This is a genomic window from Catenuloplanes niger (assembly GCF_031458255.1).
GTDB lineage: Bacteria > Actinomycetota > Actinomycetes > Mycobacteriales > Micromonosporaceae > Catenuloplanes > Catenuloplanes niger.
The window spans coordinates 3,558,831-3,789,516 of record NZ_JAVDYC010000001.1 but is presented as its reverse complement, the minus strand read 5'-3'; the positions used below and the strand labels follow the sequence as shown (position 1 = coordinate 3,789,516).

Sequence of the window (230,686 nt, the reverse complement as noted above, 5' to 3'; positions counted from 1 at the left end):
TGTACGGCGTGGCGTTCTTCTTCGTCCTCTACTTCCTGCGCGGGCCGATCGAGGCCGCGCTTCTGTAGAACTCGCGGCGCCGGGGGGTACGGTGTGCCGAACCTCCCGGCGCACGCTGGTGAGAGCGGTCATATCGGTGGTAGTTAGCCAGGCTTATTAGCTAGGCTAAGGAACGTGACGGAGCGGGACGGTGATGGCGGAGCGCACGACCGCGCTGCAGCTCGCCCTGGGGCTGCGCGAAGCGATCACCCGGCTCAACCGGCGGCTGCGACAGGCGCGGCCGGTCGGTGACCTGACCATGGCGCAGCTGTCCGCGCTGACCAGCCTGGAGCTGGCCGGTTCGCTCAGCCCGCGTGAACTCGCGGACGTCGAGCGGGTGCAGCCACCCACGATGACCAAGATCATCGCGAAGCTGGAGGAGCGGGGCATGGTGCTCCGCGAGCCGCATCCGACCGACGGCCGGCAGGTCATCCTGCGCACCACCGCGCAGGGGCGCCAGGCGTACGAGCAGGTGCAGCGCGCGCACAACGAGTGGCTCGCCGACCATCTCGCCGAGCTGTCCGCGGAGGATCTGGAGATCCTCCGGCGGGCCGCCGAGATCATGCGGAGGGTCGCCCGGGCCGCCTGAGTCGTCACACGGCAGCACGACACGCCGAGACGAGGAGGCGCACGATCCCGTGCGAGGCACGCTGAGCACCACGTTCCGATCCCTGACCGTACGTAACTACCGGCTGTTCGCCACCGGTCAGCTGGTGAAGCTGGTCGGCGTCTGGATGATGTTCACGGCCCAGGACTGGCTGGTACTGGACCTGTCCGGCAACTCCGGCTCCGCGCTCGGCATCGTCACCGCGCTGCAGTTCCTCCCGGTGCTGCTGCTCACGCTCTATGCCGGGACGCTCGCCGACCGGTACGACAAGCGGCACATCCTGATCGCCGCGAACGTCGCCTACGCGGTGCTCGCCGTCGCGTTCGCGATCCTGGTCGCGGCCGGCGTGGTCGAGCTCTGGCACGTCTTCGTCTTCGCCGGCCTGCTCGGCGTCGCGAACGCGGTCGAGACACCGGTGCGCCAGTCGTTCGTCTCCGAGCTGGTCGGCATGACGCTGCTGCCGAACGCGCTCTCGCTCTCCGCCGCCACGTTCAACGTGGCCCGGGTCAGCGGTCCCGCGCTGGCCGGTGTGGCGATCGCGACGCTCGGCATCGGGCCGGTCTTCCTGATCAGCACCGTGCTGGCGATCGCGCCGGTCTTCGCGTACCTGCGCATGCACGTGCCCGACCTGATCCGCGCCGCGGTGTCGAAGGCCTCCCGGAAGAGCTCCGGCGTGCTGGACGGCCTGCGCTACGTCCGGGCCCGCGGCGACCTGCTGCTGGTGATCGTGGTGATGTCCGTGGTCGCCATGATCGGCTTCAACTTCCCGGTGACGCTGGCCGTGCTGGCCAAGGTCTCGTTCGACGCCGGACCGGCCTCGTTCGGCCTGCTCACCACCGCGCTCGCGCTGGGCGCGCTGGGTGGGGCGCTGGCCGGCAGCGGGCGCACCGAGCGGCCGTCGATCTACACCGTGCTGCTGCCCGGCGTGGCGTTCGCGGCGCTGGAGGTGCTGGTCGGCTTCGCACCGGCGTTCTGGGCCGCCGCGCTGCTGCTCGTACCCACCGGGTTCTTCATGATCTTCTTCGCGCAGGCGGCGAACCAGCGCGTGCAGCTCGGCACGGACGCCGCCTACCGCGGCCGGGTGATGGCGCTCTACGTGCTGGTCTTCCTCGGCACCACGCCGATCGGCGCGCCGATCGCGGGCTGGTGGTCGGAGCTGTTCGGCCCGGCCGTGAGCATCGCGCTCAGTGGCGTCATCTCGCTGGTCGCGGCGCTGGCCGCGCTGGTCTGGCAACTGCGCCGGTCCGGTGAGCGCCTGCGGATCACGCTGCGGCCGCTGCCCCGGTTCTCGGTGGTCGCACCGGCCGAGGCGAAGGTGCCAGTTGCATAGCTGCCGGTTCCACGAATGCACCCTCGCGGTCATCCATCACCCGATCGGCAGAATCGCAGTCAGCCAGGTGGCTAATTCTTGTCGGGGATCCGTATATCCGTAGTGATCATTGACACTCTGCGCATACCGTCGGTGCGTGGGCGAGAAGCACATGGTGGTGCTGGCACTCCTGCTCCTGGCGATGTTGTGCCTGCCCGTCATCACGGTCAGATGCGCGCGCGGCTCCGGAGAGGCAGGTCTCCGGAGTGATGGGCGCATGACAATGCGTAACCGTTTGTTGTTGCGGCGCCTCGACCGGCGCTGGGACGGCACCCCGGCCGACCCGGCCCCGCCGACGCCCGCGATCGAGTTCCTCGCGGCCGACCTCCGCCGGCTGTACCGTCATCGGCTGGGCATCGCCACCCAGTCGCTGGTCTGGCACATCGCGGTCCTCCGGGCGTACGACGCACGTCTGCGCCTGGCAAGCCGCTGCCTCGGGGTCCCCGAACACCTGGACACGGTCTCCGGCATGGACCTGGAGATCGAGCGCGTGCGCATCGAGTCGGAGCTGGAGGCCGCCGGCCTGGTGCTGCGCGCACCGAGTTAACGTCGGCGGGTGCGCCTGTTCGCCGGCATCCACCCGCCCGAGGAGGCGTGCGCCCACCTGGCGGCGCACGTCCGGACGCTGCACGTGAGCACCGCGGCGGTGAACACGCGCCTCGCGCCGTGCGCACAGTGGCACGTCACGCTCGTCTTCCTCGGCGAGGTCCCGGACGAGCGCCTGCCCGACGTCGACGCCGCGCTCCGGGAGGCGACCCCGCCCAGCGGCACGCCGACCGCCCACCTCCGCGTCGCCGGCGGCGGGCGGTTCGGCCGCGGCCGGTTCACCATCCTCTGGGCCGGCCTGTCCGGGGACGTGGACCGCCTGACGACGCTGGCCCGGGACGTGCGGCACGCGCTGAAGCACGCCCGGCTGCCGTACGACGACAAGCCGTTCCGGCCGCACCTGACGCTGGCCCGCCCCGGCGACCGGATCGACCGCTCGCTGATCGAGGCCGACCACGCGGCACTGGACGCCTACCGGGGCCCGGACTGGCCCGCCACCACACTGCGCCTGATGCGCAGCCGGCTCGGTCCGTCGCCGGCCCACACCGAGATGGGCCGCTACGAGATCTAGGCCCGGTATCCAAGTGGATGGCTGGTCACGGGTGGTTCGATCGGGACGGACGCCGGTGAAAACGGGGTCGCCGTCGTCGCCGCGGATTGGTTAGCGTCGCCGGGTGAGCGGAACGCTGCTGTTCATCCTGGGCCCGCCCGCGGTCGGCAAGATGACCGTCGGGGCGGAGATCGCCGCCCGCACCGGTCTGCGGTTGTTCCACAACCACCTCGCGATCGAGCCGGTGCTGCGCTTCTTCCCGTTCGGCAGCGCACCGTTCGGGCGGCTGGTCGGCCGTTTCCGGCGCGACCTGATCGAGGAGGTCGCCGCGAGCGACCTCCCGGGCCTCATCTTCACCTTCGTCTGGGCATACGACCTGCCCGAGGACGAGCAGTCCGTGCGCGACTTCGCGGAGCCGTTCCACCGGCGCGGCGGGCGCGTCCACTACGTCGAGCTGCAGGCGAGCCAGGAGGAGCGGCTGCGGCGCAGTGCCGGCGAGTCCCGCCTGGCCGAGAAGCCGTCCCGCCGCGACCTGGACACCGCACGGCGCCAGCTGGTGGAGCTGGACGAGCGCTACCGGCTGAACTCCGACGGCCGCTTCGACGGCCGGGCCGACTACCTGCGCATCGACAACACCCACCTGGAACCGTCCGACGTCGCCGACCGGGTGATCGCCCACTTCAACCTGCCCACCCCGGATCCGTCGCGCTGACCCGCGTCGTCCCGACGCCGGCCGGCTCGCCGTCACGAACCTCGACGGCGACCGGTCGGGGCCGCTGACCGTCCTCATCGTGCTCCTGCACGCCGCGCTCGGTCCCGATCCGTCCTCGGCCGGCGCGCGTCATGAGGGCGGGTGGGACGGAAACGGCGACGCGGAAGGGTTCCGCGTCGCCGTTGCGATGAGACGTTCGGTCGTCAGCTGGTCTCGCGGGCCGCGGGGCCGCCGCCGAAGAGGACGTCGTCCCAGCTGGGCAGGCGCTTGCGCGGCTTGCCGGAGGCGTCCGTCGACTCACCGGTGCCCTGGCCCGTCGTGGTCCGCCGGGGGCGGAGCACGGCCAGCGACGGGACGGCCGGAACCTCCTTGGGGAGGTCGGCGTCGTCGTCGAACGCGGAACCGGCGCCGCCGCCGAGCAGCGCGGCAGCGCCGCCCACCGTGGGTGCGGAGCGAGGCCGGACCGACTCGGTCAGCGCGGCCGGGTCGAGCGACCGGCCGGAGCTCTGGCCGAGCGGACGGTCGAGCGAGGCGAGCAGCGCGTCCCGGCCCGCGCGGATCGGGTCACGACCGAGGTCGCGGCCGGACCGTGGCTTCTCCGGCGCGGCGCCGGGCAGGCCGTGACCGCCGCGACCGGGCTCGGTGCGGGACGGCGTCGGCAGTCCGTGGCCGCTGCGCTCCGGCGCGGGCTCCTGGCCGAGGATCGGGGTGGGCCGCTCGGCGCACAGGTACTGCGCCATGTCGTCGTGCGGTGAGACCACCTGACGGGACTTGTCGAGGTCCCAGGAGGCCTGCGCGGTGGCTTTGCCGGACGGCCAGGTGGCGATGATCCGCCAGGTGCCGTCGTCCCGCCGGTACGCATCCCAGGAGATCTTCTCGGTGTCGATGCCGTGCTGGGCCAGCCGGCCGTCGACCACCTCGGCGAGCGGCGCACCGCGCTCGGACGTCTTCAGTCGCGTGCGCCGGGCGTGCTGGGCGAGCATGGCCCGCTCCTGCAGCACCGGGCCCGCGTAGCGGAGCACGCGGTCGACCGGGACGCCGGCGACGCGCGCCACGTCGTCGGCGGACTCGCCGGCCCGGATGCGGGCCTGGATGTCCCGCGGGGCCAGCGTGGCCTTGATCTCGGTGGCGGTGCCGGCCACGGCGAGGGCGACGCCGCCGCCACCGGGCTCGTTGTGCAGCGCACCGGCGATGCGCTCGTCGATGGGGAGTGCCAGGAGTCGCCCGACCTCGTCGGCGAGCACCAGGGCCTGGCCGTCTTCGGAAAGGGCGACGAAGCGAACCGGCCGCATACGTTGCCTCCGTCCCGTCGGTGTCGCTGGGCTGGCCTGACCCCACCTACCACATGATTCACTCGGGGCCTTCCCGGACACGGTACGCGCAATCTTCCCACGATGGGAGTAAGCCACACCGCGTGTCGCTGACCAGCCCGAATTGATCTCGCTAAGCGCCCGATTAAGCTTAAAGCGGACAAAAACGCACTAAAGCCGCTCGATCACGTAATCGATCGACTGCGTCAGCCGCTCCACGTCCGACGGCTCCACCGCCGGGAACAGGGCCACCCGCAGCTGGTTGCGGCCCAGCTTGCGGTACGAGTCGGTGTCCACGATCCCGTTCGCCCGGAGCACCGCCGAGACCGTGTCCGCGGACACCGAGCCGTCCAGGTCGATCGTGGCCACCACGTTCGACCGGATCGCCGGGTCGGTCACGAACGGGGTCGCGAACGACGACCGCGCGGCCCAGCCGTAGATGATCGACGCGCTCTCCGCCGTACGCTTGGCGGCCCAGCCCAGTCCGCCCTGCGACAGCATCCAGTCGGTCTGCTCCGCGGCCAGGAAGATCGTGGAGAGCGCCGGCGTGTTGTACGTCTGCTCCAGTCGGGACTGCTCGATCGCGGTGACCACGTCCAGGAACGCCGGGATGTACCGCCCGGACGCCTTGATCTCCTGCGCGCGGGCGATCGCGGCCGGGGAGAACAGCCCGATCCAGATGCCGCCGTCCGAGCCGAAGCACTTCTGCGGCGCGAAGTAGTAGACGTCCGTCTCGGTCACGTCCACGTCCAGGCCGCCCGCGCCGGAGGTCGCGTCGACCAGCAGCAGCGCGTCCGGGTCGGCGCCGGCCACCCGGCGGACCGGCACCGAGACGCCGGTCGACGTCTCGTTCTGCGGGATGCCGTAGACGTCGACGCCCGCCTCCGCGGTCAGCGCGGCCGCGCCGCCGGGCGACGCGGAGATCACCGACGGGTCGCTCAGGAACGGCGCGGCCGTCACCGCGGTGGCGAACTTCGCGCCGAACTCGCCGTGCGTGGCGAGCTGCGCGCGGTTGCGGATCAGGCCGAACACCGCGCTCTCCCAGAACGCGGTGGTGCCGCCGTTGGACAGGATCACCTCGTAGCCATCCGGCAGCGAGAAGAACTCGGCCAGGCTCCGGCGCAGCCGCGCGACCTCGTCCTTGACCGTCTTCTGCCGGTGGGACGTGCCGAGGTAGCTGCGGGACACGCGGGACAGCGCCTCCACCGCCTCCGGCCGGACCTTGGACGGGCCGCAGCCGAAGCGGCCGTCCTCGGGCAGCAGCGCGTCGGGGATGCGGATCGTCGACGGGTCAGCCACGGTGATCGAGTTTCCTTCCGGGGGTCTTACCGAGACCATGACGATCCCACATCGCCGTCGGCGACCAAAAGTCGAAATCCGCCGACTACCGTGCACGACATGTCCGAGCTCGCCGGCATGCGCCGCGAATATCAACCCGATCGTGGCCTGCGCCGCGCCGACCTGGCCGCGGACTGGCACACGCAGTTCGCCCGCTGGTTCGCGGAGGCCCAGGCGTTCCCGCTGCCGGAGCCGAACGCGATGGTTTTCTCCACGGCGGACGCGGACGGCCGGCCGAGCAGCCGCACCGTGCTGCTCAAGGACGTGGACGCGCGCGGCTTCACGCTGTTCACCAACTACGAGAGCCGCAAGGGTACGGAGGCGGCCGCGAACCCGTACGCCGCGCTGCTCTTCCCGTGGCACCCGATGCACCGTCAGGTGCTGGTCCGCGGCGAGATCGAGCGGGTCGACCGCGCGGAGACCGAGGCCTACTTCGCCACCCGGCCGCGCGGCTCCCAGCTCGGCGCGTGGGCCAGCCCGCAGTCGCGCGTGCTGACCGGCCGTGACGAGCTGGAGGCCGCGTTCGAGGAGACCGCCGCGCGGTTCGGCCCGGACGTCGCGGTGCCACCTCCGCCGCACTGGGGCGGGCTGCGCGTGGTGCCGGAGAGCGTGGAGTTCTGGCAGGGCCGGCCGAGCCGGCTGCACGACCGGTTGCGTTACCGGCGCGTAGAGCGCGAGTGGGTGCTCGAACGGCTGGCTCCCTGAGCCCCCGTTAACCCCTCACCTGGCTAAAGTTCGTCCATGACATCTGTCGCGCACCAGCCGGGGGCCGCTGCCGAGCCGCTCTCCGGGACACAGTGGACCATCGCCGCGGACGGCCACGAGGCCGTCGTCGTCGAGGTGGGCGGCGGCCTGCGGTCCTACCGGGTGAACGGCGTGGACTACGTGGCGGGCTACGCCGACGACGAGCTCGCGGCCGGCTGCGCGGGCCAGATCCTCGCGCCCTGGCCGAACCGGATCCGCGACGGGCAGTACACCTTCCAGGGCACCCAGCACCAGCTCTTCCTCACCGAGCCGGCCAGTCACAACGCGCTGCACGGCCTGGTCAACTACTCCCGCTGGCACGCGGTGGAGCAGTCCGCCGACGCGGTGACGCTGGAGTACCTGATGCCGGCGCAGCCCGGTTACCCGTGGCCGCTGCGGCTGCGCACCGTCTGGCAGGTGAGCGCGGCCGGGCTGACCGCGACGCACGAGGTGACGAACCTGGCCGCGCAGCCGGTCCCGTTCGGCTTCAGCGTGCACCCGTACCTGCGGATTCCCGGTGTGCCGGTGGACGAGCTGACGCTGACCCTGCCCGCGCGGAACCGGCTGCTGGTCGACGCGCGGCTGCTGCCGATCGGCGCGGCCAAGGTGGCCGGCACCGAGTTCGACTACACGGAGGGTCGCCGGATCGGCTCCGCGGTGCTGGACACCGCGTTCGGTGACGTGGAGCACGCGGCGGACGGCACGTCCACGGTCGTGCTGGCCGGCGGCGGCGCCGAGGTGCGGATCTGGGGCGACGACTCGTTCGGGTGGTGGCAGGTGTTCACCTCGGACACGCTGAGCGGTGACCGGTACCGGAGCGCGGTCGCGGTCGAGCCGATGACCTGCCCGCCGGACGCGTTCCGGTCCGGCCGCGGCCTGATCGTGATCGACCCGGGTGACGCGTGGCGTGGCACCTGGGGCATCACGCCGGTCCCGGCCTGAGGCGGCCGGACATGGAGTTCGCCGAGGTGGTGCGCAGGCGCCGGATGGTCCGCAACTACGACCCGGACCGGCCGGTGCCGCCCGAGGTGGTGGACCGGCTGCTGGAGCACGCGGTGCGTGCCCCCTCGGCGGGGTTCTCCCAGGGCTGGGGCTTCCTGGTGCTGGAGGACGCGGCCGATCGCGCGCGGTTCTGGTCGGCCACCAGCCCGAAGGACCCGGAGCAGGGCATGAGCACCTGGCTGACCGGGATGAGCCGGGCACCGCTGATCGTGGTGCCGCACTCGAACCGGTCCGCCTACCTGGACCGGTACGCGGAACCGGACAAGGGCTGGACCGACCGGGACGCCGCGCGCTGGCCGGTGCCGTACTGGGACGTCGACGCCGGCATGGCCGCGCTGATGATGCTGCTGACCGCGGTGGACGAGGGGCTCGGCGCGTGCTTCTTCGGCATCCCGCCGGAGCGCACCGCGACGTACCGGGAAGAGTTCGGCGTGCCTGGGGAGTTCGTCCCCGTGGGCGCGCTGACGATCGGATACCGTGCACCAGATCGTCGCTCGCCGTCGCTGAAACGGGGCCGCCGACCGCAGACCGAAGTCATTCATCGTGGTCGCTGGTCCGGGTGAGCACGCGACGAACGGGGACGAATCAACCGCCGGCCGGGGTCGCTAGGCTGACTACGGCCGCGCACGGAACGGCGACATGGGAGGGGAGCGTGCCGTCGTGATCTTCAAGGGGGTTCGGGACGGTCGGCCCTACCCGGAGCACGGGCTCACGCTGAAGCAGTGGGCGGAGATCCCGCCGAGACCCATTCAGCTGAATCAGCTGATCACTACCAAGCGTGAGCTGGCGCTGGACAAGCTGCTGGCGGAGGACTCGACGTTCTACGGCGACCTGTTCCCGCACGTCGTGCAGTGGAACGGCGGCATGTACCTGGAGGACGGCCTGCACCGGGCGCTGCGTGCGGCGCTCCAGCAGCGCAACCAGATCCACGCCCGGGTGTTCCTGTTCAGCGAACTGCCGGAGGGCTGAGCCGGAGTCCGTCACCCCACGGTGACGGACTCCCGCAGCGTCGCCATCTGCCGTTCGAACGACCGGGTGGACAGCCACAGCTTGTAGATCAGGCCGGCCTCGAAGATCAGCAGCAGCGCGCCGGTGACCAGCGTGACGATCGCGACCTGGTTCGTCAGCGGGCCCACGATGAAGACGAACATCTGGAACTCGATGCCGCTGACCAGGTGCGGCCGGATCCGGTAACGGCGCAGCGCGTTCCGCAGCCCGATGAACCGGCCGTGCCGGGCCCGGAAGTCACCGTTGATGTCCGCGACCTCGCCGGGCACCGCGCCGGCCGGGACCGCGTCCATCGTCTCCTCGACCCAGCGCAGCTCGCCGTCCTGCGCCAGGCCGGCCGCGCGCCGCGCCGCCGCCATCTTCTCCCGCATGTCCGCGCGCACCTTGGTCATCTGTGCGCCGTTGAGGTAGCGGAACATGTTGACGAACAGCACCAGCCCGCCGAGGGCCAGCCAGCGGTCGTCGCCGGTCGCCGCCCACTGCCCGCCGAACAGGCCCGCCGTGCAGGTCAGATCCTTGATCCGGTCGCCGATGAAGTCGAGCCAGGCGCCGAACGCGGAGCCGTTGCCGCGCAGCCGGGCGACCTTGCCGTCCATGCAGTCGAGCACGAAGCTCAGGTGGAACAGCAGCGCGCCGATCGCCAGCGCACCCCAGGTGGCCTGCCAGAACGCGGCCGCGGCGGCGAGGCCGAGGAGGAACGCGGCGAACGTGATCCGGTTCGGCGTGACCCAGCGGTAGCGCGCCACCCGTCGCACGACCGGCGTCGCGACCGGGTCGACCAGGAGCACCGTCCACCAGGCGTCGCGGTCCTTGAGCGTGGCGCGGACCTGCCCGGTCGTGAAGCTGTACAAGATCGTGATCCTTCGGGACGGTTAACACCAGAAGACACAAAACCGACCATAAGGGTACGCTTCGCGCTCGATTCGCGACTGTCGTACCCCACCCGTACCGTTTGGGGTAGGTGGCAACAGCACCCAGAGAGCAAAGGGCGGGTGAGCCGCGATGGGCGGCAACAAGGGAATTGACCAGCCGACCACGGAGATGCCGGCGCCGGGTGTCGCCGAGACCCCCGAGCCGGAGCCCGCGCGCAGCCGGCGCGGCCTGTTCTGGCTGGTGGCGATCCTGCTCGTGGCGCTGCTGGCCGGCCTGGTCGTGGTGCGCACCACGACCGGCCTGCTGGACCGCCTGACCAACCCGTTCGCGGAGCAGCAGACCGATCGCAGCCAGCCCCCGCTGCTGGAGTCGATCAAGGACCTGAGTCGGTACGTCGCGGCCGAGGGCAACTTCCAGGTGGTGGTGGACACCCAGCGCAACCGGGAGAACGTGCCCGACTTCCTGCTCAACGAGCGCACGCTGTTCGTCGCGGCCGGCTCGGTGGAGTCCTACGTCGACTTCAGCACGATCTCCGAGGACGCGATCGTGGTCTCGGAGGACGGTAGGAGCGCCACCATCACGCTGCCCGCGCCGCAGCTCGGCGAGGCCAACCTGGACCAGGAGAAGAGCTACGTCTTCTCCGAGGAGAAGGGGCTGCTCAACCGGATCGGTGACATGTTCGGCCAGGATCCGAACAAGCAGCAGGCGATCTACGTGCTGTCCGAGGAGCGCATCGAGGCGGCCGCGCGGGAGAGCGAGCTGCCGCAGCGCGCCCAGGAGAACACCACGAAGATGCTGCAGGGCCTGCTCAAGTCGCTGGGCTACGAGCAGGTGACGGTCACCTACACCGCGCCCTGAGCCGGCAGCCGCAACACCTGAGCACGGCGAAGGCCGCCGGGAATCCCGGCGGCCTTCCGGTGCGGGTGGAACGTCAGTAGGCGGTGGAGTACCGCTCCTCGTTCGGCAGCAGGATCCACAGGACGATGTAGAGCAGCACCTGCGGACCGGGCAGCAGGCAGGACAACACGAAGAGAAGCCGGACCATGCCGGCACCGAGCCCGAAACGACGGCCCAGGCCGGAGCAGACGCCGGCGATCCAACGGTTGTCGCGCGGCCGGGAGAGGCGGCGAGGCGACGAGGCCATGGTGCTTCAACTCCTCAGTTCGTGGCACTGTGTGGGGTGCCGATGACTCAACGGTAGGAAGTGAGTGCCAACTCCGCCCTCCGTCTTGAAGGGGATCTTCTCTGTGATTCCCGTAGGGAGTCGCCACTAAGCGGCCGATTCCGGGTTTATCGGAGCGTGACGCTCGCAGTGCTGCTGGCCGGTTCCCCGGTCGGAACCGACCGGCGCGACCGGTGGAGAGATCAACTACGCCGGGCCGGTGCCACCGCGGTCGCGGAGCCGGACACGCCGCACGACCTGGCCCGGCTGCTGCGCGACGGCACCGGCCCGGTGCTGCTGGTCGCGGCCGACCTGGTCACCCACGACGCGGTGCTCCGGCACCTGATCACCGAACCGGGGGCCCGCAGCGTGGCGCTGACCGGCCCGCGGCGTCCGGGGCAGGACGGGCTCCGGCTCCGGACCACGCGCGGCCTGATCACCGGCGTGACCGAGGCGGACGACGGCATCACCTTCCTCGGCGCGCTCCGAGTGGCCGGCCCCGACCGGCCCCACGCGGCCTCGGCCGCGGAGCGCGCGGCGTCGGGCCGGGAGCCTGCGACACCGGCCGCGCAACACGCGATGTCGGTCGCGGGGCACGCGCCCCCGGTCGCTGGGCACGCCGCCCCGGTCGCGGCGCGCCCGATGCCGGACGGCGGGCCTGCGGTGCCGGGAACGGATCCGGACGCGGTACTGGCCGGGCTGCTGGCGAGCGGGGTGCGGCCCGTCGCGTACCCGCTGCGGCTCCTGGTGGCTCGGCGCTGCCGGAACGGCGCCGCGGCGGCCGCGGCGGAGGCGGAGATCGCCGGGATCGACGAGGAACGGGCGCGGCTGCGTCTCGCGGTCAAGGAGCGCGACGACTTCTTCACCACGGTCTTCGTGAGCTCGTGGTCGCCGGTGGTCACCCGGGCGTGTGCCCGGCTCGGCATGACGCCGTCGTTCGTGACCGGGCTCTCCGTGGTCTGCGCGGTCGCGGCCGCGCTCGGCTTCGCGCAGGCCGGCCGGCCCGCCATGATCGCCGGTGCGGTGCTGCTCCACCTGGGCTTCGTGCTGGACTGCGTGGACGGCCAGCTGGCCCGGTTCACCCGGCGGTTCACGCCACTCGGCGGCTGGCTGGACACGATGGCGGACCGCGCCAAGGAGTACGCCGTCTACGCCGGGCTCGCGGCCGGCGCGGCGCGGCTCGGGCACGGCGAGGCCTGGTGGCTCGCGGTCGCGGCGATGGCGCTGCAGACCGTGCGGCACGCCACCGACTCCTGGTACGGCACGCTGCACGACGTCGCCGCGGCCCGTCCGGGCCCGGGCGGACCCGGCGGCGCGCTCGGGCGGCTCTCCGACCGGGTGATCGCGGACGGCCGTTCCCCGGTCTACTGGCTGAAACGCATCGTGGTGCTGCCGATCGGTGAGCGGTGGGCGCTGATCGGCCTGCTGGCCGCGTGCGCGGACGGCCGCACCGCGTTGCTGGCGCTGCTGGCCTGGGGCGGCGCCGCGATGGGCTACACGGTGGCGCTGCGCGGGCTGCGCTCACACGCGATGCGGGTGAGCGTGCTCGACACCGTGGACGCGGTGACGCTGCGCGACGACGGGTGGTGTGCGCGCCGGCTGCCGGCGGTCACCGGCTCGCTGGACTGGCTCGTCCCGGCCGGGCTGCGGCTGATCGAGTTCGCGGTCGTGACCGGTGTCGCCGTGTTCCGCGGTGTGCCGCCGTGGCTGACGTTCGTGCTGCTCTTCGCGCTGTCGATGCATCACTACGACCTGATCGCGCGGAGCGGTGCGGGGTACCGGCGACGCTGGGAGCCGGGCTGGGACGGCCGGTCGATCGCGGTCGTGGCCGGTGGCGCCGTGGCGTTCCCGGTGATCGCGGTCTACACGCTGTGCATGCTGGCGGCCCGGGTGGTGACCGCCCGTCCGCGCGCGGCCGGTCCGGGCGCGCCGGAGAGGACGGCCCGCTGATGCTCAGCGTCGTCGTGCCGGTCTACAACGTGGCGCCCTACCTCGCGGAGTGCCTGGCGTCGATCGCGGCGCAGACCTACCACGATCTCGACGTCGTGCTGGTCGACGACGGTTCCACGGACGACAGCGCCCGGATCGCGGCCGAGTTCGTTCGGCGCGACGCGCGGTTCCGGCTGGTCGGTCAGGCGAACGCGGGCCTCGGCGCGGCCCGCAACACCGGGGTCCGGGCGGCGCGCGGCGACCTGCTGCAGTTCGTGGACAGCGACGACGTGCTCCCGCCGGACGCGGCCGAGGTGCTGGCCGCCGCGGTCGCGCGCACCGGGTCCGACTTCGCCACCGGCAACACGCTGCGGCTGGACTCGCGTGGGCTGCGGCCGTCGCGGATGCACGCGCGGATCTTCACGCACACCCGGCTGCGCACGCACGTCACCCGCGACCCGGAGCTGCTCGGCGACCGTACCGCCTGGAACAAGGTCTTCCGCCGGGAGTTCTGGGACCGGCACCGGTTCGCGTTCCCCGAGGGGGTGCTCTACGAGGACACGCCGGTGATGGTGCCGGCGCACGTGCTGGCGCGGTCGGTGGACGTGGTGCACGTGCCGGTCTATCACTGGCGGCGGCGGGAGGGCGGCGACCGGTCGATCACCCAGCGCCGGGAGGAGACGCGGAACTTCGTGGACCGGTTCACCGGCGTCGACGGCGTCAGCCGCTTCCTCGGCGAGGGCGGCTGGACGGACCTGCGCCACTGGTACGACGCCTCCGTGGTCCGCTCCGACCTGGCCTTCTACCTGCGGGTGCTGCCCGAGGCCCCGGACGACTACGTCCAGCTGTTCCTGGACCGGTGCAACGAGTTCCTGGACCGGGTGCCGCAGCGGGTGCTGGACGGGCTGCCGGTCGCGACCCGGCTGCAGTGGCACCTGGTGCGACAGCGGCGCGTGCCGGAGCTGCTGGAGGTGATCCGGGCCAGCCGGGACGGCGGGGTGCCGGTGGTCCGGCGCGGGTTGTGGCGCTATCGGGAGCTGCCCTATCTGGACGCCGGGCTGCCCTATCTGCCGCGCCGGCTGTACCGGGTCGGGCCATCCCGTCTGCACCGCGCGTTCATCGCGATCAATCGCAAGATCAAGTTTCGAGATTCGTACCGATAAATTGCCCATTAAAGGGTCAAAGCGCCTGGAGGGCGATTTCTGTAACGGGATGGTTACTGCCCGAACATGGCACGTTTACCCGATAGGGTAATTGCGATGACGGCCGTCACAGTGGACAGAGATTTTGGGGGCCGGTCGACGAAGGTGCGGGGAGGTGGCGGTGACTACCGTCGCGCTCAAGGACGTCACAAAGGTGTTCCCCGATGGAACCGTGGCGGTGGACAGGGTCAACCTCGACGTGGAGGACGGTGAATTCCTGGTCTTGCTGGGCCCGTCCGGCTGCGGCAAGTCCACGGTGCTGCGAATGGTCGCGGGCCTGGAGGATCCGAGCAGCGGAGTCGTGCTGCTCGACGGCGAGGTGGCCAACGAGATTCCGCCACGCGATCGGCGCATAGCAATGGTCTTCCAGGATTTCGCGCTCTACCCGCACATGACGGTGAACGAGAACATCTCGTTCCCGCTCCGGCTCTCCGGCGTCGAGCCGGCACCGCGCGCGGAGCGGGTGGCGGACGTGGCCGGCGCGCTCGGCATCGGCGAGCTGCTCGGCCGGCGACCGGGCCAGCTCTCCGGCGGGCAGCGGCAGCGGGTGGCGATGGGCCGCGCGATCGTGCGCCGCCCCGGCCTGTTCCTGATGGACGAGCCGCTGTCGAACCTCGACAGCGGGCTCCGGGCCGAGCTGCGCGCGGAGATCTCCGGCCTGGTCCGCGAGCTCGGCGTCAGCTGCATGTACGTCACGCACGACCAGGCCGAGGCGCTGACCATGGCGGACCGCGTGGCGATCATGCGCAAGGGCGTGCTGCAGGACGTCGGCACGCCCACCGAGGTCTACGGCCGCCCGGCCACGCTCTACGTGGCCGCGTTCCTGGGCAGCCCGCGGATGAACCTGATCGAGGCCTCGGTCTACGTGCACCTGGATCGGTACGTCGCGCTCAACCTCGGCGAGCAGGCGCTCTACCTGCCGTGGGACGACATCCGGGCGCGGGTGATCTCGCACTACCACGGCGAGCGCATCGTGATCGGCATGCGCGCGGAGGCGCTCACCCCGGTGGCACCGGACGCGCCCGGCGACGTGCTGCAGGGCCGGATCCGATACCTGGAGCACCACGGGCACGAGTCGCTGGCCTTCGTCGACGTGGGCGCCACCGCGGTGCTCGTCGACGAGCTGGGCGGCGCCGCGGTCGAGGCGGAGGAGGAGCCGGTCTCGCCGTTCCACCGGCTGGGGCAGGCGGTGCAGCGGTTCGCCGGGCGGTTCAACGACCGGTCCGAGGGCGAGCCGGCGGCCGGGGCCGGCCGGACCAGCGTGCTCAGCGACCCGGGGCGGCACCACCGGCGCCCGGCCGAGCTGGCGGTCCGCCTGGCGCCCTACCCGGCGATCCGGGCCGGCAGCGCGCTGGCGATCGGCGTGCGGATGGACGCGCTGCACTTCTTCGACGAGCGCGGCGACCGGATCGACGTCGGGTGGCGATAAAGATCAACATACTGGGTCGAATGGCCGGGGCCGACGGACCCTTTGTGCGATCTCTTGTGCCGTCCGGGCGACCCGAAAGGTTCAACGTTTTCCCACGGAAGCGGGCTGACCGGCGATAACCTCAGAATCGGCGCACCATACGAGGCGCCGCGCCCGGGGTTTGACACCGCCGAAATCCGGTTAACTTTCCGTTTCACGGTTAAATTGAGCGGGTGCTTGGTCTTCCACCTCACGTGACTACCTGCCTGTTCGATCTGGACGGTGTCCTCACCCAGACCGCGCTTGTTCACAACGCGGCCTGGAAGGAGACCTTCGACGCGTACCTGAGCAGGCGCGCCGCAGCGGAGGGCACGCCCTTCGTCCCGTTCGACTCCGGCTCCGACTATCTGAAGTACGTGGACGGCCGTCAGCGGGCCGACGGCGTACGTACCTTCCTGGCATCCCGGGGCATCCTGCTCCCCGAGGGCACACCGGACGACGATGTTGACGCCGAGACCGTCAACGGCATCGGCAACCGGAAGAACGTGCTGGTGCTGCAGTACATCGCCGAGGGCAAGGTGCAGGTGTACCCGGGCTCGGTCACCTACCTGCACGCGGTGCGCGACGCGGGCATGCGGACCGCCGTCGTCTCCGCGAGCGCCAACTGCCAGGACGTGCTGCGCGCGGCCGGCATCGAGGATCTACTGGAGGAACGGGTCGACGGTGTGGTCGCCCGGGCCGAGGGACTGCCCGGCAAGCCCGCGCCGGACACGTTCCTGGCCGCCGCGAAGAGGCTCGGTGTCGACCCGGCCAACGCGGCGGTGTTCGAGGACGCGCTGGCGGGCGTCGAGGCCGGCAGGGCCGGCGGCTTCGGGTTTGTGGTCGGAGTGGACCGGGTGGGGCACGCGGACGCGCTGCGCGCACACGGCGCCGACATCGTCGTATCGGATCTCGCCGAACTCCTGGACGGCGGCGAGCCCCGATAAGGGACGGCAACCCGCCGGTGGTTCACCGACGGGCTCAGATCAACACTGAAAGGGATCGCTGTGATCCGAGAGCGGGCTTATCCGGTCGAGCCCTGGCATGTCCGCGAGACGCGGCTCGACCTGGACGTCCTGGCACAGTCGGAGTCGGTGTTCGCGCTCTCCAACGGGCACATCGGCCTCCGGGCCAACCTGGACGAGGGCGAGCCGCACGGTTTGCCGGGCACGTATCTGAACTCCTTCTACGAGCTGCGGCCGCTGCCCTACGCGGAGGCCGGTTACGGCTTCCCGGAGTCGGGGCAGACCATCGTGAACGTGACGAACGGCAAGCCGATCCGGCTGCTGGTCGACGACGAGCCGTTCGACGTGCGCTACGGCGACCTGGTCTCGCACGAGCGGGTGCTGGACATGCAGTCCGGCACGCTGGAGCGCGAGGTGGAGTGGTGCTCGCCGGCCGGCCGGTCGGTGCGGGTGCGCTCGACCCGTCTGGTGTCGTTCACCCAGCGGGCCATCGCCGCCATCTCCTACGAGGTCGAGCCGGTCAACGGCCCGGCCCGGGTGATCCTGCAGTCCGAGCTGGTGGCGAACGAGCAGTTGCCGCCGACCAAGCGTGACCCCCGCGTCGCGGCACTGCTGGAGTCCCCGCTGGTGAGCGAGGAACACCTCACCCAGGACCTGGGCGGGCTGCTGATCCACAGCACCAAGACCAGCAAGCTCCGGATGGCCGCCGCGATGGAACACGTGGTGGAGACCGAGGGCCGGCACATGGTCAAGACCGAGGGCAACCCGGACTGGCTGCGGACCACGGTCGCGTGCATGCTCGAGCCCGGCCAGAAGCTGCGGATCATCAAGTTCGTCGCGTACGGCTGGTCCTCCCGTCGTTCCGTGCCCGCGCTGCGCGACCAGGTCGGCGCCGCGCTCGCCAGCGCCCGGCTGACCGGCTGGGACGGGCTGGTCAAGGCGCAGCGGGAGTACATGGACGCGTTCTGGGACCACTCGGACGTGCGGGTCGAGGGCGACCCGGAGGTGCAGCAGGCGGTTCGCTTCGCGCTCTTCCACGTCCTCCAGGCCGGCGCCCGTGCGGAGATGCGGCCGATCGCGTCGAAGGGGCTCACCGGTCCCGGGTACGACGGTCACACGTTCTGGGACTCCGAGACGTTCGTGCTGCCGGTGCTGACCTACACCCAGCCGGACGCGGCCAAGGACGTGCTGCGCTGGCGGCACGCCACGCTCGACCTGGCCAAGGAACGGGCCGAGACGCTCGGCCTGCACGGTGCGGCGTTCCCGTGGCGGACCATCCGCGGGCACGAGTGCTCCGCGTACTGGCCGGCCGGCACCGCGGCGTTCCACATCGCGGCGGACATCGCGGACGCGGCCCGCCGCTACGTGGTGGCCACCGGCGACGAGGACTTCGAGCGTGACTACGGCTTCGACCTGCTGATCGAGACGGCCCGGCTGTGGCGCTCGCTCGGCCACCACGACCGGCACGGCCGCTTCCACATCGACGGCGTGACCGGCCCGGACGAGTACACCGCCGTGGTCGACGACAACATCTACACGAACCTGATGGCGCAGCTGAACCTCTACGCCGCGGCGGACGTGGCGCTGAAGTACCCGGACAAGGCGCGCGCGGCCGGGGTCGACGACGAGGAGATCGCCGGCTGGCGGGACGCGGGCGCGGCCGTGCACCTGCCGTACGACCACGAGCTCGGCGTGCACCAGCAGTCCGAGGGCTTCACCCGCCTGCAGGAATGGGACTTCGAGGGCACGCCGCAGGAGAACTACCCGCTGCTGCTCAACTACCCGTACTTCGACCTGTACCGCAAGCAGGTCGTGAAGCAGGCCGACCTGGTGCTCGCGATGCTGTGGCGCGGCGACGCGTTCAGCGACGAGGAGAAGCAGCGCAACTTCGCCTACTACGAGGCCCGTACGGTCCGTGACTCGTCGCTGTCCGCCTGCACCCAGGCGGTGCTGGCGGCGGAGACCGGCCACCTGGAGCTCGCCCACGACTACCTGGGCGAGGCCGCGCTGATGGACCTGCACGACCTGCACAACAACGCGCGCGAGGGCCTGCACGTGGCGTCGCTGGGCGGCTCGTGGATCTCGCTGGTGATGGGTCTCGGCGGCATGCGGGACCACGGCGGGCAGCTCACGTTCAACCCGCGCCTGCCCGAGCGGATCACCCGGATGGAGTTCGCGCTGCTCTGGCGCGGGCTGCGGCTGCGGGTGGACGTGCGCAGCGACGAGGTGACCTACTCGCTGCGGAACGGCACCGGTGAGAAGAGCATCACACTCATGCACCACGGTGAGCTGGTGACGGTGTCGGCGGACAAGCCGGTGACGATGGGAATCCCGGAGCGCACGGACGTGGGACCGGAGCCGCACCAGCCCGCGGGCCGCGCACCGGCCCGTCGTGCGAGCTCTCTGTAATTGACCGTTAGACAATTCGTATAACAAAGGCCGCTCCGATTGCCGGGGCGGCCTTTGTGCGTACCGTGTCGATGTTTCTCTATGTTTTCCGGTCATTGAGCGGGTACTTTACGTGACTATAGGGAATTCTTAAGTTTTAGGATCTTGAGCGGTCGTCCTTGGCACGACTGGGTAGTCTTGCCGCCGGTCGTCATTGGCGGGCGCGCACGGTGCCCGTGGCGACCACCGCCAAATCGCTCAGCGAGTCGGGGAACCACGTTTGTGGGGTGAATCCGCGTCAGCGGTAGGGGTGTCGTTCCCATCCCGAACCCGTCAGCTAACCCGGCCGGCGGTCCGAGAGAGGAACATGATGCGCCTACGGCGAATAGCGGCGCTTTCGGTGCTGCTGGCGACTGTGGCCACGGCCGCGCTCGCAACGCCCGCCTACGCGATCGACGAGGGCGGTACGGAACAGCTCAGGGAACAGCTCGACGCGGCCAGCAAGGGTTTCGTCGAGGCGAAGAACAAGCTCGCTGCCTCGGAGAAGCGCCAGAAGGAGCTGACCGAGGAGCTCAAGAAGATCGAGGCCGACCTCAAGACGCGCGAGGCGACGGTGGGCGAGCTCGCCGGCCGGACCTACCGCAACGGCCGCCTCGCCCCCATGGTGGCGATCCTGAACGCCTCCGAGGGCCAGGGCTTCATGGACCGGGCCACGCTGCTCGAGACCATGGCGATCAACCAGGAGAAGCAGGTCCGCGACCTGGTCGTGGCCAAGGACGAGGCCTCGCGTGCGAAGACTGCCATCGACAACGAGATCGGTGAGCAGAAGAAGCAGGTCGAGACCATGGACAAGCGGAAGAAGCAGGCGGAGAACGCGCTGAAGGCCGCGGGCGGTGGCGCCGCGGCGAACGTCGAGTCCGGCAGCGGCTCCGCGGCGGTCGCGGTCGCGGTCGAGCGGGCCGTCGACGGGTCCTTCCCGTCGGAGAGCTGCACCGCGGACGACCCGACGACCGGCGGCTGCATCACGCCCCGCACGCTGCACGCCTACAAGCAGACCAAGTCGGCGGGCTTCAACCACTTCGTGTCCTGTTACCGCAGCGCCGAGGACGGTGGCGAGCATCCGCGCGGCCGGGCCTGCGACTGGTCCGCCCAGGCGAGCGGCTTCGGCGGCGTCGCGTTCGGCGCGGACAAGGTCTACGGCGACAACCTGGCCAACTTCTACATCAAGAACGCGGACCGGCTCGGCGTGCTCTACGTGATCTGGTACAGCCGGATCTGGCTGCCGTCGAGCGGCTGGCAATCGTACGCGGGCGGTGGCACACCCTCCGGTGACCATACGAACCACGTGCATTTGTCGATCATCTGACGTCAAGGAGCCCGCGGCCGTCGCCGCGGGCTCCTTCGTCTCACCCGCTTCCGGGGCGATGCCGCCGGGGCGCCGCTTCCCGGCCGGTGCTTCCGGCGCGAGAAGCGGAACCACAGAAGCTGTTTCCCGCTTCCGGCGTGGCTGGGATCCCAGTGCTCCCGCGGGCACCGGTCGTCGCCCAGGGGCTCCTCCCTGCCGGACGGTGGGTGGTCACCTGAACACCACGCGGCCGCGCCGCGCACGCCGAGCCCGTCGGCGCGACGGCCGTGGGTGCGCGCCCGCTGAGGGCGATCAGAAGTGCTTGCGCAGCGCCGTGAAGGACGGCAGTTCGAGCACGCCGGTGTCGGCCGGGTCGAGGGCGGCGTGCTCGAGCTCCCAGGTGTGCGGGTGTGGGATGAAGACCGCGTTCCAGCCGGCCCGGCGCGCCGGGATGATGTCCGACTTCGGGGAGTTGCCGATCATCCAGGTGGTGGCCGGGTCGAGTGACATCGACTCGGTCAGCGCCAGGTACGTCGGGAGGTCCTTCTCGCGCACCACGTGCACGCTGGCGAAGTGCTCGGCCAGCCCGGACGCGGCCAGCTTGCGGCGCTGCTCGGCGTCGTCGCCCTTGGTGAGCAGTGCCAGCTCGTGCCGGGTGCCGAGGTCGGCGAGCGTGTCCGCCACCTCCGGCATCAGTTCGACCCGGTCGAAGACGAGCGCGGCGGCCAGTTCCTCGATCTCGCGGCGCTCCGCCTCGGTGGCCGGGCGCTCGCTCAGCTTCTCGAAGACCTCGTGCAGGTTGCGCAGGAAGACGCGGCTGCCGTAGCCGTAGGTGGCGGCGTTGGCGCGCTCGACGTCGTTGAGCACGGCGCGGATCGCGGTGTGGTCCAGCGTCGGGTGGGCGAGCCAGGCGAGGAAGTCGTCGACCACGCGGATGAACAGGACGTTGTTCTCCCAGAGCGTGTCGTCCGCGTCAAAGACCAGCATGCCCACCATGCGATCACGCACCCGGCCGCCGTGTCGCGCGAGTTTCCAGAGGTATTGACCACAGCCCGGTCCGTTCCTATCGTCGATGTCGACCGACAATTATGAAACGTTTCACGGAACCCGGTGGGCACCCCGGGGAAAGGTCGGACATGAGTGGACTGAGACGCCGTACCGTGCTGGCTCTGGGAGCGGGCACGCTGGCGGCCGGCTGGGGTGCGGTTCCGGCCGCGGCCGGCCCGGCGACGACGGACTTCCGCAATCCCGGCACCGCCCTGCGGCCGTACTTCCGCTGGTGGTGGCCGGACGGACTGATCGACCCGGCGGAGGTCCGCCGCGAGGTGGACCAGATCGCGGCGGCCGGGTTCGGTGGCGCGGAGATCGCGGCCGTGCACCACAGCGTGCGCGACAAGGCCGCGCTGGACCCGGCCGGCCACGGCTGGGGCACCGCGGCCTGGACCCGCGGCGTCGAGGCCGCGCTCGACCAGGCCGCGAGGCGCGGCATCACCATCGACCTGACGATCGGCCCGTCCTGGCCGGCCGCGGTCCCGACGATCACGCCGGACCACCCGGCCGCGGTGCACGAGCTGGCGCACGGCGTGGCCACGGTGGCGGCCGGCGCGGTGTTCGACGGCCCGGTCCCGGCCCCGGTCGCCGCGCCGGCCGCGGGCGTCACCCGGCAGACGCTGATCGCGGTGCATGCCGTGCGGGTCGACCCGGCGAACACCACGCGCAAGGAGACCGGGCTGGCCGCGGACTCCGTCGCCGACCTGACCAGCGGCGTCACGGACGGCCGGCTGACCTGGACCGCCCCGCCCGACGGCGAGTACCGGCTGTTCGCGTACTGGCAGCGCGGTTCCGGCCAGGAGCCGGAGTCCGGTCCGCACACCAGCCCGGACTCGTTCGTGGTGGACCACTTCAGCGCGGCCGGCACCCAGGCCGTGATCGACTTCTGGGAGGCGCGGCTGCTCACCCCGCGCGTCCGGGCGCTGCTGCGCCGCGCCGGCGGCTCGCTCTTCGAGGACTCGATCGAGCTGGAGACGGCCGCGCTCAACTGGACGCCCGCGGTGCTGACCGAGTTCCGGAACCGCCGCGGGTACGACCTGCGCCCGTACCTCGCCGCGGTGGTGCGGGTGAAGGAGTCGACGGTCTACGCGTTCGACGCGGCACTGAGCCGGCGGGTGCGCGCCGACTACTGGCAGACGCTCTCCGACCTGTTCACCGCGCATCACTTCGTGCCGCTGACCCGCTGGGCGCACTCGCTCGGGCTGACGTTCCGGGCCCAGCCGTACGGGCTGGAGACGGACGCGATCTCGGTCGCCGCCGTGATCGACGTGCCGGAGGGCGAGTCGCTCGGGTTCAAGAACCTGGACGACTACCGCTGCCTGGCCGGCGGGCGCGACATGGGCGGGCGCGAGCTGCTCTCCTGCGAGGCGGGCGCGTACCAGGGCGGCGCCTACAACACCACGTGGAAGCGGCTGCTGCGGACGATGGGCGGGGCGTACGCGGCCGGGCTGAACCAGACCGTGTTCCACGGCTTCTCCTACGCGACCGCGCCCGGCGCGGGCTGGCCCGGGTTCGCCGCGTTCACGCCGTACTCCGGTGGCATCGGGTACGCGGAGTCGTGGGGCCCGCGGCAGCCGAGCTGGCGGCACGCGCCGGACGTCGCCGCCTACCTGGGCCGCGTGCACCTGGCCGGGCGGATCGGCGTGAACCGGATCGACGCGGCCGTGTTCCGGCAGAAGGGCTACACCAAGACCGGCATCGGCGCGTCCTGGTTCACCTCGGACGGCGTGCCGTCCGGCTGGACGCACCAGATGATCAGCGCGCCGCTGCTGGCGCTGCCGAGCGCGACGGTCCGCGACGGGCGGCTCGCCCCGGACGGCCCGGCCTACCGGGTGCTGCTGGTGGAGACGGACGTCTTCGCGGGCGGCGTCGCCACGCTGGACCTGCCGTCCGCCCGCCGCATCCTGACGCTGGCCCGGAACGGGCTGCCGGTGGTGCTGCTCGGCGACTGGTCCGCCGCGACCGTGCCGGGCCGGGCGGCCGGCGACGAGGACGCGACGCTGCGCGCGCTGCTGGCCGAGCTGACCGCGCTGCCGCGGGTGCGGACCGTGGCGGTGCGGACCGAGGTGGGCGCCGCGCTGGCGAGCCTGGGCCTGCGGCCGGCCGTCTCCTACGCGCGGACCTCGACGCTGCTGCACGGGCACCGGGTGGATCGCGGCACGGACTACTACTACCTGGTCAACGGCAAGCACGCGGAGACGGTCAAGCCGCCGGTGGCCGCGATCGACCACGAGGTGACGCTGCACCGGGCGAACCGGCGGGCGGTGCCGTACCGGATCGATCCGTGGACCGGCGAGCGGGAGCCGATCGCGGTCTACACCGCGGACGGCGACCGGGTGACGATCCGGGTCGCGCTGCAGCCGGGTGAGTCGTCGATCGTGGTGCTGGACGCCGGCGCCGGCCCGGGGCACCGGCACGTGACCGCGACGACCGCGGACCGGGTGCTGGTGCGGGACCGGGAGCTGGTGCTGCGGGCCGGCGCCGCGGGTTCGTACACCGCGACGCTGGACGGTGGGCGGACCGTGTCCCGGCGGATCGCGGACGTGCCGGCGCCGATCCCGCTCACCCGGTGGTCGCTGCGGGTCGCGGACTGGCAGCCCGGGTCGAGCGCGACCGAGACGCTGACCGTGACGCACGCGCTGGAGCTGGACGGACTGCGGCCGTGGACGGAGATCCCGGAGCTGGCGGACGTGTCCGGGGTCGGGCGCTACACGGCCACGGTCGACGTGCCGGCGTGCGCCGGGGCGTACCTGAGCCTGGGCGAGGTCTTCGACACCGCGCGGGTGACCGTGAACGGCCGCGCGGTCGCGGTCAGCCCGCTGCACCCGGTGGTGGACGTGGGGCGCTGCCTGCGCCGGGGCCGCAACACGATCGAGGTGGAGGTGACGACCACGCTGAACAACCGGCTGCGGGTGGCCGACCCGGCGGTCTACGGCGTGGCGGCGCGCCAGGCCTACGGGCTGACCGGGCCGGTGACGCTGATCCCGTACGGCGAGGCCCGGGTCTAGCGGCACCGGCGGGAACGGCCGAGGCGTCCCCGTGGAGAACCGGGGGCGCCTCGGCCGGTGGGATTGAGCGGTGCCGGAAACGGGGATCAGCCCTGGCGGCCGTTCCAGCGCGGGTTGGCGCGGTTGACGACCGTGACGCGGCCACGGCGGCGGACCACCTGCGAGCCGGGCTTGCGGACCAGGGACCGGAGTGAGCTGCGAACCTTCATGGTCGTACCCCTTTCTTTCCGAACCTGACAACGGTTTTCGGCTGATCGGTATTCCTCGGGAGGCGCAATGGCACGGGTCGTGGTGGTCAGCGGTGGCGGGACCGGCGTGGGGCAGGCGACGGCCGCCCGGTTCGCGCGGGACGGTGCCGACGTGGTGATCGTCGGCCGGCGGGCGGACGTGCTGGCCCGCGCCGCGGAGGGGATCGAGGCGCAGGGCGCGGGCTCGGTGCACGCGGTCGCGGCCGACCTCACGGACGCGGACCAGGCGCTGCGGGTACGCGACGAGGTGGTCGAACGGCACGGCCGGGTCGACGTGGTGGTCGCGAACGCGGGTGGGAACGTCACCCGGCAGGGCCCGCCGAGCGAGACCGGCGCGGACCGGCCCGAGCTGGACCGGCTGCTCACCGTGCGCGAGCACTGGCAGGGCAACTTCGAGTCCAACGTGCTCACCGCGGTCCTGCTGGTCGAGGCGCTGGCGGACGTGCTCACGGACAACGGCCGCGTCGTGCTGGTCAGCTCGATCGCGGCGTACCGGGGCTCGGGCAACGGATCGTACGGCGCGGCCAAGGCGGCGTTGCACCCGTACGCGTTCGACCTGTCCGCCGCCCTCGGTGCGCGCGGCATCACGGTGAACGTGGTCGCGCCCGGATACGTCGAGGAGACGGAGTTCTTCGGTGACACGATGACGGAGGAGCGGCGCGAGCGGCTGCTCGCGCAGGCGCACAACGGCCGCGCCGGCACGGTGATCGACGTCGCGGAGACCGTGCACTGGCTGGCCTCGCCCGGTGCGGGCCACGTGACCGCGCAGATCGTGCAGGTCAACGGCGGCGCCCTGCTCGGTCGCTGACGTCGACACCCGGTGACACGGACGGGCCCGGCGGGGGAGCGCCGGGCCCGTTCGTCATGGCGTCACGAGGTGGGTGGCGTCACCTTCAGCGTCATCAGCGGGATCAGACCGCCGATCTGCGTCTTGACCTCGATCTTGACGCCCGCGCCGGCCACCTTGACCGAGCTCTGCGGGTTCGCCGCACTCCAGTAGCGCAGCGGGTCGGAGTCGTCGAAGACCGGGATCGCCGGCTGCCGCGGCACCGAGACCGGCGCGCCGTTGCGGTGGAACGTCACCGGGTCCGTCGCCTGCAGGCCGAACGTGGCGTCGAACGGCTGGCGCCGGTTGCCGAGCAGCACGCCGTCCGCGAACGTGACCGGAGCGGGGCGCGCGTCGACCGGGAGCGTCAGGCCGGTGCCCGGGTGGACGCTGGTGTTGTTGTTGGCCACGGCCGGGTTGACGTACCAGACCAGCAGGCCGTCCTGGTAGGGGAAGCGCTCGGCCCAGTCCGGCTTGGAGTTGGCCCAGCCCCAGTTGTACGGGCCGAGCTTCAGCGTCTCGTCGTATCCGGTGTAGGTCCGGTACTCGGCCGCGTAGTAGGAGCCGTCGCCGAGGGGGATCACCACCGCCTCCGGCAGGATGCCGTCACCGTAGGCCGCGCTGCCCAGCGTCACGTACTTCGACCGCCCCGGGTTGATCGTCACGAAGTCCGACCAGCCGAGCCAGATCTTCTCCCAGGCGCCCATGTAGCCGGGCGTCGAGCCGATCGTCGGGTTGCCCCGGCCCAGCCACGAACCCGAGGACATCACGGACCAGAAGCCGGTGCCGTTCTCGCCGCCGGCCGTGTCGTAGAGGTCGGGCAGGCCCAGGTCGTGGCCGTACTCGTGGACGAAGACGCCCAGCCCGCCGTTCTCCGGCTCGGTGGTGTAGTCGCCGATCCAGATGCCGGTGTCGCCGATCTGCACGCCGCCGGCCAGGTTGCCGGCCGGGCCCGCGGTGCCGCGCAGGTTGGAGAACGCGAACCAGCGGTGCGCCCAGATCGCGTCCGTGCCCTCGGCGCCGCCGCCGGCCTCCTCGCCCGCACCGGCGTGCACCGCCTGGAAGTGGTCGACGTAGCCGTCCGGCTCGTTGAAGTCGCCGTCGTTGTCGAAGTCGTCCCGGTCCCAGATGTCGAACGTCTTCAGACCGGCCTTGATCTGCTCCGGCGTCTGCCCGGCGGCGAGCTGCGCCTCGTACCAGGCGGTCGCACTGTCCTTGATGAAGTTCCAGTAGCCGTCGCTCTGCGGGACGGAGTTGCTGCCGTAGCGCGCCTCGTTGTACGGCACCTGCACCCAGTCGGAGACCTCGCCGCCGACCGTGTAGCGCCCACCGGACTGCTTGGCGTAGAAGTTCGCCATCGACTCCTTGTTCTTGGCGAACAGCAGCTCCTCGTAGTGCTCCGGGCTGAAGTCCGGCTCCCAGATCGTGGTGTTGTCGTCGGTGGCGCCGCCGTCCCACACCCGGTCCGGCTCCGGGATCGCGTTGTGCAGCGGCCCCGGCGTACCCCCGGCCCGCGGGTAGATCTGGTCACCGAACTCGACCAGGAAGGTCAGGACCGGGTCGGTCTTGGTCTCCCGCTTCTTGTACTCGACGAACCGGTTGCCGCCCAGCCGGATGACCTCCGAGCCGTTCCGCTTCTCCGTGGTCGTCGTGCCGGCGATCAGCCGGTCCAGCGCTTCGGTGCGCTCGGCCTCGCGCTCGTCCGCGAGCGGGTGCGGCAGGTTGTCCTCGCCCAGCACGGCCGTGGGTTCCACGTCCGACCCGAGTGCGCTCGGCGCGGCGTGCGCCGGAGCGGCCATCAGGGCCGCGACCAGGGTGCCGGCCGCGACCACGCTGACTTGCCTTCTCATTGATGTCCTCCAGATGAGCTGGATGGACAGCTTAAAATCTCATGTATCTGGATCTAGCGATTCATTGTTGCGGTTCCGTGTCGAAATCCTCACCACTTCTCAAGATCAAGATCCGTTCGGGCCGTACGCGGTGAGGAAACGGTCCCGGAACGACTCCATCGGCCAGACCGGCGCGTCCGGCGCGGGCTTCAGGCCGGCGGTCCACTCCCACGAGTCGATCCGGTCGAGGACCGCGGGATCCTTGGCGACGATCGTGACCGGCACGTCGTGGCTGGCGTTCGGGCCGGTGACGGTGGTGGCCGGCTGGTGGTCGCCCAGGTAGATCACGACGGTGTCGTCGGTGCCGTGCCGCTCCAGATAGGTGAACAGCGCGGTCAGCGAGTACTCGATGGACATCCGGTAGGCGTCCCGCGGCTCCGCGGGCACGCTGACCCGCTCGGGCATGCCCGCGAAGGCCGAGCCGTCCCCGACCGCGTCCCAGTCGATCATCTCGGGGATCGAGTCCCACGGGAAGTGGCTGGACAGCAGGTCCAGCTCGGCCATGATCGGCCCGCGGTCCGCGCGCCCGCGCTCCAGCCGCTCGAACGCGGTCAGCGTGTACTGGTCCGGCATGGTGGTCCAGCCGAACTTGGGCCCGGCGTACCCCAGGTTGCGGGAGTCGTAGACGGTGTCGAAGCCGTACCAGTCGCCCTCCGGCCAGGCGTACGTGTTCGCGGGCGCGACGCAGACCGTGGACCAGCCGGCCCGGCGGAACGACTCGGAGAGCGTGAGCCGGTCGCTGGCCACGATCGTGCGGTACCGCTGCTGGTTGTCGACACGCAGCCCGGACTGGAACGTGGAATGGGCGAGCCAGCTGTAGCCGCCGAACGTCGACGACGTCAGCCAGCCGCTGCGCGCCGCGAACCCGGACGCGGTCAGCCGCCGCGCGCCGTCCGCCAGCACCGCGTCGACCGGTGCGGCCATCGACTCGTCCTCGACCGCGCTCCGGCCGTAGCTCTCCACGAACGTGAGCAGCACGTCCTTGCCGCGCAGGCCGGTCAGCAACCGGTCCGGCGGCACGTCCCGGAACGCGTCCACCGCGGCCGCGGCAGCGAACGTCTCCTGATCGTGCAGCGCGGCGTTCACCAGCCCGGCGCGCTGGGTGAGGAACGCGGTCGCGCCGCGGTCCGCGACCGGGCTGCCGGCCAACGCCAGCACCAGCCACGCGGTGGTCAGCAGCGCGACCGCGCGGGTCGTCGCGGTGCGGTGCCGCGCGAAGACCCGGCCCAGCCGGATCAGCACCAGGGACATCAGCGCCGGTACGGCCAGCAGCAGCGCCACCGCGAGGACCACCGCGGCGATCGCGCCGGCCCGGCCGATCGAGCCGGTGAGGAACGTGATGCCGTCGTCCGCGAGGCTCCAGTCCAGCACCAGGTCGAACTGGCGGGCGTAGACCGTGAAGAAGCCCATGTCGGCCAGCTTGACCAGCGTCAGCAGGCCGAGGACCAGGCCCGCGGCGATCGCGCCGGCGATCCGTGCGCGGCCGGGCAGGAGCAGCAGGAGCACCGTGCCGGCCAGCGCCTCGACCGGGACGCGCAGGAACGTGGCGACGGTGAGGCCGGTCAGCTGGTTCGGCAGCAGCAATGCCACCAGGACCAGCAGGCCGGCCAGCACGGTGACGGCGGACCGCCCCGCCGTTCGTTCCGTTACCGGCGGTTCCGCTCCTTCCGCCGGCTGTTCTGCCCGCTCCGCTCGCTCTTCCGGCCGTTCTCCCGGCCGTTCTCCCGGCTGTTCCTCTGGCACACCGAACCCCATCGCTCGCGCATCAGGTCTGGTCCCGGCCGCCGCCCCGACCACCCACCCCGCACCGGAGTGACGCAGTCAGCTACGAGCGGATCAGCCGACCAGTTCGATGACCGCGCGCCGGATCAGGAATTTGCCGGGCTCGCGGACCTGCTCGAAGGCGGCGTCGTTCAGCAGGATGCAGCTGCCCGAGACACCGGTCACCTCGACCGTGATGCTCTTGTCGTTGTCCAGGTTCGTCACCCGCAGCCGGGTGCCGACCGGGAACTCGTTGCTCGACGCGCCCGGCGCGCCGGCCTCTCCGGAGAGGGTAACCGTCGAGCCGTCGCAGACCACGTCTCCGGCCTCGCCGCCCTGGTCACCGCCGGTGTCCCCGGCGGGCGGCGCGTCCTCCGCGTCCTCCTCAGCCGGGGGCGCGTCGTCCTCCTCGGCCGGGGGCGCGTCCGCGACCGGCGGCTCCGCGATCACGTCGGCACCGCCGCCGCCCTGGGCCGGGGCACAGCCGGCCGCCGCGAGCTGCTGGTCGATCACGGCGATCACGTCCTGCCGGTTCTTGATCCGGGCGTCGGAGAGCGCGTCCGGGTTGGCCCGCTGCTCCGCGATGAAGTCGAGGTTCCGCTGACGGGCCGCCTCGATGCCCGCGCACGGCCCCTCGGCCGCGCCGCTGATGCCGGTGCCGACCGCGAAGGCCCCACCGGCGAGCGCGACCGCGGTCACTCCGATGACGATCTTCCGGTTGCGGCCGATGAGGAGCTGGCGCCAGTTCATGATCTTCTCCGTCCGTTCGCCCTGCGTCGTTGCGGCACCGGTTCCTACGGCCGTGGGCGGTCCGGGAGATCAAGCCTCGAACCCTAAAGTTTTACTAACGGTCACAAATGGCGGCCGAGAACGCGCTCTCGCCCGCGATTTCGCCACGGTCCGTGAAATCAATTCGGCAAGGCATCCAAATAGGGAAGTGGATTACCTGTAAGTAGCTTCGGAAGAAAACAAACCCGTTGCAGGTCAACGGATGTTTGTCATCGCCAGGTACCTGCGGCGTCATCCATTGTGACTTTGCCGACTGTGGCCGATTGCCGACCGCGCCGATATGATCCCGCAATATTCAAACCGGTACGGTTCGGTGGTGCCCGAAATCTCGGAACGGTCGCTCGCCGGTCGTTACACCCTCGTTCGCGCGCTCGGGCAGGGCGCCATGGGGCGGGTCTGGCTCGCCCGTGACGAGATGCTCCGGCGTGACGTCGCCGTCAAGGAGCTCGTGCCGCCGCCCGGCCTCAGCGAGGAGGAGACGGCCCAGCTCCGCGAGCGCTCACTCCGCGAGGCCCGCGCGATCGCACAGCTCAGCCACTCCAACGCGGTCCGGATCTTCGACGTCCTGATCGACGGTGGCGACCCGTGGATCGTCATGGAGTTCATCCCGTCCCAGCCGCTGCACAGCGTGCTGCGCGCCGAGGGGCCGATGGCGCCGGCACGTGCCGCCCGCATCGGCCTCGCCGTGCTCGCCGCGCTCCGTGCCGCCCACCGCGTCGGCGTGCTGCACCGCGACGTCAAACCGGCGAACGTGCTGCTCGGCACGGACGGCCGGATCATGCTCACCGACTTCGGGCTGGCCACGGTCGAGGACGACCCGGGCATGACCCGCACCGGCATCGTGCTCGGCTCCCCGGCCTATCTCGCACCGGAGCGGGCGATCGGCGAGCCGGCCGCGCCCGCGTCCGACCTGTGGTCGCTCGGCGCCACGCTCTACGCGGCCGTCGAGGGACGCTCGCCGTTCGCGCGGTCGTCCTCCATCGCCACGCTCGCCGCGCTCGCCACCGAGCTGCCCGCGCCACCGCAACGCGCCGGTGCGCTGTTCCCGGTGCTGGAAGGCTTGCTGCGCAAGGACCCGGCCCGGCGGATCAACGCGGCCGAGACGGAGGCGCTGCTCACCGCCGCCGCGGCGGCGGGGGAGGAGCTGACCGTTCCGACGGGCGTGCCGGCCCTCCCGACGGCTGGTCCGGCCGTCCCGGTCCGGCCCCGTGACGAGCGCAGCGAGGCCACCGACGCGGTCCCGGCCGCCGCCGCGGGCACGGTGGACACCCGGTTCGGTTACCGCGGCGCGGAGGCGAGCGCGTCCGCACCCGCGACGGCGGCACCGGCCTCGGCCATCCCCGGCGTCGAGGGCAGTTTCGGCTTCCGCGGCCTGGACTCCGGCTCCGTCAACGGCGGCCCGTCCACCGGCGGCACCGGCTCATCCGCCGGCGGCATCGGTCCTTCCGCCGGCGGCATCGGTCCTTCCGTCGGCGGTGTCGGCTCGTCCGCCGGTGGCGCCGGTTCTCCCGTCGGCGGGGTCGGCTCGTCCACCGGCGGCGGCACCGGCTCGACGGTCATGGGTCACGCCGGATCGTCCGGGGGTGCCGGATCGTCCGGGGGTGGCGGGCGCACCGCCCGGTCCCGCTTCGAGCAGCCGCCGGCGGCACCGGCCGGCGGTCGTGGCCTCGTCGACCGGCTGCTGGGCCCGGACCCGGACCGCGGCCGGCTGGCCGTCCTGATCCTGATCCCGCTGCTGGTGGTGCTGATCGGCTGCCTGCTGGTCTGGCCGTCGCTGGCCGAGGGCGACACCGGCGACGACGGCCGCGCCGAGGACCCGGCGATCGGCGCCCCGGCCGGGGCACGTCCCGGTGAGTTCACGCCGACGCCGACCGCCACCCGAACCGGCACCGCGATCTCGTCCCCGTCACCGACCCCGGCGGACAAGGGCACCGGCGCGGGCGTTCCCCGGCCGGAGACGCCGGACGTCGCGGCGCCCGCGGCCAGCGCCCCGGCTACCGATGAGAGCGAGGCGGCCGGGCCACCGCCGGTCTTCACCGGCCGCGCGATCGTCAACGCCGGCAGCGGCAAGTGCGTCGACGTGCCGGGTGGCGACGCGGCCGGCGACCGGGCCATCCAGATATGGGACTGCAACGGCACGGCCGGCCAGACGTTCGAGCTGGGGGCGGACGGCCGGCTGCATACGCTCGGCCGCTGCCTGGAGGTGACCGGCGAGAACGACGGCAGCCGGCTGCGCACGGCCGGCTGCGACGGCGGCTGGGAGCAGGTCTTCACGCTCAACGCGGCCGGTGACCTGGTAAACATCCGGGTCGACCGGTGCGTGGACGTGGTGGACGGCAACACCGGCAACGGCGCGCTGCTCCAGATCTGGCAGTGCAACGGCGGCCAGCACCAGAAGTGGTACGCCGGCTGAGATCACCGCAGCTCGGAGCGGCTGAGGGGGTTGCCGTCGACCGCTAGACTCCGCAGGTCGTTCGTAGCGGGGAGGCAGTCGATGGCGCCGGAGATTCCGTACCGGGTGGTCGGTGAGCTCGGATCGTGCGACGTCGGCACGGTGTGGTCGGCCGTCGACGAGCAGCGAGGACTCCCGGTGACCGTGGCCGTGCTGAGCGCACAGGCCGCGGTCGACCAGCGCTGGCGGGACGCGTTCGCGGCCCACGCCGGCACCGGGCACGCCGGGGCCGATTTCACCGCCGCGGTGCCCTGGGTCGCGTTCGACGGCACCGAGGAACCCGGCGCCGAGCGCGTCTTCGCCTCGCTCGGCCGGACGTACACGCCGGTCCCCGCGTTCGGCACGCCGGTCTCCGGCTCGGTCTCCGAGACCGGCATGGAGATGGGCGACGATCCGTTCGGGCTCGGCGGCGGCGCCGCACCCCGGCGTCCCTACTTCGGCGCGGGCGCCGAGGACCCGTTCGGTGGCACACCCACCGCCCGCAAGCCCGGCAACCGGCTCTGGATCGGCATCGCCGCCGGCGTCACGGCCCTGCTGGTCGGCGTCGGCGTGGCCGTCGGCGTCGCCCGCTCCGGCGGCGGCGCGGACCCCACCACGGAGACGGCCGAAGCGGCCGCCCCGGCCCCGGCGAGCGTGCCGGCCGGACCCGCGTCCCCGTCGCCCGGCTCGATGAACGCGACCGCGTCGTCCGGCTCGGTCACCCCGTCCGCCGGCGCCACCTCCGCCGCGCCCGCCGCACCCGCCGCGGAGGACGCCGCCCCCGCACCGGCCGGGAACGCACCGGCACCGCCCGCGGGCGGCAACGCCGACTTCCGCGTGCCGGCCCGTTCGGTCCGCCCCGGCATCGAGCCGCCGTACACCGGCACCTGGCCGGCCGGCTGGCCGGAGTACGGCAGCGGCGACCCCACGAAGGTCTACACCCTGCCCGGTCTCGGCTTCGGCGTACGGATGCCGTCGAACTGGAAGTGCAAGCAGAGCGGTGCCGGGCACGTCTGCGGCTACATCGAGAACGGTGTGCTGATCGCCGGCGGCGAGATCATCGCCCGGGACTGCGGCTCACCCTGCGACGAGGCCCGCCGCACCGCGCTGCGCGCCACCGAGGACGCGTTCGGCGCACACTGGCGGTTCGCCGGCGACGACATCACGATCGCCGAGACCGAGAAGCTCGACGGCAGCTCCGGGTACGGCATCGTGATGATCGGCTACTACCGCAGCGGTTCGGTCGACCGCCAGGTCGTGATGCGGATGACCGCCGACATCAACTGGAACAACGAGTTCCGGCGGATCGCCGCCGGCATCCGAGACACCACCGGCATCTGACGGGCGGATACTGTGGCCGTTGCCGGCGTCTTCGATGAACGGAAGAACGGAACAACGACACAGACATGGCCACGGTACGTCTGGGCGCGCTGACCGGCCGCGTGGTCGACCGCCCCTCCACGGTCGTGCTCGGCGCGGTCGTCCTCGCGCTCGGCCTCGTCCCGCCGTCGATGCCGGGCGCGGTCTACCCGCACGCCGCCGCGCTGCTCGCCGCGGCCGCGGTGATGGCCGTACGCATGCCGCGCCGCCTGGTCGGCGGCCTGCTGCCCTGGCTCCCGCTCGTCGCCTGGCTCGCCGTCGGTCTGCTCGTGCACGGCCGCTTCGCGGTCACCGGCGTGCTGTACGCCGGTCTGGCCGGCCTCGGCTTCGCGGTCGGCTGGGCCGCCGCGCAGGTCCGCCTGCTGCACAGCGACGGCGAGCACCGGCCACCGGTGCTCGCCCGGGGCGTCGCGCTGCTCGCCTGGGTGCAGCTGCCGGTCGTCGCGCTCACCGGCGCGCCCGGCGGACTGTTCCTGCTGTCCGGGCTCTGCGCGCTCACGCTACCGCGCCGCCGGTGGTGGAGCTGGGCCACGCTCGCCGCCGCGTTCCTCGGTGTCTGGCTGGTCCGCAGCTGGGCGCTGCTGGCCGCCACGCTCGCCATGGTCACGCTGTTCCTGCTGCTGGAGCGGTTGTCCGGCCGGCGACGGCGCGGAAACGCGGCGATCCTGACGCTGGCCGGCGTGCTGACCGCGGCCGCGCTGCCGTGGCTGATCACCCGTCCGGCCACGGACCCGGCCGCCGCCGTGACCGGCACCCACCCGATCGTCGGCGTCGGCGCCGGCGAGCTCGCCGGCACCGGCGACGTGCACAACGTCGTGCTGCGCGGCGCGACGGAACTGGGCCTGCTCGGCGCGCTGCTGCTCTGGGCGCCGGTCCTGCTGGTACTGGCCGCCGCCGCGCGCCGCACCTGGGTGACCCGCGGCGCCGACGTGCCGTCCCGGCTCCTGATCAGCGTCGCGCCGGGCCTGCCGCTCGCCGGAGTGACCGGCTGGGACCCGTATCCGCTGGCCCTCACGCTGCTCGTCGGCTACTTCGGTGCCCAGATCGACATCGCCGCCCCCAACCCCTTCACCGCCATCCCGCGCGCCGCCACCCCACTCCCGGCGGTCCCCTCCGCCGCCGATCCCACACCGGTCGGTCCCACCGGAGACACCGTCGCAGCGGCCGATCCCGCGCCACGCGACCCGGCCGGGCAGCATCCTGCGGCGAGCGGTTCCGCCGGAGACGCTGTCGCAGCGGCCGATCCTGTGCCACGCGATCCGGCCGGGGAGGGGCCCGGGGTGAGCGGTTCTGCCGGAGGTGCCGTCGCGGTTGCCGATCCTGCGCCCGCCGGTTCTGCTGGGGATGATGTCGCCCATCACGTGCCCAGCGGTATTGCCGGAGACGCTGCCGCGGCAGTCGATCCTGCACCAGGCGGTTCCGTACAGGACGATGCCGCCGATCCCGTTCCCGGCCGCTCCGCCGGCACCGGCGTGGCCTTCGCTGATCCTGCGGTGAGCGCTTCCGGCGGGGCCGACCTGGCTGTCGCCGACCTTGCGCCCGTCGCTTCCGGCGGGGGTGACGTGGCTGTCGCCGATCCTGCCGCCGGCGGACTCCGTGCGGATGACATCGCCGTTCCTGACGAGGCGGCCGGTGGCTCGGTAGGGGAAGCCGCCGGAGTTCCTGATGCTGCGGTGGAAGGGCCCGCCGGCGACGACTTCGCTGGTTCCAGTTCTGCTTCCGCGGGCCAGGACCGTGCTGCTCCCGATCCTTGGAGTGATGTCACCGCGTCCAACGGTGGGGACGACGTCGCCACCGGCCCCGACGCGCGCACGGATGCCGAGTCCGCCTCCGCGTCGGACACCGGAGCCGCGGCGGACGGCGCGGAACCCGCGGATTCGAACCCGGTGGCCGATCCCGGTGAGCAGCCCGCGGCCGATCCCGACGTGACAGCACTCGTGGAGCCGATCGGCACAGCCGGTCAGGAGACGAGGAGCGACGCTTCCGCCGCGGTCGAGATCCCCGATGAGCCGCACGGGCCGCGCCGGCCGACAGTCCCGGACGCCGCCGCTGACGAACCGAAGCCCGAAATCGAGGCGGCTGCGGAGACCGAGGGGGCCACGGAAACCGATCCGAGTACGGAAATCGAGGCGGCCGCGGAGACCGATCCGGCTGCGGAGACCGATCCGGCTGCGGAGACCGATCCGGCTGCGGAGACCGATCCGGTTACGGAAACCGATCCGGCTGCGGAGACCGACCTGGTGGCGGAGACCGACCTGGAGGCGGAGGCAGCGGCGGAGGGCGCGGCGACGGAGAACGATCCGGCGGCACAAGCTGCGCAGACCGCGGCTGCGGAGGCCGCAGAGGTCGAGACGACGGCGGAGATTGAGGCGGTGGAGGCCGGTCCGGCGGCGAGGGCTGAGGTGGCGGCGCCCGCCGGGACCGCGACGGACATCGAGACCGGGGCGGAGACCGCATCCGCGGCGGAGACCGCATCCGCGGCGGGGGCCGAGCCGGTGGCCGGCGTGGACGGCGGTCAGGCGGGGGCCGGGAGCGGCCGCCCACCGCGCGCGAAGCCGCGAACCGGACGGCGTCCGGGAAACCGCCGCCGCCGCTGAACCGCGGACTGGCTGACCCGCTACAGGCTCGCCGCTGAACCGCGGCGGGCTGAACCGCGGCAGGCTGAACCGCGGGTGGGCCGTCGCTGAAGCGTGGCACAGCGCCGGTGCCGTCGCGTGCTTACTTCTGGGCCGCGGCCAGGATGTCGGGGACCGAGTCGGTGCGGACGGCGTCGTAGAGCGCGGTCGCGGCCTCCGGGTCGGCGAAGACGACGCTCTCGTCGCCGACCCGGCCGGTGCCGGTGGTCGGGGTGGTCAGGAACGTCAGGTTGCCGCCGCGGACGTTGCGCATCTGGGTGGCCAGGTCGAGGATCGACATGGTCCGGTCGACCGAGACCGCGTCCGCCGTGGCCTTGACGAAGTCGTTGACGGCGGCGGGGCTGGAGAGCATGCCGCCGGACGCGGCCCGGTCCAGGATCGCCTTGATCACCTGCTGCTGGTGCCGGATGCGGGCGAAGTCGCCGTCCGGGAACTGGTAGCGCTGCCGGGCGTAGTCCAGCGCGGTGGCGCCGTCCATGTGCATGGTGCCCTCGGTGAACTCGCGGAACGGGTCGTGGATCGACGTGAAGTCCTGTTCGACCTCGATGTCGATGCCGCCGAGCGCGTCCACGATCTGCTGGAAGCCGCCGAAGTCGACCAGCACCACGTGATCCATCCGAACCTTGGTGAAGTCCTCCACGGTCTGCACCATCAGCGGGACGCCGCCCCACGCGTACGCCGAATTGATCTTCGCGTCCGTGTCGCCGTTGCGGCCGTCCGGTGAGCGGGGCACGTGCACCCAGGTGTCGCGCGGGATCGAGATCAGCTGTGCGCCGGACCGGTCGGCCGGCAGGTGCACCACGATGATGGTGTCGCTGCGCGAACCGCTGGTGTTCTCCGGGTCGCGCGAGTCGCTGCCGAGCAGCAGCAGGTTGAGCGCGTCCGCCGCGACCTCCTCCTTGACCGGCCGCGACTCCTCCGGGACCTCGGTGAACGCGTCCACCTTCTCGATGCCGCGCTCGACCGAGCTGATGTAGAGCGCGGTCGCCGCGGTCGCACCGCCCGCGATCACCAGCCCGGTCACCACCGCGAAGATCAACACCCGGGCCCACCGCCCGCGCTTGCGAGCCGGCCGGACCGCGTCGATGACCTGGGTCGCGTCCTCGCCCACGAAGCCCCCCGAACGTTCCATTCCGCGGAGCGTACCGACGCGTTAATGGGCTTTGAGCAGGCATTTCAGCCCGTCTTGCACCGGCCGACCCGGCAATTCTGGACGACGGTCCCGGACACCGGGCGCGGCACCGGACAAAGGCCCTCAGTTCCACGCCCGCCAGAGCCGGGCGTAGGCCCCACCGGCCGCGACCAGCTCGTCGTGGCTGCCGTGCTCGACGACGCGGCCGTCGTCCAGGACGGCGATCCGGTCGCACACGCGGGCCTGGCTCAGCCGGTGCGCGACCACGATCGCGGTCCGTCCCCGGACGACGGCCTCGGCGGCGCGGTCGAGGTCGCGCGCGCCCGCGCTGCCGGCCTCGGCGGTCGCCTCGTCCAGGATGACCACCGGCGGGTCGCGCAGCAGCAGGCGGGCCAGCGCGAGCCGCTGGTACTCGCCGGGCGGGAGCGCGCCGGCCGTGTCCAGGTCCCGGGCGCAGCCGACCGCGTCCAGCGCGGCGCGCATGCGTGCGGCATCGGCGTCCGGGGCGGCGAGCGCGAGGTCGTCGCGGATCGTGCCGGCGAACGCGTGGGTCTCCTGGGACACCAGGCACACCCAGTCGCGCAGCACGGCGGCGTCCAGTGCGGTGACGGCCACGGGGCCGTCCGCGTCGGTCAGCGTCACCCGGCCGGCCGTGGGCGTGATGACCGCGGCCACGATGCCGGCGAGCGTGGACTTGCCGGCCCCGCTGGCACCGACCAGCGCGAGCGACGTCCCCGCCTCGATGATGAGATCAACAGCTTTCAGAACCTCGCGGTCGTACGTGTGGCGAACCCCGGCCACGACCACCCGTACCGGCCCGTGGGGCGTCCTGTTGGTGCCGGCCGGCGCGGGCGGCACCAACAGGACGCCGACGGTGCGGGCGAGCGCGGCGCCGGCGCGCTGCACCTCGTCGAAGGACAGCAGCAGCGTGCCGAGCGGTGTGAACAGGCGATGGAACAGCAGCGCGGCTGCGGTCGCGGCACCGACCGTGACCAGGTCGGCCCGCACCAGCCACCACCCGGTGAACAGGATCGCGGACAGGCCGATCGCCTCGGCCGCGTTCATCGACTTGCTGAACCACACGTAGAGGCGCAGCGCCCGCAGCCCGACGCCGAGCGCGGCACCGGACGCGGCATCGACCCGGCCGGTCTGCAGGTCCGGCATGTCGTACGCGGACACGGTGTCCCGGCCGCGCAGCGACTCGAGCAGCACCCGGCCGCGCTCCGCGGCGAGCACCCGTTCCCGGCCGTAGAGGCGGGCCGCGCGCGGCAGGTAGCGGCGCAGGCTCACGGCGTACACCGGGAAGACCGTGGTGAACGCGAGCGCCAGCCGCCAGTCGAGGGTGACGAAGCCGGGCGCCGCGACCAGCACCGTGACGATCGCGATGAAGACCTGGGTGACCAGCGGTACGGCGGTGGCGACGTTCTCCACGTCCTCGGTGACCCGGGACGACACGTCACCGCTGCCGGCGCGCTCCAGCACCGGCGCGGGAAGCCCGAGCGCCGCGCCGAGCACGGACTCGCGCAGGCGGGCGGCGACCCGCGCGCCGAGCCGCTCGGTGGCGCGCCGGGCCAGCGCGGTGCCCACGGCCGCGACCAGCGCCGCCGCCACCACCAGCCCGAACAGTGCCGGCCGGAACAGGTCGATCAGGCGGCCGAGCAGCAGCGGCGTGGCCACGGTCCCGGCCGCGCCGACCAGCGTGGCGCCGAGCGCGGCCCACGCGGCCACCGGTTCGGCGCGGACCACCCGGGCGAGCCCGGCGAGGGTCTGCCGCGCGGTCGCGATCGGCAGGGCCCCGGTGACCGGCGCGGTCATCGCAGCACCGCCGCGGCGTAGTCCGCGTTCGTGCCGAGCCGCGCGGCCGTGGACAGCACGGCCGGGCCGGTGCGCGGCAGGAACAGCACCCGGTCGCAGCGCGCCAGCAGCACCGGCGACGTGGTCACGACCACGGTGGCACCGCCGCTCTCCCGCCGGTACGCGGCCAGCCCGGCCGCGGCGTCGTGCTCGGTGACCGAGTCGACCGCGGTCAGCGGATCACGAAGAACCAGCACCGGGGGTACGGCCGCGAGCGCGCGGGCGAGGGCCACGCGCTGCCGTTGCCCGCCGGAGAGGTTCGCGCTCGCGTCGAGCAGCTCCTCCGCGAGGCCGGTGGCCCGCGCCGCGACCAGCGCCGCGCCCGGGTCGCCGCCCCGGCCGGTGTCCAGCGCCTCGGTGAGCGTGCGACCGAGCAGCGTGACCGCGTGCGGCTCGGCCAGCACGTACCGGCGCAGTCCGGGATGCCCGGGCGGTAACTCCCCGAACATGATCTCGCCACGGTCCGGGCCGCGGCGCCCGCCGAAGACGTCGGCGGCGGCGTCCGCGACCGCCCGGTCGGCGGCGACGACACCCAGCATCTCACCGCGCCCCAGCGCCAGCTCGATGCCGGTGACCGCGCCGATCGCGGCCGCCCGGAGGCGCGGCGGCCCGGCGACCTCCCGCGCGGACGGACCGGCGTGGGCCTGCGGTCCGGCCTGCGCCGTGCGGTGGCCCGTCGCCGTGGACCCGGCTTGCGCCGTGCGGTGGCCCGTCGCCGTGGACCCGGGTGGTGCCGCGGCCGCGCCGAGCCGGGCGAGCCGGGCCGCACCGGCGCGGGCCGCGTAGACGCGCTGGATGCCGGTGGTCACCCGCTGCACCGGGTCGCCGGCGAAGGACACCATGGTGACCGCGGTGACGAAACCGCCGACGGTGATCCGCCCGGCCGAGACCATCGCCGCGGCCGCCGCGACCGTGCCCAGCAGAGCGACCGCGGACGCGAGCAGGCCCACGCCGTCGACCAGCGACACCGCGGTGGCACTGCGCAGCGCCGCGTCCCGGGACTCGCCGACCGTGTGCCGGTACCGGCGAAGCGCCTCCGGCACGCCGCCGAAACCCCGCAGCGGGCGCAGCGCGGTCACGAACTCGGCCGCGAGCGCGGCGGCCCGCCCGACGGATCGCTGCCGCGCCGTGACCCGGCGTTCCAGCCACGGGCCGAGCAGCCGTACGCCCCAGGTCATCGCCGGCACGAGCAGCAGGATGCCGAGGCACAGCAGCGGATCGACGAACAGCAGGACCGCGACCGTGACGGCGAGGCCGGCGACGCCGGAGACGATGCCGACCAGACCACGCAGGAACTCGGCGGTCGCGGTCGCGTCCACGGTGAGCACGCTGACCAGGTCGCCGGGCCGCCGGTCCGCGCCGAGCACCGGGTCGGCCAGCAGCGCCGCGGTCGTGCGGACCCGCAGGCGGTGCGCCTCGGTCAGCACCGCGCCGTTGAGCCACCAGACCGCCAGACCGGCGGCCGTGCCGAGCACCACGAAGAGGACCAGCACCGCGGCCACAGCCAGCAGGATCGCCTCCGGCGGGCCACCGTCGACCGCGTGGTCGACGGTCAGCCCGATCACCAGCGGCACCAGCGCCTCACAGATCTGGTGAACGCCGGATCCGGTGCAGCAGACCGCCACGGTACGGGTGTGGCGGCGGACCATGTCACGCAACATGGAAGCGGACGCTAGACCGGGCGGGGCCGTGTCTCCATCGCTTCGGCCGGAACCGAATCGTGGTCGAAGAGCGCAAGCAGCGCCACACCCCGGGGCGTCAGCGCGTAGAGCACCTGACGGTTCGCGCGGGACCGGGACACCAGCCCCGCCTCCTGCAGCCCGGTGAGGTGCTCGGAGATCGTGCTGGGCGCGCGGCCGAGCACCGCGGCCAGCCCGCTGGTGGTGGCCGGCACGGCCAGCGCCCGCAGCACCGTGGCCCGGCCCGCACCGATCAGCACGTCCAGCGGCTCGCCGGCCGGCGGTCGCTCCGGTGTGGACAGTACGGCCGCGCCGCGCGCCTGGAAGGTGACCAGGAGGGTGCCCGGGTCGTCCGTGCTGACCGTGGGCCGCCCCTGGGCCAGCAGCACCGGGATCAGCAGCAGCCGGCCGTCGTCGCCGTGCAGCGCGGACTCCCGGCGCTTCGGCAGCGACAGCACCGGCGCGGTCCAGCCGACCGCGCCGCTCAGCCCGCCGAGCACCGCCGCCGGACCCCGCTCGGCCAGCACCCGGGCGTGGGACAGGATCTCGTCCTCCAGCACCGCCCGCATCGCCGGCCAGCGCGGCGCGATCGCCAGCTCCCAGAACGCGGTCATCGCGTCCGCGAGCCGCCCGAACGCCGCGTCGCCGTCCCTCAGGTACGGCGTCAGAAACTCCGGCACACCCTCCGGATAGTGCTTCGCGCACTGCGCCGCGAGCACCTCGGACCGCGTCCGGCGAAGACCCGCCAGCTCCTCCGCGAGGCTCGGCCGCGCGCTCGGCGGCGCCGGCTCGAACGCGTCGGGCGTGGGCCGGCCGTGGTCGGTGCCGTAGAGCAGGGCGTAGAGCCGCAGCGGCGCGGTCTCCGGCGTCGTGCGCAGCACCTCGGCGGCGCGGACGGTCCACTCCGCGTACGGCCAGGCGGCGTCGCGCCCCTGCCGGGTCCGGTGCACCAGCTCGACGCCGCTGACCACCTCACGGAGCGGGCTGATCGCCAGCCGCGTCCGCTCCAGCGTCGGCTCGTCGAGGTGAATCCGGATCACGCGCTCAGTTCTACCGCGCCCGTCCAGACCCCGGGCAAAGTAGCGCCTGTCCAGACCCCGGACGAAGAGCGCCCGTTCCGCGGCCCGGGCGAGGCGCTCCCCTCGGGCCGGCGCCGTTCCTGAGAAGGCAGGTGCCCCCGGCAGGATTCGAACCTGCGACACACGGTTTAGGAAACCGTTGCTCTATCCCCTGAGCTACGAGGGCGCGGATGGTCATGTTACCCGACTCGGCGGCGTGTGGTGCCGGCCGGCGGGGTGCCGCCGTGAAGTGATGTTGCGGGCATATCGCGTCCGAAGCCGGCACCGTGGGCGATCATGCCGCTTCGGTGGGTCTATCGAAGATCACGGACTGATATCAAGAGATTAAGTACATCCTAAAAGATTTCTTTGATGTCCGGGAAATGGATATCGTCAGGCCGCGTTGCGGGAGCCGCTGTCGCGGAGGCAGCCGGATGATTCCCCACCCCCTCGGATTTCCTTTGTAGGAGAACGCGTGACTCTGCGTCGTGAATGTCCTCTTAGTACTTAAGTGCTTTCGGAGAGTGACGTCCGCCGCTGAATCCCTGAAGCACCACTGAAAAACGGCATTACCCGGGACACGCCGATCCGCGAATCGGCGTGTTCCGTTCGTTCCCCTCTTTTGGAGCGTCGCACCCATGAGATCCGTCCCCCGCATTCGCCGTGTCGTCGCTCTCGCGGCCGGCGTCCTCCTCGGACTGACCGGACTGGCCGGGCTCGCCTCCCCGGCGAGCGCCGGCACCGGCAACCACGGTGGCCCGCAGTGCGTCCAGCCGAAGGACGCGAAGTACCAGCACTGGTTCAACGGCCCGGCCGGTACCGCCAGCATCAAGCTGCTGGGCAACAAGCCGCTCTGCGCGGAGCAGCCGTTCGCGCTGGTGTCCTACACCGCGCCGTCGGCCACGTTCGCCACCCCGCAGCACGTGCTGGACAGCTCGGTGCAGAAGTTCGTCCCGGCCAAGCGCGGCGAGCTCACGGTGAACAAGCTGGACTTCAAGGTCGAGGTTCCGGAGTGCTTCACCCAGGTCGACTTCGTCTTCGGTGAGCAGATCATCAACCCGCTGACCGACACCAGCGACCGTTACAACAGCCGCAAGGTCGGCGAGAACGCCGCTCCGGGCAACCGGTCCACGCCGGCCAAGGGCCAGCCGAAGACCGCGTTCTACAACGGCGGTCAGGGCACCTGCAAGGCCGAGCCGGCCGTCGAGGCGCTGCCGGACTGTGACGGCAACGTCGCGGTCAAGCTGATCAACCGCAGCACGCACAGCGAGACGTTCACCATCACGGCGGACGGCGGCTTCTCCAAGACCGAGACGCTCAAGGCCCGCCAGGAGCCGGTCACGGTGAACCTGGTGCCCGCGAACGCCAAGAACATCGTGGTCACGTCCCGCGGCAAGGAGATCTACCGCGGCGGCTGGACCAAGCCGGAGGACTGCCAGGTTCCCGAGGTCGGCACGCCGGACGCGTCCGTCGCGCAGACCTGCGAGGGGCTGACCTTCACGATCAAGAACCCGGCCAACGGCAAGGACCTGACCGCGACCTTCACCCCGAACACGGGTACGGCGCAGACCGTCACCGTCAAGGCGGGCCAGAACACGCCGGTGTCGTTCCCCGGTTCCGAGGGCCTCACGGTCAAGGTCGAGGGTGACCTGGCGGTGCTGAACGGCGAGGTCGTCTGGACCGCGCCGGAGAACTGCGCCGGTGAGCCGACGCCGCCGGCCGGTGGCACGCCGAGCCCGAGCCCGAGCGTGACCACGCCGGCGACGCCCGGCACGCCGGGCACCCCGGAGCCGTCGACCACGCCGGTCGCGTACACCCCGGGTGACGAGCCGGAGCTGCCGCTGACCGGTGCGGCCGTCGGCACCATCGCCGGTGTCGCGGTCCTGCTGGTCGGTCTCGGTGGCGGCCTGTTCCTCATGGCCCGCCGCCGGAAGCTGAACTTCACGGCCTGACAGCACTGACGAGGGGCGCGTCGACCGGTGACGGTCGGCGCGCCCCTTCGGCTACGCGGACGCGGCCGTGCCGGTGAACGCGCCGCCGGGCGTGAACCGCACGGCCGCCTCCGCACCGTCCGGCAACCGCAGCGTGCCCTCGCCGGACGGCAGCAGCAGATCCGCGATCTCACCGTCGCTCAGGTCGACCGTGCCGGTCCAGGTGACCGTGCCGGTGTCCGCGTCCCGCCGGGTCCGGATGCTGGTGTGCTTCACGGTCTGTGCGGTGCCGTCCGCGGCGAACAGCGTGGCGTTGCCGATGTAGGTGCCCATGGCCCGAACCTACTAGCCTGTGCGGCGATGGCGGACGCGAGGACGACCGCGCACCGGCTCGCGCTCGACCACGTGCTGCACCTGATCAGCGAGGCGCCGTGCGCGAACCGGCTGGTGCTGCGCGGCAGCGCGGCGATGTGCGTGTGGGCCGGTGACCGGGCACGCGAGCCGGGTGACCTGGACTGGGTGGTGCGTCCGGTGGACGGCGTGCCGCGGGACGAGCGCGACCCGTACCCCTATCTGGACGACCTCGATCCGGTGCGGCTGTGGCCGGAGGTCGCGCACGGCGCCGGACGGCCGACGATGTGGGAGTTCGAGGACCTGACGACCGGCGGGCTCCGGGCCCACGTCCCGCCGGAAGGGCTGAGCTGGGTCTCCGGCGACGAGGTCCGGATGGGCGACTGGGACGTGCTGCATGACGAGGTTCTGCACCTGATCGAGCGGTCGCCCTCGGCCGGCGGCGACGTCCGGCTCGACCCGGCGGAGGCGGCCTACTCGCACCTCGGGGACGGCGACGAGTACCGGTACGCCGGGATCGCCGGCCTCCGCATCGTGGTGCCGTGGCACGCGCCCGGTCTGCCCGCCGGCACGGTGCAGCTGGATTTCGCCTACGACGAGCCGCTGCCGGAGCCGCCGGTGCCGGTGCTGATCCCGCGCCCCGCCGCCCGCCGCCGGCCGACCGTGATCTGGACCGCGTCCCGCGCGCTGTCGCTGGCCTGGAAGCTCACATGGCTGGTCACCGACCAGGCGACGCTCGGCGTGTCCGCGGGCAAGGATCTCTACGACGCCGCGCTGCTGGCCGAGCCGGCCGACCTCCGGCTGTCCCGGCGGCTGCGGAGCATGCTGCCCGGCCGGCGGGTACCGACACCGGACGAGATCCGGGCCTGGAACGTCACCGGGGACGCGAGCCACCGGGAGTCGCTGGCCGCGGCGGTCGCGCGGCTAGGCCACCACTAGCGTGACGTCGTCACCGACCGTGACCACGTCGCCCTTGAAGAGCTGGCGGCCGCGGCGGTCCTCCGGCTCGCCGTTGACCGTGACGTCCTCGGTGTTGAGCAGATACTTCACGTCCGAGCCGGCCTCGATCACGTCCGCGAGCTTGAGGAACTGCCCGAGCCGGATCATGTCGTCGCTGATGGTTACCTCACGCATGAATTCATCATTCAGCGTCGCCGAGAACCCCGGCCAAGCGGGTATGCTGCCAACCGGACCGTGACTGGCGCTGTCAGATGGATCAACCATCGGGGAGCGGTCCCGCCCGCACCGGGTGTCTGCCGCGCGCCTGGGCCTCTTCCACCTGTGATAGGGAGGTCCAATGCCCGAGTTGAACCCTGACATGCCCGCCGAGCTGAGCACGGAGTCGACCGCTTTCCGCGCCGCGCTCGACGTCATCCGTTCCGTTGAGCCCCGCGTGGCCGACGCGATCGCGTCCGAGCTGACCGACCAGCGTGAGTCGCTGAAGCTGATCGCGAGTGAGAACTACGCTTCGCCGGCCGTGCTGCTGGCCATGGGCAACTGGTTCTCCGACAAGTACGCCGAGGGCACGATCGGCCGCCGCTTCTACGCCGGCTGCCAGAACGTCGACACCGTCGAGTCGGTCGCGGCCGAGCACGCGAAGGCGCTGTTCGGCGCGCCGCACGCCTATGTCCAGCCGCACTCCGGCATCGACGCGAACCTCGTCGCCTACTGGGCGATCCTCGGTGACCGGGTCGAGAAGCCGATGCTGAAGAAGTTCGAGAAGCGGCAGATCAACGACCTGACCGACGCCGAGTGGGCCGAGATGCGCGCCGCGTTCGGCAACCAGCGCCTGATGGGCATGTCGCTGGACGCCGGCGGCCACCTCACCCACGGCTTCCGGCCGAACATCTCCGGCAAGATGTTCGACCAGCGCTCGTACGGCGTCGACCCGGCCACCGGCCAGATCGACTACGACGGCCTGCGGGAGAGCGCCAAGGAGTTCAAGCCGGCCGTCATCGTCGGCGGCTACTCGGCGTACCCCCGGAAGGTGAACTTCCGCATCATGCGGGAGATCGCCGACGAGGTCGGCGCCACGTTCATGGTCGACATGGCGCACTTCGCCGGTCTGGTCGCGGGCAAGGTCTTCACCGGCGACTTCGACCCGATCCCGCACGCGCACATCGTCACCACCACCACGCACAAGTCGCTGCGCGGCCCGCGCGGCGGCATGGTGCTCTGCCAGCCGGAGCTGGCCGAGCAGGTGGACCGCGGCTGCCCGATGGTCCTCGGTGGCCCGCTCGCGCACGTGATGGGCGCCAAGGCGGTCGCGCTCGCCGAGGCCCGCCGGCCCGAGTTCGCCGACTACGCGCAGCGCATCGTGGCCAACAGCCAGGCGCTCGCCGAGGGCCTGATCAAGCGCGGCGCCACCGTCGTCTCCGGCGGCACCGACAACCACCTGGTGCTGATCGACGTCGACAAGTACGGCATCACCGGCCGCCAGGCCGAGCAGGCGCTGCTCGACTCCGGCGTGGTCACGAACCGCAACAGCATCCCGAACGACCCGAACGGCGCCTGGTACACCTCCGGCATCCGCGTCGGCACCCCGGCCCTGACCACGCGCGGCCTCGGCACCGCGGAGATGGACCAGATCGCCGACCTGATGCACACGGTCCTCTCCCAGACCACCTCGGACGCCGGCTCCAAGGCCAAGTTCCACCTCGACCCGGCCGTCTCCGACCGCGTGTCGAAGCAGGCCACCGAGCTGCTCGCCCCGTTCCCGCTCTACGGTTCCGTCACGCTCTGACGTTCTCCGCGAAGCCCGCCTCCGGTCCGCCGGCGGCGGGCTTCGCCACACCCAGGACCGAAAACGCAGATCTGCCCGCTTCCCGGTGCTCACGTCCCGGTGCTCCCGCGGGCACCGGTCGGCCGTTGGCCGGCCTCCCTGCCGGTCCCGTCGCCGGTGACGCAACCCGGCCGCACCGTCGCGCCCGTGGGCGTGAACCCCTCGGACCGCCCCGCATCGTCACTCGGGTCGCACGGGTGCCGGAGAACCGCCGGGAGCGGCGAGGTTCCGGGACCCGTGGCCGCGCGGCCCGCACCGTCAGGCCCGGCAGAGGATCTCGCCGTGCAGGATGGCGAACCAGCCGTCGGGGGCCTGGGACCAGTGGCGCCAGCCGGCCGACAGGCGCTGGAGGTCCGCCGCGGTGGCGGTGCCGGCGGCCAGGATCTGGCTCGCCATGGCGGACTGGGTGATGCGGTCGGCCCAGAGGCCGCCCCACCAGTGCCTGTCGTCGGGGGTGGCGTAGCACCAGACGGCCGCGCCGGGGGTGACGTCGGTGAAGCCGGCGGCCAGCGCCCAGGAGAGCAGGCGGCGGCCGGCGTCCGGCTCGCCGCCGTTGGCCCGTGCCGTGGCCCGGTAGAGTGCGAGCCACTCGTCCAGTTCGGGGACGGCGGGGTGCCAGGCGAAGCGGTCGTAGTCGCTGTCCCGGGCCGCGACCACACCGCCGGGCCGGCAGACGCGGCGCATCTCGGCGAGCGCGCGGACCGGGTCCGTGACGTGCTGGAGGACCTGGTGGGCGTGGACCACGTCGAACGTGTCGTCCGGGAACGGCAGCGCGTGCACGTCGGCCACGGCGAAATCGACGGTGGTGACGCCTCGCTCGGCGGCCTCGGCCCGGGAGAGCGCGAGCGCGTCCTCGTTGATCTCAGTGGCGGTGACGCGGCCCGGCGCGACCAGCGCGGCGAGATCCATGGTGATCGTTCCGGGGCCGGCGCCGACGTCCAGCAGCACCTGGCCGGGTCGCAGGTGCGGCAGCAGATGGGCGGCCGAGTTCGCCGCGGTGCGCCAGCGGTGCGAGCGCAGTACCGACTCGTGATGGCCGTGTGTGTACATGGCCGAACGGTAGACCGCGCATCCCGTACAGCAGGATAGAACTCCCATATAATAAGATCCACGCATGCGTATTCTCTTCTCGTTCATCGGTGGGTTCGGGCACTTCCTGCCGCTCATCCCGATCGCCCGCGCGGCCGAGCGGGCCGGGCACCGCGTCGCGGTGCTGGGCGGTCCGCGGATGGCCGACGTGATCCGGGACGCCGGGTTCGAGGCGCTGTCCGGCGGTGACCGGCCGCCGGCGCAGGCACCGCGACCCGAGCGCGGGCCGCTGGCGCCGCTGGACCTGGAGCGCGAGCGGCGGGAGGTCACCGAGCAGTTCATCCGCGGGTCGGGGCGGGAGCGCGCGGCCGAGGTCCTGGACCTGGCGCCCCGGTGGCGGCCCGATCTGCTCGTCTGCGACGAGGTGAACCTGGGCGCGATGATCGCGGCGGAGAAGCTGGGGCTGCCGTACGCGACCGTGGTGGTGTTGGCGGCCGGCTCGTTCCTGCAGGCCGGTTACGCGGCGGCCGCGATCGACGAGGTGCGCGCGGAGCACGGGCTGCCGCCGGACCGCGGGCTGGCGATGCTCGGGCGGCACCTGATGCTGGAGCCGGTGCCGCCGGGCTTCCGCGACCCGGCGTTCCCGCTGCCGGCCACCGCCCGCGCGATCCGGCCGTCCGAGGCGCTGCCCCCGCCCGCGGAGCGCAACCGCCGCCCGCTGGTCTACTTCACGCTCGGCACCGCGTTCAACGCCGAGTCCGGCGACCTGTTCGAGCGCATGCTCGCGGGCCTGCGCGAGCTCCCCGCCGACCTGGTGATGACCGTGGGCCGGCACATCGACCCGGCCGTGTTCGGCCCGCAGCCGCCGCACGTGCGGATCGAGCGGTTCGTCCCGCAGGACGAGTTGCTGCACCGCTGCGACCTGGTGGTCACGCACGGCGGCTCGGGCAGCGTGCTCGGTGCGATCGCGCACGGCCTGCCGATGTTGCTGACGCCGCTCGGCGCGGACCAGCCGGACAACGGCGTCCGGGTGGCGGCGCTCGGCCTCGGCCGGGTGCTGCACGCCGAGACGGTGACGCCGGAGCTGGCCGCGGCCGAGGCCGCCGCGGTGCTGGCCGACGACGGCTACCGGCAGCGGGTGCGCGACCTGCGCGCGGGATGGGAGTCGCTGCCCGGCCCGGACGAAGCGGTCGCGATGCTGGCGGGCATCATCTGACATGAATCCGGCAGCGGGCGCACTCAACCGGCGATCCGGGGCATACTGACCGGCGGGGCGAGCTGATCGTTTCCGGTCGCGGACTCTCCGCGTACGGTGGCCGAGGTTTTATGGGCTTTGGTCTGTTTTCTGACGTGAGAATCGGTTGCCGTCAAGACGTCTTGACGGGCACGCTGGAGACATGCCTGCGCCGGATGATCTCGAGTACGAGTACACCCTGTTGACTGCCGTGGCCCGCTACGACATTCTGCGCACCCGCGACGCCCTGGCCTCGGCGTCGTCCCCGGACGAGACCCCGCTCGACCCCGGTCTGGCGCCGCTGTCCAAGGAGGAGGCGCTGGAGTTGCTGGCGCTCGGCGAGCTGATCGCCCGCAAGGCGACGTACGGCCGGCAGCTCGACGTGCGCACCGCCCGCAAGGCCGGTGCCTCCTGGGCCCAGATCGGACAATCCCTCGGCTGCACCAAACAGTCCGCGTGGGAGACGCACGCGAAGTGGCTGGACGAGCAGGTCTGGACGCAGCAGCAGTAGCGTAGCGCCACGCCCCGGCCGGGGACGGCGGAATCCAATCGGGTGGATATTAGTCAGACCCGCCGGTTTGCTACCGAAATGCACCTCGGGAGCAAACACCGGAACGGAGGGCTGATGTCCACCCGAGTCGCGCGGGCCTGTTTCGGCGTGTGGATGGTCGCGCTGACCGGCGCCTACTACGCGATCCCGGCGTACGGCACCGCGGTGTGGGCCGCGCTCGGCTTCTCCGCCTCGATCGCGGTGCTGGCCGGGGTGCTCCTCAACCGGCCCGGCCGCGCACTGCCGTGGTTCCTGCTGTGCGGCGTGCTGGTCACGTTCACGCTCGGCGACGCGGTCTACAACCTGCTCGCGGCCGACCCGTTCCCGTCCGCCGCGGACGGGTTCTACCTGCTGTCGTACCCGCTGCTGGCCGGTGCGCTGCTGATCTTCATCCGGTACCGGTCCGGCGCGGAGGACCGGGCCGCGCTGCTCGACGCGCTGGTCCCGACGGCCGCGATCGGGCTGCTGGTGTGGGTGTTCTGGATCGGCCCGTTCGTGCGCGACACGGACCTGAGCACGGCCGAGAAGCTCACCTCGATCGGCTACCCGGTCGGCGACGTGCTCGCGCTCGCCATGCTGGTGCGGCTGCTCGGCGCGCCCGGCACCCGGCACCTGTCGATCACCGCGCTCACGGTCGGCGTCACCGCGCTGCTCGGCACCGACCTGATCTACGGGCTGCACCGGCTCAGCCAGGACTGGCGCGCCGGCAGCCCGGTCGACCTGGGCTGGGTCGCCTTCTACGCGCTGATCGGGTACGCGGCGCTGGACCCGTCGATGACCCGGCTCACCGAACACACGCAGGCCGGGTTCCTGCCGCGGGTGGCCGGGTGGCGCCGGCTCGCCACGCTGGTCACGGCCGCGCTGGTCGCGCCGGCCGTGCTGGTCTACGAGAACCTGGACGGCACGGTCTCCGACGCGCCGGTCATCGCGGCGTTCTCCGCGCTGATGTTCCTGCTGGTCATCGGCCGGCTCGCCGGACTGCTCGCGGACCACCGGCAGATCAGTCACCGCGAGCGGGTGCTGCGCGAGGCCGGTGCGCGGCTGGTCTCCGCGGCCACGCCGGCCGAGGTCGCGGCCGCGGTCCGGGGCGCGGTGGCCCAGCTGATGCCGCCGGGCGAGCCGTACGTGCTGGAGAGCGCCGGCATCTTCGACGGCATGACCCGGGAGGAGTTCTTCGCGGACGGCGTCACGCTGCAACCGGTCGAGGCACTGCCGCCGACGCACGGTGAACCGCTGGACGGCTTCACGGTCGCGTTGCGCGCACCCGGGCCGCTGCTGCCCGACGAGGGCTCGTCCGCGGTGCGCTTCACCTGGATCTGCCTGGCCGCGCGCGAGCCGGTGCTGTGGCGGCTGCGACCGGTGTTCGAGGCGCTGGTGTCGCAGGGCACGATGGCGATCGACCGGATCGCGCTGGGCGCGGAGATCAACCGGCGCAAGCACGAGTCCTACTTCCGGACGCTGATCCAGAACACGTCCGACGTGATCCTGATCGTCGGCGACGACGACCGGATCGGGTACGCCAGCCCGTCCGCCGCCGACGTCTTCGGCACGCCCGCGCCCACCCTGGCCGGCACGCCGGTCACCGACCTGATCGTGGGTGAGCAGCACGAACGCCTCCGCGAGGCGCTCCAGCGGCTGCGCGCCGGCCGCGGCCAGTCGGCCGCGTTCGACCTGGTCGGGCTGGGTGCCGACGGTCGCACCGTGCAGGTCGAGTGCACGATCCAGGACATGCGCGACGAGCCGACCGTGCGCGGCGCCGTGCTGACCATGCGCGACGTCACCGAACGCCGCCGGCTGGAGAGCGACCTCGCCCACCAGGCCTTCCACGACACGCTGACCGGCCTGGCGAACCGGTTGCTGTTGCAGAACCGGCTGGAGCACGCGCTCACGCTGGCCCGGCGCGACCGGTCCGTGGTCGGTCTGCTCTTCATCGACCTCGACGACTTCAAGGTGGTCAACGACACGCTCGGCCTGATCGTCGGCGACCGGCTGCTGGCCGCGGCCGGCGTGCGGATCGCCGGCGTGGTCGGCCCGCAGGAGACCGTGGCCCGGATCGGCGGTGACGAGTTCGCGGTGCTGATCGAGCAGTTGCACACCCCGGCCGAGGCGGACGACGTGGCCGCCCGGATCGTCGAGGCGTGCACCGAACCGTTCGAGCTGCGCTACGACGGCGGCGGTTCCGCGATGGTCAGCGGCGCGGTCAGCATCGGCGTCACCACCAGCGTGGAGGCGCACGACGCGGCCGAGATGCAGCGCCAGGCCGACCTCGCGCTCTACGTCTCCAAGGGCGACGGGAAGGGCCGCTTCCAGCGCTACCGGACGGACCTGCACACCGCGATGGTGGAGCGACTGGAGATGCGCGCCGCGCTCAGCACCGCGGTCGAGGACCAGCAGCTGGTGCTGCAGTACCAGCCGATCGTGGACCTGGCCACCGAGGACATCGTCGGGCTGGAGGCGCTGGTCCGCTGGCAGCACCCGACCCGCGGCCTGATCGGGCCGGGCGAGTTCATCGAGGTCGCGGAGGAGAACGGCGCGATCGTGCCGATCGGCGCCTGGGTGCTGCGCGAGGCGCTGCTGGCCATCGCGGGCTGGCGGCAACTCGTCCCGGCCGCGCCGCTGCGGTATGTCTCGGTGAACGTCTCCGCGCGGCAGTTCCGCAGCCCCGGGTTCGTCGACGAGGTCGCCAAGGTGATCACGGAGAGCGGCGTGGCACCGTGGCGCCTGCTGCTGGAGATCACCGAGAGCCTGCTGCTGCGCGACGACGAGTCGGTGTGGCAGGACCTGGCCCGGCTCCGCGAGATGGGCGTGCGGATCGCGATCGACGACTTCGGCACCGGCTACTCCTCGCTCAGCTACCTCCGCCAGATGCCGGTCGACATCCTCAAGATCGACAAGTCGTTCATCGACGACATCTCCAGCAGCAGGCAGCAGCGCGCGCTGGTCGCCGCGATCGTCAGCATCGCCGACAATCTCAACCTCGGCGTGGTCGCGGAGGGCGTCGAGGACCCGGCCCACAAACAGATGCTGCTGGACATGGGCTGCCCCTTCGGCCAGGGCTACCTGTTCTCGCCCCCGGCCTGGCCGGACGCGGTGGTCGCCTGGCTCAACACCGGAATCCGCCAGCAGATCGCGGCCTGACCCGCGCGGTCCTAGCACAGCGTGCCGGTCCGTGGCCGGTAAGACCGATTCACGCGATATAAGGCTTACCTCCGACTTACGCTGCCGGTGTGGCGGTGTCGGCGCAACGGTGGCCGGAGCGCGCCCTCCTCTGCGAACGGACCGCCGCCGGCTGGCACGAACTCGCCCCCGCCGAGCTGCAGACCCGGATCAGCAAGCGGGCGGGCGGGTTGCTCGCGGCCGGACTCGGTGCGGGGGACCGGATCGCGATCCTGGGCGCACCCGGGTACGAGTGGGCGATCACGGACCTGGCGGCCTGGTGGATCGGCGCGATCCCGGTCGCCCTGCAGGAGGAGGTCCCCGGCGAGCAGCTCGACTGGATGCTGCGCTGCTGCGGCGCCGCGGCCTGCGTGGTCACCGGCGACGACCCGGCACTCACCGCGCGGGTCGCCGCGGCCGGTCTCCCGCACGCCTGGCAGACCGGTGCGGGCGGGCCGCTGACGCCGATGTCCGCGCTGGAGGTGCCGACGCTCGGCGCGATCCCACCGGCCGCCATGCCGTCCGGCGCGGTCGCCACCATCGTCTACACGTCCGGGGTCGGCGGCCGGCCCGCGGCCTGCCGGCTCACCCACGCGAACCTGGACGCGGCCGCGCGCGCGATCCGGGAGGCGCTGCCGCAGCTGTTCGGCGGCGAGCCGCGCACCGTGCTGTCCGCGCTGCCGCTGTCGCACGTCTTCGGCCGGATCGTGCACCTCGCGGCCCTGATCGGCGGGGCCCGGATCGCGCACACCGGCCCGGAGCGGATCCTGGCCGACCTCGCGGACCTGCGGCCGTCGGTGCTCGCGGCACCGCCGCGCTTCTTCGAGCATCTCTGGGGCCGCCACCTCGGCGGCGACGACGCGGCGGAGCGGGCCGCGCTGGCCGGTCCGGGCGGGCTGCGCGGCCGGCTGCGGCGGTCCCGGCACGAACGCGCGTTCGCGGCGCTGCGGGACGCGCTCGGCGGCCGGGCCGAATACCTGATCACCGGTGGCGCGCCGGTCAGCGACCGGCTCGCCCGGCTCTACCGCGGCGCGGGCGTGCCGCTGCTCACCGGGTACGGGCTGACCGAGGCCACCGCCGCGGTCACGCTGAACACGCCGGCGCTGCACCGGCCCGGCACGGTCGGCACGCCGCTGCCCGGCGTCGAGGTGCGGGTCAGCCCGGACGGCGAGGTCTTCGTGCGCGGCCCGGGCATCTTCCCCGGCTACGACGGCCCGTCCGAGATCGACCGGGACCCGGTGGTGGACGCGTCCGGCTGGCTGCACACCGGCGACCTCGGCGCGCTGGACGACGACGGCTACCTGCGGATCGCCGGCAACGTCGAGGACATGCTCACGCTGCAGTCCGGGCGGCGGGTCGCGGCCGTCGCACTGGAGGAGGTGGTCCGCGCGCACCCGCTCGTCGCGCACTGCCTGGCGGTCGGCGAGCGGCGGCCGTACGTCGCGGCGCTGATCGCGCTGGAGGAGAGCGCGGTCCAGCGCGCCTTCCCGGACGCGGCGACCCCGGCCGCCACCGACCCGCGGGTGATCGAGGCGATCCGGGTGGCGATCGACGCGGCCAACGCACGGACGTCCGCGGCCGAACAGATCCGCCGGTTCGAGATCCTCCCCGGCGGCCTGTCCCGGCGGGCCGGACACCTCACGCCCACGCTCCGGCCACGCCGCCGGCTGCTCACCGCGCTGTTCGCCACGGAGATCGAGCGCCTCTACGCGGTCGAGACCGAGCCGCAGGTGCTGCTGGAGGAGCCGGTCGAGGCGGTGGCGATCGAGGCGCGCGCGGTCACCGCCCGGGGGCCGCACGGGCTGCTGCTGCGGCCGACCAGCGTCGGCGTGGTCGCGGGCCGCCGGGTCGCGGTCGCGGGGCCGCCCGGTCACGGTCACACCGCGCTCGCGCTCGCGCTCGGCGGCCGGCTGGAACCGGACGGCGGCGACGTCACGCTGGACGGCGAGCACTCCGGGAAGCGGCTGCGCGAGGCGGTCGCGCTGGTCGACGTGCCCGGCATCAGCGAACCCGACGAGATGCTACCGCTCGCGGCCGTGGTCGGCGAGGAACTGTCGATGGCGCGCGCGAGGGCCGGGCGGCGGGCGGTCCGGGAGTGGCTCGACCGGCACGGCGCGCTCGTCTACGCGGAGACCCGCACCGAGCACGTGCCCGGCCCGGTACGCACGCGCGTGCTCGCCGAGCTGGCCGCGCTCCGGCCCGGCGTCAGCGTGCTCGTGCTGACCCTGCCGGACCGGCACGGCGGCGGACCCGGCGCCTGGTGGGACCTGGCCGGCGTGCTCGCGGCACGCGGCTACGGCGTGATCGTCCAGTGCACGGACACGTCGGCGGAACTGCTCGGGCTGCGCGCGGTCCGGCTGGGCAACGCCGATCCGGACGCGCCGGCCGCGGCCGGGTTCACCATCGCCACGGTCCGCCGCCGGCAGCTGGGCGCGTCCGCGACGACGGAAGCGATCACCCGGAACACCGAAGCGACAGGCCGACACACCGAGGAGATTTCGTGAGTGCTGTCCGGTTGGCCGTCTCGGAGCTGCGCAGGCTCACCGCGGGCCGTACCCCGAAGCTCGTGGTGCTGGCGCTGGCCGCGGTCCCGCTGCTCTACGGCGGGCTGTATCTCTACGCGAACTCCGACCCGTACGCGCGGCTCGACCGGGTGCCGGCCGCGCTGGTCATCGACGACGTCGGCGCCACCCAGCGGGACGGCTCGCTGATGCAGGCCGGTGCGCGGGTCGGCGCGGAACTCGTCGAGGACGGCGCGTTCGACTGGCGGCGCACCACCGCGGAGGCCGCGGAGGCCGGCGTCCGGGACGGCGAGTTCGACTTCGCGCTGCGCATCCCGGCCGACTTCTCGGCCGCGCTGATCTCCACCACCGAGGCGGTCGAGGGCGGTGGTACGCCACGCGCCGGCACGATCGTGCTGACCACCAACGACGCCAACAACTACGTGGTGCACACGATCGCGGCACAGGTCGCCACGGAGATCCAGGACTCGCTGTCCCGCGAGGTCGGCACGCGCGCGGCCGAGCGGTTCCTGCTCGGCTTCCAGCACATCTACGAACGGACGTCCGAGGCCGCGGCCGGTGCGGACAAGCTCGCCGCGGGCGCCGGCACGGCACACGACGGCGCGGAGAAGCTCGCGGACAGCAGCGCCAAGCTGGCCGGCGGCGACCACGACCTGCTCAGCAGCGCACGTGACCTGGCCGCGGCGGCCCAGGCCGGTGGCGCCGGCGCGCGCACGCTCGCCACCGGCGCGGACGATCTCGCCGGCGGGCTGAGCACGCTGCGCACGTCGTCGGCCGCGCTGCCCGGATCGGCACGGACGCTCGCGGACGGCGCCGCGTCGGTCGCGGCCGGCGCGCGCGAGGCCGCCGCGGCGGCCGGTGGGTTCGCCGCCACCACGACCGACGGTTTTACTACGACCGGCGGGTCCACCACGACCGCCGGGTCCACCACGACCGCGGGGTCCACCACGACTGGCGGGTCTGGCGCGTCCACCGGCTCCGGCGCGGCCGTGGCCGGCGCGGACGCCGCGCTGACCGGCCGGCTGGCCGCGCTCGGCGTGCCCGAGGCCGACGTCGCCGCGGTCGGCGCCCGGCTCGGCGAGACCCGTGCCGCGCTGGCCACCTCGCGGGCGAACATGGCCGCGCTCGCCACCCGGCTCGACTCGCTCGCGCTCGGCGCGGAGCAGGTCGACGCGGGCGTGACCGAGCTGGCCGCCGCCGTGCCCGGGTTCACCGCCGGGATCAACGACGCGGCGCTCGGCGCGGCCGCGCTGCACACCGGCGCGACCCGGCTCGCGGGCGGCAGCGACACGATCAGCGAGGGTGCGATCGCGCTCCGGGACGGCCTGGCCGCGTCCGCCAGCGGTGCCGCGAAGCTCGCGGACGGCTCGGCCGATCTGGAGCAGGGCCTCGGCACGCTCGCCGGGAACGCCCGGGACCTCGCCGCCGGCCTGCGTGGCGGCCTGGCCGAGATCCCGAAGCTGGACGACAACACGCGCGCCGCCACGGCCGGCACGATCGCCGACCCGGTCGACGTGCAGACGGTGCGCCAGAACGAGGCGGCGAACTACGGCGCCGGCCTCGCCCCGTTCTTCCTCTCGCTGGCCGCCTGGATCGGCGGGTACGTGCTGTTCCTGCTGGTCCGCCCGCTCTCCACCCGGGCGATGGCGGCCAACCAGTCCGGCCTGCGCGTCGCGCTCGGCGGCTGGCTCGCGCCCGCGCTGCTCGGCGCCGCGCAGATGGGCCTGCTCTTCGCGGTCGTGCTGTTCGCGCTGCGGTTCCACCCGGTGCACCCGGCGGGCATGGCCGCGTTCATGATGCTGGCGTCCGCCACGTTCATCGCGATCATCCACATGCTCAACGCCTGGCTCGGCGCGGTCGGCCAGTTCCTCGGGCTGGTGCTGATGGTCCTGCAACTGGTCAGCGCGGGCGGCACGTTCCCGTGGCAGACCATCCCGGCACCGTTGCACGGCCTGCACCACGTGCTGCCGATGAGTTACTCGGTCGAGGGCCTGCGCCACCTGATGTACGGCGGCGACCTGATGGCGGTCGGCCGCGCGGTCTCCATCCTGGTGGCCTACCTGCTGGTCGCGCTGCTGCTCACGGCGCTCGGCGCGCGGCGGCACCGGGTCTGGACGGTCACCCGGATCAAACCCGAGGTGGTGCTCTGACCCCACGGTCCGCACGAAGCGGCCGCCGGGCCGGACGCGACGATGCGGCTGCCGGGCCGGACGCGACGAACGCGGCCGCCGGGCCGGACGCGACGATGCGGCTGCCGGGTCCGCACCGGACCCGGCAGCCGCCGCACCCCCCGGGAGCGTCAGTTCACCTCGCGGCGCATGATGCGGATCGTGCCGAGGATCAGCGGGACCGCCACCCAGAACAGCGCCGACACGCCGAACCGGGCCCATTCGCCGGAGGTCACGTCCGCCTCGCCGATCGGCAACGAGGTCGTGTTCATGTCCAGCCACGCGGCCGCGTCGCGCAGCCAGGAGACCATCGCGCCGAGCGTGGTCCACAGCGTCGGGACCACGAAGTAGAGCACGATCGCCAGCGGCGAGTTGAGCAGCAGCGCGCCGAACGCGGAGCCCATCAGCACGTACGCGATCTCCAGCGCTACGAAGCCGAGCAGCGCCTCCGGCTGCATCGTCCAGGAGCCGTCGCCGTCCACCGCGATCGCCACCAGGTTGGCGAGCGCGGACGTGCCCGCGGTCACCGCCGTGGTGAGCAGCGCGATCACGACCGCGGCCAGCAGCTTCGCGGCGATCACCCGGCCGCGCGCCGGGACCAGCGCGAACGTGGTCAGCGCGGTCCGCTGGGACCATTCGCCGGTCATCGCCAGGATGCCCAGCACCGGCAGCAGGATGCTGACCGGGATCTGCGCGAAGCCCATCAGCGCGGCGAAGTTCGCGGTGCTTCGCGGTTCCTCGGTGGCCAACATGACCACGTGCGTCAGGATCACGCCGAGCGCGATCACGATCAGCAGCCAGAGGCCGGCCCGGGTGTCCGCGAGCTTGCGCAGCTCCACGCCGGTCAGCGTGAGCAGCGAGACCCGCCGGTGGCCGCGGTCCCCGTGTGTGGCCGGCATCGTGGTCGGCCTCTCCAGCTCCACGGTCCCGGTCATCGCGCGCCCTCCTTGACAGCGTCGCCCGTGGCGGCCGGTGCGGCCGTCAGGCTCAGGAACATCTGCTCCAGGCCGCCACCGTCGGCGGGCCGGAGTTCGAGCAGCACCACGTTGTTCTCGGCCGCGGCCCACCCGATCGCGCCCGGCTCCGCGCTGACCAGCAGCGCGCCGTCCTGCGTGCGGGTGTGGGACAGCCCGGCCCGGTCCAGCGCCGTGGCCAGCGCGGCCGGGTCGACCGCGCGGACGAGCGTCCCGCCGCCGGCCAGCAGTTCGGCCTTGTCGCCCTGCGCCACGATCCGGCCGCCGCCGATCATCACGAGCCGGTCCGCGACCGCGTCGACCTCGCGCAGCAGGTGCGAGGAGAGCAGCACGGTGCCGCCCCGGTCGGCGAAGTCGCGCAGCAGGCCGCGCATCCAGAAGATGCCCTCCGGGTCGAGCCCGTTCGCCGGCTCGTCGAGGATCAGGATGCCGGGCTCGCCGAGCAGCGCGTGGGCCAGGCCGAGCCGCTGCCGCATGCCGAGCGAGTACTGGCGTACCCGCTTGCGCGCGGCCTTGCCGTCCAGCCCGACCAGGTCGAGCACGGCGGAGACGCGGGACCGGGGCACGCCCATGGTCATCGCGGACAGCGACAACACCTCCCGGCCGGTACGGCCACCGTGCTGCGCGGACGCGTCCAGCAGCACGCCGATCCGGCGGCCCGGGTTGTCGAGGCGCCGGAACGGCACGCCCGCCACGGTCGCGCTGCCCGCCGAGGGCGCGGTGAGCCCGCAGATCATGCGCATGGTGGTGGACTTGCCCGCGCCGTTCGGGCCGAGGAAGCCGGTGACCGTGCCGGGCTCGCAGGTGAACGAGACATCGTCGACGGCGGTGTGCGCGCCGTACCGTTTCGTCAGGTGGTCAGCCGTAATCATGTCCATCAGCCTGGCCGAGCCACCCGGTCGCCCGCGTCGGTCCGCGGTTGACGTCGCTGTCACCAAAGTCGCGTTCCCGCGTCGACTTTGGTCGGTACCGATGATCCGTGACGGTCCGTAACCTGGGCGTCATGACCTCGATCCTGGGTGCCCTGGGCGGCGCGCTGGACTCGCTGGACGAGGACGAACCGGTCCGCCCGCGGACCACCCGCGACTGGGTGGTCGACTCGCTCACCTTCGTCCTCGCGATCGCGTTCGCGGTCCTGGTGACCGCGCAGGAGTTCTACGGCTGGGGTGCGGACGGCATCCGCCGCGGCCCGGCCTGGCTGCTCTGGGTGGATCTCGCGCTCAGCCTGGTTCTCTGCGTCGGGCTCTGGTGGCGTCGTCGCCGCCCGGTCTCGCTGGCCCTGATCGGCGTGCTGTTCGGCGTCTTCTCGGCGGCCAGCGGCGGCGCCACGCTGATCATCCTGTTCAACCTGGCCGTACACCGTCGTTTCCCGGTCGCGGCCGCGCTGACCGCGCTCAACGTGGCGCCCACGCTCATCTACGCGGCGGTGCGGCCCGACCCGGCGGTCGGCTACTGGGCGACCATCGCCTGGACCGCGGTCCTGGCGTCGATCAACCTGCTCTGGGGTTCGCTGATCCGGTCCCGCCGGCAGCTGCTCCGCTCGCTGCGCGACCGGGCCGAGCGCGCCGAGGCCGAGCAGCAGCTGCGCGTGGCCCAGGCCCGGCAGCTGGAACGGACCCGGATCGCGCGCGAGATGCACGACGTCCTGGCGCACCGGATCTCGCTGCTCAGCCTGCATGCGGGCGCGCTGGAGATCCGGCCGGACGCGCCGGCCGCCGAGGTGGCCAAGGCCGCGGGCGTGATCCGGGCCAGCGCGCACCAGGCGCTGCAGGACCTGCGCGAGGTGATCGGCGTGCTGCGCGAGCCCACGGCCGCCGGCGACCCGGAGCGGCCACAGCCGACGCTGGCGGACCTGACCGCGCTGGTCGAGGAGTCGCGTGCGGCCGGCACCCGGGTGACGCTGGAGTTGCCGGACGGCGCGGAGAACCCGCCGGACGTGGTGGGGCGCACGGCGTACCGGATGGTCCAGGAGGGTTTGACGAACGCCCGCAAGCACGCGCCGGGCGCGCTGGTCACGGTGTCGGTCGCGGGCGCGCCCGGAGCCGGCCTGACGATCCGGGTCCGCAACCCCGGGCCGCTCGCGGTCGGTGCGCCGGTGCTGCCCGGTGCCGGTACCGGGCTGGTCGGGCTGACCGAGCGTGCCACACTGGCCGGTGGACGACTCGATCATCGCCGCGAGCCCGGCGGTGGCTTCACGCTGGAGGCATGGCTGCCGTGGCCGAAGACCTGACCCCGCCGGTACGCGTGCTGATCGTCGACGACGACGCGCTGGTCCGGACCGGGCTCTCGATGATCCTCGGCGCCGCACCGGAGATCACCGTGGTCGGTGAGGCCGCGGACGGCGCCGAGGTGGCCGCCGCGATCGACGCGTACCGCCCGGACGTGGTGCTGATGGACATCCGGATGCCGAAGGTGGACGGCCTGGCCGCGACGGAGGCGGTCCGCACCCGCCCGGACGCGCCCGAGGTGATCGTGCTGACCACGTTCGACCTGGACGAGTACGTGCTGCGCGCGCTGCGGGCCGGCGCCAGCGGCTTCCTGCTGAAGGACACGCCGCCCACGGAGATCATCCACGCGGTCCGGCGCGTCGCGTCCGGCGAGGCCACGCTGTCCCCGACGGTCACCCGTCAGCTGATCGCGCACGTCGCCGCGCCCGCGCCCGGCCCGGCCCGCAACCGGCCGCTGGAGTTGCTCGGCACGCTCAGCGAACGGGAGCGCGAGGTCGCGATCGCGGTCGGCCAGGGCAAGTCCAACGCGGAGATCGCCGGCGAGCTGTTCATGAGCGTCGCCACCGTCAAGGCGCACGTCTCCCGCCTGCTGACCAAGCTGGACCTGAACAACCGCGTCCAGATCGCCATCCTGGTCCACGACGCGGGTCTGGTGTAACTGGCCTCCCGGTGCCCGCTTTGCGGTAATTTCAACCGCGATGGGACGGCCGGAGAAGACGATCACCACGGGGGTACGGGAGCTGGCCGCGCTGGCCGAGCACCTGCGCCGGCTGCGGAGCGCGTCCGGCAAGACCTACCCCGAGCTCGAGCGCGCCGGCGGCTACTCCGCCTCGGTCTTCAGCCGCGCCGCATCCGGCGACGCGCTGCCCACCTGGCAGGTGACCCGCGCCTACGGCACCGCCTGCGGCGCGGACGAGCCGGCCCTCCGCCGCGCGTGGGAACAGGCCCGTGACGCGCTGACCCGGCAGCGGGCGTCGACCACGGTGGACGATCCCGAGGCCGCGCCCGTCACCCCCACCGACTTCAACCTGCGGCTGCGCGAGCTGATCCGGCGCCGCGGCACCCAGCGGGCGATCGCCGCCCGCGCCAACTACTCACCCAGCACGGTCAGCGCCGCCCTCAACGCCGCGCGCGTCCCGTCCGCCGACTTCGTCGACCGCGTCCTCGGCTCGCTCGACCTCCCGGCCGACGAGCACGAACGCTGGCACGCCTGGCGATCCACCCTCGCCACGGCCGACCCGCAACCCACGCCGGCCGCTGTCGCGATCCCGGCCGCTGTCCCGGTCGCGGCCGCTGTCCCGGTCGCGGCCGCGCCGCAGATCCCGGCGGCCCGCACGCCGCCGGCGCAACCCGCGCCGATCGTCGCCACCGGGCCGCCGATCGCGGCGTTGCTGCCGATCATCCTGGCCGGGCTGCTGCTGGCCGCGCTCTTCACGCTGCTCCCGGCCGTCATCGACTGGTGGACCTCGGCCTGCTGACCGGCCGCCGGGGACGCACCCCGCCCGCCGACGTGCGGCCCGCCGGCCCGCAGACCTGCCTGTCTGCCGGCCCGCCGGCCCGCAGACCTGCCTGTCTGCCGGACCGGCGACCCGGTGACCTGCCTGTCTGCCGGACCGGCGGCCCGGTGACCTGCCGACCCGGTGACCTGTCGAGCCGGTGACCTGCCGGCCCGGTGACCTGCCGAGCCGGTGACTCGGCGGACCGGGGACCTGCTGGGGGAACCACCGCGGGACCGGCAGGGAGGCCGCCCGCGGCCGACCGGTGCCCGCGGGAGCATGCGGGAACCGGCCACGCCGGAAGCGGGAAAAGCCGAAACTATCCGACGGCCGCAGGCCCGAGCACGCTCTTCAGGTCGCCCATCAGCGCGGTCGTCGGCGCGACGCGGGTGCCGAGGCGGAGGACGGTGGTGCGGCCGCCGTTGACCAGTTTGACGTGGATCTCGTTGTCGCCCGGGTGCAGCATCAGCACCTCCTTCAGGCGCTCGACCAGCGGCGGCGTGCAGCGGGTGATCGGCATGGTGAGCACGACCGGTTTGGCGTCCGGGTTGGCGGTGACGTCGGGCATCATCATGTCCATCGCCATGATGCGCGGGGTGTCGTCGCGGCGGTCGATCCGGCCCTTGACGACGACGATCGCGTCCTCGGCGATGTACTGGCCGACCAGCTCGTAGGTGTTCGGGAAGAACAGTGCCTCGACGCCGCCGGCCAGGCCCTCCAGCGTGGCGGAGGCCCAGGCCTTGCCCTGCTTGGTGACGCGGCGCTGGACGCCGGAGAGGATGCCGGCCAGTGTGACGACGGCGCCGTCCGGGACGGTGCCCTCCTCGGCGAGCGCGGCGATGCTGGTGTCGGCGTGCTGCTGGAGGACGTGCTCGAGGCCGAAGAGCGGGTGGTCGGAGACGTAGAGGCCGAGCATCTCGCGCTCGAACGCCAGCTTGTCGCGCTTGTCCCACTCGGTGTCGGGGATCGTCGGCATCGCGACGGTGGCGGACGGTGCGGCATCACCGAAGCCGGCGCCGAACAGGTCGAACTGGCCGACCGCCTCGTTCTTCTTGACGCCGGAGTACGCGTCGATCGCCTCCGCGTGCACGGCGAGCAGGCCCTTGCGGGTGTGCCCCATCGAGTCGAACGCGCCGGCCTTGATCAGCGACTCGATCGTCTTCTTGTTGCAGGCGACCGCGTCCACCTTGGACAGGAAGTCGTAGAAGTCGGTGTACTTGCCCTTCTCGTCGCGGCAGCGGCGGATCGCCTCCACCACGTTCGTGCCGACGTTGCGGACCGCGGCGAGGCCGAACCGGATGTCCTTGCCGACCGGTGTGAACGGCCCGGCCGACTCGTTGACGTCCGGCGGGAGCACGCTGATCCCCATCCGGCGGCACTCCGCGAGGTAGAGCGCCATCTTGTCCTTGTCGTCGCCGACGGACGTGAGCAGGCCGGCCATGTACTCCGCGGGGTAGTTCGCCTTCAGGTAGCCGGTCCAGTAGGAGACCAGGCCGTACCCGGCGGTGTGCGCCTTGTTGAACGCGTAGTCCGCGAACGGGACGAGCACGTCCCAGAGCTTCTGGATGGCCTCGTCGGAGTAGCCGTTGCCGCGCATGCCGTCGCGGAACGGGACGAACTCCTTCTCCAGCACCTCCTTCTTCTTCTTGCCCATCGCGCGGCGCAGCAGGTCGGCTTGGCCGAGCGAGTAACCGGCCAGCTTCTGCGCGGCGCGCTGCACCTGCTCCTGGTAGACGATCAGGCCGTGCGTCGGGCCGAGGATCTCCTTGAGCGGCTCCTCCAGCTCAGGGTGGATCGGGGTGATGTCCTGCAGGCCGTTCTTGCGGAGCGCGTAGTTGGTGTGCGAGTCCGCACCCATCGGGCCGGGCCGGTAGAGCGCCAGCACCGCGGAGATGTCCTCGAAGTTGTCCGGCTTCATCAGGCGCAGCAGCGAGCGCATCGGGCCGCCGTCGAGCTGGAACACGCCGAGCGTGTCGCCGCGGGCCAGCAGCTCGTAGGTGGCCTTGTCGTCCAGCTCCAGCGCGAGCAGGTCGAGCTTCTTGCCGTGGTTGATCTCGATGTTCTTGACCGCGTCGTCGATGATCGTCAGGTTCCGCAGGCCGAGGAAGTCCATCTTCAGCAGGCCGAGCGTCTCGCAGGTCGGATAGTCGAACTGCGTGATGATCGCGCCGTCCGCGTCCCGGCGCGTCAGCGGGATGTGCTCGATGATCGGCTCGGCGGACATGATGACGCCGGCGGCGTGCACGCCGGTCTGCCGGATCAGGCCCTCGATGCCGCGCGCGGTGTCGATCACCTTCTTGACGTCGTGCTCCGCCTCGTAGAGCGCGCGGATCTCGGTCGCCTCGGAGTAGCGCGGGTGGTTCGGGTCGAAGATGCCGGAGAGCGGGATGTCCTTGCCCATCACGGCCGGCGGCATGGCCTTGGTGATCCGGTCACCGACCGCGTACGGGTACCCGAGCACGCGGGCGGAGTCCTTGATCGCGGCCTTCGCCTTGATCGTGCCGAACGTGGCGATCTGGGCGACCCGGTCCTCGCCCCACTTGTCCGTCACGTAGCGGATCACCTCGGCGCGCCGGCGCTCGTCGAAGTCGATGTCGACGTCGGGCATCGAGACGCGGTCCGGGTTCAGGAACCGCTCGAAGATCAGTCCGTGCGGCAGCGGGTCGAGGTCGGTGATGCCCAGTGCGTACGCCACCAGCGAGCCGGCCGCCGAACCACGACCCGGGCCGACCGCGATGCCGTTCCGCTTCGACCACTGGATGAAGTCGGCGACCACCAGGAAGTAGGACGGGAAGCCCATCTGGATGATGATCCCGAGCTCGTACTCCGCCTGCGCGACGTGCGTCTCCGGGATGCCGTTCGGGAAGCGCCGCTTGAGGCCCTCGAACGCCTCCTGCCGGAAGTAGGACTCCTCGGTGTGCCCCTCCGGCACCGGGAAACGCGGCATCAGGTTCTTGAACGTGAACATGCCGGTGGTGTCGACCTTCTCGGCCACCAGCAGCGTGTTCCGGCAGCCTTCCTGCCAGGCGTCCGAGGAGTCGATCGCGCGCATCTGGTCCGCGGACTTCACGAAGTAGCCGTTGCCGTCGAACCGGAACCGGTTCGGGTCGTCCACGTTCGCGCCGGTCTGCACGCAGAGCAGCACGTCGTGCGCGGCGGACTGCTCCTCGTAGGTGTAGTGCGAGTCGTTGGTGACCACCGGCTTGATGTTCAGCTTCCGGCTGATCTCCAGCAGGCCGTCCCGGACCCGGCGCTCGATCTCCAGCCCGTGGTCCATGATCTCCAGGAAGTAGTTGTCCTTCCCGAAGATGTCCTGGTACTGCCCGGCGACCTTGAGCGCCTCCTCGGGCTGGCCCAGCCGAAGGCGGGTCTGCACCGCGCCGGACGGGCACCCGGTGGTCGCCATGATGCCCTTGGCGTGCTCGGAGATCAGCTCCATGTCCATCCGCGGCCACTTCACGTAGTGGCCCTCGAACGACGCGCGCGAGTTCAGCTTGAAGAGGTTCTTCAGGCCCTCGGCGGACTGCGCCCACATGGTCATGTGCGTGATCGCGCCGTTACCGGAGACGTCGTCCGACTTCTGCTCCGGCCGGCCCCACTTCACGCGCTGTTTGTGGAAGCGGGACTCCGGCGCGACGTACGCCTCGACGCCGATGATCGGCGTGATCTCCGCCGCCTTGGCCTGCTTGTAGAAGTCGTACGCCCCGTGCATGTTGCCGTGGTCACTGATCGCCACGGCCGGCATGCCGAGCCGCTTCGCCTCCTTGAAGAGATCCTTCAGCCGGGCCGCTCCGTCGAGCATCGAATACTCCGTGTGCACGTGGAGGTGCACGAACGAATCGCCCACGGCAGGACTCACCCCGTCTTCGAATCTGCTTCCAGCGCTCCCCGAGGCGGACCACTCTAGTCGTTCCCGGGGAGCCGGACGGCGTCGGAACGGGGGTGTTTCGTCACGCCTTCGTGAAGACCCAGGCCCGCATCAGGAGGAACCGCAGCACGGTGGCCGTGAGGTTGGCGACGACGAGTATCAGCAGCTCAATGACCCTGTGTGGGGTCTCTGTGACTGCGTGCAACGCCGCCAGTGATCCGCTGGTCAGGGCCAGGCCGAGAACGAAAATCATCAATCCCTGCGCGTGGTGTCGGGCGGCCCCGCGGGCGCCCTGCACGCCGAACGTGAAGCGCCGGTTCGCGGCCGTGTTGCCGACCGCGGTGATCAGCAGCGCCAGCAGGTTCGCGGCCTGCGCGCCGAGTCCGACCCGGAGGAGCGCGTAGATCAGCAGGTACGCCAGCGTGCTCGCCACGCCGACCGCGGCGAACCGCAGCAGCTGGTCGGTCATCCCCGCCGGTACGCCGGGGACCGGGGTCAGCGGGGCGCGGCCGAGCTGGGTGCGCAGCTCGGCCACGGGCAGGCGGCCGGTGGCGAGCGCGCGGCCGAGGCGGGCTATGCCCCGCAGGTCGGCGATCGCGGTCGACACGATGTCGACCCGGCTGTCCGGGTCGTCGACCCAGTCCACCGGCACCTCGTGGATGCGCAGGCCGGTGCGCTGGGCCAGGACCAGCAGCTCGGTGTCGAAGAACCAGCCGGTGTCCTCGACGAGCGGCAGCAACCGGTCGGCCACGTCCTTGCGGATCGCCTTGAAGCCGCACTGCGCGTCCGAGAAGCGGGTCTGCAGCGTGCCGCGCAGGATCAGGTTGTAGCCGCGCGAGATGATCTCCCGCTTGGCGCCGCGGACCACCCGCGCGTTCCGGGACAGCCGGGACCCGATCGCCACGTCGCTGTGCCCGGAGATCAGCGGCGCCACCAGCGGCAGCAGCGCGGCCAGGTCGGTGGAGAGGTCCACGTCCATGTACGCCAGCACCGGCGCGCCGGACGCGGACCACACCTCCTTCAGCGCGTGGCCGCGGCCCTTGCGCGGCAGGTGCGTGACCGACACGCCGGGCAGCGTCGCCGCGAGCCGCCGCCCGACCTCGAGCGTGCCGTCCGTGCTGGCGTTGTCCGCGACGGTGATCCGGAACGGGTACGGGAACGACGCGCTGAGGTGCGCGTGCAGCCGGCGCACGCACGGCTCCAGGTCCCGCTCCTCGTTGTAGACCGGGATGACCACGTCGAGGGCGGCGGTGCCGGGTGTGATCGCGGGCGGTGCGGTCTCTCCTGCGGTGATCGGCACGGCGGCTCAGCTCCCCTGCGGCGCGGAGGCGGGCACGGTCAGGTCGTAGATCGTCGTGTCGTCCACGGTCCGCGACGCGAAGTTGGCCTGCACCCAGGTCGCGATCTCCGCGCTGACCTGGCTGCTGCCGTCGCGCCCGCCGCCGCCGAAGCCGCCGTCCCCGATGAAGTAGTGGATCTGTCCCAGCTCCACGTACTCCTGGAACCGCGCGAGCGAGGGCGCCGGGTCGGTGCCGTTGAAGCCGCCGATCGCCATCACCGGGTCGCCGGTGGCCAGCTGGTACCCGGAGGCGCGGTTCGAGCCGACCGCGGCCGCGATCCAGGTGTACCGCTCCGCGTCCTTCTCCAGCAGCGCGACCATCTCGTCGCTCGGCGCGGAGCCGTTGAGCAGGCCACCCATGCCGCCGGCGCTGCCCCGCCCACCGGGAAGGCCCTGCCCGCCGCCGGGCATTCCCTGGCCGCCGGGGAAGGTCTGGCCGCCGGGGAAGGTCTGGCCGTCGTTCCGCGGGACGGTGCCGCCGGGAGGTGCCTGGCCGCCGCCCGGGAAGCCGCCCCGGCCGCCGCGTCCGCCGCCGCCCGGGCCGCCGCCGAAACCGCCGGCCGTCATCGGCCCCGCGGACGGGATCGAGCCGGTGTGCGGCGTACCCGCGGTGTTGACGGCGTAGGCCGCCGGTGCCGCCAGCGAGATCGCGGCCGCGACCACGCCGACCGGCACCGCGATCCGCGCGGCCAGCCGGCTGGTCGCCGCCAGCGCCACCGCGGCCGTGATCCCGCCGGCCAGCACGGTCCAGCGCAGCCACGGGTACCAGTCCGCGCTGCGCCCGAGCAGCACCCAGGCCCACACCGCGGTGCCCGCGACCGTCACGGCCAGCAGCGCGATCGCCCACGGGCTGCGCCGCCGGGACCACAGCAGCGACCCGCCCATGCCGGCCAGCGCGCCGATCGCCGGTGCCAGCGCCACCGTGTAGTACGCGTGGAAGATGCCCTGCATGAAGCTGAACGTGAGCGCCGTGACGACGAGCCAGCCACCCCAGAGCACGAACGCCGCACGGGTACGGTCGGTGCGCGGCCGGCGCGCGGTGACCACCAGCCCGGCGATCATCAGCACCAGCGCGGCCGGCAGCAGCCAGGCGATCTGACCGCCCTGCGCGGAGTCGAACATCCGCAGGATGCCGGCCTCGCCCCACATGCCGCCGCCGTTGCCGCCGCCACCCGGCCCGGCCGCGCCGCCGCCGGGAGCGCCCGTGCCGCCACCGCCGACGCTGCCGGTCTCGTTGCCGTTGAGCCGGCCGAGACCGTTGTAGCCGAGCGTGAGCTCCAGGATGCTGTTGTTCTGCGAGCCGCCGATGTACGGCCGGGACTCCTCCGGCCACAGCTCGACCGCGAGGATCCACCAGCCGGCGGCGACGATCATCGCGCCGGCCGCGCCGAGCAGCTGGAGGAACCGCCTGCCGAGCCGCGGCGGGCCGGCGATCAGGTAGACCAGGCCGAGCGCGGGCAGGATCAGCAGCACCTGGAGCATCTTGGCCAGGTAGCCGAGGCCCATGAAGGCACCGCAGAGCAGCAGCCAGGTGGTCGCGCCCCGCTCCAGTGCGCGGACCATCGCCCAGCACGCCGCGATCATCAGCAGTACGAGCAGCGCGTCCGGGTTGTTGAAACGGAACATCAGCGCGGCGACCGGGGTGCCGGCCAGCACCGTGCCGGCCAGCAGCGCGGCCGCGGGCGGGAACCAGCGCCGGACCGTGGCGTAGAGCAGCGCGACCGAGGCGACGCCGATCAGCGCCTGCGGGACCAGCATGCTCCACGAGTTCATGCCGAAGACCCGGGCGGTCAGCGCCATCGGCCACAGCGACAGCGGCGTCTTGTCGACCGTGATGAAGTTGGCCGCGTCCGAGGAGCCGAAGAAGAACGCCTTCCAGCTCTCCGAGCCGGCCTGGACCGCGGCCGCGTAGAACGAGTTCGCCCAGCCGGAGGCGCGCAGATCCCAGATGTACAGGACGGCGGTGGCGACCAGCAGCACGTAGAGCGCGGGACGGGCCCACGCCGGGTCGTCGTCGGGCCCGCGGAGCATCCGCCGCGCCCACGACCGCGTCCCGGCCGGCGTCTCGGTGCCCGCGGCGACGGTGTCCGGCGTCTCGGTGCCCGCGGCGACGGTGTCCGGCGTCTCGGTGCCCGCGGCAACGGTGTCCGGCGTCTCGGTGGTGGTGGCCGGTGTCTCGGTGGTGGCCGGTGTCTCGGCGGGGTCCGGCGTCTTCGGGGGAGGCGGACCCTCAGCGGGCAACGTCGAGGTCATCGGCTTCGTCCTTCGGCAGTCAGCATTCACGACAAGACGGGCTTTCCGGTCAAAGTTCAGCCCCGGTGACCAGGATCGACCGGGCATCTCACCGTGCCCTCTGGCGAGGCTGTGAGGACGCTGGGAATACGCGCATGCCGATGTGACGGGCGCACGGCCGTGAGATTATGCCCCCGCCGGGACCGCGCTCATGGCCAGCGGCATCGACACCAGGAACTCCGTCCGGCCCGGCCGGCTGCGTACGTCGATGCGCCCGCCGTGCGCGGTCACCACCGCGTGCACGATCGCCAGCCCGAGCCCGGTGCTGCCCGCGGCGCGCGACCGGGAACTGTCGCCGCGCGCGAACCGCTCGAAGACGTGCGGCAGCAGCTCCGCCGGGATTCCCGGCCCGGTGTCGGCGACCAGCACCGCGGCGCGGTCGCCCCGGTGCTGCACGGAGACCGTCACCTCGGTGCCGGGCGGCGTGTGCGTGCGCGCGTTGGCCAGCAGGTTCGCCAGCACCTGGTGCAGGCGCGCACGGTCGCCGAGCACCTCCACGTCCGTACCCTCCGGTGGCAGGTCGAGCCGCCAGACGTGGTGCGGTCCGGCCGCGTGCGCGTCGCTGACCGTGTCGACCGCGAGCATCGCCAGATCGACCGGCTCGTGCTCCAGCGGCCGTCCCGCGTCCAGCCGGGCCAGCAGCAGCATGTCCTCGACCAGCAGCGTCATCCGCTTCGCCTCGGACTCGACCCGGTTCAGCACGTGCGCCACCTCGGGCGCGACCTCCGCGCGGCTGCGGCGGGTCAGCTCGGCGTACCCGCGGATCGCGGCCAGCGGCGTGCGCAGTTCGTGGCTCGCGTCCGCGACGAACTGCCGCACCTGCGTCTCGCTGGCGTGCCGGGCCGCCAGCGCGGCCTCGACGTTGCCGAGCATGCGGTTGAGCGCGGCGCCGACCTGGCCGACCTCGGTGCGCGGGTCGGTGAGCTCGTCCGGCAGCCGCTCGGCCAGCGCCACCTCGCCGCGGTCGAGTTCCAGCTCCGCGACCCGGCCGGCGGTGGCGGCGACGCGGCGCAACGGGCGCAGCGTACGCCGGATGATCACGATTCCCGCGACGCCGGCGACGACCAGCGCGCCCGCCGTGACGACGGCCAGTATCACCGCGACCTGCACCTGCGTGTTCGCCATCTGCGCGGTGGGCAGCCCGGTGACGACCAGGTCCCCGCCGCGGGTCCACTCCGCCTTCACCCGGTAGTCGCCGTACCCGGCGAGGTGGACCGTGCGTGGCCGGCCGTCCACCGGCACGGCGCCGAGGACGTCGGACAGCGCGGCGGTGGCGTCGATCTCCGCCAGGTCGTCACTGAGGATGCGTACGCCGGTCCGGTGGTCGCTGCGCAGATAGGCCACCAGCGTGCCGGCCGGCTGCCCGCGCCCGATCCACTGGTCCGGCCGGTCGCCGTCGTCCGGCATCGGAGCGTCGTCCGGTGGCGGCCCGAAGTTCTCCGCGCGCTCCGCGGTCGTGTTCAGCTGCCGGTCCAGCTGGTCCTGGAGGTTGCGGTGCAGCGCCAGCTCGGTCACCACCGAGATGAGCAGGCAGGCCGCGGCCAGCAGCGCCAGCATGGTGGCGACCAGCCGGGTGCGCAGCGGCCAGCCCCGGGGCCCGCGCGGCCGGTCAGTCCGCGGGCTTGAGGACATACCCGGCCCCGCGCATGGTGTGGATCATCGGCTTCCGGCCGGCGTCGATCTTCTTGCGCAGGTACGAGATGTACAGCTCGACCACGTTCGCCTGGCCGCCGAAGTCGTAGTTCCACACCCGGTCCAGGATCTGTGCCTTGGACAGCACCCGGCGCGGGTTGCGCATCAGGTAGCGCAGCAGCTCGAACTCGGTCGCGGTGAGCGTGATCTGGTCGCCGCCGCGGCGCACCTCGTGGCTGTCCTCGTCCAGCGTCAGGTCGCCGACGACCAGCTCCGCGTCCGAGCGCAGCGCGGCCCGGCCGGCCCGGCGCATCAGCCCACGCAGCCGCGCCACCACCTCCTCCAGGCTGAACGGCTTCGTCACGTAGTCGTCGCCGCCCGCGGTCAGCCCCGCGATCCGGTCCTCCACCGAGTCCTTCGCGGTGAGGAACAGCACCGGCACCTCGGGCGCCTCCCCGCGCAGCCGGCGCAGCACCTCCAGCCCGTCCATGTCCGGCAGCATCACGTCCAGGATCACCGCGTCCGGCCGGAACTCGCGGGCGGCCCGCACCGCGCCGCCGCCGTCCCCGGCCGAGCGCACGTCCCAGCCCTCGTAGCGCAGCGCCATGGACAACAGCTCCGCCAGCGTGGACTCGTCGTCGACCACCAGCACCCGGACCGGGCTGCCGTCCGCGCGGCGCAGGTCCTGGCGTGAGTCGGAGTGCATCGTCATCGTCATGGTCCCGATCGTGTGCCCGCCATCTGAGCAGCACCTTTATCGACCCTGTGTAACACCTGTGGACGTCCGGCGGACCGAAAACCTCCGAGGGTACGTCTCCGAGCCCGCGTCGAGTGCCGTCCGACCCGGCTCGGAGGTCCGCCCGGTTGCATGGGCTCTTCCGAACGAGGAGGAAGCTGTGAGTTCTCAGGTCCACCGGCGGCTGACGGCCGTCGCGCTGGCCGGATCCGCGGCGCTGTTGCTGACCGCGGGCTGTGGGGGTGCCGGTGCGTCCGGCGACTCGGGCGGCCAGAACGCGCTCGCCGCCTACGCGGCCTGCCTCGCGGAGCAGGGCATCGAGGTGACGGTCCCGACCGCGAACCCGGACCGGGGCACCCGCCAGCCGGTTCCGCAGGGCTCCGGCCGGCCCGGTGTGCGGGGCTCGGGCCAGCCGGATCCGCAGGGCTCGGGGCGGCCGACGGCGTTCCCGTCCGGCGGGCCGGGCGGCGGTGGCCAGCGAGGTGGTGGCGGCTTCGCGGCCGCGCTCAAGCCGGACGGCGTCGACGCGGCGGCCTGGGCGGCCGCGACCGAGGCGTGCCAGGACTCGCTGCCGCGGATGGGCGACGGCGGCCCGGGTGGCCAGGGCGGGCCGGGCGGCACGCAGGCTCCCGGCACCGCGCAGGCCTCCGGTGGTACACCGGCCTCCGTCGGTACGCAGGGCGACGGTGGTGCCGCCGCCGCGTACGACAACTGCCTCACCGAGAACGGCGTGACCGACCCGGCCGCGCCGAACACCGCGGACGCCACCACCGCGGCCGCGATCCAGGCCTGCGCCGCGCTCCGGCCCGCGTCCTGAGCGCCGGGGCCACGGGCGGCCGGTGAAGCGGCCGCCCGTCCGGGGGAACGACGCACTGCCGGTCTGTTGCGCGAGGTGACGGGCCCGGAGACTCGGTCCGATGACGAACACGGCAACGTTCCCGACCGGACGGGGTGGGTGCGCAGTGAGCGGCACCGGACAGCTGTCCGCGATAGTGGCGCGCGACGACAGCCGCGGCGCCGTCCTCATCGCGTTCGAGGGTGAGCTGACGCTGCGCAGCGCCGCCCGTGCCCGATCCGTGATCACCAAGGCGCTGGCCGAGTGCCCGGTCGTGGTGATCGTCTCGCTGGACCGGGTGCGGATCGCGCACGACGGCGCGCTCGCGGTCTTCGTGGCCCCGCGCTGGCGGGCCGGTCATTCCCCCGAGGCGCCGCTGCTGCTCGTCGCCCGGCCCGCGGTGGCCGCCCGGCTGCGAGTGCTGAACCGTGGCGTACGCGTGCACGCCACGCTGGACAAGGCGCTCGTCGCCGCCGGTGACCTGCGCGCGTCCAGCCGGTGGGAGCACCTGCGGCTGGACGCGGGCCCGCTGGCGGCCTCGTTCGCGCGCTCGATCGTCGGCGACGCGTGCACCAGTTGGGACGTGCACGACCTGCTCTACTCCGCCCGGGCGGTGATCTCCGAGCTGGTCAACAACGCGGTCGAGCACGGCGGCACGCCGATCGACGTGACCGTGACGCTGCGCCGGCCGTACCTCTATCTGGTGGTCGCGGACGGCAACCCGGCGGCACCCCGGATCCGCCCGGTCCGCGCCGGTGACCCGCGTGCGCCGCTCGCCGAACGCGGCCGTGGCCTGCGCGTCGTCGAGGCCGAGGCGCACCGCTGGGGCTGCGCCGCACTGCCGCAGGGAAAGGCCGTCTGGGCCGCGCTTCGCCTCGCCGGATAGGCCACGGCGTGGGAAGGTGGTCCGATGGGTGAGACGCGGGACGGGGTCGAGCTGACCAACCTCGACGCACCGCTGTTCGACGGTGCCGGGGCGACCAAGCGCGACCTGATCGACTACTTCGACGCGGTCTCGGAGCGTTTCCTGCCGCAGCTCGCCGGCCGCCCGCTCTCCGTCATCCGGGTCCTGCGCGGCCAGGACGCGTTCATGCAGAAGAACGTCCCGAAGTACACGCCGGCCTGGGTGCGCACCACCGAGGTCTGGGCTGAGGCGTCGCACCGCGCCATCCGCTACGCGCTCTGCGACGACCGCCGCACGCTGCTCTGGTTCGGCAACCAGCGCGCCGTCGAATACCACCCCGCGCTGGCCCGCGCGGACGCGCCGGACCGCCAGACCCACCTGATCATCGACCTGGACCCGCCCGAGGACGACGGCTCGTTCGGCCTCGCCGTCCGCGCCGCCGCGCTGGTCCGCGAGGCGCTGACCGCGTCCGGCCTGACCGGTGCCGTGAAGACCAGCGGCGCCAAGGGCCTGCACGTCTTCGTGCCGATCCGGGACGCGGACACCGAGCAGGTCGCCGCCGCCACCCGCGCGCTCGCCGCCCGCGCCGAACGCGTCGACCCGGCGCTCGCCACCACCGCGTTCATCCGCGAGGACCGTCACGGCAAGGTTTTCCTGGACGCCACCCGCGCCGGCGGCGCCACCGTGGCCGCGGCCTACAGCCCCCGCCTGCGCCCCGGCGTCCCGGTCTCGTTCCCGGTCGCCTGGGACGACCTCACCGACATCACCCCCGCCGACTTCACCATCCACACCGCGCCCGCGCTGCTCACCGCCGCGGACCCGTGGGCCGACGCGCTGCCGGAGCCGCAGCCGCTCCCACCGGACCTGATCGACGAGGGCCGCACCATCCCGGTCGCCCGCGTCGCCGCCATGCACGAGGGAAAACGCCGCGCGGCGGCCCGCCGCAAAGCGGAGTCGTAGGGACGCTCCCGCTGCCGGCGTGACGCGGCCCGCGCCCCGCCGGACCGACGCCCACTCACCGGACCGGGGCCGATCCCGGCAGACGCAGACGTCCGGTGCGGCGCCGGGATTCGGGCTGCTCGGGCCGGCTAGCCGGCCGTGTCGGGTGCGGGACCGCCGGTGGGCAGGCCGCGGAGGCCGGCGATGACCAGGTCCAGGCCCAGCTCGCGGAAGTTCTCCTTGACGACGCAGCCGGTGAGCGGGTCGGCGGCGGCGGTGATCCGGGGGTAGCGGCGCGGGGAGAGCGTGGCGAGGGCGGCGCGCTTGGCGCGGATGCGGTCCTCGCGCTGTTCCTCGTCCCGGATCGAGGGGACGGCCGGGTCGTACGGGATCAGGTTGATCACCGTGCAGAGTGCCTGGGTGCCGGCCGCGGCGGCCCGGTGGGTGGTGAAGCCGGCCACGGCCAGCAGGTCCAGCGCGCGCTCGGCCATCGCGAGTCCGCCGGGGGAGACCAGCACCCTCGGCACGATCAGCGGTGCGACCACCGGATGCGCGGAGAGCGAGTCGAGCAGCGCGGCGAAGAGCGCGCGCAACTGCACGTGCCAGGGCTCGTCGGACGGTTCCGGGACGGCCACGTTGAGCAGCACGTGGTCGGCGAGCGCGTGGATCAGCTCGTCCTTGTCGCGGAAGTGCCGGTAGAGCGCCATCGGGGTGACCCCGTGCTCCTGCGCCAGCCGCCGGACGGTGATGGCGGCCAGGCCTTCGGCGTCGGCGATGGCGAGCGCGCTGACCACGATCTTCTCCGGGTCGAGGCGTTCGCGGGCGGGGGCGGCAGCGGATGGCGTCACGTTGACAAGTCTACGGCGTAGACCTAACGTCTGCGCCGTACGTGTACGACGTATATGTACGGCGTAGACAAAGAGAGGCTTCCCGGAATGAGACGCAGTCCCTGGGCCACGCTCGTCGTGCTGGCGCTGGCGCAGTTCATCGTCGTCCTCGACGTGACGATCGTGAATGTGGCGCTTCCGAACATCCAGTCCGACCTGGACTTCACGCCGGACGGCCTGCAGTGGGTGATCAGCGCGTACACGCTGCTCTTCGGCGGTTTCCTCCTGCTCGGCGGGCGGGCGGCCGACCTGCTCGGCCCGCGCCGGCTGTTCATCGGCGGCCTGCTGCTCTTCGGCGTGACCTCGCTGGTCGCGGGCCTGGCGCCGAACGCGGAGAGCCTGATCGCGGCCCGCGCGGTGCAGGGGCTCGGCGGCGCGCTGCTCTCCCCGGCCGCGCTCGCGCTGCTGACCGTCACGTTCCCGCCCGGCCGGGACCGCAACATCGCGATGGGCGTCTGGGGCGGGCTGGCCGGCCTCGGTGGCACGCTCGGCGTGGTGGCGGGCGGCCTGCTGGTCGACGCGCTCGACTGGCGCTGGGTCTTCCTGGTGAACGTGCCGCTGGTGGTGGCGCTGGTCGCGATCACGCCGTTCTTCGTGCGGGACGTGCGGCACGCCGCGCCGGGACGGCGCTCGTTCGACCTGGCCGGTGCGGTGCTGAGCACGGCCGGCCTGCTCGCGGTGGTCTACGGCGTGGTGCGCGCGGAGCACAGCGGGTGGGGCTCGGCCGAGGTGCTCGGCTTCCTGATCGGCGGCATGGCGCTGCTCGTCGCGTTCGTGCTGGTCGAACGGCGGTCGGCGGACCCGCTCGTACCCATGCGGCTGTTCCGGTCCCGCTCGTTGACCACGTCCGGCGTCGCGCTCGGCCTGAACGGGGCCGCGTTCCTGTCCATGTTCTTCCTGACCGCGATCTACCTGCAGCAGGTGCGAGGCGACTCCGCGCTCGAGGCCGGGCTGCACTTCCTGCCGATGGGCGGCGCGGCGATCCTCGCGGCCGTGGTGGCCGGCCAGCTCGTCACGCGCGTCGGCACCCGCCCGGTCCAGCTCGGCGGCGCCGTGCTGAGCGTGGCCGGCCTGCTGCTGCTGACGATGGTCGGCGCGGACGACGCGTACGCCACCGGCCTGCTCCCCGGCCTGCTGCTGTTCGGCGCCGGGATCATCGCGGTCAGCGTGCCGGCCCAGATCGCCGCGGTCTCCGAGGTGGCGAACCACGAGGCCGGTGCCGCGTCCGGCCTGGTCTCCGCGGTCTACCAGATCGGCGGCGCACTCGGCCTCGCGGTCGTCACGACGCTGTCGCTGACCCACGTGACGGACCAGCTCACCGCGGGGGTCGGGCAGCAGGCGGCGCTGGTGGACGGGTTCCACCGGGGCATCCTGGTCGCGGCCGCGTTCGCGGTGGTCAACATCGCGGTGGCGCTCTCCACGCCGCAGCTCACGCCGGACGCGGAACAGCTCGCCGAGGCCGCCGCCACCGCCTGACCCGGCCCGCCGCGCAACCCGGTGATCCGGTGCCGCTCCCGGGCCCGGGGAGCGGGCGTGGGCCGGCGTCAGGTCGGCCCACGCGTCGATCCCGCGTCTGGGCCCTGTCTCGAAGCGGGCCTCGCCGCAGCCCGGCCGTCCACTTCGATACAGGGTCTAGGCGGCGGAGCCGAACGAGATGTGCGCCGGGTCGGCGCGGGCGGCCGGCAGGGCGTCGGCCGCCTGACCGATCAGCTCCTCCGGCGTGAGCTGCACCGGCTGGCGGTCGTCCAGCATGGAGACGCCGACCGCCGGGTGCAGCAGCATGGTCTGGCCGCCCGCGGCGAGCGGCTGCCGGGCCGCGGTGACCAGGCGCTTCGCCAGCCGTTCCACGTTCGCCACGTCGCCGACGCTCTCCGCGACCACCACGAACTCGTCCTGCCCGGTCCGGGCGATCACGTCACCGCGGCGCAGGGACGCGGCGAGCCGGCCGGCCAGCACCTTGACCAGCTGCCCGGCCACGTCCGTCGGCAGGCCCTTGAGCAGCGTGTTCAGGTCGCCGAGCTGGATCACGAGCGCGGCCGCGAGCCCGGCGCCGCCGGCCCAGGAGATCAGTACGCGCTCCACGTGGTCGCGGAGGAACCGGGCGTTCGGCAACCCGGTGACCGCGTCGTGCAGCGCGGTCCGCTCGCGCGGGCCGCGGTCGCCGAGGTCGTGGTCGATCGCGATCACGCCGATGATCCGGCCCTGCCGGTCGGCGAGCCCGGTGAGCGTGCGGGTGACCGCGACCGTCTCGCCGTCCGCGCGCCGCTGGGTCAGGTCGAGCGTCACGGACCCGGCGCCGGTCAGCCCGTCCAGCAGCTCGGTGTACGCGCGGTCGGCCGGGCTGCGCTGCCCGGTCTCCGGGTCGATGACGTGCGTGTCGAGCAGCGTGTACGCGTCGCAGCCGAGCGCCTCGATCGCGCTGTAGCCGTAGATGCGCTCCGCCGCCGCGTTCCAGCCGATCACCTTGCCCTCGTTGTCCCAGGCCACCACCACGTCGGAGAGCTGGTCGAGCGCGGTGGCCTGGCGGCGCAGTTCCTCGACCGCGGCGGCGGAGCCGGTCAGCAGCGACGCGGTGTTCACGGTCGACGCCGCCGTCTCCGCGATGGCCTGCAGGAACGCGAACTCGTCGTCGGTGTACGACGGCCGGCCCGCGTCCCGGGTCGCGATCAGCACGCCGCACGGCCAGGCCCCGTCGCCGAGCGGCAGCACGGCCACGCTGCTCACGCCGCAGACCGCGAGCCACGGCGCGAGCTGCGGGTCGAACTCCGCGATGTGCCGGCCCATCTCGTCCTGGTTCAGCACGGCCGCGGCACCGGAGTCCAGCACCGCGTCCACCACCGCGTCGCCGCGTCCGCGCAGCACACTGGCCGCGCCCTCGCGCAGCAGCATCGCGGAGATCGCGTCCCGGTGACCGGCGCCCACCCGGACCAGCGAGGAGTTGTCCAGGGAGTAGAGCCAGAGCGTGGCGCCGTCGCCCACGAGGGTGGCGACCGTGCGCGCGACCAGGTCGCCGAAACGGCGCTCGTCGATCACGGCGTCGTTGACCGCGCGGGCGATCGCGACGATCGCGCGCAGGCGTCTCGTCTCGGCCGAGGGCGTCGTGGGCAGACCCAAGGGGGCCCTCCTCCGGGTGGTAGAGAGTCGCTCCTCGTCCATCGGCCGGCGGCGCCGACACCTGAGCGTTACGTGGAACAGTCGCCGTTCGACCGTTGTTGTGGAAGCGTTGACGTGACACCCGGTTAGAGGAGGCGGCTGTGGATCTTCTGGCTGAGTACCGGCGGGCGACGATGTACTTCGAGACGGGCGACCCCCTGGGCGCCGCCCGGCTGCTGGAGCCGATCGTGGAGGCCGAACCGCACAACGCATCGGTGCGGCAGCTCCTGGCCCGGGCCTATTTCATGTCCGCCCAGCTCAAGGGTGCCGAAAAGCAGCTGCGGGCGCTGATCGAGCTGGACCCGACCGACCACTACGCCCACCACGTCCTGGGCCGCACGCTGGAGCGCGGCGGCCGCCTGACCGAGGCGCTGCCGTACCTGCGGCTGGCGCTGGTCATGCACCAGCAGCCGGAGTACGAGGACGCGCTGCGCCGGGTCGAGGGTCTGGTCAACATTCACGAGCGGGCCGACCGGCGCGCGGCCGGCTGACCCGTTTCCGGGAGCGGGGCGTCCCCTACGTCGGGGACACCCCGCTCCGGGGCTGCGAAGCGGGCGCGCTGGGTCAGCAGCACACAGAGCAGCACCAGCGCGGCCGCGGTCACCGTCAGGCCGCCGACCTGCTCGCCGAGCAGCAGCGCGGACCAGCCGAGGGTGAGCACCGGCTGGATCAGCTGCACCTGGCCGACCCGGGCGACGCCGCCCGCGGCCAGCCCGGCGTACCAGGCGAAGAAGCCGAGGAACATCGAGACCGCGGTGACGTAGCCGAGACCGAACCAGGCGATGCCGGACGGCGCGGCCACCGGGTGCAGCGCCAGTGAGACGCCGGCGACCGGGATCGTGACCGGCAGCGACAGCACCAGCGCCCAACAGATCGTGCGGGCGCCGCCGAGCTCGCGGGCCAGCGCGCCGCCCTCGGCGTATCCGAGCGCGGCCAGCAGCACCGCGCCGATCAGCAGCAGGTCGGCCGCGTGCAGCCCGCCGCCGATGCCGCCGCCGGACAGCAGGAATCCGAGCACCGCGGCCAGGCCGGCCAGGCTCGCGCCCCAGAACGCGGGCGGCGGCCGCTCACCGCCGCGCAGCACCGCGAAGACCGCGGTCATCGCCGGGAGCAGCGCGATCACCACGGCGCCGTGCGCGGACGTGGACGTGAGCAGCGCGAGCGTGGTGCAGACCGGGAAGCCGAAGACCACGCCGAGCGAGACCAGCGCGAGTCGCGGCCAGTGTGCCCGGTGCGGCCGTGGGGCGCGCACCGCCAGCAGCCAGGCGACCGCGAGCAGGCCCGCACCGGCGGCCCGGCCCACGCCGACCAGCCACGGGTCGAAGCCGTCGAGCGCGAGCGCGGTGGCCGGCAGCGAGAAGCTGAAGCAGGCCACGCCGAGCAGGCCGAGCCCGACACCCGTTATCGGGCCACGCACCGTACCGTTACTCTTTTCCCTCATGAAGGACGATAACGCAGCGGCAGCCGTTATCCAAGATCTTCGAGCTCGGGTAGTCGCCGCGCCGCCCGGCACCCGGCTGCCCTCGGTGCGTGAGCTGATCGCCCGGCACCGGGTCTCCCCCCTCACCGTGCAGGCCGCGATCCGTCGTCTCGCCTCGGAAGGGCTGGTGGAATCGCGTCCCGGCTCCGGCACGTTCGTGCTCACCGCGCCGCCGGGTGCGGCCGCCGACGATCTCGGCTGGCAGGCGGTCGCGCTCGGCGAGCGGCCCGGCGGTGAGGAGTCGATGCAGGCACTGTTATCGCTTCCGCGGCCGGGCGCGATACCGCTCTCCGGTGGTTACCTGGACGGCGAGCTGGCGCCGACCGCCGCGCTCGGCGCCGCGCTGGCCCGCGCGGCCCGGCGACCGGCCTCCTGGGAGCGCGGCCCGGTCGAGGGGCGGGCCGACCTGCGCGCCTGGTTCGCCCGGCAGACCGGGTCCGCGCTGCGCGCCGACGACATGAGCATCTGCCCCGGCGGCCAGTCCGCGCTGGCCACCGCGTTCCGGGCGCTCGCCGTGCCGGGCGACACCGTGCTGGTCGACGCGCCCACCTACCTCGGCGCGATCGCGGCGGCCCGCGCGGCCGGGCTGCGGGTGGTGCCGGTCCCGTCGGACGCGCAGGGCGTGCGCCCGGAGCTGCTGGCGGCCGCGTTCGCCCGGACCGGTGCGCGGCTCTACTACTGTCAGCCGCTCTTCGCGAACCCGCACGGTGTCACGCTCGGGCCGGGCCGGCGCGCGGACGTGCTGACCGCGGTGCGCCGGGCCGGCGCCTTCCTGATCGAGGACGACTACGCCCGCGACCTGGCCATCGACGGTGACCCGCCACCCCCGCTGGTGACCGCGGACCCGGGCGGGCACGTGGTCTACCTGCGCTCGCTCACCAAGGCTGCCGCGGCCGGGCTGCGGGTGGCCGCGATCGGCGCGCGCGGTGCGGCCGGTGCCCGGCTGCGCGCGGTGCGCGTGCTGGACGACTTCTTCGTGGCCGGCCCGCTGCAGGAGGCCGCGCTGGACTTCGTCACGTCGCCCGCCTGGACCCGGCACCGGCGCACGCTGCGGCTGCACCTGCGGCAGCGGCGGGACGCGCTGGTCGCGGCGCTGCACCGGGAGTTGCCGGCACAGGCGCGCACGCTGTCCGTACCGGCGGGGGGTCTGCATCTGTGGTGGCGGCTGCCGGACGGCGTGGACGACACCGCGCTGGCGGCCGAGGCGCTCGCCCGTGACGTGGTCGTCTCGCCCGGCCGGCCGTGGTTCGCGGCCGAGCCGGACGGGCCGCATCTGCGGCTCACCTTCGCGCTGGCACCCCCGGCTCAGCTCGCCGAAGGGGTGACGAGACTCGCGGCCGCACTGGACGCCGTAACATCGATCCATTGACATGCGCGAAACAAGTTGTCACGATGCCTGACATGTGGGAGCGCTCCCAACATCAGAAGGAGTGACGTCGCGTGAATAGACCGTTACGACTCATCGCCGGGGCCCTCGTCGCCGCCGTCGCCGTCACGACCGGGCCGGCGCCCGCGCTCGCGGAGCCCGTGCCGGAACAGGCGCGTGCGCAGGCCGAACCGGGGCCGGAGCAGATCGCCAACGGCACCTTCGACAACGGGCTCACCGCACCCTGGTGGACCACCCCGAACCTGACCCCGGCGGTCGTGGACGGGCGGCTGTGTGTGGACGTGCCCGGCGGCACCATCAACCCGTGGGACGCGATCATCGGGCAGGACGACATCCCGCTGGTCGCGGGCGAGACGTACGCGTTCTCGTTCTTCGGCATCGCCACCCCCGCCACGCCGGTCCGCGCGCTGATCCAGTTGCCGGTCGACCCGTGGACGCAGTACCTCGCGCAGGTGCCGGTGGTGAATGTGTCCGGCGACGTCTACACCTACACGTTCACCGCCCCGGTGGACCTGCCGAACGCGCAGGTCGCCTTCCAGATCGGCGGCAGCGCGAACCCCTGGCGGCTCTGCCTGGACGACATCTCGCTGACCGGTGGCGCCGAGGAGGAGCCGTACGAGCCGGAGACCGGGCCGCGCGTCAAGGTGAACCAGGTCGGCTACCTGCCCTCCGGGCCGAAGAACGCCACGCTGGTCACGGCCGCGACCGACCCGGTGGAGTGGACGCTGCGCTCCGCCGGCCAGGAGACGGTGGCGAGCGGGCGGACCGTGCCGCGCGGTGCGGACGGCAGCTCCGGGCTGACCGTGCACAGCATCGACTTCGGTGCCGCGACGGTCACCGGCCGAGGATTCACGCTGGTCGCGGACGGGGAGACGAGTCACCCGTTCGACATCGTCGCCGACCTCTACGGCACGCTCGCCACGGACGCGCTGAAGTTCTACTACACCCAGCGCAGCGGCATCGAGATCTCCGACGAGCTGCGCCCCGGCTACGGCCGGCCGGCCGGTCACGTGCAGGTCGCACCGAACCAGGGTGACGTCGAGGTGCCGTGCCAGCCCGGCGTGTGCGACTACACGCTGAACGTCGCCGGCGGCTGGTACGACGCCGGCGACCACGGCAAGTACGTGGTGAACGGCGGCATCTCCGTGCACCAGCTGATGAGCGAGTTCGAGCGCGCCCCGGCACTGCACCGCGACGGCGCCCTCGCCGTACCGGAGAGCGGCAACGGCGTGCCGGACCTGCTTGACGAGGCCCGCTGGGAGCAGGAGTTCCTGCTCAGCATGCAGGTCCCGGCCGGCGAGGACCGGGCCGGCATGGCACACCACAAGATCCACGATGCGGCCTGGACCGGGCTGCCGCTGCTGCCGCACCTCGACCCGCAGCCACGCGAACTGCACGCGCCGTCCACCGCGGCCACGCTCAACCTCGCGGCCACGGCGGCACAGGCGGCCCGGGTGTTCGCCGGGTACGACGCGGCCTTCGCGGCCCGGAACCTGGCCGCGGCCCGCACCGCCTGGACCGCCGCGGTGGCGAACCCGGCGATCTACGCACCCGCGTCGGACGGCATCGGCGGCGGGGCGTACAGCGACGACAACGTCACGGACGAGTTCTACTGGGCCGCGGCCGAGCTCTACCTGACCACCGGTGAGCAGACGTTCCAGGACTATCTGCTGGCGTCACCGCTGCACACCGCGGACATCTGGGACGAGCGCGGCTTCAGCTGGGGCAGCGTCGCGCAACTCGGCCGGCTCGACCTGGCCACGGTGCCGAACGCGCTGCCGGACCGCGACCGGGTCCGGGCGTCCGTGCTGGCCGGAGCGGAGAAGTACCTGGCGATCCAGGCCGGCTCCGCGTTCGGGCTGACCTACGACCCGGCGAACCACCGCTTCGACTGGGGCTCGAACAGCAGCGTGCTGAACAACGCGATCGTGCTGGCCGTCGCGTACGACCTGAGCGGCGACGCGCGGTTCCGCAACGGCGCGCTGCAGGGCTTCGACTACGTGCTGGGCCGCAACGCGCTCGGCCAGTCCTACGTGACCGGGTACGGCGAGCAGGACTCGAAGAACCAGCACAGCCGCTGGTACGCCCGTCAGCTCAACCCGGACCTGCCGAACCCACCGCCCGGCACGCTCGCCGGCGGCCCGAACTCGGACATCCAGGACCCGGTCGCGCAGCGGCTGCTCACCGGGTGCGCCGCACAGTTCTGCTACGTCGACGACATCGAGAGCTGGTCGACGAACGAGCTGACCATCAACTGGAACGCGCCGCTGGCCTGGATGGCCGCGTTCGCGGGCTCGACCCAGAGCTGCGACGTTACGTACCGCAACCACGGCGCCTGGCCGGGCGGCTTCACCGCCCAGGTCAGCGTGCGGAACACCGGTTCGGCCGCGATCGACGGCTGGCGGCTCGGCTGGGACCTCCCGGCCGGCGCGACCGTCGCCCGGGGGTGGAGCGCGCAGGTCACCCAGAAGGGGACGAGCGTCACCGCGGCGGCGTACCCGTGGAACGCGGTCATCCGGCCCGGCGCCACCGTGACCTTCGGGTTCACCGGTGACGGCGCGGCGCCGTCGCCCGGCCTCTTCCGGCTGAACGGCACCGTCTGCGGGTGAGGAACGCGTCCCGGGAGCGGTATGCCGACCGTTCCCGGGACGCCCCGCTGGGGAGCGCGAGGGCGGGTGCCCTAGCGTGGACACATGTCGCGCATCCCCGACCTCGCGGCCGCGCTCGAGCGATTCCTCGAACGGGTCGAGCCGTACGACACCGCGCCCGGTGACGGCCCGGTCGCCACGGTGCAGGTGGCGGGGCTGCGGGCCGACCTGACGGCGTACACCGCGCGGGCGCTGGCCGCCGCGCTGGACGCCTACACCGACCCGGCTGACCGCGGGCGATGCGCCTCCTGCGGCTCCCGGCGCCTCGACACCTCGCTGACCTGCTACGACTGCGGGGCGGTGGGCGGCATCTTCGGCGCGACGCTCGCGGCCCGCGCCGAACACATCCGGTCCTGGGGAGCGTCGCCACCCTCATGAAACGGACAGACGTGTTGTGCGTCCGCGCCGTTTGGGCCACGATCAGCGATGCTTCTCCCGCCCATCACCCGGAACGAGTAGCGGTGACCCATAACAGTGAGGTCGGGGCATGAGTGTCCCGCCCGCGACGCGGGGACTGCCCCGCGACGGCGCCCCGCCCGCTGTGGCCGGGCGCCTTCACGTGCTTCTCATCGAGGACGACGAGGGCGACGCGTTCCTGGTCGGCGAGCTGCTCGCGGAGGCGAACGCGTCGGTCGACCTGCAGGTGGCACGCAGCCTCACCGAGGCGCAGAGCCGGATCGCCGGCGTCGACTGCATCCTGCTCGACCTGGGTCTGCCGGACGCGCAGGGGCTGGACGGGCTCCGCCGCGTGCTGACCATGGCCGGCCGGTCCGCGGTCTGCGTGCTCACCGGGCGGCAGGACGAGCACCTCGGCGTGGACGCGGTCGCCGAGGGCGCACAGGACTACCTGGTCAAGGGCCAGGTCGACGGCGTGCTGCTGACCCGGGCGCTGCGCTACGCGGTCGAGCGCAAGCGCGCCGACGAGAACGCGTTGCGCCTGCGCGAGGCGGAGCTGCGCCAGGCCGAGTCCGCCCGGCTGGAGCGCGGCCTGCTGCCCCAGCCGCTGCTGCGCGACACCAAGCAGGCGGCCGTGCACATGTTCTACCGGCCGGGCCGCAGCCGGGGCCTGATCGGCGGCGACTTCTACGACGTGGTGCAGACCGCGGAGGGACACCTGCAACTGATCGTCGGCGACGTCTGCGGGCACGGCGTGGACGAGGCCGCGCTCGGCGTCGAACTCCGGGTGGCCTGGCGCGCGCTGGTCGTGGCCGGCGTACCGGACGACGAGATCCTGCCCGCGCTGGAGCAGGTGCTGATCAGCGAACGCCGGCTGCCCGAGATCTTCACCACGGTCGCCGCGATCAAGCTGGACCTGGACGGGAACCGGGCCACGGTCCGCCTCGCCGGGCACCCGCAGCCGCTGCTGCTCGCGGGCGGCGAGGTGAAACCGATCCCGGCGCCGAACGGGCTGCTGCTCGGCGTCAGCCCGCGCCCGGTCCGGTCGTTCGACATCGAGTTCCCGTCCGATGACTGGTCGATCCTGATGTACACGGACGGCCTGATCGAGGGCCACGTCGGTCAGGGCACCGAGCGGCTGGACGTCTCCGGCCTCTGCCGGCTGCTCGCCGAGCCGCCGGCCACCGACATCCCGCTCGCCGAGCTGCCGCCATGGCTGGTCGGCCGCGCGGAGGAACTGAACGGCGGCGCGCTCGCCGATGACGTCGCCATGCTGTTGATCTCGCGGGGGAGGGGTCGCTGATGGCGGCCGGTAAGAGCTGGACGCTGCGGACGCGCGCGATCGCGCTGACGGTCGTGGTGGCGGTGATCCTCGGCGCGCTCGCCGTGGTCGCGGCGATCACCGCGGCGGAGAACCGCGAAGGGCTGCGGGTCATCCTGGAGAAGACCGGGCCGATGCGGGTCGCCGGGCAGAGCCTGCAGAGCGCGTTGCTCGACCAGGAGACCGCGATCCGCGGGTACGTGCTCACCGCGGACGAGGAGGACCTCGCGCCGTACCGGAGCGGTCTCGCCGCCGAGCAGCAGCTCATCACGGAGATGTCCGACCTGCTCGGCGACAGCGTCCACGACCGGGCCGTGGCCGATCAGCTCGAAGCGGTCACCTCCGGGTCCCGGGAGTGGCGAGCCGTGATCGCGGAGCCGGTGATCAAGGCGGTGCAGGACGGTGACAGCCGTCGCGCTCAGGAGATCATCGACCAGGGCAGCCGGCAACGGTTCGACGTGCTGCGGGCGGACGTCGCCACGCTGCAGGGCGACATCCTCGCGCTGCGCAACCTCTTCGCCGACCAGACCCAGTCCACCGCCAACCTGCTGATCTTCCTGCTGATCCTGGCCGCCGCGGTGATCATCCTGGCCGGCGCCGCGCTGCTGGTCCTGCTGGAGCGGTTCGTCATCAAGCCGGTCACCGACCTGGCCGCGGAGGTGCGACTGGTCGCGGACGGCGACTACCAGCACCGGATCACCGGCTCCGGCGCACCCGAACTCGCGCTGCTCGCCGCGGACGTGGACGGCATGCGCCGCAAGATCGCCGCGGACCTGGCCGAGGTCATCGCCGCGCGCGCCGCGATCGAGGCCACCAACAAGCGGCTGGAGGAGCAGCACGAGGAGCTGACCCGGTCCAACCGCGACCTGGAGCAGTTCGCCTACGTCGCCTCGCACGACCTGCAGGAGCCGCTGCGCAAGGTGGCCAGCTTCTGCCAGCTGCTGCAGCGCCGGTACGGCGGCAAGCTCGACGAGCGCGCCGACCAGTACATCTACTTCGCGGTCGACGGCGCCCAGCGCATGCAGCGCCTGATCAACGACCTGCTGGCGTTCTCCCGGATCGGCCGGATCACGGCCGGCTTCACCGAGGTCGACCTCAACAAGGTGATGGACGAGGTCAGCGGCCAGCTCGACGCGGCCCGTGAGTACGCGGACGGCGAGATCGTCTACCACGAGCTGCCGACCATCCGGGGCGAGGAGCCGCTGCTCACCAACCTGCTGGCCAACCTGGTCAACAACGCGCTCAAGTTCCGCAAGCCCGAGGTGCCGCCGCGCGTCGAGGTCAAGTCCCGCCTGGTCGGCGACCAGTGGGAGATCAGCTGCGAGGACAACGGCATCGGCATCGAGGCCGAGTTCGCGGACAAGGTGTTCGTGATCTTCCAGCGGCTGCACGCGAAGGACGCCTACCCCGGCACCGGGATCGGACTGGCCATCGCCAAGAAGATCGTCGAGTACCATGGTGGCCGGATTTGGATCGATTCGGACTACAGCGGGGGCACGGCCATCAGGTTCACGCTCCCGGTGATCGCCTCCGAGGCGGCCGAACTGCCTTCCGAGGAGGGCACCCCGCAGCTCCAGGAGGAGAAGGCATGACCGCGCCAGCCGACGGCAAGAGCCCGATCGAGGTGCTCCTCGTCGAGGACGATCCCGGCGACGTGCTCATGACCCAGGAGGCGTTCGACGAGCACAAGCTCCGCAACCGGCTCACGGTCGTGTCCGACGGCGCGGAGGCGCTGGCCTACCTCCGGCAGGAGGGCAAGTACGAGGGCGTGGTGCTGCCCGACCTCATCCTGCTCGACCTCAACCTGCCCCGGCGGGACGGCCGCGAGGTGCTGGAGGAGATCAAGCGGGACGAGAAGCTGCGCCGCATCCCGGTCGTCATCCTCACCACGTCCCAGGCCGACGAGGACATCCTCCGCAGCTACCAGCTCCACGCGAACGCGTACGTGACGAAGCCGGTCGACTTCGACCGCTTCATCGCGGTGGTCCGGCAGATCGACGAGTTCTTCGTCAGCGTCGTGAAGCTGCCGCCGCGCCCTTGAGCGAGCTGATCGATCGGGTCGGCGACCTCGTCCGCGAGGCCGCCCAGACCGTCGTGCTCCCGCTGTTCAAGAAGCTCGACGCGTCCGACGTGCGTGAGAAGGGCCCCGGAGACCTGGTCACCGTCGCCGACCAGCGCTCGGAGAAGTTGCTCACCGAGGGCCTGCTGCGGCTGCTGCCGGGCTCCACCGTGGTCGGCGAGGAGAGCGTCGCGGAGGACCCGAACCTGCTGCGCCGCATCTGCGAGACCGGCCCGGTCTGGCTCGTCGACCCGCTCGACGGCACCGGCAACTTCACGTTCGGCCGGACCCCGTTCGCGGTGATGGCCGCGCTGATCGCGGACGGCGAGCTCTGCGCCGGCTGGATCCTGGACGTGACCCGCGACCGGATGGCGGTCGCCGAGCGTGGTTCCGGCGCCTGGGTCGACGGCGTCCGCGTCACCACCCGCAGCGATCCCGCGCCGGCGAGCACGCTGCGCGGTGCGGTGATGATGAAGTACCTGCCCCGGGAGATGGCCGCGGAGATCAGCATGCGCGTGGGTGACATCGCGGCGATCCTGCCCAGCCAGCACTGCGCGGGCGCGGAATATCCCGACGTGGTCAGCGGCGTCCAGGACTTCGTGCTGTTCTGGAAGACGCTGCCCTGGGACCACGCGCCGGGCGTCCTGTTCACCCGCGAGGCCGGCGGCGTCGCCCGCCGCCTCGACGGCACCGAGTTCCAGGTCACCGACCGGCAGAAGGGCCTGCTGGTCGCGGCCAACGACGACATCTGGGCGGACGTCCGCGCGACCCTGCTGGGCACCCGCTAGCTCACTCGCCCGGCCGGGCCACGTCGCGCACCGTGGCCCGCGGCGGGCGCGGGTCAGAGCCGGGCGAGGATGACCAGCGGGTTGCCGTCGGGGTCGGTGGCGCGGGCCATGCGTTCGCCCCACGGCTGGTCGGCGGGCTCCTCGGTGATCGTGACGCCGTGGTCGCGCAGGTGGGCGACGGCCGCGTCGCAGTCGTCGGCGTAGACGCACAGGTCGATGTGGTGCCGCGCGGACGGAGGGGTCTCGGTGGCGGCGAGGCCGAATTCCGAGCCGGCGCCGAGCGTGAGTCCGACGTAGGCGGGCGGGCCGTCGTCCGGGAACCGGTAGGTCTGCCGGGCGCCGAGCAGGTCACCGTAGAAATGGAGCATATCGGTCATGCGAGTGGTGCTCAGGATCGGGTAGAGCTCTCGGAACATGTTGTCCCCCGTACGCGCTGTATGGGCTCTGACCTGGGTAAGTCTAGATAAGCTGGCGCGCGGTCGACGTCTACAGAGGAGGCGAACGCGTGCCATGAGGAGGATTCTTCCGGTCGTCGGGGCGACGCTCGCCCTTCTCGGCGCACTCCCGCCGGCGCAGGCGGCCCCGCCGGCGCAGGCGGCCCCGCCGGCGCAGGCGGCCCCGCGGGCGCAAGCGATCCCGCCGCTCCCGGCCGGCCCCGGCGCGACGGTGGCCCAGACCGGTGAGGTGGCGGCGATGGCCGGTGGGGTGGCGGCGGTGGCCGGGCGCCGGGAGCCGGACCGCGGGGACGACGAGGGCGGCACCCGGACGCTGCGGAAGGCGCTGGAGGAGGCCGCGAAGGCGCACATCGACGCGCAGGCCCGGCTGGACGCGTCGAAGAAGCGGCAGGCCGCGCTGGTGCTGCGGCTGAAGCGGGCCGAGGCGGACATCGCGGCGCTGACCGCGCGGGTCGGCGTGGTCGCGGGCGAAGCGTACCGGCGTGGCCGGATCTCCGGACCGATGCTGCTGCTCGCCGCGCGCGACCGGCTGGAGTTCCTGGAGCGGACCACCGGGCTGGAGACGATCGCGGTGCTGGACGACGCGCGACTGCGCGACCTGCGGACGGCCCGGGCGGAGGCGCGGCGGGCGCGCACCGCGATCGACGACGAGGTACGCGAGCAGGCGCGACAGGTCGACATCCAGGCCAGGCGGCGTACGGACGCGGAACGCGCGCTGGCCGCGGCCGGTGGTGGCGGTCCCGGCGGTTTCGTCGACGCGGACTCGCCGGCCGCGGAGCCGGCCCCGCGCAGCGCGGGCGGCGGATGGCCGGACGAGTCGTGCACGGTGGCGGATCCGACCACCCGCGGCTGCGTCACGCCGCGCACGCTGCACGCGATGCGGCAGGCGCGGTCGGACGGCTTCCGGCGGTTCGTCTCCTGCTACCGCCCGGGTGGTGGCGGCGAGCATCCGCGCGGTCGGGCCTGCGACTTCGCGGCCGCGTCGGACGGCTTCGAGGACGTGAACGCGCGCGGCGGCGACCGTGAGTACGGCGACCGCCTGGCCGCCTACCTGGTGGACAACGCGGACTCGCTCGGCGTGCTGTACGTGATCTGGTACCGGCAGATCTGGATGCCGGGCAACGGCTGGCGCTCGTACAGCGGGCGTGGATCACCGTCCGCGACGCACACGAACCACGTGCACGTGTCGCTCTACTGAAGCCCGTGTTTACTTGCCGGGTGGACGACGAATCCAAAGCCGTGGACGACCGGCCGAACACCGTGACCGATCAGCCGAAAGCCCTGCCCAACGCGCTCGCCGCCACGCTGGTCTTCGCGTCCAGCGGCGCGGTGCTGGTGCTGGAGATCGTGGCGCAGCGGCTGATCGGGCCGTACGTCGGGGTCACGCTGCAGACCACCAGCTCGGTGATCGGGATGGCGCTGGCCGCGATCGCGTACGGCGCCTGGGCCGGTGGCTGGCTGGCCGACCGCCGGGACCCGCGCACGCTGCTGGCCCCGGCGCTGATCCTGGCCGGGATCGCGACCGCGCTCACGTTCCCGCTGATCCGCTACGCCGGTGAGATCCTGCGCGGCAACGCGGCCGGTGGGGTGCTGCTGCTGACCGCGCTGGCCGTGGTGGTCCCGGCCGCGCTGCTCTCCGCGATCTCGCCGATGGTGGTGAAGCTGCAGCTGTCCGACCTGCGCCGGACCGGGCAGGTGGTGGGCCGGCTCTCCGGCCTCGGCACGCTGGGCGGCATCACGGCCACGCTCGGCACCGGGTTCGTGCTGGTGGCGGCGCTGCCCAGCCGGGTGATCATGTTGAGCCTGGCGGTGCTGCTCGGCGTGGGCGGTCTGGTGCTCGGCTGGTACCTGCGCCGGCTGGACGCGGCCGGTACGCCGAGGGCGCGGGTCACGGCCGCGGTGGTCGGGCTGGTCGGCGCGGGGCTGACCGCGATCGCGCCGACGCCGTGCGACGTGGAGACGGAGTACAGCTGCGCCTCGGTGGTCGCGGACCAGAACCGGCCGGGCGGTCGCACGCTGGTGCTGAACGCCGGTGACCACTCCTACGTGGACCTGAACGACCCGCGGCACCTGGAGTTCGAGTACGTGCAGTGGATCGCGGCCGTCTCCGACGTGACCGCGCCGGCCGGCGCGCCGGTGACCGCGCTGCACGTCGGCGGCGGCGGGTTCACGCTGCCGCAGTACCTGGCCGCGGTCCGGCCGGGCAGCTCGCAGACCGTGCTGGAGCTGGACGGTGAGCTGGTCGAGCTGGACAGGGCGGAACTGGGCCTGGAGACCGGCCCGGACCTGCGGGTGGTGGTCGGTGACGCGCGGGTGTCGCTGGCCGAGCAGCCGGCCGGCGCGGCGGACATCGTGGTCGGCGACGCGTTCGGTGACCTGGTGGTGCCGTGGCACCTGTCGACGCGGGAGATGGCCGTGCAGGTCCGCGACGCGATGAAGGACGGCGCGGTCTACGCGCAGAACGTCATCGACTATCCGCCGCTGCACTTCATCCGCGCGGAGGTCGCGACCGTGCAGGACGTGTTCCCGCACGTGGCGCTGATCGGCCCGCCGTCCGGGCTGTCCGGCGCGGAGGGCGCGAACTTCGTGATCGTGGCGTCGGCCGCGCCGCTGCCGCTGGCCGAGATCCGGGCGCGGATGGCGCAGACCGTGCCGGGCCCGGTGACCATGCTGGACGGTGCGGAGTTGGCCGCGTTCGTCGACGACGCCCGGGTGCTGACCGACGACTACGCGCCGGTGGACCAACTGCTCTCCCGGTAAGCGGCGGCGGCCACGCAGCCCGGCCGCGGTGCCGCTCCTCGGGCGCGCAGCGTCCGTGGCCACCGCGAAACGTGCAGGGAGGAGCGCCGGCGACGACCGGTGCCCGCGGGAGCATGCGGACAGCGACCACGCCGGAAGCGGGAAATGCGATCTTGATGGGTACGCCGGGTCCGGCGCCGGTCGCGGTCAGGTGGTCGCGGCGAACGCCTGGACCTGCTTCGGGGTGCCGGCCACGATCAGTTTGCTGCCGGCCGGCACCAGCGTCGCCGCCTCGGCGAAGATGAAGCTGCCGTCCGGTGGCCGGACCGCGATCACCGTGATGCCGTGCCGCCGGCGCAGTCCGATGTCGGCGAGCGACCGGCCGGCGGTCTCCTGCGGCGCGCGGACCTTCGCGATCGCGAAGCCCTGGTCGAACTCGATGAAGTCGATCATCTTGCTGGTGATCAGGTGTGCGACCCGGTCACCCATGACCGCCTCGGGATAGATCACGTGATTCGCGCCGACCGAGGACAGGATCTTGCCGTGTTTCGCGGAGATCGCCTTGGCCCAGATCTCGGTGATGCCGATCTCGGTCAGCGCGAGCACGGTGAGCACGCTGGCCTCGATGTCGGTGCCGATGCCGACCACCGCGCGCTGGAACTCGTGCACGCCGAGCTGGCGCAGCGCGTCGTTGTCGGTCGAGTCGGCCTGCGCCACGTGGGTGAGCCGGTCCGACCACTGCTGGACGATCTTGCCGTCCTCATCGATGCCGAGCACCTCGTGCCCGAGGCGCAGCAGCGAGTCGGCGACCTGCCCGCCGAACCGGCCGAGCCCGATCACCACCACGTTGTCGTCGAGGTTTGTCCTGCCGTTGCTAGCCAACGATGGGTCTCTCTTCGGGATAGCGGTAGAGCCGCTGGCGGCTGTTCAGAGCGATCGCGGAGCCGACGGCGATGGTGCCGACCCGCCCCACGTACATCAGGATGACGAGTACGACCTGCCCGCTCTCCGGCAGGGTCGGCGTGATGCCGGTGGACAGGCCGACCGTGGCGAACGCGGACGTGGCCTCGAAGATCGCCCGGTCCAGCGTGATGTCGCGGTCGATGGCGAGCAGCGCGAGCGTGCCGGTGCCGACCAGCGCGACGCCGAGCAGCGCCACGGTCATCGCCTGCCGTTGCGTGGTCTCCGCGATCCGGCGGCGGCCGATCACCACGTCCGGCTCACCCCGGATCTCCGCCAGGATCACGAACGCCAGCAGGAAGAACGTGGTCAGCTTGATGCCGCCGGAGGTGGAGCCGCTGCCGCCGCCGATGAACATCAGCGCGGTGCTGATGGTCAGCGTCTCCTGGTTCATCGCGCCGAAGTCGACGCTGTTGAAGCCGCCGGACCGGGTCATCACGTCCTGGGTGAACGCGGCCAGCACCTTGTCGCCCCAGCCGAGCGGGCCGAACGTGGTCGGGTTGTTCCACTCGAACGCGAGCACGAAGACGAAGCCGAAGACGCCCAGCACTATCGAGCCCCACACGGTGAGCCGGGTGTGGGTCGACCACTTCGCTGGCATGCGCCATTCGCGGGCCAGCTCGAAGATCACCGGGAAGCCGATGCTGCCGAGCATCACGCCGAGCGCCAGCGGCATGCAGATCCAGTCGTCGCCGACGAACCGCATCAGACTGTCCGGGTAGAGCGCGAAGCCGCCGTTGTTGAACGCCTGGATCGAGTGGAAGACGCCCTCCCACACCGCCCGGCCGAACGAGTAGTCGTAGCCGAGCCAGAACCGCAGCCCGACCACGACCGCGATCACCGCCTCGCAGACGAACGAGACGGCCACGATCCGCAGCACCATCCGGCGGATGTCCGCGGTCTCCAGCGTGCGGCTCTCGGTCTGCGCCATCAGGCGGCCGCGCAGACCGAGGCGCTGCGAGATGAGCACGCCGAGCAGCGTGGCCATCACCATGATGCCGAGGCCGCCGATCTGGGTCAGCACGGTGATCATGCCGAGGCCGAACGGGGACCAGTAGGTGCCGGTGTCCACCACCGCCAGACCGGTCACGCAGACCGCGGAGGTGGCCGTGAACAGGGCCGTGACGAACGGCGCGAAGCCCGCCTCGGCGCGCGAGACGGGCAGCATCATGAGCACCGTCCCGATCACCACCAGGGCGAGGAACGCCGCGGGCACGATGCGGGCGGGGTGCTGCAGTTGACGACGCATGGCGTGGGACTGTCTATCACCCGGGTGCGATCCGGGCCACTTGACACTCTCGCGCGGTTCACCTCAGGGTCGTGAATATTTCGTTTCCTGTCGATTGGATGCGGTGATGAGACGTCGTGCCGTGACCACTTCCCTCGGGCTGGCCGGAATCGGGCTGGCCGCTGCCCCCTCCGCGCCCGCCTCCGCCGCCCCCTCCACCCGCGGGAAGCCGCTGGTGATCGCGCACCGCGGGGCGAGCGGCTATCGCCCGGAACACACGCTGGAGGCCTACCGGCTGGCGATCCGGATGGGCGCCGACTTCATCGAACCGGACCTGGTGTCGACGCGCGACGGTGTGCTGGTCGCGCGGCACGAGAACGAGATCTCCGGGACGACCGACGTGGCCGCCCACCCCGAGTTCGCCGCCCGCCGGACCACCAAGACCATCGACGGTACGGCCGTGAGCGGCTGGTTCACCGAGGACTTCACGCTGGCGGAGCTGCGGACGCTGCGCGCCAAGGAGCGGCTGCCCCTGGTCCGGGTGACGAACACGGCGTTCGACGGCCGGTTCCCGATCCCGACGTTCCAGGAGGTCGTCGACCTGGCGAAGGCGGAGTCGCGGCGGCGTGGGCGGACGATCGGGGTGTACCCGGAGACGAAGCACCCGACGTACTTCCAGTCGATCGGCCTGCCGCTGGAGGAGCCGCTGGTCCGGGTGCTGCGCGCGTCGGGGTGGCGCTCCGCGGCGGACCCGGTGATCATCCAGTCCTTCGAGACGGCGAACCTGCGCCGGCTCCGGCGCATGACGGACGTGCGGCTGGCCCAGCTGATGGACGCGGCGGGCCGCCCGTACGACTTCACCGTGGCGGGCGACGCCCGGACCTACGCGGATCTGGCGACCGCCGAGGGCCTCGGATGGGTCAGCCGGTACGCCTCCGGTGTCGGCGCGAACAAGAACCTGCTCGTGCCGCGGGACGCGGCCGGGAAGCTGCTGGCGCCGACGTCCGTGGTACGGGACGCGCACCGGCTCGGGATGGTCGTGCACGCCTGGACGTTCCGGGCGGAGAACCAGTTCCTGCCGGCCGACTTCCGGATCGGCGCGGACCCGAACGCGCGCGGCGACATCACCGCGGAGTACGAGCTGTTCTTCTCGCTCGGGGTGGACGGCGTCTTCGCCGACCACCCGGACACCGCGGTAGCGGCGCGTTCGGGTCGCTGAGCGCCGGTACACAGGCGGAAGAGTTATCCACAGCCTGCGCGGTCTCGGTCGGTCCCCGGTGGTAGACAGGTCGGGTGACTGAGGTGCGGGAGCGGGCGGAAGCTGTGCTGCGGCGGCTGGCGGGCGAGCACGCCCGCCTCCGCGACGACCAGTGGCGAGCGATCGAGGCGCTGGTCGTGGGGCATCAACGGGTGCTCTGCGTCCAGCGCACCGGCTGGGGCAAGTCCGCGGTCTACTTCGTGGCCACCGCGCTGCTCCGCGAGGCCGGTGCCGGTCCCACCGTGATCGTCTCGCCGCTGCTCGCGCTGATGCGCAACCAGGTGGACGCCGCGGCCCGGGCCGGCATCCACGCCCGCACGATCAACTCCGCCAACCTGGAGGAGTGGGCCCAGATCACCACCGAGGTCGCGTCCGGCGCGGTCGACGTGCTGCTGATCAGCCCGGAGCGGCTCAACAACCCCGACTTCCGCGACAACGTGCTGCCCGAGCTCGCCGCCACCACCGGCCTGCTCGTGGTCGACGAGGCGCACTGCGTCTCCGACTGGGGGCACGACTTCCGGCCGGACTACCGGCGGCTGCGCACGTTCCTGGCCGGGCTGCCCACCCGGACGCCGGTGCTGGCCACCACGGCCACCGCCAACGCGCGCGTCACGGCCGACGTGGCCGAGCAGCTCGGCGCCGGCGCGCTGGTGCTGCGCGGCTCGCTCGACCGCGAGTCGCTGCGGCTGGCCGTGCACCGGCTGCCGTCCGCCGCGCACCGGCTGGCCTGGCTCGCCGACCACCTGGACGCGCTGCCCGGCTCCGGCATCGTCTACACGCTGACCGTGGCCGCCGCGACCGAGGCCACCGAGTTCCTGCGCTCCCGTGGGTTCGCGGTCGCGTCCTACTCCGGCCAGACGGAGGACGCGGAGCGCCGCGCCGCCGAGCAGGACCTGCTGGACAACAAGATCAAGGCACTGATCGCCACGTCCGCGCTGGGCATGGGCTTCGACAAGCCCGACCTCGGCTTCGTCGTGCACCTCGGCGCGCCACCGTCCCCCATCGCGTACTACCAGCAGGTCGGCCGGGCCGGCCGCGGCGTCGACCACGCCGAGGTGCTGCTGCTCCCCGGCCCGGAGGACGCGGCCATCTGGCGCTACTTCGCCTCCATGGCGTTCCCGCCGGAGGAGCAGGTGCACACCGTGCTGGCCGCGCTCTCCGACCGCCCGATCTCGGTCCCCGCGCTGGAGCCCCGCGTCGACCTGCGCCGCAGCCGGCTCGAACTGATGCTGAAGGTGCTGGACGTCGACGGTGCGGTCCGCCGGGTCAAGGGCGGCTGGATCAGCACCGGCCAGCCGTGGACCTACGACGCACCCCGTCTGCGCCGCGTCGCCGACGCCCGGGAGTCCGAGCAGCGCGCGATGCGGGAGTACGGCGCGATGACCACCGGCTGCCGCATGCTCTTCCTCCGCGAGCGCCTCGACGACGCCGAGGCCACCGCCTGCGGCCGCTGCGACCTGTGCGCCGGCCCGGTCCTGCCGGCCGACGTCTCCGCCCAGGCACTCGCGGCCGCCAAGGCCTTCCTCGGCCGCCCGGGCCTCGACCTCCCGCCGAAGGCGATGTGGCCCACCGGCATGGAGTCGGTCGGCGTCGCGCTCAAGGGCCGCATCCCCGCAGCCGAGCAGGCCGCGCCCGGTCGCGCGGTCGGCCGCCTCTCCGACCTCGGCTGGGGCGACCGGCTCCGCGCGCTGCTCGCCGACGGCTCCCCCGACACGCCGCTTCCCGACGACCTGCTCGGCGCCGTGGTCGAGGTGCTCAAGGACTGGTCGCACGGTCCCGAGCAGTGGGCGGAGCGCCCGATCGGCATCGTCCCGGTCCTGTCCCGCCGCCGGCCGGTGCTCACCCGCAGCCTCGCGGACCGGATCGCCACGGTCGGCCGCCTGCCGGTGCTCGGCACGATCACCCGCCGCGACGACGACGGCGCCGAGCCGCCCCGGACGAACAGCGCGCAGCGGGTCCGGTTGCTGCACGACGCGTTCGTGCTGGACGGGTCGGTGTCCGGTCCGGTGCTCCTCGTCGACGACCTGGTCGACTCCGGGTGGACGATGACGCTCGCGGCCCGGCTGCTGCGCCGTTCCGGTGCGTCCGCGGTGCTGCCGCTCGCTCTGGCCGTGGCGGGCTGAGCGACGTCAGCTCCCGTCCACGACCCGCCCGTACCCGTGCACCGGCTGATATCCCACCGCGTCGATCCGGACGTTCTCCCCGAAGCTCGGCGCGTGGATCATCTTGCCGTCCCCGACGTAGAGGGCGACGTGGCTGATCCGGCCGTAGTAGAAGACCAGGTCGCCCGGTCGCAGATCGTCACGGCTGATCCGCTGGACGGTCCGCCACTGCCGGGCCGCGTTGTGCGGCAGGCGGGTGCCCGCGCGATGCCAGGCGGCCATGGTGAGCCCGGAGCAGTCGTAGGAGCCGGGGCCGTCGGCGCCCCAGCGATACGGCTTGCCGAGCTGCTCGTAGGCGAAGCGGATCGCGTCACCGGCCAGCCCGGACGGCGGCGGCGGGGGAGCGAGGTCCAGCGGGCGGATCCGGTCGCCGGAGGCCAGGCGCATGCGGTGCAGGCGCTCGATCTCCCGCTCGATCTCCTTCTTGCGCAGCGCCAACTCCACCTGCTGGTCGCGCTGCTTCTGCGCCAGCGCGTCGGCCTCGCGTTCCATCTCGGCGTAGCGGGCCTGGGCCGCGGCCAGCTCGTCCAGCTTCCGGTGCTGGTCGCGGGCCAGGACGTCCAGCGTGAGCAGGCGCTCGACCATGTCGGCGCCACCACCGGCCGCGATCATCAGCGCGCGGGCGTTGCCGGACGAGCGGTACGCGGCGGCGGCCAGCTCACCGATCCGCTCCTGCCGCTGCACCATGGCGAACTCGACCGGGGCCTTCTCGGCGCCGATCTCGCGCCGTCGCCGTTCCGTGCCGGCCAGGTCCTCGCGGAGCGCGTTGTGCTCCTCGACGACCACCTCCAGTTCGTGTGCCGCGGCGGCGAGGCGTTGCCGCAGCTCCTGGACCGAGGGCGGCGCGTCCGGGTCGGCCTGTGCGGGTGCCGGCGCGATCCCGATCAGGGCGGCGACGAGGAGCGCTCGCGCGACGATGGAAGAGAGCACACCGGATCAACGAGGCTCGCGTGGCCGGAGGCGCGCATACCACCGGGGGGTATAGTCGGTGGCGTCGAGTCGAAGGGGAGCGTGAACCATGTCCGTCACCAACACCTACGCCGTCAGCGGGATGACCTGCGCGCACTGCGTGCAGGCGGTCAGCGGTGAGCTCGGGCAGCTGCCCGGCGTGCACGAGGTGAGCGTCGACCTGCCGACCGGCACCGTGACCGTCACCAGCGACGGGCCGCTGCCGATCGACGAGGTCCGCACGGCCGTCGACGAGGCCGGCTACGAGCTCGCCTCGGCCGATGCCTGACTCCGATGCCTGACACGATGCCGGACGCCGACCTGGAGCCGGCGGGCACCGACCGGGCGGGCACCGCACCGGTGGGCACCGCGGATGCCGGGGCGGTCGAGGGCCGGCCGGCCACGCCGGACGAGCGCGCCTCCATGCGCCTGCTCGGTGTGGTCGGCGGCCTGGTGCTGGCGGTGCTCGCCGGCTTCGGGCTGGGCCGGATCACCTCGGGCGGCGTCGCCGAGCCCGCGCCGCTCCCGGCCGCGACCGGGGCGAACGCGGTGCACACGGACGCGCCCGGCGTGGCACCGCACACACACGGCGGCACGAGCGGCGGCACCAGCGGCACCGCCACCGGTGTCACGGTCGGCGGCAACCCGGCCGCCGGCGACGTCGGCGGCCTGATGGTCGGGTCGGCCGACTTCCGGCTGGTCCCGGCCGAGACCGGGTTTCCCGCGCCGGCCGAGCGGGCGCCGTTCCGGTTCGTCATCCAGGCGGCGGACGGCACGCCGGTCACCGACTTCGCGGTGGTGCACGACAAGCGACTGCACCTGATCGTGGTGCGCCGCGACCTGTCCGGCTACCAGCACCTGCACCCGGAGCTGGCGCCGGACGGCACCTGGAGCACCGAGCTGGCGCTGCCCACCGCGGGTGCGTGGCGTGCGTTCGCCGACTTCACCGCCACCACCGCGACCGGCGCCCAGGTCGCCACCACGCTCGGCGTCGACCTGTCGGTCGGCGGTGACTACGCGGCGAGCCCGCTGCCCGCGCCCGCACCGAAGGTCACCGCCGGTGGGTTCGAGGCGGAGATGGCCGGCACGCCCGCGCTCGGCTCGGTCCAGCCGATGATCTTCACGCTCCGGCGCGACGGGGCCACGGTCCGGCCGGAGCGGTACCTCGGGGCGTACGGGCACCTGGTGGTGCTGCGCGAGGGCGACCTCGGCTACGTCCACGTGCACCCGGAGGAGCAGCTCACCGTGGACGGTGCGGTGAAGTTCTGGCTGGCGGCGCCGAGCAAGGGCCGCTACCGGGCGTTCTTCGACTTCCAGGTGGACGGCGTGGTGCACACCGCCGCGTTCACGATCACGATCGGCTGAGCAGCCGTTCCAGCGCGGGTTCGATGTGGAACCCATCGGTCAGCGCCGCGTACTCCGCCCGCGCGGCGTCGGTGGGCGCCGCGCCGGTGCGGCGTGCGCGGATCAGCAGGTTGCGCGGCGTGTGCGCGGAGTCGATGAACTCCACCACCTCGACGCGGTAACCGTGCAGCCGCAGCAGCGACGCCCGGACCGTGTCGGTGAGCACGTCCGCGAACCGTTCGCGCAGGATGCCGTGCCGGCCGAGCCCTTCGAACGGGGTCGGCGCCGGTGCCTTGCGCAGCTGCGCGGCCAGGTCGTGGTGGCAGCAGGGCGCGGCCAGCACCCAGCGCGCCTCCCACTCGACGGCGCGGGCCAGCGCCTCGTCGGTGGCGGTGTCGCACGCGTGCAGCGCCAGCACCACGTCCGCGGCCTTGACGTCCGCGTCCAGGATGGTGCCGGCCACGAAGCGGACCTCGCCGGCGCAGCCGAGCCGCTCGGCGAGCTCGGTGTTGCGGACCCGCTGGTCCTCGCGCACGTCCACGCCGACCACGTCGAGCGCCACGCCGCGCGCGGACAGGTATCGGTAGGCCGCGAACGTCAGGTAGGCGTTGCCGCAGCCCAGGTCCACCACGCGCAGTCGCGTAGGCAACTCGTCCGGGAGCGTGGCGGCGAGCGCGCGAAGGAACGCGTCGACCTGCCGCCGCTTCGCCGCGCCGCCGCCGATCTCGGCGAACAGCGGGTCGCCCGGGTCCAGCAGGTGCTCCTTGACCCGGTCGTGCGCGACCGGCGCCGCACCCTGGGCGCCGGAGCCGGCGCGGTGCACCTGCGCCTCGCCCTTCTTGGTCACCCGCAGCTGCACGGTCCCGGCCGGCGACTCCACGTGCCAGTTGCCGAACGGCTCGGCCAGCAGCTCGTCCACGGCCGCGGAGGCCTCGTCGCCGAACGCGACGTTGCGGGTGAACGGCCGGGCGCCGTCGTTCGTCACGATCTGGAGCTTGGCGCCGCCCTTCAGCGAGACCGGGCGCAGCTCGGCCCGGACCACCGACGGCGTCTGCCCCTTGCGGCGCCCGGCGGCCACCGCCCGGGTCAGATCGGGGCGGAGCAGCAGGTCGCGCACCTCGGCGAGGGCGTCGGGAAGCGATTCGGGCATCCCACCAGTCTAGGCCCTGTATCGACGTGGATGGCCGGGCTGCGGCGAGGCCCAGACGCCGCCCGGCCGCACGTCGCACGAGCCCACGTACAACACCGGTATGCGGCCTTCCACGCGGCGCACCCGAATGACACCTGGACCGCGCCTCTGACACCTGGACCGCGCCTCGCTCCGACCCCCACGTCGATGCAGGGCCCAGGTGTGCTCTGCGCCGCCGTGCCCGGCCGTGATCATCGCTTACGCTGCCTGCCATGGCAGACACCGTCTTCACCCCGGACGTGGTGGCGCAGATCATGCGGCACATGAACGACGACCACGCGGCCGACAACGTGCTCATCGTCCGCGGCCTCGGCGGGCAGCCGGAGACCACCACCGAGGCGCGCATGTCCGGGATGGACGCGGACGGCATGGACTTCGTCGCGATCGTGGACGGCGCGGAGGTCCCGGTGCGCATCCCGTTCGCCGGGCGGCTCACCGAGCGGCGTCAGGTCCGCGGCGAGGCGGCCCGGATGTACCACGAGGCCTGCGCTGTGCTGGGCGTCACACCGCGTCCCTGACCCGTTCCGGCCGTCGAAATGACTGTCGAAACGGCGAATCTAATCGATGCCCCAGACTCCCTTAAAACTTCCCTAAAGGTAGACCGAAACTCCTCGGCGATTACCTGAAAAACGTTGAACCCCAGCGCCGCCCAACCCCGTAGGACCGGGCGAGGCGGTAAGCCTCGACAACTTCCGGGGCCCCGCCGGCCCGTCTCGCTCGGACGGACCGGCGGAGCCAGAGCGAACAAGGCTCACCGGTACGCCCGCGACGAGCGACGCAGGCTATCGGCCACAGAATCTGCGAAGGGTTGGGTTCAGGCGGATGGCACCGAGCTGGGATGACGAGAAGACTGGCTGGCGCGACTGGCGTCGTTACAAGGTCCCCGGCATGATCGCCGTGGGTGCGCTCACGCTGCTCGGCGGCGGTCTCGGTGTGGCGATGGCCGGCACCGGATCGTCCGGCGCGGCGGGGCAGACCATCACCTGCCCCACGGTGGAGGACAAGCTCCCCGCCATCCCGGCCAGCGCGCAGGCCGAGGTGGACCGCAACCTCGCGCTGCTGGAGACGCAGATCCAGGAGGCGAACAACCGCCTGGCCACGTCCGCAGGTGAGGGCGGCCCGAACTTCGTGCAGAACGCGATCCTCGGCCCGCTGGCGAGCAAGCGGACCGCCACCATCGACCGGATCGCGATCTCCATCGGACGGACCGCGGAGAAGCCGACCAACCTGGGCGGCCTCGCGGAGTGCTCGCTCAGCGCGGGCGGCGGTGGCGGCGCCGAGGCCGGCGGCGGCGAGCAGGCCGGTGGCGAGGAGGGGAACGCCGGCGGCGGCAACGAGGGCGGTGGCAACGCCGGGACCGGCGCGATCTCCTGCCCGGACGTGGCCGGTGAGCTGCCCGCGATCCCGGCACAGGCTCAGGCCGAGGTGGATCGCAACCTGGAGTTGCTCGACACGCAGATCGCCGAGGCCAACCAGCGCCTGGTGGACACGGTCGGCCAGGGTGGCGCCAACTTCGTGCAGAACGCGATCCTCGGCCCGCTGGAGGACAAGCGCGTCGCCACGATCAACCGCATCGCGACCGCGATCGGCCGTAACGCCGAGCGCCCGAACCTGGACGTCGCGACGCTGGCGCCGTGCGAGCTGAACGAGGACGAGGTCCCGGTCGTCGACCCGGTCGAGGGCGGCAACGGCAACAACAACGGCGGCGACGCCGGCGCCGGCTTCACCCAGCTGGTGATCAACGAGGGCAACGACGGCGGCTCGGACGGCGCGTTCGCCTGCCCGACCGTCGCGGACCAGCTGCCGGCCGTCCCGAACCAGGCGCTGGCCGAGGTGGAGAGCAACCTCGCGCAGCTGGAGAAGCAGATCCAGGAGGCGGAGACCCGGCTGGCGAACTCGGCCGGCCAGGGCGGCCCGAACTTCGTGCAGAACGCGATCAACGGCCCGCTGGAGGACAAGCGCGTCGCCGCGATCAACCGGATCGCGACCGCGATCGGCCGGCACACCGACAAGCCGCAGCTGGACGTCGCGAACCTCGCCCCCTGCACGGTGGCCTGATCACCCCGTAGGACCGGAGCCGCCCTTCCGCGAATGCAGCGCGCGGAGGGGCGGCTCTTTCATACCCGGGCGGGCGCGGTCACCAGGAGACGGCGCGGGCGTAGGAGTGGTTCCGCTCCTGGTAGTCGCCGGTGATCTCGATCCGGCCGGGCTCCAGACCGCGGGCGCGCAGGCCGGTGATCAGCTCCGGCAACATCCGCTGCGTCTCCCGCTGCGCGCAGTGCAGCAGCACGATGTCGCCGTCCCGGACCGTGCCGAGGATCGCCGCGCCGATCGCGGCCGCGGCCTGACCGGCGCCGTCGTCCGGGTTGAACGCCCACAGCACCGGCTCCACGCCGTACTCGCGGAACAGCATGACCACGTCCTCGTTCGCGCTGCCGAACGGCGGCCGGCCGATGACCGGGACCGCCCCGGTGTAGCGGGTGATCGCGGCTTGGGTGCGCCCGAGCTCGACCGCCGCGTCCTTGAGTGGGATCGCGGCCAGGTCGGGGTGGCTGTAGCTGTGGTTGCCGATCGCGTGTCCGGCCAGCGCGGCCCGGCTCGCGTACCGCCAGTCCGCCTCCACACCGCCGCCCACGAAGAAGAACGTGGCCCTCGCCTGCGCCTCGGCCAGGATGTTGAGAACCACCCCGGTCCCCGCGCTCGGCCCGTCGTCGAAGGTGAGCGCGACGTGCCCGCGCACCACCGGACGCGTGGCCGCCGCAGCGAGCACGCCCGGCCGCACCGCGGGCACGAAGCCGTTGGCGGTGAGGGTGAGCCCCATCGCCTGCCGATCCATCGGTACACCCGCCCTTCACCGTCCATGGCGCACGCGAGAGGTCCGTCTCTCGCGGGTGCGAGGCCATCCGTGGCTCGCAGGTCACAGGATCGGCGGGCCGGTTCCCGGCCTGAGATCAAAACCGAAGATGTGGGGGTACGGCGCGCCGCGCGCCACGTAGCCGTCCGGGAGGAGCGCGGGCGCCGACCGGTGCGGGCGCACCCGGAACGCGGCCATGCCGGGAGTGGGAACAGCACACGGCCGGACCGGCCTCGGCGCCGCAGCGAAAGGGCGGGCCTCCGTCGCCGGAGACCCGCCCTTGATCGTTGCTTTCGGGACCTCAGTCCTCGCTACCGCCGTCGGTGCCCTCGGCGCTCTCGGCGCCCTCGACACCGGCACCGCGACCGCCCCGGCCACCCCGGCGGCGACGACGGCGCTTGGGGCCGTCGCCGGACGCGTCGGCGTGCTCGCCGTCGCTGTCCCGAGCCTCCGGCACCTCGGCCGTCGTGACCTCGGCGGCCACCGTGGCGCCCTCGCCGGACACGGCCTCGCCGGCCCGACGGCGGCGACGGCGCGGCTTCGCCGATGCCTCGTCCTCCGCGGTCTCGGTCATGGTCGCGGCCGGCGCCTCGGTGCCGGCGCCGTCGCCCGGCTCGACGCGCCGGGTGCGCTTCCGGGTGCGCGGCGTGCGCTGGGCCGGAGCGGCCGCCCGGTCACTGCCGCGACGCCCGGAGCGGCGTGGGCGGGTGCTGCCCAGGTCCTCCTCCACCTCGGCGGAGAGGCCGGCCCGGGTCCGGTCGGCGGACGGCAGCGCCGCCGCGACGTCGGTCGGGATGTCCAGGTCCGTGTAGAGGTAGGGGGAGGTGTGGTAGGTCTCCGGGGGTTCCCGCATGTCCAGCCCGATCGACTTGTCGATCAGGTGCCAGCGCGGCATGTCCTCCCAGTCCACGAACGTGACCGCGACGCCGGTGGCGCCGGCCCGGCCGGTGCGGCCGATGCGGTGCGTGTACGTGTCCGGGTCCTCCGGGCAGTCGTAGTTGATCACGTGGGTGACGCCGGAGACGTCCAGGCCACGGGCCGCGACGTCGGTGGCGACCAGCACGTCGATCTTGCCGGCCCGGAACGCCCGCAGCGCCCGCTCGCGCGCGCCCTGGCCCAGGTCGCCGTGGACCGCCGCGACCGCGAAGCCGCGGAAGTCGAGGTCCTCGGAGAGCCGGTCGGCCGCGCGCTTGGTCCGCGTGAAGATCATCGTGAGACCGCGGCCGCGCGCCTGCAGGATGCGGGCCACCATCTCGATCTTGTTCATCGGGTGCGTGCGGTACGCCACCTGCAGCGTCTGCGGCGACGGGCCGGTCTCCACGGTGTGGCCCGCGTGCACGGTCACCGGGTGCCGCAGGAAGCGGCGGGCGAGCGTCACGATCGGGTCCGGCATGGTCGCGGAGAACAGCATGGTCTGCCGGTCCTCCGGCAGCATGGCGAGGATCTTCTCCACGTCGTCCAGGAAGCCGAGGTCGAGCATGCGGTCGGCCTCGTCCAGCACCAGCGCGCGGATCCGGTCGAGGCGCAGCTTCTTCTGCTTCGCCAGGTCCATCAGGCGGCCGGGCGTGCCGACCAGGATCTCGACGCCGGCCTTCAGCGGGTCCGTCTGCTGCTCGTAGGCGACGCCGCCGTAGATCGGCAGCACCCGCACGCCGCGGCCCTTGCCGGCCAGCGCCAGGTCCTTCGCGACCTGGAGGCCCAGCTCGCGGGTCGGGACCACGACGAGCGCCTGCGGCAGGCCGTCGCCGCCCTCGGCGGGCGCGAACACCCGGTCGATGAGCGGCAGGCCGAACGCGAAGGTCTTGCCGGTGCCGGTCGGCGCCTGGCCGATCATGTCGGAGCCGCGCAGCGCGATGGGCAGCGCGTACTCCTGGATGGCGAACGCGCGCTCGATGCCGGCGGCGGCCAGTGCGGCGACGGTCTCGTCCCGCACGCCGAGCTCGGCGAAGGTGGGCTTGTCGCTGACGGCAGCGGCTCGGGTGGGAGCGTTCTCCTGCTCTTCGATGTCGTTCATAAAGTTTTGGGGGTGCCCTCTCGTGGTGCGCCCCGCTTCGTTCGAGGGCGCGTGTGGGTCGAGGCGCGGGCCGCGCGCGGTCGTCCGAGGACGTCCGCGGGCCCGCACGCCGTCGCAGGGCTTGGGTTCACCGGCCGACGTGTCTGGTGCGACACGGCTGCGACGCGAGCCTCGCGCCACGAAAGCGGCGGCGAGAGCCCGGCGAGCCACACGTGTCGTGCAGCCTCACGTGCGGAGCGATGAAATCGATACCTGCGCCTGATCTGCTGCCAGCATACCCGACCAGCATGAACGGCACCTCAGCTGGAATATCTCGATTCGGTCGGGGTGCTCGTCAGTGGCGTGGGTCACAACCGATGCCGGTGTCGCTGGTCACCGCGGTGCACTGCCGCGTTCAGCGTTGAGCGGTAGCCTGCGCTCGTGTCCGGTGACGATTCACGATCGCAAGATCTTCGTGCCCCCGTGGTGGAGCTGCTCGGCCTGGTCGCGTTCGGCGAGCTGCTCGCGTTCGAGCGGATGGCGCGGGACGCCGCGCTCGCCCCCGACCTGCGCCGGCGCGCCATGCTCGGCGAGATGGCCGCGGTGGAGGTGGACGGCTATCAGCGGGTCGCGGCCCGGCTTGCGGAGCACGGCGTGGACCCGCAGGCGGCGATGGTGCCCTACGTGCGCCCGGTCGAGGAGTACCACGACGCCACCGAGCCGAAGGACTGGCTGGAGGCGCTGACCAAGGTCTACGTCGGCGACGGCATCGCGGACGACTTCCTGGCCGAGGTGGCCGCGCTGCTCGACCCGGCGGACGGCGACCTGGTGCGGCAGGTGCTGCACGACGGCCGGTACGCCGCGTTCGCGGAGGCGGAGCTGCGGGCCGCGATCGAGGCGGATCCCAAGGTTGCGAACCGGCTCTCGATGTGGGCGCGGCGGCTGGTCGGCGAGACGCTGTCGCACGCCCAGCGGGTCGCGGCCGAGCGGGCGTCGCTGACCGAGCTGATCGTCGCCGGCGCCGGGCGCGACGACGGCGTGCAGAAGCTCTTCCAGCGGCTCACCACGGCGCACTCGGCACGGATGAACGCGCTCGACCTGAACAACTGAGGCCCTCGGGAAACCGAGGCGCCGAAAAATTGAGCCGCCGGGGTCTCGCGGCCCCGGCGGCTCGATCACATCGTCGTGGCTCAGCGGGCGGTGAAGCCGACCGAGCGCTGGCTCGCCTCCGCGATCTCCACGTAGGCGACCTTCGTCACCGGGACAATGACCTTACGGCCCTTCTCGTCGGTGAGGGTGAGGACGCCGTCGCCGTTGATCGCCTCGGTCACGACCTTTTCGACCTCGTCCGGCGTCTGTCCGCTCTCCAGCACGAGCTCGCGCGGCGCGTACTGGACGCCGATCTTGACCTCCACGGGTCCTCCTCATGGGACGAAGATGTTCCGTTCGAAGGCTAGCCGATCAGGGGCGCCGATCGGCAGCTCAACCGCCGTGCTCGCGCAGAGCTGAATTAGTCACCTTGCAGTGGGAAGCTCGCGATCCCGCGCCAGAGCAGGGCGGTCAGCAGTGACTCCGCCTCCTGCTTGGGGATCTGGCGACCGTTGGCCAGCCAGAACTGCGCGGCGGTCTCCGCGGCGCCGACCAGGCCGGAGGCGAGCAGCTCGGCGTGCGCCCGGTTGACCCCGGTGTCCGAGATGATGGTGTCGGTCAGCGCCGCGATGCAGCCCTTCTCGACCCGCTCCACGCGCTCCCGTACGGCCGGCTCGTTGCGCAGGTCCGACGCGAAGACCAGGCGGAACGCCTCGCTCTCGTGGTCGACGAAGTCGAAGTACGCGGTCACGGCACCGCGGACGCGCTCCTTGTTGTCCGGCGTCGCCTGCATCGCGGCCTGGACCTTCGCGACGATCGCCTCGCAGTGCGTGTCCAGCAGCGCCAGGTAGAGCTCGAGCTTGCCCGGGAAGTGCTGGTAGAGAACCGGCTTGGAGACGCCGGCACGCTCCGCGATGTCGTCCATCGCGGCCGCGTGGTAACCCTGCGCGACGAAGACCTGTTGCGCGGCGGCGAGCAACTGCTTGCGGCGCGCGGAGCGCGGCAGACGCGTCGGCCGTCCCGCCGTTTGAGCGCCCCCCGACGCTGCGGTCATGGATCTACCTCCTTGCTGCGGGCGGACTGTGCACCGCTCGCGCCATGGGCTCAAGTATCCGGCGACACGTGGTTTCCACCACCGTCCCCCGCCCGGTCGCCGAATTAGCCCGACGTAGCAACTTATCGCTGCTGTCAGCACACGGTAGCCTCAGCGGGGGCGACGGAGGAGCGCACGGTGGACGAATCGAGGGAAGCGGACGACGCCACGCCGGGTGAAAACCATAACGGTGCGGCTCCGCGTGACGACCGCGCCCGGCCGAACGGCTGGGCGCCGGTCGATTCCGCATGGTCGAACGCGGGTCCCTCGCACGAGCCGGAGCCGATGCCCCCGGCATGGCGCCGGACGAACGATCGCGACGCGTCCTCATGGATCGACCCGCAGGCCCGATATGCAGACCTGATGGCACAACTGTCGCCGTCCCCGCCGGCCGCCACCGGCCGGACCCAGCGTCGGCCGGTCAACGGCCATGATCACGAGGAGCACCCGGTAGAGCCGCAACCCCCGCTGCCAGCCGCTCAGGTGCCGGCCAGCGCGCCCCCGTACCCGTACGAAGGTGACCTGGAGGACGCAGGTCTCCTCCCGCGCCCGACATACCCGGGCGAGCCGACCGAGTCCGAGATCACACCGCGTGACTCGTGGCACTCGTCGGGTGAGCCCGCGTGGGGCCGAGGCGAGCCGGACCCGCCGAGCCGGTACTCCGGCCCTCGCCCGGTCACCGGGCCGCGGCCGGTCGAGCCGCTGCGCCCGGTGGGTGCGCCGCGCGCCGACGAGCCGCGCCTCGGCCGTCGTGGCGACAACCCGACCGGCGGCCTGCGCGCGATCGACGGCGGCCTCTCCCGGGACGGCCGGGAGCAGTCCCGGGCCGACCTGACGGACACCGAGGTGAACGGTCCGCGCCTGATCGACTCGCCGGAGGGCCTGCCCACCCGCCAGGCGCGCGATCGGCTCAGCGAGGCCGGTGGCCGGCTGCTGGAGGGTCTGCGCCGCCGCTCGCCGGAGTTCGGCCGCGCGTTCGGCCGGGATCGCACCGAAGCGCCGGCCGACGTGCCCGCCGCGCCGGAGGAGCCGCCGGCCGCGCCGGTGGAGTCGCCGCACCCGGACCGGCTCGCCTACGAGCCGCGCCGGTCGAGCGAGAGCCGGTCGCCGGAGACGGACGGCGATCTGCCGCCGCGCCGTTCCGCGCGCGCGGGCGAGGAGAGCACGGAGCCGCGGGAGGCCGCGCCGCGCGCGGCCGGCCGCCGTGAGTTCCGTCCGCTGGACCTGGACAGCCGGCGTGCCGACCAGCCCGAGGAGGGCCGCCGGCGCGCGATACCGGACCCGGCGGACGAGCCGACGTTCCGCCAGTCCGGATACTCCGGGGGCTTCCCGGCGTATCCGCCGCCGCCCCCCGGCCTGCTGCCGCCGGGCCGCGACGAGTTCGACGACTTCGGCCGGGCGGCGGAGGCGCTGCCCAAGCGCGTGCCGTCCGACGACGTGCCGCTGATACCCGCGGCCCCGATCGCCGGCCCGCCCGCCGCCGACACGCCCGACCTGGCCCGGATCCGCGACAGCCTGCGCCGGGAGGACCCGGCGCCGGAGCGCGACCGCCCGGACGGGTTCGACGTGGACGCGATCCAGGCCGCGGTGCGCGAGGTCGCCGGCGTGCGGCACGCGACCGTGCACATCACCGAGAGCGGCGCGCACAAGCTGCGCCTCGACCTGACCGACGGCGCCGACCCGGCCGAGGTCTCCCGGATGGTGGCCCGGCTGCTGCAGGAGCGCATGGGCCTGGCCGCCTCCTCCCAGGAGGGCCTGCCGATCGGCGGGGAGGCGTCGGTCCCGGCGTCGGTCACGCCGATCCGCCCGACCGCCGCCGAGCCGCCGGCCGACGCGCCGTCCCGGCCGCAGAGCCGCAGCGGCGTCAGTTACCTGCCGCGCCCGGCCACCACGCCGAAATCCGAGTCGTCGTCCGCCGCGTCCGCGCACGTGCCGATCCAGCCGGGCGTCCGGCCGGTCCCCAGCCAGCCGGTCCCCGCGCTCCCCGCGCAGCCGGCCCCGGCGGACGAGCCGGCCCGGCGCCGCCGCGTGTCACCGCCGACCGAGAGCCTGCCGGTCGAGCCGGCCGCCGCCACCGACGAGACCGGCGAGCAGCTCGCGGCCGGCTACCTGCCCGGCCAGCCGACCGCGGCCGTGGTCGGCCCGCCGGCGCTGGACCCGGGTGGCCGTCCCGGCCCGCGCGTGCTGATCGAGCACGTACAGACCCGCACGTTCGGCCTGGACGTGACCGTGGAGGTGGAGCTGGCGGTCGGCGAGCAGGTCGCCACCGGCGTCGCCACCGGACCGGCCGTCGACGGCTACGTGCTGCGCCTCTGCGCGGTCGCGGCCGCCTCCGCCGTGGACGAGCTGCTGCGTTCCGACGACAACGGCGAGGAGCCCGGCCGCTGTTACGTCGAGCACGCCGCCGTGGTGCCGTTCGGCACCACCGAGGTCGCGCTGGTCGTGCTGCTGCTGGCCTGTGACGGCTGGGTCGAGCAGCTCAGCGGCTCGGCCGTGGTCGGCGGTGACCGGCGGCAGGCCGTGGTGCGCGCCACGCTCGCGGCCGTCAACCGGCGACTGGAAGGCCTGCTGCCCTCCTGACCGGCTGCCCGCATGCCGCTCCGGCGTGCGGGCAGACCGCGCACCGTGCGGCCCGCGCCCACGGTCCGCCGCACGAGGGATGGCCGGGCCACGGCGAGGCGAAAACACCTTCTCGGGCGGGTTACGCCGTTTCCGGCCGCTTTTGGTGGCAACCTTGAAGGGCGATGGCTACTCCGGGTAACCGAACCTATCCCCTGGGTGCCGCTGGTGGCCGTACCTCCGAGGAACGCGCGGCCGCCGCGGCGGCGATCAGGCGTGTCCGTCTCGACCCGGACGAGCGCCGGCGCCAGCGGCGGGAGAACTTCGGTCTGCCCACCGCGCCGATGTCCCGGTCGCTGGCCGTCACGCGCGCGGAGGGCCGGTCCGGCCGGCTGCGCCGCGACGCCGGCTCGGTCCGCATCCCCGGCCCGGCCCGGTCGCCGGCGCCGGCCGAACCGATCCGCCGGTTGCGGCGCAAGCGGCGGCGTACCGGCGTGATCGCGCTGTTGCTGGCCGCGGCCGCGCTGGTCGGGGTGGATCTCGCCCGGGGCCCGGACTACCGCCCGGTCAGCGCGCCCGGCGACCCCGCCGGGCCGGTCACGCCGGCGGAGCCGCCGACCCGTTCGGCCGACGCGCCCCACCCCGCGTCGCCCGCCCCGACGCCGTCCGTCCGGACACCGGTGGTCCCGAAGACGCCGGTGGTCCCGAAGACGCCGGTCGCCTCGCGGTCCGCCGCCGCGCCGCCACCCGGCGGTGAGACGGTGATGCCGGAGAAGGCCGCCACGTTCGCGCAGCAGGGCACCGGGACGTTCACCCACGCCGCCGGCCCCGGTCCGGTGCTGGGCCGGGCCGGGATGCTGCGGCGCTTCCGCGTGGTGGCGGAGGGCGGCACCGGTGTGCCGGTGGACGCGTTCGCGGCCGAGGTGGACCGGATCCTCGGGGACCGGCGCAGCTGGATCGCGTCCGGGCAGTTCCGCCTGCAGCGGGTGGCGCAGGGACAGAACGCGGAGTTCGTCGTCTACCTCGCGACGCCGCGGACCAGCGAGAAGATGTGCGCGGCGGACGGCCTGACCACGTCCGGCTACACGTCCTGCCGGCTGGTCGGCAAGGTGGTCATCAACGCCGCGCGCTGGCACACCGCGATCCCGGACTACGGCGCGCCGCTCGCCGATTATCGGGCGTACGCGATCAACCACGAGACCGGTCACCAGTTCGGGCACGGGCACGAGGCCTGTCCCGGGCCGGGTTCGCCGGCGCCGGTCATGCAGCAGCAGACGTACGGCCTGCGCGGCTGCCTCGCGAACGCGTGGCCGTACCTGGCCGGGCGCCGTTACCAGGGCAAGGCGGTGCGGTGAACCGCGCTCCCGTACCGACGTGAACTATTCCCCTGTCCCGCAGTGCGGGCGCGTGTCGCTTCTCATGGCGTGCTTCGTCACGGCCGAGCAACAATGGCGTCCGTATACCCAATCGATCCGGGGAGTCATATCGTGGCCCTACCCCCGCTCGTCGAGCCCGCCGCCGAGCTGACCGTCGACGAGATCCGTCGCTATTCCCGCCACCTGATCATCCCGGACGTCGGGGTCGAGGGGCAGAAGCGGCTCAAGAACGCCAAGGTGCTCTGTGTGGGCGCCGGTGGCCTGGGCTCCCCGGCGCTGATGTACCTTGCCGCCGCCGGCGTCGGCACGCTGGGCATCGTGGACTTCGACACGGTGGACGAGTCCAATCTGCAGCGTCAGATCATCCACGGCCAGTCCGACATCGGTAAGCCGAAGGCCGAGTCCGCGGCCGCGTCCGTGCGCGAGATCAACCCGTACGTGAACGTCCAGGTCCACAACACGTCGCTCGACAACGACAACGTGTTCGAGATCTTCGGGCAGTACGACCTGATCGTCGACGGCACCGACAACTTCGCCACCCGCTACCTGGTGAACGACGCGTGCGTGCTGCTCGGCAAGCCGTACGTGTGGGGTTCGATCTACCGTTTCGACGGCCAGGTCAGCGTGTTCTGGAACGAGTACGGACCGAACTACCGCGACCTCTACCCGGAGCCCCCGCCGCCCGGCATGGTCCCGTCGTGCGCCGAGGGCGGCGTGCTCGGCGTGCTCTGCGCGTCGATCGGCTCGATCCAGGTCACCGAGGCGATCAAGCTGATCACCGGCATCGGTGAGCCGCTGGTCGGCCGCCTGATGGTCTACGACGCGCTGGACATGTCGTACCGCACCATCAAGATCCGCAAGGACCCGAACGCGGAGCCGATCACCGGTCTCATCGACTACGACGACTTCTGCGGCGCGGTCTCCGAGGAGGCGCAGGAGGCGACGCTGGGCTCGACCATCACGGTCAAGGAGCTCAAGGAGTGGCAGGACGCCGGCAAGGACTTCTTCCTGGTCGACGTGCGTGAGCCCGCGGAGTACGAGATCGTCCGCATCCCCGGCTCCACGCTCATCCCCAAGGGCGACATCCTGAACGGCGAGGCGCTGTCCAAGCTGCCGCAGGACAAGCAGATCGTGCTGCACTGCAAGTCCGGTGTGCGTTCGGCCGAGGCGCTGGCCGCGGTCAAGGCGGCCGGCTTCGCCGACGCGGTCCACGTGCAGGGCGGCGTGGTCTCCTGGGTCAAGAACATCGACCCGTCGCTGCCGGAGTACTAGGCCTTCACGCAAATTGCCCGCTTCCTCCCGGAGGCGGGCATTTTGCTTGCCCTTAAGACGAGATCCCCCTCACGGATAGTTGATCTAGCCTGACTCGGCGAGAGCGGAACCCGATTTCCGGGGGTAGCCTGGCGCGGTGGTCGACATGGATGCCGCGATAGGCTTCGTGGTTGCCCGAGGCGATCAGGTAGATCGAGCCCGGCTCTCCTACCTGCGCAACGGCACCCCCGCACCCGATGACGCGATCGCTCGCACCGAGATGGGGCAGGCCCCCGACGGTGGCTGGCCGGCCCAGTGGGGCGGCGAGATCGCGTCCATCGACGCCACCTGCTTCCGGCTCGCCGAGCTCGACGACCTCGGCGCGCTCGGCCGTCCCGCCGGCCGCAAGGCGCTCGACTGGCTGGCCGGCCGTCAGCGCCCGGACGGCACCTGGGAGGAGGACGCCTCCTACGCGCACACCGCGCCACCCTGGGCCCGCCCCGGCGACCCCGAGGCGCGGCTGCACCTCACCGCGCTGGCCGCGTACTGGCTGATCATCGGCGGCGGTCAGGCCTCCGCCGAGAGCGGCCACTTCGATCCACGCCTCGGCGGCGCCTACGCCGGCGTCGCACGCTCCGCGGCCCAGGCGATCGCCGGCTCACTGCGCCCCGACGGCAGCTGGCCGTCCTACCTGATCACCGGCGCGCTCGGCGCCGCCGTCCTCCACCGCCAGGACATGTTCTACGAGTCCGCCCGCATGCAGCTGATCCTCGCCGACCGCCTGCCCAAGCTCAGCCCCGGCGACACCGCGTTCCTCGCCGCCACGCTCAGCCGCGCCGGCGTCCCCGGCAACGACCACCTGCCCCAGGCCGCCCGCCAGCGCCTCGGCGAGACCCAGCGCACCGACGGCGGCTGGCCCAGCGACGACGGCGACGCCTTCGACGTCCACACCACACTGCTCGCCATCCGCGCCACCCGCTCCTGAACCGGCGCCACACCGTCCCACGAACGACCCGGACCCCCATCTTCCCGCTCCCGGCGTGGCCCGGCCCGCATGCTCCCGCGGGCAAACCCGCGGCGACCTCCGACTCCGCTGGCGCTCCGCTCCGGCCACCGCGCCGGAGCCGGCGCCGCCGTTGGTCACGGCAGGCCCCCGGTCAGCTGTCGTTCGGCTGCCGCGCCGGGGCCGGTGCCGTCGTTGGTTGCGCCGGCTTCGCGGCGGTCGTGGCTGTCCCCGTTTCCGGCGTGACGGTGGCCGGGTGCTCCGCACCCGAAATTTCGCCATTCAGCCGCACCGGCCGCGGATGCCGGCTCGCGAAACGCCACGGGCCGGTGCGTCCCCGCCGCGATCTCGGGCACGCCGCCCAGCCGCGCGAGATTCGTGAAGGCCGGGCGACGCGGAGGACCGATTTGTTCAGGTAAGCAGAGCAAAGCCGCGCGCGACGCGCAGGGAGCCGGTGGCCGTTTTGTCCGGTCAAGCCAGGCGGGGACGTGCCGGAGAGCGCGTGCCGGCCTGGAGGGCGACAAGCGGTTCCCCGGCTGGTAAGCAGAGCAAAGTGGCTGGTCAGAGAAGTGCGGCGGTGCCGCCGCGACGAGGGTCGGCGGCGGCGCCGGAGCGGCCGACGGCGGACGTGCCGCCGAAGTAGTGGCTGAGGCGATCCCAGCGGTGGACCGGGAAGCCGGCGGCCTCCATCGCGGCCAGTTCGTCGTCGGGGACGCCGGCCTCGGCGTGCACGTCGTCGCCGACCACGTGGAAGCGCGGGCGGGCGATCGCGGCCGGCATGTCGAGGCCGTCGATCAGCGTGGCGATCAGCGTGTGGATCAGTGCGCTCCGGATCCGGGAGGCGCCGGCGGAGCCGCCGGCCAGCACCAGGTCGCCGTCGTCGTCCAGCACCACCAGCGGGCACATCATCGAGGACATCCGGTCGCCGGGCGCCAGGTCGGCGGTGATCAGCTCGGCCTCCCCGAGCATGGAGTTGAGGTGGATGCCGAGGCCGGGGAGCCACACGCCGGCGCCCAGGCCGAGCGTGGTGGTGATGACGCACGCGTTGCCGTGCGCGTCGACCGCGGCGACGTTCGTGGTGTCGCCGAGGCGCTGCGGGCCGCGGTCGGCGAGCGCGCGGGCGACGGCCACGGACCGGTCGGGGCGGGGCAGGCCGGCCAGCCCGGCCGGGAGCGTGCCGATCGTGGCGATCAGCGCGTTCAGGTCGTGCCGGGCCAGCACGCGCCGCCCGGCCAACGGCGCCTCGCGTACCGGCAGTTCCCGTACGCGGTAGGCGGCGAGGTCCGCGGGGCCGAGCGCGCCGCCGGTGGCGCGGACCGCGTCGACCATCAGTTTGGCGAAGCGCCCGGTGTAGAAGACGGCCGGGCCCTCGTCGGCGAGCTCGGTCATCGCCGCCTCCAGTCCGGGGTGGAACAGGCGTTCACCGGCGGCCAGGTAGCGGCCCTCGGGACGGTAGACGGCCGCGCCGTCGCCGTAGGCCAGCGCGGGGCCGCATCCGACCAGCGTGTGCGCGTGTTCCGGGGGCAGCAGCACGCCGGTCCGGGCGATCAGCGTCGCCGGCTCGACCACGCGTGACCAGGGCAGCGTGCCCCAGCGGCGGTGCACCTCCCCGGCACCGGCCGGGACGCCGGGCACGGCGACGCTGGCACCGCCGATGGAGTAGGTGACCGGGACCGCGCCGAACGCGACCTCGGTCGGCATCATCTCGCCGGGCGTGACGTCGCCGTCCAGCCCGGGCACGGCGCAGAAGAAGTCGAGGCAGGTCACGGCGTGGGTGGCGGCGTCGTACCAGATCGCGAACCCGCCGCCGCCCAGGCCGGTGAAGATGCTCTCGGCGGCGGCGCTGGCCAGCACGGCCGCGACCGCTGCGTCGGCCGCGGTGCCACCGGCGGCGAGCGCGCGCAGGCCGGCCTCGGCGGTAGCCGGGTGCCCGCCGGCGACCGCGGGCGGTACGGACTTTCGGGCGGTTTGCGTAGTCGTCACCGACGGCAGCGTAAACGGGTCTATGCGTGATCGGGTGTCGGTGGCTAACATCCGCGCGCATGAGCCCGCGATCGGATGATTTTCTGCCCCGCCGGGTGCACGTGGGCTACGCGCTGGGATCGCTGACCACCGGCGCGTTCGGCACCGTACCCGGGCTGCTGCTCCTGCCGTATCTGACCGACACGCTGGGCGTGGCCGCGGGACTGGCCGGTCTGCTCGTGCTGCTGCCCAAGGCCTGGGATGTGCTGATCAACCCGCTGGCCGGCCGGCTGTCCGACCGCACCCGCACGCGGTGGGGCGCCCGCCGGCCGTACCTGCTGGTGGCCGGGTTGGGTGTGGCCCTGCTCTTCGCCGCCATCTTCGCCGCACCGTTCGACACCGGAAGCGCCGGCGGCACCGAGAACGCCGAGAACGCCGGAGGCGGCGCCGGCAGCACCGCCTACGTGGCCGTCGCGTTCCTGGCGACCGCCACCGCGTACGCGTTCTTCCAGGTGCCCTACGTCGCGATGCCGGCCGAGCTGACCGCGGACCGCGCCGAACGGACCCGCCTGCTGACCTGGCGGGTGGCGGTGCTGGCGCTGGCCATCCTGGTCTCCGGCGCGCTGGCCCCGCTGGTGGTGACCGCGGGCGGCGGCGGGATCCCCGGTCACCGCTGGATGGGCGGGTTCGTCGGCGTGCTGATCGCGGCAGGTGCGGTCGGTGCGTTCCTCGGCACCGCGGGTGCGCCGGCCGGCCGGGTGCGGGAGAGCGAGGCCAGCCTCCGGGCGCAGGTGCGGACCGCGATCGCCAACCGCGCGTTCACCCGGCTGCTGATCGTCTTCGTGGTGCAGGCCGTCGGCATCGCCACCGTGCTGGCCGGTGTCAACTACTTCGCGGCCCAGGTGCTGCGCCGCCCGGACGACGGCCCGACGCTGCTGTTCGCCGCGTTCGTCGGCCCGGCGCTGCTGGTCATGCCGCTGTGGCGGCGGGTGGGCGCGCGGGCGGGGAAGGCGCGCGCGTTCACGATCGCGTCGCTGCTGTTCGCGGCCGGGGCGCTGGCCCTGGTGGCGGCGCCGGTGCTGCCGCCGGTCGCGGTCTACCTGATCGTGGCCGTGATGGGCGCCGGGTACGCGGGCGAGCAGGTCTTCGCGATGGCGCTGCTGCCGGACCGGATCGCGGACGACGAGGCGCGCACCGGCAAGCGGCAGGCGGGCGTTTTCACCGGACTGTGGACGGCCGGCGAGACGTTCGGCCTGGCGCTCGGACCGGGCGTGTTCGCGCTGGTCCTGGCGCTGTTCGGCTACGTCTCCTCGGACACCGGGCAGGCCGCGGCGCAGAGCGGCACCGCGAGGCTGGGCGTGCTGCTCGGCTTCACCGTGCTGCCGGCGCTGCTGGTGGCGCTGCCGCTGCCGCTCATCCGGGCGGGTTCCACCCGAACTCCCGCATCGGCACCCGCTCGCCCGTGAAGACCAGTCCCTCCGCGGCCAGCAGCGCACGCGCGCGCTGTTCGTGGCCGGGCGGGAGGCGGCCGGCGCTGTTCACCACCCGGTACCAGGGCACCGCGCCGCCGTGCCGCGCCATGATCGTGCCGACCAGGCGGGCGGAGGCGCGGCCGGACCGGTCGTGGAGCGCGTCCGCGATCGCGCCGTACGACGTGACCCGGCCCGGCGGGATGCTCTCCACCAGCGTGAGCACGGCCTCGACGTACTCCTCCGGTGTCATGCCGCACCACGATATGGGATCTGCGAAAGGGCGAGCGGGCGAGGGCGCGCAGAATGGGCGGGTGCGCGAAGCGGTGACCGAGGCGAAGCGGATCGTGGTCAAGGTGGGGTCGTCCTCGCTGACCACGGCCGCCGGCGGGATCGACGGGGAGCGGGTGTCGTCGCTGGTCGACGCGCTGGCGAAGCTCATCGACGACGGGCGGGAGGTGGTGCTCGTCTCGTCCGGTGCGATCGCGGCCGGGCTCGCCCCGCTCGGTCTGCGGCGCCGGCCGCGTGACCTGGCCACCCAGCAGGCCGCGGCGAGCGTGGGCCAGGGCCTGCTGATCGGGCACTACGCGACGAGCTTCGCCCGGTTCGGCCGTACGGTCGGGCAGGTGCTGCTGACCGCGGACGACGTGACCCGCCGCGCGCACTACCGCAACGCGTACCGCACGCTCCGGAAGCTTCTGGATCTGCGTGCCGTGCCGATCGTGAACGAGAACGACACGGTCGCCACCGACGAGATCCGTTTCGGCGACAACGACCGGCTGGCCGCGCTGGTCGCCGCGCTGGTCGAGGCGGATCTGCTGGTGCTGCTGTCGGACGTGGACGCGCTCTACACCGGTGACCCGGCCAAGCCGGAGTCGCGGCGGATCGACGAGGTGCGCGGCGACGGCGACCTGGCCGGCGTCACGATCGGAAAGACCGGAAAGGCCGGCGTGGGTACGGGTGGGATGGTCACCAAGGTGGAGGCCGCCCGGATCGCGACCGGCGCCGGCATCCCGGTGGTGCTCACCGCCGCACCGCTGGCGGCCGGCGCGCTGGCCGGCGAGCCGATCGGCACGTTCTTCCACCGGGAGCCGAGCCGGCCCGCGGCCCGGCTGTTCTGGCTGGCGCACGCGACCACGCCGCGCGGCCGGCTGCACCTGGACCCGGGCGCGGTGCAGGCGATCGTGGTGCGCCGCAAGTCGCTGCTCCCGGCCGGGATCACGGCCGTGGACGGTTCGTTCACGGCCGGCGAGCCGGTCGACCTGGTCGACGCCGGCTCCGGGGTACCGGTGGCCCGCGGGCTGGTCAACTACGACGCGGTGGAGCTGCCGGTGCTGCTCGGCCGGTCCACGAAGGATCTCGACCCCGATTACCGACGCGAGGTCGTCCACCGCGACGATCTCGTCCTGCTCTAGAAGGGTGCACCTGATGTCGAGCGTGATCGAGCAGGCGGGCCGGGCGCGTACGGCCGCCGCCGCGCTGGCCACCGCCTCCCGGACGGTCAAGGACGCGGCGCTGGCCGCGATGGCGGACGCGCTGGTGGCGCGCACCGCCGAGATCGTCGACGCGAACGGCAAGGACGTCGAGGCGGGCCGCGCCGCCGGCCTGTCCGACGCGATCATCGACCGGTTGTCGCTGTCGCCGGACCGGGTGGCGGCCATGGCGGACGGGCTGCGGCACATGGCCGGCCTGCCCGACCCGGTCGGCGAGGTGGTCCGCGGCTCCACGCTGCCGAACGGGCTGGAGCTGCGCCAGATCCGGGTGCCGTTCGGCGTGGTCGGCATCATCTACGAGGGCCGGCCGAACGTGACCGCGGACGCGGCCGGCATCTGCCTGAAGTCCGGCAACGCGGCGCTGCTGCGCGGCTCCGGCTCGGCCGCGCACTCGAACGCCGCGATCGTCGCCGTGCTCCGCGACGCGGTCGAGGCCCAGGGCCTGCCGGCCGACGCGGTGCAGCTGCTCGACTCGGCCACCCGCGACTCGGTGAAGGAGCTGATGCGGGCGCGTGGCCTGGTCGACGTGCTGATCCCGCGCGGTGGTGCCTCCCTGATCAAGACGGTGGTGGAGGAGTCCACGGTCCCGGTGATCGAGACCGGCGTCGGCAACTGCCACGTGTACGTGGACCGGCACGCGGACCTGGCGAAGGCGCTCGCCGTCGTGCTCAACTCGAAGACGCAGCGGCTCTCCACCTGCAACACGGCCGAGTCGCTGCTCGTCCACGCGGACGTGGCGGACCTGTTCCTGCCGGCGGTGCTGGACGCGTTCGCGGACGCGGGCGTGACCGTGCACGGCGACGCGCACACCGCGTCGTACGACCCGCGGGTGGTGCCGGCGACCGACGAGGACTACGCCACGGAGTACCTGTCCGCGGACATCTCGGTGGCCGTGGTGGAGTCGCTGGACGCGGCGATCGCGCACATCGGGCGCTACTCCACCGGGCACACCGAGGCGATCGTGACCGACTCGGTGGTCGCGTCGCGGGAGTTCGTGGCCCGGGTCGACGCGGCCGCGATCATGGTCAACGCGTCCACCCGGTTCACCGACGGCGGCGAGTTCGGCTTCGGCGCGGAGATCGGCATCTCCACCCAGAAGCTGCACGCGCGCGGTCCGATGGGCCTGCCGGAGCTCACGTCGACCAAGTACGTCGTCACCGGGGACGCGCACCTGCGGTCCTGACTGCGCGCCGCACTCGTGCCGGGCACCGTGCACCTGCGAAGCTGATCTCGTGTTGGGTGATGCGCTGCCGGAGGACGGAGTCCCGGCCGAGACGATCCTGGCCGAGCTGGGTGCGCTGCGCGCGGGCGACCTGCCGACCCACGGCGGGCGGCTGTTCGCGTACGTCTACGACCCCGCGGTCGACGGCCTGGACGCGCTGACCGCGAGCGCGCACGCGCTCGCGGCGCACGTCAACGGGCTCGACCCGACCGCGTTCCCGTCGCTGCTGGCCATGGAGAACGCGCTGGTCGGCGCCGCCGCCCGGCTGCTCGGCGGCGGCCCGGCCACGGTCGGCACGGTCACCGGCGGCGGCACCGAGTCGCTGATCCTGGCCGTGCAGGCGGCCCGGGATGCCCGGCCGGACATCGCGCACCCCCGGCTGGTGATCCCGGAGACCGCGCACGCCGCGTTCCTGAAGGCCGCGCACCTGCTGCGGGTGGCGGTGGACCGGGTTCCGGTCGACCCGGTCACGCTGCGCGCCGACCCGGCCGCCATGACGAGGGCGATGAGCCCGGACACGGTCCTGGTGGCGTGCTCGGCGCCGTCCTACGCGCACGGCGTGATCGACCCGGTCGGGCAGGTGGCCGCGCTCGCCGCGGCGGCCGGCGTCCGGTGCCACGTGGACGCCTGCTTCGGCGGCTGGACGCTGCCCTACCTGCGCCGGCTCGGGCTGCCGGTCCCGCCGTTCGACCTCTCCGTGGCCGGTGTCACATCGATCTCGGTGGACCTGCACAAGTACGCGTACGCGCCGAAGGGCGTGTCCGTGCTTCTGCACGCGGACGCGGCGCTGCGCCGCCCGCAGTACTTCGCGTCCGCGGACTGGCCCGGCTACACGATGCTGAACGCCGGCCTCGCCTCCACCCGGTCCGGTGGCCCGATCGCGGCCGCGTACGCCACGCTGCGCTACCTCGGCGAGTCCGGTTACCGCCGGCTGGCCGCCCGCACGCTCGGCGCCGTCCGCACGCTGGCCGAGGCGGTCCGGGCCGTCGACGGCCTGCGTCCGCTGGTCCAGCCGGAGACCACCGTGGTCTGCCTGACGTCGGACGATCCCGGTCTGGACGTGTTCGTGCTGGCGGACGAGCTGACCGCGCGCGGCTGGCATACCCAGCCCCAGCTGGCGTACGGGGACGTCCCGCCGACGCTGCACCTGACGGTCACCGCGGCGGTCGCGCCGGTCGCCGCCGAGTTCGGGCCCGCGCTCGCCGAGGCGGCCGCGGCGGCCCGCGCGCACGGCCCGGTGGTGCTGCCGGCCGGCCTGGCCGCGACGGTGGCCGCGCTGACGCCGGAGACGCTCACGCCGGAGTTGGTGGCCGGCCTGGCCGAGTCGCTCGGCGTGACCGGTGGGGGAGCGCCCGGGGCGACGGTGAACGCGCTGCTGAACCTGGCGCCACCGCGACTCCGGGAACAGTTTCTGATCGAATTCCTGAGTTTGCTGCAGCGCCCGGCCGTACCGCCGGAGAATTGATCTTGTTGTTGTGAGGTGTATTGCGGTTCCGCCCGGGAACCCTGCTCCGGCCAGGGTCTTCTCGCATTGCCAGGATGGGAACGCACGTCACAGAAAATTGCGGCATCGGAGGGCTGGCGCACAAAGGGCGGGTTGTGGTTAGGCTAGCCTTAGTTCAATTCTTCGATTCGGGAGGCCTGGCATGCCTGAGCCCCGGCGCACGCCGCAGGCGCGGACCGCGATCGTGACCCGCACCGAGCGGATCACACCGCACATGATCCGCGTCTGGCTCACCGGCGACGAGCTGGCCGGATTCGGTGCGGGTGAGTTCTCCGACCACTACGTGAAGCTGTGCTTCCCGCAGGACGGCGTCGACTACCCGGACCCGCTCGACATGGCCGCGGTCCGCCGCGACATGCCCCGTGAGGTCTGGCCCCGCATCCGGACCTACACGGTGCGCTCCTGGAACCCGGCCACGCTGGAGTTGGCGATCGACTTCGTGCACCACGGCGACGAGGGCATCGCCGGCCCGTGGGCCGACCGTGCGCGTCCCGGCGACACCCTCACCATGATGGGCCCCGGCGGCGCCTACCTGCCCGACCCGGCCGCCGGCTGGCACCTGCTGATCGGTGACGAGAGCGCGCTGCCGGCCATCGGCGCGTCGCTGGAGCGTCTGCCGCTCGGCGCCCAGGCCCGCGTGTTCATCGAGGTCAGCGGGCCCGAGGAGGAGCAGAAGCTGGACACCGACGGGCTCGCCGAGATCATCTGGGTGCACCGCGGTGACGCCGCCGTCGGCGCGCGGCTGGTCGAGACCGTGCGCGCGGCCGTCCCGGCGTTCCCCGCCGGCGACCTGCAGGCGTTCGTGCACGGCGAGGCGACCTTCGTGAAGGAGTTCCGCCGGCTTCTCAAGCTTGAGCTCGGTGTGCCCATGGACCGGCTCTCCATCTCGGGTTACTGGCGCCGCGGCGCGGACGAGGACGGCTGGCAGTCGTCCAAGGCGGAGTGGAACCGGCGGGTCGAGGAGGAAGAAGCCGCGCTCGTCGCCCGATAACGGGGTTAGAGTGCCTGGGTGACCGGTTTCCCGCAGGTCCTCGGCGAGCCCATCAAGTTCGTGCTGAACTGGGGGCGGCGCTACTCACTCTGGGTGTTCAACTTCGGCCTGGCCTGCTGCGCGATCGAGTTCATCGCGGCCAGCATGGGCCGGCACGACTTCATGCGGCTCGGCGTCATCCCGTTCGCGCACAGCCCGCGGCAGGCCGACCTGATGGTCGTCTCCGGCACCGTGACGGACAAGATGGCGCCGGCCATCAAGCGCCTCTACGACCAGATGCCCGAGCCGAAGTACGTCATCTCGTTCGGCTCCTGCGCCAACTGCGGCGGCCCGTACTGGGACTCCTACTCCGTCACCAAGGGCGTCGACCAGCTCATCCCGGTCGACGTCTACGTCCCCGGCTGCCCGCCCCGCCCCGAGGCGCTCCTGCACGGCATCCTCCGCCTCCAGGAGAAGATCGCCGCGGAGGAGTCCGGCCTCGGCGGCGTCTCCCGCCCCGACCCCCGCGCCCTCACCGCCCCGATCGTCCCGCCGCCGTCCTGAGCTTGTGCCGTCCACTTAGGATTCGCGGCATGGGATTGCCTCGTGTCACTTTGGCGTCACTTACTGCGATGGCGTTGCTTGTCCTGTCACCCGTGCCCGCGTCGGCGGAGGCCCCCACCGGCACCGTCGAGGGCCGCATCACCGATCGGCACGGCGCGCCCGCCGACGCCCATGTCACCGCCGAAGCCGTGAGCGGCGGCTGGTCGGCGACCGCCTACACCTGGGATCTCGGCGACGGCCGCTACCGCATCGAGGGCGTGCCGGCCGGTGACTATCGGATCTCCATCTACGACAACTCGCGCGGCTTCCAGTGGGTGCCGGGCGCGGAGGACAGGGCGGCCGCGACCGTGTTCACCGTGGCCGGCGGTCAGACGCTCACGGTGGACGAGGAGTGGCTCCCGGGCGGCGCGGTCCGCGTGACCGTCGTCGACGCCGAGACCGGGGCGCCGGTTCCGCGCCCGTGCGTCCAGGTGCACACCTACCAGGCCGGGTGGCGCTGCGGCACGAACGGGGTCGTGACGCTGGACGACATGCAACCCGGCACCTGGCTGTACGCGGTCACCGCCGCGCCCGACTACTTCCCGCTGGAGCCCGACTCCGACCGGCGGGTGACGATCACCCGGGGCATGGAGACGGCCCTGACCGCGGAGTTGCGCCGCGGTTCCGGGATACAGACCACCGCGGTCGACGCGGAGACCGGCGCCCCGCTGGCGAACATCTGTGTCTCGGTCGCCGATCCGGCCGCGGGCGGGATGCACTACACCCGGACCTACAGCCCACTCGGCAGCGCCTGCTCGGACGAGTCGGGCGTGCTGCGCATCGGCCCGCTCGCCGAGCCGATCCCCGTGCAGCTGTACGCCTGGGAGCTCCCGCGGCCCACGGCACAGCCGAACTACGGCGACCAGTGGATGACCGCGGACGGCGGCACCGGCGACCAGCGCGAGGCGCTGATCGTGACCCCGGCGGAGAAGCAGACGGTGGTGCTGCCGGAGATCCGGATGGACCGGCCCGGCACCGTTACCGGCGTCGTGACCAGCGCCGCCACCGGTCAGCCGGCGCAGGGCACGTGCGTCTACCCCTACGCGGTCGGGCGGAACGCCGGCCTGGGGTCCGGCGGCCGGCACTGCACCGACGCCACCGGCCGCTACACGCTGTCCACCCTCGGGCCCTACGAGTGGCCGCTGGAGTTCGTCTCGGTCACCCGGGCCTGGCAGCGGTCCGGTGGCACCGCCGACCGGTTCGCCGCCACCCCGGTCGCGGTCACCGCGGGCGGCACCGCGACGGCCGACGCGTCCGTGCCGGAGGGCGGCGTGCTGACCATCGAGGTGACCGGCGGCGACGGTGCACCGGTGGCCTGGGGGCACGCCGAGGTCCGCAACGCGGTCACCGGTGACCACGCGGCCCACGGATACATCTATGACGGCGCGGCGACGCTCGGCGCACTGCACACCGAGGACGTCCTCGTGCACGTCTCGGGCGACGGCTTCGACTGCTGGCACGGCCCGGTCGCGGTCACCGCGGGCGGTACCACGGCGATCGCGCTGGACATCGCGACGCACTGCGGCACCCGTCCCTGACCGACGGCCCCGGGCCGGGCGGTGGCGGCGCCGCCCGGCCCGATTCGCCGCATAACCGCCTGTCGTTGGCGTCGCGGGGCTAGCCTCGCGACCATGGGAAGCGATCAGCGTGCCGTGCACATCGTCGACGTGCTCATGCGGGAGTTCGGGGAGCTGATCGCGGTGGACCCGGCCGCGTTCCGCCGGAAGTTCCGGAAAATGGCGGCGTCACCGTTCGCGTTCTACCGGGGCAGCGCGGCCCTGTTCTACGCGGACATGACCGGTGACTTCGCGGACGACCGGTTCCTGAACGCGCGGACCAGCCGGGTGTGGATCCACGGCGACCTGCACGCGGAGAACTTCGGGACGTACATGAACGGCTCCGGCGAGCTGGTCTTCAACGTCAACGACTTCGACGAGGCGTACGTGGGCCCGTTCTCCTGGGACCTCAAGCGCTTCGCGGCCAGCGTCGCGCTGATCGGGTACGCCAAGGCGCTGTCCGACGACGTGATCGGCGAGCTGGTCACCGCGTTCGCCCGGGCGTACCTGACGGAGCTCCGGGCGATCGCGCGCGGCGGCGACGACGCGATCGGCTCGATCACGCTGGCGAACGCGGACGGCGTGCTGCTCAAGGTGCTGCAGCAGGCCCGGCTCAACACGCGGGTGGACCTGCTGGCCGCGCAGACCACGATCGACAACTACGAGCGGCGGTTCACGCTCGCGGACGGCGTCTACGAGATCGACGACGCGGCGCGGGAGACCGTGACCGCGGCGTTCCAGCGTTACCTGGGCACGCTGCCGAGCCGGCGCCCGGTGGAGGCGCACATCAAGGACATCGTGCTGCGCAAGGGCGTGGGCATCGGGTCGGCCGGGCTTCCGTCGTACAACATCCTGCTGGAGGGGCACACCCAGGCGCTGGAGAACGACGTGGTCATCTACATGAAGCAGGCGCAGGTCCCGGCGGTCGCGCGGCACATCGGCGACCAGGCCGTGCACGGCTACTTCAAGCACCAGGGCCACCGTACGTCCGAGTCGCAGCGGGCCCTGCAGGCGCACGCGGACCCGTGGCTCGGCTACACCGAGATCGACGGCGTCGGCCAGCTGGTCGCCGAGGTCTCCCCGTACGCGGCGGACCTGGACTGGTCCGACGTCAACGAGCGCGAGGAGCTGACCGGCGTGGTCGCGGACCTCGGGCGCGCGGTGGCCCGCATGCACTCGGTCGCGGACGACGAGTCCGCCCACGACCTGGTCGACTTCTCCACCGAGGAGGAGATCGTGGCCGAGGTCGACCGGGACGAGACCGGCTTCGTCCGGCACCTGGTCGAGTTCGCCCACGTCTACGGCGACCGGGCCCGCGCGGACCACCAGCAGTTCGTCGACCTCTTCCGCAACGGCCGGCTGCCGGGCCTCTAGCCGCGCCCAGGCCTAGAACTCCACCGCGATCTTGACCTCGCCCTTGTTGTCGCCGTAGGCGTCCTCGAACGACGCGACCGGCACCCGCTTGGTGATCAGCCCGGTCAGCCAGGAGCGGTCCGCGCGGGCCAGCGCGTCCGCCGCGGCCTCCCAGTGCCGCCGGTTCGCGTTCACGGTGCCGAACACCACGTTGTTCTCCAGGACCAGCTGGCGGTTGAGCGCGCCCGCGTCCACCTGGTTGCGCCGGCCCGGATCGGAGACGCCGGTCAGGCACGCCATGCCGTTCGGGCCGACCTTCGCCATCACGTCCAGCACGATCGACGGCACCGCGGTGCACTCGATGATCACGTCCGGCTCGAAGTCGATCTCACCGACCGGCTCCGGGTGGTACGTGACACCCAGCTCGCGGGCCAGCGCCGGCTTGTGCCCCTCGGTGTTGTGGTCGAGCACGTGCACGTCCAGTCCACGCTGGGTGCCGAGCAGCGCGGCCAGCAACCCGATCGGCCCGGCGCCGGTGACCAGCACGGTCTCCGGCCGCCAGACCGACCGCGCGCCGATCCGCTCGATGTGCTCCCACGCCTTCGCCAGCACGCTCGCCGGCTCCAGCAGCACACCGGCCAGCCCGAGCCCGGGCTCCAACCTGACCGCGAAGTCCGGCTCCAGCCGGTAACGCTCGCGCGCGAACCCGTGCCGGCCCTTGATGCCGTGCTCCGTGTAGCGGCCGTTGCGGCACATGTCCCACTCGCCGGCCGCGCAGTTCGGGCACGGGACCGGGTCGGGGTGGCGGACGATGCCGGCGACCAGGTCACCGGCCTCGAACGTGCCGGTCGGATCCGCCAGCACCCGGCCCAGCGACTCGTGCCCGATCACCAGCTCCCCGTCGCCGGGCGCCTCGCCGTAGTCGCCGTCGATGATCTCCCGGTCGGTGCCGCAGACACCGACCGCGACCGCCTCGACCAGCACCTGGCCCTCGTCGTCCGGCGGCTCCGGCAGATCCTCGGCGAGCCGCAGTGATCCGGCCGTCCCCGGCGTGATGGTCAGTCCCCGCATGTCCACCGATGTTCCCCCGCGGCCGCACTCTATTCTTCGGTCTCATGGCCACCGTCACGCTCCGGGCGCCGCGCCCCGGCGAGTTCGGCTGGATCGTGCAGCGGCACGGCGCGGTCTACGCGGCCGAGCACGGCTTCGACGTGACGTTCGAGGCGTGGGTGGCGCGGATCGTCGCCGGGTTCGCCACCGCGCACGACCCCGCGCGCGAGGCCGTCTGGATCGCGGACGCGGACGGCGAGCCGGTCGGGTCGATCATGTGCGTTCGGCACGACGACACCACCGCCAAGCTGCGCGTGCTGCTGGTGGAGGCGTCCGCGCGCGGGCTCGGCGTGGGCGGCCGGCTGGTCGCCGAGTGCGTCCGGTTCGCGCGGGCGGCCGGATACACCCGGATGGTGCTCGGCACGTACGACGCGATGACGGCGGCCCGCCGGATCTACACCCGAGCGGGATTCACGATGGACGATGCGGTGCCGGTCCGGGCGCACGGGCACGACCTCGTGGAAGAAACCTGGTCGCTGAGGCTCTGACACGTACCCTCGATGTCCCTAGGATCTGTTCCTATGACGCCCGAAGAGGTCGGCACCCGTCTGGTCAGCCAGCTCAGCGACGCCGAGGCCTCGGTCTCGGCCGGCGGGGACGCGTTCGCGCGGGCCACCGTGGACGTGCCGCCCGCGCGCTGGTGGGCCGCGTGCCGGGCGGCCCGCTCCCCGGCCGGACTGGGCTGTGACTTCTTCGACTGGTTGTCCGCGGTGGACGAACTCGACGGTGGGTTCGCGGTCGTGGCGCACCTGTGGTCGACCCGCCGCCGCGACGGCGTGCTGATCCGCACCCGGGTGCCGCGGGACGCGCCGGAGCTCGAGTCGATCGTCGGGCTCTACCCCGGCGCGGCGTGGCACGAGCGGGAGACGTTCGAGATGTTCGGGATCGGGTTCACCGGGCACCACGACCTGAAACCGCTGCTGCTGCCGCCGGAGTTCGAGGGGCATCCGCTCCGCAAGGACTTCGTGCTGGCCTCCCGGGTGGCCAAGCCGTGGCCGGGCGCGAAGGAACCGGGCGAGGCCGCGGCCGGCGGCGGCAAACGCGCGCCGATGCGGCCGCCGGGCGTCCCCGACCCGAACGAGTGGGGACCACAGGCCGGCCAGCTTCCGTCCCGACCGCCCCGTCCCGACCGTCCCGCCCGTCCCGACCGTCCCGCCCGCCCCGACCGCGCCGATCGCCCTGCGCGCCCGGCCGCCGAGGTGCCCGGGACCATGCCGGTGCCGGAACCGCCGCCCGTCTCGGAGCAGGCCCCGCGCCCGGACACCGACGGGACCGGTGCCTGATGCCGCTCTGGGTGGAACTGCTGATCCGGATCGCCGCCGTGGTGGTCGCGTTCCTCACCCTGCCGCTCATCGTCGGCCAGGTCGAACACAAGGTGATGGCGCACATGCAGGGTCGCCTCGGCCCGATGTACGCCGGCGCGTTCCACGGCTGGGCCCAGCTCGTCGCGGACGGCGTCAAGTTCGTGCAGAAGGAGGACATCACCCCGCGCGCCGCCGACGCCCCCGTCTTCAAGCTCGCCCCGCTGGTCGCGCTCGTCCCGTACCTGCTGGTCCTGCTGGTCATCCCGCTCGGCCCCGGCGACCTGGTCGCCCAGCCGCTCGACATCGGCCTCTTCTTCGTCCTCGCCGTGGTCGGCGTCGGCGTGGTCGCCGTCCTGATGTCCGCCTGGGCCTCCGCGAACAAGTACTCCCTGCTCGGCGGCCTCCGCGGCGCCGCACAACTGCTCGGCTACGAACTGCCGCTGGTCCTGGCCGCGGCCAGCGTCGCGATGGCCGCCGGCACGCTGTCCCTCCCCGGCATCGTCGAGGCCTGGCACCCGTGGTGGCTGCTCTGGCAGGCCCCCGCGCTCGCCGTCTTCTTCATCGCCGCGCTCGCCGAGATCCGCCGCCCACCGTTCGACATGCCGATCGCCGACTCCGAACTGGTCTTCGGCTACATGACCGAATACACCGGCCTCCGCTTCGCCTTCTTCCTGCTCGCCGAATACGTCGGCATCGTCGTCATCTCCGCGCTCACCACCGTCCTCTTCCTCGGCGGCTGGCGCGGCCCGTTCGCCGACGACACCCTCGGCTGGCTCTGGACCCTCATCAAGATCTTCGCGGTCGCCTTCCTCATCATCTGGCTCCGCGTCTCCTACCCCCGCCTCCGCGAGGACCAGCTCCAACGCCTCTGCTGGCTCATCCTCGTCCCGGTCGCCCTGGCCCAGCTGGTCCTGACCGCCGCAGTCCGCCTGGCACTCTGACGACGAACCACATTCCCTTTCCCACTTCCGGCGTGCCCAGCTCCCAGTGCTCCCGCGGGCACCGGTCGGCCGCAGGCGGCCTCCCTGCCGGCCCCGCGTCACCAGACCCCCGACCGCCCGGCGCGAGAACCCGTGGCGACCGGACCGGAGTCGTCTGCGCGAGAATGGCGGGATGACCGACCACGCCCGGAGCGCTGATGCGCTGGTTGCGGAGCGGTCGAATGCCGGCGACGTGGACACGATCACTCTGTGGCGGTCTGTCGGCCAGGCCGAACTGGACTTCGTCGCTTCGTCAGGATGGCGCGCCTGGCCGGTGCGGCTCCCGGATCAGCCGGTCTTCTCCGCCGGACCTGATCGTCAGCGTGCCGTGCGGATGTGTCGCGAGCGGACCGTGCCCGCCGAGGGCATGGGATACGTGATCCAGTTCGACGTCCTCCGGGCATTCCTGGATCGCTACGAGGCATTCCACGACACTCGCCACGACGAGCTCGAGTATCGGATCCCGGCAAGCGACTGCGCCGAACTCAACGCCCACATCATCGGCGCGATCAGGGAGGAGGCCGACTATCGGGGCCCGCTCACCGACGCCGAGTTCACCGAAGCCGAGCAGGCCCTCGGCCGGCCCCTACCGCAGGCATGGCGACGCTATCTGCAAGGCGAGTCCTGGTTCCGGCGGGGATGGCTGACGAGCGGAGCATACGTATGGCTCAACACGCCGCGCGAGATGCTCGGCCTGCACGAGGCATGGGACGAGGCCACCGGCGCACACACCGGCATCGCGATCATCGGCGGCGACGGTTCCCGCGAGCAACTGGCGCTGGACCTGCGGAAAGACCCCGCACCGGTGCTGCTGATCGACATCACCAGCGCCGGCTGGGAGACCGGAATCCCACAGGCTGACGACGTCCACCAACTCATCGACCGCATCGAGAGCGGCGAGTTCGAGTTCAGCTTCGACGAGTGACGCCATCCCGTTCGGGCCGCACCATTGGCACGCATCCGATCGAAATCCCGCGCCACCACGAGAACGGCCTCTCACCCGCGTTGCCGCTGGTAAGAGGCCGTTATGCCTTGTGGTGGCGGGTAGCGGATGCGAATCTCGGTAGCTTTGCGACGGATTTACAGGGCGTCACGGATGCGCGCCCAGCAGCCCGTCTACCTGGCATTTCATCCGAGCTACGAGGCCTGCCAACCGAACTGCCCACGATCTGCCCACGGCGGGGCAGAGCCCGTACGGCGCTATCGCCGGGTACGCGACAGAAGCGCGCTCGTATCGATCGACATGGCGAACGGCTCGCTCGCCGTGAGGGTCTCGCCATACTCCGCCACGGCGTGCTCGACGTAATGTGCGCCCTCCAGCCGGAGCAGACGCAACGCCACGTCATCCTGAGCCTGCTCGACCAGGAGATACCAAGGGATGCCGGCCGCGGCGTAGAGCTGCATCTTGACCAGGCGATCGGCGGCGGCGTTACCCGGTGAGACCACTTCGCCGACCAAGACCGTCTCGCCGGCCTCGACCACGACTCCCTCGTCATCGGTGTCCGCGACCACCAGGTCCGGGATGACGATCCGGTCGCCACGCAGACGGAGGTTGACGGCCTCGAAGACCCAGAGGTCCGCAGGAGTGGCGGCATCCTCCAGCGCGGCAGCCAGACGGCGAGAGACGTGCTGGTGGCGCTTGCTCGGGGCCGGGCTCACCAACAGGCTCCCATCGATCAATTCGATTCGATCCAGCGTCTCGCCGAGGGCCAGGTACTCGGTCTCACTCCAGGGACCGACGTGCCCGATGACAGCCACGCTCATGCGGCCACACCTCCACCCCACTCAACTGGTCGTCTCGCCGTCCACGATACGCAGGCCGGAGGGAGAATCGCACCTGCTGAACACAGCATCGTTCGGCTTCCCACAACTGATGGCGTTGGCACCGAGTCAGCCATCGACGTCCCGCCTGCCCTTGCCCGCGATCTGCCCGCGGTCGGCCGCTGGTCGAAGTGGCGTCCCGCGGTGGCCGCTCCACCAGAACGTGGCCCGACGGACCCAGCTCATCGGGTTCACCGTGACAGCCGGGGCATCAGGATCTTGGTCGGGTGCCACGCGACACCTCCGGGAAGCTGCCCTGAGACGGGTGCGAGCGCCTTAACCGCCTGAAGGGAGGTACCGACGTCCCAGACCTGGCGGCTGAACTCTTGGTAGGCGTCAAGGCGCCGTCGCGTCTCGACGGGCTTCTTTCGAGCCATTCGAGCCGGCGGATGAAGAGCGTTCCCCACAGCTCCCTGTCGGGTGGGTCGACGGCAGACGGGACGCTCAGACGGATGGGTGCGTCGGTGGCCACAAGCGGGGCCGCGACCGGCGGGAACAGCATGATCGACCTGCCCACCACTACCCGTGGACGGCCGTACGCGGCTGGTATCAGCCGGAAAGAACGGGGAAAGCCCCGATCGGCGTTTCCGCTGATCGGGGCTTTCACTCTGCCTGGTGGCGGGTAGAGGATTCGAACCTCTGTAGCTTTCGCGACGGATTTACAGTCCCCCTCCTACCCCCGTATTTACCTGCAAGAACACCTCTGTACGTGCTCGCTGGGGGAGGTATGGGGGCGGCAGGTGGCCTGCCTAGCTACGCGGCGCCTTCCTTCGGCAGGTATCGCAACAGCGCCACGTCCCCCACGGCGCGCACCTCGGCGAGCTGCATGCGCCGCGTTGATCCGCCCGGGTATGCCGCTGGCCGCAGGAAAGGCGGTGCCGCCGCATCTCCGACGATCAAAGGCGCGACTGCCAGATGAAGCTCATCGGCCAGGCCCGCGGACAGGAACGCGGTGTGCACGGAGCTGCCGCCCTCCACCATCAGGCGCTCGATCCCTCGCGCGCCCAAGTCATCAAGCAGCCGTCCGAGGTCGATCGTCTCGCCGAGCGACACCACCTCAGCCAGGCCGTCCAGGCGCTCGCGCAGCTTCTCCGCGCCTGCATCGGTCGTGTACGCGATCTTGTCTCCGCCGTGGTGCCAGAACTTCAGGCCAGGATCGATGTCGCCGCTCGCGGTGATGGTGACCTTCAGAGGGAAGGCTGGCTTCCCGGCAGCCACCCGCGCGGCACGCCGAGCCTCACTGTTGACCAGCAGGCGGGGGTTGTCCGCCCGCATCGTGCCCGCGCCGATCAGGATGGCGTCAGACTCGGCGCGCACCTGGTCCACCCGGTCGAAGTCCTCGGCGTTGGACAGTAGGAGTCGATCAGTGCTGGCATCGTCAATCCGGCTGTCGATTGAGGTGGCGACGCTCAACAGCACGTACGGGCGGCTCATCTGGTCTCCAGGGTCAGGCGGCGGATGGAACGGCGCTGGTCAGCGCCTGGTGGAAGGCGGCAACCTCGGGCACCGAGGGCCACCGGCTCATCAGATCGACATCGAGGGTCGCCAGCTCGGTCAGGATGCGCGCGGACTGGGTGGCCGCGCCTACGGCGAGCGCCTGCATGCCGATGCCCGCGGCCTGCTCGGGCTGCCTGGCGCCACGGTGCGCGGCTGCCTGACGCGCCAGGTAGACACCTCGGTCGCGGTGGTAGCCAGCCGGCGTGTTGGTGATCGCGGTGGCGAAGCCAGCCGCCGCGCCCTCATGCTGCCCGAGCGCATGGAGACTGCGCGCCTGGTGCACGCTGATGTACGCCTGATCCAGCCATATGCCCCACGTCGAGGCCGGGTCGAAGTCCCCGCGGGCTACCAGCACACGCGCCCGCTCGTAGGCCCGATCCGCAGCATCCGAGTCGTTGCGCAGGGCGTGTCCGTGCGCGGTGTATACGGCTGCGATCGCCGCCAGCCGAGTCCCTGGCCGTGCCATGTCCTCTGCGGCCTGACCCATGTCGATCGCCTGCATCGGGTCGCCCATGTCGCCGGCGAGCTGCGCCTTTCGCGCGAAGACGTACGCGGCCAGGTCATGATCGGTTCCGGCGTATGCCCATTCCAGCGCCCGATCGAGCCAGAACTGGGCCTGGGTGAAGTCCCCCGCATCCTGGTGCAGCCACGACGCAAACTCGGCGAACTGCGCTCGCAACTGGGTGAGGTTACGCCGGTCCACGCCAGCGAGCTGGTCGCGTAGGTGCCCCATGACTCCGATCTGGTGCTGGACGGCGGGGATGACAGCTCGCGGTCCGAAGAGGTTGTCATTGTCGATGAGCACCCGCCGCACCGCGGTCAAGTGCTCAATCGGGTTCGCGTCTGGAGCAGGTGCAACTGGTGCGCCGAGTGCAGGAGTCGGCGCACCAAGCGCGGGCACGGCGAGGGCGGCTGACGCCCCAGTCAGCTTCAGCAGGGCGCGACGAGTTACGGACACGTAGACGACCTTTCCGTCAAGCAGCACCGGCAGGGAAACGGCCTCGTCCCCCGATGCTGCCGCCGCGCTGGTGCCGATCGCTAGGCCAGAGATCAAACCCGCCTCATCGGCCCCTAGATTGGCCTCATGCCTCGGCGGGTTGGCCGCGTTTCCGGGCGTGGCCTCATGCCGGCTCGCGGCCTGCATGGCGTCCCAAAGCCGCACGAGCACACCGGTCCCGCCGAGGACTTGATCGCACGCCTCAGCGATCCCCCGTGGTGGCTTCCGCTCCGCGCGCTCGAACTTTCCCAGGTGAGATGCGTCGTAGTAGATCCGGGACGCCAGCTCTGCGAGAGACAGCCCATGCCGGTCGCGCAAGGCACGGAGTTCCGCTCCCCACAGGTCACGGGCGGACCTGTCCGGCCTCAACATCTTCCGCGGCTGCCCCATGCTCACTCCCTCGCCGGGCCGACATGGCCAAGTCGGCCCGGCCACATCACGGCCTCGTCTCGCGCGCCACACGCGGCGGATGCTCTCAGTGTGCCTGATCGATGCCGGGTGTGAAGATCCCGCGATTGGCGGCACTCATTGGAGGCCGATGATGTTCCACCACAGCCACGAAGAAGCCGAAGATCGGTTACGCGCTCGTTCGCTTGGGTCCCGGCGGCGCCGCGGGGATGCCGTTCTCACGTGCGAGCTTTCGGATGTAGGCGCCGCTGAAGGGCGACAGACGCTCCACCTCGGCCGGGCCAATGCCAACGCGCAGGGCGTCTAGGACAGCCTGAATCGCCTGCTGCCGGGCGCTCTCATGAGCCACCTCGGTCTGCTCGTACTGCCTAGTTGCAGCGGTTAGCGCGTCCCGCTCATCAGCCATGTTCCCAGGTTATCGCAACCCCCTTGCGCAACCCGGTTGCGTTTCGCTACCGTGTTGCGCAACAGCAAAGCGCAACAAATGCGCGCAACATCAAGGAGAAGCCGTGGAGCTGGAAGAGGTCGGCCCAGAGCCGTCCCCCGAAGACCTCGCGTCGATCGACGCCGAGTGGCCGGAGATCGAGGCGGACCTTGCCGAGCTGGACGCGGAGATCCGCGCGCTCGGCGTGACGCCGGTCGACAACTACTGGCGCCGGGCGCGGCGCGTAGAGGCCCGCGCGTCTCGCGCGGTGGTTGTGGCGCTGCGTCCCCGTACCGCTTCTCTGCGGGCGGTGGCCTAATGGACGAGTTCACGCTGCCCTGCCCGGTCGCCCGTGAGTGCGACGCGTGTGACGGGGACTTTGAGCTGGACGTGTACGAGGCCGAGACGGCGGTCGGCGTGGTCTGCATGACGCTGTGCGGCGACTGCTTCGACACCGGCCGCACCCCGCGGCTGTACGTGCCCAGCGCGGTCAAGCTGGCGCTCCGTCACCGCGGCCACCTGGTCGACGCCGGCATGGCGCTGCCGGAGGTGGCGGCATGAGCAGCCCCGCAGTGGTGGAGGAGTTCGTCGTTCCGGCGAAGGTGCTGCCGTATCTGCCTGCCGCGCTCGACGTGGCGATCGAGCTGGGTGGGCTGCCGTCGCGGGACCGGCTGAAGACCGCGTTGCGGGTCGGTTCCGACCGGGCCGGTGACGTGCGTACGGCGCTGGCGCGGGTCAACTGGGATGTCGTGGGCGGCATGTTCACCAGTGGCGACCTCGCCCCGGAGCACCGTGAGGCGGTCCGAGCTTCACTGCTGAGGCTGGTCCGCGGCGAGGCTTCCGCCCCGGCTGAGCTGCCCGCCGCGCCGTCCCCGCGCCGCCTGTCGGCCGTGCCGGATCTCGCCAACACGGAGACCGGTGACGCTGCCGATGAGGCTTCTGTCCCGACCGCGCAGCCTGCTGCGGTAGCCCCGCCCGCCCGCACCGAGAGCGAGACGGCCAACGCGGGTCCGGCGGGCGAACCGGCTGATGCCGACGTGGCCGCTCCCGAGGTCATGACGCAGCCCGGACCGGGCGAGTTCGCGCCGATCGGCGGGACGGACACGAACGACTTCACCGACGCGCCGATGGTCGATCAGCCCGGCATTTCCGCCGGTGCCGCCCCGGCCGTCGACCAGGCGGCCCCGGTGTCCGACGTCGCGCCCGCCAGTCCGGTGCCGGCGGTTGCGGCGCGGCGGCCGGTGGTGTGGCCGGTGCTGATCCTGTGCCTGCCGGCGTTCGTCGCGATCTGGTCCGGGTGGGTGGAACTCGGGCAGATGTCCGGGTTCGGGGTCGTGCAGCCGCTTCCGGGGATCGTGGACGACTTCCACCTGAACACCGCGATCACGCTCCCGATCGGCGTGGAGACCTACGCCGCGTACGCGCTGTGGGCCTGGCTGTCCGGCGTCGCACGCACCGCGGCCGCGCGCCGGTTCGCGAAGTGGTCGGCGCTGGCGTCGCTCGCGGTCGGCGGGCTCGGCCAGGTCGCCTACCACCTGATGGCCTCGTGGGGCTGGGAGACCGCGCCGTGGCCGATCACCGCCGCGGTGGCCTGTTTGCCCGTGGCCGTGCTCGGCATGGGCGCCGCGCTCGCGCACCTGCTGCACAGCACCGATGAGCACTGACCCGGTGAGCGGCAGCGCCGCCGCTCACGCACCACACGGTCCCGGAGCGTGGCCTTCCCTGGCTCGCAACCTGAACGGCCACGCTCCGGCCCTCCCCATCCGATCCAGCCGAAACGGCCGATCTGAGGAGACCCACATCGTGTCATCCCCACTCGTGGCGCCACGCATCGCCAACGCCCCACGCACCCGCCGGCTCCCGCTGCCCCTGATCCCGCGCCGCCCGCTCCCGCTGACCCGCCGCGGTGGCACCGACACCCTCCCGGACGGCGTGGACAGGTCGCTATGCCTGCACTGCCGCCGGATGTACCCGGCCGGCGCGATCGACGTCCACATCGAGCGGCACCGGGCGATCCCGGTCCGCAACCGGTTCCTGCTGCGCTGGCGCCGCCGGCTGCTGTCCCCGATCGAGATGCAGACCCTCACCCGAGAGGAGTCCCGGACCCATGGCTGAGAGCTTCCTGGCCACGCGACGCGAGTTGTGGCGGGCGCTGAACTGGATGCACGACACGCAGGCCCGTGGCGTGCGGCCCACGATCGCGGCGGCCGTCGACACGCAGTGGCTCGATCTCGATGACCTCCAGGCGCTCGAAGACCGCGGGTGGGTGCACTACTGGCTGCCCACCGGGGCCGATGAGATGCCGTTCGAGCTGGCCAACCTGCGCTACCGGGCCGCAGCCCTCGCCCAGCTGCCGTTCGCGCGGCTCGCCGGGACACCGGCGGCGGAGAAGAAGCTCCGGCACCCGTTCAACCGGGTGCTGCGGGTGCTGCACCCGTTCAAGATCCAGCGCAGCCCGCTGACCCGGGTCAAGGCGGTGATGAGGTCCGCGGACGTGGACAACGCGACGCTGACGGAGATGGCCGGGCTCGACCTGATCGCCGGCATCCACCCGGTGCCGCTGACCGCGTTCCGGCGCCTGCCCGCGGACATGCCGTTGCGGGTCACCAAGAAGTCCGAGATGTACCTGCCCGAGGGCGCGATCGAGGGAGCCGATCGCTATGTCTGAGAGCTTTTTCGCGACGCCGAGCCCGCTGTGGCGGGCGCTGAACTGGATGCGCGACATGGAGATCGCCGGTCAGCGCCGGCGGATCGTCACGATCCTCAACGAGTGCCAGCCGCTGGACTTCGACGACCTCGCGACCCTGGAGGAGCGGGGCTGGGTGCAGTACTGGCTGCCGACCGAGGCCGGTGACATGCCGTTCCTGTGGTCCGAGCTGGTCGACCGGGCGCCGATCCGGATCACGCAGTTCGGGGTCATGTACCTGACCCCGGGCGGTATGGCGAAGGTCGCGCAGCCCTGGAACAAGGTGCTGCGGCTGCTGCGCGAGCACCGCCGGTCGAGTCCGCTCGCGCAGGTCCGGCAGGTCAAGCAGCTCGCGGATGTCGACGACAAGGCGCTGATCGAGATGGCCGAGGTCGACCTGATCACCGCCGGCGCCGAGGGCGTGCCGCTGGCAGCGTTCCGCAAGCTCCCGCCGAAGCTCCCGCTGCGACTCACGCCGAAGGCAGGCCGGTACCTGCGCGAGGGCGTGATCGAGGTCCGCCGCAACGGTCTGTTCTCCCACCACATCCTCTGACCTGCGAAAGGAGACTGATCATGGCTGATCGACTGTTCAACTTCGACCAGATCCGCGACGACGAGGAACTGATCATGATGCTGGAGGGGATCCGGCAGGTCGGGATCGCCGGGCATGACGAGCTGGACGAACTGTCCGGGCTGGTGAAGGCAAAGATTGTCCGGTACGCGAAGCGGCACGGTGTCGGTGCGTTCCGTGCCCGGTTCTGGGGCAAGGTCGTGTCGCTGCCGATCTCGCGGTCCGCGGACGCGATGCTCGCCGTGGCCGGGTACGCGAAGGTGTGCAAGAACCGGTTCGAGGCGTTCGTGGTCGCGCTCGACGATGAGGACGCGGGCCGGTCGGACTTCGAGATCCGCCAGCGTCGCCGTCCGAGCCCCAACGGCCGGCGGGCCGCCTGATGGGCCGCCGCACCTACTCCCTCAACGTCGCCCGCGGGGCCGCGTCGGAGATGCAGAACAACCTGTGGGCGTACGTGATCCCGCCGGTCGCCGCGGTCGCGAACCTGATCTTGTCGGGTGTGCTGTCGCTGGTCTGGGGCGCCTACGCCGACGCGGACACGTGGCAGACCGCGTGGCGGTCCGGTCTGATTCTGGTCTGTGCCGCGGCGATCGTGGCCACGACGTGGGCGGTCGGCCGGGCACGCAAGATCGAGCTGCGGTTCGCGTCGCTGCTGATGTCGTCCGGGTCGTGCGTGGGCCTGTTCGTGCTGACGTTCCGCGGCTGGACGCGTGACTCGGTGATGGTCTACCTGATCGTCATGGCGTGCGCGTCGGTGCTGCTGGCGCTGACGAAGCTGATGCGCGGCAACGGAGACGACGCCCGGACGGGCCTGTTCGGTGAACTCGGCGAGCGGGTCAAGGAACTGCAGGACATCGGCGCGACCACCCGGCCGCGAGTGATGGACGGCCGGATCGTCACCGACACCGCGATGGTCCCCGGCGCCGACTTCGGCGCGCTCGCCAAGCCCGAGGTCCGTACCGCGATCGCGTCCGCGCTGGACGTGCCCGCGGGCGGCGTGCGGATGGTCGCCAACCGCAACAGCCCGCGTACCGGCCGAATCGAGGTCTCCCCGGTGGACATGCTCGACAACCCGCCGGCCTGGCCCGGCCTGTCCGCGGTGGGCGGGTCGATCGCCGACCCGATCCGGCTCGCGGTCTACCAGACCGGCAAGCCGCTGCCGCTGCTGCTGCCCGGCGACCCCGCCGCCGGCCGCAACGCGGTCGGCGTGCTGATCCTGCTCGGCCAGTCCGGGTCCGGCAAGACCGAGTTCCAGCTGTTCCTCGCGGCCGAGGCCCGCTCGCGCCGGGACGCCGAGGTTGTCTACATCGACGCCCGCAAGGGCAAGCAGCTCCCGGCACCGTTCCGCAACTCCATGCACCTCATGATCACCGACACCGGCGAGGCCGAGGACTACCTCGCCAACCTGATCCCCGACGTCAGCCGCCGCGCGGACCAGATGGGCGCGCACGGCCACGAGCAGTGGACCGCCGGATGCCCGCAGTGCCCGAAGTTCAAGGTCGTCATCGTCGATGAGGCGTCGAAGTTCATCATCGAGGCCGAAGAGGACCTGGTGGAACTGGCGGAGTCGATCCGTTCGGTCGGCATCTTCATGCTGCTCGGCGTCCAGCGCGCCACCGGCGACCGTATGCCGACCTCGGTGCGGTCGACGACCGGCGGCGCGATCTGCATGGGCGTCAAGGACGCCGCCGAGGGCGCCCGCGTGCTGTCGGAAGAGACCATCGCCTCCGGCGCGGACCCGGGCTGGAAGAACAGCAAGCCCGGCGCCCTCTACGCGGAGATCCCCGGCACCGACCCCGACGACTGGTCGCTTCCCGCCCGCACGTTCAAACCGGATCGGGACGCGGTGATCGGTGAACTGGTCGCCTACCTGACCGCGATCGGTGAGTACGTCGCGACCGCCGACCAGCCCGACACCTCGCGCGACGCCGGCGAGCCCGCGGCGCCGGTCCCGGCCGGAGAACCGGGCGAGGTCGCCGACGACGATGACGACGACGATCCGGAGTGCCCGCCGCTGCCGATCGACCCGGAGTGCGAGCCGGACCCGGACCCGCGCATACCGTTGACCGTGCCGAACCGGCGCCGCATCGACCTGACGATCGAGCCGGAGACCGACCAGCGATTCACCCCGCTGCAGATCCGGGAGATCATGCGGCAGGCCATCGTCCAGCACCGCGACGCCGGCGTCCGGCAGATCAAGCCGTCGTCGTTCGCTCAGGTCGTCGAGGTCATCGGCGAGGAAGGCCTCCGGCCGCCGACGATCACGAAGATCCTCGGTGAGTTCTGCGAGCCGGACCGCGGGCCGCTGCTGCGCAAGGCCGCCGACCGCGGCGTCTACGTCATCCTCGACGACCCCGCACCACAGCCCGCCCTCGTCGGCGCGGCTACCTAGCGTCACCCGGGTCCGCGCGTGTTCACGCACTTCACGCACTTCACGCGCGGACCCGGAAACGCCCCCTAACGCGCGCGTGCGCGTGCGCGCGACCCCTCGTGAAGTCCGTGAAGCGTGAAGTCCGTGAAGTCCGTGAACATCACCGGAGAGTGAGCACCCCTATGAACTGGATCCGGCAAGCCCGCCGCGGCGCCGCCGACGAGTTCGGGCGCCGCATGTGGCGCTGGTTCCTCGCCGCCGAGATCACCAAACGACTCGTCTTCCCCGTCACGATGATCGCCCTACTCGCCGTCGCGGTCTGGCTCGCGGTGCGGTTCTCCGCCGTCTGGCTGCCCCGCCTCGCCACCCTCGCCCTCGCCACCGCCGCGCTCACCGCGGCCAGCTGGGTGCTCTACATCGGCACCACCATCCACCGGCGGCGGCGCTGGCGCCCCGCACCACACCCGGCCGTCCCGGTCGTGCTCGCGCTGCTGAGCGTCGGCGTGGGCATCCTGTACTGGCTGCGGGTGGCCTGAGATGACGGCCGGAGAGGTGCCGATCGGGCTGGAGGTCTGGCTCATCGGCACCACCACCGAGCTGGACGCAGCGCTCGCTGCGTTGCGCGAGACCGGCCGGCTGCTCTACCGCTCACCACGGCGACGGCTCGCCGGCGCATGCGACGAACGCCGGTACCGGCTGTACGTGCGGTACAGCGTCGCGATCACGGCCAAGACCCGCACACGACGCGGCACCGAAACGCTGGCCGACGGCGGGACGCTGCTCGACCTGACCGCGGCACGGCAGAAGCGGGGTGCCTGATGTCCCGCATCCGCGCCGCCTTCCACCTCTGATCATGGGAGGTCTTCTCATGTCCAACATGCTCGACGCCGCGCTGGCCGCGGCCGACCGCGGCTGGCCCGTGTTCATGCTCGGCCGGTCCAAGCGCCCGGTCGCCAACTGCACGGACTGTCCCAGCGCTGAGGCGGACCCGCGCCACGACCGCGAGTCCTGCCCGTGCCTGACCTGCCACGGCTTCTACGCCGCGACCCGCGACCCTGACCGGGTTGCCGAGATCGTCGCCGCGGTATCGCGAGGTCAGCTCGCGGTCCGCACCGGCGCATCCTCCGGCCTGGTCGTGGTCGACGTCGACCCGGCCCACGACGGCATCCGCAGCATGTCCGCGCTGATCCAGGCCGGGATGCTGCCGCCGACCGCGCGGGTGCTCACCGGCTCCGGTGGCATGCACCTGTACTACGCCCACCCCGGCCGGCCGATCCCGTGCAGCCAGAGCGTGCTCGGGCCGGGCCTCGACGTGCGCGCGGACGGCGGATACGCGGTGCTGCCGCCCTCGATCCACCAGCGCACCGGCCGCGCCTATCGGTGGGCCGACGACGGGCGCCCGGTGGAGGAGATGCCCCCCGCGCTGGCAGCCGCGTGCGTACCGACGTCGGCCGCGCGAGCGTTCCGGGTGCTGCTCACCGGCTCCCGGACGTGGACCGATACCGCGGCTGTGACCGTCGTGCTGGATCGGCTGCTGCGCGATCACGGGCCGGCGTTGACCATCGTGCACGGGGCCTGCCCACGTGGTGCGGACGCGATCGCCGACGCGTGGTGCCGGCACCACCACGTGACGGTCGAGCGACACCCGGCCGACTGGAGCACCGGCCGCCGCGCCGGACCGGCCCGCAACGCCGCAATGGTCGCCACCCGCCCCGTCCTGTGCCTGGCGTTCATCCGCGACGCCTCCCCCGGCGCCACCGGATGCGCGAACCTCGCCGACCACGCCGGCATCCGCACCCTGCGCAACCCACACCCCGACGACCTCCCCACGACCGCGCCGGCGAGTACACCGGTGGCGCTCGCCGGCGCGGGGGGCATCTCCTACCCCGACCGACTCCTGAACACGCTGCTCGACCGAGTGCGCACCGCCGCGGAGGGCCGCCGACGCACCACCCTCTACGGCGTCGCCCGCGGCGTGGCGAAGATGGTCGCCGCCGGATGCCTCACCAGCACCGACGCCGAGACCGCGCTGGTGGGCGTAGGCCGTGAGGCGGGGCAGACCGATCGGGAGATCCGCGCCGCGATCGACGGCGGGTTCCGGGCCGAGGGCGTGACGCGGTGAACGTGCTGGAGCTGTTCGCCGGGATCGGCGGCATGTCACTCGGACTGGAACGCGCCGGGATGCGCGTGGTCGGCCACGTCGAGATCAACCCGTTCTGCCGTGCCGTCCTGCACAAGCACTGGCCGGAGGTTCCCCAGCATGACGACGTACGCACCACCACCGCCTGGTGGACCTCCCACCCCCGACCCGCAGTCGACGTGGTCGCCGGCGGCTACCCCTGCCAAGGCGAGTCCCTCGCCGGACGACGACTCGGCGACGAGGACCCCCGCTGGCTGTGGCCCGCCATGGCCGACGTCATCCACGACCTGCGACCCCGATACGTCATCGGGGAGAACGTCCTCGGACACCGCACCCGCGGACTCGGACGCGTCCTGGCCGACCTGGCGGACCTCGGCTACACCGCCACCGCCGGAGTCATCCGCGCTTGCGAGGTGGGCGCCCCACACCCACGCGCCCGACTGTTCGTCCTGGCCCACACCGAAACGAGCCGACTCGGCCCGCGGGGCGCTGAGCCCGGCCGGGCTGGCACGACGTCGGGAGAGGTCGCGTACCGGCCTGAACCTGCCCGACCTGATCGGTGGCCGACCGAACCCGCAGTGGATCGAGTGGCTTATGGGCTTCCCGACCGGATGGACCGACTTGCAGCACTCGGCAACGCCGTCGTCCCCGCCGTCGCCGAACACATCGGCCGGATTGTCCACGACCACCACCAGCGCGCGGGTCGGTGACCTAATGACCACACCCGCACGCTTGCAGATCGTCCCGAACGTGGCCGACCAGCCCGCACCGCTCACCGGCGGATGGGATCTACCGGTTCCGCTGACCAGCAGCACGGCGCCGCCGCCGTTCCCGGTCGACGTGCTCCCGCCGTGGCTCGGCGACATGGTGACCGCGACCGCCCGCTTCACCCAGACCGACCCCGCGATGGCCGGCGGAGTCGCGCTCGCGGTGCTGTCGGCATGCGCCGGCGGCCGACTCGACGTGGAGGCCCGGCCAGGATGGCGGGAACCGGTGAACCTGTTCCTCGCCGTCGTCGCCGAGCCCGGCGAGCGCAAGAGCCCCGTGCACGGCGCGCTCACCGACCCGCTCGAAGCGGCCGAGGCGACCCTCGCGGACAAGAGCCGCGCCGCGGTCGCGGAAGCCGCGGCCCTGAAGGACATCGCCAGCCGGCAAGCCGAGCACGCAAAGACCGTTGCGGCGAAAGCGACCTCGGACAAGCGCGACGGCGCCACCGCCGAAGCGGTCGCCGCGGCCCTCGCCGCCGAAGCGATCACCGTCCCGGCGCTCCCGCGGCTGTTCGCCGACGACGCCACCCCGGAAAAACTGATCTCCCTCATGGCCGACAACGGCGGACGCATGGCCGTGATCTCCGATGAGGGCGGGGTCTTCGACATGCTCGCCGGCCGGTACAGCTCGGCACCGAACCTCGATCCGTACCTGAAGGGGCACGTCGGCCGGCCGATCCGCGTCGACCGGCACAACCGGGAGGGCGAGTTCATCCCCCGGCCCGCGCTGACCGTCGGCGTCATGATCCAGCCGTCCGTGCTGCGCAAGTTCGGCGGGAACGACGACCTCGCCGGCCGCGGCCTGGTCGCCCGGTTCCTGTTCGTGCTCCCCGCATCGCTGGCCGGCTACCGCGAGATCGACCCCGACCCGATCCCCACGCCCGTCCGCGACCTCTACGCCGAAAAGATCCATGGGCTCGCCGCGACGCTGGCGGAGTGGTCCGATCCGGCCGTAGTCGCGCTCACCGACGACGCGGCACGCATCCGCGCGACCGCCGCGGCCGACATCGAGCGGCACCTGCGTCCCGGTGGCGCGCTGCGCGACGTGCGGGAGTGGGCGAACAAGCTCGCCGGCACCACGATCCGGCTCGCCGGGCTGCTGCACGTCGCCCACCGCCCGGACGACGCGTGGCGGCACCCGATCGACGCCGGCACCATGGCCGACGCCGTGAAGCTGGCCGAGTTCTTCGTCGCCCACTACCAGACCGCCCGCGACATGATCACCGCCGACAAGGCCACCGGCCCGGCCCGCCACGTCCTCACCCGCCTCATCGAGAAGGATGTCACCACCTTCACCGTCCGGGAGCTGCACCGCAGCGTCCGCCGGCAGATCCGCAGTGCGGCCGAGGTGGCCGCCACGCTCGACAACCTCGCGCAACTCGGGTGGGTCCGGCAGCGCGACGGCCGGTGGGAGCTTCACCCTCGCGCCGCGGAGCTGCTCGAAGCCGGTGACACGGTGACAGACGATCTCGAAACCGCCTTCACCGCAGGTCAGAGCATGGATGCAGGTGTCACCGGTGCCCGGTGACACCCCGGTGACAGTGGTGACACCCCACGCCGTTGTCACCACTTGTCACCACCTTGTCACCACCCCCGGTGACACATGTAAACCGTCTCTGACCTGCGTCAACGGCGGCACTGCGGCCGATTGTCACCGTGTCACCGGTGTCACCGCCCTTTCCGGTCCGCGTCACCGGAGCGGCATCGGACGCGGCCCGCTCAGCGCCACGGAGACGGTTTCGTGCATGCAGCCATACCGGGCATGGGCAGATCTTGGCTCCGCGGCGCTCTCAGCGGGCCGTTTTCCGGGTCGCTGTCGCTCCCCACCCGGCACCCTTTCCCGCGCTGCCCCGACGCTCGTTCGCGCTACAGGCGCCCTCTCAGACCCATGCAGTACCGCACCAGGGGAGGCCGAACCCGTGCCACGCAAGGACTTCCTCACGCTCGACGAGTTCCTGGAAGAGCAGGAGGTGCCGCGCTCGACGTTCTTCCGCTGGAAGGCGCAGGGCAAGGCCCCGGTCTGCTACAAGCTCCCGAACCGGGAGATCCGCATTCGCCGCACCCAGTACGAAGCCTGGCTCAACAGCCTTGAGGAGCAGAGCGCCGCATGAACCTCAGCTACGACGTTCGGATCTACAAGATCGAGGTGCGGACCTACAAGGCCGCGCGCGGCGGCAAAGCCCGCACCTCGTATCGGGTCCGGTGGGCGGTCGCGGGCGAGAAGTTCGGCGACACCTTCGCCACGCTGGCGCTCGCGGAGAGCTTCCGCTCGAAGCTGGTCACCAACCAGCGCGAGGGGGTCGCGTTCGACACTGCGACCGGCCTGCCGGAACCGATGGCGCGGGAGCAGCGCAGCATCACGTGGTTGCAGCTCGCGGTGGCATACGCGGAGATGAAGTGGCCGCGGGTGTCCGCTCACCACCGGCGGGGCATCGCGGAGACGCTGACCGGTGCCACGATGGCGCTGCTGGTGGACAGCCGACGCGGTGCCCCCGCGGACGGGGTGCTGCGGCAGGCACTCAACTCCTACGTGTTCGTCAAGCCGCGCCGCACCGGCGGGCCGCCGCCAGCCGAGCTGGCGGACGCGGTGGCGTGGCTGGACAAAGGCACGGTCAAGCTCTCCGAGCTGACCGAGGCGGCCCGAGTGCGGAAGGTGCTGGATAGCCTCGCCCTGAAGCTCGACGGCACCGCCGCCGCGGCGAGCACGGTCGCACGGAAGCGGGCGGTTTTCAGCGGCGCGCTGCTGTACGGCGTGGAGGAGGGGCATCTCGACACCCACCCGATGGAGCGGGTGAAGTGGATCGCGCCCGAGAAGGATGAGGCGGTCGACCGGCGGGTGGTCGTCAACCCTCACCAGGGAGGCCGGCTACTCGACGCGGTACGGAAGCGCACGCCCGAGCTGACCGCGTTCTTCGGTTCGATGTACCTCGCCGCGCTTCGGCCGGAGGAAGCCCTCCACCTGCACAAGCACGAATATGAGCGGCCAAGGGAACCGGGCGGGTGGGGCTGGCTTCACCTCGGCGGCGCCGTGGTGGAGGTCGGCACCGCGTGGACCGACGATGGCAGCGCGAACGAGTACCGCTCGCTGAAGCATCGATCGAGGAAGACCGTGCGCAGCGTGCCGGCCGAGCCCGACCTCTGCAAGTTGTTCGACTGGCACATCGAAACGTACCCGCCCGGTCCGGACGGTCGCCTCTTCGTCACCCGACGCGGCCCTGGGGGGATGTACCTGCCGGCGACGGGGCGACCGGTCACCGCGAACGCTCGGCTCAACGCGTGGCACGGCGCGCGGCAGGCCGCACTCACACCGGACGAACTTGCGGCCGGGCTCGCCCCGGTGCCCTACAGCCTCCGGCACGCGTGCGTGTCGAGCTGGCTGAACGCCGGCGTCTCGCCAACCCTGGTCGCCGAGTGGGCCGGGCACAGCGTGCGGGTGCTGCTTAACATCTACGCGAAGTGCCTCTACGGGGAGGAGGAGGCCGCATTCCGCCGAATCCTCGCGTTCCGCAAGGAGCATGAGGCGAACAAGCCCGGCTGATCCCCGCCGAATTCTCGGGGGACGTATGGGGGACAACGAGCGAGTCCCAGCGCCACCGAGTGAGAACGAGTGAGACCCACGAAGAAGGCCCCTCCCCGCTGTTTCAGCAGGTGAGGGGCCTTTCTTTGCCTGTGGTGGCGGGTAGAGGATTCGAACCTCTGTAGCTTTCGCGACGGATTTACAGTCCGCTCCCATTGGCCGCTCGGGCAACCCGCCAAGGCGTACCACCGTAAGGCACCACCGCGTACGTGACGCGCTGGCGAGAGCCAGAATAGCGGGAGCCCTCGGGGGGTCTGCAACCGGGTACGGTCGGCAGGGTGGGCGGGGCTCCGAGGGGTCCCGGCCGAGACAATCTCATAGGTCCCAGCAGGAACAGCAGGAGCAGAGGCATGGCAGCCAACCCGTCGTTCGACATCGTCAGCAAGGTGGAGCACCAGGAGGTGGACAACGCCCTCCGCCAGACCGAGAAGGAGCTGAGCCAGCGCTTCGACTTCCGGGGGACGGGGGCGGAGATCGCCTGGGCGGGTAAGGAAGGGGTCACGCTGACCGCGGAGACCGAGGACCGGGTGAACGCGGCCCTGGAGGTCTTCAAGGAGAAGCTGATCAAGCGGAACATCTCGCTGAAGTCGCTGGAGGCCGGGGAGCCGAGGGCGTCGGGCAAGACGTACAAGATCGATTGCACGATCGTGCAGGGGATCGCGACGGACAAGGCGAAGCAGATCAGCAAGAAGATCCGTGACGAGGGGCCGAAGGGTGTGCAGGCGCAGATCCAGGGCGACTCGCTGCGGGTGACCGGCAAGAAGAAGGACGACCTGCAGGCGATCATCTCGCTGCTCAAGTCCGAGGACTTCGGCGTGGCGCTGCAGTTCACCAACTACCGCTGAGCGTGGGCGACCGCTGACGCGCGGGGTCCGGCAACTCCGCGCCCCCGCGCGCCGGCTACCGGCCCCGCTGACGCGGTACTGCGTCAGCCGCCGGTCTCGCTGACGCGGTAGTGCGTCAGCCGCCGGTCTCGCTCACGCGGCAGTGCGTCGGTGGTTCAGGTCGGCGAATCCCGCGTGCTGTGGATTCGGTAGCGGCCCGGCCACCCGTGCGACGAAAAGGGCGCGTCGCCGCCGCGGCACGGGGGATCAGTCGGCCGGGTGGCCGGATAACTGCCGCATCAACGATCCGCCGGGTGTGTAGATGGAAGCGACCGGTTCGCTGCCGCATTTGCGGCATACGAGATTCCTCGGCTGGCCCCCGCCTCGCCGGCGCACGTCGGTTCACCGGCTGGGAGTGACCGGCCGCCTGCCGCATCCGCGGCATACGAGTTTCTCGGCCGGTACCTGCCGCGGCTGCCGCACGCCACCCGGCCGACGAGCCCGCGAGCCGCCAGCCGGACCCTGGCAGGTGCGCCAGGGGCCGGCCATCCAGCCGATGAACGCCGCGGGCCCTAGATGCGCCAGCGGGCCTCCGGCGCGTCGGTGAACCGCAGCCACCCGGCCGATAGAACCGGTGTCGTCCGGCGCGTCGGCGGCCCGGCCGCCCAGTCGGTGAGACCCGCGGACGTCCAGCACATCGGCGGACTGGCCGCCCCGATGAAACCTGTGGTCTTCCGACGCGGCGGCGCACTGGACGCCCGTCGATGAAACCGCCAGGCAGCGGCGGGACTGGCTGCAGGCCGACGAGACCAGCGGGCCTCAGACGCGTCGGCGACACAGCTATCCGCCGACGGGGCCGGCTACCCGCCGACGGCACCGGCCTGACCGATTGGCTGCAGATCGACGGGACCAACGGATCTCCGGCGCGGTGGCGGACTGGCTACAGGCCGATGAGGCCAGCGGCCCTCCGACGCGCCGACGGCGCCGGCCACCCGCCGACGGCGCCGGCCACCCGCCGACGGCGCCGGCCACCCGCCGACGGCGCCGGCCACCCGCCGACGGCACCGGCCACCCGCCGACGGCGCCGGCCACCCGCCGATGGCGCCGGCCACCCGCCGATGGCACCGGCCTGGCCGACAGGGACCGGCTACCCGGCCGACAGGACCCGCCCCACGCCGGCCTGGCACCACCGCCTCTGCACGTGGCACCATCGCCCTCGGACGTAAAGCGGCCCCCGCCACGGGGAAGGCGGGGGCCGCGAGAGGAAAGTTCGTGGGAGGGAAGGTCTAGCGGTAGCTGACCGCCATCGCCTGCAGTCGGCGGACGCGTTCTTCCATCGGCGGGTGCGTGGAGAACAGCGCGGCCACGCCTCCGCCGGACAGCGGGTTGGCGATCATGAGATGGGCGGACGACGCCACCTTCGTGTCGGCCGGCAGCGGGATGCGCTGCGTACCGTAGGAGATCTTGCGCAGTGCCTCGGCCAGCGCCAGCGGGTCGCCGGTGAGCCGGGCGCCGGATGCGTCCGCCTCGAACTCGCGGTTGCGGCTGATCGCCAGCTGGATGATGCCGGCCGCGATCGGGCCCAGAATGATCATGAGCAGCAGTGCGGCCGGGTTCGGTGCGTCCTCGTCGTCACCGCCGCCGAGCGGGATGAAGAACGCCAGGTTCGCCAGCATCGTGATGATTCCGGCGAGACCGGCCGCGACGCTGGAGATCAGGATGTCGCGGTTGTAGACGTGTGAGAGTTCGTGGCCGATCACGGCGCGCAACTCGCGGTAGTCGAGCAGCCGCGTGATGCCGGTGGTGACCGCGACGGCCGCGTTCCGCGGGTTGCGGCCGGTCGCGAACGCGTTGGGCTGCATCGCCGGGCTCACGTAGAGCCGAGGCATCGGCTGGCCGGCCTCGGTCGCGAGCTCCCGGACCATTCGGTACAGCGCGGGGAACTCGGCCTCGCTGACCGGTCGCGCGTTCATCGACCGCAGCGCGATCTTGTCGCTCCAGAAGTAACCGGCCGCGTTCATGCCGAGCGAGAGCAGGACGGCGGCGAACAGGCCGGTGCTGCCGCCGAACCAATACCCCACGCCCAGGATCATGGCCGTGAGCAGGCCCAACAGGGCGGCCGTCTTGAGTCCGTTGTGGTGGCTGTGCACGGTGACTCCTCCATCGAGTGAGCTGGTGGCCCACGCAAGGTGAAACCGGTTCGTACTTTCGAATAGTCCGCGCCGGCCTGTGACTTGGCTGCGCACTCACTCAGCACATGCTGAAAGACCCAAGGTCAGGAGCATGTTCTGCCCACTCCCGGCGTGGTGCTGCCCGCATGCTCCCGCGGGCACCGTTCGGCCGCGGGCGGCCTCTCTGCCGGTTCCCCACTGGTCACCAAGAACCGCGACATCCGCCACCGCCGCCTACGGTCAGGGTCCGGCGGCGGCGTCGTGGATCGGGGCCGGTGTCTACAGCGCGGTGAGGTTCAGCAGGGGGTTCGGGGCGAAGCCGAGGAGCACGGCGAGCACCGTGGCGGTGACCAGGACCGCTCCGACCGGCCAGGGCACGTGGGACCATCCGGTGCCGGCCGAGCCGTCGCGGGTCGGGGTGCCGTAGAGCAGTGCCGCGACGCGCACGTAGTAGGCCAGGCCGATCACCGCGTTGACGGCCACGACCAGGGCCAGCCACGCCGCGTCGCCGTCGACCAGCGCGCGGACCACGGTCACCTTGGCGAACAGGCCGGCGAGCGCGGGCGGCAGCCCGGCCAGGCCGATCAGCGCGAACGCCAGCATCCCGCCGGTCCACGGTGCCCGCCGGGCCACGCCGTGGAAGTCGGCCAGGTCACCGCCGTCGGCCGCGACCGGGCGCAGCGCGACCACGGCGGCGAACGCGGCCAGTTCCAGCAGCACGAAGAACGCGGTGTAGGCCAGCGCCGCGGACACGAGCGGGTCGAGGCTCGCCGCGCCGGATGCGGCCGGGCCGGTCAGCGGGCCGCCGGGGAACGGGCCGGGCCCGAACCCGCCCGGTGCGCCGGCGACGAGGGTGAGCGCGCCGAGCGGTGCCAGGATGTATCCGGCCTGGGCGACGGACGACCAGGCCAGCAGGCGGACCGTGCGGGTCTGGCGCAGCGCCACCACGTTGCCGACCGTCATGGTCAGCACCGCCAGCACGGCAAGCACCCGGCCGGTGTCGGCGAGCGGCAGCACGCCGGCGACCGCGAGCAGCGCCACCACGCCGCCGAGCTTGGACGCGGTGGAGAGGTAGGCGGCGACCGGCAGCGGTGCGCCGTCGTAGGTGGCCGGCGCCCACGCGTGGAACGGCACGGCCGCGACCTTGAACGCGAGCCCGGCCACCAGCAGCGCGCTCCCGGCGCCGATCAGCGCCGCGGCGGATCCCGGTGCCCCGCTTCCGAGCACCCCGCCGCCGACCGGATCGGTCCCGAGCGCGCCGCCGCTCAGCACGGCGGACAACTCGGACAGGTGCAGCGCGCCGGTCGCGGCGTAGAGCAGCGCGGCGCCGAGCAGCGTGACCGACGTCGCCACCACGCTCACCACGAAGAACGTCACCGCGGAGTCCGCACCGGCCCGCCGCATGCGCAGCTGCTCGGCCGCGACCTCCTCCTCGGCGTGCAGCCGCACGTCGCCGTCCTCGAGCGACGGCTCCGGGTGGACCGGCGCGCCCGCACCGGTGAAGACCGCGTGCGGCGAGGCGCTGTGGCGCAGCCCGACCAGCAGGTAGAGCGGGAGCGTCAGCGTCTCCAGCGCCACGATCAGCGTGATCAGGTCACCGGCCGCGCCGAGCACCACGCCGCCGGTCATCGAGCAGGCCAGCAGGAAGCAGTACTCCCCGGCCGGCACCGCGCCGGCCCGCAGCATCGGCGTGGAGAGCGCCAGCACGGCCAGTGTGAGCAGCGCGAACAGCACGCCGGCCAGCGCGGCCCGGTTCGTTGCCAGGTACGAGCAGGCGTCGCCGGCGCAGAACGATCCCCGGTCCGGCCCGGTGCCGACGAACGCCGCCGCGGCCGCGGTCAGCAGCGCACCGGCGGCGGTGCCGGCGACGACCGCGCGCGGCGGCCCGAACAGGTCGATCAGCAGCACGAGCACGGCGGTCACGGCGGCGACGTAGGCCGGGAGCAGCGCCATCTGGTCGATGGTCACGGGCGTACCGCCTCCAGGAGGTTGCCGATCGGCACGTCCGTGCCGGAGAGCACCAGCGCGGGGTACACGCCGAGCACCAGCGCCAGGATCACCAGCGGCGACCAGGCCAGCAGTTCGGCCGCCGTCGGCCACCCGGGCGCCAGCCGCTCCGGCAGCCCCGCCACGACCGGCACCTCCTCGTCACCGCTACCCCCGGACGAGCCGCCACCCCCGGAAGCGACGCCGAGTCCGGCACCGGTACCGGCAGCGGGCGCGGCGTCGGTGGGCTCGGCGGACCGGGCGGCGACCGCCGCGGAGAGTGCGCCCGCCACCGACCACGACGGCACCAGCAGCGACACGGCCGGCGCGGCCGGCCCGTGGGTCACCCGGCGCAGCAGGCGCAGCAGGTAGGCCGCGGTCAGCGCGCCGCCGATCGCGGACAGCACCGCGAGGGTGATCCACAGCCCGCCGTCTCGCTGCACGGCCGCGACCACCGCGAACGCCTCTCCCCAGAATCCGGCCAGGCCGGGCAGCCCGAGCGACGCGATCGCGGCGAAGCCGAGGAGCCCGGCCAGCCGGGGCGCGTTCTCCCGCAGTCCGCCGAGCTCGTCGAGGTGGCCCGTGTGCGCCCGGTCCTTCACAGCCCCGGCCAGGAAGAACAGCAGCCCGGTGAGGACGCCGTGGGCGATGTTGCCGAGCAGTGCGGCCTGGATCCCGGTCGCGGTGAGCGTGGCGACGCCGAGCAGCACGAAGCCCATGTGCCCGACCGACGAGTACGCGATCAGCCGCTTCAGTTCGGTCTGGGCCAGGCAGACCAGTGACCCGATGAGGATCGCCGCGACCGCCAGCACGCCGAGCACGCCGGATGCCGCCTGCGCACCCTCCGGCGTGGCGCCGAGCCCGACCCGGACCAGCCCGTACGTGCCCATCTTGAGCAGCACACCGGCCAGGATCACGCTGCCCACGGTCGGCGCCTGGGTGTGTGCGTCCGGCAGCCAGGTGTGCAGTGGCCAGAGCGGGCTCTTCACCGCGAACGCGATCGCCAGCAGCGTGAACGCGAAGACCTGGGTGCTCCGGTCGAGCCGGAACGGCGCGTCGAGCAGCGAGGAGGTGCCGGCCGAGGTGACCACGACCAGCACGCCGACCAGCAGCAGCACCGAGCCGAACAGCGTGTAGAGCGCGAACTTCCGGGCCGCCGCGCGTTGTGGCGCCCGGTCCGCCGAGTCCGGTCCGTAGTGCGCGCCGCCCCAGACCGCGATCACCGCGTACATCGGCAGCAGCACGACCTCGAAGAACACGAAGAACAGGATCAGGTCGAACGCGAGGAACGTGCCGAGGATGCCGACCTCGATCACCAGCAGCAGCGCGGTCAGCAGCCGGCCCGGGCCGCCCGGCGGCACCCGCCAGACCGTGTATCCGCAGCAGAGGAGCGTGAGCAGAGCGGTCAGCACCACCAGCGGGTACGAGATCGCGTCCACCCCGAGCTGGAACCGCAGGCCGAGCGCGGGCACCCAGGGCAGGTCGACCAGCGCCCACGGCAGCAGCGACGGCGCGGTGGGGGGCCGGTAGGCGAACCACCCGGACTCCGCGCTTCCCCACCGCAGCGGCACGGTCAGGATCAGCGGCACCGCGGCGATCACGGTGCCGAGCACGCGGGCCTGCCGGTCGCGCGCGGCCGGCATCAGCGCCACCGCGAGCGCGCCGAGCGCGGGCACGGCCAGCGCCGCGACCAGCAGCGCGGCGGAGACGTCCGGGTTCATGCCGCACCGCCGAGGATCGCGGCCGCGAGGCCGATCAGGACCACGCCGGCCAGCAGCGCGGTGGCCGCGCGCGGCAGTGGCGCCCGGTGCGCGCGGGCGAGCAGCGCGCCGAGCCCGGTGGTGCCGCGCCCGGCGCCTTCGACGGCTCCGTCCACGACCGACTCGTCGACGCGCAGCAGCGCCGCGGCGAGGGCACGGGTCGGCCGTACCACGGCAAGATCTTGAAGGCGGTCCAGGTGGAACGCGTCGGCGAGCAGTGGCCGGAGCCGGCCCAGCGCACCCGCCGGGTCCGCGTCCGGTCGCCGGCGCCAGAGCCACCAGGCGGTCGCCGCGCCCGTGACCAGCAACGCGAGCGCCAGGACGAGCGACGGTGAGACGTGCGGCGCGGCGAGTCCGAGGTCGGCGCGCGCGTCCGGCAGCAGCACGACCAGGCCCAGCAGCGCGCTCGGTACGGCCAGCGCCATCACCGGCCAGTGCAGCAGCGCGGGCGGGTCCAGCGGTCGCGGCTCGGGTGGCGGCGGCGGTGGCGTGGCCTCCACCGCCTCCTGCACCTCCTTGCGGGCCAGCGCCTTCGCCTTGCGCGCGGCCTCCAATTCCAGGTAGGTGGGCTTGCCGACGAACGCGGGCTGGACCGACGGCTCGGGCGTGGCCGGCCGTTCCGGCTCCGTCACCCGGGCCGCCGGGACCGGGCCGAAGAAGACGCGCAGCAGCAGACGTGTCGAGTACCACGCGGTCAGCGCGACGCCGAGCAGCGCGGCGACCCAGACGACCAGCGCGATCCAGGCCGGGACCTGCCCGTGCCCGTCGCTCGCCTCGGCCGCGGCGCCGATCACGCTCTCCTTGCTCCAGAACCCGGCCAGCGGCGGCAACCCGGCCAGCGCGCCCAGCCCGATCACGGTGCACCAGAAGACGTCCGGCATGTTCCGCCGCAGGCCGCCCATCCGGGACATCAGGTTGCTGCCGACCGCGTGGATCACGCAGCCGGCGGCCAGGAAGAGCAGTGCCTTGAACGCGGCGTGGGTGAGCAGGTGGAAGATCGCGGCGCCGGGCGCGCCGACCGCGAGTGCGGCCGTCATGTAGCCGATCTGCGACACGGTCGACCAGGCCAGCACGCGTTTGATGTCCTCCTGCGCGGTCGCGGCGAGCGCGCCGAGCAGCAGCGTCACGGCCGCGACCAGGCCCAGCACGCTCATCGCGAGCGACGTCTGGGTGAAGATCGGGTAGAGCCGGGCCACCAGGTAGACGCCGGACGCCACCATGGTCGCGGCGTGGATCAGCGCGGAGACCGGCGTCGGGCCGGCCATCGCGTCCGGCAGCCAGGTGTGCAGCGGGAACTGCGCGCTCTTGCCGGCCACGCCGGCGAGCAGGAGCAGGGCGATCCAGCCGGGGTACGTACCCGCGAGGATCTCCGGGATCCGGAAGGTCCCGGCGTGCGCGGCCAGGAACGCGATGCCGAGCAGGAAGCCGACGTCGCCGACCCGGGTGACCAGGAACGCCTTCACGGCCGCGGCCGGCGCCTCCGGCAGCGAGCGGTCGTGCGCGATCAGCAGGTACGAGCAGGCGCCCATCACCTCCCAGCCGATCAGCAGCAGGATCAGGTCGTCCGCGGTCACCACCAGCAGCATCGCGGCCGTGAACAGGCTGACCTGGGCGGCGTACGGCGCGTACCGCTCGTCGCGGTGCAGGTAGCCGAGCGAGTAGACCTGCACGGCCAGCGCCACCGCGGTCACCGCCACCGACACCTGGATCGCGGTGAGGTCCGCGCGCAGCCCGAGCGTGACGGTGAGGTCGCCGATCCGCACCCACTCGACCGCGCCGCTGACCGGCTCGCCGGCCGTGGCCAGCAGGGTGAGCGCGGCCGCCAGCGAGAGCGCGGCCGCGGTGATGCCGAACGCGGCGGCCGGGAAGCGTCCGCGCGCGGTCGACGGCAGCAGCAGGCCGCCCAGCCCGACCAGCAGCGGGGCGGCGATCATTAAGGTGACCAGCGCCATCAGTGCTTCTCCGCCAGGTCGATCTCGTCCACGGCCACGGTGGCCCGGAGCCGGTAGAGGCGCAGGATCAGCGCCAGGCCCACGCCCACCTCGGCCGCGGCCAGCACGATCACGAAGAGCGCGAAGACCTGGCCGGCGATCGTGCCGGTGGTGATCACGACGAGGTTGACCGCGTTCAGCATCAGCTCGACGGCCATCAGCAGCAGGATCGCGTTCCGCCGGCGGAGCACGCCGAACACGCCCAGGCCGAACAGCAGCGCGGCGATCACGTACGGAATGGTGGGATGCATCAGCGCCGGCTCGCCACGATCGCACCGACCAGCGCGGAGAGCAGCAGGATCGACAGCACCTCGAACGGCAGCACCCAGGTCCGGAAGACCGCCTCGCCGATCCGCTCGGCCGTGCCCGGCTCCGTCACCTCCACCCGGGTCCAGCGGAACGCGTCGGCCAGCAGCACCGCCAGCCCCGGTCCGGCACCGGCCCCGATGATCGCGGCCGGCCAGGCGGGGCGGTTCAGGTCGGTGGAGCGGCCGATCGGCGCCCGGGTCAGCATCACCGCGAAGAGCAGCAGCACCACGACCGCGCCCACGTAGATCAGCACCTGCACCCAGGCGACCAGCTCGGCCGCGAGCACCAGGTAGAGGCCGGCCACCGCGCCGAGACACACGACCAGGTAGAGACCGGCCCGGACCAGGTGGTCGGTCAGCACCACCAGCGCACCCGCGCCGACCGCGACCGCGCCCAGCGCGACCAGCAGCACGTCCGCGCCGGTCACGCGCCCGCCGCCTTGGTGGCCGCCGCCTCCTCCTTGGACGGCTCGCCGTTCGGGTCGTGCGCGGGCGGTGGCGGCACCGTCGCCATCCACGCGCCGAGCCGGTCCTTGTCGTGCAGCAGGTCCCGGAGGTCGTGCTCGGCGTACTCGAACTCCGGCGTCCAGTACAGCGCGTCGAACGGGCACGCCTCGATGCAGATCCCGCAGTACATGCAGAGCGAGAAGTCGATGTCGAACCGGTCCAGCACGTTCCGCTGCCGCGCCCGCGCCGCGCCGGGCACCACCACCTCCTCCTTGTGCGAGTCGATGTAGATGCACCAGTCCGGGCACTCCCGGGCACACAGCATGCAGACCGTGCAGTTCTCCTCCAGGAGCGCGATCACCCCCCGCGACCGCGGCGGCAGCTCCGGCTGCACGTCCGGGTACTGCTGCGTGGTCGACCGGCGGGTCATCGTCTTGAGGGTGACGGCAAGCCCTTTCGCCAACCCCTCGCCAGGCACAGCCATGGGCCTCATCCTGCCCTCTCGACCGTCCTCATGCGAGCACACTCGACATAGATCTTCAGGTGGAGTCGCCGGGAAGGTTTCCCTGGTAGGCCCGCACACGCCTGATGATCTATAACCTCTTCCCGAACGCTCCCACCGCCGACTGGCAATCGACGGTGTTCGACACCCGGCCGCCGGGCGGCCGCGCGCGACGGGGCGGCGCGAGCGTGCGGTGCGCCGGACGTCCCCGGGCGGCCGGCCGACCCGGGTCAGCCGGCCAGGTCGCGGGCGAGGTGCGAGCGGCGGAGGCCGTGGCGGGTGAGGCGGCGTAGGTCGGCGCGGGTGTCGTGCATCAGCTGGACGTGGAAGTAGTTGACGTGTTCGAGGACGGCGAACACGGCGAAGAACAGGCCCGGCCAGGCCCGCGTGCCGGCGGTGACCAGCAGCCCGGCGACCAGCAGCGCCGGGTTGACCAGGCGGGCGGCGCGGAAGAACCGCAGGCCGGGCACGGTACGGCCGGTCTGGCGCAGCTTGGCCAGCCAGTAGGCGGCGCCCTGCACCAGCAGGAGGGCGAACAGCGCGAAGCCGACCAGGTTCGGCACGGTGCCGGCGACGTCCAGGACGCCGAAGGTGACCCAGGCCCAGAGCGGGATGTTGACCAGCTCGAGCAGTGCGAGGGAGCGGAGCCGGCGGCGGACGGGGTCGCGGCCGGTCACGGGCGCCGGCCGGTGCGGATGACGGCGCGGGCGTCGGCGGCGGGCGGCTTCTCGGTCAACGTGCGGCTCCAGGGCGGGGTGGAGTCCTCACCCTATGTTTGCTGCCCTGCCAATGATTTGCCGGGCCCAATGCATTGCTGCGCACGTGCAAATGCACAATCATTTCGTGGGGGTACGAATTTCTCGCCGGCCCCTGACCGAAAGGCACTCGGTCAGGGGCCGAGGTGAAATCCGTTGCTCCTCGGCGTGAACGATCCGGCTCACTGGCTGTTGCGGCCGCGCGGCGTACCGACGAGTGGCCGGACCGTGGGGAGAGAAGGGGCCCGGGGTCAGCCGACCTTGGCGGCCAGCACCTCCGCGAGCACGTCCACCGGCACTTCGACCACCGTCTCGTGTGACGGGATCTGCAGCTGGGCGAGGGTGTCCGGGTCGGTCACGCGCCAGCCCTGGACGACGAACGTGTCGCGGTCGGTGCGGTACAGCGACGGGCAGTTCGTGTTGCCCGACAGCACCGTTTTGCGGATGAAGGTGAGCTTCATTCGCTTTTCCTCCTACTTCTGACCTTTGTCGCTTTGGCCCGATGCCGTGCGATCTGGAGGCATTATGGTCATGCGGCAGGACTTGGCAACGGACAATGTGGGTAGTGCGCACGCATGGTGGACGAGGCGGGCGTCGTTGCGGATTTGTAGCGCCATTCGGTCGCGCATCCTCGTACTTACGGACAGAATTACCGGTACTAACGTCCGACCAATGGTTGCGGGTTTTGTGGCCCTCTGACCGTGTGGGACGATCTAAAAACCCCGGCTCCGACGGGGTCTGCTCAAACGGTGCGAAATGGAGTCCCCCGATGTCCGCAGGTGTTGTCGGAACCAAGGCTCAGCAGCTCATCCTTGTTGCCCTCCTCCTGGTCGCCGCGGTCGCTACCGGCCTCTTCATGGCGCAGTCGACGGGTTCCGCGGCCGGTGTCCACGCCTCCGCCGAGTCCGACGTCGTCGTCGTGGCCGGCGATGGCTGGGAGTGGTGACGCCCGATCATGCAGCCGGCCGTCCGGTCGGCAACGCTTGAGATCTTGGCGCGTGAGGAGGGTTCGTGCCTGAAGCCGTCAGACGGCCCTCCCCGCAGCGTGCCTGGTACGTGTCCGGGCCGCTCGCCGTCCTCACGGTGGTCTTCACCGTCGTCGCCCAGATCGATCGGGACATCCCGCAGTCCGACCTGCTGCTGATCCCGATCTTCTTCGCGCTGTTCCTGGTCACGGACGCGACCACGCTCTGGACGACGTCGCGCCGGCAGGGCCTGAACGTCACGCTCAACGAGGTCGCGGTCGTCCTCGCGTTCTTCTTCATCTCGCCGCTCGTCATGGTGGTGCTCCGCTGCGTCGAGCGGATCGCGATCGGGCTGTACCGCCGGGAGATACCGGCGCGGCTCTGGTTCAACGTGACGCTCGCGACGTCCTCCGCCGCGTTCGGATACGTGGTGATCCGCGCGCTCGGCTCGGTCGGCGCCGACGTCACGCCGCGCACCTGGCTGGTGCTGATCGCGGGCGTCCTGGCCGCCACCCACTTCGGCCTGGTCGCCGTGATGCTGGTGCTCGGGCTGGTCGAGGGCAACCTCTCCGGCTCCACGGTGCTGCGCATCGCGGTGCCCGGTTTCTTCGTCACCTGCGGCAACATCATGCTCGGCCTGGCCGTGCTGATGCTCATCGACCAGACGCCGTGGGCCCTGACGATCATCGGTGCGCTGGTCGTCTTCGGCGTCTTCGCCTACCGGTCGTACTCGCAGTTCACCGAGCAGCACCGCAAGCTCTCCGAGCTGTACGACCTGGTCCGTGACCTGAAGGGCACGGTGCACGACCGCGCGCTGCCGGACGTGCTGCTGCGCCGCGTGCTGGCGCTGACCCACGCGGACTGGTCCACGCTCTGGCTGCCCGCCTCCTCCCGGCACCTGGAGGTGCTGCTCAGCGCGCGGCACAACGCCAACGGCCTGCTCGACACCGTGGTCACCCCGGCCGCGCTGCGCCGCCGCGCGCTGGAGACCGGCGAGAGCATCCTGATCACCGGCCGGACCGGCGATCCGGCGCTGCGCGAGCTGCTGCCCGGGCCCGGCCCGCGGGAAATCATGATCGTTCCGCTGTTCTCCGGTGAGGTGCCGATCGGCACGCTGGAGGTGGCGGGGGAGCGCAACCGGCACGCGCACTTCGACTCCGCCACGGTCGCGCTGATGGAGACGGTGGCGGCGCACGCGGCGGTCGCGGTGGAGAACTCCCGGCTGGTCGACCGGCTGCGGTACGACGCGTACCACGACGGGCTCACGAAGCTGCCGAACCGCCGGCGGATCACCGAGGCGCTCGCCGAGTCGGTCACGGTGAACGCGCCCGACGAGGTGGTCGCGGTGCTGCTGCTGCGCCTGGACCGGCTGCACGAGGTGAACGAGTCGCTCGGCCAGGTCGCCGGTGACCGTCTGGTGGCCGAGATCGCGGAGCGGCTGCGCGCGGCCGCGCCACCGGCCGCGCTGGTCGGCCGGGCCGGCGGCGACGAGTTCGTGGTCACGCTGCGGAAGCCGTCCGTCGAGGCCGCGACGCAGCTGGCGACGCGGCTGCGCGACGAGATCCGCGGCTCGGTCCGGATCGACGACCTGACGCTGATGGTGGACGTCGCGGTCGGCGTGGCCGTGCACCCGGACGACAGCCGCGGCGAGTTCGGCCACGCGGACAAGGCGGACCGCCTGCTGCAGCGGGCGAAACTGGCGTGCGCCGCGGCCCGGACGTCGCCGTCCGGCGTGCAGCGCTTCCACGCCGGCCTGGAGTCGCGGGTCACCCGGCGGCTGGGGCTCGCGGACGATCTGCGGCAGGCGCTGGAGCGGGACGAGATCGAGGTCTACTTCCAGCCCAAGGTGACGCTCGCGGACCGGCGCCTGGTCGGCGTGGAGTGCCTGGCCCGGTGGGAGCACCCGGTGCTCGGCACGGTCTCGCCGGAGGACTTCGTGGCGGTGGCGGAGAACACCGGGCAGATCGGCGCGCTCACCGAGGCGGTGCTCCGCGCCGGGCTGCAGCGCTGCCGGGACTGGCCGGACTCCGGTGACCCGCTCGCCATCGCGGTCAACATCTCCGCCCGGCTGCTCGACGAGCCGGACTTCCCGGCACAGGTCAAGGCGCTGCTGGAGCACTACGGCGTGACGGCCGGCCGGGTCACCTTCGAGATCGGGCAGCCGGCGCTGACCGTGGAGAACGAGCGGCCGCTGCCGGTGCTGCGCCGGTTGCGGGACCTCGGCGTCCGGATCTCCGTGGACGACTTCGGCGTCGGTGCCTCCTCGTTCGGCTACCTGCGGCAGCTGCCGATCGTGGAGCTGAAGGTGGACCGCCGGTTCGTCCAGGGCATGGCGACGGACCCGGGCGACCTGGCGGTGGTGCGGGCGGCCGTGATGCTGGCCCGCCAGTTCGGGCTCAGCGCGGTGGCCGAGGGCGTGGAGAGCGAGCTGGCGCTGGATCTGCTCACCGACATGGGGTGCGAGATCGGGCAGGGCTTCCTGTTCAGCCGGCCGCTGCCGTACGAGCGGCTGGAGGCCTGGTACTGGGCGCAGACCGAGGTGGAGGCGACCCCGTCCGGCGAGTTCCGCCGACTCCGCGCGGTGCCCTGAAACCGTCCCTGACCTGCGTATTCGCGAGGTGCGACGCGCCGAGGGGTATCCGATTTCGCCTGGCGAAAGTGGCCGTGTACGCTTATGCCTGCACGTCACGGGAGCGACAAGTTCCCAGGCGGGTAGGCCCCCTTAGCTCAGTCGGCAGAGCGTCTCCATGGTAAGGAGAAGGTCTACGGTTCGATTCCGTAAGGGGGCTCTTCGGTCGGAGTGACAACCGACCCTCAGGCTTTGCCTGCCCACGCGGGCACGCGGCCTGGATCGCGGCGGTGTAGCTCAGATGGCAGAGCAAGCGGCTCATAATCGCTGTGTCGCCGGTTCAAGTCCGGCCACCGCTACTTACGTCCGGGGTCCTGATCCCCGGTCCGGGGGTGCACCACGTCGGCCCCCACTTTGCGTACCGCGTGGTCAATCTCCTACGCTGGTACGTCGTAGTATTCAGGTCGTAGGGATTTTCACCCCGCGTTTCGAGGAAGGCACCCCGCCGTGGCTAAGGCGACCGACGTCCGTCCCAAGATCACCTTGGCGTGTGTGGAGTGCAAGGAGCGCAACTACATCACGCGTAAGAACCGCCGTAACGACCCGGACCGCGTCGAGCTGAAGAAGTTCTGCCCCCGGGACGGCAAGCACACGCTCCACCGCGAGACCCGCTGACCCGGTCGCGGCAGACACACGCATCCTCAGGGCGTCCCCGGTGATCCGGGGGCGCCCTGAGTGCGTCCGGCGGGCCGGTAGGGTGTCCGCCCATGGGGTTGGACCAGTCGTTTACCGGGCGCAGCTACCCGCCCAGCGCGCCCTACCAGGTGGGGCGCGAGAAGATCCGTGAGTTCGCGACCGCGATCGGCGCCGAGGACGCGGCCTATCACGACCCGGAGGCCGCGCGTGCGCTCGGCCACCCGGACGTGATCGCGCCGCCGACGTTCCCGATGGTGCTGAGCATGGCCACGAGCCGCCAGATCGTCGAGGACCCGGCGCTCGGCGTCGACTACAGCCGGGTGGTCCACGGCGACCAGCGCTTCGCCTACCGCCGTCCGGTGACCGCCGGGGACGAGCTGGTGTGCGTGAACTCGATCGAGAGCATCAACGCGCGCGGCGGACACGACTTCCTGACCACCCGCAGCGAGATCAGCACCAGCGCGGGCGAGGCGGTCGTCACGGTCTGGACCATGTTCGTGGTCCGCGGCGAGGAGGGTTGAGCACGATGGAGCTTCCCACGCAGCGCTACCGGGTGACCCGGGCCGACCTCGTGCGGTACGCGGGCGCCTCCGGCGACTTCAACCCGATCCACTGGAGCGAGAGCTTCGCGGCCAAGGTCGGCCTGCCGGGCGTGATCGCGCACGGCATGCTCACCATGGCGCTGGTCGGCCGCGCGGTCACCACGTGGGCCGGCCGCCCGGACGCGATCGTCGAGTACGGCGTCCGCTTCACCCGCCCGGTCGAGGTGCCGGACACCGAGGAGGGAACCGAGGTCGAGGTCTCCGCGGTGGCGAAGGACACGGACGACCCGGGCCTGGTGCGGCTCGACCTGACCGCGACCTGCGCCGGCGTGAAGGTGTTGGCCCAGGCCAAGGCCGTTATCAAGCGCCCCTGAGGGGGTGGCGCGCCAGTTATGGGGGTGGCCGGTTGGGAAAGTCCGCCGGCTACCCGTACACTGGTGCGCCGTGGGGTAGTCACGGCTCGTGACTTCCTCAAAGGGGTGTAGCTCAATTGGCAGAGCAGCGGTCTCCAAAACCGCAGGCTGCAGGTTCAAGTCCTGTCACCCCTGCGCCTAAGGCCTAACCGGCCCGGGGATTGCGCTGGTTAACAGCGTTGATCCCGTGGTGGTGGTGTGCGGCAACTTCGCCGAGGATCGGCCGCGGTGTCAGCCCGGGCGGTGTCAGCCGGATCCGCCGCCGCAACCCGGACCGTCGGGCGGCGGGCGTGTAAGGGCGTCAACGTTCATGCGTTTGCGTCTGACCAACGACCCCGCGATGGAAGAGGGCGAAGTGGCCGAGAGGAAGCGACGCGGCGAGGACCCCGCCGACGACAACCTGAACGACGAGACGTTCGAGGACGCCGTCGAGGACGAGGATGACGTCGCGGACGAGCCCGTCTCGCGTGGCGGCACCGCCACGCTGTCCAAGGCCAAGACCGAGGCGGCCGACAGCCCCTCCAAGGAGAAGAAGCCCGGCCGCGGCCCGTTCGCGCGACTCGGCCGGTTCTTCCGCGAGGTCGTGGCCGAGCTTCGTAAGGTCATCTGGCCGACGCGGAACGAGCTGCTGACCTACACCGCCGTTGTGATCGTGTTCGTCGCGGTCATGATGACGATCGTGGCCCTGCTGGACTTCGGCTTCGCCAAGGGCATCCTGGCCATCTTCGGCTGAGCCGCGACCGGTCCGGCCGAGTTCGATTTGTTTATGGAAGTGAGCAAGCGTGCCTGAGTACGACGAGACCGACGGCGTCGACGAGCAGTCGTCGATCGCCACGGCCAATGGCGAGCTCGCCGCGGCCGACGACGAGTCGGCCGAGGCCGCCAGCGAGCCGGAGGTCGAGACCGCGCCGGTCGCGGCCGCCCCGGCGGAGGACGACGAGGACTACGACCCGGTCGCGGAGCTGCGGCAGAAGCTGCGTTACGCGCCCGGCGACTGGTACGTGGTGCACTCGTACGCCGGCTACGAGAACAAGGTCAAGACCAACCTCGAGACCCGCATCACCTCGCTGGACATGGAGGACTACATCTACCAGGTGGAGGTCCCGGTCCGCGAGGAGGTCGAGGTCAAGAACGGCAAGCGCCAGCAGGTCAGCGCGAAGGTCTTCCCCGGCTACATCCTGGTCCGGCTGGAGCTCACGCCGGAGTCGTACTCCTGTGTCCGGAACACCCCGGGCGTCACCGGCTTCGTCGGTGCGACCGACCGGGCCGACCGCCCCGCTCCGCTCTCCCTCGACGAGGTGCTGAAGTGGCTGGCGCCCGCGGTGGAGAAGGAGGAGAAGAAGGCCAAGGTGGAGGTCAAGGTCCTCGACTTCGAGGAGGGCGACTCCGTCACCGTCACCGATGGTGCCTTCGCCTCGCTGCCCGCGACGATCAGCGAGATCAACGCCGACCAGCAGAAGCTCAAGGTGCTGGTCTCGATCTTCGGTCGCGAGACGCCGGTCGAGCTGAACTTCAACCAGGTCTCGAAGATCTGACCCGTCCCACACTGGCGCGTCCCGGACTGCGCTAGTCTTGAACGTCGGCCCGCGGGCACGCTTCGGCGTGTCCGCTTGTCCGATGATCAGGTTGTTTGACTGTGCCGCCTTAGGCGAGGCGGCAGCGGCGCATTCCCGGCGGCAGATGCGCCGAAGTCAAAGACAAAGCCGCACCTTTCGAAGCCCAGGAAGAGACATGCCTCCCAAGAAGAAGCTGGTCAAGACGTTCACGCTGCAGCTGCCGGCGGGCCAGGCCACCCCGGCGCCGCCGGTCGGCCCCGCGCTGGGTCAGCACGGTGTGAACATCATGGAGTTCGTCAAGGCCTACAACGCGCAGACCGAGTCGAGCCGTGGCGACATCGTCCCGGCCGAGATCAGCGTGTACGAGGACCGGTCGTTCACGTTCATCCTGAAGACCCCGCCGGCCGCGCGTCTGCTGCTCAAGGCCGCCGGTGTGCAGAAGGGCTCGGGCGTTCCCCAGGCCACCAAGGTCGGTTCGGTCAGCCGCGCCCAGCTGCGCGAGATCGCCGAGAAGAAGATGTCCGACCTGAACGCGAACGACGTCGAGCAGGCCGAGAAGATCATCGCCGGCACCGCCCGGTCGATGGGCATCACGGTCAAGGACTGACCTTCCCCCTCGTCTCACCCACCGTGGGAGGGCACGCCAGACGGGCGTGACCCGCCAATGACCACAGGAGCACGCCGAACATGGCACTGAGCAAGGCATACAAGAAGGCCTCGGAGCAGATCGACAAGTCGAAGCTCTACACCCCGGCCGAGGCGGTCAAGCTGGCCAAGGACACGACCGCCACCAAGTTCGACCCCACCGTCGAGGTCGCGATGCGCCTCGGCGTCGACCCGCGCAAGGCGGACCAGATGGTCCGCGGCACGGTCAACCTCCCGCACGGCACGGGCAAGACGGTCCGCGTGATCGTGTTCGCCGCCGGCGCCAAGGCCGAGGAGGCGGAGGCCGCCGGTGCCGACGCCGTCGGCAGCGACGAGCTCGTCGCCCGCATCCAGGGTGGTTGGCTGGACTTCGACGCCGCTATCGCGACGCCCGACCAGATGGCCAAGATCGGCCGGATCGCGCGGATCCTGGGCCCGCGCGGCCTGATGCCGAACCCGAAGACCGGCACCGTGACCATGGACGTCACCAAGGCCGTCTCGGAGATCAAGGGCGGCAAGATCACCTTCCGGGTGGACAAGCACTCCAACCTCCACCTGATCATCGGCAAGGCCTCCTTCACCGAGGCCCAGCTGGTGGAGAACTACGCCGCTGCGCTGGACGAGATCCTCCGGGCCAAGCCGTCCGCCGCCAAGGGCAAGTTCCTGAAGAAGATCACCTTCACCACCACGATGGGCCCGGGCATCCCGGTCGACCCGAACATCGTGAAGAACGTGGACAACGCCGAGTAGTACCGCTCGACGAGAAACGCCCCCGGCCGTCGCGGCCGGGGGCGTTTTCGTGCGTACGGGTGGCCGGCGGTCAGCCGACCCAGCCGCCCGCGGTGAAGTGGGCCAGCAGGACGCCCTGGAGCATCAGCGCGACCGTCGCGTAGACCTGCGTCGGCAGCTTCAGGTGGCCCAGGATGATGAACGCCGGGAACACCTCCAGCGCGAAGCGCGGCGCGGACATCAGCGACTGGTTGCGGTTCTCGCCGGCCGGGAACGAGATCGCGAAGAGCAGCAACGCGATGCCGAGCAGCGGCAACATCCACTGGTCGCGGCGCATCCGCCAGGGCCCGGCGAAGCAGAGCGTCAGCAGCCCGATCAGGGCCAGCACCGCGGCCAGGTCGAGCAGGTTGTGCAGCGTGCCGTTCTGCGCCAGCGGCGCGGTGGCGACCACCTCGGCCGCGTCGACGATGCCGGCCCACGGCCAGTCCAGCTCGCGGCCCCACGGCTTCTGCGCCTCCAGGAACAGCAGCGGGTCGCCGAACCGCCACCACAACCAGCCGGCGTACGCGACCAGGCCGCCCGGCATCAGGCCGACCGCGAGCACGTTCCAGCGCCAGCGGAAGCCGTTCTGCCGCAGGTACTCGTAGGCGAACGCGATCGCGAGCAGCACTCCGACCGAGCGGGTCGCGGACGCGAAGCCGCCGAGGACGCCGGCCACCCACCAGTGCCCGCGGCGCATCGCGTAGACCGCGCCCAGCATCAGCGCGATGAACAGCGAGGCGTTGTATCCGATGCCGAGGAAGAACGCGACCGGCCAGGCCGCCATCGCCCAGCAGGTCCGCACCGCCACGGCCGGGCTGAACTCGACCTCCGTGAGGCGGTAGAGCAGCGTGTACATGGCGAACATCGCGACCGCGGCGACACCGATCGCGGTGAACTTCGCGCCGCCGGGCAGCAGCATGTCGGCGCCGCGGACCAGCATCGGGTAGAGCGGGAAGAACGCCGGGTCGACCGGATGGGTGCCGTAGCCGTTCTCCGCGAGGCGGGTGAAGACCATCGCGTCGTAGCGCCACCAGCCACCGCGCAACAGGTCCACGAACCCGATCGGGTTGCCGTGCGGCCGGCCGTACTGCGTGAAGAGCGTGACGGTGATCCAGGCCAGGTAGGAGGAGGCCCAGACCGCGCCGCCGATCCGGATGGCGGGCCACCAGGACTGCCCGGGGCCCTCGGGCGCCGTCGGGGCGGCGGGCCGGGCGGCCGGCGGCGTCGCCGTGTCGGATGTGGGAGTGCCGGCCTTCGGAGTGCCGGCCTTCTCGCCGTTCTCGGCCGTGCGCTGGGTGGGTGTCTCTGCGGGCACGGCGGCTGATCATGGAGCCAGTCGGGGCGTACGGCAAGCGGATGTCCGACTCAGGGGCGAAAAGTTCTCAAGAATTAACCTAAGCGGCTCTCGCGTCCCCGGATTTGGCGATGGCGGGACGGCCCGCTACTCTTGGTCGAAGTTTCACCCATAGACCGCTGGTCGCCGCGCCTCCCGGTGCGGCCGAAGGTCCCGTCCGACGGGCGACCCGCGCAGGGCGAGCGCTGGAATTTTGGATCCGCCGCGGTTTCGTGCCGCGCCCGGCCCCGTGCGCTGTCCTGCGCCGGGGCTTTCTCGTTGTTCGGGGCAGACCAGCCGCAAGCAACGAGAAGGGAGGGACATGGCGGACAAGCCGGTTCGGGCCGACAAGGCCACTGCCGTCGCCGAGCTGACGGAGCACTTCCGTAACTCGGGCGCCACCGTGCTCACCGAGTACCGGGGCCTGACGGTCGCGCAGCTGACCAAGCTGCGGCGCTCGCTGGGTCGCGAGACCACCTACGCGGTCGCGAAGAACACGCTCGCGAAGCGGGCTGCGACGGACGCGGGCATCTCGGGCCTCGACACGCTGTTCACCGGTCCTACCGCGCTCGCCTTCGTTTCCGGCGACCCCGTCGAGGCGGCGAAGAGCCTTCGTGAGTTCTCGAAGGCCAACCCCGCGCTCGTCATCAAGGGCGGCGTTTTCGAGGGCAAGGCCATCTCGGCCGCCGAGGTCAACAAGCTCGCCGACCTCGAGTCCCGTGAGGTGCTGCTGGCCAAGCTGGCCGGCGCCATGAAGGCCAACCTCAGCAAGGCTGCTGCGCTCTTCCAGGCGCCGCTGTCCAAGACCGCCCGTACGGTGGCCGCGCTGCAGGACAAGCGTGAGAAGGAGGGCGCGGAGGCCGCCTGAGGCCCTCGCGCTCGGTAAGACCCCAACCAAAGACCTGACCCGCGAGCACGCTCGCGTGTTGCAGAAGCAAGAGGAAGGACCGCCGACATGGCGAAGCTCAGCACCGACGAGCTGCTCGACGCGTTCAAGGAGATGACGCTGATCGAGCTCTCCGAGTTCGTGAAGCAGTTCGAGGAGACCTTCGACGTGACCGCCGCCGCGCCGGTCGCGATCGCCGGCCCGGCCGGCCCGGCCGCCGTTGCCGACGCGCCGGAGGAGAAGGACGAGTTCGACGTCGTCCTCGAGGCCGACGGTGGCAAGAAGATCCAGGTCATCAAGGTCGTGCGCGAGCTGACCGGCCTGGGCCTGAAGGAGGCCAAGGACGTCGTCGAGTCGGCGCCGAAGGCCATCCTCGAGAAGGTCAACAAGGAGACGGCCGACAAGGCCAAGGAGAAGCTCGAGGGCGAAGGCGCCAAGGTCACCCTCAAGTAAGTCCTGCGTTTCCGCGAAGGCGGGTGTCCCGGTCGGGGCACCCGCCTTCGGCGTTCGCGAGTGGCGTGTGTCACTCCCGAACCCCGGTGCCGGCCGTCGGCGCGGCGGTGTCCGGGTGGCCGGCGAGGAAGGCCGCAGGTCGTTCGTACCGCCGCGGGGGGATGCTGTTCGGCATCGTCCGATTGCGGACCGTATTAGGTGATCATTAAACCGTGTGATCCCCCAGGGTTATTGCCGGATTTACGGCTTATGTGGCCCGTTTTGAGCGCTTGTCGTCGATCACCGGGCTCCGACCCGCCTCGCAAGTCTTGACGTGGGCTGTGGGGGCAGGCACGCTAAACGGCAGCAAGACCTTCCGCGCTTGCGACGGCCCCGCCCCGGGTAACACCGGGGACGAACCGACAGAGTCACGCCGCGTTCCGAGCGGCCCGGCGAGCACCGATCAGGTGCGCCCGGCCTGTTCCGCGGCGACCTGTGGTGGGGGGCTGGACAGCGGTTAGCCGTGCGGCTACACTGCTAGTTTGCGCTGCCTTCTCACTACAGCCCTGCCCTGGAATGCTCAGACCGGTCATTCCGCCCATGCGGGGTCAGTTGGGGTGCGCGCATAACGGCCGTTTTGCAGCACCGGTCCTCGGAAGGACGCATCTTGGCAGCTTCCCGCCCTGCGAAGACCAGTCGTACGTCGAGCGCATTCGCTCCCCGCCGAATTTCCTTCGGCAGGATCACTGAGCATCTTGAGGTTCCGAACCTCCTGGCAATCCAGAACGAGTCCTTTGACTGGCTTGTCGGCAACGAAGCTTGGCAGAACCGATCGGCTGACGACCCGAACGCACGTTCGGGCCTTGCGGAGATTCTCGACGAGATCAGTCCCATCGAGGACTTCTCCGGCACCATGTCCCTCTCCTTCTCCGCACCGCGCTTCGACGAGGTCAAGGCCTCGATCGAGGAGTGCAAGGAGAAGGACCTGACCTACTGTGCCCCGCTGTTCGTGACCGCGGAGTTCACCAACAACACCACTGGCGAGATCAAGAGCCAGACGGTGTTCATGGGTGACTTCCCGATGATGACCCCCAAGGGCACGTTCATCATCAACGGCACCGAGCGCGTCGTGGTCAGCCAGCTGGTCCGCTCGCCCGGCGTCTACTTCGACAAGCAGCCGGACAAGACGTCCGACCGCGATCTCTCCAGCGTCAAGGTCATCCCGAGCCGGGGTGCCTGGCTGGAGTTCGACATCGACAAGCGCGACACCGTCGGTGTCCGCATCGACCGCAAGCGCCGGCAGGCCGTCACGGTCCTGCTCAAGGCGATCGGGTGGTCCGCCGACCAGATCCGTGAGAAGTTCGGCTGGTCCGAGCTGCTCATGACGACGCTGGAGAAGGACCACATCGCCGGGCAGGACGAGGCCCTGCTCGACATCTACCGCAAGCTCCGTCCCGGCGAGCCGCCGACCCGGGAGAACGCGCAGACCCTGCTCGACAACCTCTTCTTCAACCCGAAGAGGTACGACGTGGCAAAGGTCGGCCGTTACAAGTTCAACAAGAAGCTCGAGATCGACGTCCCGATCACCACGGGCGTGCTGACCGAGGACGACATCGTCGCCACCGTGGAGTACCTGGCTCGCCTGCACGCGGGTGAGGACGGCTACGAGGCCGACGACATCGACCACTTCGGCAACCGTCGTCTGCGCACGGTGGGCGAGCTCATCCAGAACCAGGTCCGCGTGGGCCTGTCCCGGATGGAGCGCGTCGTCCGCGAGCGGATGACCACGCAGGACGTCGAGGCGATCACGCCGCAGACCCTGATCAACATCCGTCCCGTCGTGGCGGCGATCAAGGAGTTCTTCGGTACGTCGCAGCTGTCCCAGTTCATGGACCAGACCAACCCTCTGGCGGGTCTGACCCACCGCCGGCGCCTTTCCGCGCTGGGCCCGGGTGGTCTGTCCCGTGAGCGGGCCGGCTTCGAGGTCCGTGACGTGCACCCGTCCCACTACGGCCGGATGTGCCCGATCGAGACGCCGGAAGGCCCGAACATCGGCCTGATCGGTGCGCTCTCGACGTTCGCGCGGGTCAACCCGTTCGGCTTCATCGAGACGCCGTACCGGAAGGTCGTCGAGGGCCGGGTCACCGACGAGATCGACTACCTGACCGCCGACGAGGAGGACCGGTTCGTCAAGGCGCAGGCAAACGCGCCGCTGTCGAGCGACGGCACCTTCGCGGAGGAGCGGGTTCTCGTCCGCCGTAAGGGCGGTGAGGTCGACTACGTCGTCGGCACCGCCGTCGACTACATGGACGTCTCGCCGCGGCAGATGACCTCGGTCGCCACCGCGATGATCCCGTTCCTCGAGCACGACGACGCCAACCGCGCGCTCATGGGCGCGAACATGCAGCGTCAGGCCGTGCCGCTGGTCAAGGCGGAGGCCCCGCTGGTCGGCACCGGCATGGAGTACCGTGCCGCGGTCGACGCCGGTGACGTGGTCGTGGCCGAGGTCGGCGGTCTGGTCGAGGACCTCTGCGCCGACTACATCACGGTCCACCAGGACGACGGCCACCGTCGTACCTACCTGCTGCACAAGTTCCGCCGCTCGAACGCCGGCTCCTGCGTCAACCAGAAGCCGACCGTGTTCGAGGGTGACCGGGTCGAGGCCGGCCAGGTCATCGCGGACGGTCCGTGCACCGACGAGGGCGAGATGGCCCTCGGCCGGAACCTCCTGGTCGCGTTCATGACCTGGGAGGGTCACAACTACGAGGACGCGATCATCCTGTCGCAGCGCCTCGTGCAGCAGGACGTGCTCACCTCGATCCACATCGAGGAGCACGAGGTCGACGCGCGGGACACCAAGCTCGGCCCGGAGGAGATCACCCGCGACATCCCGAACGTCAGCGAAGAGATGCTGGCGGACCTGGACGAGCGGGGCATCATCCGGATCGGTGCCGAGGTCGTCCCCGGCGACATCCTGGTCGGCAAGGTCACGCCGAAGGGCGAGACCGAGCTGACCCCGGAGGAGCGCCTGCTCCGCGCGATCTTCGGCGAGAAGGCCCGGGAGGTCCGGGACACCTCGCTGAAGGTGCCGCACGGCGAGACCGGCACGGTCATCGGCGTCCGCACGTTCTCGCGTGAGGACGGCGACGAGCTGCCTCCGGGCGTGAACGAGCTGGTCCGGGTGTACGTGGCCCAGAAGCGCAAGATCCAGGACGGTGACAAGCTCGCGGGCCGGCACGGCAACAAGGGCGTCATCTCCAAGATCCTGCCGGTCGAGGACATGCCGTTCCTGGAGGACGGCACGCCGGTCGACATCGTGCTCAACCCGCTGGGTGTGCCCTCGCGAATGAACATCGGCCAGGTCCTGGAGACCCACCTCGGGTGGGTGGCCAAGACCGGCTGGAACGTCGAGGGCGAGGACACCGAGTGGAAGCGCCAGCTCCGCTCGATCAACGCGCACCAGAGCGAGCCGAACACGAACGTGGCGACGCCGGTCTTCGACGGCGCGCGGGAGGACGAGATCCACGGTCTCCTCGCGAGCACGCTGCCGAACCGGGACGGCACGCAGCTGATCGGCAGCTCCGGCAAGGCGAAGCTGTTCGACGGCCGGTCGGGTGAGCCGATCCCGGACGCGATCGCGGTCGGCTACGTCTACATCCTGAAGCTGAACCACCTGGTCGACGACAAGATCCACGCTCGGTCGACCGGTCCGTACTCGATGATCACGCAGCAGCCGCTGGGTGGTAAGGCGCAGTTCGGTGGCCAGCGTTTCGGCGAGATGGAGTGCTGGGCCATGCAGGCCTACGGCGCCGCCTACGCCCTGCAGGAGCTGCTCACGATCAAGTCCGACGACGTGCTGGGCCGCGTGAAGGTGTACGAGGCCATCGTCAAGGGCGAGAACATCCCGGAGCCGGGTATCCCGGAGTCCTTCAAGGTGCTCCTCAAGGAGCTGCAGTCGCTGTGCCTGAACGTCGAGGTGCTCTCCAGCGACGGCGTGGCCCTCGAGATGCGCGAGACGGACGACGAGGTCTTCCGGGCTGCGGAGGAGCTGGGTATCGACCTGTCCCGGCGCGAGCCGAGCAGCGTCGAAGAAGTCTGAGGTTCCAGGTGAGGGGCGGGTCCGCCCGCCCCTCACCTGCCCCGGAGCCCACCTAGCCTTACAGACACGACACGAGGGATATATAACGTGCTCGACGTCAACTTCTTCGACGAGCTCCGCATCGGGCTGGCCACCGCCGACGACATCCGGCAGTGGTCGCACGGTGAGGTCAAGAAGCCTGAGACGATCAACTACCGCACCCTGAAGCCCGAGAAGGACGGACTCTTCTGCGAGAAGATCTTCGGTCCGCAGCGGGACTGGGAGTGCTACTGCGGCAAGTACAAGCGGGTCCGGTTCAAGGGCATCATCTGTGAGCGCTGCGGCGTCGAGGTGACCCGCTCCAAGGTCCGCCGTGAGCGGATGGGCCACATCGAGCTCGCCGCCTCGGTGACCCACATCTGGTACTTCAAGGGCGTCCCGAGCCGGCTCGGCTACCTGCTGGACCTGGCGCCGAAGGACCTCGAGAAGATCATCTACTTCGCGTCGTACGTCGTGACGAGCGTCGACGCCGAGGCGCGTCACCGTGACCTCTCGACGATCGAGAACGAGATCTTCGCGGAGAAGCGCCAGTCGGAGAACAGCCGCGACTCGGAGATCGAGAAGCGCGCCGCCAAGCTGGAGCAGGACCTGGCGGAGCTGGAGGCCGAGGGCGCCAAGGCCGACGTGCGCCGCAAGGTCAAGGAGTCCGGCGAGCGCGAGATGCGCCAGATCCGCGACCGCGCGCAGCGTGAGATCGACCGGCTGGACGAGGTGCTCGACACCTTCCGCAAGCTGGACAAGAAGCAGCTGGTCACGGACGAGCTGCTGTACCGCGAGCTGCGTGACCGCTTCGGTGACTACTTCACCGGCGGCATGGGCGCCGAGGCGATCAAGGCGCTGCTGGAGGGTCTCGACCTCGACGCCGAGGCGGAGAACCTGCGCGAGATCATCCGGTCCGGCAAGGGCCAGCGGAAGATCCGCGCGCTCAAGCGGCTCAAGGTCGTGGCGGCGTTCCTGAACACCCGGAACTCGCCGCTCGGCATGGTCCTGGACTGCGTCCCGGTCATCCCGCCGGACCTGCGCCCGATGGTGCAGCTGGACGGTGGCCGCTTCGCGACCTCCGACCTGAACGACCTGTACCGCCGCGTGATCAACCGGAACAACCGGCTCAAGCGCCTGATCGACCTGGGCGCCCCGGAGATCATCGTCAACAACGAGAAGCGGATGCTGCAGGAGGCCGTCGACGCGCTGTTCGACAACGGCCGCCGCGGCCGGCCGGTCACCGGCCCGGGTAACCGCCCGCTGAAGTCGCTGTCCGACATGCTCAAGGGCAAGCAGGGCCGGTTCCGTCAGAACCTGCTCGGCAAGCGCGTGGACTACTCCGGCCGTTCCGTCATCGTGGTGGGCCCGCAGCTCAAGCTGCACCAGTGCGGCCTGCCCCGCATGATGGCGCTGGAGCTGTTCAAGCCGTTCGTGATGAAGCGCCTGGTCGACCTGAACCACGCGCAGAACATCAAGTCGGCCAAGCGCATGGTCGAGCGTCAGCGCCCGGTCGTGTGGGACGTGCTGGACGAGGTCATCACGGAGCACCCGGTTCTGCTGAACCGTGCGCCGACGCTGCACCGTCTCGGCATCCAGGCCTTCGAGCCGCGGCTGGTCGAGGGCAAGGCCATCCAGATCCACCCGCTCGTCTGCACCGCGTTCAACGCGGACTTCGACGGTGACCAGATGGCGGTGCACGTGCCGCTGTCCGCCGAGGCCCAGGCCGAGGCGCGGATCCTGATGCTGTCCTCGAACAACATCCTCAAGCCGTCCGACGGCAAGCCGGTCACCATGCCGACCCAGGACATGGTCATCGGTCTGTACCACCTGACCCACCTCAAGCCCGAGGGCAAGGGTGCGGGCCGGGTGTTCAGCTCGGACGCCGAGGCGCGGATGGCGTTCGACAACGGCGAGCTGGCCCTCGGTGCCCCGGTCAAGATCCGGCTCCGGGACGTGGTCAGCGTCGACAACGGCGCCAAGGGCGAGAAGTGGGACGCGCCGGAGGGCTGGGAGCCCGGTCAGGCGCTGCTGGTCGACACCACGCTGGGCCGCGTGCTCTTCAACGAGACGCTCCCGGTGGGGTACCGCTACGTCAACTACGAGATCCGCAAGGGTCAGCTCTCCGCGATCGTCAACGACCTCGCGGAGCGCTTCCCGAAGGTGACGCTGGCGGCGACGCTGGACGCGCTGAAGGAGTCCGGTTTCCACTGGGCGACCTGGTCCGGCGTGACCATCGGTATGGGCGACGTCGTGGCGCCGCCCGGCAAGCCGGCGATCCTCGAGCGGTACGAGAAGGAGGCCGCGCAGATCGACAAGCAGTACCAGCGCGGTCTGATGACGGCCGAGGAGCGCCGCGGCGAGCTGATCGAGATCTGGACCAAGGCGACCAACGAGGTCGCCAAGGAGATGGACACCGCGCTCCCGCAGAACAACCCGCTCTGGGTCATGATCAACTCGGGTGCTCGCGGTAACCTGCTGCAGCTCCGTCAGATCGCGGCGATCCGTGGTCTGGTGGCCAACCCGAAGGGCGAGATCATCCCGCGGCCGATCAAGGCCTCGTACCGGGAGGGTCTGTCCGTGCTGGAGTACTTCATCTCCACGCACGGTGCGCGCAAGGGTCTCGCGGACACCGCGCTGCGTACCGCCGACTCGGGTTACCTGACCCGTCGTCTGGTGGACGTCTCGCAGGACGTGATCATCCGCGAGGAGGACTGCGGCACCGAGCGCGCGATCCCGATGCAGGTGCTGGAGCGCGACCAGGCCGGTGTGCTCCAGATCCACGAGCACGCCGAGACCGGTGTGCACGCGCGGACGCTCGCCGACACGATCACCGGGCCGGACGGTCAGGTGGTCGCGGAGCGCGGCACCGACATCAACTCGATCCTGGTCGACAAGCTGCACGCGGCCGGCGTCGAGAACGTCCGGGTCCGGTCCGTGCTGACCTGCGAGTCGAAGCTGGGCGTCTGCGCGGCCTGTTACGGCCGTTCGCTGCCGACCGGCAAGACCGTGGACGTCGGCGAGGCGGTCGGCATCATCGCGGCCCAGTCCATCGGTGAGCCGGGTACGCAGCTGACGATGCGTACCTTCCACACCGGTGGTGTCGCGGGTGAGGACATCACCCAGGGTCTGCCGCGTGTCCAGGAGATCTTCGAGGCGCGCGTGCCCAAGGGCAAGGCGCCGATCGCGGACACTCCCGGACGCGTCCGGATCGAGGACGGCGAGCGGGTTCGCAAGATCATCGTGGTGCCGGACGACGGCAGCGACGAGATCGTCTACGACAAGATCTCGAAGCGCGCCAAGCTCCGTCGCCAGGACGGCGAGCACGTGCAGGTCGGCGAGAAGCTCACCGAGGGCACGATCGACCCGCACGAGCTGCTCCGCATCCTCGGCCCGCGCGCGGTCCAGGTCCACCTGACCCAGGAGGTCCAGGAGGTCTACCGCTCGCAGGGTGTGCTGATCCACGACAAGCACATCGAGATCATCATTCGCCAGATGCTCAAGCGGGTCACCGTCATCGACTCGGGCTCCACCGAGTTCCTGCCGGGCCTGCTGGTCGACCGCGCGCTCTTCGAGTCGGAGAACCGCCGCCTGGTCGCCGAGGGCGGGGAGCCGGCCGCCGGCCGTCCCCAGCTCATGGGCATCACGAAGGCGTCGCTGGCCACGGACTCGTGGCTGTCGGCGGCCTCCTTCCAGGAGACGACCCGCGTCCTCACCGACGCGGCGATCAACTCGCGCAGCGACTCGCTCGTGGGCCTGAAGGAGAACGTGATCATCGGTAAGCTCATCCCGGCCGGTACCGGTATCTCCAAGTACCGCAACGTCCGGGTCGAGCCGACCGAGGAGGCGAAGGCCAAGGTCTACTCGATGACCGGGTACCCGGAGACCGACTACGGCTTCGGACCGGCCAGCGGGCAGGCCGTGCCGCTCGACGACTTCGACTTCGGGTCGTACCGCTGAGCTGCGTGATCTGATCGGATGAACCACCGCCGAGGGCGGGGACGCGAGATGCGTCCCCGCCCTCGGTGTTCGACGAGGGATGATGGACGGCATGAGCGAGCTTGCGAGTGAACCATCGGCTCGGCGCCGGCCACCGTGGAGCCGCGGCGGCCCGCGGAGCCGGGCATGAGCGTCTCCCAGGCGATGGTGGGGCCGGGGCGGCACCCGCTCGATCCGGAGCCGGTGCGGTCGACCAAGGCGCCGGCCGTGTTCGCGCTCGGACTGATCGCGTTCCTCACCGGGCCGCTGGTGGGCGGGCTGGTGCCGGCCACGATCGCGTTGCAGCTGGCCCGGCAGGCGGAGCGCGAGGCGTACGCGTCCGGTGGCTACCTGACCGGCGCCGCGTGGATCCGCCGCGGCACCGTGCTCGCCTGGTCCGGGATCACACTGGCCGCCTGCGCGCTGGTGCTGGCGCTGGTCGTCGCGGTCTTCAACTACGCCAACGCGCCGCTGCAGGACTTCGCGCCCGGCATCGACTGACACGGGCGCGCTCCGCTGTGCCATGCTCGGCGGGCGCCCTCGACGCACGCGAGGCCTCGCGGTGCCGCGGGGACAGTGGGAGGAGAACACAGGCGTGACCGAACAGCCCCAGGGCGGGCACCCCGACTCCGTCTGGCAGCGACCGGTGGCCGGGTCCGAGCCGCCCCGCGCGGCCGAGCCGACGCCGGCGGCACCGGAGGTCCCGCCGGCTCCCGCTCCGGGAACGCCGGCCGGGGCGCCGGGACCGTCCGCTGTGGGATCGGGGCCGTTCACCGCGGCGCCCGGTGGGCAGGCTCCGCCGCTCACGTCGCCGGCACCGGGTCCGGTGCGGCCGGCGGCCTACCCCGGCTATCCGGCTCAGCCGCCGTATCCGGGCCAGCCGTATCCCGGTCAGCCGTCGTACCAGGGTCAGCCGTATCCCGGCCGGTACTCGGGGCAGCAGGTTCCTGGCCGGCCCTACCCCGGGCCGTACCAGGGGCAGCCGTATCCCGGGGCGTATCCGGGACAGCCGTATCCGGGGCAGCAGACTCCCGGTCAGCCGTACCCGGGGCAGCAGGGTTTCGGGCAGCAGTATCCGGCGCAGCCGTATCCCGGTTACGGGTATCCGGCACCGTCGCAGCCGGCTCATCCCGGCCTGGCCGGGTATCCCGCGGCCTACCCGGGACATGCCCCGGGCCCGCAGCCGGGGGCGTACCCCGGATATCCGGCGGTGCCGGCTCACCCGGCCGCCGTGCTGCCGCACCCGGGATACGCGATGGCCGGTGCACCCGCGATGACTGCCGTGCGACCCGCGGCGTACCCCCCGATGGGTCCGCCCGGTGTTCCGCCGCCACCGCGGGAGGGCTGGGGGAACGCGGAGCGGGTGGAGCCGGTGCCGGAGACGCCGTTCGCGGTGGTGCACCTGGAGGTGCCCGCGGTGGTGTCCGGTCTCGCGATCGGGTCGCTGATCACCGGAAGCGCGGCGCTGCTCGTGTCGTTCGCCGTGGCGTGCTTCGGGCTGCTAGGCGCGCAGGACGGCTGGGGCGGTCTGGTCGCCGGCGCGTTCGCGTTGCTGGCCGTGATCGCGGGCGTCGGCGCGGTGGTGCAGGGCACCGGGGCACTGCGTCAGGTGCGCCGGCCGGCCGAGGCGTCATCGATCCGGTTCAGCGGCCGAGGGCTGGCGATCACCGGTCTGTCGCTCGGCGGGGGAGGGGCCACGGTGGCCCTGCTGTCCCTGCTGATCGTCGTGGTCCTGAGCCTGTCGTAGGTACTTGCCCGGCGGCCCGTGGGCATGTAGGGAGTCAGTGAATGGCGTCCCTGGGGACCGGGTACACTTGGCTTTGCAGAGTGGTTCGTCGCTGAAGGTGTCAGCATCAGGAGTTCTGGATCCCGGGTTTCCGGTTGCCAGAGCGCCGGGTGTGAGGTCCGAAGCCGGAGATCCGTTGGGAGTCGTGTAGTGGGGAGATAGCTCTCCTTACCGTCCGGTTTTGACCAGCGCCCTCACGGTGGGTACTCTTTCCCTTCGTGCCCGGGCTAGCCCGGGCAACTTGTGCGTGCGCCGTTCGGTCCGGAACTCAGAGCCCGGATGAGCGATGCGCACCACGACAATGGCAGACCAGCGCGAGTCCTTACCGCGCGACCGTAGCGCCGGGCGACACGCCCGACCGCGGGGGTCGAGAGGCCTACTCCCAGCAGGCCCCCCGATCGGCAGCAAGAGGCAAGACCGGCGCAGCCGGGTAGGTAAGACAGACGGTCCGGTCGCCACAAGGGCGGCCGCCACGGAAGTTAACGGGCCCGACGGGCCCGGACAGGACAGGGAGCGGAGTACCCGGTGCCCACGATCCAGCAGCTGGTCCGCAAGGGCCGCCAGGCGAAGACGAGTAAGACCAAGACGCCGGCGCTGAAGGGGAGTCCCCAGCGTCGCGGAGTCTGCACGCGCGTCTACACCACCACCCCGAAGAAGCCCAACTCGGCGCTGCGCAAGGTCGCTCGTGTGAAGCTCAGCAGCCAGATCGAGGTGACCGCGTACATCCCCGGTGTGGGTCACAACCTGCAGGAGCACTCGATCGTGCTCGTGCGTGGCGGTCGTGTGAAGGACCTTCCGGGCGTTCGCTACAAGATCATCCGCGGTTCGCTCGACACCCAGGGTGTGCGTAACCGCAAGCAGGCGCGCAGCCGCTACGGCGCGAAGAAGGAGAAGAGCTGACATGCCGCGTAAGGGCCCCGCTCCCCGTCGGCCGCTGACGCCGGACCCGGTTTACAACTCGCCGCTGGTCACCCAGCTGGTGAACAAGATCCTGATGGACGGCAAGCGCGCGCTCGCCGAGCGCATCGTCTACGGCGCCCTCGAGGGCTGCCGGGAGAAGACCGGCACTGACCCGGTCGTGACGCTCAAGCGCGCCATGGACAACGTCAAGCCGACCCTCGAGGTCCGCAGCCGCCGTGTCGGTGGCGCGACCTACCAGGTGCCGGTCGAGGTCCGCCCGTCCCGCGCGCTGACGCTGGGCCTGCGCTGGCTGACGACCTACTCGAAGGCTCGTCGTGAGAAGACCATGATCGAGCGGCTGCAGAACGAGCTGCTCGACGCGAGCAACGGCCTCGGTGCCGCCGTCAAGCGGCGCGAGGACACGCACAAGATGGCCGAGTCCAACAAGGCCTTCGCGCACTACCGCTGGTAATCCAGCCGCCCGGCGCCGGTCTCGGCCGGCCGCCGGGCACACCGCTGGATTACCCGGCGCAACCGTCATCCGGTGCGAGCCGGGTGATTCAGCAACCCGACGAGACGACGAAGTAGGGATTACAGTGGCCGCCGCAGACGCGCTCGCCAACGTACGCAACATCGGCATCATGGCGCACATCGATGCCGGTAAGACCACGACTACTGAGCGAATCCTGTTCTACACCGGTATCACGTACAAGATCGGTGAAGTCCACGATGGCGCGGCCACCATGGACTGGATGGAGCAGGAGCAGGAGCGTGGCATCACCATCACCTCCGCTGCCACGAAGTGCGAGTGGAAGGGCCACACGATCCAGATCATCGACACGCCCGGCCACGTCGACTTCACGGTCGAGGTCGAGCGGTCGCTGCGCGTCCTGGACGGTGCTGTGGCGGTCTACGACGGTGTCGCCGGCGTAGAGCCCCAGACCGAGAACGTCTGGCGGCAGGCCGACAAGTACAACGTCCCGCGGATGTGCTTCGTCAACAAGCTCGACCGGACCGGCGCGGACTTCTACCGCTGCGTGCAGATGATGAAGGACCGGCTCAACGCCACCACCCTCGTCCTGCAGATCCCGATCGGCAACGAGTCGGACTTCATCGGCGTCGTGGACCTGATCACCATGAAGGCTCTCACCTGGCGTGGTGAGACCCAGAAGGGTGAGGACTACGCGATCGAGGAGATCCCGGCCGACCTGCAGGAGGACGCCGAGACCTGGCGTTCGCTGCTCCTTGAGACGCTCGCCGAGAACGACGACGCGATCATGGAGAAGTACCTGGAGGGCGAGGAGCTCTCGGTCGAGGAGATCAAGGCCGGCATCCGCCGCGCCACCATCTCCGGCAAGGCGAACCCGGTGCTCACCGGTTCGGCGTTCAAGAACAAGGGCGTTCAGCCCATGCTCGACGCCGTGGTGGACTACCTGCCGTCGCCGCTGGACATCCCGGCCATCGAGGGCACCAAGACCGACGGCGAGACCCCGCTGTCGCGCAAGCCCGACAAGAACGAGCCGTTCTCCGGTCTGGCCTTCAAGATCCAGACCGACAAGCACCTGGGCAAGCTCACGTACGTGCGGGTCTACTCCGGCACGCTCGATTCCGGTTCGCAGGTGGTCAACTCCACCAAGGACCGCAAGGAGCGGATCGGCAAGATCTACCAGATGCACGCGAACAAGCGTGAGGAGCGCCCCCAGGCGCAGGCCGGCGACATCATCGCCGTCCAGGGTCTGAAGCAGACCACCACCGGTGACACCCTGTCCGACCCGGCGAACCCGGTCATCCTCGAGTCGATGACGTTCCCGGAGCCGGTCATCTCGGTGGCGATCGAGCCGAAGACCAAGTCGGACCAGGAGAAGCTGGGCACCGCGATCCAGCGCCTGGCCGAGGAGGACCCGACCTTCCGCGTCCGCAACGACGAGGAGACGGGCCAGACGGTCATCTCCGGCATGGGCGAGCTCCACCTGGACATCCTGGTGGACCGCATGCGCCGCGAGTTCAACGTCGAGGCGAACGTCGGCAAGCCGCAGGTGGCGTACCGCGAGACCATCCGCCGCAAGGTGGAGAAGGTCGAGTTCACGCACAAGAAGCAGACCGGTGGTTCGGGCCAGTACGCCCGCGTCATCGTCAGCCTCGAGCCGCTGCCGCTGGACAACGACGCCGCGACGTACGAGTTCGTGAACGCGGTCACCGGTGGTCGCATCCCGAAGGAGTTCATCCCTTCGGTCGACGCCGGTGCACAGGACGCCATGCAGTACGGCATCCTCGCGGGCTACCCGCTGGTCGGCGTCAAGCTGACGCTGGTCGACGGCCAGTACCACGAGGTCGACTCGTCCGAGATGGCGTTCAAGATCGCCGGCTCGATGGCGCTGAAGGAGGCGGCCCGCAAGGCCGACCCGGCGCTGCTCGAGCCGATGATGGCCGTTGAGGTCACCACTCCTGAGGAGAACATGGGTGACGTCATCGGTGACCTCAACTCCCGCCGCGGCATGATCCAGGCCATGGAGGAGCGGAGCGGCGCTCGCGTCGTCCGCGCCCAGGTGCCGCTGTCGGAGATGTTCGGCTACGTCGGCGACCTGCGGTCGAAGACCCAGGGCCGGGCGAGCTACAGCATGCAGTTCGACTCCTACGCCGAGGTCCCCGCGTCCGTGGCCAGGGAGATCATCGCCAAGGCGACCGGGGAGTAGTTTCGCCCCGAGCCCGTCTCGGCGGGCTGCGTGAGACCTGGCCTGACGGCCGAAGCGGCCTCAAAGACCGCAGCGCCACGGGCCGGATGCAAATCCGGTCCGTGGCGCACAGTCGACAATGTTCGCGGAGTCCCAGCCGGCACCGCGCGCAACGAACCAGACAGTCCACAGGAGGACACCAGTGGCGAAGGCGAAGTTCGAGCGGACTAAGCCGCACGTCAACATCGGCACCATTGGTCACATCGACCACGGTAAGACGACGCTGACCGCGGCCATCACCAAGGTCCTGCACGACAAGTACCCGGACCTCAACCCCTACACGCCGTTCGACGAGATCGACAAGGCGCCGGAGGAGAAGGCCCGCGGTATCACGATCTCCATCGCGCACGTCGAGTACCAGACCGACAAGCGGCACTACGCCCACGTCGACTGCCCCGGCCACGCGGACTACATCAAGAACATGATCACCGGTGCCGCGCAGATGGACGGCGCGATCCTGGTGGTCGCGGCGACCGACGGCCCGATGCCGCAGACCAAGGAGCACGTGCTCCTGGCCCGCCAGGTCGGCGTTCCGTACATCGTCGTGGCGCTCAACAAGAGCGACATGGTCGACGACGAGGAGCTCCTGGAGCTCGTCGAGCTCGAGGTTCGCGAGCTGCTCAGCACCTACGAGTTCCCGGGCGACGACCTTCCGGTCGTGCGTGTCTCGGCGCTCAAGGCGCTGGAGGGCGACCCGGAGTGGACCGGCAAGCTGCTCGAGCTGATGGACGCGGTCGACACCGCGATCCCGCAGCCCGACCGTGAGACCGAGAAGCCGTTCCTCATGCCGATCGAGGACGTCTTCACGATCACCGGCCGCGGCACCGTGGTCACCGGTCGCGCGGAGCGCGGCATCCTCAAGCCGAACGAGGAGGTGGAGATCGTCGGTATTCGCGAGAAGTCGACCAAGACGATCTGCACCGGTATCGAGATGTTCCGCAAGGTGCTGGACGAGGCGCGTGCCGGCGAGAACGTCGGTCTGCTCCTCCGCGGCATCAAGCGCGAGGACGTCGAGCGCGGCATGGTCGTCATCAAGCCGGGCACCACGACTCCGCACACGGAGTTCGAGGGCCAGGTTTACATCCTCTCCAAGGAGGAGGGTGGCCGGCACACGCCGTTCTTCCAGAACTACCGTCCGCAGTTCTACTTCCGGACCACCGACGTGACCGGTGTCGTTACCCTCCCCGAGGGCACCGAGATGGTCATGCCGGGCGACTCCACCTCGATGGCGGTCAAGCTGATCCAGCCCATCGCCATGGAGCAGGGCCTGAAGTTCGCGATCCGTGAGGGTGGCCGCACCGTCGGCGCCGGCACGGTCACGAAGATCATCAAGTAAGTAAACAGGTACCCCGATTAGCGTTGCCGTTCGGTAGTACGGCATACTAGTCAGGTTGCGTCCGCGCGGGGCGGTTGGATGCGCTGTGTCCTCGTGACATTGTGTCCAGCCGCCCTCGCCCGGCGTCTGGGGTTTGTTGATCAATGAATAGTTGGTTGATCGCCCAGGGCGCCCCGATCCCGGCGGACGAGGTCCTCACCGAGGGCTGACGGGCAATCGCTCCGGATTTCGGGGCGGAGCGTGAAGTTAAAACGCGACACGCCCGACCGCGGGGGTCGGACAGCACAGGGTCGAGGGCCCTGTGCCCCGGGTCAAATCCGGCCGGTGAAACACCCGGCCGAGTCTGATCCGGGGGCATGCCGAGGAGTTCTACTCGGCAGGTAGCGGCATCGAGAGAAGGAAACAGAAGCCACCATGGCGGGACAGAAGATCCGCATCCGGCTCAAGGCCTACGACCACGAGGTCGTCGATTCCTCGGCGCGGAAGATCGTCGAGACGGTGACGCGCACCGGGGCGCAGGTCGCGGGCCCGGTGCCGCTGCCCACGGAGATCAACCGTTTCTGCGTGATCCGTTCGCCGCACAAGTACAAGGACTCGCGCGAGCACTTCGAGATGCGTACGCACAAGCGTCTGATCGACATCATCGACCCGACTCCGAAGACGGTCGACTCGCTCATGCGTCTCGACCTGCCGGCCGGCGTCGACATCGAGATCAAGCTGTAGGGACTGCGAACTCATGGACAGGCAAGTGAAGGGCATCCTGGGCGCCAAGCTCGGCATGACCCAGGTCTGGGACAACAACAAGGTTGTCCCGGTGACCGTGGTGCAGGCCGGCCCGTGCGTCGTGACCCAGGTCCGCACCGCTGACACGGACGGCTACTCCGCGATCCAGCTGGCGTTCGGTGCGATCGACCCCCGCAAGGCGAACAAGCCGCGGGCCGGGCACTTCGCCAAGGCTGACGTGGCGCCGCGCCGTCACATCGTCGAGCTTCGGACGACCGACGCCAGCGAGTACTCGCTCGGCCAGGAGGTCACCGTCGACTCGTTCCCGGTGGGTTCCCCGGTCGACGTGACCGGCCGGACCAAGGGCAAGGGCTTCGCCGGTGTCATGAAGCGGCACGGCTTCCACGGTCTCCGCGCGAGCCACGGTGTCGAGCGCAAGCACCGCTCCCCGGGCTCGATCGGCGCCTGCGCGACCCCCGGTCGCGTGTTCAAGGGCGTCCGCATGGCGGGCCGGATGGGCAGCGCGCGCTACACCGTGCAGAACCTGACCGTGCAGGCGGTCGACGTGGAGAACAACCTGCTGCTCGTCCGCGGTGCCATTCCTGGCCCCAAGGGCGCGCTGATCCTGGTTCGCTCCGCGACGAAGGCCCCCGTCAAGAAGGGTGCTGCCAAGTGAGCTCCGTTGACGTGCTGAACACCGAGGGCGCGAAGGCCGGCTCCGTCGAGCTGCCCGCGGCGATCTTCGACGTGCAGGCCAACATCCCGCTGATGCACCAGGTCGTGGTGGCTCAGCTGGCGGCCGCCCGGCAGGGCACGCACAAGGCGAAGACCCGTGGTGAGGTCTCCGGCGGCGGCAAGAAGCCGTACAAGCAGAAGGGCACCGGCCGCGCCCGTCAGGGCTCGACCCGTGCGCCGCAGTTCGCCGGCGGTGGCGTCGTGCACGGCCCCGTGCCGCGCGACTACTCGCAGCGGACCCCGAAGAAGATGAAGGCTGCCGCGCTGCGGGGTGCCCTCTCGGACCGGGCTCGCGACAACGCGGTGTTCGTGGTCGAGGCGTTCGTCTCCGGCGAGACGCCGTCGACGAAGGCCGCGCTGGCCACGCTGCGCAAGGTCACCGAGGAGACCAAGGTCCTGGTCGTGCTGACCGGCGTGGACGAGCTGAACTGGCTCTCGCTGCGCAACGAGCCGACCGTGCACCTGCTCGAGGTCGGGCAGCTCAACACGTACGACGTGCTGAACTCCTCTGCGGTGATCTTCACCAAGGACGCCTACGACGAGTTCACGGGCGCCGGCAAGGCCGAGGAGGGCGACAAGTGACCACCATCGCGGACCCGCGCGACATCATCATCGCGCCGGTGGTCTCCGAGAAGAGCTACAGCGTTCTCGACCAGAACTGGTACACGTTCCTGGTCCACCCGGACGCCAACAAGACCGCCATCAAGATCGCTATCCAGCAGATCTTCAACGTGCGCGTACTGACCGTGAACACTGCGAACCGCGAGGGCAAGCGGAAGCGGACGCGGACCGGATTCGGCCAGCGCAAGGCTACGAAGCGCGCTCTGGTCAAGCTGGCCGACGGCGACCGCATCGAGGCCTTCGGCGGCCCGGTCAGCTGAGGGGTGTAGGACATGCCTATTCGTAAGTACAAGCCGACGACGCCGGGCCGCCGTGGTGGCTCCGTCGCGGACTTCGCCGAGATCACGCGCTCCACCCCGGAGAAGTCGCTGCTCGTGCCGCTGCCCAAGAAGGGTGGCCGCAACGCGCACGGCCGGATCACGACCCGTCACCAGGGTGGTGGCCACAAGCGTCAGTACCGCCTGATCGACTTCAAGCGGGCGGACAAGGACGGCATCCCGGCCAAGGTCGCACACATCGAGTACGACCCGAACCGCACCGCCCGGATCGCGCTGCTGCACTACCTGGACGGCGAGAAGCGTTACATCCTCGCCCCCAAGGACCTGAAGCAGGGCGACAAGGTCGAGGCCGGCGTCGGCGCCGACATCAAGCCCGGCAACAACCTGCCGCTGCGCAACATCCCGGTGGGTACCCAGGTGCACGCGGTGGAGCTGCGCCCGGGCGGCGGTGCCAAGCTGGCCCGCTCGGCCGGCGTCGGCATCCAGCTGCTGGGCCGTGAGGACCAGTACGCGACGCTGCGTATGCCGTCCGGTGAGATCCGGCGCGTCGACGTGCGTTGCCGTGCCACCGTCGGCGAGATCGGCAACGCCGACCAGTCGAACATCAACTGGGGCAAGGCCGGCCGTATGCGGTGGAAGGGCAAGCGCCCGACCGTCCGTGGTGTCGCCATGAACCCGGTCGACCACCCGCACGGTGGTGGTGAGGGCAAGACCTCCGGTGGTCGCCACCCGGTCAACCCGGCTGGTAAGCCCGAGGGCCGTACCCGCCGCAAGGGCCAGGCGAGCGACAAGCTGATCGTCCGCCGCCGCTACGCGACCCGCAAGCGCGGCTGATAGAGACAGCTGGACTGGAGAACTGACATGCCTCGCAGCCTGAAGAAGGGCCCGTTCGTCGACGACCACCTCCTCAAGAAGGTGGAAGTTCAGAACGACAAGGGCTCCAAGAACGTCATCAAGACCTGGTCGCGCCGCTCGACGATCATCCCCGAGATGCTCGGGCACACGATCGCCGTGCACGACGGGCGCAAGCACGTCCCGGTGTTCGTCACCGAGGCCATGGTCGGCCACAAGCTCGGTGAGTTCGCTCTGACCCGCACGTTCAAGGGTCACGAGAAGGACGACCGCAAGAGCCGCCGGCGCTGAGCAGAAGTCACGGATTAGAGGATCAAGGGGTTACAGCGATGCCAGGAAAAGGCGACGCTCCGGTGCTGCCGGGCGCGCGGGCGGTGGCGCGGCACGTCCGCGTCTCGCCGATGAAGGCGCGTCGGGTGGTCGACCTCGTTCGTGGTCTGCCCGCGAAGGAGGCGCTCACCGTGCTGCAGTTCGCACCGCAGTCGGCGAGCGAGCCGGTCTACAAGGTGCTGGCCAGCGCGATCGCGAACGCTGAGAACAACGAGCGGCTGGATCCTGACGCGCTGCTGGTCAGCGAGGCGTTTGTGGACGAGGGCCCGACGCTCAAGCGGTTCCGGCCGCGCGCTCAGGGTCGGGCTTACCGCATCCGCAAGCGCACCTGCCACATCACGATCGCCGTCGAGGCTGTGGCGCCGAAGGCGCGGCCGGCCAAGAAGGCCGCTGCCAAGAAGGCCGCTCCCGCGGCCGAGCAGCCCAAGAACGAGACGGAGGCGGCCGAGTAATGGGTCAGAAGGTTCACCCGCACGGGTTCCGACTCGGCATCTCGACCGACTGGAAGTCCCGCTGGTTCGCGGACAAGCTCTACAAGGACTACATCGGCGAGGATGTCAAGATCCGCCGGATGATGTCCCGGGGCCTCGAGCGTGCCGGCATCTCCAAGGTTGACATCGAGCGCACCCGGGACCGGGTCCGCGTCGACATCCACACCGCCCGTCCGGGCATCGTCATCGGCCGTAAGGGCGCGGAGGCGGACCGGATCCGGGGCGAGCTGGAGAAGCTCACCGGCAAGCAGGTGCAGCTGAACATCCTCGAGGTCAAGAACCCCGAGTCGGACGCGCAGCTGGTTGCCCAGGGCGTGGCCGAGCAGCTCTCCAGCCGGGTCAGCTTCCGCCGTGCCATGCGCAAGGCGATGCAGTCCGCGATGAAGAACCCGGTCTGCAAGGGCATCCGGGTGCAGGTCTCGGGCCGCCTCGGTGGCGCCGAGATGAGCCGCACGGAGTTCTACCGTGAGGGTCGCGTCCCGCTGCACACGCTGCGGGCCAACATCGAGTACGGCTTCTTCGAGGCCCGTACCACCTTCGGCCGGATCGGCGTGAAGGTGTGGATCTACAAGGGTGACGCCGTGCCGGGCCGCGAGGCTCCGCAGGACACGGCTCCGTCCCGTCCGCGCCGTGAGCGTGGCGACCGGCCCGAGCGGCCGCGTCGTGGCCGGTCCGGTTCGTCCGGCACCACCGCGGGCGGCACCGAGGCCGGGCGCGCGGCGGCTGCCGCGCAGGCTTCCGAGGCTCCGGCGGCTCCGGCCGCCGAGACCGCTCCGGCCGCCGCAGAAACGCAGCAGGAGGGCTGACACATGCTGATCCCGCGCAAGCCCCCGAAGGGCTTCCGCAAGCCGCACCACCCGGACCGTCACGGTGCGAGTAAGGGCGGCAACCGAGTGGTGTTCGGTGAGTTCGGCATCCAGGCTCTGGAGCCGGCCTACGTCACCAACCGGCAGATCGAGTCGGCCCGTATCGCGATGACCCGTCACATCAAGCGTGGCGGCAAGGTCTGGATCACGATCTTCCCGGACCAGGCGCTGACCAAGAAGCCGGCTGAGACCCGTATGGGTTCCGGTAAGGGCTCGCCCGAGTGGTGGGTCGCGAACATCAAGCCGGGCCGCGTCCTGTTCGAGATGTCCTTCCCGAACGAGGCGATCGCGCGTGAGGCGATGCGCCGCGCGATTCACAAGCTGCCGATGAAGTGCCGCATCGTGAAGCGCGAAGTGGGTGAGGCGTGATGGCAGCCGGTACCAAGGCCACCGAGTTCCGTGAGCTCTCCGACGAGGAGCTGACCGCGAAGCTCAAGGAGGCCAAGGCGGAGCTGTTCAACCTCCGAGTGCAGGGCGCCACGGGGCAGCTCGACAACAACCGGCGGCTGCCTGTCGTCCGCCGGGAGATTGCCCGGATCTACACGATTCTGCGTGAGCGGGAGCTCGGTCTCTCGTCCGCGCCGTCTGAGGTGACTGCGTGATGAGTGAAGAGAACGCCACGGCCGCTCGCCGTCAGCGCAAGGTCCGTGAGGGCCTTGTCGTGAGCGACAAGATGGACAAGACCGTCGTCGTCGAGGTCGAGGACCGCGTCAAGCACGCGCTGTACGGCAAGGTCATCCGCCGTACCCGCAAGCTGAAGGTGCACGACGAGCAGAACGCCGCCGGCGTCGGCGACCGCGTCTCCCTGATGGAGACCCGGCCGCTGTCGGCCACCAAGCGGTGGCGGATCGTCGAGATCCTCGAGAAGGCGAAGTAGCCCGACAGGTTCCGGGGCTTCGGCCCCGGCACGTGTCGGTGCGGGAAATCAGCCCGCGCCTAGCGCGGACCAGGTTCCGCCAAGCTCCGCCCCCTCCCGGGCGGAGAACTGGCAGACATAGGAGATAGACGTGATCCAGCAGGAGTCGCGACTGCGCGTCGCCGACAACACGGGTGCCAGGGAGATCCTGTGCATCCGGGTGCTCGGCGGCTCGGGTCGGCGCTACGCGAGCATCGGCGACGTCATCGTGGCCACCGTCAAGGACGCGATCCCGGGCGCCGGTGTCAAGAAGGGCGACGTCGTCAAGGCGGTCGTCGTCCGTACCGCGAAGGAGCGGCGCCGGCCCGACGGGTCGTACATCCGCTTCGACGAGAACGCCGCCGTGATCATCAAGGACGGCGGTGACCCCCGTGGCACCCGTATCTTCGGCCCGGTGGGCCGCGAGCTGCGGGACAAGCGGTTCATGAAGATCATTTCGCTCGCCCCGGAGGTGTTGTGACCGTGAAGGTCAAGAAGGGCGACACGGTCGAGGTCATCGCCGGGAAGGACAAGGGCGTTCGGGGTAAGGTCATCGCGGCCTACCCCCGCCTGGACAAGGTCCTGGTCGAGGGCGTGAACCGAGTCAAGAAGCACCAGCGCATCCAGACCACCCAGCGTGGCGCCAAGACCGGTGGCATCGTGACGCAGGAGGCCCCCATTCACGTGTCGAACGTGATGGTGGTCGACTCCGACGGCAACCGGACCCGGGTGGGCTACCGGATCGACGAGAACGGCACCAAGATCCGTATCTCGCGCCGCAGCGGTAAGGAACTGTGATGACGGCAGCTACCGAAACCAAGATCCAGCCGCGTCTCAAGACGCGGTACCGGAACGAGATCATCGCGCAGCTGCGTGAGCAGTACGAGTACTCGAACGCCATGCAGGTCCCCGGTCTGGTGAAGATCGTGGTCAACATGGGTGTCGGTGAGGCCGCGCGTGACGCGAAGCTCATCGACGGTGCCGTGCGCGACCTCGCCACCATCACCGGCCAGAAGCCGCTGGTCCGCCGGGCCCGCAAGTCCATCGCGCAGTTCAAGCTGCGCGAGGGCATGCCGATCGGCGCGAAGGTCACCCTTCGCGGCGACCGGATGTGGGAGTTCCTGGACCGGCTGCTGTCGATCGCGCTGCCGCGTATCCGCGACTTCCGCGGGCTCGACGGCCGCAAGCTCGACGGCAACGGCAACTACACGTTCGGTCTGACCGAGCAGTCGGTTTTCCACGAGATCGACCAGGACCGGATCGACCGTACCCGGGGCATGGACATCACCGTGGTGACCTCGGCGAAGACCGACGATGAGGGCCGGGCGCTGCTGAAGCTCCTTGGCTTCCCGTTCAAGGAGCAGTGAGCGAGACATGGCCAAGAAGGCGCTGATCCTGAAGGCGGCCGCGAAGCCGAAGTTCGCGGTGCGCGCGTACACCCGTTGCCAGCGGTGCGGCCGGCCGAAGGCCGTCTACCGCAAGTTCGGACTGTGCCGCGTCTGCATCCGGGAGATGGCCCACCGCGGCGAGCTGCCCGGTGTGTCGAAGGCTTCCTGGTAACCATCCGCCACGCTGCGATTTTCACAGACAAGACAGTGGCACCTCTTCGCCGTAGGCCCCGGCACATCGCCTGGGAACCCCGGCGAGAAAGGCTGACAAACCAATGACCATGACTGACCCGATCGCAGACATGCTCACGCGTCTGCGTAACGCCAACCAGGCGTATCACGACCGGGTGGCGATGCCCTACTCGAAGATCAAGGCGAACATCGCCGAGGTCCTCAAGGCCGAGGGTTACATCGCCAGCTGGTCGGTCGAGGACCCGGAAGAGGACGTCGTCGGCAAGAAGCTGGTGGTCGAGCTGAAGTACGGCTCGAGCCGCGAGCGCAGCCTCGCCGGCATCCGTCGGGTGTCCAAGCCCGGCCTGCGGGTGTACGCCAAGTCCCCGGAGCTGCCGCGCGTGCTCGGCGGTCTCGGCGTGGCGATCATCTCGACGTCCCAGGGGCTGCTCACCGACCGGCAGGCCCGCAAGCGAGGGGTGGGCGGGGAAGTCCTCGCCTACGTCTGGTGAGGAAGAGCTCTAATGTCGCGAATCGGACGTAAGTCGATTACCGTGCCGGCCAATGTCGATGTCAAGATCGACGGCGCCGTTGTCACGGTGAAGGGCCCCAAGGGCGAGCTGTCGCACACCCTGGCGGAGCCGATCACCGCTGAGCGCGCTGAGGACGGCACCATTCAGGTCAGCCGCCCCAACGACGAGCGCAAGGCGAAGGAGCTGCACGGCCTCAGCCGGACGCTCGTCGCCAACATGATCGTCGGCGTGACCGAGGGTTACCGGAAGTCGCTGGAGATCAACGGCACCGGTTACCGCGTCACCGCCAAGGGCAACGACCTCGAGTTCGCCCTCGGCTTCTCGCACCCTGTCGTGATCCAGCCCCCGGCCGGCATCACGTTCACCGTCGAGCGCCCGACCCTGTTCCACGTGGCCGGCATCGACAAGCAGCTGGTGGGCGAGGTCTCCGCGAACATCCGCAAGATCCGTCCGCCGGAGCCCTACAAGGGCAAGGGTGTGAAGTACCAGGGCGAGGTCATCCGCCGCAAGGCTGGAAAGGCAGGCAAGAAGTGAGCGCCACGCTGCTCAAGCGCCGCAACGGCGGCGGGATCGCCGCGAAGCGGGCCGTCGGCCGCGCGCGTCGTCACTTCCGGCTGCGCACCGTCGTGCGTGGCACGGAGGAGCGTCCTCGCCTGGTCGTCACCCGGTCCCTGCGGCACATCACGGCCCAGGTCGTGGACGACACCAAGGGTCACACCCTGGCGTCGGCCTCGACGATGGACGCCACCATCCGTGGCGGCGAGGGCGACAAGAGCGCCCTGGCCGGCAAGGTCGGCGCGCTCCTCGCCGAGCGGGCCAAGGCCGCTGGCGTCAGCAAGGTCGTCTTCGACCGCGGCGGTAACCGGTACGCGGGGCGCATCGCCGCCCTGGCGTCGGCCGCCCGCGAAGCCGGACTCGAGTTCTAGGAAGGAAGACCAATGCCAGGTCAACAGCGCCGAGGCGGCGGGTCCGGCGGTTCTGAAGGTGGCGGCGGCCGTCGCGAGGGCCGCGGCCGCGACGGTGGCCGGGGTAACGCTCCGGCCGAGAAGACCCCGCACCTCGAGCGGGTCGTCGCGATCAACCGTGTCGCGAAGGTCGTCAAGGGCGGTCGTCGCTTCAGCTTCACCGCGCTCGTGATCGTGGGCGACGGCGACGGAACCGTCGGTGTCGGCTACGGCAAGGCCAAGGAGGTGCCCGCGGCGATCGCCAAGGGTGTCGAGGAGGCCAAGAAGCACTTCTTCAAGGTGCCGCGCATCGCCGCGTCCATCCCGCACCCGGTGCAGGGTGAGGACGCCGCCGGTGTCGTGCTCCTGAAGCCGGCCTCCGCCGGTACCGGCGTCATCGCCGGTGGCCCGGTGCGTGCCGTGCTGGAGTGCGCGGGCATCCACGACATCCTGTCGAAGTCGCTGGGCTCGTCCAACCCGATCAACATCGTGCACGCCACGGTGGCGGCTCTCAAGAAGCTCGAGTCGCCCGAGGCTGTCGCGGCCCGTCGTGGCCTGCCGGTCGAGGACGTCGCTCCGGCCGCCATGCTCGCGGCGCGTGCAGGGGCGGGGGTCTGAGATGGCTCGCCTGAAGGTGACGCAGCTGCGGTCCACGATCGGCGCCAAGCACAACCAGCGTGAGTCGCTGCGTTCGCTCGGCCTGAAGCGGATCAACGATGTGGTGGTCAAGGAGGATCGGCCGGAGATTCGCGGCATGATCTTCGCGGTGAACCACCTCGTGAGGGTGGAGGAGGTCGACTAATGACCATCCGGATTCATGACCTTCGGCCGGCACCCGGAGCCAAGAAGGCCAAGACCCGCGTGGGTCGCGGTGAGGGCTCCAAGGGCAAGACCGCCGGTCGCGGTACCAAGGGTTCCAAGGCCCGCAAGAACATCTCGGCGGCGTTCGAGGGTGGCCAGATGCCCATCCACATGCGCCTGCCGAAGATGAAGGGCTTCAAGAACAAGAACAAGGTCGTCTTCCAGGTCGTGAACCTGGACCGCCTCGCCGAGCTGTTCCCGAACGGCGGCGAGGTCGGCCCGGACGAGCTGGTCGCGGCGGGCGCGGTTCGCCGCGGTCACGCGGTCAAGGTGCTCGGCACGGGCGACCTGAACGGCGTTGCGATCCAGGTCAAGGCGGATGCGTTCAGCGCGTCGGCCAAGGAGAAGATCGCGGCGGCCGGCGGCTCGGCGACCGAGCTGTAAGCACGACATGCGTACGAGGGTGCTGAATTCGCCTGCCGATGGTGGGCGGATCAGCACCCTCGTCGTAGTGTCTGGTGAGGCATCGCACCGTTAAAAGGGGAGGCGCGGTGTCGAACCGACTACGCCGTGCCGTTAATATCGGGGCCGGTGTATGTGCCCGGCCACGCTGACCGGACACGTCGCCGACTGTTAGAGTCCGTTTCCAGCCCATGGATACGCGGGTGTCGCAACCGGGACCCGCTCCGACCGCCATCGTGGCGGCTACCTCGCGCAGGAGGAAGAAGTTGCTCTCCGCCTTTCTCAGTGCGTTCCGCACGCCTGACCTGCGCAAAAAGCTGCTGTTTACAGTCGCCATCATCGCGGTCTACCGGCTCGGAGCGACACTCCCCAGCCCTGGCGTCTCGTTCAGCAACGTGCAGAAGTGCATCGACGTCATGGAGAGCGGGGCCACCAGCGGGGTCTTCTCGCTGCTGAACCTCTTCTCCGGCGGCGCGCTGTTGTCTCTCTCGGTCTTCGCGCTGGGCATCATGCCCTACATCACCGCGTCGATCATCCTGCAGCTCCTGACGGTGGTGATCCCGCGCCTCGAACAGCTCCGCAAGGAGGGCCAGTCCGGCCAGGCGAAGATCACCCAGTACACGCGGTACCTGACGCTCGGCCTCGCGGTCCTGCAGTCCTCGGCCTTCGTGGCCCTGGCGCGGTCCGGTCAGCTGTTCAGCAACCAGTGCGACCAGTTCCCCATCGTCCCGGAGAACACCGGGCTGCCGATGTGGATCACCCTGGTGGCGCTGGTCATCACGATGACCGCCGGCACCGGTGTGGTGATGTGGCTCGGCGAGCTGATCACCGACCGCGGCGTCGGCAACGGCATGTCGGTTCTGATCTTCACCTCGATCGCGGCGCGCCTCCCCAGCGAGGGCTGGGCGATCAAGGAGTCCCGCGGCTGGGGCTGGTTCATCGCGGTTCTCGTGATGGTCCTGCTGGTCATCACGCTGGTCGTCTTCATCGAGCAGGCACAGCGCCGCATCCCGGTGCAGTACGCGAAGCGCATGATCGGCCGGAAGATGTACGGCGGCACCTCGACGTACATCCCGCTGAAGGTCAACCAGGCCGGTGTCATCCCGGTGATCTTCGCGTCCTCGCTGCTCTACCTGCCGCAGCTGATCCTGCAGTTCTTCGACCAGAACGACCCGGGCCCGGTGCAGTCCTGGGTGCAGAACAACATCGTCGATCCGGCGTCGTGGATCCACATCGTGATCTACTTCCTCCTGATCATCTTCTTCACGTACTTCTACGTCTCCATCACGTTCAACCCGACCGAGGTCGCGGAGAACATGAAGAAGTACGGCGGGTTCGTCCCGGGTATCCGCCCGGGGAAGCCGACGGCGGACTATCTTGACTTCATCCTTAGTCGCATCACGCTGCCCGGTTCGCTGTACCTTGGTGTGATCTCCATCCTGCCCAACTTCTTCTTCATCTGGCTCGACAACAACCAGTTCCAGAACTTCCCGTTCGGTGGCACCGCGGTGCTCATCATGGTTGGTGTGGGCTTGGAGACGGTGAAGCAGATCGAGAGCCAGCTCATGCAGCGGAACTACGAAGGGTTCCTGCGCTAGTGGGCGGGCGGAGCGAGCGAGCCAGGGGGGCGCATAGGTGAGACTCGTACTGGTTGGTCCCCCGGGGGCGGGCAAAGGGACCCAGGCCGAGTTCATCGCCGCCCACCTGGCCGTGCCGAAGATCTCGACCGGTGACATCTTCCGGGCGAACGTGGCCCAGGGGACGCCGCTCGGTGTCGAGGCCAAGCGCTACATGGACGCGGGTCAGCTGGTCCCGGACGAGGTCACGATCAACATGGTCCGGGAGCGGCTGGCCGAGCCGGACTCCGCGGACGGCTTCCTGCTGGACGGCTTCCCGCGCACCACGCCCCAGGCGAACGCGCTGGACAAGCTGCTGGCCGACCTCGGCACCGCGCTGGACATCGTGCTGGAGCTCGTCGTCGACGACGACGAGGTGATCCGGCGCCTGTCCGGCCGGCGCACCTGCCGGGGTTGCGGGAAGATCTGGCACGTCGAGTTCGACGCGCCGTCGCGGGAGGACATCTGCGACCGCTGCGGCGGCGAGCTGTTCCAGCGCGACGACGACAAGGCCGAGACGATCGCGGAGCGGCTCCGGGTCTACGCCCGGGACACCGCTCCGCTGGTCGACTACTACGGGGCCCAGGGCAAGCTGGTCGGCATCGACGCCACCGGCCCGGTCGAGGACGTCACGGTCCGCGCGATCGACGCACTGCGGTCCTACGGCGGCTGAACCGGCCGCCATCGAAGCGGGGAGAGCCGGCCGGCCGCACAGCGGTTGCGCCGGCTCTGGCCGTTCAGGGCGTCGCTGAGCGGCGCCGACACGTGCACGAGAGTCAGAGGGTACGCATGCGCCGCCAGCAGCTGAAGATTCAGCTGAAGACCACGGACCAGATAGTCAAGATGCGGGCCGCCGGGCTCGTCGTGGCGGAGGCCCTGGAGCAGATGCGCAAGGCGGTCGCGCCGGGCGTCTCCACCGCGGACCTGGACCGGGTCGCCGAGTCGGTCATCCGGGACGCCGGCGCGGTGCCGTCGTTCAAGGGCTACCACGGCTACCCGGCCTCGATCTGCTCCTCGGTGAACGAGCAGATCGTGCACGCGATCCCGTCGGAGAAGCAGGTCCTCCAGGAGGGCGACCTGATCTCGATCGACTGCGGCGCGGTGCTGGACGGCTGGCACGGCGACTCGGCGATCACGGTCGGCGTCGGTGAGGTGCGGCCGGAGCTGCTGAAGATGGCCGCGGTCGCGGAGGACGCGATGTGGGCCGGGCTGGCGGCGGCGGCACGCGGTGCGGCGTCCGGGCGGGGCAAGCTGTCCGACATCTCGCACGCGGTGGAGCAGGCCGTGCGCGCGGGCGGCCGCTACGGGATCGTCGAGGGGTACGGCGGGCACGGCATCGGCACGGAGATGCACCAGGACCCGCACGTGCTGAACTACGGCCGGCCGGGGCGGGGCATCTCGCTGACGAACGGGCTGTGCCTGGCGATCGAGCCGATGATCACGCTCGGTTCACCGAAGTCGATCGAGCTGTCCGACGGCTGGACGGTGATCACCAAGGACCGGTCCGTGGCGGCGCACGTCGAGCACTCGATGGCGCTGCTGGAGGACGGCATCTGGGTGCTGACCGCGCTCGACGGCGGCCGCGAGCGCCTCGGGGACCTGGTCACCGCGCGCCAGCCGGTCGAGAGCTGACCGGCCGCCGCGCACGTACGCAACTTCCGTGATCCAGGTGTCCCCGCACGTCGCGCCGGCGGCATGCGGGGACACCTGGATCACGCGCGTTTCGGGGGCGCGGTCGCGGTCGGGCGTCGCTGCCGGGGGTTCTGGCCGGGTGGGTGCCGGGTGCCTCCCGGTGAGGCCGGGGACGGTGCCATCCGTACCCACAGATGATCTTGATTGGGTTGTCGGGCGGTGCCATGCTGGTGCGCATGGGGCGCGAGGAGATGCGTGCGGCCGACGCTGATCGCGAGGCGGTCGCGGAGCGGCTGCGCGTCGCGCTCGGGGAGGGCCGGCTGGATCTGGCCGAGTTCGACGAGCGGCTCGGCCGGGCATATGCGGCGAAGACCTACGGCGAGCTGGACGGCCTGCTGAACGACCTGCCCGACGTGGCGTCCGCGGAGCGGCAGGGGCTCGCGGTGCCGGGGACGAGTGCGGTGCCCGTGGCCGGGGCGGTGCCGGGTGCGGTCGTGGTGCCGGAGTGGCCGGTCGGGGCGGACGGGCGGTACCTGGACGCGACGCGCCGCTGGCTGATCGAGAACTGGGCGCCCTATCTGGGTGTCGTCGGCATCGTGGTGGCGATCTGGGTCCTGCAGGCGGTGCAGGGCGAGGACGGCGTCGGCACGTTCTGGCCGGGTTGGGTCGCCGGGCCGTGGGGAATCTTTCTGGTGATCGCGACGATCGCCGGGCTGGCGAGCGGTGAGCCGCAGCGGTGGGCGGCGAAACAGGCCCGCAAGCGCCTCCGGAAGATCCAGGACGGCGACTTCGACGAGTGATTTGACCCGTTACGTCCCGTTATCGACGGCTCGCGACACACCCGACCGCGGGTTGCGTGACCTCGGTTTGGTGTCGATGTAACGCGCGGCGTACACTCGTTGATTGGCGCACAGCGTCCCTTCCGTCATGTCCACCAGCGCTTCGGTGGATGCCCGTTCTCGGGTCGGCGGAGCCGCGGCTGGCGCGAAGTGATCTCTGCTTCGCGAGTGGCGTTGTGTGCTCGTCCCATAACCGATTGTCAGGTAGCGGAGGACATGCCGAAGAAAGACGGAGCCATCGAGATCGAAGGCCGAGTGATCGAGCCACTGCCGAACGCAATGTTCAGGGTGGAGCTCGCCAACGGTCACAAGGTGCTGGCTCACATCAGCGGCAAAATGCGGCAGCACTACATCCGCATTCTGCCCGAGGACCGGGTCGTCGTGGAACTGTCTCCATACGATCTCACCCGTGGGCGCATCGTCTATCGGTACAAGTAAGCCCACCGCTATTTGATCGACGGGGCGGGATTTCCTGTGTCCGTCACCCGTGCCTGCCGGGCGGCGATCGTGCCGTGCCGGTGTCACGGATGAACAGCAAAGGCGCACCGTGAAGGTCAAGCCGAGCGTCAAGAAGATCTGCAACAAGTGCCGCGTCATCCGCCGGCACGGCCGGGTCATGATCATTTGTGAGGACCCGCGCCACAAGCAGCGCCAGGGCTGATTCTGGCGAACGGGGTCCGACGCGCCCCCGACAACGACAGTTCGTTCCCGCCGCGATACGTCGCGGTACACCCCCGGTCGGAGGCCGGGGCCCCGCCGGGCAGGCGCACACGCGCCAGTGCGGGGGAGGGGACGGCGCAGACCTCCGTGAGAAGAAGTTGAGGAGTACGCCCGCACATGGCACGTCTAGTCGGCGTCGACCTCCCCCGCGAGAAGCGGATGGAGATCGCGCTCACCTACATCTTCGGGGTCGGACGGACCCGCGCCGTCGAGGCGCTGGCCGCCACCGGCATCGACCCGAACAAGCGCGCCAAGGACCTCACCGATGAGGAAGTCGTGCAGCTGCGCGACTACATCGAGGGGAACTTCAAGGTAGAGGGCGACCTGCGCCGCGAGGTCGCCGCGGATATTCGCCGCAAGGTCGAGATCGGCTGCTACGCCGGCATCCGGCACCGTCGGGGTCTCCCGGTCCGCGGTCAGCGGACCCGGACGAACGCTCGTACCCGCAAGGGTCCGAAGCGCACCGTCGCCGGCAAGAAGAAGCCCGGCAAGAAGTAGTAAGTCCCGATCTCACCCATATAGGAGCGCAGAGAGCTTATGCCACCCAAGGCACGCGCTGGGGCCGCAGTCAAGAAGGTCCGGCGCAAGGAACGCAAGAACGTCGCCCACGGGCAGGCGCACATCAAGAGCACCTTCAACAACACCATCGTGTCCATCACGGACCCGACCGGTGCTGTCATCTCCTGGGCCTCCGCCGGCCAGGTGGGCTTCAAGGGCTCCCGCAAGTCGACTCCGTTCGCCGCGCAGATGGCCGCCGAGGCCGCCGCGCGTCGCGCCATGGAGCACGGCATGCGCAAGGTCGACGTGTTCGTCAAGGGCCCCGGTTCCGGCCGGGAGACCGCCATCCGTTCGCTGCAGGCCGTCGGCCTCGAGGTCGGTCAGATCTCCGACGTCACGCCGCAGCCGCACAACGGGTGCCGTCCGCCTAAGCGTCGCCGGGTCTGAGAGGTAGAGGAAGAAGATGGCTCGTTACACGGGTGCCGACTGCCGCCGTTGCCGGCGCGAGAAGATGAAGCTGTTCCTCAAGGGCAGCAAGTGCGACGGACCGAAGTGCCCCTTCGAGTCCCGTCCGTTCCCGCCCGGCCAGCACGGCCGCGGTCGGACCAAGGAGTCGGAGTACCTGCTCCAGCACCGCGAGAAGCAGAAGGCCCGCCGGGTGTACGGCGTGCTGGAGAAGCAGTTCCGCGGTTACTACGACGAGGCCGTCTCCAAGAAGGGCAAGACCGGTGAGGTCCTGCTCCAGATCCTGGAGACCCGTCTCGACAACGCCGTCTACCGGTCCGGCTGGGCCTCGTCGCGCGACCAGGCGCGGCAGCTGGTCAAGCACGGTCACTTCCTGGTGAACGGCAAGAAGGTCGACATCCCGTCGTACCGGATCAAGGAGCACGACATCATCGAGGTCCGCGAGAAGTCTCGCGAGATGACCCCGTTCGTCGTCGCCGCGGCCCAGGCCGGCTCCAAGACGATCCCGGCGTGGCTGGAGTCGATCCCGAGCCAGTTCAAGGTTCTGGTCCACTCGCTCCCGAGCCGGCAGGTCATTGACACGCAGGTCCAGGAGCAGCTGATCGTCGAGCTTTACTCCAAGTAAGGCTGTTGTCCGGCGGCGCCTCTCGGAGGCGCCGCCGGTCGTCAAGTTTGGGCAGCAAATAGCGGCTGCCCCGAACGAAAGAAGAAGTTCTGTGCTTATCACCCAGCGGCCGGCCCTCTCCGAGGAGCCGATCAGCGAGACCCGCTCGAAGTTCATCATCGAGCCGCTCGAGCCCGGCTTCGGCTACACGCTCGGCAACTCGCTTCGTCGTACCCTGCTCTCCTCGATCCCGGGTGCGGCGGTCACCAGCATCAAGGTCGACGGCGTGCTGCACGAGTTCACCACGATCCCGGGCGTCAAGGAGGACGTGGTCGAGCTCGTCATGAACGTGAAGGAGCTGTGCGTCAGCTCCGAGCACGACGAGCCGGTCAGCATGTACCTGCGCAAGGCGGGCCCGGGCGACGTCACCGCGGGGGACATCCAGCCCCCGGCCGGCGTCTCCGTGCACAACCCCGACCTGAAGCTGGCCACGCTGAACGGCAAGGGCCGGCTCGACATGGAGCTGACCGTCGAGCGGGGCCGGGGCTACGTCACCGCCGCGCAGAACAAGCAGGCCGGTGCGGAGATCGGGCGGATTCCCGTCGACTCGATCTACACGCCGGTGATGAAGGTGACCTACCGCGTCGAGGCCACCCGTGTCGAGCAGCGCACGGACTTCGACCGGCTGATCATCGACGTCGAGACCAAGGCGTCCATCTCCCCGCGTACCGCGCTGGCGTCCGCCGGTTCGACCCTGGTCGAGCTGTTCGGTCTCTGCCGCGAGCTGGACGAGACCGCCGAGGGCATCGACATCGGGCCGTCTCCGCAGGACGCGCAGCTGGCCGCCGACCTGGCGCTGCCGATCGAGGAGCTGGACCTCACGGTCCGGTCCTACAACTGCCTCAAGCGCGAGGGCATCAACACCGTGGGCGAACTCATCGGGCGCACGGAAGCTGATCTCCTCGATATAAGGAATTTCGGGCAGAAGAGCATCGACGAGGTCAAGATGAAGCTGGCCGGCATGGGCCTGGGCCTGAAGGACTCCGCGCCCTCCTTCGACCCGACCAACGTCGTGGACTCGTTCGGCGAGGTCGACTACGACAGCGACGACTACCGCGAGACCGAGCAGCTGTAATTTTCCCCGCCGGGTTGTCTCCGGCTGAAGCGTATTCAGGAGCACCGAAATGCCCACGCCCACCAAGGGAGCCCGCCTCGGCGGCGGACCCGCGCACGAGCGGCTCATCCTGGCCAACCTGGCCACCGAGCTGTTCCGGCACGGGAAGATCAAGACCACGGAAGCCAAGGCCCGGCGGGTCCGTCCGCTGGCCGAGCAGCTGATCACCAAGGCCAAGCGGGGCGACCTGCACTCGCGTCGGCGGGTGCTCACCGTCGTCCGCGACAAGGACGTGGTGTTCGAGCTGTTCGACAAGATCGCCCCGCGGTTCGAGAACCGTCCCGGCGGCTACACCCGGATCGTGAAGACCGGGCCGCGCCGCGGCGACGCCGCTCCGATGGCGATCATCGAGCTGGTCGAGGCGCTCGAGGTCGCGGCCGTCACCGGCCCGACCAAGGCCGCCAAGAAGGCCGCTCGCCAGCAGGACAAGGTGGAGGCGCTGGCCCGCGAGGACGAGGCTCCGGCCACGACCTCGTCGGACTCCGCGGACACCGACGCCGACCAGGACGCCGACGCGCCGGTCTCCGCCTCCGGTGACAAGGACGCGGACGGCCCCGGCACGCAGGCCGAGGGCGACGACAAGTAAGTCCGTCTTTCCGCACGGCCCGGTCTCCTTCCTGGAGACCGGGCCGTGCTTTTGGATCAGGAGCTTCTCATGCCACGGGTACGCCTGGACGTCGCCTACGACGGCACCGACTTCTCCGGCTGGGCGGTGCAGCCCACCCGCCGTACCGTCGCGGGGGTGCTCCTGGAGGCCCTGGGCCGGCTCTTCGGCTCCGACACGGCCTTCGGCATGGTGGTGGCCGGGCGAACCGACGCGGGCGTGCACGCGACCGGCCAGGTGTGCCACATCGACCTGCCCGCGGAGGCCTGGACCGGGACCGCACCCACGCTGCTGCGGCGGCTCGCGGCGCTGCTCCCCGGCGACGTGCGGGTGCACGCGGCCACCGAGGTGCCGGAGACGTTCGACGCGCGGTTCTCGGCCACGTTCCGGCGCTACCGCTACCGGGTCACGGACGCGGTGCACGGCGCCGAGCCGCTGCGCCGCCACGACACGCTGGCCTGGCCGCGCACGCTCGACCCCGCGCTGCTCAACGCGGCCGCGGCCGGGCTGGTCGGCGAGCACGACTTCGCCGCGTTCTGCCGCCGCAAGGAACACGCCACCACGGTACGGGCGATCAACCGCCTGGAGTGGGGCCGCGACCTCGACGGCGTGCTGGTCGCTACCGTGCAGGCGGACGCGTTCTGCCAGGCCATGGTGCGCAGCCTGGTCGGCGCGATGCTGCACGTCGGTGACGGGCGCCGCCCGCCGGAGTGGCCGGCCTCGCTGCTGCGGCTCACCGCGCGGTCCAGCGAGGTCACGGTCGCGCCGGCGCACGGACTGACGCTGGTCGCGGTCGGCTACCCGGACGCGGACGAGTTCGCCGCGCGCGCCGAGGCGACCCGACGGATCCGTACGCTCAGTTCTTGATCGGCTGGGTGGCGCGCTTCTCCAGCACGCCGTTGCGCAGGTGCAGCTCGACCATGTCGTAGAGGATCTGCCGGGCCTTCGGGTCGCCGTCGATGATCTTCTCGCCGTCCGCGCGGGCGATCACGCAGTACGCCAGGTAGTGACCGCGGATGTTCCACCCGACCTGCGCGGACGACTGCTCCACCGCCTCGGTGCCCGCACCCGCGTTCATCCCGGCGAACCGGCCCCTCTGGCCGTCGACCATGCCCTTGATCTGCTCGTGCGCCCACTTCGCGCCGGTCTCGTCCTCCAGGTTGAACACGCCGGCGGTGACCAGGTAGCCGGAGTCGGGCGAGCGCATGGTGCCGCGGACCACCTGGTTGCAGCCCAGATCCTTGAGGAGCTGCGGGATCTCACCGGCCGCGGCCTTGCCGCAGTCGTCGAGCTGCTCGGTCTTCAGCACCGTGTACGGCGGCTCCTGCGGGGTGATCGCGATCGTGCCCGCGGGGAAGACCTCGTTCGTGGTCAGCGGTTCGCCGTCCACGCCGCGCGAACTGATGTCGCGCGCCTCCGCGGTCGCCTGCGCGTTGCCGCCGGCCGCCCGCGCGTCCCGGCCGCTCTGCTCGTCCGCCAGGATGAAGAACGAACTGAGCCCGCACACGGCCACCAGCACCAGTACGGTCAGCGCGCCGACCAGCATCTGCCAGGGCTTGCGCGGCTCGGCCGCGGGCGCCGGGCCGTCCTCCGGCTGCGCCGGTACGGCCGGGTCCGGCGTGATCCGCGCGACCGTGCTCGGCGGGCGGGTGGCGAGCGAGGTCCCGGAGACGTCGGACGCCGTTTCCGGACGGTGGCCGCCGGACTCGGGGGGATCCTCGCCCGGCCGGTCGGTGCCGGCACCGTCCGCGTCCCGGCCCGGACGGTAGATGCCGGAGCTGTCCGAGCTCAGCCGGATCGCCCTGGACGTGTCGTGGCGGTAGTGCGGGCCGGAGGCCTCCGGGTGCGGGACCGGCGGCCCGTCGAAGCGGCCACCCTGGCGCGGGCCGACGGCGGCCGATCCGCCGGGGTGCGGGACCGGTGCGGGGTCCCGGCCACCGGTGGTGGGAGCCCGGCCGGGCAACTGGGCCCGGCCGGACGGCTGGGCCGGGGCGGGTGGCTGGGCCGGGGCGGGTGGCTGGGCGTGGCCGGACACCCGGGCTTGGCCGAGTGGTGGCGCCTGGGCGACCGGCTGGGCTTGGCCGGCGGGGTGGACGTGGCCGGGGGGCTCGGCTTGGCCGGGTTGGGCTCGGCCGGGAAGCTGGGTGCGGCCGGGAAGCTGGGCGCGGCCGGGTACTGACGCGCCGCCGCGCGCGGGCGGGACGGCCGCGCCACCGGAGACGGGGGCGGAGGCGTTGCCGGTGGGCGGGACGGCGCCGGGAACCGGCACCGCGGCCGAGCCGGAGAGCGTGGGATTGCCGCCGGACGGTCCCGTGCCCGGAGGCAGGCGGTCCGCCGGGACGCGCTGCGGGCGGGCCGCGCCCTGAGCCACGTCCTGGCCGGCCGGAAGCACCGGCCGGGCGGCGCCGCCGACGCCGGTGTGCGGCGCCCGTGGCCCGATGGTGTGTGCGTCGGCGTGCGGCGGGGGCACTGCGGCCCGGGCGCTCGCGGGGGCGGTGGGCTCGTGCGGGACCTGCGCCGGGATCCCGGCCCGGCCGCGCCGGGGATCGTCGTGCGGCGGCGCACCGCGCAGCTCCGCTCCCGGCGGCGTCGCACTGCCCCGGGGCCGCACGGTGCCAGGTGCGTTCCGGTCGCCCAGCGATCCGGTGTGGCCGGGCTCGGGCGGGCTGTTCCACGGGCCCCGGCCGCGGCCGGCCGGCACGTCGCCGTCCGGGTCGCCGTCGCGTGGCTCCTTCTCCGCGGAGAACCGGTCCCGCGGCGCCTGCGCCGACCCGGCGCGCGCCGGCGGCGTCGACCACATGGACGGTGGCCCGGCCGGATCCGGCTCGCCGCCCGGCACCGGGTATCCCTCGGCCGCGCGCCGCCGTCGGAGGCTGCCGGTGTCGGTCATGGCGCGGTCGTCGTGCGATGCCGCGTGTTCCTCGGCGGCGCGGCGGCGTCGGAGGCTACCGGTGTCGGTGGTGTCGCGATCATCGTTCGGGGCCGGGCGCTGATAGCCGCTCTCGGGCGCGCTCCCGGGTTCGGGAGCGGTCCGGCGGCCCGGCACCACCTGGCGGCCCGGCGCTGCCTCGGGGAGGGCGTGGGAGCCACTCGCACTCGGTCCACGCGCGTCCCGCGCGGCCGGCTGATGCGGTGCGGCGGCCGCGGCCGACTCAGGCCGTGCACGGCGCCCGGTCGGCTGGTCTGGTGTAGCCGTCGCGGACGGGTCGAGCCGTGTCCGGTGGCCGGTCGGCTGATCGGGTGCGACGGCGGTTGCGGTGGGATCGAGCCGCGTGCGGTCGCCGGTCGGCTGGCCAGGTGCGGCGGTCGCGGCGGTGTCGAGTCGGGCGCGGTGGCCGGTCGGCCGGTCGGGTGCGGCGGGATCGAGCCGGGCGCGGTGGCCCGTCGGCTGGTCGGGCGGGATGACCGCGGGTGTGGCGACCGCGGCGGGGTCGAGTCGATGTCCGCCGGAGCGTTCCGTCCCACTGCCGCTGGGTTCCTCGGCTGCCCGGCGGTGTCCGCCGCTCGCCTCGGGAGCGGTGCCGTCCGGCTCCGGCGCCAGCCGCGGATCCGGCTCGGCGGGAAGACGCCAGGAACCCGTGCTCTCCGCACCCTCGGCCGCGCGCCGGCGCCCACCGGCGGCCTGCGCCTCCGCCGAATCGGCCGGGACCCGGAAGCCGCCGGAACTCTCCCCGTCGGCGCGTCGCCGTGCACCGTGCTCACCGGGTGCGGCGTGGCGCCGGCCGGCCGGCTCGTTCTCGACGGCGTGTCCGGCACCGACGGCCGGAGGCTCAGGTTCCGGCGCCGCGCGGCGGCCCCGCGGTGCCGGGTATCCGGCGGGCTCGGGCACCGCGCGGTGCCCGGCCGGGGGCGCGGACCAGGCTGTGCCCTCCGGCGCGGCGCGGCGTCCGGCGGGGGCGTCGCCCGCCGCGGCGCGGCGCGGCGGGTCGGGAGGCTCATCGGCGCCACGCCGACCCGGCGCTGCGGGATCCTCGGCCCGGGCTCGGGGTTCGGCCGAAACGGGCTCGTCCGGGGCTGCGCGGCGTCCGGCGGGAAGCGCCTCGTCCGGGATTGCGCGGCGCCCGGCGGAAGCGGGCTCGGTCGCGCCTGTGCGGCGCCCGGCGGGAATGGGCTCGTCCGGGGCTGTGCGGCGCCCGGCGGGAATGGGCTCGTCCGGGACTGTGCGGCGTCCAGTGGAAAGCGGCTCATCCGGGGCCGCACGGCGTCCGGCGGAAGCGGGCTCCTCCGGGGCTGCGCGCCGCGCGGCCGGGGTCTCTCCGGTAGTGCGGCGGATCAGGGCGGCCGCGTCCTCCGCGGTGGTGCGGGGGCCGCCGAACGCGGTCCCCGGCCCGCCCGGAACGGCAGGGCCGGGACCTTCCGCCGCGGAACGTCGTGCGGCCTGCAGATCCGGCGCCGCCCGGCGCCCGGTGGCTGCCGGGCCCGTGACGACGGCCGGGCCGGTGACGGCTCCAGGCGTGGTGACGGCTCCAGGAGTGGTGAACGCGTCCGACGCGGCACGGCGCCCACCGGTGGCACCCGTGGGCGCGGTCATGCCCGTTGCGGCCCGTCCGCCACCGGCCGGGTTCGCGGCCGGTGGATCCGCTGCTGCCCGGCGCCCGCCGGCGGAGGCCGCGGAACTGGCCGGCTCGGTCGCCAGTCGGCGTCCGGCGGTGGGAGGCGTGGCGTTGACCGGGTCGGTGGCCGCTCGGCGTCCGGTGGCAGCGGGAGGCGTGGGGCTGACCGAACCGGGCGCCGCTGGGCGTCCGGTGGCGGCAATCGCGGGGTTGCCCGCGCCGGCCGCCGCCGGGCGTCCGGCGGGGGGAATCGCGCGGTTCCCCGAGACGGGCGCCGGCGGGCGTCCGGGGGCGGGAATCGCAAAGTTGCCCGAGGAGGCCGCCGCTGGGCGTCCGATAGCCGGACCTGCCGGATTGAGAGGGGCGGACGCCGCCGGACCTGCCGGAGGTGCCATCCCCGCCGCGGCCCGGCCACCGCCGGCCGGATTCGCGGGAGCCGCCGGGCCCGACCCGGCGCGGCCGGCGGTCGCGGTGCCCGGACCTGGCGTGACCGGCGCGGCGTGTCGACGGCCGGCCGGAGCCTCCGGAGCGCGACGGCGCCCGCCGGAGGCATTGGAGTCCGCGTGACCGCCAAGGGAGTCCACGCGACCGCCACTGCCGGAGGAGTCCGTGCGGCCACCGGGGGAGTTCGCGTGGCCGTCGGAGGAATTCGTGCGGCCGCCGGAGGCGGGGAGGTCGCCGCGGGTGCGGCGGGGTGGGCCGGCGCGGTCGGTGTCCCAGAGTTTGACGTCGGGGCCGGGGACGTCGAGGGCCGGCCAGCCGCCGCTGGGCGGGGTGGCGGCGCGGCGTGAGCGGGGTTCGTGTTCTGCGGCTGGGCGACCGTCGTCCGCTCCGCCGTGCTGCCCGTACGCCATGTCGCACAGGGTAATGGACATCCCGGCCGGTTCGCCTCTATCCACATAGCGCGCGAGTCGACAGATTAGACATTTTGCTTTTTCCGGGCGTCGGAACCCCGGTTCCGAGCGCCGGCAACGGGGAGGAAGAATGCGGGGCGTGACCGCCGAGCACTACTTCAGCGCCGAACCGGCTGCCCCCGCGGGACGGCATGACGTCTCGTTCACCGTCCAGGGGCGGGACTACGTGCTCGTCGCGGCGCGTGGCGTCTTCTCGGCGGCGCGCCTCGACCCCGGAACGGCGGTTCTGCTCAAAAAGGCAAACCTCCCGGAACCGGGAGCTAAGGGATCCTTCCTCGATCTCGGGTGCGGCTTCGGCCCGATCACGGCCGTGCTGGCGACCGAGGCGCCGGGCGCGACCGTCCACGCGGTGGACGTCAACGCGCGCGCCCGCGAGCTGACGGCGGAGAACGCGGAGCGGCTCGGCGCCGCGCACCGCGTCACCGTGAGCGCTCCGGACGACGTACCCGCTGACCTGGTCTTCGATCAGATCTGGAGCAACCCGCCGATCCGGATCGGCAAGGCGGAGCTGCACGACCTGCTCGATCGCTGGCTGCCGCGACTCGCGCCGGACGGCGTCGCCTGGCTGGTCATCGCGCGGCACCTCGGCGGCGACTCGCTGCACCAGTGGCTGGTCGACCGCGGCTGGACCGTCGAGCGGCACGCCAGCCAGAAGGGGTACCGGGTGTTGCGCGTCAGCCGGGGCTGACCAGGAGCTCGGTAGCCGGGGCTGACCAGGAGCTCGGTAGCCGGGGCTGACCAGGAGCTCGGTAGCCGGGGCTGACCAGGAGCTCGGTAGCCGGGGCTGACCAGGAGCCCGGCAGCCGGGGCCGATCCGGGAGATCGGCAGCCGGGAGGGCGGCAAGGGGGCGGGCCCGGTAGGGGACCCGACAGCCCCGGATGCGAAAAACGCTGGTCGACAGGGTGTCGGATCGGCCATCATCCGGCCGTGGGATATGTGGACGTGGCCGGAGTCGGACATACGCTGGCGGACGGGCGGGTGCTGTTCGAGGATGTCTCGTTCCGCGTCGGCGAGGGTGCCAAGATCGCGTTGGTCGGGCCGAACGGCGCCGGTAAGACGACCCTGCTGCGCATGATCGCCGGCGATCTGGCCGTGCGGCAGGGCAGCATCGCGCGGGTCGGTGGCCTGGGCGTGATGCGGCAGTTCATCGGCATGATCGCGGACGAGACCACGCTCGGCTCCCTCGCGCTCTCGCTCTCCCCGCCCGCGCTGCGGGACGCCGGCGCGCGCCTGGCCGCGGCCGAGGCCGCGATGCACCGGGCGGAGAGCGAGAAGACCCAGATGGGGTACGCGACGGCGCTCGCCGCGTGGGGTGAGGCCGGTGGGTACGACGCGGAGGTCACGTTCGACACCGCCAGCGTCGCCGCGCTCAAGCTGCCCTGGGACCGTGTCCGGGACCGGCCGGTGGCCACGCTCTCCGGCGGCCAGCAGAAGCGGTTCGCGCTGGAGCTGCTGCTCCGCGGCACCGACGAGGTGCTGCTGCTGGACGAGCCGGACAACTTCCTGGACGTGCCCGGCAAGCGTTGGCTGGAGGCGCGGCTGCGGGAGTCCGGCAAGTCCGTGCTCTACGTGTCGCACGACCGCGAACTGCTCGCCCAGACCGCGGACCGGGTGGTGGCGGTCGAGGGCGGTGGCGCGTGGACGCACCCGGGCGGGTTCGCCAGCTGGCACGCCGCGCGCGGCGCCCGGCACGAGCGGATGGAGGAGGCGCGCCGGCGTTGGGACGAGGAGCACGTCAAGCTGCGCGAACTGGTCCTCACGCTGAAGAACAAGGCTGCGTTCAACGACGGGCTGGCGTCGCGTTACCAGGCGGCGCAGACCCGGTTGCGCAAGTTCGAGGAGGCCGGGGCGCCGCCGCTGCCGCCGAAGGACCAGGAGATCGCGATGCGGCTCGGCGGCGGGCGCACCGGTAAGCGCGCGATCGTGTGCGAGCAGCTGGAGATGGAGGGGCTGACGTACCCGTTCGACCTGGAGGTCTGGTACGGCGACCGGGTCGCCGTGCTCGGTGCGAACGGCACCGGCAAGTCGCACTTCCTGCGGTTGCTCGCGCGCGGCGGCACCGACCCGGAGCCGGACGCCAAGCCGATCTCCGGCGTGGTCCTGGAGCCGGTCGCACACGAGGGTGTGGCCCGGCTCGGCGCGCGCGTGCGCCCCGGTCACTTCTCGCAGACGCACGACCGTCCGGAGCTGCGCGACCGTACGCTGGTCGAGATCCTCTGGCGCGGTGACGAGCACCGCTCCGGAATGGACCGGCACGGCGCGATGCGGGTGCTGAACCGGTACGAGCTGGCCGCGCAGGGCGACCAGGTCTTCGGCACGCTCTCCGGCGGCCAGCAGGCACGCTTCCTGGTGCTGCTGCTGGAGCTGTCCGGGGCCACGCTGCTGCTGCTCGACGAGCCGACCGACAACCTCGACCTGGCCTCAGCCGAGGCGCTGGAGGAGGGCCTGATGGCCTTCGACGGTACGGTCCTGGCCGTCACGCACGACCGCTGGTTCACCCGGTCCTTCGACCGGTTCATCCTGTTCCAGGGGGACGGCGAGGTCGTCGAGACGCCGGAGCCGGTCTGGGACGTGGCCTGATCGGACACTCGCACGGAGACGTCCGCGCGCGTGATCATGAACCAGCGCGCGCGGTGAGGCAAGGGTGATGAGCGCTGTGTCACGGGGCTTTACGTCTGCGTAATCGTCGGCGTATGGTCGGCGACGAACACAACAACCCCACGGGAGTCCGGTGCACCGGGCTGAGAGGGGGGCTGCCGCAGCCCCCGACCGTCGAACCTGATCCGGATCATGCCGGCGCAGGGAGGATGTGGACGATGTGGACGCAACCCTAGGACGACTGCATCTCATCACCGACACCCGGCTCGGGCGCGACCCGATCGGCTGTGTGCGGGCCGCGCTGGCGGCGCACGCGGCGGCCGGTGCCGACGTCCGGGCCGTCACCGGGCCGCTCGTCGTGCAGGTGCGGGTCGAGGACGACGCCACCGATCTGGACGCCTACCACCTGGCCGTCCGGGTCCGTGAGCTGTGCGCGGCGGCCGGCGCGACCTGCCTGATCAACGACCGGCTGCACGTGGCGCTCGCGGTGGCCGCGGACGGCGGGCACGTGGGTGCGCTGGACCTTCCGGTCGCGGCGGCGCGCCGGGTGCTCGGGCCGGGCGCGATCCTCGGTGCCACCGCGCGGACCGCCGGCGTCGCGCGGACCGCGGTCGCGGACGGAGCGTCCTACCTGGGCGTCGGGCCCTGCTACGCGACGACCACGAAGGACGGGCTGCCCGCACCGCTCGGGCCGGCCGGCCTGGCGGCGGTCACCGGCGCGGTGCTGGTGCCGGTGGTCGCGATCGCGGGCGTCACCGCGGCCCGGGTGACGGAGGTCCTCGCGGCCGGCGCACACGGCGTGGCCGTGGTGGGCGCGGTCAGCGGCGCGGCCGACCCCGGGCGTGCGGTGACGGAGCTGCTGCGGGAACTCGCCGGCGCCACGAAGCGGGAGCACCGAATCGGGGACGAGCGGGGGCACCGGGCCGACGGCGAGCCGGCGCGGGACGGTGTGCGATGAGCGGGCAGCGGCGGGCCGGCCGGGCCGAGATCGGCATCGTGGGCGGCGGGCCGATCGGGCTGTCGATCGCCTGGTCCTGCGCCCGGCGCGGCCACGACGTCGCGGTCTACGACGACGCCACGCCGACGACGCCGACCCCGGTCACGCCGGACCGGGCCGGCCACGTCACGCCCGGGACCGCCGGTGACCACGCGACGGCCACGGCCGGTGGCACGGCGGCCGACATCGACGGACGAGCGGCGGTCGGCGGGGTGAACGGGGCCTGGGAGGTGGCGGCCGGGATGCTGGCGCCGATCGGGGAGGCCTACTTCGGTGAGGCCGAGCTGACCGGGCTGCTGGTGGACTCGGCCGCGCGCTGGCCGGCCTTCGCCGCGGAGCTGGAGGCGGCGGCCGGGACCGACGTCGGGTACCGGGCCGAGGGCACGCTGGCGGTGGCGCTGACCGCGGACGATCTGGCGGTCGCGACCAGGCTCATCACGTACCAGCGCGATCTGGGTCTTGCCGTTGATCCGCTGACGCCGTCGGCGATGCGCGCGCACGAGCCGGTGCTGAGCCCCCGGGTACGCGGCGGCGCGCTGATCTCCGGGGATCACCAGGTCGATCCGCGCCGGCTGACCGTGGCGCTGCGGATCGCGGCCGCCCGGGCCGGCGTGCGGTTCGTCCGCCGGCGGGTCGCGGACGTGTCCGAGGTGTACGCGGACCGGGTGGTGGTCGCGGCCGGATGCGGCACGGCGGCGCTGACCGGCCTGCCGGTGCGGCCGGTGCGTGGCGAGGTGCTGCGGCTGCGCGCACCGCACCGGGAGCCCGGCTTCACGCACGTGATCAGGGGGTACGCGGACGGCCGCGAGGTCTACCTGGTGCCGCGGCGTGACGGCGAGGTGGTGGTCGGCGCGACCGCGCACGAGCGGGCGGACGACGACGTGACCGCGGGCGCGGTGCTGCACCTGCTGCGCGCGGCGACCGACCTGATCCCGGAGATCGAGGAGTACGCACTGGTCGAGGCGCAGTCCGGCGCGCGGCCGGGCTCGCCGGACAACCGGCCGATCCTGGGGCATTGGACGGCGGGGAGCCGGGAGGTCGTGGTGGCGGCCGGTCACTACCGGCACGGGATCCTGCTGACCCCGGTCACCGCGGACCTGATCACGGCGCTGCTGCTGGACGGCACGGCGCCGCCCGAGGCGTTCGCGGCGGCGCGATTCACGGAACGGAGGACGGCGTGCGCGTGACGGTGAACGGTGACGAGCGTGACCTGGCGGGCACGGTCGCGGACGCGGTGGCGGAACTGACCGGCGCGCATCGGGGCGTGGCGGTCGCGGTCAACGGTGAGGTGGTGCCGCGCGGGCGGTGGGCGGAGACGCCGCTGTCCGACGGGGACCGCATCGAGGTGCTGAGCGCGGCGCAGGGCGGGTGAGGACGATGGACTTCGTGGTGGGCGGCGAGCGGTTCGGCTCGCGGCTGATCCTGGGTACCGGTGGCGCGGCCAATCTGGACGTGCTGGAACGGGCGATCAAGGCGTCCGGCACCGAGATGGTGACGGTCGCGTTACGCCGGATAAATGCGCAGAAATCATCGGACGGGCTGCTGGACGTGGTGGCCCGGACCGGCGTGCGGCTGCTGCCGAACACGGCCGGCTGCCGGACCGCGGCGGAGGCGGTGAAGCTGGCGCACCTGGCCCGCGAAGCCTTCGACACCGCGTGGATCAAGCTGGAGGTGATCGGTGACGAGCGCACGCTGCTGCCGGACGGCGTCGAGCTGGTGCCGGCCGCGGAACGCCTGGTCGCGGACGGGTTCACGGTCCTGCCGTACACGAACGACGACCCGATCCTGGCCCGTCGCCTCGCGGACGCGGGCTGCGCGGCCGTGATGCCGGCCGGCTCGCCGATCGGCTCCGGCCTGGGCATCGGCAACCCGCACCACCTGCGGCTGCTGCGCCAGGCCGTGGACGTGCCGGTGATCCTGGACGCCGGCGTCGGCACCGCGTCGGACGCGGCGCTCGCGATGGAGCTCGGCTGCGACGCGGTGCTGCTGGCCACGGCCGTGACCCGCGCGGAGGACCCGGAGCGGATGGCGACCGCGATGCGCCTGGCGGTCGAGGCCGGTTTCCTCGCCGCGCACGCGGGCCGCATCCCGCGCCGCTTCCACGCGCTCGCGTCCACCCCGGACGAGGGGCGGCCGGACCTGTGAACGTCATCGTGGTGACGGACCGGGCACAGGCGTCGCACGGTCTCACCGCAACCATCAGGGCGGCGGTCGACGGCGGCGCACGCTGCGTGCTGCTCCGCGAGAAGGACCTGCCCGCCGCTACCCGACGGGGGTTGGCGGACGAGTTGCGGGCGATCCTGGCGCCGGCCGGCGGACGGCTGATCGTGGCCGGGCCGGACCCGCTCGGCGGCGACGCGGTGCACCTCAGCGCGGCCGACCCGGTGGCGCCGTCGCTGCCGCTGGTCGGGCGCTCGTGCCACAACGAGGCCGAGTTGGCGCGGCTGACCACCGAGGACTACGTCACGATCTCACCGGTCTTCCGGACCAGATCCAAGCCGGGGTACGACCGGGAGCTGGGCCTGTCCGGACTGCGCGCGCTGCTCGGCCGTACCGTGGCGACGGTTTTCGCCCTCGGTGGGATCGAGACCGGCGCGGCCGCGCGGGCGTGTGTGTCGGCGGGCGCGGCCGGCGTGGCCGTGATGGGTGCCGTGATGCGCGCACCCGACCCCGCGGCCCTGGTCGCCGAGCTGGTGACGGCATGAGCGCGGGTACGCCGCCGGTGGCGCTGACCGTCGCGGGCTCCGACTCGGGGGCGGGCGCCGGCATCCAGGCGGATCTGAAGGCGTTCGCGGCGCAGCGTGTCTACGGCACGTCGGCGATCACCGCGATCACGGCGCAGAACACGCGCGGGGTCGTGGACGTGCATCCGCTGCCGGCCGCGGTGGTCGGCGCGCAGATCGACGCGGTGCTGGACGACATGCCGGTCGCGGCCGTCAAGATCGGAATGCTGGGCGGCGCGGACGTGGCGGCCGAGGTGGCCGCGCGGGCCCGCGACGGCCTGCTGCCCAACCTGGTGCTGGACCCGGTGCTCTACGCGACGTCCGGTCACCGGCTCGGCGCGCTCGCGGTGGTCGAGCCGGTGCTGCCGTACGCGCTGCTGGTCACGCCGAACCGGGACGAGGCGTCCGCGTTGACCCGGACGCCGGTGGACACGGTCGCGGAGATGGCCGCGGCCGCGCGCGCGATCGCCGGCAGCGGCGCGCGGTGCGTGGTGGTGACCGGCGGTGCGGAGGACGGCGACGCGGTCGACGTGCTCTGGACCGGTGACGAGATCCGCGTGCTGCGCTCGCCGTGGGTGCCGACCGACAACGACCACGGCACCGGCTGCACGTTCTCCGCCGCGGTCGCGGCCCGGCTCGCGCACGGCGACGACCTGTTCACCGCGCTGGACCGGGCGAAGCGGTACGTGGCCGCGGGCCTGGCCGGGGCACGGCTGTGGAAGGTGGGCGGCGGCCGAGGACCGCTGGACCACTTCTCTTTCTAGATCCCGTCTCACGGAGGTGTGTGGTGACTTCTGTCCGTCGTAAGTCCTATGTGGACGGTTCGAGGCCGGACATCCGGGTGCCGGTCGCCGAGGTCGACCTGACCGACGGCAGCGAACCGGTGCGGCTCTACGACACGTCCGGGCCGGGCAGCGACCCCGCCGTCGGGCTGCCGCCGCTGCGCGGTCCGTGGATCGCCGAGCGCGGCGACGTGGCCCCGGTGCGCGGCCCCGGCACGCCGCTCGCGGGTGAGCGGCCGACCCAGCTCGCGTACGCCCGGGCCGGCATCGTCACGCCGGAGATGGAGTTCGTGGCGATCCGCGAAGGCGTCGCGCCGGAACTGGTCCGGGACGAGATCGCGGCCGGTCGCGCCGTGCTGCCGGCCAACGTCAACCACCCGGAGATCGAGCCCATGATCATCGGGAAGGCGTTCCTGGTGAAGGTCAACGCGAACATCGGCACGTCCGCGGTCAGCTCCTCGATCGCCGAGGAGGTGGAGAAGATGAGCTGGGCGACGCGCTGGGGCGCGGACACGGTCATGGACCTGTCCACCGGCAAGCGCATCCACGAGACCCGCGAGGCGATCGTCCGGAACTCGCCGGTGCCGATCGGTACGGTCCCGCTCTACCAGGCGCTGGAGAAGGTCGGCGGCGACCCGGTCAAGCTGACCTGGGAGGTCTTCCGGGACACCGTCATCGAGCAGGCCGAGCAGGGCGTGGACTACATGACCGTGCACGCCGGGGTGCGGCTCGCCTACGTGCCGCTCGCGGTCAACCGGGTCACCGGCATCGTGTCGCGCGGCGGGTCGATCATGGCGGCCTGGTGCCTGGCGCACCACGAGGAGAACTTCCTCTACACGCACTTCGCGGAGCTCTGCGCGATCCTGGCGCGCTATGACGTGACGTTCTCGCTCGGCGACGGCCTGCGGCCCGGGTCGATCGCGGACGCGAACGACGAGGCCCAGTTCGCGGAGCTGCGCACGCTCGGCGAACTCACCCGGATCGCCTGGGAGTACGACGTCCAGGTCATGATCGAGGGACCCGGTCACGTGCCGATGCACAAGATCAAGGAGAACGTGGACCTGCAGCAGGAACTGTGCCACGAGGCGCCGTTCTACACGCTCGGGCCGCTGACCACGGACATCGCGCCGGCGTACGACCACATCACGTCCGCGATCGGCGCCGCGATGATCGGCATGTTCGGCACGGCGATGCTCTGCTACGTCACGCCCAAGGAACACCTCGGGCTGCCGGACCGGGACGACGTGAAGGCGGGCGTGATCGCGTACAAGATCGCGGCGCACGCGGCGGACCTGGCCAAGGGGCACCCCGGCGCGCAGGCCTGGGACGACGCGCTCTCCAAGGCCCGGTTCGAGTTCCGCTGGGAGGACCAGTTCAACCTGTCGCTCGACCCGGAGACGGCCCGGTCGTACCACGACGCGACACTCCCCGCCGCACCCGCGAAGACCGCGCACTTCTGCTCGATGTGCGGCCCCAAGTTCTGCAGCATGAAGATCAGCCAAGAACTCAAGGGGTACGCGGAGCGCGGCATGCACGAGAAGAGCGAGGAGTTCGTGGCCTCGGGTGGCCGGGTCTACCTGCCGCTGACGTCCTGACCGCGCGTGCTGAGGGGGCCCGGCGACGGGACCCCCTCAGCACGTCACTCCTCGTCGTCGGAGCGGTCGCCGAGCCCGCTGACCCAGTCGACGTACTCCTCGTCCCGCAACGGGACCGCCTCCGCCACGGGCGGCTGGGCGGGCTGGTTGCGGCGCCGGAAGAGACCGCGGCGGCGCTTCTCCGGCTTCGCGGCCGGCGTCTCCACGTCCTCCCGCGCGGCGGCCGGTTCGTCCGGGGCCGGCGACTGCCAGGGCTCGGGCGCCGGCCGCGCACCGGTCGGTGCACCGGCCTCATACGCCGAGCCGGTGCTCCAGCCACCGCCCGGCCCGGCGGCCCGCGGAGCCGACCAGGTGCCGGCCGGCTCGTCCGGCGCGGGCCACACGTCATCCCGGGCCGGCGGCACGGTACGGGCACCGGACGTCGACGCGGCCGGCGGGATCGGTGCCCAGTCGTCCGTCACCGACCAGGCGTCGTCCGCTCCCCACGAATTCGGCACCGACCAGGTGTTCCGCGCCGGCCGCGGCTCCTCCGGCGGCAACACGACGCCCTCGTGCACCCGCTCCGGCTCGTCCCGGCCACCGGCACCGGACACCCCGAACGGCCCGGCGGCCGCGTGCGGTCGGCCCCCCGCCCCCTCCCCGGAACGGCGGGACGAGGCGGAACCCGGCTCAGCCGTCGCCGCGCCGGTGTCCCACGGCGCGGGTGAGTGCGGCCGGGTGGTCTCGGTGTTCGGGTCGGTGGGGAAGCGGGCCGGTGGCGTGCGCAGTTCCGTGGTCGCCGGGTCGGTGTCCCATGGCGCTGGCGACACCGGCCGTGTGGTGCCGTCGGCCGGACGCGACGCCGCCGCACTCAGCTGATCGACGGGGCCGGGTGCCGCCGGGCTGACCGGCCGTGGTGCCGGGAAGACCGGCTGGGCGGCACCGGCGGGCGGGAAAGCCGGACCCGGTTCGGTGCGACCGCCCTCCGCGCCCGGCTCGCCGAGCCGGCCGGCAGCGTCGCCGGGAAGCCGCGGACCGGCCTGGTCGGCTTCGGCCGGGCCGGTGCCCCGCGACACCGGGGCGTCCGGCGGGATGACGGTGCCGGCGGACGATCGCTGGCCGGCCTGCGCGGCGGGCTCCGCCGAGGTCGGCGCGTTCCTTGCGAAGTCCGGCTGTGCGCCGGCTCCCGTCGGGTAGTTCGGCTGTGCGTCGGCGTTCGCCGGGTAGTTCGGCTGTGCGCCGGCTCCCGCCGAGAAGTTCGGCTGCGTGTCGGCGTCCGTCGGGAATTGCGGAGCCGGCGCTGCGGTGGGACCGGCCGGGTGTGATGCGGGGGAATCCTGCCAGGTGGCGGTGTCGTCAGAAGCCGACTGAGCGGTGAACCCGGTCGCCGCCGGGCTGGTGGGCCGCGACACCGGTGCGTCCGGCTGCGCGGCCGGGGCCGGGAACCGCGCGCCGGCCTGCGCGGCGATGTCATTCGCCGTCCGGATGTTCGGCGGCCGGATGGCGGCCCCGGCCGGGAACCGCTGAGCCGGTCCGCCGTCCGCCGGCGCCGGATAGCCCGGCCGGTCGGTGCCGGCGGCCGGCCGCGGGTCCTGCGCGTCGTGGCCGGCCTCGGCGGGACCGTTGAACTGCGCCGCCGTGGCTTCCGGTTGCGTACCGGCATCGCCGGGGAACCGCAGCCGCGATGGAGTTGCGGTGTCGCCCGTCGTCGAGCTCGCCGGCCCTGCCACGGGCGGATCGAGCCGCGGGGCGGGTCCGGCAGCCGCCGGCCCGGTGCCGAACCGGGACGGCGGCGGCACATCCGGCAGCACGCTGTTCTCCGGGCGGCTGACCGCGAACCGGGGCAGCCCCGAGCGTTCCGGCAGCCCCGAGCGCTCCGGCAGCTGCGGCGCCGCCGGCGGCGGTGTCGTGCCGTGCGGCACAGCCGGTTCGGCGGCACCGGCCGGACGATCCGCGAAGCCGGGCGGAACGGCGTCGCGTCGCTGCGCGGACTCCTCGCCGGTACCGCCCGGCGCGGGCTGCCGTGCGGCCGTGTCACGCGCCTGCGAGGCGGCGTCCCACGGCACACCGGCGCCAGCCGCCGGGGCGTCGGCGACCCATGACGTGCCGGAGGCCGCCGGCGTCTGCGCGCTCGGCGTGGTTACCGCGGTATCCGCGGTCCATGACGCGTCGGAGCCGGCTGACGACTGCGCGCTGGTGGCGGTCGGCGTGGTGTCCGCGGTCCATGACGCGGAGCCGGCTGGCGAGGGCGTGCCGGGTCCGGCCGGCGGGGTGTTCGCGGGCCGGTGCGGAGCCGTGCCGGTGGGGCGCGTCGCGGCGGGATCGGCCGCGGACTGCTCCGTGGGCGGTTCGCTGAGCGTGTGCCGGACCGGCTCGAAGAGCGACGGCGCGGGAGCGGCGCGACCGGCCGACTCGAAGAGTCCCGGCATCTCCGCGGGCGGCTCTATCGGATCGAAGATCCGCGGGAAAACCCGAGCCGGGTACGCGGGCCCGGCCGCGTCGCCGCCGGCCGGGCGAGCCTCCTCCGGCGGCACGGCCGGGGCGTCCGGGTGCGCGGTCGCGGCCGCCGGGCGGTTCGCCACGTCGTCCTGGACCGGTTCCTGGGCCGGCTCCTGAGGCGGGGCCCATACGTCGTCGTGCGCCGCGGGCTGATCGCCGGGATGGTCGGCGGCCGGTGGCTCAGGCGGCTGACGCGGCGTGAAGTAGTCACTGAACTCGAAGATGCCGGCCTCGACCAGGCGCTCGCCGAGGGTGCGACCCGATCCCAGAGTCGGGGCGGCCTGCACGGGCGAAGCGACCGTGGGGGAGTCGTCGGCGGGCGGGTCCGGCGGAATCACCCGGAACTCCGGCTCGATCACCGGCGGCGCCGGCCGCGCCGCCTCCTGCGCGAACGTCGCCTCCGGCTCGGGCCGCGCCGCCTCCTGCGCGAACGTCGCACCCGGCTCGGGCCACACCGCGTCCTGAGCGAACGTTGCGCCCGGCGCGGGCCGTGCTGCGTCCGGTGTGAACGTGGCCTCCGGCGCGGGCCGCGCCGGGTCCTGCGCGAACGTTGCCTCCGGCGCGGGCTGCACCGCGTCCTGAGCGAACGTCGCGGCCGGCGCGGGCCGTGCTGCGTCCGGTGCGAGCGTGGCCTCCGGCGCGGGCTGCGTCGCGTTCTGCGGGAATGTCGCGGCCGGGGAAGTACCACCGATCGCGGCCGCACCGGTGATCGGTGCCGTCCCGTCCTCCTGAGCGATGGAGTCCGCGCGGGGCGCTCCACCGGGCGACCACGTGGCGTCAACCGGACCGTCTGGCTGGGCCGTGGAGCCGGCGCCGGCTGAAGGGAACGCGGCCGGAGCGTCCGGCGGCGTCGCGGCGCTGGCCGTGCCGTCCGGCTGGTTCGCGGAGCCGGCGCTGACCGTGCCACCCGGCTGGAACGCCGCGGCGGCCGAGGCGTCTGGCCGCGTCACGGCGCTGGCCGTGTCGCCTTGGTGGGTCTCGGAGCCGCCGCCGATCGAGCCACCCGGCTGGAAGACCGCAGCGGCCGGGCCGTCTGACTGGGTCGCGGCATCGGCGCTGACCGCACCGCTCGGCTGGTAGGACCCGGTGGCCGTGTCGCCTGGCCGCGCGTCCGCTGCCGCCGGGCCGCCTGAGTGGATCGCGGAATCGGCGCCGACCGAATCACTCGGCTGGAAGGGCCCGGCGGCCTGGCCACCCGGCTGTGCGGCAGGGTTGGCCGAGGCCCCGGGCTGCGCGGCGGCGACGGCCGGGCCGTCCGGTGGCGTGGCGGAGGCGGTCGAGCTGCCTGGCAGCGCGGCGGCGGCCGGGCCGCCTGGGGGTGCGGCGGACGTGGACGCGGGGCGCTGGGAGTGCATCGGAAGCGGGGGAGGCGGTCCCGGAGCGGGCGGCGGCGGGATGGCCGGGCCGCCGGGCAGCTCGGTGGGATCCTCCGCGCCGGCACGGATGCCGGCCGCGAAGTCGGCGCGCAGGCTCGCGAGACTCGCCCGGGTGGTCAGGCCGCCGCTCTGCGGAGCCTCCGGGTCCGGCTCAGCCGACATCCCGAAGTCCAGCATGACCGAGCGGCCGGTGCCGGCACCGCGGTCGTCGGCGGTTGATTCGTTCGATTCCGGCGATGTTTCCCGAGGGTACGGTCCCGCGTCGGTCACCGGCCACGCGGCTTCGGCGGCGGCGCGGTGCGGATCGACCGCATCGCCACGGGCTGCGTCACCGACGCCCGCGGTCGTCGGCAATCCCGCGTCGCTGCTGCCCCCGACCGGCGCCGGGAATCCTGCGTGGCTGCTTCCGGAGGCTGTCGAGGAGCCCTCATCGTTGCGGCTTCCAGCGGGCGCCGGGAATCCCGTGTGGCTGCTTCCGGCAGTCGTCGAGAAACCCGAGTCGCCGCTGATTACCTCATCGGGCGCCGGGAAGCTCGTGCCGCTGTTTGCCTCGTCGGGCGTTGGGGAGCCCACGTGGCTGCTGACATCGGCGGGCGCCGGGAACCCCGCGTCGTTGTCGGCACCGGTGGGCGCCGAGACGGCCGCGTCGGTGTTCACGGTGGCCGCCGGGAAAGCGACGTCGCTGTTCACGGCCGGAATCGGAGGAGCGCCGGCGAAGTCGGGAGCCGGACCTTCGACGCCGCGGTCGGCGGTGCGTACGGTGCCGTCACTGGCGTGAACGGTGGCGCCGGAAGCGGTGCCGGGGTCGCCGGCGGCGAGGAGACGGTCGGCCTCGGCTCGGCGGGCGCGCTCGGCGAGTTCGAAGGGGGTGGGCTCGCGTTCGGGCTGGCCGAGCTCCCACGGCTGGTTGGCGCCGAACGCGGCGGACCAGTTGGCCTGGCGGAACGCGCCGGTCGGCGCGCGGAGTGCGTCCAGTGCGGGCGGCGGCGGCTCCTCGATCTCACCGAAGCCGCTGCGACTGCCCTGGCGGGGGGATGCGGGATTCGCCTGGGCGGCGTCGTCCGGGAGCGCGTGCTCCTGGGCCGGTTCCGCGTCGTCCCGCGGTCGCGTCCGGTCGCGGTCGCCGCCGTCCGTCTCGGGGGTGAACATGTCGCTCCCGCCCTCTTCCTGCGTCTCGCGTTCCTTGGGAGACAACACGTCATCCAGTGTCGGAGAGATCAAAGCGTTCGGCACGGAATCACGGGAGATGTGAGATTCCGGGCCGGGCGGATCATCGTCCTTCGTTCCTGGGCGGTCTGACTTCCCCGTTGTGGCCGATATGTCTGCACTGACTGCTTCGTCCGTGCTGGTCGAGCCGATGGAGCTTATCGGAGTGCCGGGATCGAGCGGATTCGCCGAGGTCCGGGCCGTGTCGCGGATGCTCGTGCCGAGGTGGGGCGGATCCCGTTCCGCCGGATCGAGGATCACATTCGGTACGGGTACCCCGTTCCCGGCCGACGTACCCCACCGCCGGCACCGTCCGCGTCGGCGGAACCGGCCGAGCCGCCGGATCGGTCCGGACTGCCGGAACTCTCCGAGCCGCCGGTACGGTCCGAGCCGCGGGTACGGTCCGAGCCGCCGGTACGGTCCGAGCCGCCGGTACGGTCCGAGCCGCGGGAGCGGCCCGGGCTGCCGGAACCGGTCGAGCCGCCGAGGTCGGCCGGGCCGGGACCCGCGGTCGTCGAGGGCCCGGCGGCCGGACGCGGACCGGTGGCGGAACGCGGGCCGGTGGCGGAAGGTGGGCCGGTCGCGGGAGGTGGCCCGGCGACGCGGGGCGGGCCGGTGACCGGAGGTGGGCCGGTGGGTTCCCGGGCCGTGCCGGGGCCGTCGGAGTCGGCGGCGGAACCCGGGCCGTCGGGCGGGCCGGGGGTGCCGGGCTCACCGCGTACCGGCGGAGGGGTGTGGTCCTGGTCGGTGCGGTGGGTGACGACCGCGAGCAGCGAGCCCAGCGCTCCCGCGGCCAGCGCGACCAGCGAGCCCCAGAACGGTGCCGCCTGGTAGGCGTCGGCGGGCCCGCCCGGCCCGGCCGTGAGGTACGCGACCGTCAGCGGCGCGGGCCCGAGCAGTCCGGACGTGGCGACGATCGCGGTGTGCCGGTCGCGGCGGCGGGCGATCGCGCCGATCGCGGCGCCGGCGATCAGCGCGAGCGACGGCATCACGACGACCGCGAGGCGCTGGACGGCGCCGGTGCTGAACGTGGCCGGGTCGAGCACGCCGAGCCGGACGACGGGCAGTTCCTGGCCCGGCCCGAACGACGGCACCGCCGAGGCGACGGCGAGCAGCCAGGTCGCGGCCGCGACGGAGATCAGCGCCCACGCGTACGTCCGCTGCCAGAGCGCGAGTGCGGCGAGCGGCAGGCCGGCGGCCGCACCGGCGAGGACCGCGATCCCGACCGCGCCGGCCGGATCGGTGCCGCCGGTGAGCTGCGCGGCGTGGGCGGCCGGCATGGTGATCAGGGCGGTCCCTGCCGCGCCGGCGCTCGCGGCGACGGCCAGGCCGGCCAGCGCGGGAGGACCGCCGTCGTGGCCGAGCCGGCGGGCGGCGCGGTCCGCGGCCAGCGCGCCGGTGACGGCGGCGACGATCGCGAACCAGGCGACCCAGGCGAGCTGTGCGTTCCACTGGTTCGCGGTGCCGCCGGCGAACGCGCGGCCGAAGCGGACCAGCCCGAACCCGTAGGCGATGCCGAGCTGGCCGGCGCCCACCAGGAGGCTTGCCCCCAGTGCGGTCAGCAGCATCCTGCCCCAGGTCCGAATGGCCATGTGAGGCACGTTACGGGGGGAAGATTCGTTACGGAAGGTGCGGAATGACCTCGGCGGCGAGGAGGTCCAGCAGGTCCAGGTCGGACTGGTCACGCAGCCGCACGTAGAGCCGGGTGGCGCCGGCCTCGGCGTACGCCGCGAGTTGCTCGACCACCTGGTCCGGCGTGCCGGCGATGACCGGCTCGGGCGGCAGGATGGACGGCTCCTCCAGCAGGGCGAGGCGCTGGGCGATCTCCGCGTCGGTCCGTCCACACGCGACCGCGACGCTCGCGGACAAGACCAGTGGCGCCTTGGTCCGGCCGTACTTCTCGCTCGCGGCGCGGACCAGGTCGTACTGCTCGGCGCACTTCGCGGCGGACGACGGCGGCACGTTGTACTCGTCCGCGTGGAGCGCGGCGAGCCGCGGGGTGCTCTTCGGGCCGCGGCCACCGACGATCACCGGCGGGCCGGGCGTCTGCACCGGCTTCGGCAGCGCGAGTGCGTCGACGAGCGTGAAATGCTTGCCGGTAAAGGAAAAGCGCTCACCGCGCGGAGTCGCCCAGAGCCCGGTGATGATCTGCAGCTGTTCGTCGAGCCGCTCGAACCTTTCACGCGGTGTGAAGAAAGGAATACCGAGCGCTGTGTGTTCCGCGCCGAGCCATCCCGCACCGAGACCGAAGTCGATGCGTCCGTTGCTCATCTCGTCCACCTGCGCGACGGTTACCGCCGTAATCGCGGGGTGACGGAAAGTCGCCGAGGTCAGCAGTGTGCCGAGCCGAATCGTGCGCGTCTCACGCGCGATCGCGCCGAGCGTCACCCACGCGTCGGACGGGCCCGGGAAGCCGTCCGACCTGTTCACCGGCATGAAGTGGTCCGCGCGGAAGAAGCCGTCGTAGCCGGCCGCCTCGGCGTGCTGCGCCGCGCGCAGCATCTCGTCGAATGTGGCGCCACGGTGTGGCTCGGTGAACACGCAGACTCGCATGGGCGCAGAGGTTAGCCCCCATCTCAGCGTTCTCGCACCTAAGAAGTGGTTAAGCCAACACTGTCCATTTCGTTGCCGTCTCGCAATGCCAGGGCGGGGTGACCGGTAACGCATGGTCTCGTACTCTGTTGCCCGCTACGCCGGGGGATGTCGGCAGGGGGATCGATAGTGATGCCGCCACCGCCCGGCCCGCTCACACCTGACCTAGATGGCCTAGCCAGGGTGGCTGGAGGAAGGGCAAGAATCCCATGAGGACGTTCCGCGGACTCGCGGCGGCTGTTGCTGCCATGGCAGTGGTGGCAGTGGCCGGATGCACCGATTCGGGTGACTCCGGAGGCGACAGCGCCTCCGGTGCGCTCACGAAGGTGACGTATCTAACAGCGTTCAACACGTTCGGCCGTGAGGGCTACGCGTACGTCGCGAAGGAGAAGGGCTTCTTCGAGGAGGTCGGCCTCGACGTCGACATCCAGGTCGGCACCGGCTCCGGCGAGAACATGACCGCGCTGCAGTCCGGCGCCGCGCAGTTCGCGCCGGTGGACTCGACCGGTTACATGCTGCAGAAGGCGAACGGCAGGACCGAGGGCATCACCGCGGTCGCCGCGGTGCAGCAGCGCTCGATGGTCGGCATCATGACCCTCGACGACAAGGGCATCACCACGCCGAAGGACCTCGAGGGCAAGAAGCTCGGCGACCAGAACGGCGCCACCACGTCGATCCTGTTCCCGCTGTACGCGCAGCTGGCCGGCTTCGACCACACCAAGGTGAAGATCATCCCGACCGAGGCCGGCGCGCTCGGCCCGGCGCTGGGCCAGGGCCGGGTCGACGCGATCGGCCAGTTCGTCGTGGGTCAGCCGCTGATCGAGAAGGCGGCCGGCGGTGGCACCCGCAAGGCGGTCTCGCTGGCGTTCTCCGACGTGATCACCGACCTCTACGGTCACTTCCTGCTCACCTCGGACCAGATCGCGAACGAGCAGCCGGAGATGGCGCAGAAGTTCGCGACCGCGCTGCTCAAGGGCATGGACTACTCGATCAACAACCCGCAGGAGGCGGCCGACATCCTGGCCAAGGCCGTGCCGGAGACGGACGTCGAGGTCGCCGCGGCCGAGATGGTCATCATGAAGCCGTACACCATCGGTGACGCGCCGAAGCTGGGCGTCGTCGACGCGGACCGGGTGGCCAAGGTCATCGCGATCCTGGAGGGCGCGGGTGCGATCCCGGCCGGCAAGACCCCGGCGGACTTCGTGAAGGTCGATCTGGCTCCCAAGGCCTGATCGAGCGATGCCGCAACGACATTCGGCCGTGTCCCTCGCGGGGCACGGCCGATTGTCTGTCCACAAAGGTCAGGCCGCGATCGGCTCGTCCTTGTGCATCAGCAGCTCGTGCAGGCGGGCCTGGTGCCCGGCCAGCGTCTCCAGGTACGGGCTCGGGCCGAGCGACCGCGGGCGGGGGACGTCGATCTCGACGATCTCCTTGATCCGGCCGGGTCGCGGACTGAGCACGATCACCCGGTCGGCCAGCAGCACCGCCTCGTCGATCGAGTGGGTGACGAAGACCGTGGTGGTGCGCTCCTCCATGTGGATGCGCTGCAGCTCGACGCTCATCTCCTCGCGGGTGAGCGCGTCGAGCGCGGAGAACGGCTCGTCCATCAGCATCACCTTGGGTGACTGGATCAGCGACCGGCACAGCGAGACGCGCTGCTGCATGCCGCCGGACAGCTCGTGCGGCATGGTGTTCTCGAAGCCTTCGAGGCCCACGGTGGCGAGCAGCTGGCGGGCGCGCTCGACGTGCTGGCGCTTCTTCCAACCGAAGATCTCCACCGGGAACAGCACGTTGCCCAGCACGGTACGCCACGGCAGCAGCGCGGGACGCTGGAACTGCATGGCGGTCTCCCGCCGGGCCTTGGTGACGGCGGTGCCGCCGACGACGATGTTGCCGTCCGTCACCGGGAGCAACCCGGCGATCAGCCGGAGCAATGTGGACTTGCCGCAGCCGGACCGGCCCACGATCGCGACGAACTCACCCTCGCGGATGTGCAGATTGATGCCCCGCAGCGCCTCCACGGTGCCGCGGCGTCCGTGGAACGTCCGGGAGACGTTGTTGAGCTGGATCATTTGCCCTCTCCTGTGCGATCGGCGAGCACTCTGAGCGCACAGGCTAGCCCCTGCCCATCGTGTCCGTACATAGCGTCGAATCTCATGATTTGATGCAATCGCGAATTTCCCAACCCTCGGTTCCACAAGGGAGTTCTTATGACCACGCAGGCCGTGGGGCGTTTCCGGCGCCCACAGGTCGGTGGCGTACTGCTGCCATTGTTCGCTTTCGTGCTGTTGCTGGCCGCCTGGTACGGCGCGGTACGCCTCTGGGACGTGCCGACCTCGGTGGTCCCGTCCCCCGAGCTCGCGCTCGAGGTGATCGTCGGCTCGCGTGCCGAGTACCTGATCGACCAGTCGCTGTTCACGCTGTTCGAGGTCTGGCTGGGCTTCGCCATCGCGATCGTCATCGGCGTCGCGCTGGCCCTGTCGCTGGCCGGTTCCCGCGTGCTCGACCAGGCCATCTCCCCGATCCTGGTGGCCTTCAACGCCATCCCGAAGATCGCCATCGGGCCGATGCTGGTGATGTGGTTCGGCTTCGGCTACGAGCCGAAGGTGCTGGTCGTGGTGCTGCTCTCGTTCTTCCCGATCGTGCTGTCCACGATGGCCGGCCTCAAGTCCGTGCCGGCCGACCTGATCGAGCTGACCCAGTCGCTGGCCGCGTCGCGCGCGAAGACGTTCCTCAAGGTCCGGGTGCCGTGGGCGCTGCCGCAGTTCTTCACCGGCCTCAAGCTCGGCATCTCGCTGGCCTTCGTCGGCGCGGTGGTGGGTGAGTTCATCGGCGGTGGCGGCGACGGCATCGGTTACGTGATCGCGTCGTCCCGGTCCCAGCTGAACACGCCGCTGGCGTTCGCCGGGATCTTCCTGCTCGGCCTGATGAGCGTGCTGTCGTACTACCTGATCGTCTGGCTGGAGCGGCTGCTCCTGCCGTGGGCCCGGGAGACCTCCCGGTAGTGCTTCCGGCAACGCGAAGGGGGCCCGCCGACCGGCGGGCCCCCTTCGTCGTGATGCGGGTGGATCAGGCCTTCAGGTGCCAGCGGCCGCTGTCCGCGACCAGCACCACCAGCGTCTGCGGCATCAGACCCGAGTGGTTCGTCGGGGTCAGACGGATCGGGCCGGTGATCCCGTCCAGCTGGCTGGTCTCGATCGCGCCGCGCAGCGCGTCGCCGTTCGTGCCGCCGGCCCGCTGCACGCCGTTCACGATGACCTGCACCGCGTCCGCGGCGAACGAGGACGGCCCGTAGTACGTGCCGAACCGCGACGTGTAGTCACTGAACCACGCGGCCCGCGAGGCCTTGGCCGGCGTGTTCGCGATGACCTCGTCGATCGTCAGCGTCTGCGAGAAGACCATGGTCGCGCCGTCCGACGCCTTCTGCGCCTCGCCCGACAGGAACAGGTCACCGGCCGCGGCCGCGTCGAAGAAGATCGGGCCGTCGAAGCCGGCCTTGCGGGCGCTGACCGCGACCTCCTGGGCGCGGTCCGGCAACGCGCCGACCACCAGCGCGTCCGGGGCCAGCGCGACCAGCTGCGCGACCGCGGTGTCGACCTCCGCGTCGCCCGGCGCGATCGGCCGGTCGCCGACCTTCGTCATGTCCGCGTTGCGCGCCTCGTTGGTGATCGTCTCCCGCATGTTCTCGCCGTACGGGTCGGTCGTGGTGACCAATGCGAAGCGATCAATATCGGACGCCGCAATTTCGGACACCAGTGCGGACGCGTTGTGATCCGGATTGGACGCCAGCTTGAAGATGAATTGACGTTCCGTGACCGGAAGCACCACATCGGACGACGGCGACAGAGAGATCGTCGGAAGCTTGCGCGCCGTGATCGTCTCCAGTGACTCCGTCACGCACTGCGCGCAAGCTCCTGTGATGAGCGCCGCAACATTCGAGTTGTTGGCGAACTGGGTGATGTTCTGGGCCGACAGTTTGCTGTCCGACCGGTTGTCTTTGATGTCGAGCTCGATCCTCGGGCCACCGGGTACCGCGTTGAGCTGATCTCGCTTCAGCTCCAGCGCGTTCTTGTAGGCGGTGCCCACCGAGGCGCCGGAACCGGTCAGCTCCAGATCGGCGGCGATCAGAATGGTTGCTGCGGTGTCCTCAGTGGTCGCTGAATCGCATCCGGCGGCCGTTCCCAGCAGAGCGGCCGAGGTGACCACCGCGAGCATGGCGCGGGTTGGCCTCAAGGGTCAGTCCTCCTCTTCGCGGCGCAGCGAGGGCTGCGCGGCGCTCACTGCCGTCCCGCGTACGAGACGGCAAACGCGAGAACTGTGCCAACCGTTCGGTCTACTGGTCAAGCTGGAGTGGATGCTCGTTCGTGGACACTTTGTCCCACGATGCGGGCGGGTGCGGTGTACATTTGGCATAACTTTGCGGTGATTAATAGCACGCGCCCAGTCATTCGTGCAGTTCAACGCGGTGAGACCGACTCCACACCCGGTGACTGTTCTTGGCGGATCGGTCCGGCGAGACCGATTCCTACCTCGCTGAGGCTTCCCATTCGCGGCCGCTTCTGGTGAAATCGCGGATCGTGCCGCGTGTGACAACCCCACCCCCCATGCCGTCATGAAGGCGGGTTGCGCGTGGACGAGAACGACGGAGGTCTCGTGAGCACGCACCCCAAAGCGAATTTGGGCAACTTCGCGCGTCCCGCGCGTCGATCCGGTCTGCCGCGCCTTCGCGACGCCCGGATCCGTACAAAGCTCGCCATGATCCTCGTGGTCCCGGTGGCAGCCATCCTCGTGCTCGCAAGCCTGCGGCTCTGGGAGAGCACCAACCGGGCCGTGGACGCAGGGCTGGTGCGGTCGCTGACCGCGCTCAGCCTCGACGTGTCGGCGCTCTCCCATGATCTGCACGGCGAGCGGATGGCAGCCGCTCGCCTGCTCGCGGGTGGGAACAGCGCCGAGAAGTCGAACGCGTTCACGGCCGCGACCGCGGCGACCGATCAGCGCATCGCTTCCTACCAGGCGTCCCGCCGGGCGCTCTCCGATCTGCCGGAGAACGTCGAGTCCCGGTTGCTGACCATCGACAGCAACATCGACGAGCGGCTGGACACCACCCGGCAGGACGTGCTCGCGGGGGCCAGGACGACCCCGCAGGCCGCGGTCCTGCGCTACGGCGTGGTGATGGACGACCTGATGGCCTATCTGGAGGTGATCAGCCAGACCGCCGGTGAGGGTGAGCTCGCCGACTCGCTGCGGACCGCCTTCGCGTTCTCGAACGCGAAGAACGCCACCGCGGAGGAGCAGGCCGTCGCGTACGTCGCGCTGCTGGGCAACCGGAACCTCGGTCAGGAGCAGCTCGCCTCGTTCCTCGCCACGCTCGCCGAGCAGCAGGAGGCACAGGTCGCGGTCGCGGCGTCGAACGACGAGGCGCTGCGCGGCGTGGTCAACAGCACCATCACCGGTGACGCGGTCACGTTCGCCGAGCGCGTGGCGAACACGATCATCACCACGGCCGGCTCGACCGCGCCGCCCGAGATCACCGCGGACGCCGCGTCCGCCGCCATCGGTGCGGTCGCGAACCTGATGCGGCACGCCGAGATCGACATCGAGCAGCAGCTGATCGCGTACGCGGAGGACGAGCAGAACGCGGTCGTCCAGCGAGTGATCATCGAGATCGCGCTGGTCCTCATCGCGCTCGCGCTGGCCGTCGCGCTCGCCTTCCTGCTCGCCCGCTCGCTCAACGCGTCGCTCCGGCGCCTGCGTGAGGGCGCCATGACGGTGGCCAACCACGACCTGCCAGACGCGGTCGCCCGGCTCCGTGACGTGCGCAGCCTCGGTGAGGGCGGCGCGGACGAGATCGTCAAGGAGCTGCGCGACCCGATCCGCCTCAACACCCGTGACGAGGTCGGTGAGGTCGCCCAGGCCTTCAACGTGGTGCACCGCGAGGCGGTCCGGATCGCGGCCGAGCAGGCCGCTCTCCGTACCTCCGTCTCCGCGATGTTCCTCAACCTGGCCCGCCGCTCGCAGGCGCTGGTCGACCGCATGATCGGTGAGCTGGACAAGATCGAGCGAGGTGAGGAGGACCCGAAGCGTCTCGCCCAGCTCTTCCAGCTCGACCACCTCGCCACCCGAATGCGCCGCAACGACGAGAACCTGCTGGTCCTCGCCGGTGCGGACTCCGCGCCGCCACGGCGTGAGGACGCACTCCTGATCGACGTGCTCCGGGCCTCGCAGTCCGAGGTCGAGCTCTACAACCGCATCGAGTTCGGCACGGTGGACACCGACATCTCGGTCTCCGCGCACGCGGTCAACGACGTCGTGCGGCTCGTCGCCGAGCTGCTCGACAACGCGACCCGGTTCTCGCCGCCGAACACGGTGGTGGTCGCGGACGCCCGCCGCGTCCGGGACTACGTGCTGATCCAGGTGGAGGACCGCGGCCTCGGCATGACCGAGGAGCAGATGGAGTCGCTGAACCAGCGGCTCGAGACTCCGCCCACCGTGGACGTCGGCGCGTTCCGCCTGATGGGTCTGGCCGTCGTCGGCCGGCTCGCCTCCCGTTACGGGATCCGAGTCGAGCTTCGGCCCAATG

Annotated in this window: 208 protein-coding genes, 5 tRNA genes, 1 pseudogene and 3 riboswitches (2 of these 217 only partly in view); of the genes and pseudogenes, 154 read left to right on the top strand and 60 right to left on the bottom strand. The window is 71.8% G+C overall.

What is annotated here, in order from left to right:
• The 6 genes from J2S44_RS16510 to J2S44_RS16485 form a co-directional block, all read left to right on the top strand.
• Positions 1–68: the end of an NCS2 family permease gene (locus J2S44_RS16510; protein WP_310414382.1), read on the top strand. It extends 1,378 nt beyond the left edge of the window; the window shows 68 of its 1,446 coding nt (coding positions 1,379–1,446); its start codon lies beyond the left edge, outside the window; it ends in the stop codon at positions 66–68.
• A 125-nt stretch (positions 69–193) separates the two neighbouring features.
• A complete protein-coding gene (locus J2S44_RS16505; RefSeq protein ID WP_310414380.1) occupies positions 194–628 on the top strand; it encodes a MarR family winged helix-turn-helix transcriptional regulator in 435 nt (144 codons plus the stop codon).
• Positions 629–677: 49 nt separating this feature from the next.
• Positions 678–1,976 (top strand): MFS transporter, encoded by a 1,299-nt coding sequence (locus J2S44_RS16500; protein WP_310414377.1) that lies wholly within the window; start codon positions 678–680, stop codon positions 1,974–1,976.
• A gap of 256 nt (positions 1,977–2,232) precedes the next feature.
• Positions 2,233–2,562: a hypothetical protein gene (locus tag J2S44_RS16495; protein ID WP_310414374.1), complete on the top strand. Its 330-nt coding sequence runs from the start codon at positions 2,233–2,235 to the stop codon at positions 2,560–2,562.
• A gap of 9 nt (positions 2,563–2,571) precedes the next feature.
• On the top strand, positions 2,572–3,132 hold the full coding sequence (gene thpR / locus J2S44_RS16490) for an RNA 2',3'-cyclic phosphodiesterase (RefSeq protein WP_310414371.1): 561 nt from the start codon (positions 2,572–2,574) through the stop codon (positions 3,130–3,132).
• Between the two features lie 103 nt (positions 3,133–3,235).
• Complete coding sequence (locus J2S44_RS16485; RefSeq protein ID WP_310414368.1) at positions 3,236–3,823, top strand: ATP-binding protein; 588 nt, start codon at positions 3,236–3,238, stop codon at positions 3,821–3,823.
• Positions 3,824–4,026: 203 nt separating this feature from the next.
• On the opposite strand, the gene sepH is transcribed toward J2S44_RS16485, so the two are convergent.
• Positions 4,027–5,115, bottom strand: coding sequence for a septation protein SepH (sepH, locus tag J2S44_RS16480; RefSeq protein WP_310414364.1), 1,089 nt, complete (start codon positions 5,113–5,115; stop codon positions 4,027–4,029).
• A gap of 189 nt (positions 5,116–5,304) precedes the next feature.
• Positions 5,305–6,432 (bottom strand): phosphoserine transaminase, encoded by a 1,128-nt coding sequence (gene serC / locus J2S44_RS16475; RefSeq protein ID WP_310414362.1) that lies wholly within the window; start codon positions 6,430–6,432, stop codon positions 5,305–5,307.
• 99 nt (positions 6,433–6,531) lie between these two features.
• Between serC and pdxH the strand changes: the two genes are divergently transcribed.
• The 4 genes from pdxH to J2S44_RS16455 all read left to right on the top strand — a co-directional run bounded on the left by pdxH (position 6,532) and on the right by J2S44_RS16455 (position 9,186).
• A complete protein-coding gene (pdxH, locus tag J2S44_RS16470) occupies positions 6,532–7,176 on the top strand; it encodes a pyridoxamine 5'-phosphate oxidase (RefSeq protein ID WP_310414360.1) in 645 nt (214 codons plus the stop codon).
• 36 nt (positions 7,177–7,212) lie between these two features.
• Positions 7,213–8,157, top strand: a complete 945-nt coding sequence (locus J2S44_RS16465) for an aldose 1-epimerase family protein (protein WP_310414357.1) — start codon at positions 7,213–7,215, stop codon at positions 8,155–8,157.
• Positions 8,158–8,168: 11 nt separating this feature from the next.
• Positions 8,169–8,780, top strand: a complete 612-nt coding sequence (locus J2S44_RS16460; protein ID WP_310414354.1) for a nitroreductase family protein — start codon at positions 8,169–8,171, stop codon at positions 8,778–8,780.
• 97 nt (positions 8,781–8,877) lie between these two features.
• On the top strand, positions 8,878–9,186 hold the full coding sequence (locus J2S44_RS16455; RefSeq protein WP_307248861.1) for a type II toxin-antitoxin system VapB family antitoxin: 309 nt from the start codon (positions 8,878–8,880) through the stop codon (positions 9,184–9,186).
• A gap of 11 nt (positions 9,187–9,197) precedes the next feature.
• Here J2S44_RS16455 and J2S44_RS16450 read toward each other — a convergent pair whose 3' ends face one another.
• Entirely contained in the window at positions 9,198–10,076 is an 879-nt protein-coding gene (locus tag J2S44_RS16450) for a CDP-alcohol phosphatidyltransferase family protein (protein WP_310414352.1), read from the bottom strand.
• A 151-nt stretch (positions 10,077–10,227) separates the two neighbouring features.
• Between J2S44_RS16450 and J2S44_RS16445 the strand changes: the two genes are divergently transcribed.
• Positions 10,228–10,956 (top strand): DUF4230 domain-containing protein, encoded by a 729-nt coding sequence (locus J2S44_RS16445; RefSeq protein ID WP_310414350.1) that lies wholly within the window; start codon positions 10,228–10,230, stop codon positions 10,954–10,956.
• A gap of 73 nt (positions 10,957–11,029) precedes the next feature.
• Here the strand turns inward: J2S44_RS16445 and J2S44_RS16440 are convergent, their stop codons facing one another.
• Positions 11,030–11,242, bottom strand: a complete 213-nt coding sequence (locus J2S44_RS16440; protein WP_310414347.1) for a PspC domain-containing protein — start codon at positions 11,240–11,242, stop codon at positions 11,030–11,032.
• 156 nt (positions 11,243–11,398) lie between these two features.
• Here J2S44_RS16440 and J2S44_RS16435 point away from each other — a divergent pair, with 156 nt between their 5' ends.
• The 6 genes from J2S44_RS16435 (at position 11,399) to J2S44_RS16410 (ending at position 20,557) form a co-directional block, all read left to right on the top strand.
• Complete coding sequence (locus J2S44_RS16435; protein ID WP_310414345.1) at positions 11,399–13,210, top strand: CDP-alcohol phosphatidyltransferase family protein; 1,812 nt, start codon at positions 11,399–11,401, stop codon at positions 13,208–13,210.
• Positions 13,210–14,352: a glycosyltransferase family 2 protein gene (locus J2S44_RS16430; protein ID WP_310414342.1), complete on the top strand. Its 1,143-nt coding sequence runs from the start codon at positions 13,210–13,212 to the stop codon at positions 14,350–14,352. Before J2S44_RS16435 ends, J2S44_RS16430 begins: the two co-directional genes overlap by 1 nt.
• 160 nt (positions 14,353–14,512) lie before the next feature.
• Entirely contained in the window at positions 14,513–15,820 is a 1,308-nt protein-coding gene (locus J2S44_RS16425) for an ABC transporter ATP-binding protein (RefSeq protein ID WP_310429707.1), read from the top strand.
• A gap of 212 nt (positions 15,821–16,032) precedes the next feature.
• Positions 16,033–16,785 (top strand): HAD family hydrolase, encoded by a 753-nt coding sequence (locus J2S44_RS16420; RefSeq protein WP_310414339.1) that lies wholly within the window; start codon positions 16,033–16,035, stop codon positions 16,783–16,785.
• A gap of 60 nt (positions 16,786–16,845) precedes the next feature.
• Positions 16,846–19,212 carry a glycoside hydrolase family 65 protein gene (locus J2S44_RS16415; RefSeq protein ID WP_310414336.1) on the top strand — a complete coding sequence of 789 codons (2,367 nt, stop codon included), beginning with the start codon at positions 16,846–16,848 and terminating at the stop codon, positions 19,210–19,212.
• 216 nt (positions 19,213–19,428) lie between these two features.
• A riboswitch (cyclic di-AMP (ydaO/yuaA leader) is annotated at positions 19,429–19,559 on the top strand.
• A gap of 32 nt (positions 19,560–19,591) precedes the next feature.
• Positions 19,592–20,557 carry a coiled-coil domain-containing protein gene (locus tag J2S44_RS16410; protein ID WP_310414333.1) on the top strand — a complete coding sequence of 322 codons (966 nt, stop codon included), beginning with the start codon at positions 19,592–19,594 and terminating at the stop codon, positions 20,555–20,557.
• Between the two features lie 291 nt (positions 20,558–20,848).
• Here the strand turns inward: J2S44_RS16410 and J2S44_RS16405 are convergent, their stop codons facing one another.
• Positions 20,849–21,523: an HAD family hydrolase gene (locus J2S44_RS16405; protein WP_310414330.1), complete on the bottom strand. Its 675-nt coding sequence runs from the start codon at positions 21,521–21,523 to the stop codon at positions 20,849–20,851.
• A 149-nt stretch (positions 21,524–21,672) separates the two neighbouring features.
• Here J2S44_RS16405 and J2S44_RS16400 point away from each other — a divergent pair, with 149 nt between their 5' ends.
• The gene (locus J2S44_RS16400; protein ID WP_310414327.1) at positions 21,673–24,594 is read left to right on the top strand and encodes a glycosyl hydrolase; all 2,922 of its coding nucleotides are present in this window, start codon (positions 21,673–21,675) and stop codon (positions 24,592–24,594) included.
• Positions 24,595–24,680: 86 nt separating this feature from the next.
• On the opposite strand, the gene J2S44_RS16395 is transcribed toward J2S44_RS16400, so the two are convergent.
• Positions 24,681–24,803, bottom strand: coding sequence for a 50S ribosomal protein L36 (locus J2S44_RS16395; protein ID WP_310414324.1), 123 nt, complete (start codon positions 24,801–24,803; stop codon positions 24,681–24,683).
• Positions 24,804–24,870: 67 nt separating this feature from the next.
• Between J2S44_RS16395 and J2S44_RS16390 the strand changes: the two genes are divergently transcribed.
• On the top strand, positions 24,871–25,650 hold the full coding sequence (locus tag J2S44_RS16390) for an SDR family NAD(P)-dependent oxidoreductase (RefSeq protein WP_310414321.1): 780 nt from the start codon (positions 24,871–24,873) through the stop codon (positions 25,648–25,650).
• Positions 25,651–25,712: 62 nt separating this feature from the next.
• Here J2S44_RS16390 and J2S44_RS16385 read toward each other — a convergent pair whose 3' ends face one another.
• The 3 genes from J2S44_RS16385 to J2S44_RS16375 all read right to left on the bottom strand — a co-directional run bounded on the left by J2S44_RS16385 (position 25,713) and on the right by J2S44_RS16375 (position 30,068).
• Positions 25,713–27,518 carry an immune inhibitor A domain-containing protein gene (locus J2S44_RS16385; RefSeq protein ID WP_310414318.1) on the bottom strand — a complete coding sequence of 602 codons (1,806 nt, stop codon included), beginning with the start codon at positions 27,516–27,518 and terminating at the stop codon, positions 25,713–25,715.
• A 105-nt stretch (positions 27,519–27,623) separates the two neighbouring features.
• Positions 27,624–29,171, bottom strand: coding sequence for a sulfatase-like hydrolase/transferase (locus J2S44_RS16380; RefSeq protein ID WP_310414315.1), 1,548 nt, complete (start codon positions 29,169–29,171; stop codon positions 27,624–27,626).
• 222 nt (positions 29,172–29,393) lie between these two features.
• A complete protein-coding gene (locus tag J2S44_RS16375; RefSeq protein ID WP_310414313.1) occupies positions 29,394–30,068 on the bottom strand; it encodes an SCO2207 family protein in 675 nt (224 codons plus the stop codon).
• A 355-nt stretch (positions 30,069–30,423) separates the two neighbouring features.
• On the opposite strand from J2S44_RS16375, the gene J2S44_RS16370 reads away from it, so the two are divergent.
• The 3 genes from J2S44_RS16370 to J2S44_RS16360 all read left to right on the top strand — a co-directional run bounded on the left by J2S44_RS16370 (position 30,424) and on the right by J2S44_RS16360 (position 36,515).
• The gene (locus tag J2S44_RS16370) at positions 30,424–32,520 is read left to right on the top strand and encodes a protein kinase domain-containing protein (protein ID WP_310414310.1); all 2,097 of its coding nucleotides are present in this window, start codon (positions 30,424–30,426) and stop codon (positions 32,518–32,520) included.
• An 81-nt stretch (positions 32,521–32,601) separates the two neighbouring features.
• On the top strand, positions 32,602–33,879 hold the full coding sequence (locus J2S44_RS16365) for a hypothetical protein (protein WP_310414306.1): 1,278 nt from the start codon (positions 32,602–32,604) through the stop codon (positions 33,877–33,879).
• Between the two features lie 236 nt (positions 33,880–34,115).
• A complete protein-coding gene (locus tag J2S44_RS16360; protein ID WP_310414303.1) occupies positions 34,116–36,515 on the top strand; it encodes a hypothetical protein in 2,400 nt (799 codons plus the stop codon).
• Positions 36,516–36,636: 121 nt separating this feature from the next.
• Here the strand turns inward: J2S44_RS16360 and J2S44_RS16355 are convergent, their stop codons facing one another.
• From J2S44_RS16355 to J2S44_RS16335, 5 genes are all read right to left on the bottom strand, one after another.
• Positions 36,637–37,686 carry an LCP family protein gene (locus J2S44_RS16355; RefSeq protein ID WP_310414300.1) on the bottom strand — a complete coding sequence of 350 codons (1,050 nt, stop codon included), beginning with the start codon at positions 37,684–37,686 and terminating at the stop codon, positions 36,637–36,639.
• A 123-nt stretch (positions 37,687–37,809) separates the two neighbouring features.
• On the bottom strand, positions 37,810–39,501 hold the full coding sequence (locus tag J2S44_RS16350; RefSeq protein WP_310414298.1) for an ABC transporter ATP-binding protein: 1,692 nt from the start codon (positions 39,499–39,501) through the stop codon (positions 37,810–37,812).
• Positions 39,498–41,201: an ABC transporter transmembrane domain-containing protein gene (locus J2S44_RS16345; RefSeq protein WP_310414295.1), complete on the bottom strand. Its 1,704-nt coding sequence runs from the start codon at positions 41,199–41,201 to the stop codon at positions 39,498–39,500. The genes J2S44_RS16350 and J2S44_RS16345 overlap by 4 nt, the downstream gene beginning before the upstream one ends.
• Positions 41,202–41,212: 11 nt before the next feature.
• Positions 41,213–42,259 (bottom strand): helix-turn-helix domain-containing protein, encoded by a 1,047-nt coding sequence (locus tag J2S44_RS16340; RefSeq protein ID WP_310414292.1) that lies wholly within the window; start codon positions 42,257–42,259, stop codon positions 41,213–41,215.
• Positions 42,260–42,391: 132 nt separating this feature from the next.
• A tRNA-Arg gene (locus J2S44_RS16335) sits at positions 42,392–42,464 on the bottom strand.
• A 451-nt stretch (positions 42,465–42,915) separates the two neighbouring features.
• On the opposite strand from J2S44_RS16335, the gene J2S44_RS16330 reads away from it, so the two are divergent.
• A complete protein-coding gene (locus tag J2S44_RS16330; RefSeq protein ID WP_310414288.1) occupies positions 42,916–44,229 on the top strand; it encodes a hypothetical protein in 1,314 nt (437 codons plus the stop codon).
• 51 nt (positions 44,230–44,280) lie between these two features.
• Here J2S44_RS16330 and J2S44_RS16325 read toward each other — a convergent pair whose 3' ends face one another.
• Positions 44,281–44,541 (bottom strand): hypothetical protein, encoded by a 261-nt coding sequence (locus tag J2S44_RS16325; protein WP_310414285.1) that lies wholly within the window; start codon positions 44,539–44,541, stop codon positions 44,281–44,283.
• Positions 44,542–44,568: 27 nt separating this feature from the next.
• Between J2S44_RS16325 and J2S44_RS16320 the strand changes: the two genes are divergently transcribed.
• The gene (locus J2S44_RS16320; protein WP_310414282.1) at positions 44,569–45,498 is read left to right on the top strand and encodes a nucleotidyl transferase AbiEii/AbiGii toxin family protein; all 930 of its coding nucleotides are present in this window, start codon (positions 44,569–44,571) and stop codon (positions 45,496–45,498) included.
• Here the strand turns inward: J2S44_RS16320 and J2S44_RS16315 are convergent.
• Complete coding sequence (locus J2S44_RS16315) at positions 45,484–45,693, bottom strand: RNA-binding S4 domain-containing protein (protein WP_310414280.1); 210 nt, start codon at positions 45,691–45,693, stop codon at positions 45,484–45,486. The genes J2S44_RS16320 and J2S44_RS16315 overlap by 15 nt on opposite strands.
• A 50-nt stretch (positions 45,694–45,743) precedes the next feature.
• Positions 45,744–45,836, top strand: a riboswitch (ZMP/ZTP riboswitch).
• Between the two features lie 20 nt (positions 45,837–45,856).
• On the opposite strand from J2S44_RS16315, the gene J2S44_RS16310 reads away from it, so the two are divergent.
• Positions 45,857–47,302 (top strand): glycine hydroxymethyltransferase, encoded by a 1,446-nt coding sequence (locus tag J2S44_RS16310; RefSeq protein WP_310414277.1) that lies wholly within the window; start codon positions 45,857–45,859, stop codon positions 47,300–47,302.
• Between the two features lie 297 nt (positions 47,303–47,599).
• On the opposite strand, the gene J2S44_RS16305 is transcribed toward J2S44_RS16310, so the two are convergent.
• A complete protein-coding gene (locus tag J2S44_RS16305; RefSeq protein WP_310414275.1) occupies positions 47,600–48,391 on the bottom strand; it encodes a class I SAM-dependent methyltransferase in 792 nt (263 codons plus the stop codon).
• Between the two features lie 64 nt (positions 48,392–48,455).
• Between J2S44_RS16305 and J2S44_RS16300 the strand changes: the two genes are divergently transcribed.
• The 5 genes from J2S44_RS16300 to J2S44_RS16280 all read left to right on the top strand — a co-directional run bounded on the left by J2S44_RS16300 (position 48,456) and on the right by J2S44_RS16280 (position 57,982).
• A complete protein-coding gene (locus tag J2S44_RS16300; protein WP_310414272.1) occupies positions 48,456–49,586 on the top strand; it encodes a glycosyltransferase in 1,131 nt (376 codons plus the stop codon).
• Positions 49,587–49,767: 181 nt separating this feature from the next.
• Complete coding sequence (locus J2S44_RS16295) at positions 49,768–50,115, top strand: hypothetical protein (protein WP_310414269.1); 348 nt, start codon at positions 49,768–49,770, stop codon at positions 50,113–50,115.
• 114 nt (positions 50,116–50,229) lie between these two features.
• Positions 50,230–53,292: an EAL domain-containing protein gene (locus J2S44_RS16290; RefSeq protein WP_310414267.1), complete on the top strand. Its 3,063-nt coding sequence runs from the start codon at positions 50,230–50,232 to the stop codon at positions 53,290–53,292.
• Between the two features lie 89 nt (positions 53,293–53,381).
• On the top strand, positions 53,382–55,814 hold the full coding sequence (locus tag J2S44_RS16285; RefSeq protein ID WP_310414264.1) for an AMP-binding protein: 2,433 nt from the start codon (positions 53,382–53,384) through the stop codon (positions 55,812–55,814).
• Positions 55,811–57,982: a YhgE/Pip domain-containing protein gene (locus J2S44_RS16280; RefSeq protein ID WP_310414261.1), complete on the top strand. Its 2,172-nt coding sequence runs from the start codon at positions 55,811–55,813 to the stop codon at positions 57,980–57,982. The genes J2S44_RS16285 and J2S44_RS16280 overlap by 4 nt, the downstream gene beginning before the upstream one ends.
• Before the next feature lie 149 nt (positions 57,983–58,131).
• Here J2S44_RS16280 and J2S44_RS16275 read toward each other — a convergent pair whose 3' ends face one another.
• Together J2S44_RS16275 and J2S44_RS16270 are read right to left on the bottom strand one after the other, a co-directional pair.
• On the bottom strand, positions 58,132–58,935 hold the full coding sequence (locus tag J2S44_RS16275; RefSeq protein WP_310414258.1) for an ABC transporter permease: 804 nt from the start codon (positions 58,933–58,935) through the stop codon (positions 58,132–58,134).
• Positions 58,932–59,846, bottom strand: coding sequence for an ABC transporter ATP-binding protein (locus J2S44_RS16270; protein ID WP_310414255.1), 915 nt, complete (start codon positions 59,844–59,846; stop codon positions 58,932–58,934). Before J2S44_RS16270 ends, J2S44_RS16275 begins: the two co-directional genes overlap by 4 nt.
• 131 nt (positions 59,847–59,977) lie before the next feature.
• Here J2S44_RS16270 and J2S44_RS16265 point away from each other — a divergent pair, with 131 nt between their 5' ends.
• Genes J2S44_RS16265 through J2S44_RS16255 form a run of 3 tightly spaced genes read left to right on the top strand, consistent with a single transcriptional unit; the run spans position 59,978 to position 62,680 of the window.
• Positions 59,978–61,204 carry a sensor histidine kinase gene (locus J2S44_RS16265; RefSeq protein ID WP_310414253.1) on the top strand — a complete coding sequence of 409 codons (1,227 nt, stop codon included), beginning with the start codon at positions 59,978–59,980 and terminating at the stop codon, positions 61,202–61,204.
• Positions 61,180–61,860 carry a response regulator gene (locus tag J2S44_RS16260; RefSeq protein WP_310414250.1) on the top strand — a complete coding sequence of 227 codons (681 nt, stop codon included), beginning with the start codon at positions 61,180–61,182 and terminating at the stop codon, positions 61,858–61,860. Before J2S44_RS16265 ends, J2S44_RS16260 begins: the two co-directional genes overlap by 25 nt.
• Positions 61,861–61,900: 40 nt before the next feature.
• Positions 61,901–62,680 carry a helix-turn-helix transcriptional regulator gene (locus J2S44_RS16255; protein WP_310414248.1) on the top strand — a complete coding sequence of 260 codons (780 nt, stop codon included), beginning with the start codon at positions 61,901–61,903 and terminating at the stop codon, positions 62,678–62,680.
• A 337-nt stretch (positions 62,681–63,017) separates the two neighbouring features.
• Here J2S44_RS16255 and dnaE read toward each other — a convergent pair whose 3' ends face one another.
• From dnaE to J2S44_RS16230, 5 genes are all read right to left on the bottom strand, one after another.
• Positions 63,018–66,545, bottom strand: coding sequence for a DNA polymerase III subunit alpha (gene dnaE, locus J2S44_RS16250; RefSeq protein ID WP_310414245.1), 3,528 nt, complete (start codon positions 66,543–66,545; stop codon positions 63,018–63,020).
• 103 nt (positions 66,546–66,648) lie between these two features.
• Positions 66,649–67,866 carry a bifunctional glycosyltransferase family 2/GtrA family protein gene (locus J2S44_RS16245; RefSeq protein WP_310414242.1) on the bottom strand — a complete coding sequence of 406 codons (1,218 nt, stop codon included), beginning with the start codon at positions 67,864–67,866 and terminating at the stop codon, positions 66,649–66,651.
• Between the two features lie 6 nt (positions 67,867–67,872).
• On the bottom strand, positions 67,873–70,158 hold the full coding sequence (locus tag J2S44_RS16240; protein ID WP_396074885.1) for a glycosyltransferase family 39 protein: 2,286 nt from the start codon (positions 70,156–70,158) through the stop codon (positions 67,873–67,875).
• A 165-nt stretch (positions 70,159–70,323) separates the two neighbouring features.
• Positions 70,324–71,829 (bottom strand): sensor histidine kinase, encoded by a 1,506-nt coding sequence (locus J2S44_RS16235; RefSeq protein ID WP_310414239.1) that lies wholly within the window; start codon positions 71,827–71,829, stop codon positions 70,324–70,326.
• The gene (locus tag J2S44_RS16230) at positions 71,807–72,547 is read right to left on the bottom strand and encodes a response regulator transcription factor (RefSeq protein WP_374727853.1); all 741 of its coding nucleotides are present in this window, start codon (positions 72,545–72,547) and stop codon (positions 71,807–71,809) included. The genes J2S44_RS16235 and J2S44_RS16230 overlap by 23 nt, the downstream gene beginning before the upstream one ends.
• Positions 72,548–72,725: 178 nt before the next feature.
• Here J2S44_RS16230 and J2S44_RS16225 point away from each other — a divergent pair, with 178 nt between their 5' ends.
• The 3 genes from J2S44_RS16225 (at position 72,726) to J2S44_RS16215 (ending at position 75,264) form a co-directional block, all read left to right on the top strand.
• Entirely contained in the window at positions 72,726–73,382 is a 657-nt protein-coding gene (locus J2S44_RS16225; protein ID WP_310414236.1) for a hypothetical protein, read from the top strand.
• A 145-nt stretch (positions 73,383–73,527) separates the two neighbouring features.
• Positions 73,528–74,286: an ATP-binding protein gene (locus tag J2S44_RS16220; protein WP_310414233.1), complete on the top strand. Its 759-nt coding sequence runs from the start codon at positions 73,528–73,530 to the stop codon at positions 74,284–74,286.
• 24 nt (positions 74,287–74,310) lie between these two features.
• Positions 74,311–75,264 carry a DNA polymerase domain-containing protein gene (locus J2S44_RS16215; RefSeq protein ID WP_310414230.1) on the top strand — a complete coding sequence of 318 codons (954 nt, stop codon included), beginning with the start codon at positions 74,311–74,313 and terminating at the stop codon, positions 75,262–75,264.
• 128 nt (positions 75,265–75,392) lie between these two features.
• Here the strand turns inward: J2S44_RS16215 and J2S44_RS16210 are convergent, their stop codons facing one another.
• Positions 75,393–76,091: a TetR/AcrR family transcriptional regulator gene (locus J2S44_RS16210; protein ID WP_310414227.1), complete on the bottom strand. Its 699-nt coding sequence runs from the start codon at positions 76,089–76,091 to the stop codon at positions 75,393–75,395.
• 87 nt (positions 76,092–76,178) lie between these two features.
• Between J2S44_RS16210 and J2S44_RS16205 the strand changes: the two genes are divergently transcribed.
• On the top strand, positions 76,179–77,606 hold the full coding sequence (locus tag J2S44_RS16205) for a DHA2 family efflux MFS transporter permease subunit (RefSeq protein ID WP_310414225.1): 1,428 nt from the start codon (positions 76,179–76,181) through the stop codon (positions 77,604–77,606).
• A gap of 156 nt (positions 77,607–77,762) precedes the next feature.
• Here the strand turns inward: J2S44_RS16205 and J2S44_RS16200 are convergent, their stop codons facing one another.
• The gene (locus tag J2S44_RS16200) at positions 77,763–79,244 is read right to left on the bottom strand and encodes a diguanylate cyclase domain-containing protein (RefSeq protein WP_310414222.1); all 1,482 of its coding nucleotides are present in this window, start codon (positions 79,242–79,244) and stop codon (positions 77,763–77,765) included.
• A gap of 140 nt (positions 79,245–79,384) precedes the next feature.
• On the opposite strand from J2S44_RS16200, the gene J2S44_RS16195 reads away from it, so the two are divergent.
• Complete coding sequence (locus J2S44_RS16195) at positions 79,385–79,774, top strand: tetratricopeptide repeat protein (RefSeq protein WP_310414219.1); 390 nt, start codon at positions 79,385–79,387, stop codon at positions 79,772–79,774.
• Here J2S44_RS16195 and J2S44_RS16190 read toward each other — a convergent pair.
• Positions 79,741–80,724 carry a DMT family transporter gene (locus J2S44_RS16190; RefSeq protein ID WP_310414216.1) on the bottom strand — a complete coding sequence of 328 codons (984 nt, stop codon included), beginning with the start codon at positions 80,722–80,724 and terminating at the stop codon, positions 79,741–79,743. The genes J2S44_RS16195 and J2S44_RS16190 overlap by 34 nt on opposite strands.
• Here J2S44_RS16190 and J2S44_RS16185 point away from each other — a divergent pair.
• The 7 genes from J2S44_RS16185 (at position 80,723) to J2S44_RS16155 (ending at position 89,362) form a co-directional block, all read left to right on the top strand.
• Complete coding sequence (locus J2S44_RS16185; RefSeq protein ID WP_310414213.1) at positions 80,723–82,132, top strand: aminotransferase-like domain-containing protein; 1,410 nt, start codon at positions 80,723–80,725, stop codon at positions 82,130–82,132. The two genes, J2S44_RS16190 and J2S44_RS16185, sit on opposite strands and share 2 nt — an antisense overlap.
• A gap of 71 nt (positions 82,133–82,203) precedes the next feature.
• The gene (locus J2S44_RS16180) at positions 82,204–84,759 is read left to right on the top strand and encodes a glycoside hydrolase family 9 protein (protein ID WP_310414210.1); all 2,556 of its coding nucleotides are present in this window, start codon (positions 82,204–82,206) and stop codon (positions 84,757–84,759) included.
• 84 nt (positions 84,760–84,843) lie between these two features.
• On the top strand, positions 84,844–85,176 hold the full coding sequence (locus J2S44_RS16175; RefSeq protein ID WP_310414207.1) for a hypothetical protein: 333 nt from the start codon (positions 84,844–84,846) through the stop codon (positions 85,174–85,176).
• A 181-nt stretch (positions 85,177–85,357) separates the two neighbouring features.
• Positions 85,358–86,497 (top strand): PP2C family protein-serine/threonine phosphatase, encoded by a 1,140-nt coding sequence (locus J2S44_RS16170; RefSeq protein WP_374727852.1) that lies wholly within the window; start codon positions 85,358–85,360, stop codon positions 86,495–86,497.
• The gene (locus J2S44_RS16165) at positions 86,497–88,107 is read left to right on the top strand and encodes a sensor histidine kinase (protein WP_310414202.1); all 1,611 of its coding nucleotides are present in this window, start codon (positions 86,497–86,499) and stop codon (positions 88,105–88,107) included. Before J2S44_RS16170 ends, J2S44_RS16165 begins: the two co-directional genes overlap by 1 nt.
• A complete protein-coding gene (locus J2S44_RS16160) occupies positions 88,104–88,556 on the top strand; it encodes a response regulator (RefSeq protein WP_307241179.1) in 453 nt (150 codons plus the stop codon). The genes J2S44_RS16165 and J2S44_RS16160 overlap by 4 nt, the downstream gene beginning before the upstream one ends.
• Before the next feature lie 5 nt (positions 88,557–88,561).
• Positions 88,562–89,362: an inositol monophosphatase family protein gene (locus J2S44_RS16155; protein WP_310429701.1), complete on the top strand. Its 801-nt coding sequence runs from the start codon at positions 88,562–88,564 to the stop codon at positions 89,360–89,362.
• A gap of 53 nt (positions 89,363–89,415) precedes the next feature.
• Here the strand turns inward: J2S44_RS16155 and J2S44_RS16150 are convergent, their stop codons facing one another.
• A complete protein-coding gene (locus tag J2S44_RS16150) occupies positions 89,416–89,778 on the bottom strand; it encodes a VOC family protein (protein ID WP_310414199.1) in 363 nt (120 codons plus the stop codon).
• 277 nt (positions 89,779–90,055) lie between these two features.
• Between J2S44_RS16150 and J2S44_RS16145 the strand changes: the two genes are divergently transcribed.
• Together J2S44_RS16145 and J2S44_RS16140 are read left to right on the top strand one after the other, a co-directional pair.
• Positions 90,056–91,015, top strand: coding sequence for a coiled-coil domain-containing protein (locus J2S44_RS16145; protein ID WP_374727986.1), 960 nt, complete (start codon positions 90,056–90,058; stop codon positions 91,013–91,015).
• Between the two features lie 20 nt (positions 91,016–91,035).
• The gene (locus tag J2S44_RS16140; protein ID WP_310414192.1) at positions 91,036–92,577 is read left to right on the top strand and encodes a fused MFS/spermidine synthase; all 1,542 of its coding nucleotides are present in this window, start codon (positions 91,036–91,038) and stop codon (positions 92,575–92,577) included.
• Between the two features lie 186 nt (positions 92,578–92,763).
• Here J2S44_RS16140 and J2S44_RS16135 read toward each other — a convergent pair whose 3' ends face one another.
• Together J2S44_RS16135 and J2S44_RS16130 are read right to left on the bottom strand one after the other, a co-directional pair.
• Complete coding sequence (locus J2S44_RS16135; RefSeq protein WP_310414189.1) at positions 92,764–93,438, bottom strand: potassium channel family protein; 675 nt, start codon at positions 93,436–93,438, stop codon at positions 92,764–92,766.
• Positions 93,431–94,765 (bottom strand): TrkH family potassium uptake protein, encoded by a 1,335-nt coding sequence (locus J2S44_RS16130; protein ID WP_310414186.1) that lies wholly within the window; start codon positions 94,763–94,765, stop codon positions 93,431–93,433. Before J2S44_RS16130 ends, J2S44_RS16135 begins: the two co-directional genes overlap by 8 nt.
• A 106-nt stretch (positions 94,766–94,871) precedes the next feature.
• Between J2S44_RS16130 and J2S44_RS16125 the strand changes: the two genes are divergently transcribed.
• Positions 94,872–95,963 (top strand): glycerophosphodiester phosphodiesterase, encoded by a 1,092-nt coding sequence (locus tag J2S44_RS16125; RefSeq protein WP_310414183.1) that lies wholly within the window; start codon positions 94,872–94,874, stop codon positions 95,961–95,963.
• 74 nt (positions 95,964–96,037) lie between these two features.
• Positions 96,038–98,125, top strand: a complete 2,088-nt coding sequence (locus tag J2S44_RS16120) for a RecQ family ATP-dependent DNA helicase (RefSeq protein ID WP_310414182.1) — start codon at positions 96,038–96,040, stop codon at positions 98,123–98,125.
• Between the two features lie 6 nt (positions 98,126–98,131).
• On the opposite strand, the gene J2S44_RS16115 is transcribed toward J2S44_RS16120, so the two are convergent.
• Complete coding sequence (locus tag J2S44_RS16115) at positions 98,132–99,094, bottom strand: C40 family peptidase (RefSeq protein ID WP_310414179.1); 963 nt, start codon at positions 99,092–99,094, stop codon at positions 98,132–98,134.
• Positions 99,095–99,182: 88 nt separating this feature from the next.
• Between J2S44_RS16115 and J2S44_RS16110 the strand changes: the two genes are divergently transcribed.
• The gene (locus J2S44_RS16110) at positions 99,183–99,401 is read left to right on the top strand and encodes a heavy-metal-associated domain-containing protein (protein WP_310414176.1); all 219 of its coding nucleotides are present in this window, start codon (positions 99,183–99,185) and stop codon (positions 99,399–99,401) included.
• Between the two features lie 5 nt (positions 99,402–99,406).
• The gene (locus J2S44_RS16105; protein ID WP_310414171.1) at positions 99,407–100,477 is read left to right on the top strand and encodes a DUF8832 domain-containing protein; all 1,071 of its coding nucleotides are present in this window, start codon (positions 99,407–99,409) and stop codon (positions 100,475–100,477) included.
• Here the strand turns inward: J2S44_RS16105 and J2S44_RS16100 are convergent.
• Positions 100,464–101,606 carry a class I SAM-dependent methyltransferase gene (locus J2S44_RS16100; protein WP_310414167.1) on the bottom strand — a complete coding sequence of 381 codons (1,143 nt, stop codon included), beginning with the start codon at positions 101,604–101,606 and terminating at the stop codon, positions 100,464–100,466. The genes J2S44_RS16105 and J2S44_RS16100 overlap by 14 nt on opposite strands.
• A 251-nt stretch (positions 101,607–101,857) precedes the next feature.
• Here J2S44_RS16100 and J2S44_RS16095 point away from each other — a divergent pair, with 251 nt between their 5' ends.
• Together J2S44_RS16095 and J2S44_RS16090 are read left to right on the top strand one after the other, a co-directional pair.
• Positions 101,858–102,163 (top strand): DUF2470 domain-containing protein, encoded by a 306-nt coding sequence (locus tag J2S44_RS16095; protein ID WP_310414164.1) that lies wholly within the window; start codon positions 101,858–101,860, stop codon positions 102,161–102,163.
• Between the two features lie 370 nt (positions 102,164–102,533).
• Positions 102,534–103,703, top strand: coding sequence for a hypothetical protein (locus tag J2S44_RS16090; RefSeq protein WP_310414161.1), 1,170 nt, complete (start codon positions 102,534–102,536; stop codon positions 103,701–103,703).
• 79 nt (positions 103,704–103,782) lie between these two features.
• Here the strand turns inward: J2S44_RS16090 and J2S44_RS16085 are convergent, their stop codons facing one another.
• Entirely contained in the window at positions 103,783–104,466 is a 684-nt protein-coding gene (locus tag J2S44_RS16085) for a polysaccharide deacetylase family protein (protein ID WP_310414158.1), read from the bottom strand.
• A 334-nt stretch (positions 104,467–104,800) separates the two neighbouring features.
• Positions 104,801–106,513 (bottom strand): DEAD/DEAH box helicase, encoded by a 1,713-nt coding sequence (locus J2S44_RS16080; RefSeq protein ID WP_310414157.1) that lies wholly within the window; start codon positions 106,511–106,513, stop codon positions 104,801–104,803.
• Positions 106,514–106,975: 462 nt separating this feature from the next.
• On the opposite strand from J2S44_RS16080, the gene J2S44_RS16075 reads away from it, so the two are divergent.
• Positions 106,976–107,602, top strand: coding sequence for a ferritin-like fold-containing protein (locus J2S44_RS16075; protein ID WP_310414154.1), 627 nt, complete (start codon positions 106,976–106,978; stop codon positions 107,600–107,602).
• Between the two features lie 80 nt (positions 107,603–107,682).
• Here J2S44_RS16075 and J2S44_RS16070 read toward each other — a convergent pair whose 3' ends face one another.
• Positions 107,683–107,907 (bottom strand): DUF3107 domain-containing protein, encoded by a 225-nt coding sequence (locus tag J2S44_RS16070; protein WP_306837461.1) that lies wholly within the window; start codon positions 107,905–107,907, stop codon positions 107,683–107,685.
• A 95-nt stretch (positions 107,908–108,002) separates the two neighbouring features.
• Positions 108,003–108,635 carry a TetR/AcrR family transcriptional regulator gene (locus J2S44_RS16065; protein ID WP_310414151.1) on the bottom strand — a complete coding sequence of 211 codons (633 nt, stop codon included), beginning with the start codon at positions 108,633–108,635 and terminating at the stop codon, positions 108,003–108,005.
• 402 nt (positions 108,636–109,037) lie between these two features.
• Here J2S44_RS16065 and J2S44_RS16060 point away from each other — a divergent pair, with 402 nt between their 5' ends.
• The 4 genes from J2S44_RS16060 to J2S44_RS16045 all read left to right on the top strand — a co-directional run bounded on the left by J2S44_RS16060 (position 109,038) and on the right by J2S44_RS16045 (position 114,845).
• A complete protein-coding gene (locus J2S44_RS16060) occupies positions 109,038–111,254 on the top strand; it encodes a hypothetical protein (RefSeq protein ID WP_310414149.1) in 2,217 nt (738 codons plus the stop codon).
• A 164-nt stretch (positions 111,255–111,418) separates the two neighbouring features.
• On the top strand, positions 111,419–112,588 hold the full coding sequence (locus tag J2S44_RS16055) for a DUF3152 domain-containing protein (RefSeq protein ID WP_310414146.1): 1,170 nt from the start codon (positions 111,419–111,421) through the stop codon (positions 112,586–112,588).
• 93 nt (positions 112,589–112,681) lie between these two features.
• On the top strand, positions 112,682–113,881 hold the full coding sequence (gene moeZ, locus J2S44_RS16050; protein ID WP_310414143.1) for an adenylyltransferase/sulfurtransferase MoeZ: 1,200 nt from the start codon (positions 112,682–112,684) through the stop codon (positions 113,879–113,881).
• Positions 113,882–114,026: 145 nt separating this feature from the next.
• Positions 114,027–114,845: a prenyltransferase/squalene oxidase repeat-containing protein gene (locus J2S44_RS16045; protein ID WP_310429699.1), complete on the top strand. Its 819-nt coding sequence runs from the start codon at positions 114,027–114,029 to the stop codon at positions 114,843–114,845.
• A gap of 579 nt (positions 114,846–115,424) precedes the next feature.
• Here the strand turns inward: J2S44_RS16045 and J2S44_RS16040 are convergent.
• Positions 115,425–116,846 carry a gamma-glutamyltransferase gene (locus tag J2S44_RS16040; RefSeq protein ID WP_310414140.1) on the bottom strand — a complete coding sequence of 474 codons (1,422 nt, stop codon included), beginning with the start codon at positions 116,844–116,846 and terminating at the stop codon, positions 115,425–115,427.
• Between the two features lie 59 nt (positions 116,847–116,905).
• On the opposite strand from J2S44_RS16040, the gene J2S44_RS16035 reads away from it, so the two are divergent.
• Complete coding sequence (locus J2S44_RS16035) at positions 116,906–118,291, top strand: MFS transporter (protein ID WP_310414137.1); 1,386 nt, start codon at positions 116,906–116,908, stop codon at positions 118,289–118,291.
• Here the strand turns inward: J2S44_RS16035 and J2S44_RS16030 are convergent.
• Positions 118,239–118,547: an MGMT family protein gene (locus tag J2S44_RS16030; RefSeq protein ID WP_310414134.1), complete on the bottom strand. Its 309-nt coding sequence runs from the start codon at positions 118,545–118,547 to the stop codon at positions 118,239–118,241. The two genes, J2S44_RS16035 and J2S44_RS16030, sit on opposite strands and share 53 nt — an antisense overlap.
• A 61-nt stretch (positions 118,548–118,608) precedes the next feature.
• Between J2S44_RS16030 and proB the strand changes: the two genes are divergently transcribed.
• The 7 genes from proB to J2S44_RS15995 all read left to right on the top strand — a co-directional run bounded on the left by proB (position 118,609) and on the right by J2S44_RS15995 (position 127,016).
• Entirely contained in the window at positions 118,609–119,709 is a 1,101-nt protein-coding gene (proB, locus tag J2S44_RS16025; RefSeq protein WP_310414131.1) for a glutamate 5-kinase, read from the top strand.
• 13 nt (positions 119,710–119,722) lie between these two features.
• Positions 119,723–120,970 (top strand): glutamate-5-semialdehyde dehydrogenase, encoded by a 1,248-nt coding sequence (locus tag J2S44_RS16020; protein WP_310414128.1) that lies wholly within the window; start codon positions 119,723–119,725, stop codon positions 120,968–120,970.
• A gap of 49 nt (positions 120,971–121,019) precedes the next feature.
• A complete protein-coding gene (locus J2S44_RS16015; RefSeq protein ID WP_374727851.1) occupies positions 121,020–122,474 on the top strand; it encodes a pyridoxal phosphate-dependent decarboxylase family protein in 1,455 nt (484 codons plus the stop codon).
• 181 nt (positions 122,475–122,655) lie between these two features.
• A complete protein-coding gene (locus tag J2S44_RS16010) occupies positions 122,656–123,504 on the top strand; it encodes a siderophore-interacting protein (protein ID WP_310414126.1) in 849 nt (282 codons plus the stop codon).
• Positions 123,505–123,522: 18 nt separating this feature from the next.
• Complete coding sequence (locus J2S44_RS16005) at positions 123,523–124,047, top strand: NADH-quinone oxidoreductase subunit B (RefSeq protein WP_310414123.1); 525 nt, start codon at positions 123,523–123,525, stop codon at positions 124,045–124,047.
• A 68-nt stretch (positions 124,048–124,115) separates the two neighbouring features.
• Positions 124,116–125,624, top strand: a complete 1,509-nt coding sequence (locus J2S44_RS16000) for a carboxypeptidase regulatory-like domain-containing protein (RefSeq protein ID WP_310414120.1) — start codon at positions 124,116–124,118, stop codon at positions 125,622–125,624.
• Positions 125,625–125,717: 93 nt separating this feature from the next.
• Entirely contained in the window at positions 125,718–127,016 is a 1,299-nt protein-coding gene (locus J2S44_RS15995) for a DUF2252 domain-containing protein (RefSeq protein ID WP_310414117.1), read from the top strand.
• A gap of 12 nt (positions 127,017–127,028) precedes the next feature.
• Here J2S44_RS15995 and J2S44_RS15990 read toward each other — a convergent pair whose 3' ends face one another.
• Positions 127,029–128,066, bottom strand: coding sequence for a glucose 1-dehydrogenase (locus J2S44_RS15990; RefSeq protein ID WP_310414113.1), 1,038 nt, complete (start codon positions 128,064–128,066; stop codon positions 127,029–127,031).
• Between the two features lie 44 nt (positions 128,067–128,110).
• Between J2S44_RS15990 and J2S44_RS15985 the strand changes: the two genes are divergently transcribed.
• The 4 genes from J2S44_RS15985 to J2S44_RS15970 all read left to right on the top strand — a co-directional run bounded on the left by J2S44_RS15985 (position 128,111) and on the right by J2S44_RS15970 (position 131,314).
• Positions 128,111–128,593: a GNAT family N-acetyltransferase gene (locus J2S44_RS15985; RefSeq protein ID WP_310414110.1), complete on the top strand. Its 483-nt coding sequence runs from the start codon at positions 128,111–128,113 to the stop codon at positions 128,591–128,593.
• A gap of 33 nt (positions 128,594–128,626) precedes the next feature.
• Entirely contained in the window at positions 128,627–129,388 is a 762-nt protein-coding gene (locus J2S44_RS15980; protein WP_310414108.1) for an NADH-quinone oxidoreductase subunit C, read from the top strand.
• A complete protein-coding gene (gene nuoH / locus J2S44_RS15975; RefSeq protein WP_310414106.1) occupies positions 129,388–130,350 on the top strand; it encodes an NADH-quinone oxidoreductase subunit NuoH in 963 nt (320 codons plus the stop codon). Before J2S44_RS15980 ends, nuoH begins: the two co-directional genes overlap by 1 nt.
• 172 nt (positions 130,351–130,522) lie before the next feature.
• Complete coding sequence (locus J2S44_RS15970) at positions 130,523–131,314, top strand: SMI1/KNR4 family protein (protein WP_310414103.1); 792 nt, start codon at positions 130,523–130,525, stop codon at positions 131,312–131,314.
• A 275-nt stretch (positions 131,315–131,589) separates the two neighbouring features.
• On the opposite strand, the gene J2S44_RS15965 is transcribed toward J2S44_RS15970, so the two are convergent.
• From J2S44_RS15965 to J2S44_RS15950, 4 genes are all read right to left on the bottom strand, one after another.
• Complete coding sequence (locus J2S44_RS15965; protein WP_310414100.1) at positions 131,590–132,153, bottom strand: Uma2 family endonuclease; 564 nt, start codon at positions 132,151–132,153, stop codon at positions 131,590–131,592.
• A gap of 810 nt (positions 132,154–132,963) precedes the next feature.
• Complete coding sequence (locus tag J2S44_RS15960) at positions 132,964–133,644, bottom strand: RibD family protein (protein ID WP_310414098.1); 681 nt, start codon at positions 133,642–133,644, stop codon at positions 132,964–132,966.
• A 13-nt stretch (positions 133,645–133,657) separates the two neighbouring features.
• A complete protein-coding gene (locus tag J2S44_RS15955) occupies positions 133,658–135,094 on the bottom strand; it encodes a helix-turn-helix domain-containing protein (protein ID WP_310414095.1) in 1,437 nt (478 codons plus the stop codon).
• A 187-nt stretch (positions 135,095–135,281) separates the two neighbouring features.
• Positions 135,282–135,518: a hypothetical protein gene (locus tag J2S44_RS15950; RefSeq protein ID WP_310414092.1), complete on the bottom strand. Its 237-nt coding sequence runs from the start codon at positions 135,516–135,518 to the stop codon at positions 135,282–135,284.
• A gap of 103 nt (positions 135,519–135,621) precedes the next feature.
• On the opposite strand from J2S44_RS15950, the gene J2S44_RS15945 reads away from it, so the two are divergent.
• The 15 genes from J2S44_RS15945 to J2S44_RS15875 all read left to right on the top strand — a co-directional run bounded on the left by J2S44_RS15945 (position 135,622) and on the right by J2S44_RS15875 (position 147,609).
• Complete coding sequence (locus J2S44_RS15945) at positions 135,622–135,855, top strand: DUF6284 family protein (protein WP_310414089.1); 234 nt, start codon at positions 135,622–135,624, stop codon at positions 135,853–135,855.
• A complete protein-coding gene (locus tag J2S44_RS15940; RefSeq protein ID WP_310414086.1) occupies positions 135,855–136,097 on the top strand; it encodes a hypothetical protein in 243 nt (80 codons plus the stop codon). The genes J2S44_RS15945 and J2S44_RS15940 overlap by 1 nt, the downstream gene beginning before the upstream one ends.
• Positions 136,094–137,200: an ABC transporter permease gene (locus J2S44_RS15935; RefSeq protein ID WP_310414084.1), complete on the top strand. Its 1,107-nt coding sequence runs from the start codon at positions 136,094–136,096 to the stop codon at positions 137,198–137,200. The genes J2S44_RS15940 and J2S44_RS15935 overlap by 4 nt, the downstream gene beginning before the upstream one ends.
• Positions 137,201–137,339: 139 nt before the next feature.
• The gene (locus J2S44_RS15930) at positions 137,340–137,651 is read left to right on the top strand and encodes a hypothetical protein (protein WP_310414082.1); all 312 of its coding nucleotides are present in this window, start codon (positions 137,340–137,342) and stop codon (positions 137,649–137,651) included.
• Positions 137,644–138,204, top strand: coding sequence for a hypothetical protein (locus J2S44_RS15925; RefSeq protein ID WP_310414080.1), 561 nt, complete (start codon positions 137,644–137,646; stop codon positions 138,202–138,204). Before J2S44_RS15930 ends, J2S44_RS15925 begins: the two co-directional genes overlap by 8 nt.
• The gene (locus tag J2S44_RS15920; protein ID WP_310414077.1) at positions 138,197–138,775 is read left to right on the top strand and encodes a hypothetical protein; all 579 of its coding nucleotides are present in this window, start codon (positions 138,197–138,199) and stop codon (positions 138,773–138,775) included. The genes J2S44_RS15925 and J2S44_RS15920 overlap by 8 nt, the downstream gene beginning before the upstream one ends.
• Positions 138,776–138,795: 20 nt before the next feature.
• Entirely contained in the window at positions 138,796–139,173 is a 378-nt protein-coding gene (locus J2S44_RS15915) for a hypothetical protein (RefSeq protein WP_310414075.1), read from the top strand.
• Positions 139,173–141,185, top strand: coding sequence for a P-loop NTPase family protein (locus tag J2S44_RS15910; protein WP_310414072.1), 2,013 nt, complete (start codon positions 139,173–139,175; stop codon positions 141,183–141,185). The genes J2S44_RS15915 and J2S44_RS15910 overlap by 1 nt, the downstream gene beginning before the upstream one ends.
• A 161-nt stretch (positions 141,186–141,346) precedes the next feature.
• Entirely contained in the window at positions 141,347–141,700 is a 354-nt protein-coding gene (locus J2S44_RS15905; RefSeq protein ID WP_310414069.1) for a hypothetical protein, read from the top strand.
• A gap of 1 nt (position 141,701) precedes the next feature.
• Positions 141,702–141,983: a hypothetical protein gene (locus J2S44_RS15900; RefSeq protein WP_310414066.1), complete on the top strand. Its 282-nt coding sequence runs from the start codon at positions 141,702–141,704 to the stop codon at positions 141,981–141,983.
• A 49-nt stretch (positions 141,984–142,032) separates the two neighbouring features.
• A complete protein-coding gene (locus J2S44_RS15895; RefSeq protein ID WP_310414063.1) occupies positions 142,033–143,286 on the top strand; it encodes a bifunctional DNA primase/polymerase in 1,254 nt (417 codons plus the stop codon).
• Entirely contained in the window at positions 143,283–144,014 is a 732-nt protein-coding gene (locus tag J2S44_RS15890; protein WP_310414060.1) for a DNA cytosine methyltransferase, read from the top strand. The genes J2S44_RS15895 and J2S44_RS15890 overlap by 4 nt, the downstream gene beginning before the upstream one ends.
• A gap of 4 nt (positions 144,015–144,018) precedes the next feature.
• Positions 144,019–145,599: a YfjI family protein gene (locus tag J2S44_RS15885; protein ID WP_310414058.1), complete on the top strand. Its 1,581-nt coding sequence runs from the start codon at positions 144,019–144,021 to the stop codon at positions 145,597–145,599.
• A gap of 391 nt (positions 145,600–145,990) precedes the next feature.
• Entirely contained in the window at positions 145,991–146,182 is a 192-nt protein-coding gene (locus J2S44_RS15880) for a helix-turn-helix transcriptional regulator (RefSeq protein WP_310414056.1), read from the top strand.
• Complete coding sequence (locus J2S44_RS15875; RefSeq protein ID WP_310414053.1) at positions 146,179–147,609, top strand: tyrosine-type recombinase/integrase; 1,431 nt, start codon at positions 146,179–146,181, stop codon at positions 147,607–147,609. The genes J2S44_RS15880 and J2S44_RS15875 overlap by 4 nt, the downstream gene beginning before the upstream one ends.
• Before the next feature lie 132 nt (positions 147,610–147,741).
• Here the strand turns inward: J2S44_RS15875 and J2S44_RS15870 are convergent.
• A tRNA-Tyr gene (locus tag J2S44_RS15870) sits at positions 147,742–147,825 on the bottom strand.
• Positions 147,826–147,998: 173 nt separating this feature from the next.
• On the opposite strand from J2S44_RS15870, the gene J2S44_RS15865 reads away from it, so the two are divergent.
• Positions 147,999–148,493 (top strand): YajQ family cyclic di-GMP-binding protein, encoded by a 495-nt coding sequence (locus J2S44_RS15865; protein ID WP_310414050.1) that lies wholly within the window; start codon positions 147,999–148,001, stop codon positions 148,491–148,493.
• Positions 148,494–149,758: 1,265 nt separating this feature from the next.
• On the opposite strand, the gene htpX is transcribed toward J2S44_RS15865, so the two are convergent.
• The 9 genes and pseudogenes from htpX to J2S44_RS15820 all read right to left on the bottom strand — a co-directional run bounded on the left by htpX (position 149,759) and on the right by J2S44_RS15820 (position 158,853).
• Entirely contained in the window at positions 149,759–150,622 is an 864-nt protein-coding gene (gene htpX, locus J2S44_RS15860) for a zinc metalloprotease HtpX (RefSeq protein ID WP_310414048.1), read from the bottom strand.
• Between the two features lie 300 nt (positions 150,623–150,922).
• On the bottom strand, positions 150,923–152,596 hold the full coding sequence (locus J2S44_RS15855; protein ID WP_310429695.1) for an NADH-quinone oxidoreductase subunit N: 1,674 nt from the start codon (positions 152,594–152,596) through the stop codon (positions 150,923–150,925).
• A gap of 11 nt (positions 152,597–152,607) precedes the next feature.
• Positions 152,608–154,350: a complex I subunit 4 family protein gene (locus J2S44_RS15850; protein ID WP_310414045.1), complete on the bottom strand. Its 1,743-nt coding sequence runs from the start codon at positions 154,348–154,350 to the stop codon at positions 152,608–152,610.
• Entirely contained in the window at positions 154,347–156,341 is a 1,995-nt protein-coding gene (locus tag J2S44_RS15845) for an NADH-quinone oxidoreductase subunit 5 family protein (protein WP_310414042.1), read from the bottom strand. The genes J2S44_RS15850 and J2S44_RS15845 overlap by 4 nt, the downstream gene beginning before the upstream one ends.
• Positions 156,341–156,631, bottom strand: coding sequence for an NADH-quinone oxidoreductase subunit NuoK (gene nuoK, locus J2S44_RS15840; RefSeq protein WP_310414039.1), 291 nt, complete (start codon positions 156,629–156,631; stop codon positions 156,341–156,343). Before nuoK ends, J2S44_RS15845 begins: the two co-directional genes overlap by 1 nt.
• Positions 156,632–156,636: 5 nt before the next feature.
• Positions 156,637–157,116 (bottom strand): annotated as a pseudogene (locus tag J2S44_RS15835) (NADH-quinone oxidoreductase subunit J family protein); the annotation flags it as partial.
• Positions 157,113–157,628 carry a NuoI/complex I 23 kDa subunit family protein gene (locus tag J2S44_RS15830; protein WP_310414036.1) on the bottom strand — a complete coding sequence of 172 codons (516 nt, stop codon included), beginning with the start codon at positions 157,626–157,628 and terminating at the stop codon, positions 157,113–157,115. The gene J2S44_RS15830 and the pseudogene J2S44_RS15835, both read right to left, overlap by 4 nt.
• 239 nt (positions 157,629–157,867) lie before the next feature.
• Positions 157,868–158,314, bottom strand: coding sequence for a hypothetical protein (locus J2S44_RS15825; protein WP_310414033.1), 447 nt, complete (start codon positions 158,312–158,314; stop codon positions 157,868–157,870).
• A 329-nt stretch (positions 158,315–158,643) separates the two neighbouring features.
• The gene (locus tag J2S44_RS15820; RefSeq protein ID WP_310414030.1) at positions 158,644–158,853 is read right to left on the bottom strand and encodes a hypothetical protein; all 210 of its coding nucleotides are present in this window, start codon (positions 158,851–158,853) and stop codon (positions 158,644–158,646) included.
• A gap of 308 nt (positions 158,854–159,161) precedes the next feature.
• Between J2S44_RS15820 and J2S44_RS15815 the strand changes: the two genes are divergently transcribed.
• From J2S44_RS15815 to rplA, 12 genes are all read left to right on the top strand, one after another.
• On the top strand, positions 159,162–159,338 hold the full coding sequence (locus J2S44_RS15815; RefSeq protein WP_310414027.1) for a hypothetical protein: 177 nt from the start codon (positions 159,162–159,164) through the stop codon (positions 159,336–159,338).
• A 65-nt stretch (positions 159,339–159,403) separates the two neighbouring features.
• Positions 159,404–161,947, top strand: a complete 2,544-nt coding sequence (locus tag J2S44_RS15810) for a putative bifunctional diguanylate cyclase/phosphodiesterase (RefSeq protein WP_310414024.1) — start codon at positions 159,404–159,406, stop codon at positions 161,945–161,947.
• Positions 161,948–162,073: 126 nt separating this feature from the next.
• Positions 162,074–162,146 (top strand) — tRNA-Thr (locus J2S44_RS15805).
• Positions 162,147–162,212: 66 nt separating this feature from the next.
• A tRNA-Met gene (locus J2S44_RS15800) sits at positions 162,213–162,285 on the top strand.
• A 148-nt stretch (positions 162,286–162,433) separates the two neighbouring features.
• Positions 162,434–162,601: a 50S ribosomal protein L33 gene (gene rpmG / locus J2S44_RS15795; protein ID WP_306837514.1), complete on the top strand. Its 168-nt coding sequence runs from the start codon at positions 162,434–162,436 to the stop codon at positions 162,599–162,601.
• Positions 162,602–162,693: 92 nt separating this feature from the next.
• A complete protein-coding gene (locus J2S44_RS15790; protein ID WP_310414022.1) occupies positions 162,694–163,143 on the top strand; it encodes an FAS1-like dehydratase domain-containing protein in 450 nt (149 codons plus the stop codon).
• Between the two features lie 5 nt (positions 163,144–163,148).
• Positions 163,149–163,538, top strand: coding sequence for a MaoC family dehydratase (locus tag J2S44_RS15785; protein WP_310414020.1), 390 nt, complete (start codon positions 163,149–163,151; stop codon positions 163,536–163,538).
• Positions 163,539–163,639: 101 nt separating this feature from the next.
• Positions 163,640–163,712 (top strand) — tRNA-Trp (locus tag J2S44_RS15780).
• Positions 163,713–163,932: 220 nt separating this feature from the next.
• The gene (gene secE / locus J2S44_RS15775) at positions 163,933–164,310 is read left to right on the top strand and encodes a preprotein translocase subunit SecE (protein ID WP_310429693.1); all 378 of its coding nucleotides are present in this window, start codon (positions 163,933–163,935) and stop codon (positions 164,308–164,310) included.
• A gap of 49 nt (positions 164,311–164,359) precedes the next feature.
• Positions 164,360–165,112, top strand: coding sequence for a transcription termination/antitermination protein NusG (gene nusG / locus J2S44_RS15770; protein ID WP_307241080.1), 753 nt, complete (start codon positions 164,360–164,362; stop codon positions 165,110–165,112).
• A gap of 196 nt (positions 165,113–165,308) precedes the next feature.
• Positions 165,309–165,740 carry a 50S ribosomal protein L11 gene (gene rplK, locus J2S44_RS15765; RefSeq protein ID WP_310373314.1) on the top strand — a complete coding sequence of 144 codons (432 nt, stop codon included), beginning with the start codon at positions 165,309–165,311 and terminating at the stop codon, positions 165,738–165,740.
• An 80-nt stretch (positions 165,741–165,820) separates the two neighbouring features.
• Positions 165,821–166,528 (top strand): 50S ribosomal protein L1, encoded by a 708-nt coding sequence (rplA, locus tag J2S44_RS15760; RefSeq protein WP_310414017.1) that lies wholly within the window; start codon positions 165,821–165,823, stop codon positions 166,526–166,528.
• 70 nt (positions 166,529–166,598) lie between these two features.
• Here the strand turns inward: rplA and J2S44_RS15755 are convergent, their stop codons facing one another.
• Positions 166,599–167,864, bottom strand: coding sequence for a mannosyltransferase family protein (locus J2S44_RS15755; RefSeq protein WP_310414014.1), 1,266 nt, complete (start codon positions 167,862–167,864; stop codon positions 166,599–166,601).
• Between the two features lie 340 nt (positions 167,865–168,204).
• Between J2S44_RS15755 and rplJ the strand changes: the two genes are divergently transcribed.
• The 43 genes from rplJ to truA all read left to right on the top strand — a co-directional run bounded on the left by rplJ (position 168,205) and on the right by truA (position 203,158).
• Positions 168,205–168,750, top strand: a complete 546-nt coding sequence (gene rplJ / locus J2S44_RS15750; protein ID WP_310414011.1) for a 50S ribosomal protein L10 — start codon at positions 168,205–168,207, stop codon at positions 168,748–168,750.
• Between the two features lie 87 nt (positions 168,751–168,837).
• Positions 168,838–169,221, top strand: coding sequence for a 50S ribosomal protein L7/L12 (gene rplL, locus J2S44_RS15745; RefSeq protein WP_310414008.1), 384 nt, complete (start codon positions 168,838–168,840; stop codon positions 169,219–169,221).
• 646 nt (positions 169,222–169,867) lie between these two features.
• Positions 169,868–173,299, top strand: a complete 3,432-nt coding sequence (gene rpoB / locus J2S44_RS15740; protein WP_310414005.1) for a DNA-directed RNA polymerase subunit beta — start codon at positions 169,868–169,870, stop codon at positions 173,297–173,299.
• A gap of 87 nt (positions 173,300–173,386) precedes the next feature.
• Positions 173,387–177,277 (top strand): DNA-directed RNA polymerase subunit beta', encoded by a 3,891-nt coding sequence (locus J2S44_RS15735; protein ID WP_310414000.1) that lies wholly within the window; start codon positions 173,387–173,389, stop codon positions 177,275–177,277.
• 165 nt (positions 177,278–177,442) lie between these two features.
• On the top strand, positions 177,443–177,796 hold the full coding sequence (locus J2S44_RS15730) for a hypothetical protein (RefSeq protein WP_310413998.1): 354 nt from the start codon (positions 177,443–177,445) through the stop codon (positions 177,794–177,796).
• Positions 177,797–178,568: 772 nt separating this feature from the next.
• The gene (locus J2S44_RS15725) at positions 178,569–179,042 is read left to right on the top strand and encodes a hypothetical protein (protein WP_310413995.1); all 474 of its coding nucleotides are present in this window, start codon (positions 178,569–178,571) and stop codon (positions 179,040–179,042) included.
• A 564-nt stretch (positions 179,043–179,606) separates the two neighbouring features.
• Positions 179,607–179,981: a 30S ribosomal protein S12 gene (rpsL, locus tag J2S44_RS15720; RefSeq protein WP_033342866.1), complete on the top strand. Its 375-nt coding sequence runs from the start codon at positions 179,607–179,609 to the stop codon at positions 179,979–179,981.
• Position 179,982: 1 nt separating this feature from the next.
• Positions 179,983–180,453, top strand: coding sequence for a 30S ribosomal protein S7 (rpsG, locus tag J2S44_RS15715; protein ID WP_307241059.1), 471 nt, complete (start codon positions 179,983–179,985; stop codon positions 180,451–180,453).
• Positions 180,454–180,577: 124 nt separating this feature from the next.
• The gene (gene fusA, locus J2S44_RS15710; protein ID WP_310413993.1) at positions 180,578–182,674 is read left to right on the top strand and encodes an elongation factor G; all 2,097 of its coding nucleotides are present in this window, start codon (positions 180,578–180,580) and stop codon (positions 182,672–182,674) included.
• Between the two features lie 181 nt (positions 182,675–182,855).
• Complete coding sequence (gene tuf, locus J2S44_RS15705; protein WP_307241055.1) at positions 182,856–184,049, top strand: elongation factor Tu; 1,194 nt, start codon at positions 182,856–182,858, stop codon at positions 184,047–184,049.
• A gap of 414 nt (positions 184,050–184,463) precedes the next feature.
• A complete protein-coding gene (gene rpsJ / locus J2S44_RS15700) occupies positions 184,464–184,772 on the top strand; it encodes a 30S ribosomal protein S10 (protein WP_007073037.1) in 309 nt (102 codons plus the stop codon).
• 13 nt (positions 184,773–184,785) lie between these two features.
• The gene (gene rplC / locus J2S44_RS15695) at positions 184,786–185,448 is read left to right on the top strand and encodes a 50S ribosomal protein L3 (protein ID WP_310413990.1); all 663 of its coding nucleotides are present in this window, start codon (positions 184,786–184,788) and stop codon (positions 185,446–185,448) included.
• Entirely contained in the window at positions 185,445–186,089 is a 645-nt protein-coding gene (rplD, locus tag J2S44_RS15690) for a 50S ribosomal protein L4 (protein ID WP_307241051.1), read from the top strand. Before rplC ends, rplD begins: the two co-directional genes overlap by 4 nt.
• Positions 186,086–186,388 carry a 50S ribosomal protein L23 gene (gene rplW / locus J2S44_RS15685; protein WP_306837735.1) on the top strand — a complete coding sequence of 101 codons (303 nt, stop codon included), beginning with the start codon at positions 186,086–186,088 and terminating at the stop codon, positions 186,386–186,388. Before rplD ends, rplW begins: the two co-directional genes overlap by 4 nt.
• A 12-nt stretch (positions 186,389–186,400) precedes the next feature.
• The gene (gene rplB / locus J2S44_RS15680; protein WP_307241049.1) at positions 186,401–187,240 is read left to right on the top strand and encodes a 50S ribosomal protein L2; all 840 of its coding nucleotides are present in this window, start codon (positions 186,401–186,403) and stop codon (positions 187,238–187,240) included.
• Between the two features lie 27 nt (positions 187,241–187,267).
• Positions 187,268–187,549, top strand: a complete 282-nt coding sequence (gene rpsS, locus J2S44_RS15675; RefSeq protein ID WP_007465299.1) for a 30S ribosomal protein S19 — start codon at positions 187,268–187,270, stop codon at positions 187,547–187,549.
• 38 nt (positions 187,550–187,587) lie between these two features.
• Positions 187,588–188,040: a 50S ribosomal protein L22 gene (rplV, locus tag J2S44_RS15670; protein WP_310413987.1), complete on the top strand. Its 453-nt coding sequence runs from the start codon at positions 187,588–187,590 to the stop codon at positions 188,038–188,040.
• A complete protein-coding gene (gene rpsC, locus J2S44_RS15665; RefSeq protein WP_310413985.1) occupies positions 188,040–188,885 on the top strand; it encodes a 30S ribosomal protein S3 in 846 nt (281 codons plus the stop codon). Before rplV ends, rpsC begins: the two co-directional genes overlap by 1 nt.
• Before the next feature lie 3 nt (positions 188,886–188,888).
• A complete protein-coding gene (gene rplP / locus J2S44_RS15660; RefSeq protein WP_310413982.1) occupies positions 188,889–189,314 on the top strand; it encodes a 50S ribosomal protein L16 in 426 nt (141 codons plus the stop codon).
• Entirely contained in the window at positions 189,314–189,547 is a 234-nt protein-coding gene (gene rpmC / locus J2S44_RS15655; protein ID WP_306837746.1) for a 50S ribosomal protein L29, read from the top strand. The genes rplP and rpmC overlap by 1 nt, the downstream gene beginning before the upstream one ends.
• Positions 189,547–189,822 carry a 30S ribosomal protein S17 gene (rpsQ, locus tag J2S44_RS15650; protein WP_306837748.1) on the top strand — a complete coding sequence of 92 codons (276 nt, stop codon included), beginning with the start codon at positions 189,547–189,549 and terminating at the stop codon, positions 189,820–189,822. The genes rpmC and rpsQ overlap by 1 nt, the downstream gene beginning before the upstream one ends.
• A 130-nt stretch (positions 189,823–189,952) precedes the next feature.
• Entirely contained in the window at positions 189,953–190,321 is a 369-nt protein-coding gene (rplN, locus tag J2S44_RS15645; RefSeq protein WP_007465279.1) for a 50S ribosomal protein L14, read from the top strand.
• Complete coding sequence (gene rplX, locus J2S44_RS15640; protein WP_306837755.1) at positions 190,318–190,638, top strand: 50S ribosomal protein L24; 321 nt, start codon at positions 190,318–190,320, stop codon at positions 190,636–190,638. The genes rplN and rplX overlap by 4 nt, the downstream gene beginning before the upstream one ends.
• Positions 190,638–191,207 (top strand): 50S ribosomal protein L5, encoded by a 570-nt coding sequence (rplE, locus tag J2S44_RS15635; RefSeq protein WP_310413979.1) that lies wholly within the window; start codon positions 190,638–190,640, stop codon positions 191,205–191,207. Before rplX ends, rplE begins: the two co-directional genes overlap by 1 nt.
• Positions 191,208–191,214: 7 nt before the next feature.
• Positions 191,215–191,400 (top strand): type Z 30S ribosomal protein S14, encoded by a 186-nt coding sequence (locus J2S44_RS15630; RefSeq protein WP_033342853.1) that lies wholly within the window; start codon positions 191,215–191,217, stop codon positions 191,398–191,400.
• Positions 191,401–191,503: 103 nt separating this feature from the next.
• Positions 191,504–191,911 carry a 30S ribosomal protein S8 gene (gene rpsH, locus J2S44_RS15625; protein WP_307241044.1) on the top strand — a complete coding sequence of 136 codons (408 nt, stop codon included), beginning with the start codon at positions 191,504–191,506 and terminating at the stop codon, positions 191,909–191,911.
• Positions 191,912–191,923: 12 nt separating this feature from the next.
• Positions 191,924–192,466, top strand: coding sequence for a 50S ribosomal protein L6 (gene rplF, locus J2S44_RS15620; RefSeq protein WP_310413976.1), 543 nt, complete (start codon positions 191,924–191,926; stop codon positions 192,464–192,466).
• Positions 192,463–192,858: a 50S ribosomal protein L18 gene (gene rplR / locus J2S44_RS15615; protein ID WP_310413973.1), complete on the top strand. Its 396-nt coding sequence runs from the start codon at positions 192,463–192,465 to the stop codon at positions 192,856–192,858. The genes rplF and rplR overlap by 4 nt, the downstream gene beginning before the upstream one ends.
• Before the next feature lie 12 nt (positions 192,859–192,870).
• Entirely contained in the window at positions 192,871–193,494 is a 624-nt protein-coding gene (rpsE, locus tag J2S44_RS15610) for a 30S ribosomal protein S5 (protein ID WP_307241039.1), read from the top strand.
• A gap of 1 nt (position 193,495) precedes the next feature.
• Positions 193,496–193,678: a 50S ribosomal protein L30 gene (gene rpmD / locus J2S44_RS15605; protein ID WP_306837771.1), complete on the top strand. Its 183-nt coding sequence runs from the start codon at positions 193,496–193,498 to the stop codon at positions 193,676–193,678.
• The gene (rplO, locus tag J2S44_RS15600; protein WP_310413970.1) at positions 193,678–194,121 is read left to right on the top strand and encodes a 50S ribosomal protein L15; all 444 of its coding nucleotides are present in this window, start codon (positions 193,678–193,680) and stop codon (positions 194,119–194,121) included. Before rpmD ends, rplO begins: the two co-directional genes overlap by 1 nt.
• 284 nt (positions 194,122–194,405) lie before the next feature.
• A complete protein-coding gene (secY, locus tag J2S44_RS15595; protein ID WP_310413967.1) occupies positions 194,406–195,737 on the top strand; it encodes a preprotein translocase subunit SecY in 1,332 nt (443 codons plus the stop codon).
• A 37-nt stretch (positions 195,738–195,774) separates the two neighbouring features.
• Entirely contained in the window at positions 195,775–196,428 is a 654-nt protein-coding gene (locus J2S44_RS15590; protein WP_307241033.1) for an adenylate kinase, read from the top strand.
• Between the two features lie 116 nt (positions 196,429–196,544).
• Positions 196,545–197,387, top strand: a complete 843-nt coding sequence (map, locus tag J2S44_RS15585; protein ID WP_310413964.1) for a type I methionyl aminopeptidase — start codon at positions 196,545–196,547, stop codon at positions 197,385–197,387.
• Positions 197,388–197,623: 236 nt separating this feature from the next.
• Positions 197,624–198,187: a DUF1707 SHOCT-like domain-containing protein gene (locus J2S44_RS15580; protein WP_310413962.1), complete on the top strand. Its 564-nt coding sequence runs from the start codon at positions 197,624–197,626 to the stop codon at positions 198,185–198,187.
• 255 nt (positions 198,188–198,442) lie between these two features.
• Positions 198,443–198,664: a translation initiation factor IF-1 gene (gene infA / locus J2S44_RS15575; protein ID WP_007073013.1), complete on the top strand. Its 222-nt coding sequence runs from the start codon at positions 198,443–198,445 to the stop codon at positions 198,662–198,664.
• Positions 198,665–198,773: 109 nt separating this feature from the next.
• Complete coding sequence (gene rpmJ, locus J2S44_RS15570) at positions 198,774–198,887, top strand: 50S ribosomal protein L36 (protein ID WP_085066825.1); 114 nt, start codon at positions 198,774–198,776, stop codon at positions 198,885–198,887.
• Positions 198,888–199,063: 176 nt separating this feature from the next.
• Entirely contained in the window at positions 199,064–199,444 is a 381-nt protein-coding gene (rpsM, locus tag J2S44_RS15565) for a 30S ribosomal protein S13 (protein ID WP_306837834.1), read from the top strand.
• A gap of 39 nt (positions 199,445–199,483) precedes the next feature.
• On the top strand, positions 199,484–199,891 hold the full coding sequence (gene rpsK, locus J2S44_RS15560; protein ID WP_033342844.1) for a 30S ribosomal protein S11: 408 nt from the start codon (positions 199,484–199,486) through the stop codon (positions 199,889–199,891).
• 16 nt (positions 199,892–199,907) lie between these two features.
• Positions 199,908–200,534 (top strand): 30S ribosomal protein S4, encoded by a 627-nt coding sequence (rpsD, locus tag J2S44_RS15555; RefSeq protein ID WP_310413959.1) that lies wholly within the window; start codon positions 199,908–199,910, stop codon positions 200,532–200,534.
• Positions 200,535–200,625: 91 nt separating this feature from the next.
• A complete protein-coding gene (locus J2S44_RS15550; RefSeq protein WP_307241024.1) occupies positions 200,626–201,648 on the top strand; it encodes a DNA-directed RNA polymerase subunit alpha in 1,023 nt (340 codons plus the stop codon).
• Positions 201,649–201,697: 49 nt separating this feature from the next.
• Complete coding sequence (gene rplQ, locus J2S44_RS15545; RefSeq protein ID WP_310413956.1) at positions 201,698–202,273, top strand: 50S ribosomal protein L17; 576 nt, start codon at positions 201,698–201,700, stop codon at positions 202,271–202,273.
• A 69-nt stretch (positions 202,274–202,342) separates the two neighbouring features.
• Entirely contained in the window at positions 202,343–203,158 is an 816-nt protein-coding gene (truA, locus tag J2S44_RS15540) for a tRNA pseudouridine(38-40) synthase TruA (protein WP_310413953.1), read from the top strand.
• Here the strand turns inward: truA and J2S44_RS15535 are convergent.
• Positions 203,148–205,181: a hypothetical protein gene (locus J2S44_RS15535; RefSeq protein WP_310413951.1), complete on the bottom strand. Its 2,034-nt coding sequence runs from the start codon at positions 205,179–205,181 to the stop codon at positions 203,148–203,150. The genes truA and J2S44_RS15535 overlap by 11 nt on opposite strands.
• A gap of 2,656 nt (positions 205,182–207,837) precedes the next feature.
• On the opposite strand from J2S44_RS15535, the gene J2S44_RS15530 reads away from it, so the two are divergent.
• The 9 genes from J2S44_RS15530 (at position 207,838) to thiC (ending at position 216,454) form a co-directional block, all read left to right on the top strand.
• On the top strand, positions 207,838–208,446 hold the full coding sequence (locus J2S44_RS15530; protein ID WP_310429691.1) for a class I SAM-dependent methyltransferase: 609 nt from the start codon (positions 207,838–207,840) through the stop codon (positions 208,444–208,446).
• 240 nt (positions 208,447–208,686) lie between these two features.
• On the top strand, positions 208,687–210,339 hold the full coding sequence (locus J2S44_RS15525) for an ABC-F family ATP-binding cassette domain-containing protein (protein WP_310413948.1): 1,653 nt from the start codon (positions 208,687–208,689) through the stop codon (positions 210,337–210,339).
• Positions 210,340–210,469: 130 nt separating this feature from the next.
• Positions 210,470–210,582, top strand: a riboswitch (TPP riboswitch).
• Positions 210,578–211,315: a thiamine phosphate synthase gene (locus J2S44_RS15520; RefSeq protein WP_374727850.1), complete on the top strand. Its 738-nt coding sequence runs from the start codon at positions 210,578–210,580 to the stop codon at positions 211,313–211,315. Its footprint overlaps the riboswitch before it by 5 nt.
• A complete protein-coding gene (thiO, locus tag J2S44_RS15515; RefSeq protein ID WP_310413945.1) occupies positions 211,312–212,541 on the top strand; it encodes a glycine oxidase ThiO in 1,230 nt (409 codons plus the stop codon). The genes J2S44_RS15520 and thiO overlap by 4 nt, the downstream gene beginning before the upstream one ends.
• The gene (thiS, locus tag J2S44_RS15510; RefSeq protein WP_310413942.1) at positions 212,532–212,726 is read left to right on the top strand and encodes a sulfur carrier protein ThiS; all 195 of its coding nucleotides are present in this window, start codon (positions 212,532–212,534) and stop codon (positions 212,724–212,726) included. The genes thiO and thiS overlap by 10 nt, the downstream gene beginning before the upstream one ends.
• A gap of 5 nt (positions 212,727–212,731) precedes the next feature.
• Entirely contained in the window at positions 212,732–213,499 is a 768-nt protein-coding gene (locus tag J2S44_RS15505; RefSeq protein ID WP_310413939.1) for a thiazole synthase, read from the top strand.
• Positions 213,496–214,059, top strand: a complete 564-nt coding sequence (locus J2S44_RS15500; protein WP_310413936.1) for a thiamine phosphate synthase — start codon at positions 213,496–213,498, stop codon at positions 214,057–214,059. Before J2S44_RS15505 ends, J2S44_RS15500 begins: the two co-directional genes overlap by 4 nt.
• Complete coding sequence (gene thiD, locus J2S44_RS15495) at positions 214,056–214,841, top strand: bifunctional hydroxymethylpyrimidine kinase/phosphomethylpyrimidine kinase (protein ID WP_310413933.1); 786 nt, start codon at positions 214,056–214,058, stop codon at positions 214,839–214,841. Before J2S44_RS15500 ends, thiD begins: the two co-directional genes overlap by 4 nt.
• 23 nt (positions 214,842–214,864) lie before the next feature.
• Positions 214,865–216,454 carry a phosphomethylpyrimidine synthase ThiC gene (thiC, locus tag J2S44_RS15490; RefSeq protein ID WP_310413930.1) on the top strand — a complete coding sequence of 530 codons (1,590 nt, stop codon included), beginning with the start codon at positions 214,865–214,867 and terminating at the stop codon, positions 216,452–216,454.
• A gap of 44 nt (positions 216,455–216,498) precedes the next feature.
• On the opposite strand, the gene J2S44_RS15485 is transcribed toward thiC, so the two are convergent.
• Positions 216,499–220,470: a hypothetical protein gene (locus tag J2S44_RS15485; protein ID WP_310413927.1), complete on the bottom strand. Its 3,972-nt coding sequence runs from the start codon at positions 220,468–220,470 to the stop codon at positions 216,499–216,501.
• A 411-nt stretch (positions 220,471–220,881) separates the two neighbouring features.
• On the opposite strand from J2S44_RS15485, the gene J2S44_RS15480 reads away from it, so the two are divergent.
• On the top strand, positions 220,882–221,607 hold the full coding sequence (locus tag J2S44_RS15480; RefSeq protein ID WP_310413924.1) for a hypothetical protein: 726 nt from the start codon (positions 220,882–220,884) through the stop codon (positions 221,605–221,607).
• Positions 221,608–221,771: 164 nt separating this feature from the next.
• Here the strand turns inward: J2S44_RS15480 and J2S44_RS15475 are convergent, their stop codons facing one another.
• On the bottom strand, positions 221,772–223,106 hold the full coding sequence (locus tag J2S44_RS15475; protein ID WP_310413920.1) for a hypothetical protein: 1,335 nt from the start codon (positions 223,104–223,106) through the stop codon (positions 221,772–221,774).
• 28 nt (positions 223,107–223,134) lie between these two features.
• On the bottom strand, positions 223,135–224,067 hold the full coding sequence (locus J2S44_RS15470; RefSeq protein WP_310413917.1) for a TIGR03560 family F420-dependent LLM class oxidoreductase: 933 nt from the start codon (positions 224,065–224,067) through the stop codon (positions 223,135–223,137).
• 365 nt (positions 224,068–224,432) lie between these two features.
• On the opposite strand from J2S44_RS15470, the gene J2S44_RS15465 reads away from it, so the two are divergent.
• Positions 224,433–225,338 (top strand): ABC transporter substrate-binding protein, encoded by a 906-nt coding sequence (locus tag J2S44_RS15465; RefSeq protein WP_310413914.1) that lies wholly within the window; start codon positions 224,433–224,435, stop codon positions 225,336–225,338.
• Positions 225,339–225,407: 69 nt separating this feature from the next.
• Here the strand turns inward: J2S44_RS15465 and J2S44_RS15460 are convergent, their stop codons facing one another.
• A complete protein-coding gene (locus J2S44_RS15460) occupies positions 225,408–226,178 on the bottom strand; it encodes an ABC transporter ATP-binding protein (RefSeq protein WP_310413912.1) in 771 nt (256 codons plus the stop codon).
• 138 nt (positions 226,179–226,316) lie between these two features.
• Between J2S44_RS15460 and J2S44_RS15455 the strand changes: the two genes are divergently transcribed.
• Positions 226,317–227,111 (top strand): ABC transporter permease, encoded by a 795-nt coding sequence (locus J2S44_RS15455; protein WP_310413908.1) that lies wholly within the window; start codon positions 226,317–226,319, stop codon positions 227,109–227,111.
• Between the two features lie 64 nt (positions 227,112–227,175).
• Here J2S44_RS15455 and J2S44_RS15450 read toward each other — a convergent pair whose 3' ends face one another.
• Positions 227,176–228,339, bottom strand: coding sequence for an ABC transporter substrate-binding protein (locus J2S44_RS15450; protein ID WP_310413905.1), 1,164 nt, complete (start codon positions 228,337–228,339; stop codon positions 227,176–227,178).
• 420 nt (positions 228,340–228,759) lie between these two features.
• On the opposite strand from J2S44_RS15450, the gene J2S44_RS15445 reads away from it, so the two are divergent.
• A protein-coding gene (locus J2S44_RS15445) for a sensor histidine kinase (protein WP_374727849.1) crosses the window boundary here: on the top strand, positions 228,760–230,686 show its 5' portion. The gene runs 1,244 nt beyond the window's last position; 1,927 of the gene's 3,171 nt are visible here — the first part of the coding sequence; its start codon is at positions 228,760–228,762; the stop codon falls past the right edge of the window.

Coding starts and splice junctions, on each gene's coding strand:
- J2S44_RS16190 (WP_310414216.1), bottom strand. CDS start 80,724: ATGAGGGAAAAGAGTAACGGTACGGTGCGTGGCCCGATAACGGGTGTC.
- J2S44_RS15965 (WP_310414100.1), bottom strand. CDS start 132,153: ATGAGCGTGGCTGTCATCGGGCACGTCGGTCCCTGGAGTGAGACCGAG.
- J2S44_RS15875 (WP_310414053.1), top strand. CDS start 146,179: ATGAACCTCAGCTACGACGTTCGGATCTACAAGATCGAGGTGCGGACC.
- J2S44_RS16505 (WP_310414380.1), top strand. CDS start 194: ATGGCGGAGCGCACGACCGCGCTGCAGCTCGCCCTGGGGCTGCGCGAA.
- J2S44_RS15935 (WP_310414084.1), top strand. CDS start 136,094: ATGAGCAGCCCCGCAGTGGTGGAGGAGTTCGTCGTTCCGGCGAAGGTG.
- rpsH (WP_307241044.1), top strand. CDS start 191,504: ATGACCATGACTGACCCGATCGCAGACATGCTCACGCGTCTGCGTAAC.
- J2S44_RS16350 (WP_310414298.1), bottom strand. CDS start 39,501: ATGACCGCGCCGGTCACCGGGGCCCTGCCGATCGCGACCGCGCGGCAG.
- J2S44_RS16360 (WP_310414303.1), top strand. CDS start 34,116: ATGCCGCGCCGCCTGGTCGGCGGCCTGCTGCCCTGGCTCCCGCTCGTC.
- rpsQ (WP_306837748.1), top strand. CDS start 189,547: ATGAGTGAAGAGAACGCCACGGCCGCTCGCCGTCAGCGCAAGGTCCGT.
- J2S44_RS16175 (WP_310414207.1), top strand. CDS start 84,844: ATGTCGCGCATCCCCGACCTCGCGGCCGCGCTCGAGCGATTCCTCGAA.
- rpmD (WP_306837771.1), top strand. CDS start 193,496: ATGGCTCGCCTGAAGGTGACGCAGCTGCGGTCCACGATCGGCGCCAAG.
- rplQ (WP_310413956.1), top strand. CDS start 201,698: ATGCCCACGCCCACCAAGGGAGCCCGCCTCGGCGGCGGACCCGCGCAC.
- rpmC (WP_306837746.1), top strand. CDS start 189,314: ATGGCAGCCGGTACCAAGGCCACCGAGTTCCGTGAGCTCTCCGACGAG.
- J2S44_RS16365 (WP_310414306.1), top strand. CDS start 32,602: ATGGCGCCGGAGATTCCGTACCGGGTGGTCGGTGAGCTCGGATCGTGC.
- J2S44_RS15980 (WP_310414108.1), top strand. CDS start 128,627: ATGACGCCCGAAGAGGTCGGCACCCGTCTGGTCAGCCAGCTCAGCGAC.
- J2S44_RS16400 (WP_310414327.1), top strand. CDS start 21,673: ATGAGTGGACTGAGACGCCGTACCGTGCTGGCTCTGGGAGCGGGCACG.
- J2S44_RS16130 (WP_310414186.1), bottom strand. CDS start 94,765: ATGCGTCGTCAACTGCAGCACCCCGCCCGCATCGTGCCCGCGGCGTTC.
- J2S44_RS16405 (WP_310414330.1), bottom strand. CDS start 21,523: ATGCTGGTCTTTGACGCGGACGACACGCTCTGGGAGAACAACGTCCTG.
- J2S44_RS15855 (WP_310429695.1), bottom strand. CDS start 152,596: ATGGCGCTGCTCCCGGCCTACGTCGCCGCCGTGACCGCCGTGCTCGTG.
- J2S44_RS16295 (WP_310414269.1), top strand. CDS start 49,768: ATGCCTGCGCCGGATGATCTCGAGTACGAGTACACCCTGTTGACTGCC.
- J2S44_RS16305 (WP_310414275.1), bottom strand. CDS start 48,391: ATGTACACACACGGCCATCACGAGTCGGTACTGCGCTCGCACCGCTGG.
- infA (WP_007073013.1), top strand. CDS start 198,443: ATGCCGAAGAAAGACGGAGCCATCGAGATCGAAGGCCGAGTGATCGAG.
- J2S44_RS15485 (WP_310413927.1), bottom strand. CDS start 220,470: ATGTCGGCTGAGCCGGACCCGGAGGCTCCGCAGAGCGGCGGCCTGACC.
- J2S44_RS15940 (WP_310414086.1), top strand. CDS start 135,855: ATGGACGAGTTCACGCTGCCCTGCCCGGTCGCCCGTGAGTGCGACGCG.
- J2S44_RS15845 (WP_310414042.1), bottom strand. CDS start 156,341: ATGGCGCTGGTCACCTTAATGATCGCCGCCCCGCTGCTGGTCGGGCTG.
- J2S44_RS16270 (WP_310414255.1), bottom strand. CDS start 59,846: ATGATTACGGCTGACCACCTGACGAAACGGTACGGCGCGCACACCGCC.
- J2S44_RS15865 (WP_310414050.1), top strand. CDS start 147,999: ATGGCAGCCAACCCGTCGTTCGACATCGTCAGCAAGGTGGAGCACCAG.
- rplP (WP_310413982.1), top strand. CDS start 188,889: ATGCTGATCCCGCGCAAGCCCCCGAAGGGCTTCCGCAAGCCGCACCAC.
- map (WP_310413964.1), top strand. CDS start 196,545: ATGCGCCGCCAGCAGCTGAAGATTCAGCTGAAGACCACGGACCAGATA.
- J2S44_RS16260 (WP_310414250.1), top strand. CDS start 61,180: ATGGCTGCCGTGGCCGAAGACCTGACCCCGCCGGTACGCGTGCTGATC.
- J2S44_RS15985 (WP_310414110.1), top strand. CDS start 128,111: ATGGCCACCGTCACGCTCCGGGCGCCGCGCCCCGGCGAGTTCGGCTGG.
- thiO (WP_310413945.1), top strand. CDS start 211,312: ATGAGCGGGCAGCGGCGGGCCGGCCGGGCCGAGATCGGCATCGTGGGC.
- J2S44_RS15895 (WP_310414063.1), top strand. CDS start 142,033: ATGTCCAACATGCTCGACGCCGCGCTGGCCGCGGCCGACCGCGGCTGG.
- rplB (WP_307241049.1), top strand. CDS start 186,401: ATGCCTATTCGTAAGTACAAGCCGACGACGCCGGGCCGCCGTGGTGGC.
- rplV (WP_310413987.1), top strand. CDS start 187,588: ATGCCAGGAAAAGGCGACGCTCCGGTGCTGCCGGGCGCGCGGGCGGTG.
- truA (WP_310413953.1), top strand. CDS start 202,343: ATGCCACGGGTACGCCTGGACGTCGCCTACGACGGCACCGACTTCTCC.
- J2S44_RS15580 (WP_310413962.1), top strand. CDS start 197,624: ATGGGGCGCGAGGAGATGCGTGCGGCCGACGCTGATCGCGAGGCGGTC.
- J2S44_RS16240 (WP_396074885.1), bottom strand. CDS start 70,158: ATGACCTCGACGTTGCCCGCTGAGGGTCCGCCTCCCCCGAAGACGCCG.
- sepH (WP_310414364.1), bottom strand. CDS start 5,115: ATGCGGCCGGTTCGCTTCGTCGCCCTTTCCGAAGACGGCCAGGCCCTG.
- thiD (WP_310413933.1), top strand. CDS start 214,056: ATGAGCGCGGGTACGCCGCCGGTGGCGCTGACCGTCGCGGGCTCCGAC.
- J2S44_RS16290 (WP_310414267.1), top strand. CDS start 50,230: ATGTCCACCCGAGTCGCGCGGGCCTGTTTCGGCGTGTGGATGGTCGCG.
- J2S44_RS16390 (WP_310414321.1), top strand. CDS start 24,871: ATGGCACGGGTCGTGGTGGTCAGCGGTGGCGGGACCGGCGTGGGGCAG.
- J2S44_RS16495 (WP_310414374.1), top strand. CDS start 2,233: ATGACAATGCGTAACCGTTTGTTGTTGCGGCGCCTCGACCGGCGCTGG.
- J2S44_RS15915 (WP_310414075.1), top strand. CDS start 138,796: ATGGCTGATCGACTGTTCAACTTCGACCAGATCCGCGACGACGAGGAA.
- rpsM (WP_306837834.1), top strand. CDS start 199,064: ATGGCACGTCTAGTCGGCGTCGACCTCCCCCGCGAGAAGCGGATGGAG.
- J2S44_RS16145 (WP_374727986.1), top strand. CDS start 90,056: ATGGCCGGTGGGGTGGCGGCGGTGGCCGGGCGCCGGGAGCCGGACCGC.
- J2S44_RS15820 (WP_310414030.1), bottom strand. CDS start 158,853: ATGAAGCTCACCTTCATCCGCAAAACGGTGCTGTCGGGCAACACGAAC.
- J2S44_RS16105 (WP_310414171.1), top strand. CDS start 99,407: ATGCCTGACACGATGCCGGACGCCGACCTGGAGCCGGCGGGCACCGAC.
- rpsC (WP_310413985.1), top strand. CDS start 188,040: ATGGGTCAGAAGGTTCACCCGCACGGGTTCCGACTCGGCATCTCGACC.
- J2S44_RS15790 (WP_310414022.1), top strand. CDS start 162,694: ATGGGGTTGGACCAGTCGTTTACCGGGCGCAGCTACCCGCCCAGCGCG.
- J2S44_RS15990 (WP_310414113.1), bottom strand. CDS start 128,066: ATGCGGGGACTGACCATCACGCCGGGGACGGCCGGATCACTGCGGCTC.
- J2S44_RS15730 (WP_310413998.1), top strand. CDS start 177,443: ATGAGCGTCTCCCAGGCGATGGTGGGGCCGGGGCGGCACCCGCTCGAT.
- rplF (WP_310413976.1), top strand. CDS start 191,924: ATGTCGCGAATCGGACGTAAGTCGATTACCGTGCCGGCCAATGTCGAT.
- nuoH (WP_310414106.1), top strand. CDS start 129,388: ATGCCGCTCTGGGTGGAACTGCTGATCCGGATCGCCGCCGTGGTGGTC.
- pdxH (WP_310414360.1), top strand. CDS start 6,532: ATGTCCGAGCTCGCCGGCATGCGCCGCGAATATCAACCCGATCGTGGC.
- J2S44_RS16375 (WP_310414313.1), bottom strand. CDS start 30,068: ATGAACTGGCGCCAGCTCCTCATCGGCCGCAACCGGAAGATCGTCATC.
- J2S44_RS16320 (WP_310414282.1), top strand. CDS start 44,569: ATGGCGGACGCGAGGACGACCGCGCACCGGCTCGCGCTCGACCACGTG.
- J2S44_RS16095 (WP_310414164.1), top strand. CDS start 101,858: ATGGCAGACACCGTCTTCACCCCGGACGTGGTGGCGCAGATCATGCGG.
- rpsE (WP_307241039.1), top strand. CDS start 192,871: ATGCCAGGTCAACAGCGCCGAGGCGGCGGGTCCGGCGGTTCTGAAGGT.
- J2S44_RS16100 (WP_310414167.1), bottom strand. CDS start 101,606: ATGCCCGAATCGCTTCCCGACGCCCTCGCCGAGGTGCGCGACCTGCTG.
- J2S44_RS16110 (WP_310414176.1), top strand. CDS start 99,183: ATGTCCGTCACCAACACCTACGCCGTCAGCGGGATGACCTGCGCGCAC.
- J2S44_RS15905 (WP_310414069.1), top strand. CDS start 141,347: ATGAACTGGATCCGGCAAGCCCGCCGCGGCGCCGCCGACGAGTTCGGG.
- J2S44_RS16000 (WP_310414120.1), top strand. CDS start 124,116: ATGGCGTTGCTTGTCCTGTCACCCGTGCCCGCGTCGGCGGAGGCCCCC.
- J2S44_RS15850 (WP_310414045.1), bottom strand. CDS start 154,350: ATGAACCCGGACGTCTCCGCCGCGCTGCTGGTCGCGGCGCTGGCCGTG.
- J2S44_RS16165 (WP_310414202.1), top strand. CDS start 86,497: ATGGCGGCCGGTAAGAGCTGGACGCTGCGGACGCGCGCGATCGCGCTG.
- J2S44_RS16185 (WP_310414213.1), top strand. CDS start 80,723: ATGAAGGACGATAACGCAGCGGCAGCCGTTATCCAAGATCTTCGAGCT.
- rplJ (WP_310414011.1), top strand. CDS start 168,205: ATGGCGGACAAGCCGGTTCGGGCCGACAAGGCCACTGCCGTCGCCGAG.
- rplL (WP_310414008.1), top strand. CDS start 168,838: ATGGCGAAGCTCAGCACCGACGAGCTGCTCGACGCGTTCAAGGAGATG.
- rpsD (WP_310413959.1), top strand. CDS start 199,908: ATGGCTCGTTACACGGGTGCCGACTGCCGCCGTTGCCGGCGCGAGAAG.
- J2S44_RS15785 (WP_310414020.1), top strand. CDS start 163,149: ATGGAGCTTCCCACGCAGCGCTACCGGGTGACCCGGGCCGACCTCGTG.
- rplA (WP_310414017.1), top strand. CDS start 165,821: ATGGCACTGAGCAAGGCATACAAGAAGGCCTCGGAGCAGATCGACAAG.
- J2S44_RS16125 (WP_310414183.1), top strand. CDS start 94,872: ATGAGACGTCGTGCCGTGACCACTTCCCTCGGGCTGGCCGGAATCGGG.
- J2S44_RS15535 (WP_310413951.1), bottom strand. CDS start 205,181: ATGACCGACACCGGCAGCCTCCGACGGCGGCGCGCGGCCGAGGGATAC.
- J2S44_RS16395 (WP_310414324.1), bottom strand. CDS start 24,803: ATGAAGGTTCGCAGCTCACTCCGGTCCCTGGTCCGCAAGCCCGGCTCG.
- J2S44_RS15630 (WP_033342853.1), top strand. CDS start 191,215: ATGGCCAAGAAGGCGCTGATCCTGAAGGCGGCCGCGAAGCCGAAGTTC.
- J2S44_RS16265 (WP_310414253.1), top strand. CDS start 59,978: ATGACCTCGATCCTGGGTGCCCTGGGCGGCGCGCTGGACTCGCTGGAC.
- J2S44_RS16030 (WP_310414134.1), bottom strand. CDS start 118,547: ATGACACCGGAGGAGTACGTCGAGGCCGTGCTCACGCTGGTGGAGAGC.
- J2S44_RS16090 (WP_310414161.1), top strand. CDS start 102,534: ATGATCGCCGTGGGTGCGCTCACGCTGCTCGGCGGCGGTCTCGGTGTG.
- J2S44_RS16325 (WP_310414285.1), bottom strand. CDS start 44,541: ATGGGCACCTACATCGGCAACGCCACGCTGTTCGCCGCGGACGGCACC.
- J2S44_RS15460 (WP_310413912.1), bottom strand. CDS start 226,178: ATGATCCAGCTCAACAACGTCTCCCGGACGTTCCACGGACGCCGCGGC.
- J2S44_RS16445 (WP_310414350.1), top strand. CDS start 10,228: ATGGGCGGCAACAAGGGAATTGACCAGCCGACCACGGAGATGCCGGCG.
- J2S44_RS15910 (WP_310414072.1), top strand. CDS start 139,173: ATGGGCCGCCGCACCTACTCCCTCAACGTCGCCCGCGGGGCCGCGTCG.
- J2S44_RS16230 (WP_374727853.1), bottom strand. CDS start 72,547: ATGACGATGACGATGCACTCCGACTCACGCCAGGACCTGCGCCGCGCG.
- nuoK (WP_310414039.1), bottom strand. CDS start 156,631: ATGCATCCCACCATTCCGTACGTGATCGCCGCGCTGCTGTTCGGCCTG.
- J2S44_RS15995 (WP_310414117.1), top strand. CDS start 125,718: ATGGGAAGCGATCAGCGTGCCGTGCACATCGTCGACGTGCTCATGCGG.
- J2S44_RS16310 (WP_310414277.1), top strand. CDS start 45,857: ATGCCCGAGTTGAACCCTGACATGCCCGCCGAGCTGAGCACGGAGTCG.
- J2S44_RS16055 (WP_310414146.1), top strand. CDS start 111,419: ATGGCTACTCCGGGTAACCGAACCTATCCCCTGGGTGCCGCTGGTGGC.
- J2S44_RS15830 (WP_310414036.1), bottom strand. CDS start 157,628: ATGAGGCCCATGGCTGTGCCTGGCGAGGGGTTGGCGAAAGGGCTTGCC.
- J2S44_RS16020 (WP_310414128.1), top strand. CDS start 119,723: ATGTCGAGCGTGATCGAGCAGGCGGGCCGGGCGCGTACGGCCGCCGCC.
- J2S44_RS15920 (WP_310414077.1), top strand. CDS start 138,197: ATGTCTGAGAGCTTTTTCGCGACGCCGAGCCCGCTGTGGCGGGCGCTG.
- J2S44_RS15925 (WP_310414080.1), top strand. CDS start 137,644: ATGGCTGAGAGCTTCCTGGCCACGCGACGCGAGTTGTGGCGGGCGCTG.
- J2S44_RS16330 (WP_310414288.1), top strand. CDS start 42,916: ATGAGATCCGTCCCCCGCATTCGCCGTGTCGTCGCTCTCGCGGCCGGC.
- J2S44_RS15900 (WP_310414066.1), top strand. CDS start 141,702: ATGACGGCCGGAGAGGTGCCGATCGGGCTGGAGGTCTGGCTCATCGGC.
- J2S44_RS16150 (WP_310414199.1), bottom strand. CDS start 89,778: ATGTTCCGAGAGCTCTACCCGATCCTGAGCACCACTCGCATGACCGAT.
- J2S44_RS16235 (WP_310414239.1), bottom strand. CDS start 71,829: ATGTCCTCAAGCCCGCGGACTGACCGGCCGCGCGGGCCCCGGGGCTGG.
- rplO (WP_310413970.1), top strand. CDS start 193,678: ATGACCATCCGGATTCATGACCTTCGGCCGGCACCCGGAGCCAAGAAG.
- J2S44_RS16255 (WP_310414248.1), top strand. CDS start 61,901: ATGGGACGGCCGGAGAAGACGATCACCACGGGGGTACGGGAGCTGGCC.
- rpsK (WP_033342844.1), top strand. CDS start 199,484: ATGCCACCCAAGGCACGCGCTGGGGCCGCAGTCAAGAAGGTCCGGCGC.
- J2S44_RS15470 (WP_310413917.1), bottom strand. CDS start 224,067: ATGCGAGTCTGCGTGTTCACCGAGCCACACCGTGGCGCCACATTCGAC.
- rplC (WP_310413990.1), top strand. CDS start 184,786: ATGGACAGGCAAGTGAAGGGCATCCTGGGCGCCAAGCTCGGCATGACC.
- J2S44_RS15505 (WP_310413939.1), top strand. CDS start 212,732: ATGGACTTCGTGGTGGGCGGCGAGCGGTTCGGCTCGCGGCTGATCCTG.
- J2S44_RS15725 (WP_310413995.1), top strand. CDS start 178,569: ATGACTGCCGTGCGACCCGCGGCGTACCCCCCGATGGGTCCGCCCGGT.
- J2S44_RS16205 (WP_310414225.1), top strand. CDS start 76,179: ATGAGACGCAGTCCCTGGGCCACGCTCGTCGTGCTGGCGCTGGCGCAG.
- J2S44_RS16430 (WP_310414342.1), top strand. CDS start 13,210: ATGCTCAGCGTCGTCGTGCCGGTCTACAACGTGGCGCCCTACCTCGCG.
- J2S44_RS16080 (WP_310414157.1), bottom strand. CDS start 106,513: ATGAACGACATCGAAGAGCAGGAGAACGCTCCCACCCGAGCCGCTGCC.
- J2S44_RS16440 (WP_310414347.1), bottom strand. CDS start 11,242: ATGGCCTCGTCGCCTCGCCGCCTCTCCCGGCCGCGCGACAACCGTTGG.
- J2S44_RS15955 (WP_310414095.1), bottom strand. CDS start 135,094: ATGGGGCAGCCGCGGAAGATGTTGAGGCCGGACAGGTCCGCCCGTGAC.
- J2S44_RS16045 (WP_310429699.1), top strand. CDS start 114,027: ATGGATGCCGCGATAGGCTTCGTGGTTGCCCGAGGCGATCAGGTAGAT.
- J2S44_RS16160 (WP_307241179.1), top strand. CDS start 88,104: ATGACCGCGCCAGCCGACGGCAAGAGCCCGATCGAGGTGCTCCTCGTC.
- rplE (WP_310413979.1), top strand. CDS start 190,638: ATGACGGCAGCTACCGAAACCAAGATCCAGCCGCGTCTCAAGACGCGG.
- J2S44_RS16460 (WP_310414354.1), top strand. CDS start 8,169: ATGGAGTTCGCCGAGGTGGTGCGCAGGCGCCGGATGGTCCGCAACTAC.
- J2S44_RS15950 (WP_310414092.1), bottom strand. CDS start 135,518: ATGGCTGATGAGCGGGACGCGCTAACCGCTGCAACTAGGCAGTACGAG.
- J2S44_RS16465 (WP_310414357.1), top strand. CDS start 7,213: ATGACATCTGTCGCGCACCAGCCGGGGGCCGCTGCCGAGCCGCTCTCC.
- J2S44_RS15455 (WP_310413908.1), top strand. CDS start 226,317: ATGACCACGCAGGCCGTGGGGCGTTTCCGGCGCCCACAGGTCGGTGGC.
- rpsJ (WP_007073037.1), top strand. CDS start 184,464: ATGGCGGGACAGAAGATCCGCATCCGGCTCAAGGCCTACGACCACGAG.
- J2S44_RS16085 (WP_310414158.1), bottom strand. CDS start 104,466: ATGGGGCTCACCCTCACCGCCAACGGCTTCGTGCCCGCGGTGCGGCCG.
- J2S44_RS15885 (WP_310414058.1), top strand. CDS start 144,019: ATGACCACACCCGCACGCTTGCAGATCGTCCCGAACGTGGCCGACCAG.
- J2S44_RS16300 (WP_310414272.1), top strand. CDS start 48,456: ATGCGTATTCTCTTCTCGTTCATCGGTGGGTTCGGGCACTTCCTGCCG.
- J2S44_RS15960 (WP_310414098.1), bottom strand. CDS start 133,644: ATGAGCCGCCCGTACGTGCTGTTGAGCGTCGCCACCTCAATCGACAGC.
- J2S44_RS15815 (WP_310414027.1), top strand. CDS start 159,162: ATGTCCGCAGGTGTTGTCGGAACCAAGGCTCAGCAGCTCATCCTTGTT.
- J2S44_RS16315 (WP_310414280.1), bottom strand. CDS start 45,693: ATGCGTGAGGTAACCATCAGCGACGACATGATCCGGCTCGGGCAGTTC.
- J2S44_RS16065 (WP_310414151.1), bottom strand. CDS start 108,635: ATGACCGCAGCGTCGGGGGGCGCTCAAACGGCGGGACGGCCGACGCGT.
- rpsS (WP_007465299.1), top strand. CDS start 187,268: ATGCCTCGCAGCCTGAAGAAGGGCCCGTTCGTCGACGACCACCTCCTC.
- J2S44_RS16035 (WP_310414137.1), top strand. CDS start 116,906: ATGAGCCCGCGATCGGATGATTTTCTGCCCCGCCGGGTGCACGTGGGC.
- J2S44_RS16345 (WP_310414295.1), bottom strand. CDS start 41,201: ATGTTGCGTGACATGGTCCGCCGCCACACCCGTACCGTGGCGGTCTGC.
- J2S44_RS16215 (WP_310414230.1), top strand. CDS start 74,311: ATGGGTGAGACGCGGGACGGGGTCGAGCTGACCAACCTCGACGCACCG.
- J2S44_RS16385 (WP_310414318.1), bottom strand. CDS start 27,518: ATGAGAAGGCAAGTCAGCGTGGTCGCGGCCGGCACCCTGGTCGCGGCC.
- J2S44_RS16060 (WP_310414149.1), top strand. CDS start 109,038: ATGGCACAACTGTCGCCGTCCCCGCCGGCCGCCACCGGCCGGACCCAG.
- J2S44_RS16010 (WP_310414126.1), top strand. CDS start 122,656: ATGCCTGAGCCCCGGCGCACGCCGCAGGCGCGGACCGCGATCGTGACC.
- J2S44_RS16355 (WP_310414300.1), bottom strand. CDS start 37,686: ATGGAACGTTCGGGGGGCTTCGTGGGCGAGGACGCGACCCAGGTCATC.
- J2S44_RS15475 (WP_310413920.1), bottom strand. CDS start 223,106: ATGGCCATTCGGACCTGGGGCAGGATGCTGCTGACCGCACTGGGGGCA.
- rpsG (WP_307241059.1), top strand. CDS start 179,983: ATGCCGCGTAAGGGCCCCGCTCCCCGTCGGCCGCTGACGCCGGACCCG.
- J2S44_RS16275 (WP_310414258.1), bottom strand. CDS start 58,935: ATGACCGGGACCGTGGAGCTGGAGAGGCCGACCACGATGCCGGCCACA.
- rplK (WP_310373314.1), top strand. CDS start 165,309: ATGCCTCCCAAGAAGAAGCTGGTCAAGACGTTCACGCTGCAGCTGCCG.
- moeZ (WP_310414143.1), top strand. CDS start 112,682: ATGGCGTCCGTATACCCAATCGATCCGGGGAGTCATATCGTGGCCCTA.
- J2S44_RS15970 (WP_310414103.1), top strand. CDS start 130,523: ATGACCGACCACGCCCGGAGCGCTGATGCGCTGGTTGCGGAGCGGTCG.